Here is a 230,686-nt window from a genome sequence, read left to right on the forward strand (position 1 = left end):
ATGCTGAATCTGTGAATGCACCCTATGTGAATTATCGTTGGCTTGGCGGTATGCTTACAAACTTTAGCACGATTAAAAAATCAGTCCGCAAGCTAGAGATTATTGAAGAGATGGAATCTAGTGGGCAGATTGATTTGCTGACTAAGAAAGAAAAGCTAATGCTCCAACGCAAGAAAGAAAAGCTTGATAAATATCTAGGCGGTGTGCGTCATATGAAAAAAGCTCCGGATATGATTTTTGTCATTGATGCGGCGAAGGAAAAAATCGCTGTGGCAGAAGCTAGAAGGCTTGGGATTCCCGTTGTTGCACCGCTTGACACAAACTGCGACCCTGATATGGTGGATTATCCAATCCCGGGCAATGATGATGCAATTCGCTCAATCCAGCTTTTCTGCAAAGAGATAAGCGAGGCGATTTTAGAGGGCAGGGCTGAAAACAAAGACTTGCAAGATGAGCAAGGCGAGGTGATTTCAGCAACTGAATCTGAAAAGCAAGAACTGCTTGATGAAGTGAAAGCTGAAGAAAATAGCACACAAGAGGAGGCGTAAAATGGCAGATATTCCAGCACAGCTTGTAAAGCAACTCCGCGAGATGACTGACGCGGGAATGATGGATTGCAAAAAGGCACTTGTGGAGACCAATGGCGATTTACAAAAAGCCGTAGAATATCTGCGTGAAAAAGGCTTGTCAAAAGCGGCTAAAAAAGCAGATAGAGTGGCTAGTGAAGGCGTTGTGAATGTGGAAGTAGCAAGTGATTTTAGCAAAGCAAGTATGATTGAGATAAATTCTGAAACTGACTTTGTGGCTAAAAACGATACATTTAAAGAGCTTGTGGATAGGACGGCAAAGGTGGTGTATGAGAACACACTTTCTTGTACACAGAGTTTGCAAAGTATGAGCGTTGAGGGCGTGAAGTTTGAAGAGTATCTCCAGCAAAATATCGCTAAGATTGGCGAAAATATCGTTGTTAGGCGTGTTACCACGCTAGAAGCAAAGGGCAGTGGCATTGTGAATGGCTATGTGCATTCTAATGGGCGTGTGGGTGTGCTGATTGCTATGAAATATGGCAAAGATTCTTCAAAAAATGCCTGTGTGGAACTCGCTAAAAGTATTTGTATGCACGCAGCAGCGATGAAGCCTCAAGTGCTAAGCTATACAGAGCTTGATAGTGAATTTATCCAAAAAGAAAAGGTTGCCATTATCGCTGAATTGAAAAAAGAGAATGAAGAGCTACAACGGCTTGGCAAACCACTGCATAAGATTCCAGAATACATTAGTCGCAGTGAATTAAATGAATCTGTGCTGAAGGCTAAAGAAGCGCAATTGCGTGAAGATTTAAAAGCTCAAGGTAAGCCAGAGCAGATTTGGGATAAGATTTTACCCGGGCAAATGGAGCGATTTATCGCTGATAGCACCTTGCTTGATCAAAGAATAACGCTTTTGGGGCAGTTTTATGTAATGGACGATAAAAAGACCATTGCTCAAGTGCTAGATTCTAAATCTCAAGAGCTAAATGACAGCATAGAGATTGTGGAATATGTCCGCTTTGAGTTGGGTGAAGGCATTGAGAAAAAAGTAGAGGATTTTGCCGCTGAAGTCGCCGCCCAAATGCAGTAGGTTTAAATTTGCTGGACACAAACCTAAAAAGGTTGTGTCAGCTCTTTGTTCTAGAAGCTTACTGCGTGATTTAGGCTCTTATGCCATAAATATGGGTTAATTTTACACCATAGTTGCTCCCCAAGATTGAGAGTATCTTTTTGTGATTGAATGATATATTTCAGTGTATTTTGAATTTCTACTGCATCTTCTATCAGTTGTGTCTAAAAACCACTCCTTAAGCCCACCTTGAGCCATATCTCTTTGAATCCATTGAATAATAGGTGAGTTAAATCCAATTTTGCTTTTTCTCCATACGACTTCAGGAGGCATAAAAGGACAAAGTGCATCTCGTATGAGTTTTTTTGTATAGCCTTTGCCAAGTTTATAAGAGAATGGCAGACTAAATATAAACTCAACAAGCCTATGATCCATAAAAGGCATACGAATTTCAACGCTATTAATCATAGAATATCTATCATAATTTCGTAAGAGCGTTGGCAGAATGGTTTCACTAAAGATAAGATAAAGCTGTTGGCTAAAGTAATCCAGCTTTTTGAAGTTTTGATGATTTGAATCTTGTGAAGTTGGCATTTTGTATTTGATAAGGTGCTTAATTGTCTTTTTGACATAATATATAAAGGCTTCTTTTCCAAGTGCAAATGCCGAGCTTGCAGGCATTCTTGTTTGATTGAGTGTTGTTAAAACATCAAAAGCGATTGCTGGATTAAATTTGCTATCCCAAAGTGCTTCAATCAAATGTCCATACCCGCTAAAAAGCTCATCTGCTCCGTGACCATCAAGTGTAACGCTCACTCCCTTTTGTTTAATTACCCCATAGGCTGCAATCATAGGCACAGGGCTTGTGATATAAAGATATTCAAACAAATAAAAATATTCATAGATTTTATCCCAATGCTTGAGTGGCTCAATTTCCACAAAATCGCCCTTGATACCAATATGATCTACGACCATTTTTGCATACCCACTTTCATCAAGGGGTGTATCTTTAAAACAAGCTACAACTGCGTGTTGCCAATCTTTTCTTACATCATTTTTCCCCAAATATGCCATAGCACAAATTGTTGCACTAGAATCTAGCCCACCGCTTAAAGCTGTGCCTATACTCACATCTGAACGCATTCGCAGTTTAACAGAATCTAAAAACAATGCCCTAAATTTTTCCACACTCTCTTCATAGCTAGACAAAGGCGTTGTGAGATAATCAAGGATTGTGTAGTAGCGGATAGGCTTAATCTGTTTATCCCCGCGTGAGTAAAAGGCATAATGTGCATAAGGGAAGCGATAGATTCCATCAATTAGCGTATCGCTTGTATGCTCGTAGTCAAAGATATGTGTGATATTGCTAAGGGTGTGAAACTTCTTTGATGGTTTGACTTCTTGTAAAAAAGGATAGATTGCCTTCATCTCAGAAGCAAAAACGAGTTTTTCTCCGCCATTATCATCTTTAATAAAACTATAAAAGAGTGGCTTTTTTCCAAAACGATCACGGGCAAGAAAAAGCTGTTGTTTTGTATGATTCCAAATAGCAAATGCCCACATACCATTGAATTTGTGGAGACATTTTTCACCCCATTCTGCGAAACTTGCCAAAACAACTTCTGTATCAGAATCTGTGTGAAACACATAGCCTTTAGCCTTTAATTCCTGTCGTATTTCAATATAGTTATAAATCTCGCCATTAAAGACAATACTATATTGCCCCCCCCCCAGTAGAGTTTTTAAAGCTCATTGGCTGATGTGCGTTTGAGCTTAGATCAATGATAGAAAGTCGCCTATGCCCAAGTGTTATATTTGTATCGCTTAGGATACCAAAATCATCAGGTCCTCTATGTTCAAGGGTATGTAAAGCCTTTAAAAAATCAGTTTCATTCGTGCAGGGAATGCTGCCAAGTATGCCACACATTTGTGCCTCCTAATATTAAAAAACAAGATTCTACATTAAATAGATTAAGATTCATCTGTGTTTATTCCAAATCACCCATACGCTCGCACTAATATACAATAAACACAAAAAGAGCAGATTTAAAAAATATCCCCAAATACTACTAAAACTCGCACCCATTTGATTGAGTTCTAAAAGTCCATTAATGCCGTGATAGGCTGGGAGAAAAGCGATAATATCACTCGCCCAAGGGGCAATCTGGGCTTTGGGCCATATAAATCCTAGCAAAAAGACAATCGGCATTGAGGCTAACATAATGATTTGCGTTGAGTAGGCGCGTTTAGGTAAAAGTGTGCCAAAAAACACACCAAATGCGGCAGTGGATAAAATAAAACCTATGCTAAAAAGCCAAAAATCAAGAATGTGTGCATTGATATGCACGCCATAAAATTCATACGCAAAGCCAAAATAAAACGCAAAAAGCACAACATAAATACAGAAAAATACAAAAATCTTTGATAGCACGATGAGAAGCGGATTGGCACTTGCGTAGTAGTTTCTCACCCCTTGATTATACTGCTGATTTTGCGTTCCACCGATGATTCCAGCTCCTGCTATAAGCGTTTGGTGTAGGATAAAAATAAGCACGGGAGCTAGAGTGTAGTTAATATAGCCCATTGATGTGTTAAAAAGTGGAATAAGGCGTGGGGATAGAATCTCGTGTTCTTCTATTTTGATTGTAAGACTAGCATTAAACGCACTTATCACATCAGCAGCCGCATTAGCAATAGAGCCATAAATCAGTAAATATGACGCATTTGCCATAATAGACAAAGTGGGTGGAATCTGCTGATAGAGGTGCTTTTCAAAATTATGCGGTATGGTGATAAGTCCATAGATTTGATTAGATTCTATCATCTCTTGAGCAAGGCTGGGATTATCTAAAATCTCCACCACCTCCAAATGCGGTGAGGCTCTAAAAAAAGTGATAAGCTCTCGCGATGAAGTGGAGCTATCATAATCAATAATGGCGATTTTCTGCTTTGCCACGACATCATTATAATAAGGCGTAGGGTAGAGAAAAAGATAAAAGAGTGATCCACCAAAAATAATCAGCATTGCCGATACTGAAGTAAAAATACTCTTTGCTTCAAGTAAAAAAATGGAATAAAAATGTTTCACAATGTAATTTCTCTCATATCACCTATGCGGAGAAACTCGCTATGCACACTAAAGACAAGCATTTGCCGATTGGTTTTAATGGCGTTGTTTTCATCATTGACAAGCACGGAGTTAAAAAACGCCTCTAAGGGTTCTTTTAAACTAAAAAGTGCGGTAATTTGAGAATCTACATCTGCAGTAAGTGCTTGGGATTTAAGCGATTTTAGGGCTTGGAAAAGAGCGATTTCTTGCGGCAGCTTAAGCAGCGATTCATCAATATGTGTGGGCTTAATCTCATCGCTTAAAATATTTGCCACACGCCTAAATAGGCTGACTAAGGCTTGTTTATCGCTTTTTTCAAAAAACGCATTTAACGCCTTGGCATTGCGGATAATGTTTTTAAGGTTTAGCACCCTTTTGTTATTCACACGCGCCTTTAGCACACTGCGGATAATTGAAAGATTGATTTTCAAAGCCCCCTCTAAGCGTTCAATGAAAAACTGCTCTATGCGTTTCATATCACTTATCTTATAGCCACCTGCTTGATAAAGCCTTGGCATATCGCTAAGTAAGTCAAAGTCTAAGTCATAATGGTTAATGATTTTTATCACACCATTTGCCGCGCGTCTTAGGGCAAAGGGGTCTTTTGAGCCACTTGGAATCTTGTCAATACTAAAAAGGGCAAAAATATTATCAAGCTTAATGCTTAGGGCTAAAATCGCACTTAGAATATGGCTAGGCAGGGCAGAATCTTCACCTGTGGGCAGGTATTGCTCCTTAATAGCAAGGGCAACAAGCGGGTGAAAGCAAAAATTTTTTGCATAGTAATAGCCCATAACACCCTGCAACTCGGTAAATTCATACACCATTTCGGTAAGCAAATCCGCCTTAGCATATTTCGTGGCTTGGGTGAGAATCTGCCTTGCTTCATCTTTAGGCATATCTATTGAATCTAAAGCAGGGGCAAAAGATTCTAAAAGGGCGTTAGCTAGGGCAGATTCTCGCTTAGATTTATCAAGCAAAGAGCCTAGATTTTCTACAAAAACAATCTGCTCTAAAAGCTCGGGTGTAAAGCCCTTTTTCAAGTCATTTTCATAGAAAAACATCGCATCAGCAAGTCGTGCTTTGAGTACCTTTTGATTACCCTGCACGATGGGGCTTAAATCTTTAGCCGTGGAGTTAGACACAAGCACAAAGCCATTATGAAGCACAGAATCTTTATAAGTCGCAAAGTAGCGTTGATTTTCTTTCATAGAAGTAATGATAACTTCACTAGGCAAGGCAAGGAAGCTAGAATCAAAGCTCCCATACGCCGCTTGCGGATATTCTGTAATAGCTACAATCTCATTTAGCAAATCTGTGTCAATTTCAACCTGAATCTTGTGAGCTGATTCAAGCTCGGCGATTTGGCTAAGGATTAGCTCTTTGCGTTTATCTTGGCTAAGAATGACAAAATTTTTCTGTAATGTATCAAAATACTGCTCTATGGAAGTGATTTTAAAAGGCTCAAAGCTCACATCTCTATGCACAAAAGTCTGTGCTTGTTTGCCAAAGTGGCGATTAAAGGCATTCACGCAAATGCTTTGCTCCCCTAGTAAAATAAGGATATTTCTCACAGGGCGGATAAAGCCTTGCTCCACATCGCCCCAAAACATACTTTTGCCAAATTGCAATGAATGAAGCCACTCTACCACCATAGATTCTAAAAGGCTAGAAGTTTCCACACCCTTTTGCGTAATAGCATAATACAGCACTTCTTTATTATCTTTTATTCTTGTTTCAAGCTCTTGCTCTAAAGGGAGATTATTTTTTTTATAAAAGCTCTCTCCGGCTTTGCTTAAGCCCTTCGTTTTATCCCCATCAATGTAGGCAATGCTTAAAGGGGGACCATAAGATTCTATAAGAGAATCTGGCGTGTGAGCTAAAAAGCCCTCTTCATACAGCACAAGGCGTCTAGGCGTATAATACAATGTAGGAGTAGAGCTGACATTGTGCTTTTTGGCGATACTCTGCCATTTTTGAATAATATGTGGTAGCTCTTTTAGCAAAGGCAGTGCGGGAAGCTCTTCGGTAAGAATCTCAATAAGCAAGGGCAAATGTGATTTCAAGGATATTCCTTTTTTAGATATGATTGCGTGATTGTAACGGCATTGTTATTAAAAAGTGATTTAAAAGTGGCAAATTTTGTGAAAAGAAGTGTGAAAATAAGGGAGATTTTGTGAGAAAAGTTTGGTTTTGTATGTTTTGTTTATGCGTTTTTTTGGGTGAGATGAGTGCTTTGCCATTGCATAAGATAGAGGGTAAATGCGTTGAACCTAAGAAGTTTAATAAAAATCAAAAGCAAGTGATTTTAAAGGCATTCAAATATGGTGCAAAAAGTGGCTTTGGCTACACAATGGCGGCTATTGCGTGGAAGGAATCTTGTGCGGGGGAATATAGGGTAAATTTTGCTGACCCATCAGCGGGAATCTACCACGCGCATATCCCGGGCATTATCAAAAAGCATAAGCAAAAGGATTCTGCATTTATGCGGAATATGGTAGGAGAGCTGCTTATGCGAGATGATGAGTTTGCTTCACAAACCGCGTTAGAGGAGCTAGGCTATTGGCACAAGGTGCGGAGGGGGAATTGGTATGAGGTAATAAAGTCCTATAATAAGGGCTTTAGCTGGGAAAAGGACAGGGAGCGGGATAAAATGGCACAGGCGTATTTTGAAGATGTTGCAAAGCGAGTAAAGGAGCTGCAAACCTATATTCCAAAAGTGAGTTCAAGCACAGCACGCCTTGCTAAGAAGGATTATGCTTTGGAGTTTTTGAATAATGCCACACAAGGCGTGTTGAGCGAGAAAAATGCGATAATCAAAGATTCTGTGGCAGATTTTAGGCAAAATCACAAAAACACAAAAAGCAAGGATAGGGAAAAGTTTATCATCTTGGAGGAGTAGGTGCGTGTGAGCTATCTGCTGAAGCGAGATTCTATCTCGTGCATAGTTTTTAGAGACTGCTTGAGATTATCCTTTGTAATAAATATGCCAAAATCCTTTGGTATAGAATCTGCATTCCGCTGAAAAATCCTATTTAAGCTCAATATGTCAATATCAGGGATATGGTGAGTTTCTTCGTAGTAATTGTAGTCATTTGTAGTTATGCTATTAAGATAGCCAAAATGCCAAAATCCATTAGGGAAGCTCTCCGCCATTAGTAAAAGGATAGAATCTCTTACTTGTGGAGAAAAAAGTTTAATAGTGCTATGGTGCATAGGGGCTGTGTAGATAATGCAAATAATATGATGTTTTGCACATAGGGCGTTTATATTGTGGAGCGTTTGTTTTAGTAGGATAAGTGAGCGTTTGTTTATAGAATCTTGTGGTCTTACAGGAGGCTTATGGAAGCTTGGCTCATTTGCGACATAGGCTTGTGGATTCTGCTTTCTTTGTTTTTCGCGTATGGTGTAGCCCCAAATGCCTGTGTGTATGTCTTCAAATTGAGGCAGTTCGTCATAGTCTAAAATGACTTTAAATTTATCATAAACAGCTCTTGGAAGAAAATTAAAAAGATATGAAGCATAAAATTCATTTACACTTTTATGCGTTATCTCATAATGCCAAGTGCGTTGCATATCGTTTGCTGTGCGGTAATCAATGATATTTGCGGCGTGGTCTAGCCCAATTTGAATAATAGCGTATTTGATAGGATAGTCTTTTTCTATGAGATATTGCAAGAAGATTTCCGCATCAAGTGGATTAGCACTTGAAAACCAAGCATTGTAAAATTTAGAATCTGGCAAGTAGGATTCTGCTACTTTTGGCTCTATGAGGCCTATGCGTGAGCTACCGATAAGATAGGCATTAAAGTCATTATAATGTGTTTTTAGGTATTCAATTTTTTCATATCGTTGCACATGATGTATGCTTTTTGGTGCAAATTGATGGGTAAAAATTTCATAAGGATTAAATACATAATTAAATAAAGCATTGCAAGGAAATAAAATTGTAATCAGTAATGCGTATAGGCAGTATCGTTTATAGCTCATTGTTTGTCTCCTAAAAATTAAAATATAAAAATTCGGAGACATTATTGAGAGCATTGATTGAAAGTGCAAAAATTATCCAAAACCACACCACATAAAACCAATTTGGCTTAAAACGATTGAGCCACTCCACCCCATTCCTAAAGCCCAAACACACAATAAAAGCTCCTAGAATACACCCCCACACTTCATAGGAGCTATCAGTAATGGCATTTGCCCATATATCAAAACTTATGAAACTATTACTTATTTGAGAAATAAAAGGTAGGAACTTAAGCTTTATTAATATATTTTCCACCACAATAGGCAGCACCACCTCCCCACCAAACATTCCCTTTAACAGATTCACCGCCCCTTGCAGATTTTCAGCACGAAAAAATACCCAAGCAATATTGACAAAATTAAAGGTAATAAACCAGCACAGCACCGCATAGATTCTAGTTTTCATAAAGCGTGTATATACATTCTTAGAATCCAAACGCCCTGCTTTATCACTACAAGCACAATCTTTTACTTTAGAATCTAATCTCTTGTATAAGAGCATATAGATTCTATGCACCACCATTGCCAACCCGTGCAAACTCCCCCATATCACAAAGCCCCAGCCAGATCCGTGCCAGATTCCGCTTAAAAATGCCACGATAAAAAGATTTCTAAGTGTAAGGAGATTGTTTATAGTGGTATAGAATCTGCTTTGTTTATGAGCTAGATTTTGATTACCCCCTAATGGAATATATAAATACTCTTTTAAGAATCTCCCCAAAGTGATATGCCACTTTCTCCAAAATGTAGCGATATTTAATGCCTTATAGGGCGAATTAAAATTGATAGGTAACACAATGCCAAAAAGCAACCCCAAGCCTATCGCCATATCACAATAGCCACTAAAATCAAAATAGAGCTGAAAGGTATAGCTTAAGCTTGTAGCCCAAGATTCAAAAAGATTGAGAATGCTCCCACTCTCCACTGCACTAAATCCAGCATTCGCCCACTTTGCAAAGCTATCTGCAATGACTACTTTTTTAAATAAGCCAATGGAAAAGATGAAGAGTCCTTTAGCGATGTATCCCCAATTTATTATGCTAGGCGTTGTCTTTGTGCGAAAAAGCAGGGAGTTTGTGGTTTGCTGCGTCAATAGACTCCTAGTCTTATCTCCTTGCCAACCACTGCACAACCCTGCTTTTTCATCGCAAATACTTCCGCCTGTAAGTTGTTTAGATTCTAGACTTTGTGGAATCTTAGAATCTACTTTTCGCACTTGTTTTTCTTCTTCAAGGATTCTAGGAATTGCGGTGGGGCTGTGGGAGCTTTGCGGATTTTTGCAAAGGTTAGCGAACTTGGCGTTCGTGCCTTTGCGAAAATCCGCAACACTGTCGCATTGCCCACCCAAGACCGAATCCCCTCTATTCATCGCATAAAATTGTGGCATCATTTCTTTATGATGCACAATAGGTCCAGCGATGAGTTGTGGAAAAAATGTGATAAATAGGCAATAGTCTAAAAAATTGATATGTGGAATTTCTTTAAAAGATTCAGCTTTACTAGAATCTAGCATTGTCTTTTGATATTTTGCATTAGCAAAATCCATACAATCAATGTTGCACACTTTGCGTGTATTCCTGCTCTCGTCCGCTTCGTGGTGCATAAAATCGGATTCAAAGGGGGCAGTAGTGTCCCCCGCCGATTTTATGCTAGAAGCGGAAATGGCGAGGCTCTCCCCTTGATTGCAAAAAAGAAAAGCGGTCGCTTTGCTTTTTTGGGCTAAGGGGAGCGGAGAGGGGATAAACCTTTTTTCTTTTGCGGTGGTTGTAGATAAAGTAGTTTGCGTTAGAGAATGCTGAGATTCTCTATTGTTTTTTACATTAGATTCTAAGTCTTTAAATTCTTCCCTCTCTTTACTTTGCTTATAACAATCCACTAAAAACGCAATTTGTTGAAAGGTTACAAATGATAAGGCTAAAGGCAAAAGAATATGAGGCAATGGAATAGCAAAGTCTAAATGTAAAAGTTGCGTAAAAAGATTAAAATTTTCTAAGAAAAAGTCAGTATATTTAAATATACCAAGTAAGCAAAGATTAAAGATAATGCCAAGGGTTAAAAATGTTTTAGGAGAAAAGGTGCAAAAAGAAAATAAACCAAAGAAAGTAAAGTTGTGAGAAAGAGAATTTAACTTATCCCCCCCCCCCCCGTTAAAATCTACACTTATTTGCTCTCTCACATATAAACTTTTTAAAATACCTTTGGCTAAAAAATAATTCACAAGTATTGAGCCAAGTAATATGGGGAGATAAATAAGCTTCCAATACGCATAGAAAAATAAACTTAGCTACAACCAAAAAGCCTTTAGCAAGATTCATATAGTGTGTGGAGCTAATCTTTTAGAGGCTTGTGTGCTAGAATCTATGGCTTTAAAACTTTATCTCTTTAGATTCTAATGTTTTGGATTTTAATTCTTTAGATTCTAGCTTTTTAGATTTGCAATGAGAATCTTGCCCTTTAGATTCTAAACTCTTAGAATCTAAGTAATGAGATTGTGTTTGCTTAAGCATTTGCCTAGAATCTACTTGTTTAGATTCTATATATTCTTGTTCTGCTTGTCTTATGCTTAATGCCTTTAGGATATGAAACACAACCCAAACAATAGGCAAAAAGCAAAAGATAAAAAGATAGGAGTTGAAGAGCATTTAGATTCTTGCCACACCACTTGAGATTGCCGCATCTGCTACGGCTTTGCTTACTACTTCATCAAGTCGCTCATCAAAGGCTGAGGGGATTATGTATTCCTTGCCAAAGCTCACTTTTTGCTTTAAAAGTTCTTCAAGTTTTTGCGTGATTGGCTCTCGTGCAAGATTTGCTATCGCTCTAGCAGCGGCAAATTTCATCTCTTCATTAATCTTGCTTGCCCTCACTTTTAACGCACCTTTAAAAATATAAGGGAAACCTAGCACATTATTGATTTGGTTTGGAAAATCACTGCGTCCGGTGGCAACAATCGCATCAGGTCTTGCTTTTTTCACAACTTCTGGCATAATCTCGGGTGTGGGGTTGCTTAGAGCAAAGATAAGTGGAGATTCATTCATTCCCATAATGTCTTCTGCCTTTAATAAATCCCCTTTTGATAGCCCAAGCATCACATCTGCACCATTGAGTGCATCTCTATAAGAGTTATAATGTCCCTTACAAGCAAACTCCCTTTTTAACGCATTTAAATCAGTCCTATCCTCTGTAATCGCCCCTTTAGAATCAAACATCACAAGATTCTTAACCCCAAGGGCTTTATACATCTTAGCACAAGCCACTGCCGCTGCCCCTGCACCAAAGACAACGACTTTAATCTCTTCTACCTTCTTATTTACCAAGTGTAAAGCATTAATAATCGCTGCGGTTGAGATGATTGCTGTGCCGTGCTGATCATCGTGCATTACAGGAATATCAAGCTCTTCAATCAAACGCTTTTCAATCTCAAAGCATTCTGGAGCCTTAATATCTTCAAGGTTAATGCCCCCAAAAGTAGGGGAGATTGCCTTGACAACGCTCACAAACTTATCCACATCTTTTTCATTCACTTCAATATCAAAGGCATCAACTCCGGCAAAAGTTTTAAACAAAATCGCTTTGCCCTCCATTACAGGCTTACTTGCCATTGCCCCTATATCACCAAGCCCAAGCACCGCCGTGCCATTACTAATAACAGCTACAAGATTGCTTTTTGATGTGTAATCATACGCACTTAAAGGCTCGGCTTCTATTTGCTTACAAGGCACAGCAACACCGGGCGTGTAGGCAAGCCCTAGCTCATCAATGGAGCGTAAGCGTTTGCGTGGTTGCGTGGTAACTTTACCGCCGATGTGATAGGGAAGGGCTTTTGGGTAGGCTGCTTTGAGAGTTTGTAAATCCATAGGAGATCCTTTGGGAGAATGTCAATGTGAAAAGCAATTTTTAGCACTTTTTTACAAATAAAGCATAAAGTTTTACGATTTTTGAGTTTTTCTTTTAGAATCTTTATAATCCACTTACAATCCGCCAAAACGCCTTTGTCTTTGACTAAACTCGCTCAAAAGAGAATCTAGCTCATTAGCGGTGAAGTCTGGCCAAAGTGTAGGGGTGAAAAATAGCTCGGCGTAACTTGCCTGCCAAAGTAAAAAGTTTGAGATTCTTTTTTCCCCACCTGTGCGGATAAGCATATCTACATTGGGCAGTGTGGCGGTATCAAGGTTGGCATTAATAAGCTCTGTAACTTCCTGTGTGGTAAGCTTACTTAGCCTTTGAGCTTGGGAGTTGGCAAGTTTAAGAAAGGTGCGGGCAATTTCATTATGTGAGCCATAGTTTAGAGCTAGAATCTGCGTTAAATTTGTGTGATTTTGCGTTAAATGCTCTAACTCAAAAATGGCATTTTTAAGTGGCGTACTAAAGGCGTCAATGTCGCCAATGACGCGGAATCTAATATTGTTTTTGATATAAGTTGTCCTTTCTTCTTTAAGATATTTTTCTAAAAGCTTCATAAGATAGTCTATCTCCATTTTTGGACGCTTCCAATTCTCTGTGGAAAAGGCATAGAGTGTGAGAAATGGAATCTTTTGGTTGGCACACCATTGCGTGATTTCCTGCACAACTTTTGCACCCTCTTTATGTCCTTGCGTGCGTTTTTTGCCCTGCTGTTTTGCCCAACGCCCATTGCCGTCCATTATAATGGCGATATGTTGGGGCAGGGCATTATTAAGATTCATTATTTTGTCCTTTTGCTGTATTTTCTTGTGGGAGTTTGCGGAGTAAGGAGGCGGGATTGCCCGCATAGATTCCACTTTGTGTAATAGAGCGTGTAACAACTGCTCCTGCCCCAATTACCACATTATCACAAATATTTACAGGTAAAATCGTGGCATTTGAGCCAATGCTGACATTATTGCCAATGCGTGTGCCTTCCCACAAATCTTTGCTTTGAGCGGGGAAGCCTTCAGTAAATCTGTCATTTATAAACATTACCCCGTGCCCTATAAAGCAATCCTGCCCTATCTCTACAAGTGAGCAAATAAAGCTATGCGATTGAATCCGCGTTCTCCTGCCGATTTTAACTTGGCTTTGAATCTCACAAAATGGTCCAACAAACACATCATCTTCTAGTGTGCAGTCATACAAATTGCTAGGGTTAACAACCTTGACATTTTTACCATAGCTTACATTTTTAAGCCCGGAGTGTAGAATCCGCATTTAGTCCCTTAGCTTTTGGAGTTGAGATTCTATCTCCCTTAATTGCAAGGCGTAGTCTTGAATCTTAGCAAAAGTCTTTTGACTATTTTGTGTGAAATTACGCGGAATGGGGAGATTCTCTAAATCATTTGGGTTAAGCACACCAAGTCGCTCATCAATGTTACCTAGAGCCTTTTGCCCTTTATGCGAAAAAAGATAGCAATAAATCCCTATGGCAATATCCGTGTTTGGGGAGCGAAGCACGACTATGCCTGCATTTGCCACGATAATGTGCCTTTTAGCTTCAGGGCTAAGAATGGTAAATTTTGGCGTATTGCCACGCAAAGAAATAGCTATATCATAGGGCTTTAAAGCATATTTTTTAATCTTAGTTTTATCGCCCTTAAAGCGTTGAGTGGAAAACTCATCGCAAAATCCAAACTCCGCAAAATCTGCTACACCCAAATCAAAAAAGGTGATTTTTTCATCTTTTGGACTGCCATAGACACGCTGTCCGCGGAAAATGCTTACTTGCAAGTCTTTAAGATATAAGCTATCTGCCACTTCTTGCTTTGGCTTATGCAGATAATATCCCACGCTTAAATCGTGTGGATTAATCTGCTTTAGGGGCGTTAGAGTAGAATGCTCACTTGTAGCTTTGTGCTTATAAAGGGCAAGGAGTGAGCTAAGATTGATAAGGCGGTTATACTTGCCATCTTTGCGGTAGAAATGCGGCGTGTTGGCATTGATATGCAAAATAGAATCATTATTTTGTGAAAGCACAATGATTGAAAAATCGTGTGCTTGGTGGGGAAAGATATTTTTGGGCAGCTCAATTATGGCTTCAATCAGCCTATCTTCACAAAGCTTTTCACGCAAACGCCCTTCAAGCGAGGACTTAAGCAAGGTTTGTGTGCGGAGAATAAACACACCTTTATCTTTGAGATGAGAAAGGGAGTGGATAAGGAAAAGCAATTCTGGGTAGGTTTTAATGAGTGTTTCATAAGAAGAAAAGCGTTCATCTTCTTTGAGAAATTGTGTGCCTATGTGGCTATCAAGAGGGGGATTGCAAATGATTTTATCAAACTTGTGATGTTTAAATTGTGCATTTGTGAGAATATTATTCAACACAAGATGTTGGGAGCTAAGATTTAGAATCTTGCAAGTAATTTTAGCGATTTTTGCCAAGGTAGATTCTAGCTCCTCGCCATAAAGTTCTACATTCTTAGCGTGATTGCAAATGGCAAAAAACAAGCTCCCCATACCATAGCAGGGATTATACACGCTCTCTGTCTCTTTAATATCTAAGATTCCTACAAGCAGTTCATTAATTTCTAGTGGTGTAGAGTAGGAAAAAAGTTTGTGGGTTGTCTTTTTTTGCGTAATGATATGTAAAAACTCTTCAATAACGCTATTTGTGATGGTTTGTGTATGAATGACTTTGAGAATCTTTAGAAGATTCGCATTTGGATTAAGAGGGGTGTAAAGCTCTGCTCCAAAGGCTTCTTGCAGGGCTTGAGAGAAAGATTCATAAATGGGTTTGCGTTTATTAGTAAGAAGGATAAGAGATTCTATAAATGAGGCAGAGTGGCGTTTCAGCCAAAAAAGCTCAAGCATAACCGCGATAGAATCTAGCATATCAGTGTGATAGCGTTTGATGTATTCAAAACAATTTAGCAACTCTTTTGATGCGTGAGAATCTGGCATATACACTCCTAGGTGGTGTGAAAATATATTTTTAGAATCTAAGCACGCACAGCAAGTTTTGTAATAGCTTCGGTATTAAGATCGTCCATATGGCTTTTCATTACTTTAGAATACATATCTACAAGGCGATTTGTCTCTATGAGAGAACTCATCTCCAGCACAGCATTGACATTGCTTTTTTCTAAAAATCCTTGTGCAATCATAGCACTATTTTGCATAATATCGCGTTCATCTAGTCTATCTTGTGGATATTCATAAAGATTTTTGCCAGCTTTTTTAAGATAACGCGGATTTTCAAAGCCCACAACGGCTAATGCCCCGATGTTGATTTGCTCCGCAATAGCGTCATTATTGATATTTCGCAAATAGAGATTGCCATTGTTGTCGCTCTCTAAGTACATTCCTGTGGGGATAATAATACCTTCTTGTGAATCTAGCCCATCACGACTTAGCACAAGGTGTCCATCTTTATTGACTAAGTGTCCATCATTGTCTATATTAAAGTTACCATCGCGTGTGTAGCGGATACCATCGGGTGTTTTAATCACAAAAAAGGCATTATCCCTTTGCAGGGCAAAATCAAGCGGATTGTCCGTTTGGGCTAGGCTGCCTACACTTCTATCGGTATATTCTTCACTGATAATTGGCACACGATTCATCGTGCGGTTAAGAAACTTAGCGGCTTTGCGTGTGTGATCTTCAATAGGGAGTTGTTCTTTGTGTGTTTCAAACAATCGCAAATAATCGCCAATGACCACATCATCGCGTTTGAATCCTGTGGTGTTGAGATTAGCAAGGTTATTTGAGATGAGATCAAGCCTATTGAATTGCGTTACCATACCGCCGGTGGTGTTGTAATATCCACTTTGCATACTTTAGCCTTTTATAGAGAATCTAAAGTAAAAAAGCAAAAGATATTCCGTAATTTATTTAGGCTCTTTTATCGGTTTTTGGCATTTAGGTGGTATGTATTTTTTGAAAAAGAAAATACATACAACTTATAGTAAAAGAGATAAGAAAAGCAGACATAAAAGCCTTGAAAAATCGCTTATACTTCATCTTATTGTCCCATTTGTGTGGTTATCACTTTTAAGTTTGCCCCCTTAGAATCTTATTTGAAAAGATTATTTAAAAGCTTTCCTGCACCCTCTTTTATCTTATCATCTTTTATATATTTATCTATGGCTTGTTCTGCTCCCTTGCTTAGAGCCTTACTCGCTTCAGCTTTAATCAAATCACTCGCATCAATGCTAAGACTTGGCGAGGCGAGATTATCCCTTGCTTTAAGATAAATGTATTTATCTTTGATTTGGAATTTTATATCTGCATTAATCTTGCCCTTTTCTGTATCAATACTCGCTTCCTGTGCGTAAATAGCGGTATTACTGCTTTTTAGCCCAATGTCTGTGGTAATAAGCTTTTTGTCAATGGTGGCATTAAGTCCGGCATCTTCGTATGCTTCTTTTGTAATATCCGTTTTAAGGTATTTTTCTGCGAGTTGTGTAATTTCATTTGGCATAAGCTTACCATTGCTTAAAACCGCTTTGAGTGTGCCTTTTTCCGTAAGCGTGTCATAGTTAAAATCCCCATTCATACTTGAGCTAAACACCGGCTTAAGTTGAGCAATACTAAAAAGCTTGAGTGTATTGACATCTTTGAGCGAGGCAAAAAGTTTATTATTATCAAGCTTTGCATCAATGCTTCCACCAAGGGATTGTGTGCTAAAGTCCGCATAAAGCGTGTCTTTAAGCTTTGCTGTGCCTTGAGCTTTAAAATCCCCTGCGAGTTCCATACCCGTAAGGAATTTAAGCTTTTTAAGATTTGGGATGGTGGCAACATAGGGGATAACAAAGCTAGAATCTTTAAGGTTGATTTGGGTTTTAGCAAGATTAAGATTGGCAATATCTGAATCTAGCTTTGAGTTTGCCTCGCCTATGCCTTGTTTTAGCACCACGCCTGAAGTGAGATTGAATTTCGTATTTGGCATATCAAGGTCAAATTCCTTTTTCATCACCGCATTATTTGTTGTGCCTGTAAGCGTAAGATCTGTCTTTGTGCTTATACCTTTATCAAGCTCACTTACAACCGCGTTGAGATTTAATCTCATATCTGCATATCGTGGCATATAAATCATCCAAAGCAATGTATCAAGCTTTAAATTACTCACTTGTGCTTTAATAGTATCTGGGGCTAGGTTTTTTAGCAGGGCTTCATAGCTTGTGTTTGAACTTGCGATGTTTGAGCTACCTTTAATCTCTAAAGATTCCATTCCACCTTTCACTTCGCCCTTTGTATTAAAACTCCCGCGTATAGGCATACCCACAAGTGGTGTAAAAGCGGATAAATCGCTCAAATCTACTGCATAGCTTGTATTTGTGCTAAGGGTTTTAAGGAGCGTTTGTCCGCTTGAGTGGATATTGCCAATATTGCCATTGAAGCTAAAGTCGTGATTAAGTTTATCCATATCAAAAAGGGCATTAAGTGTAGTTACAAAAGTCGTCTTTGGCACATCTATATCAAAATCTTTTTTAATCAGTGTGCTATCCACCAAGCCTTGAGCGATTTGCAACAAGGTATTGCCATTAAAGTTCATATTTTGATCGCCTTTAATGTCCGCTTCAAGGCTAAGTGAGCCACTCGCGTAAGGCTTTATCCCAGCCATTGCAAGAAATTCTTTAATCTGTGCGTCTTTAATGTTTGCCAAAATGGCCGTAGGTGTAAAATCCTGCAAGGTAACGCGAATATCAGTAAAAGACTTTGCAATATCACTTGTAGTATTGACTTCAAGATGTTTGAGTGATCCTTTTGCCGTTGTATTAATCACAAATGAGCCTTGCAGCGGTGTATCTACAAGTTCACCTAGCACGGCAATATCTCGTGCATCAACTTTGAGGGCTAAATCAAGCGTTTGAGAAAAGAGTGAAAAATCCCCACCAAGTGTGATGATGATAGTATCGTTATGTGCGATTTTAAGCTCAACACTTGAGATTCCAAGCGAGAAAGTTTCAAGCTCAAGTTTGATAGGTGCGTATTTATCAATCTGCCCTTGAATAATAGGCTTAAGCAAAGCATTGCCCGGTGGTGTGAAAAGCACACAAAAAATAAGCACAAATAAAGCTAGGATAATCCCCAAAATCCAAAGGACAATTTTTTTCATACACACCTCCTAAGACATAATTTACAAAGTGCGGATTCTACAATGAATTTGATAAGCTTTTGCTTTGTGAATAATCCAAAGTAGAATCTTTAAGCTCCGTGTTTATATCTTTGGCATTTCAAGCTTTCTATTTCTACTTGCCACAAGGATAAACACAAAGATTCCAACCACCATAATCTTTACCCACAATGGCACAGGCATAGCCTCTCCTGCAGCATAGCTATGCATTCCAGTGAGATAGAAATTCACCCCAAAATAAGTCATTAACACAGAGAAGAATCCAACCACAGAGCTACTCGCAAAGACAAAGGGCAGATTTGTTTTTACCACAAATCTTAAGTGCAAAATAATCGCATACACGCCAATGCTGATTAACGCCCAAGTCTCTTTAGAATCCCAGCCCCAATATCGCCCCCACGATTCATTAGCCCAAATACCCCCTAGGAAATTCCCCACAGTGAGTAAAAATAGCCCTAAAATCATTGCCATTTCATTTAAAGCACTTAGCGATAAAATAGAGCTATCAATGCGTTCTTTGGTGTTGTTTTTCTGCGTAAATTTATCACTCCTTAACACAAACATAAATAGCGTAATAAGCCCTAGCATAAAGCATAATCCTAAGAATCCATAACTTGCAGTGATAACAGAGACGTGGATATTAAGCCAATAGGATTTTAAAACCGGCACGAGATTGCCAATTTGTGGATCCATAAAGCCAAGATGAGCCACAAAAAGCGTGATTCCAGCCATAAAGCTAGACGCACTCAAAGCCAGATTAGAATGCCTAAAAAACACCACACCCGAAGTAATCGCCGCCCACGCAATATAGAGCATAGATTCATAAGCATTACTCCACGGAGCGTGCTCGCTCACATACCACCGCAATGCCAAGCCACAAGTATGTAACACAAAAAGCAGGAATAAAAGTGTATAAAAGATTTTATGCACTCTAGGTTTGAGCGGAGCATTTTTAAGAATGGAATACAGCACGATGAAAAACAGCACAATGCTAAGGATTAAATAGGGATATGTGAGCTGATGAAAGGGATTGTAAGTGTTTAGCCAAATTTCAGAATCTATTTTCGCATCGCTAATAAGCGTTGCTCCGCCATTTTCTTTTTGGATTCTATCAATCTCTTCTAGGGCTTTATGAGCTTCTTGCCAATTATTAGAATCTAGCCCCATTTGCATACCCTCTGCAAAGCCTTTATACACCTGCATAAGAGCCTTAGCCTTTTGCATATTGCCTTCTGCCACAGCCGAGCTAATGGCTTCAAGTGGGTAGAGCCATTGATTGTTTGGGGTTTTGCTATCAGGGAATATTCTAAGCACCTGACCAGTATAGATTAAAAACGCATAGTTAATTTTCTCATCTACACTGATGACATCTTTTTCAAATGTATCACGCAAGGCGGGGTTTTTAAGATTTGCTGCTTCTACATAGTTTTGGAGGATATACTGCCCCTTTGGACTAAAGACATCAATATAAGCAATATATTTTTGATTTTCATCTAGCCCTAGAATCTGCCTAAGCTTAGGCGATTTGGTCGCTATCATTTGGATAGTTTGCCACTCTTGTGGATAGAAAATCATACCTAAGAAAATTTGCGTAGGATTTAAATCTAAAAATGTGCTTTTTTGCGTGAGTTTATGGATATATTCATCAGCTAGAGTGTGAATGGGCTTTGTGCGTCCGCCAAAATCTTGGACTAGAATCTTGTCAAACTGCTTTGCTAGATTTGAAGCATTTTTGAGCGATCGTATCATCGTAGGAATGTCTTGTAGATTCTCATTTTGGGCTTGTTTGGGAGTAAAGCTAGAATCTAGGCTAGAATCTTGTGTTGCTATCTCATCAGCATTTGAAGCATTAGGCAGGGCATAAGTGTGCGTTGGCAAAGTAAAAAAGCTAAAGGCACAAAATAGGGCAATCGATAAAAATTGCTGTGTTTTTAAGAATCTCCCTAGGCTTAAAAAGCGTCCATTTTTATCAAAAAGCAGCCATAAAACGCCAAGGATAAGCATTGTATAGCCTATGTAAGTGGGCGTTTTGCCCGGGTCGTTATTCACCGATAGAATAGAGCCTTTTTCATCTGGGTGATAGGAGCTTTGGAAAAAGCGATAGCCACCATAATCAAGGATATTATTCATAAAGATTCTAAATGGGAATGGCGGTTTGTCTTTTTCAAGCACTTCTACTTGTGAAGCATAGGAAGCTGGGGAGCTTGAGCCCGGATAACGCTCAAGCTCAAAGCTTGTAAGCTTAAGTGAAAAAGGCAGGGCAATAGCATCTGTCCCCCACGCAAGGAGAATGGTATAGTCATCTTCGCGTAGCAAGGTAATGCTTTCTTTGCTAGGGGTGCTATCCCCATCACGCAGGATAAGCGTTTCAAAATCTTTATCTAAAAACTTAATATCGGCTTGTAAAACATAGCGTCCCATAGGGGAATCTTCCCTGCTTAGACTGCCTGTGGTAATTTCTAAAGGTTTATCAAAAAAGCTAAAGGTTTGCTTAATGGGGCGGTTAATCTTATCATCAATGTAGGTTGGGATTCTAATATGCTCTACTTCGCCTTGGGGATTTTTCACTTGTATAAAGATGTAATGTGTGTTTGTAGTGATAGTATTAGCACTCTCCCCTTCTCGCAAACTCATAAGTCCCTCAAATCCATAATACCGTGTGATACCAGCTCCTATGATGATGACAATAAATGAGCTGTGTAAAAGCAGTGAAGCGTATTTCTTTCTCTGCCACGCTTTTGAAGTGATAAAACAGCCAATAAGGCAAAGAGCAAGCCAAAGATGTAAAATCTCAAACCAAAAAGCATCATATACCCAAAATCGCGCCGCAAGTGTGCCATCAAACTTTTCAATAAAGGTTGCAATACCACAAGCAGTGGCGTATAAAGCGATAAGTAATAAAACCATTTTCATAGAACAAAAAAGTGTTTTAAGAAGTTGCATATTTGCTCCTTATATGTAATAAAATCTTGGAATTTATAGAATCTTATTTATCTCACTTGCCACTTGCGTTTGGTCCTTATCCTGCCATTGTTTGCTTTGCATATATTGCAGGATTTTTAATATAGAATCTGCATTCATATAGCCGGGCAATTCAAAAATACTCTCTCCCTTAGGATTCAAAAATATAAGTGTAGGTGTAGGACGCATAGGAGATTTGACATAAGATTCCATAAGGGCAGTGGTGCTTAACTCCTTTTTAGAATCTATAAAATTTAGGTTATGGATTTTGGTGTAGCTGACATTAATGTAATAGGGGATAAAATGGCTTTTTAAATGGCTTTTTATCTCGCTATTTGCTTTTATATCATCTTTAATCTTATCGCAATATATGCAGTTATTTTTCCCAAAGATTAAAAGCGTAGTTTTATCTTCTTGTGTGGAGATGTTTTTTGTGTCTAAAAATATATCTTCTAGCCCCGCATAGCTTTGTTTATCAAGGCTTTCAGCGTGTTCTATGGCAGCAGCATTATTGCCCTGTGAGATTTTGACTTCATTATCATCACTGCAACCCAAAAGAGTAAATACACAAATGAATCCACAGAGTATAGAGAATCTAGTTTTTTTCATCACTCGCTCCTTGTATGATTTCAATAATGGTGTTAGCAAAGCTTACATCAGCATTAAAGCAATCACACACACGATAATCTTTTATGCCTAGATTCTGTGCGTGATTGGCATAGAGAATCTTAAGCTCATAGTCTGTTTCGGAATTATCAAGCGTGAAAGAAAGCGGAAAGATAATAAGCTTTTCATTTTTAAAATGCGTAATAGCATCTTTTGTGCTAGGCTCTAGCCACTTCATTTTGCCGACTTTAGACTGGTAGCTAAGGGCGATTTTTTTAAATATAATGCCTTGTTGTTGCAGGGCAGATTCTAGGGCAGCTTTGTTTTCTTCACATTGCTTTTGATAAGGATCACCTTGTTCTATGCGAGATTGTGGCAGGGAATGGGCAGAGAGTAAAAGCACAAAATCCTTAGAATCTTCACCCTTTAGGGCTTGTTTGATTTTTTCCACAATACAGGCAATATATGAAGGGTGCGTGTGATAATGTGAGACTTCAAGGAGCTTTGGGCTAAAATTTAGGGATTGTAAAGCATTTTTAGCATCAAGCAAAGAAGAGTGAATGGTTGCGGTGCAAAACTGCGGATACAGACTAAAAAGCACCAAAGATTGTATATTTTGGCGTTTTAGCTCATCTAAAACGCCATAGGCAAAAGGTGGGGTGTAACGCATAGCAAAAGTATAAAGTCGTTTAGAATCTAGGGCATTGAGCGTTTTTACAAGATTTGCGGTGTGTTCTAGCAGAGGGGATTTACCACCGATAGCTTGATAATTTTTTTTTGTATCTTCTAGGCGTTTGTGAGTGATGAAACTAGCCAACATTTTACGCCCAAAGTTATTTTGAATGCCTAAAATGAGCGGATCATTAAACATATTTTTTAAAAAACTCTCCACTTCAAATAGACTGCTCGGTGCGCCCATATTGAGTAATACAACAGCTTGAGATTTGATGAAATATCCTTTGAAACTTTAGGTTAAAAATTTTTAGTGATAATAAACTATTAAAGTTAATCCAAGGAATTTAAACAAGTCCAAGACAAACAAGTTTAAAGAATAAAGGAGAGAATATGCAGGAGTTTGATTCTAGCATTTTGCAAGATACCTATATGAGCCTTATGCTCTATCATAAAATATTTGCGGCGTTTTTTGCCCTGCCTTTTGTGTTAAATCTTTTGGTGCTGTTTTTTGGCTCAAAGAATCTTGTGAGAATGAATAAAAAGATTTGGTTTATTGCACCTATTATTTTCTTTTTGCTCTCAGTAAGCGTGTTAAGCGGTATAAATATTTGGGTATTTGGGAGTTTGAGCTTGAGCTTAGAAATTATTGCGATGATAACATTTTGTGTGTTTGTGCTTGTGGGCGAGATTTACCGCATACGGATTTTAAAAGTAGCAAGACGCACAAACTTAGAGGCGATGCAAAGCTATGTGAGATTTGCTAAAATGCTCTATATGCTAGATTTAGCCTTTTTTGCTGTGCTGTTTTATTTTGTGAGCTAGTGTATGCAGTTTTTGTATCAGCCAAATGCTGGGGATTTTCAAGTAGAGATTAGTAATGATGATTTTACCTATCTTATTAAAGCTAGGCGTTTGGGGGTGGATTCTGTTATCAAAATGCGGAATCTCAAAGATAATAGGCTTTATACCTACACTATTGCTGAGATTAAGAAAAAATCCGCCCTGCTCATAAAGAAAAGTGAGCAAGATTCACAACCTAGCTATTCTAGCCCCCTGCATTTGCTGTGGGCGATTATTGACCCAAAGGTGATAGAAAAAACCCTGCCTTTTTTAAACGAGCTTGGAATCCCCCGCATTAGCTTTTTTTATGCGGAGTTTTCACAACGGCAATTTAGCCTTAACTTGCAGAGAATGCAAAAGATTCTTATCTCTTCTTGCCAACAATGTGGTAGGACAGATTTAATGACATTAGAAGTGCTAAAAGACCTTGATTGCGTATGTGAGCGATACGCACCTTTTTATGCTTTTGATTTTGGCGGGGAGGACATAGGGCAACACAATCCTTTTAAGCAAGATTCTAAAGGCTTAGAAAAAGCAAGTGTGCGTGTAATGGTTGGGGCTGAAGGGGGCTTTAGCCAAAGGGAAAGGCAGAGATTTGCAAAAATTATAACTTTAAATGATACACTTATTTTGCGAAGTGAAAGTGCAAGTGTGTTTTTAGCAAGTTTAGCTAGACTTGCCACAACTCACAATGCAAACACAGAATCTTAGGACTAGTTAAAAAGCATAAGAAAGGGTAGGGAATGAAAATAGGCATTATCGGGCTTGGGCTAATGGGCGGCTCTATGGGACTAGCATTAAAAAAAGTAGGGCAGATTCAAAATAAGCATATCACACGCATTATTGGCTATGATAAAAACCCCTTGCATTCGCAACAAGCATTGAATCTTGGGCTTGTTGATGAGTGTGTGGAACTCAAAGAGATTTGGCAATGTGATGTGGTGTTTTTATGTGTGCCGGTTGATGGGATTATTGCCTTAATGGCGGAGCTAAAAGAGAGAGAGCTAAACCCAAAGACTACGCTTATTGATGTAGGTGGAGCAAAGGTAAAGATATTGCAGTCTCTGCCACAATGGCTTAGGATTCACTTTGTGGGCGCACACCCTATGTGTGGAACGGAGTTTTTTGGACCAAAGGCAGCATTTGGCGAGTTGTATGAAAATGCTATTGTGATTTTGACAGATTTAGAGCAAAGTGGGGCGTATCAAGCGGAATTAGCAAAAGATATTTTCATTGCCCTTGGAATGAAGATTCTAAAAATGGATTCAAGATCCCACGATAAGCATATCGCCCTTATCTCGCATATGCCTCATATCATAAGCTATGCTTTGGCAAATGCCACACTCGCACAAGAAAATCCCCAAACCATTCTCGCCCTTGTTGGTGGGGGCTTTCGCTCAATGAGTAGAATCTCTAAAAGCTCTCCATTGATGTGGAAAGATGTCTTTAAGCAAAACAAACATAATGTGCTTGAAGCTATGGCACACTTTCAAGCGGAGTTTGACAAAGCACGAGAGCTGCTAGAAAATGATGATTTTGATGGATTAGAATCTTTTATGGCAAATGCCAATACTTTGCAGAAATTTTTGTGATTTATCGCTCATTGTGGGCTTGTTAGGATTTTTTACTATAATCACGCTTTTATTTAGGAAAAGGAATATATGAAAAAATTTTGGTGTATTATTGCTCTTTTATTATGTAATGTTGCCCTTTCAAAGGAAATTAGTCAAATTAGATATGAGGGCTTAAGCTCAATCTCAAGTGTGCTTGCCGATGAGATTGTAGGCATTAAAGTCAGCGATACTTTGAGTGTGGATAAGGTAGATAAAGCTGTGCGGAATCTCTACGCACAGGGGTATTTTGAAGATATTTATGCGGACTTTGAGCGTGGGGTGCTAAGTTTTTATTTTAAGCAAAAGCCAAAGGTGGCGAGTGTGGAGATTAAAGGCTATGGGAGTGAGCAGGAAAAAGAGACTTTATACTCACAGCTTGGTATCAAAAAGGGCGATAGTTATGATGAGACAAAGCTCAATCGTGCAAAGCTTGTAATAAAAACGATTTTAGAATATCAGGGCTATTATGGCACGGTGGTAGAATCTGAAATAAAAGAAGTAGGTAATGATGGGGCGTATGCGATTACCTTTAATGTCAATCAAGGGGAAAATATCATTATCAAAAACGCCACTTATGATGGGCGAGAGAAGCTCAAAGTCAAAGATTTAGAAGAGCTTAGTGCCAATAGGGCAAGGCAGTTTATGGGCTGGATGTGGGGACGCAATGACGGGAAGCTTAAACTTGCTGATTTAGAATATGATGGTGCTCGGGTACAAGATGCGTATATGCGTAAGGGTTATTTAGATGCGAGTGTGTCTCAAGCCTTTGTAGATGCAAACTTTAGCGATTATAGTGCGAATTTATATTACAAGATAAAAGAAGGGGGGCGGTATAAGGTTTCTGGGATTAAAATCATTCTACACATGCCTGTGATTGAAGAATCCGAGCTAAGAAAAGGGCTTAAGATTAAGAAGGGCGAGTATTTTAATATAGAAGATGTTCGGGCTGATGTAGAGAGTATCCGTCAAAAGATAGCCGATTTGGGCTATGCTTTTGCTCGTGTGAATCCGGATTTAGATAAAGATCAAGATAATGCAGAAGTTAAAGTTGTGTATCTTATACAAGTGGGACAGAAGGTTAAGATTCACGATGTCATTATCTCTGGCAACTCTCGCACCGCAGATAGAATCATACGCCGAGAGTTGCTTTTGGCTCCGGGCGATACCTACAAGCTTACAGATTTGAAAGAATCTGAAAATGCACTCAAAAGGCTTGGGTATTTTGGTAAGGTAAAGATTGAAGAGCGGCGTGTGAGCGAAGATTCTATGGATTTGCTTGTAGATGTGGAGGAAACTCGCACAGGTGAGCTAATGTTTGGTCTAGGCTATGGGAGCTATGACAAGCTTATGGTGAATGCTTCTATTAGAGAGAGAAATCTCTTTGGCACGGGGCAAAGTGGGCAGCTCTATGCGGATTGGAGCTATCGCCGCCAACTTGTGAATCTTACTTTAAGCAATCCGCGTGTGCTAGATTCTAAATATAGTGCATCTTTGAGTGGATTTCACTCGCTGTATTGGAATTGGGATTATAGGGAGCAGACAACTGGAACTTCTATCACAAGTGGGCGATTGCTGACAAATACGCTTCGTGCTTCTTTGGGCTATACGATTTCTACCACACGCGTTTTGGACTTTTATGATTCAAAGCTAGAGGGGCTGTATAAACAATATTTAACAATGGATAATCCGTTAAAGTTAGCCATTAGCCCAAGCTTGTATTTTGACAATACTGATGACTACTATTTCCCTAAAAATGGTGCGATTATCTCAGCCTATGTGGAATATGCCGGACTTGGCGGAGATGAAAAATATACCAAGCTTTATGGAAAAATGGCATTGTATTATCATCTTAAATCACTTTTTGGAGTTGATTTAATCGCACGATATAAAACCCAAGTGGGAGCGATTTTTGAGCAAGGCTATGTGCCGATTACTTCAAAATTCTATATGGGGGGTATTTCGAGCGTGAGAGGGTATCAAATAAGCTCTCTTACCCCGCGAGATCCATCGGGTCAGATTCGTATCGGGGGGAATTATATGATGACGCATTCTGCGGAGCTTAGCTATGGAATTTTGGAAAAAGCACAAATGCGTTTAGCACTTTTTGCGGATTATGGTATGATAGGCGTGAGTAGTTTTAATGAGACAATCCGTGCTTCGTGGGGACTTTCGGTTGAGTGGATAAGCCCTATGGGTCCTATTGTGCTTGTATTCCCACGCCCCATTAATCCACAGCCCGGAGATAGGACTTCAACCTTTGAATTTACGATGGGGACAAGATTCTAAGATTCTAATTTTACAAGAAAGGATAGCAAATGACAGCTCAAGCGGCAAATACACAAAGCACAAATAAACGCGTGAGTAATAGCGAGATTCTAGATCTTATGCGTTATGGGGATTTGCGGGAGCTAGGAGTGATGGCAAGTGCGATTAAGGCTAGGCTTCACCCAAGTAAGACTACAACTTTTGTTGTTGATAGAAATATTAATTACACAAATATTTGCTGGGTGGATTGTAAGTTTTGTGCGTTTAAGCGGCGGCTGGGCGAAGAGGGTGTGTATATTTTGAGTTTTGAAGAGATTGATAAGAAAATTGATGAGCTTTTAGAGATTGGCGGGACGCAGATTCTATTCCAAGGGGGTGTGCATCCTAAGCTTAAGATTGAGTATTATGAAGAGCTTGTGGGGCATATCGCTAAAAAATATCCTATGATTACCATTCACGGATTTTCTGCCATTGAGATAAACTACATTGCTAAAATCTCTAAACTCTCTATCCCCGAAGTGTTAAAAAGGCTACAAAATGCTGGACTTAGCTCTATTCCGGGGGCAGGGGCTGAGATTCTAAGTGATAGAGTGCGAGATATTATCGCACCAAAAAAGCTTGATACAAAAGAATGGCTTGAAGTGCATAGAGAAGCACATAAAATCGGTATGAAAAGCACAGCTACGATGATGTTTGGCAGTGTGGAAGATGATGAAGATATTGTGGCACATTGGGATTGTATCCGCTCTTTACAAGATGAGTTTCAAGGCTTTAGGGCATTTATTATGTGGAGCTTTCAGCCTAATAATACGCCTTTGCAAAAGGAGTTTCCAAACCTGCAAAAAGCTTCATCAAACCGCTATTTGCGACTTTTAGCGTGTAGCAGAATCTACCTTGATAATTTTATGAATATCCAAAGTAGCTGGGTTACGCAAGGCTCACATATCGGGCAGTTAGCTTTGCTCTTTGGGGCAAATGATTTGGGTAGCACAATGATGGAAGAAAATGTCGTATCTTCCGCTGGTGTGTGTAACTCTATGAATGCACAAGAGATGATAGCTTTGATTAAAGATATAGGCGAAAATCCTGCTAAACGCAACACGGCTTATGAGATTTTGGAGCGGTATTGATGCTTAGGGCAATGCAAATGCTAAAGCGGATATTAGAATCAAAGTTAGAAACAACGCTAAGATTTAAGGCTCGTGGGCTACGCTCAGGGCTTTTTTGTATATTATTTTTTATGGCTTTAGTAGGAGGCAGTATGAATGCGGAGACAAAAATACAGAGTGTAGAGATAAATGGCGTGGCAGTGCCATTGCTTTTTGAGCAAAGTAAGAATCTGCCTGTGGGGAGTGTGCAGCTTGTGTTTATCGGTGGCAGTGCCGATGGGGCTAAGGCTGGGCTAGGGAATTTAAGTGCTAAGATTCTAAATGAAGGCACAAAAGATTTAGGCAGTGTGGAGTTTGCTAAAAGGCTAGAGAGCAAAGCTATTAGCTTATATGCGAGTGTGGGATTGCAGACTTTGAATCTTGAGCTTTCTTATTTGAAAGAGTTTCAAAATGAGAGTTTTACGCTACTTAATGAGCTTTTAAAACAGCCAAATCTTACACAAGAAGCTCTATCTAAAGTTAAAACGCTAACCCTTAATAAACTCGCCCAACAAGAAGATGATTTTGATAGCATTGCTGAAAAGAATCTCTATAAGATTCTATTCGAAGGCACAGCTATGGCAACCCCACTGCTTGGGGATAAGCAGAGTGTAGAATCTGTAAGTTTGCAAGATGTGGAGCAGTTTTTACAATGCAATCTCGTGCTAAAAAGGCTTATCATCGTGGCTGGTGGGGATTTACAAGAGAATGAGTTTAAGACTACTTTGATAAAAGCCATAAGCACTCTGCCTGTGGGAGAATCTAAAGAGAAGCTTTCATTTGAAGCTATTCAAACGCCTAAAAATATAAGCTCTAAAAAGCCAACGCAACAAGCATTTGTATATTTTGGCTCACGCTTTGATAATGCGGACAAAACTAAAAATTATATGGCAAGGGTTATGAGCTTTATCCTAGGCGGTAGTGGCTTTGGCTCGCGTATGATGGAGGAAGTGCGTGTGAAGCGGGGCTTAGCCTACTCGGCGTATATGCGTGTAAATGTCGGCGGTGCAGCGGAATATACAAGTGGCTATTTGCAAACAAAGCTTGAGAATAAAGATGAGGCGATAAGGGTTGTCAAAGAAGTGATAGAAGAGTTTGTAAATAATGGCGTGAGTGAAGAGGAGCTAAATGCGGCTAAGGCGTTTCTGCTAGGGAGTGAGCCATTGCGTGAAGAGAGCTTATCTCAACGCTTAAATGCGAAGTTTTTAAACTACTTTAGGGATTTGCCTTTGGATTATCACAAGCGGGAGCTGGATCAGATTAAGGACTTAAAGCTAGATGAGCTAAATGCTTACATTAAATCGCATAAAGAGATTTTAGAGCTTAGCTTTAGCGTGGTGGAGTAGAATCCGCCTTTGTCTATTTTGTTACTCCAAGATTTCATATCAGCGTAGTTGTGGCAAACTATAAGAAAAGTGGCGGTAGCTTTACGCTTAAGGCACACCCTTAAGCTGACTAAAATAAAATCGCGTGAAATGCAAACCTATAAAAGCGTTATCGGGTGGAAAAAATCTGTTTTTGCCTTATTAGCAAAATAAGTTTGTGAATGACACAATAGAGTGTGTAAGGACTATGATTGTGTATGTGAATCTTGGATTATCTCAATAGCTTTGATCACGCGTAAAATATGCCCCTCATCGCATTGAGATTGTCTAAGATTATCGCCAAGAATAAGTGAAGCAAAGTAGGCAATGGAATTATCAAGTGCCATTGTGTTTGGCAGAGTGGGCGTTAGCTGTTCGCCTAGCTTATATTCCACCATTTTTTGATAAAGGCTATTTGTATCAAAAGTATCTTTAATCACAACGCCTGTGTCAAAAAGGGCGATTTTATCTTTCTTTGTCTCATCATAGATGGCAGTCTTTTTACTCCCACCGATAATCATCTCACGCACCTTAATGGGACTTAGCCACGATACACTAAGGGTTATGATAATGCCAGATTCTAATCGTAGATTGATATTAGCCAAAGCGTCATTAGGATAGTCTAAATAGCGTGTCTTAAAGGTAGAAACCTCCTTGATATGCAGCCCCACAAGGTAATCAATAATGCTTAAATCGTGGATAGCTAAATCCCAAATCACATCTACATTACTTTGAAATAGCCCTAGATTTATCCGCCTTGCGTTGATATAGACAATCTCACCAAAGCTTTTTATTTGCTCTTTGAGATACTGCACCGCCGGAGAATGCAGGAAAATATGATCGCAATAAAGAATCTTATCTTGCTTTTTAGCTAGAGCGTAGAGAGTTTGAGCTTGTGTGTATTGCGTAGTTAGGGGCTTTTCTACAAAGGTGTGTTTGTGATGTTTTAACGCAGATTCTGCTAGGGCAAAGTGCGTTTGCGGCGGAGTGATGATAAAGATGGCTTGAATCTTAGAATCTGCTAAAATCGCCTCATAGCTGACATAGGGCGTAATGTTATAATCTTCTTGTGCTTTTGTCTGTGCGGCTTTATCTTCATCATAAATGGTATGCAGGGCAAACTCTGTGCTATTATGCAAAGCCCTAGCGACATTCCGCCCCCAATACCCATAGCCAATAATCGCAGATTGTATTGACATTGTGAGCTAACCCTTGCTTGTAGATTCTGCGTTGGATTTAGAATCTTTAGTGTTTTCTTCACGCATTTGCTTCATCTCGGCTATGCTTTCTACCACAACACCTACAATGAGATTGAGCACGATAAAGCTTGCAATGCAAATAAAGCTCACAAACACCGCCCACGCCCAAGGATACACTTCCATAATAGGACGCACAATCCCCATAGACCAAGATTCTAAAGTCATAATTTGAAAGAGCGTATAAAAGCTATCGCCCAAATCTCCAAACCACTGCGGGAACGCCTCTCCAAAGAGATTGACACACAGCACCCATAGATGCAGTAAAAGATGATTAAAAGCACCATTATGCTTATCATTGAGGGGATTGTGTGAAGCATTGCCGCAGAAACTAAACGCATAGTGGGAATGACAGAAAGTAGGCGGAAGATTCTAATCACCCTAAATGCCCTAAGCACCGCTAGTCCACCCACGGCAAAGAGACTTACTGCTATGATGATAAAATCAAACCAATTCCAACCCCAATCCTTGCCGATAAAAAACTTTAGCCTAAAAGCTAAAATCCGCAATCCCAACTCCATAACAAAAATCCCAAGACATATATAATCAATAATGCTAAGAATCTCTCCAAAATGTTTATGGATAAACTTAATCGTCTCTAGTCCCAAACACGCGGAGTTAATGAGAATCACACTTGTGATAAAAACACTCCAAGAAGTAGATTCTAAAAAGCCTTGAAGTTTGCGTATAAAAGCGGAGAACATTTTTGTCCTTTTGAGGTGAAATAGAGCTTTTAATAGATTTGAAAGTTGAATCCTACAAAAACTGCAATTATAAGAAAAGTTATTAAATATGCTGAGTGGATAAGATTGCATAATTGCAATCTTATTGTGGAACATTAGTTATCTAGTATTTCTACTTCAATGTCTTTACCTGTGTTTTGAGCTGTATATCTTAAAATATCAGTATTAGTTTGCCCAAAGGCGGTTATGCTGATTTTTGCCTGACAAGTTACCTTTTTTGCATTATCATCTACACGCTCTGTTTTGTATTCTGAAAGACTGAATGTAGCAATATTCTTATACAATTCTGTCAATACATCATTAAGATGCTGTGTTATAACCTTATCATCACACGATGGGGTAGAGTCAAAACAACCATTTAGCATTCCTGCAACCACAACACTCATTACAAATGCACCTAACTTTTTCATTTTTTCTCCTTTGTTATTTTGATATTTCAAGCACTCTGTGCCACTATACGCCAAGCATCATTAATTGCTGTGAGATTTTGTTAAGATTATCTTGCTTTATGCCTTTCCACACCATAAACCAATCAATAATCGCCCAAATCCCCAAGCCACCAAAAGTAATAAGCTTGAGTATGCCTAAACCAATATCGCCTTTGTAGAATCTATCCGCTCCAAATCCACCTAAACATAGCCCCAAAGTAAGCCCAATAATAGGACTTTTAAGACTAACCATCGCAAGTGAAGAAACTTTACTTTCATCAAGTTTTTCAAGGCGAGATTGAAGCGTTAATCCACTGCCTTCAGGGATAGAAACATCGCTGTTTGATTATTCATACAAGATTCCTTTTATATCAAAGATTGCATTATTTTTTGGTAGTTAAATTCGCGTGCTCTCTTGCCAACGATAAATAAATCTACCACAAACCACACATATACAATAATCTGTGGCACAAGTGAAAAACCAGCCACCACAGCAGAATCTGTTGCCGCAGCTATAATCCATAAAAGTATCCATAAAGCCCATACGCTAAGTTTTGCGATAAATAGTGGCATATTTTTCAGCATAAGCCACGCTATACCAAAGAAACCCAGCAAAAAAGCTCCCACCCAAAATACCATTTTAGGATTACAAAGTCCAAGCGTATTTGTTTTAAGCAAAAAGTCTTATCGTCCTTGCTCGTCCATTTTGTCCAATCTCTCTTTGAGTGCGTGAAGCTTCATTTGGTCGTTTGGAAGCTTGTCTTGCAAACTCATAAGCAACATATTTGAATCCATTAGAACCCCTCATTTACCATTTACAAAATTTCAAGGAAATTATCGCAACTTCCCACCGCCACTTTAGATTCTTACTCCAAACAATAAAGCTTAAGAATCCACCACTTTTTATACCCACGCTCAAGCAAACTTAATTTACACTTAAGAATGCAGGTTTAGGCACAAAAATTTGCATTATGCCCCCCCCCCAGCTTAATGTCTGCTTCCCCCCCCCCCCGGATTCACAATGATCAAAAAAAGCAAAAAATACTTGAAATAAAAATCCGCAAGTAACAATGCGGAAAAAAGGAGAAATGGGAAAATTGAGAATCTAGATTCTCCAAATTGTCATACTGAGCCTTTGAGAGCGAAGTATCTACAACTTTATTTTCATTTGCTAGTTTTTTGCTTACCGCGTTTATCCGCACACCTTAGAATCTAAAAAAGATTTTTCGCCTTCTTCGTAATGCTCAAAATGACAATGTTGTGATGTAAAAGCGTGGGATTCTAGAATCTAAATAAAGCAAAGGTTTAAAGACATTGAGTCTAAAGATTCTAAGCTACACGCCTAGAATCATAAGCTGTTGGTTGATTTTATTGAGATTATCTTCTTTAATCCCTTGCCATACAAAATATAAATCTGCCAATGCCCAAAAAAAGCCGATAAAAATAAAAATGGATAGGAACTTTAAGATACCAAGTCCAATATCGCCTTTGTAGAATCTATCTACACCAAGAGCACCAAAGAAAAGCCCCAAAATAAGCCCGATTATAGGGTCTTTTAACGGGATAAAGCTAAGAGCTTGAATTTTATCTTCAGGGATTTTTTCTAATCTCCCTTGAAGCATAAAGGCTGCCTCACTTGGAATCTTATTGCTCCACGCACTTGTAAGCATAATTAAAGCGGAATCATTCATCGTGTAATGTCCTTTGTGTGATGTGTTTAAGAAAATGAAAGTTGGGATTGTAGCAAGTGTTTTTAAATGTGGAATATGCTAAAATCGGCATTTTTCATAGGCTTATCTTTAAGATGTGGGGAGCAAAAGTGAAGAGCATAGAATCTAATTTTTTACAATCAAGCGTTATTTTTACAGAAAAATGCAAACGCAATCTTCAAGCACATTTAGCTAAACGCAAGAGCGTGATTGACTTTGAGACTTTGGGCAGGACATTAGCATACAGCCCTTTTCTGCCAAGATTTGAGCGGGAATTTTTCGCTCGTGCAAGGGCAAATCCACCTAAAAATGCTATAAGATTTGAGATTCAGGGTGATTTTGATGAGGTTGGGTTTTTGGAAATGGCAAGTGGAGCGGAGCAAAATGGCGTTAGAAATGGCAAACATAAGAGTGGTGGAGATATGTTTTTGCTTGATTTAAGAATGCAATATATGCCTTGTGTGAGTGGGGATTGTGTAGATTCTAAAGTGGATTCTAGCACTTTGGGTATGGTATTAGAATCTATCTCTTTGCTCCGCCGTCATAGCACTCTGCCTATTATCCACGCGGATTTGTTTGTAGATTCGTATCAGATTCTAGAATCGGCGTTGTTTGGGGCGGATAGTCTGCTTATCCCTTGTGGGTTGCATTCGGCTAAGACTTTAAGTGAGTTGCTACAATTTGCTAGGCGGTTAAATTTAGAGCCTTTTGTTGAAGTGTGTGATAAAGATGAGCTAAAAAGGGCGATTTTTAGTGGGGCAAGTATGTTATTTATACATAAAGATTCTTTTGAGGCACTTTTATCACTTGTGCCAAATTCCCAAATCATTGCTACAAATCACCACAATGATTACGGCGTAGATGTGCAGATTCTAGATAGTGGGGCGGATTTTAGCTCTTTTTAAAGAAGATTCAGCTAAAAGGCTAAGTTTTTTATTTGTAAAAATAGTTTGGGAGCGGTAAGATGGCTTTAATGATAAACAATGAATGTATTGCTTGTGATGCGTGTGCTGAAGAATGTCCAAATGGAGCGATTGAAGAGGGCGATCCCATTTATAGTATAGACCCTGATGTATGCACAGAATGCGTGGGAAGCTATGATGAGCCAAGTTGCTTGTCTGTTTGTCCCGTTGATGCGATTGTGCCAGATCCTGATAATATGGAGACGATGGAGGAGCTACGATATAAGTTTGAAACCCTACAAAAAGGGGAATAATGGCAAAAATTACCTCCGTTATAGATATTGGCTCAAACTCTGTGCGTATGGCGATTTTTCGTAAGACTTCTCGCTTTGCTTTTCATCTTATTTATGAGATTAAGTCTAAGGTGAGAATTTCAGAGGGCTGCTATGAATCTAGAGGTGTTTTAGGCGAAGTGCCGATGAATAGGGCGGTGTTAGCACTGAAGGAGTTTGCTCAAATTTCAAAAGCACACAAGGCAAGGAAAGTGTTTTGTGTGGCGACTTCTGCCTTGCGTGATGCACCTAATTCAAAGATATTTGTAGATAGGGTAAAAAAAGAATGTGGCTTGTCTGTAAAAGTCATTGATGGCAAGAAAGAAGCCCTGTATGGTGGTATAGCCTGTGCTAATCTTTTGCATTATAAAGATGGTATAACAATGGATATAGGCGGTGGAAGCACGGAGTGTGCGTTTATTAGAAATGGTAAAATTATAGATTTAATCTCACTTGATATTGGCACGATTCGACTAAAAGAGCTGTTTTTTGATAAGAAAAATAATATTGAAGGGGCAAGGAGATTTATCCAAGAGCAGTTAAAAAGTGTGCCATCACATTTTAAGCATAATCGCATTTTTGGCGTTGGTGGGACGATACGCGCTTTGTCAAAGATGATTATGAAATATAAGAAATATCCTATTGCCGAGCTTCACGGCTATGAAGTAGATGTCGCACAGAATCTTAAGTTTTTTGAAAAGATTTCTCAAGCAAGTGAGGACAAACTAGAATCTATGGGAGTACCACAAGATAGGATTGATAATATCCGCAGTGGTTGCCTTATTTTGCAAATGTTTTTGGCTCACTTTGGGGCAAAGCAGATTGTTACAAGCGGTGTTGGGGTGCGTGAGGGCGTGTATTTGAGCGATTTATTACGCGGACATAAAAATACTTTCCCAAAAGCTTTTAATCCCTCCATTAGTGCGATTGAAGATAGGTTTATGCTGGATAAGACTTATGCGGAGATGACAAGAAGAGAATCTTTAAAAATTTTTGATGCCCTATTTCCCCTGCATAAGCTTGATGAGCAATGTAAGAAGCTTTTAAATATTGCGTCATACTTATCAAGTGTTGGGCGGATTTTAAATTTTTATAATGCTGAACTGCACGGCTCATATATGTTGCTTAATGCCTTGGAGTATGGGTTTTCACATACAGAGCGTTTAAGTATCTGTTTGCTTGTAGAATATAGTGGTAAGAAAATTCCACAAGATGGGAGTATAGAACATATCAGCGATTTTATGCCTAAGCTTTTAAGTTTGCAATGGCTAAGCTTTATGTTAGCCTTAGCAGAAACGCTTTGCAGGAGTGAAGGGAATTTGCAGATACGCTATGAGTATGTGAAGTCTAAGATTCTAAGAATCTATACAAGTGCGGATTTGTATTTGGCTAGAGAGAATATAGCTAAGCTTCATAAGCCTGAACCTTTGCAGATTGAGTTTATCAAGGTGTGATGTGGGGCTTAGGGTAGCAATCATTCGGTTAAGTTCGTTAGGAGATGTGATTGTGGGGGCTTGTGTGTTGCCCTTTGTGCGAGAGAAACTCCAAGAGAAGTTGGGGCAGGAAGTAGAGATTACTTGGATTGTGGATAATGTCTTTGCGGAAGTGTTGCAGGATAGCCCTTGTGTGGATAGGCTTGTTAGGATAGATTTAAAAAAAGGTGGAATAGGAGCGATTCCTAAGATTATTAATCGGCTAAAAGCTCTGCCTTATTATGATAAGGTTGTAGATATGCAGGGGCTTATTAAATCAGCTGTATGTGGGAGATTCCTTAAATATGACGAGTTTTGGGGATTTGATAAGGATTCTATCAAAGAGAGGGCGGCAAGTTTGTTTTATAAGAAAAAAGTAAGGATTCCGTATGAAAATCATATTTTAGAGCGGAATTTTGTGCTTGTCCGTGAGGCTTTGGGGCTTGATGATGTGAATCTAGAGCGTGTATATACAAGGAGAAAAGAGGCATTTAGTCTAAATAATAAGGCAAAAGAGCAAGTGGCTACAATAATGCAAGAATGCGGGATTGATAGCAAAAAGCATTTGGTGCTACTTGTGCTTGAATCATCTTTAGAATCTAAAAGCTATCCGGTGGATTTATTTATTGAAATGACCGCAATACTTTTATCTCAATCGCAGATTCAGGTGCTTTTGTTGTGGTATAGCACGGATAAGGCACGAGAGATTAAAGCTTGTTTTGAAAGTAAAGATGTTGTGCCTTTACCGCGTTTAAGTATGAGCGAGATAAAGGCATTAATACAAAAAGTGAGTGTTGTGGTGGGTGGAGATACTGGCATTACGCATTTGGCGTGGGCTATGCAAAAACCATCAGTAACACTTTATGGCAATACTCCTGCTTCGCGTTTTGCTCTTGTGGGGGAGCAAAATGTCTTTTTAAGTGGGAGTGAGAATCCACGCTATCAAAAGAATGATTTTTCTATTGCAAAGATTGCTCCTCGTGCGATTGTGGGAGAGATTGATACGATTTTACAAAGACAGCATAGTGTGGCTTGTGAGAGAGATATATGAAGTTTTTTACAAAAATATTAAAAGCTATTGTGAGTTGCTTGGGCTTTTATCTTAGCAAGATTCCACATTGGTTTTTTGTATGGCATATTGTGGCGTTGGCGTTTATAATGAGAGCTGTGGATAGACGCAGGTATAAGGACGCAAGGGCGAATTTGGATTTTGTGTATGGGGAGCAGATGAGTGAAGTGGATAAAAAAGCTTTGATTCAAACTTGCTATAAAAACTTTGCTTTCGTGCTGCTTGAAACGATACGAGTGCCTTTTATCCCGTTAGACAAGCATACAAAGCGATTTAGATTCGTTGATGAAGAGTATATTTTACAGACTTTGGAAAAAGATAAGGGGGCGGTGCTGATTTCTGCACATTATGGGTATTGGGAGGCTATGGCAAGTGTATTGCCGCCGCGTTATCATTGGTGTAATATGGCGTCTTTGGGGCGTTTAACGCAGTTTAGTGCGATTAATGAGCTTATTATTCAGCGGCGTGAAATGCAAAATGTCAAGTTTATTAATAAAAAAGGTGCGTTTAAACATTTGCTAAAGCTTTATGGGGCAGAAAATGCCTTGGCTGGAATCTTGGTGGATCAAAATATATCCGCGAGTGAGGGTGTGTGGGTTGAGTTTTTTGGCAAAAAGGCAACGCATACGACCATTGCTTCGGTGCTCTCAAGGCGTTTTAATGTAGGGATAGTGCCGGTGATGATAGAGATTAAAGAAAACTACAAATCTTTTGAGGCGAGATTCTATCCGCCTATTTATTGTAAAAAAAGTGAGGATAGCACACAGAATATTTTGGAAGCGACACAGGCACAGGCTGACGCGATTGAAAAGGCGATAAGGGCTAAACCGCAGGATTGGTTTTGGTTTCATAAGCGTTTTAAATCAGCATATCAGGAGATTTATACGCATTAGATTCTATTTTTTGCCGTGCTTCATAGAATCTTTACTCATTTAAGCCCCCCTTAAGCTTTAAGTATGTATTATTTCACTCCCATTTGATTGAGCTTCTAGTCTCTTCTCTTAGGTTTTTATTTCTATATGATGTTTTTAGCTTTTCTCTCTAGTGAATCTAAAAACCATAAAGTAATGTCTAAAACTTTAAAAGTGAAGTTATGGGAGTATTGAGATTACTTTATAAAGTGATTTAAAGTAGTAAGATACTTTTTAGTTTGCTTTTTCTATGGTTGTTCTTTATCAATATAATCGTTGTTCATAGCTTTTAAGATATAAGCTTAAAGTTATTATAGTGGATTATATTTGGTATGATCTTTGACATCTAAGCAAGAAAGTTAAGTTACTTTATTACTTATTTATAAGCAATAAAACAGACTTAAGTTTCTTAGTTCATTATACATAACTCATTTATGACTTTGAGAAAGATTCTATGCAGTCTAAAGGCTTTTTAGAATCTACACTCTAGTCTTTGTGATTTTTAAACTAAGAGACAAGGACAAACTTTAATTTCAAGTAGTTGATTTGCTAAATTACTTGTTCTATGGAATGACAATATTGTTTTACTTTAGATTTATTACCATAGATTCTTATGGAGAGTTTAGCCATTGATTGATTCTTTGGCTCAAATTCCCCATTCTTATGGAGAGTTTGCTACTATTAATTATTTTTGATAGATACAAACTCCCATAATTCTTATGGAGAGTTTGATCCTGGCTCAGAGTGAACGCTGGCGGTGTGCCTAATACATGCAAGTCGAACGATGAAGCTTTTAGCTTGCTAGAAGTGGATTAGTGGCGCACGGGTGAGTAATGCATAGGTTATGTGCCCTTTAGTCTGGGATAGCCACTGGAAACGGTGATTAATACTGGATACTCCCTACGGGGGAAAGGTTTTTCGCTAAAGGATCAGCCTATGTCCTATCAGCTTGTTGGTGAGGTAATGGCTCACCAAGGCTATGACGGGTATCCGGCCTGAGAGGGTGATCGGACACACTGGAACTGAGACACGGTCCAGACTCCTACGGGAGGCAGCAGTAGGGAATATTGCTCAATGGGGGAAACCCTGAAGCAGCAACGCCGCGTGGAGGATGAAGGTTTTAGGATTGTAAACTCCTTTTGTAAGAGAAGATTATGACGGTATCTTACGAATAAGCACCGGCTAACTCCGTGCCAGCAGCCGCGGTAATACGGAGGGTGCAAGCGTTACTCGGAATCACTGGGCGTAAAGAGCGCGTAGGCGGGTAGTCAAGTCAGATGTGAAATCCTGTAGCTTAACTACAGAACTGCATTTGAAACTGACTATCTAGAGTATGGGAGAGGTAGGTGGAATTCTTGGTGTAGGGGTAAAATCCGTAGAGATCAAGAGGAATACTCATTGCGAAGGCGACCTACTGGAACATTACTGACGCTGATGCGCGAAAGCGTGGGGAGCAAACAGGATTAGATACCCTGGTAGTCCACGCCCTAAACGATGAATGCTAGTTGTTGCCCTGCTTGTCAGGGCAGTAATGCAGCTAACGCATTAAGCATTCCGCCTGGGGAGTACGGTCGCAAGATTAAAACTCAAAGGAATAGACGGGGACCCGCACAAGCGGTGGAGCATGTGGTTTAATTCGAGGATACGCGAAGAACCTTACCTAGGCTTGACATTGATAGAATCCGCTAGAGATAGTGGAGTGCTGGCTTGCCAGAGCTTGAAAACAGGTGCTGCACGGCTGTCGTCAGCTCGTGTCGTGAGATGTTGGGTTAAGTCCCGCAACGAGCGCAACCCTCGTCCTTAGTTGCTAGCAGCTCGGCTGAGCACTCTAAGGAGACTGCCTTCGTAAGGAGGAGGAAGGTGAGGACGACGTCAAGTCATCATGGCCCTTACGCCTAGGGCTACACACGTGCTACAATGGGACATACAAAAAGATGCAATATCGCGAGATGGAGCAAATCTCTAAAATGTCTCTCAGTTCGGATTGTAGTCTGCAACTCGACTACATAAAGCTGGAATCGCTAGTAATCGCAAATCAGCAATGTTGCGGTGAATACGTTCCCGGGTCTTGTACTCACCGCCCGTCACACCATGGGAGTTGTATTCGCCTTAAGTCGGGATACTAAATTGGTTACCGCCCACGGCGGATGCAGCGACTGGGGTGAAGTCGTAACAAGGTAACCGTAGGTGAACCTGCGGTTGGATCACCTCCTTTCTAGAGATATGTTAAGATATTTGTTTATCTTAACCAAAGCTATAAAGAGTATAAAAAACTTAACAGACTTGCTTAGTTTTCAGGGATCTCCAAATACGAGACATTATATATAGCAAGCTTAGTGGGCTTATAGCTCAGGTGGTTAGAGCGCACCCCTGATAAGGGTGAGGTCAGAGGTTCAAGTCCTCTTAAGCCCACCAAATGAAATTCTTTTTTACGCTTTTGAAAGAGTTTTCAAAGTTTTTTCGGTCATTACCTTAAGGTAAATCCCTTCAAAAACTTTTCAACAACTTTCAAAATCATTAAAAAATAATTCCATTTAAATTATCAAAGCTAAAGGTAGAAGTTAGGCTTTATTGCATTATTGAAACATTAAGTAATGTATTTTAGATTCTATATTTAGTGATGATTGCAAGGGGAATTAGCTCAGCTGGGAGAGCGCCTGCTTTGCACGCAGGAGGTCAGCGGTTCGATCCCGCTATTCTCCACCATTTTGAGAATGGTCTCTAAGCAATGCTATATCAATAAACGATATGAATAGACAATGAGGTGTGTTAAAGGTATGTGAAGTCTAATGCAAGGTTTTACTTCTTTTTATCTTTCTTATCCTTAGAATCTTTAGTCTTTAAGTTAAGAGAGTAGAGAATAAAAAGGAATAATGAGAATTTGTTGGAATCTATTGTATTGCAATGTAAGTTTAATAGATTTTCAATATAACAAAGTAAAATAAGAATATAAGAAAACAGAAGCTTTGCATTAGACTTTAGTCTAAATGTTATTTGAAATTTTATTGTTAATAGCCTAAATAGTAATTAACTACAATTACGCGACATACTTGTCTTATTGAGGCAGGGTTTTATTAGGTCAGTGCAATGTGATATGTTAGAGCTTATGAAAATGGATTCTAAGATAGAGCAGAGTATTAGATTTAAGTTTTGCTTTTGATTTTGGATGAGAAATTAATGTTGTGAAGCAATTTGTGCGGAGACTAGACTTAGTGTCTGTCGCACAAGCAAATTGCGAACTCATTAATTTATCGCCAAAAGCATAGCAAAGAATCTTGCATTCAATAAGGCAGTATCCTTAGAAGTAAAAAGCTTTTAAGGGCAGATGGTGGATGCCTTGGGTGATAGAGGCGATGAAGGACGTACTAAGCTGCGATAAGCTATGGGGAGCTGCTAAGAAGCTTTGATCCATAGATTTCCGAATGGGGCAACCCAATACATAGAGATATGTATTACCTTTAATGGAGCGAACCTAGCGAAGTGAAACATCTCAGTAGCTAGAGGAAAAGAAATCGTAATGAGATTCTCCTAGTAGCGGCGAGCGAACGGGGAAGAGGGCAAACCAGTAGCTTGCTACTGGGGTTGAGGACTGCAATATCCACTTGAATAATGTAGCAGAAGTGTTTGGAAAAACACATCACAGAGGGTGATAGTCCCGTATGCGAAATATTATTCATAGGTAGCAGGATCCAGAGTAGGCCAGGACACGTGAAATCCGGGCTGAAGCCGGGGAGACCACTCTCCAACCCTAAATACTACTATCACACCGATAGCGAACAAGTACCGTGAGGGAAAGGTGAAAAGAACCGCAGTGAGCGGAGTGAAATAGAACCTGAAACCATCTGCCTACAATCATTCGGAGCCCTATGATTTATCAGGGTGACGGACTGCCTTTTGCATAATGATCCTGCGAGTTGTGGTATCTGGCAAGGTTAAGCACACGCGAAGCCGTAGCGAAAGCGAGTCTTAATAGGGCGTTTAGTCAGATGCTGCAGACCCGAAGCCAAGTGATCTATCCATGGCCAAGTTGAAGCGAGTGTAATAGCTCGTGGAGGACTGAACTCGTACCCATTGAAACGGGTTGGGATGAGCTGTGGATAGGGGTGAAAGGCCAAACAAACTTGGTGATAGCTGGTTCTCTTCGAAATATATTTAGGTATAGCCTCAAGTGATAGTAATAGGGGGTAGAGCTCTGATTGGGCTAGGGCTGCTCACCGCGGTACCAACCCCTGTCAAACTACGAATACCTATTGCCTTATCTTGGGAGTCAGGCGGTGGGTGATAAAATCAATCGTCAAAAGGGGAACAACCCAGACTACCAACTAAGGTCCCAAAGTTCTATTCTAAGTGGAAAATGATGTGAAGTTACTCAGACAACCAGGAGGTTGGCTTAGAAGCAGCCATCCTTTAAAGAAAGCGTAACAGCTCACTGGTCTAGTGATTTTGCGCAGAAAATATAACGGGGCTAAGATAGACACCGAAGTTGTAGATTCTATGCTGGTGCATAGAGTGGTAGAAGAGCGTTCGTATCAGCGTTGAAGGCATACCGGTAAGGAGTGCTGGAGCGATGCGAAGTGAGCATGCAGGAATGAGTAGCGATAAAAGTGGTGAGAATCCACTTCGCCGAAAGTCTAAGGTTTCCTACGCGATGCTCGTCATCGTAGGGTTAGTCGGGTCCTAAGACAAGTCAGAAATGGGTAGTCGATGGAAAAATGGGTTAATATTCCCATACCAACATTAGTGTGCGATGGGGGGACGCATAGGGCTAAGTAGCGTTAGCTGATGGAAGTGCTAATTTAAAAGCGTAGATTGAGAGATAGGTAAATCCGCTCTTGTATTCGAAACTTGAATAGCTTGTTGCGATCTTCGGATCAAGATGAGTGCTACTGACGCCGTCGTGCCAAGAAAAGCCTCTAAGTTTAGCTAATGTTGCCCGTACCGCAAACCGACACAGGTAGATGAGATGAGTATTCTAAGGCGCGTGAAAGAACTCTGGTTAAGGAACTCTGCAAACTAGCACCGTAAGTTCGCGATAAGGTGTGCCACAGCAATGTGGTCTCAGCAAAGAGTCCCTCCCGACTGTTTACCAAAAACACAGCACTTTGCAAACTCGTAAGAGGAAGTATAAGGTGTGACGCCTGCCCGGTGCTCGAAGGTTAAGAGGATTCGTTAGCAGTAATGCGAAGCGTTGAATTGAAGCCCGAGTAAACGGCGGCCGTAACTATAACGGTCCTAAGGTAGCGAAATTCCTTGTCGGTTAAATACCGACCTGCATGAATGGCGTAACGAGATGGGAGCTGTCTCAACCAGGGATTCAGTGAAATTGTAGTGGAGGTGAAAATTCCTCCTACCCGCGGCAAGACGGAGAGACCCCGTGGACCTTTACTACAGCTTGGCACTGCCGATGGGAGCATTATGCGCAGGATAGGTGGGAGGCTTTGAAATCTTCACTCTGGTGGAGATGGAGCCATCCTTGAGATACCACCCTTAATGTTTCTGTCTGCTAACTGGCTAGAGTTATCCTCTAGCAGGACAATGCCTGGTGGGTAGTTTGACTGGGGCGGTCGCCTCCTAAAAAGTAACGGAGGCTTACAAAGGTTGGCTCATTGCGGTTGGAAATCGCAAGTAGAGTGTAATGGCATAAGCCAGCCTGACTGTAAGACAAACAAGTCGAGCAGAGACGAAAGTCGGTCATAGTGATCCGGTGATTCTGTGTGGAAGGGTCATCGCTCAAAGGATAAAAGGTACCCCGGGGATAACAGGCTGATCTCCCCCAAGAGCTCACATCGACGGGGAGGTTTGGCACCTCGATGTCGGCTCATCGCATCCTGGGGCTGGAGCAGGTCCCAAGGGTATGGCTGTTCGCCATTTAAAGCGGTACGCGAGCTGGGTTCAGAACGTCGTGAGACAGTTCGGTCCCTATCTGCCGTGGGCGTAGGAGAGTTGAGGAGAGCTGTCCCTAGTACGAGAGGACCGGGATGGACACGCCACTGGTGTAGCAGTTGTTCTGCCAAGAGCATCGCTGCGTAGCTACGCGTGGATGTGATAACCGCTGAAAGCATCTAAGCGGGAAGCCAACTCCAAGATGAACTCTCCCTGAAGGTCGCAGCAAGACTAGCTGCTTGATAGGGTAGGTGTGTAAGCATAGTAATGTGTTTAGCTGACTACTACTAATAGACCGTTTGGCTTTTTATATAAGGATTACTGCCTTATTGAGTGCAAGATTCTAAAAGATTATTGTTTAAGTTTAATTATTCAAGTTTATATATGCGAGTTTATATATGTAGGTAATAGATTTAGAATGAGAAGCTTAGATATAGAATCTGCTTTGATAAGAGGGAAGTGTAATTGAGAAGTGTAATTGAATGGTTAGTTACTAAATACGAAAGAATAACATTGAGACTTTATGTATTATATAGATTCTTAGTCGTTGCATTAGCATATGTTTTTATGCTAATGCAATTTGTTAGAAAATGCGGTAGTGTAAGCAGTGCAAAATCACTTGTGTGGCTATTAACACCATTACCCTATAAGGAAAATGGAAATAAGGACAAAAGAAAATTTTCTTTAAGAGTGTTAAGCTATGTAGAAAATGCTTTTAAATGCTTGGTTGTAGAATCTTAGTCAGTGTGGGTTAAGATTCTAGCTTGAGCGTTTAGTTTAGTATTCATCTCTTTTTTGTTTGTTTCTATGAAGTTTGGCTTTGATTGAGCTTGGCTTAAAAGTTGGGCTTAAGATAGATTCAAACATAAAAATAAACATAGCATAATATCTCTTGGAGCTTGTGTAAGTTTTTAGGGCTACTAAGCTTTACTTTTTTAAATTGTAGAGCTTTAGCTTATTAGTTGATTTGTCTTTATTTCCCTTTTCCTTGTGTTTATAGAGAGAAGGCAACACCCAGCTCCATTCCGAACCTGGCAGTTAAGCTTCTCTTCGCCGATGATACTGCACCTTTCAGGTGTGGGAATGTAGGTCGATGCAGGGATAGGGAGATTCTTCTTTTTACTTATTTTTTACTTCGTTATATAGAATCTTGCTGTTTGCTTTTGGTTGTTTGATTGAATTTGTTTGGTTTTATGGATTTAAGATAGTGTTGATTGATTTGCTACAAAGATTTGGATTTTTAGTTTCGTATTGATTGTTCTGTTGGTTAGATTCCCTTGAGAATACTTGGTTTGAGATTGTGATTAGTTACTTTGGATTTTTCATCTTTATATTTTTTTTGTTAGATAAAATGGGCTAAAATGAGATTGTGATTTGAGATTGAAAGATGATAAGGTAAAATTAGAAAAGGCACAAATTTAACATAGGTTTTAGGCTTTATTGCTCTGTTTGGTTTGTTTATTTGTTACAAAGCTTTTTATTTTACTTCTAGTGTTTTTTATTTGTTGGTTTTTGTTGTTAAGGATTTGGTGCGGTGTGAAGCTTTTTCGTGGTGTGTATGTTAGAATTTGCTTTATTATTGAAATTTAAGTGTAGGGGATAGCTTTTATAGTGATTTTTAGTGGAGGTTTGCTGGGGCGTGTTTGTATTTTTGCTCCTTTTGGAGATTTTATAGCACTTTAAGCTTTAAGAATGTGTGATTTAAATTAAGATTAAAGAGCGGATTCTATTATAAGTTTGACATTGCAATTATAGTAATTGTGCTAAAGTATTTGGAAAAATGGGGTAGAATGGATCTACTAAACAAGCAAGGATAATTATTGTGGGATTTATTAAAAAATATAATCAAGAGATAACTTTAGGGTTATTTTGTGTTGGAATGTTGTGTTACGCACTAGGATTATCTAGTTTTGGCAAATCACTTAAGACACAAATATTCTTTCACATTGGTGGTTTGTTGTTTATATTTTATAACCATCGTTTGTTTTCAAGGGCTTTGTGGAAAATTTTGTCCGTTCCAATTTGTTGTTTTGTCATTGTTTGCTTATTGGGGATTTTGACGATTTTTGATGATGTGTGGGTAAGACAAATATCGGTTGTTTTAAAATCTGTTAATCAGCATATAGTGGGTTATTTTGTTCTGTTTGTTTCTATGTTCTTGTTTGGTATGTATGGAAAAGCTAAGAATGTTTTTTTCTTTTTAGCCGCATTTGTATTATTATGTGTTTTAGAAGTGTGTTCTACCATATGTTTGAGCTTAAAGAATGGCCTTTTAAATACTGATAATATCCCCTTTTTCTTTCAAGTTGTTTTTACATATAATATTTGGCTTATTGCCCCAGCTTCAATGAGTTTGGCCGGTGTGTTTACATTTAAAAAATGGACTTATAAGATCTTAAGTTTTATTGGACTTATTCTAAGTTTGTTTGCGATGCTTGCCAATGGTGAGCGTAGTTTTTTGGTTGCATTTGTTGGTATGTTATTTATTCCTTTTTTTGTATGGCAATACAAACATAAATTAAAAGTGCTATTATTCGTGCTGTGTATTGGTATAACATTTGTAATAGGCTTTTATCACGCATCAAAATCTTTTTCTGATAGGTATAATTTCGCACATATGATTGATAATTTTGTTGTGGTGTGGAATACTAACCCCATAGAAATGGGGCAATATGATAAGCTTTGCTTTTCTAAGTATATTGATTGCCTTCCAGAAAGTCTGGCTCTTGGCCAAAATGAGATGACCTGGGAACACTCCTCTCTTTCTCGTATTAATATGACAAAATCTACACTTTTGGCTGTTGCAGATTCTCCTTTTAAACCTCATATTGTAGGTGTTTTTCAGATTGGTGAGTATTTATGGCGTTATTATAGTCTTAAAAATCATCAAAACAGGTCGTATATAAACTTTGAAAATAATTCAAATAATATGAACATGAATGGCTATAATCACCCACATAATTTTGCAGTAAGTCTGCTTTTTTCTTATGGTGTAATAGGTTTTGTTTGTATTGTGATTTTTCAGTTTTTTTTGCTTTATAGCGGATATAGATGTATGCAAAAGCAAGAATACAGATGGAAGTCATTTTGGGGATTGAGCTTAATTATATTTGTGTGTGGGATCTGTATACAAAGCCTTTTTGATGCGTTGTATCCCCAAATTTTGCAATGTATTTTTATTTGGTGTGGGGTTGTGGTTGGTTTAGGGTGGAGAGATGAAAATCTTACTAACAATCAATGACATAAGCATTACCGGAGGGGCGGAGCGAGTATGTGTGAATCTCGCCAATGCCTTAAGTGAGCTGGGGCATCAAGTGAGTGTTTTAAGCTTTTATAGGGCAAATGCTATTTTGCCCTATAGGCTAAATGAGAGCGTGAATCTCCATATATGGCACAACATCTCCGAGGTGGAGTATGCCAAAAAGCAATGCGGGAATATTTTATCAAAAATGTATTATAAGAATCTGTATAAGTTTATTTTGAGTTTGCAAGTAAGCCAAAGATTTTCTCATTTTGATGTAATAATCAGTAATTGTGCAACCTACACGCCTTTTTTTAAATATTCAAAGACGCACTATTGTCGTATTATTCACTTAAATTTTAGCAAGTATCATTCTCGCAACAATTATTTTGATGTTCTTATTATTCTTTCTTCTGCTGAGCTTTCAACTTGGCAATACTATCACAACAACATCAAAGTTATTCCAAACTTTCTGCCTAATATTTCACAGAAAAACACAGATTCCAATCAGCGTAGAATCATATCCGTTGGGCGTATGGATAGGGGCGATCAAAAAGGCTTTTTAAGACTTATAGATATTTGGGAAAAGGTGCAAGAGAGAATGGGTGGGCTGCGGGGTTTAGGGTGCAAAAATGATGAAAATTTAGATTCTAATCTTTGTTATGCTAAACCTACTTCTTGTCATACTGAGCGTAGCGAAGTATCTAAAAACTTAGAATCAAAAAAAGATATTTCGCCTTTTTCAAAGGCTAACACAATCCGCAAGGATTTTGTCCACACTTGCAAATATGACAAGATTGATAGCCACGAAACAATTTTAGATTCTAAGCAAACCAGTGCGGAAGTAGTTTGCGATGATTTTAAGAGTTGTGAAGCCTTGAGTGCAAGGAGTTTAAGCATAAATGATGAAGCACGAAAGGCAAACTCTCTTAAAAGGGTGGAAACGGCAACGCACAAAAAAAGCTTAGAATCTTGGCAGCTTATCATTGTTGGCAGTGGAGTCTTGCAAGAACAAATAGAATCTAAAATAAAAGAAAAAAACCTACAAGATAGCATTATCCTAAAACCTTTCACAAAAGATGTAGAAAAAGAGTATTTAAGTGCTAGTATTTATGCGATGACTAGTTATGTTGAGGGCTTCCCTATGGTGCTTTTAGAATCTTGCTCGTATGCTTTGTGTCCCATCGCCTTTGATGTAGCAACGGGTCCAAGTGATATTATAGAATCTCACATAAGCGGCTACCTTATAGAAGATAATGACTTGCAGGGTTATGCCGATAAACTTTTTACGCTAATGAGTGATAAAGATAAAAGAGAATCTATGGGATTAAAAGCCAAGCGAAGAGTAAAAGAGAAATTCTCAAAAGAGGTGATTATGCCTTTATGGGAAGAAGTGTTTAGGGGGTAGAGAATGAAGAAAAAGGGAATGGAGAATATAAAATTTTTTATCATCGTGCCAATTTACAATGTGGAATCTTATCTTAAAGAATGTTTAGATTCTATCATTTATCAAACATATACGGAGTTTGAAGCTATTCTTGTTGATGATGGTAGCACGGATTCTAGCTGGGCAATCGCCGAGAAGTATGTCAAGAAGGACTCACGCTTAATGCTTATCCATCAAGAAAATCAAGGAGTATCAATGGCTCGTAATAAGGGGCTAGATGTGGCTAGGCAAAAATCTCTCATACCCCCCCCCCAGCAAGAATCTCACAACACCACAAATAAAAGCTACATCGTCTTTGTGGATTCTGATGATTATTTGGAGCTTAACGCACTGGAGCATATATCAAAAGTTTTAATAAAAGAGAATGTAGATATATTGATTGAAAGCCATATAATAGTCCGTGATGAAAAAGGTGGCAAAAAGTCTCCTTGTGATTTTCGCGTGTTTGCTCCACATATCAAGGGGCGATACACACCTAAGGAGCTTGTAGAAAATATGCGAGGACAAACGCTTATAACTTCAGATTGGGCATTTACTATACGGACTGATTTTCTTTTTAAGAATGGTATAAGATTTATTCCGCATATTATCTATGAAGATGTTCCATTCTGCACGGAAGTGGCGATGAAAGCACAAAGCCTTTATGTTGATGATACTTGTGTTTATAATTATAGACTATCGCCAAATTCTATTATGCGTGGCAGACAGACACGAGACAAGAAAATAAAAATAGCATTTAGTCGTTTTAAGATTCTGCAATATTTTAAGATCTTACAACAAGAAGCGAGAGATAAGGGCAGTATAGAGATTACATCTTTTTATGAAAGCATAATATGTAGTAATGTAAATGGACTAATACGATTTTTGGGTGTTGTTGGCTATGTTTCAGAGCTTGGCTTTACAAAGGCTGATTTAAAGCCATTTTTGCCTTGTATCAAGGGAAAATACCGCTTTTGCTATCATTTTCCTAGAATCTATGCTTTTCCTAAAAGGCTGCGTCTAACATTCCAAGCTTTGTGGGAACGCCTTGCAAGTAAAGTGATGGGTAAAGTATAGGCAAAGCATAGACTATACAAATGCTTAAGATAAATATGGAACACATCTTGCTTTTAGTCCTTATGAAATTTAATTCAAAGGACTGAATATGAAAAATGGTTTGCTTAAGAGTTCAATTGTTGCAAGTTTTGCTGTGTTTGCATTAAGTGGTTGCGGAGATTTGCTCAATGTAGGCGATGCTGGTGGTGCTAATAATGGGCTAATTCCGCCAAGTGCGAGTAATCAGCCGATGTATGCCCCAATCCAAGCTCCCACTTATCCGCCAATGCCCGGATACAATACAAATCCTAATCTTATCTCCAAGCCGACAAGTGGCAATCAAAAGATTAACACGCTTGTGGTGGAGAAAGTTGAAGTGCCGGGTTTAAATAAAGATAACCTTGAGCCAAAGTTTGACAGAGATAGAGATGAGTATATTGGCAGGAATGATACGAATAATATTCCAAACTCTCCAATGCTTACACCTGAAAATGAGATTACTTTAAGTGCGGTTGGTATAGGCGTATCACCTGAAAATTCACTCTCACCTTCACAAGCTTTTGCTATGGCAAAGAGAGCGGCGATTGTTGATGCTTATCGCCAAATCGGTGAAAAAATGTATGGTATTAGAGTAAATGCCCAAGATACTGTGCGTGATATGATGCTTCAAAGCTCAACTGTGAAAACAAAAGTCCAAGCGCTTATCCGCAATGCTGAAGTGCTTGAGACCGTGTATAAAGATGGCTTATGTCAAGTCAATATGGAGCTAAAACTTGATGGTAGAATCTGGCATAAGATTCTCTCAAATGCACGCGCTTAAGGGATTAAGGCAGTGTAATGAATGCAATAGTTGGCGTTTTTAAGCGAACATTTTTAGGGAGCATTGTTTTCTTGCTCCCTTTTCTACACTTTTTTTTACTTGCCCTTTTTCTTGCTTTTTTCTTGGCTTCTTGTGCTTGGCTTGAAAGCTTTGAAGATCCCGATATTAATCCCAATCAACCCCCTGTTTTAGAGCCAACAAAGTTTAAGATTCTGCTGATTGACACTCCACGAGTGAAATTCTATGACTTTGCTTCGTTTAAATATAACAAAACAAGCAAAAAGCTTAATGTTGAGCTATATAAGCTTGGTAAGCCTGTGAGCGAGATTGTCGTTACACCAAAAGAGGTGTGTATGGCAAAGCAATGCACTTCAAAATGGATAGCGGTTAAAAGCTTTTTTGGTGAGGTGAGCTATCCAAATCTCTTTAGCGATATTTTGGCTGCACGAGATATTTTTGATGGCGAGGGCAAACGCGTTTCCAATGACGGCACTCTTTTTGTGCAGTGGTTTGTGCGAGGTGGTCAGGAGTTTTACTATGAGCGGAGTAAAAATAAGGTGCTGTTTAAGAATCTTACTGCAAACATCACCATTGGCATTGAGGATTATATCCCACCGAGCAGTTCTACAAATTGAAATCTTGCAAATTGATAAGCCCACCGATAAACTTGCAAACTCATTCAAAATGTAAGATTTTCTTACCATTTTTGGATACAATCTCCGCTTTCACTAATAAACATATCAAAAGACACATAAGGTAGGTAGATGAGACATTTTCTTACATTAAATGACTTTTCAAAAGATGAGATTCTAGCAGTTACTAACCTTGCTTTGAAACTCAAGCAAGAGCTACGAAATAGCAATCATACGCCTTATCTCAAAGGTAAGATTCTTGCAATGATCTTTGAAAAAAGTTCAACTCGCACACGCGTGAGTTTTGAAGGTGGAATCTACCAGCTTGGCGGACACGGAATGTTTCTTTCCCACAAGGACATACAGCTTGGACGCGGAGAGCCTATCAAGGATACTTCACGCGTGATTAGCTCTATGGTGGATATGGTAATGATGAGAACAGATAGGCACGAAAAATTGCAAGAATTTGCAGAATACTCATCTGTGCCGATAATCAATGGTTTGAGTGATGACTTTCACCCTGTGCAGTTAATGGCAGATTATCTTACAATGCTTGAGTGTGGTATTGCTCTGCCTGATGGGATTCATAAAAATGGGCTTAAAAAGCCCATTGTGGCGTATATTGGCGATGGGAATAATATGGCTCACTCTTGGATAAACTTAGCAGCAATCCTTGGCTTTGAATTGCGGGTAGCTTCGCCGCTTGGGTATTTTCCACGCGCAGATATTATAGAATCTGCCCTTAAAACTTGCAAACAAAGTGGCGGAGCGATACATATTATGCAGGAGCCACAAAAGGCTGTGAGTGGAGTCAATGTGGTGGTAACAGACACTTGGGCGTCAATGGGACAAGAGGAGCAGAAAAAAGAGCGAGAAAAGGCATTTGTTGGTTTTTGTGTAGATGATTCTCTTATGAATCTAGCACAAGAAGATGCTATCTTTTTGCATTGCCTTCCTGCATATCGCGGACAGGAAGTGAGTGAGAGTGTATTAGAGGGCAAACAAAGTCGCGTATTCCAAGAGGCAAATAATCGTCTCCACGCACAAAAAGCCATTATGTTAGCTCTTGTGAAGTTGAATAACTTGCCTCTTGCTTACCCCTTGGAAATGGAGCTATAAATGAAAGATATAAAACAAGATAAATGGCTAGAATCTAAAGAAAAAATTATTCAAGAGAATCTTGGAATCCTGCGTCAGCTTGAAGATGACACAATGCTTCTTGCCATGCAACGCGGGGAGTTTTCAAAAGATGAGTTGTGGTTTTTGCAAGATGAGCAGGGCGAAGAGTATGTTGTTTTCCCGCAAAAACTTTTTGTGCGTTTGCTTTCACGCATTAAAAATATGCAAGAAGAAAAGCTAGTGATGAAGCTTGAAAAAGACATCATCTCACAAATGCCAATAGATCTTGATGATGCGATGGCGGTGGCTACAAATATCTTAGAATCTTTGCGTTTAAAAGATGGGAATTTACCCGAGATAAACACCGCTATTCTTGCTAAAGATATTAAAAAGAAGCACCCAAATTTGTTTTTTGACATTGATTATTTGCGTAAGCCCAGATAAAAAGTATTTAAAAAATAAGAAAAGGATACATTTTGAGCCAAAATATTGACTTTAACGCTTTTGTGAAGTATTCAAAATCCGCTCCGCGTTATACAAGCTATCCCACTGCGGTGGAATTTAGAGAATCTTGGAATGATACAAGTTATAAAGAAGCGTTAAAAGAAGCAGATTTTACTTCTTTGCCCCTTTCACTTTACACGCATTTGCCCTTTTGTCGCTCGGCTTGTTATTTTTGCGGTTGCAATGTCGTCTATACAAGCAAGGAAGAGAAAAAAGAGCGTTATATTCATTACTTGAAAAAAGAGTTAGCCTTACTTAAAGATTCTATGGATACTTCGCGTGAGGTGGTGCAGTTTCACTTTGGCGGGGGGACACCAACATTTTTTAATGCTAAAGAGCTTGAAAGTGTGATTGGACTTATCCGCGGTGTTTTTACAAATTTTGCTAAGAATGCAGAAGTGAGCTGTGAGGTGGATCCGCGGTTTTTTTCGCGTGAGCAAATGGCTGTTTTAAAAGAAAATGGCTTTAATCGTTTAAGCTTTGGGGTGCAGGATTTTGATGAAAGGGTGCAAGAAGCTATACATAGGATTCAAAGCGTTGAGATTGTAAGCAATGCCATTGCCCTTGCGCGTGAGTTTGGCACAGAATCTGTAAATTTTGATTTGATTTATGGATTGCCCTATCAAAGTGAGCAAAGCTTTGCGGATACTTTGCAAAAGGTGGTTGGGCTAAAGCCTGATAGACTGGCGATTTTTAATTACGCACATTTGCCGTGGATGAAAAAAACAATGCGGAAAATTGATGAGACGACTTTGCCAAACCCCGCTCAAAAGCTTGAGATTCTAAAAAATACCATTGCATTTTTACAGGAGCAGGGCTATATGATGATAGGAATGGATCATTTTGCAAAAAAGAGTGATGAGCTGTATTTAGCTAAGGCTAAAAACGAGCTTCGCAGGAATTTTCAAGGCTACACAACAAGGGGCTTTTCGCAAACTATCGGCATAGGGCTTACAAGCATTGGCGAGGGGTTAAGGTATTATTCCCAAAATTATAAAGATATGCAGGAATATGAAAAGGCGTTAGATGAGGGGCGATTACCTGTTGAGAGAGGTGTTGAGCTAAGTGAAAAGGATATTTTGCGTAAAGAAGTCATTATGGGGCTTATGAATAATTTGCGACTTGATTTTAAAGGGATTGAAAAGCGATTTGGGATTGAGTTTAGGGCGTATTTTGCCAATGAATTAGAATCTTTGCGAGAGTATGAAGAGCTAGGGCTTATACAAATCACGCCTTCAAACATAGAGACTTCGCCCACAGGCGGAATGCTTATCCGCAATATCGCTATGGTATTTGATACATATTTACAAAATGATACTACAAAGCGTTTTAGCAAGACAATTTAGGAGCGATAATGCTTGATTTACAAAGTGTGGCAAGTGCGTGTGTGAAGTGTGGGAAGTGTATCCCAAACTGCACCATTTATATGGCTAATCGCGATGAAGTTACCTCTCCGCGTGGATTTTTGGATTTACTAGGGGCGTATAAACGGGGCGATTTGGAGCTAAATAGTCAAAGCAGGGAGATTTTTGAATCTTGCTTCCTTTGCACCACCTGCGTAACGCACTGCCCTTCTAGTCTGCCTGTTGATGTGGCAATAGAATCTGTCCGTGTGGATATTGCGGAAAAATATGGCATTGCGTGGTATAAAAGGGCGTATTTTTACCTTTTGCGTCATCGCAAGGCGGCGGACTTTGTGTTTAGATTTGTGCATTTTATTATGCCTTGTGCGTTTAAGGAAGAAAATGGGCGGCTTGTTAGTCGGCTAAAGTTATTTAAGGGTGTGGATTCTAAAAGGGCTAAACGCTCCGTTTTCCCTGTGTGGAGAAAGTCATTTTTGCAAAAATATCAAGGTGAGATTTTGCCAACTGCCAAAACTGCTCCAAAAAATGCCTTGCAACATAATAGGGTGGCGATTTTTATCGGTTGTTTGAGTAATTATAATTATGTGAGTGTTGGGGAGAGTTTGCTTGAGATTCTAAATCATTTGGGGATTAGGGCGTTTGTCCCGCATTTGCAGGAGTGCTGCGGTGCACCGGCGTTTTTTACCGGCGATGTGAAAAGCGTGGTGCATTTGGCAAAGAAAAATATTGATTATTTTGAAAGTTTTTGGGATAGCATTGATGCGATGATAATCCCTGAAGCCACTTGTGCGGCGATGATTAAAAAAGATTGGCTTCACGCTTTAGATTCAGATTCTACTCTAAAAGATTATGCACAAAGGCTTGAAAAGCTTTTACCTAAAATTTATATGGCAAGTGAGTGGCTCTATCATCATACGCCTTTAAGTGAGATTATTCCACAGAATCTTGCTGGGGAAAGTATCACTTATCACGACCCTTGCCACGCTAGGAAGGTGCTAGGTGTGTATAAAGAGCCACGAGTGCTTTTATCAAAGGGCTTTAGGCTTAAAGAAATGAGCGATTCTAGTAGGTGCTGTGGTTTTGGAGGCATTAGTATGCAAAGCTCACGCTATGATCTCACGCTCAAAGCTGGTGTGCCAAAGGCGGAGATGATAGAGAGAAGTGGAGCGGAGATTGTCAGTGCGGAGTGCGGGGCGTGTCGTATGCAGATTGATAATGTGCTCACACAAATAGATTCTAAAGTGCGTTTTGCTCACCCCTTGGAGCTTATCGCTCAAGCTTTAAAGGGCGAAAGTGTGAAGTGATAAGCTTGTTTTTGTATTTTCTTAAAAAATGAGCAAAATTTTAAACGCATTTATATCGCTTTTTGATATAATCCACGCGTTGCCGATAATATAACGCGATTTAGTTTTTGCTATTAAAGGACGCTTTGATGAATGAACTTTTACTTAAAACGATTGATAATTTGCCCCCATTGCCAGAGACCGTGATGAAGTTGCAACAATATGTGGATTCTTCTGGTTCTGAAGTGCAAGTGCAAGGTGTGGTGGATATTATTTCTAAAGATCCGCTTTTGACTGGGGATTTATTGTGTTTGGCAAACTCGCCTTATTATGGGTTTTCTCGTGAGATTTCCACACTCAATCAAGTGGTGTCCTTGCTTGGTATCAGTAATGTCAAAAATGTTGCTATTGCTAACTCTTTGCGTGGAAGCTTTAAGATAGATGTTTCGCCTTATGGGCTAGATACACAGGAGTTTTTGGGGAATTGTAGCAGGGAGGCGGATTTTATCTCCGATTGGTTTTCGCAAACTGATAAAAAGCTCGCTCAAGTGCTTGTGCCTTGTGCTATGCTTTTGCGTTTGGGAATGATGCTATTTGCTAATACACTTATCCAAAGTGGCAAGGATAAAGAATTTCTAGCCCAGCTTAAAGAAAGTGATTTTGCCGATATTGGTGCGGTTGAGACAGAATTTTATGGGCTAGACCATCTTACATTTTTGGGCTTTTTATTTGATCATTGGAAGTTTGATGAGATTCTTATCCAAAGCACCGCGTATATTACAATGCCCCACACTGCTTCTGATGAAGTGAAGAAAAATGCCTATGCCCTAGCCATTGTCAATAAAGTCTTTGAGCCATATAATGGTGGCAAACCTTATAATATGGAGGACGCTATTGCCCTTATCAAAGAGGCTAAAACACAAAATATTGTTTTTAATATGGACAGATTCTTTGAGATTCTCCCCACTGACGCAAAGCTCAATATCGGTAAGTAATAATCTTTTTTCTTTGATGAAAGTAGATTTGGAATCTCTAGATTCTAGGTTTGCCCTTTGGTTTTGCAAGATTTTCTTACTTTTGCTAAGAGTTTATGCAAGAAAACTCATTCCTTTAACAATCCATTACTAAAGTTTTTTATCCCCTTTTGGAAGACATTTTCGCCTGTGCTAAGGGGGGAGTTAGACAGGCTTGTGTGGCATTGTATGCAGGAGTTAATAAGATAGTGATCTTTAGCTAGGCTTGGAGATTTAATCTTACTTATATCGTGGCAGGCAAAGCAGTCTTCTCCACAACCGCCCATATCAATCTGTGCCATCTTGGCATCGGTGTGGCAGGTTTTGCACTCTAGCATTGGTGCGTGGCGTATGTCATTTTTATAATCTAGCGTTGCGTGGCAACTTTTACAATCCCCAGTGCAAGAGAATGCCACGCTCCACATAAAAACTAGAAATAATGCAGTTCTCATCTTTTCACCCACCACCCACAAAGTCTAAAATCTCCACTTCATCGCCATTTTGCAGCACATACTCGCCCCATTTTTCCTTTTTTAGCACCTGCGTATTCACCGCAATCGCCATTGCCTTATGTGCAATATCAAGCTTTTCTAGCAGAGCTAAAATCGTGCTGGATTCTAGCTTGTAAGCCTTGCCATTGAGTAAAATCTGCATATCCACTCCTTATTTATCAAAAAATTTATAATAACCATCTTTGATATTTTTCTGCGGTGTGCGCGATAGGGCTAAGTCCCCATCTTGCAAATCTTTTGTTATCGTGCTACCCGCACCAATAAGCACATTTGAGCCAATTTCAAGTGGTGCGACAAGCTGTACATCACTGCCTACAAAGACATTTTTGCCAATGATTGTCTTATGCTTTTGCTTACCATCATAATTACAAGTTATCACTCCAGCCCCGATATTGCTCCCTTCATTCGCTTCACAATCCCCCAAATAGCTTAAATGCCCTGCTTTCACCCCACGCAACACACTTGCTTTAGTCTCCACAAAATTACCGATATGTGTGTGTTGTAAATGACTTTTTGGGCGGATATGTGCCATAGGTCCTATATCGCTAGATTCTATATCGCTAGATTCCACCACGCTATGGGCTTTGATATGAGAGTTTATAATCTCGCAATTCCCCAGAATCTGCACACCTTGTTCCACAATACATTCCCCGCTAAACTTCACGCCAGATTCTATATAAATCGTATGGGGCAGGTGCATAATCACGCCTTCTTCCATAGCCGCATCTCTTAATCGCTTTAATATCACTTCTTGTGCCAAGGAGAGTTGGAGTTTAGAATTTACCCCCATAAATTCTTGCTCTTCTACCTGCACTGCCGCTACTTCAACGCCATTTTGCCCTGCATAAAAAATCACATCGGTAAGATAAAATTCCTTTTGGTTGTTGTTATTTTGCAAAAGTGGCAGGTAAGATTCTAAAATATTTTTATGTATCTTATACACCCCAGCATTGACATCTTTGATAGCTAACTCTTCTTGCGTAGCGTCCTTTTGCTCTATAATCTTTTGCACCTTATTATGTCCTAAAATCACGCGTCCATAGCCGTTTGGATTTTCAAGGTGCAAAATACTCATCACAATCTTAGAGGGATTCTCACACAGCTTTTTAAGCGTTTGGCTACGCACAAGGGGCATATCGCCATTAAGGATAAGAATCTGCTCATATTTATACGCAAAGCAATGTTTTGCTTTTTCCCCACTGCCCCCTTGCATAATCGCCCCACCAGTACCCGGATAATTTTCATAATCCTGTATGTGAAAATGCAAAGCCTCGCTTTCACACGCCTTTGGGTAAGATTCTATAATCTTTTCTTTCACTAAAGATTCTTGATGAAATAGCACAATATGCACATCATCGCTCAAATTCAAAGCTTCATCAATGGAATAAAACAGCATAGGCTTACCGCAGATTCTATGAAGTACTTTAGGTAGGTTTGACTTCATACGCGTTCCAGCCCCAGCTGCTAAAATCACCACCGATACACTCATTTTCACTCCTTTTAATATGCTTTTTATGTAATTTTAACACACTAAATCCTATAATACGCCCCTTAAGTTTCATTTTTGGAGTAATTTTTGAAAAAACTCATAGCTATGCTTTTGCTTTGTATTTACTCCCTTGCTTACGCAAATCCACAAAGCCCAGATTCTCCAAACGCTAATCTCACTCCAGCACTTCCAGCCCCATCAAATATCGCTCCGCTTCCTTCGCTGCCTAAAAATCCAGTGTTGCCCTCCGTGGATTTATCGCTGACTGCACCACAAGAGCCAACCGAGCTAGTTGCAACGCTCAATATCGTCCTTATCATCACACTGCTTGTGATTGCCCCTTCACTTGTGCTTGTGATGACTAGCTTTACACGCATTGTCATTGTCTTTGCTTTTTTACGCACTGCTTTAGGTACACAGCAGTCCCCACCAACACAGGTTTTAGTCAGCCTTGCACTTGTTTTGACATTTTTCATTATGGAGCCAGTAGCGACTAAAAGCTATGAAGTTGGCATAAAGCCTTATACAGAAAAGCAGATTTCTTATGATGAGGCGTTTGAACGGGCAATTGTGCCTTTTAAGGATTTTATGATTAAAAACACGCGTGAAAAGGATTTGGCACTCTTTTTTAGAATCCGCAACCTTGAAAATCCCCAAACCGTTGATGATGTGCCACTGACTGTGCTTATCCCGGCATTTATGATAAGTGAGCTTAAGACGGCATTTTGGATTGGATTCTTATTGTATCTGCCCTTTTTAGTCATTGATATGGTGATAAGCTCCGTGCTTATGGCAATGGGTATGATGATGTTGCCGCCGGTTATGATTTCACTGCCTTTTAAGATTCTAGTCTTTGTGCTGGTTGATGGGTGGAATCTGCTTATTGGGAATCTTGTGCAGGGCTTTAAGTAGCTTAGCTTAAGTATTTATTATGAAATGTCAGCACTTTGGGCTATGCGGTGGCTGTGAGCTAGATTTAGCCTATGAAAAACAGCTAGAATCTAAGCTCAAACAAACACAGCAGGAGTTTAGCTCCCTTTTTTCTAGCAATGGTTTTTCTTCCGCAAATCTAAGCGTTCATAACTCGGTGGAGTGGGGCTTTAGAGCAAGGGCGGAGTTTAGATTCTACACAGAACAAAACAGAATCCATTTTGCGATGAGTAATAGAGAGAAAAATCATCGCACCCCCATCACGCAATGCCCAATTTTACTTCCTATAATTCAAAAGGCTATGCCTCTTGTGATTGAAAGTTTAGAAGCAGATGAGACTTTACGCACAAAAGTTTATGCGTGTAATTTTCTAGCAAACATAGAATCACAAGAGATTATCATCTCACTTATTTATCACAAAAGGCTAGATTCTATCTGGGAGCAAAAGGCTCAAAATATGCGTGATAGACTGCATACAGCATTAAATGCTACTGCACATATCATCGGCAGGGCTAAAAATCAAAAGATACTTGTGGGCGATTTTGATTATGATTCTTGTGTGCGTGAGAGTTTAAGGCTTTTTGCAGATTCCAAGCAAAAGCAGAACTATACTTTTTTCAAGCAAGAATCTAGCTTTTCACAGCCTAATCCTTTTATCAATACAAAAATGCTTGAGTTTGTCATCACTCATCTTAAGGCACTCTATCCACAGCCTGATAACGATATGCTTGAGCTGTATTGTGGTGGTGGGAATTTTAGCATTGCTTTAAGCGGGGTTTTTAGGCAGATTCTCGCCACTGAAGTGGTGAAGTCTGCCATTTCACTTTTACAGCAAAATATGGAGCAAAATTTTTGTGAAAATATCACGCCCGTGCGGTTAAATGCCCTTGAAACGCAAGTGGCATTAAGTGGGGAAAGAGAGTTTTTTAGGCTAAGGGGCATTGACATAAAACGCTTTAGCTTTGATTGTGTGCTGATTGACCCGCCAAGAAGTGGGGTAAATGAGCTAAAGATTCTGCATTTTTTGCAACAATTTAACACCATTGTGTATGTTTCGTGCAAGCCACACACACTTTTGCAAGATTTACAAACACTCATACAAAGCCATAATATTTTACATTTTGGACTTTTTGATCAGTTTCCGCATACGCACCATAGGGAATGTATAGTGATTTTACGCCAGAAGTGATTGTTTTACCACTCAATATAACAATATCTCACAAGGCTAGATAAGCTAGAATCTCCCTTGTTGCTTTGGGGTTGCTTTGAATGTGCTAGAATGGCACAAAGTTTTCCAAAGATACAAAAAGGATAGAGATGAAAAAAATTATATGTTTTTTATGTCTGTGCGTGTTGGTTTCACAGGCTGAAATTATCGCAGGTGTGGCGATACGCGTCAATGGACACGCTATTACACTGAGTGAAATCAGCAAACTTCAAACGCAAATGAAAATCTCCAAAAAAGCCGCTATTGATATGCTGATTAATGAGCGATTAAAAGATGATGAGATAGAGCGATTTAAGATTAGCATTGATGAGTTTAAGATTGATGAGGAGATTTCTCAAATCGCTGCAAATGCTAACCTTAGCAAAGACGCTTTGCTTGCTAAGGTTACGCGTGATGGCACGACTTTACAGGAATATCGCAATAAAATCAAAAAGCAGTTGCAAACTAAAGAGCTTATGCAAAGAATCCTTGCTTCAAACATCAGTATTTCAAGTGAAGATGAGCTATTAAGCTACTACACAAAGCACAAAAAGGAATTTTTACTCCCCTCATCGGTGCGTGTGGTAAGATACACAGCACAGAATGAAGGCAATTTACAAAACGCCATACAATCACCAAAGGCTACGATTCAAGGGGTGCAAAAGATAAATGAAACAATCTCGCTTTCTTCGCTTAGCCCACAAATTGCTCAAGTATTTCTTAATACGCCAAATAATGAATTTACCCCCGTGCTTACAACCGGTGGCAACAGCTTTGTGAGCTTTTTGGTCAAGGAGCGTTTGGGCGAGAAAGCTATAAGTTTTGATGAGGCAAAACCACTCATCAATCAAAAAATAATGGCACAAAAAGAGCAAAGTATCATCACTGAACATTTTAATAAAATCCGCTCTAGTGCCAATATCATAACGCTTAGAGAATAATATGCTTCCTTATGCAGACCCACTTTTTGGCATTTTGATTTTTGTTGCCATTGTGGCGAGTGTCGCTTTAATTGATTATGGACGCAATCGTTATAAGCAAAAGCAAAAAGATAAGTCTTTGCAGAATCTTGCCAAGTCTTATGAGTTTGTTGGGCTAACTGAAGGCGTTGAAGAGTTTTTAGCCCTATGTCAAAATCCCATTCCCACATTGCAATTTATCGCAAATGCGTATATCCAAAGTGGCAATACACAAGAAGCGATTAAAATTTATCTTAGCATACTAGAAAATCTTAAGCACTCTCACACGGAAGCAAGAATTGAGATTCTGCAGGATTTGGGCAGGGCGTATTATAACGCCGGATTTTTACAAAGGGCAAAAAGCATTTTTTTAGAGATTTTAAAAAACTATCCTAGAAATCCGCAAGTGTTGCGTTATCTTCTGCGAACTTATGAGAGCTTGAATGAGTATAAAAATGCCATTGACGCACTTGAGTGTATTGAAGAGATTTATGATTGTGCTTCTCCATCACAAGATTATATAAAAGATTCTACACAGGAGCATTTTTTTCATACACTGAGTTTAAACAAAGCCTATTTGTATGCCCTGCTACTTATTAATCAACACAATGTCCCGCTTATAAGCAAGATTCAAAAGCTAGATGAGCTAAAGAGCAAAGAGCCAAAGCTTGAAAAGATGATTTTGCAATATTTTAAAAGCGTGAGTTTTTCACTCTTTTGGGAGAGAGTGCAGAAGAGTGAAAATATCGCAAAATATATTGATATTTTATGGGGGTTTGAGCGTAAAGATGTGCCACTAGAGCAAATCACACATAAGCAGATTCGTGATGTGTATCGGGCTAAAGGGTGGATAGTAGATTCTAAAGTTTGTGATATTTTTGAGCTAGAAAATATGAGAATCTTACATCAGCATTCAAATCTTAAAGCCACACTAAGCTTTGAGTATCGCTGCCATAGTTGTAAGCAGATTTTCCCTTTTGAAAATGCTCGTTGCTCTTCTTGTGGGGAGCTGCTTAATAGCGATGTGATTTACAAAGTCCAAAAGGTAAGAGATGAAGCAAGTTACCCTTTATTGTGATGGCTCATCTTTAGGCAATCCCGGAGCGGGGGGTTGGTGTGGGATTTTATGCTTTAAGGATAAGCAAAAGATTCTAAGTGGTGGAGAGCCATATACAACAAATAATAGAATGGAACTCCTTGCGGTAATAGAATCTCTAAAAGCACTCAAAGAGCCTTGTGTTGTGGATTTGTATAGTGATTCTAAATATGTGTGTGATGGGATTAACTCGTGGCTTAAAAATTGGGTGGCAAAAGATTTTAAAAATGTCAAAAATGTAGATTTGTGGCAGAGCTATTTACAAGTTTCTTCACTACATAGTGTTACAGCCCATTGGGTGAAAGGACACGCCGGACATCCACAAAATGAGCTGTGTGATAGCCTAGCTAAACAAGCGGCAAAAGATGTGATGGCAAAAGATGAAGCAGTAAGATTCTAATAAAAGGATAGCAATGCCAAAGTATAATCCCCCAAAAAACGCTCAAGCCCTTGAAAAAACACTTGGTTACACTTTTAAAGATAAAAAGCTCCTGCTTGAAGCCCTTACGCATAAAAGCTGTAAGAATGCCTATAATAATGAACGGCTAGAGTTTTTGGGTGATGCGGTGCTTGACTTGCTTGTGGGGGAGTTTTTATTTAGAAAATTTCCTAGTGCTAAGGAGGGTGAGTTAAGCAAGTTGCGAGCGTGTATTGTCAATGAAAAGGGCTTTATGAAACTTGCAAAATCGCTTGATTTGGGAGCATTTTTGCATATCTCACAGAGTGAAGAGCATAATAAAGGGCGAGAAAAAGCCTCTATCCTTTCAAATGCCTTTGAAGCCTTGATGGGTGCGATTTATTTAGAATCTGAACTGGCATTTCTTAAAGATATTGTGTTAAAACTCTTAGAGCAAAATTATGCCAAGATTGATTTACGCTCACTTTTTACAGATTATAAGACTGCTTTGCAAGAGCTTACACAAGCGATTTTTGGGGAGATTCCAACTTACACGCTTGTGAGTGAAAGCGGACCTGATCATCAAAAAAGCTTTGAAATTGCCCTAAGTGTCAATGGGGTGGAATACGCAAGGGCAAAAGGTAGCTCAAAAAAAGATGCCCAGCAAAAATCCGCTCAAATTGCTTATGAAAAAATCTCTGCCCTATACAAAAATAATCATCAAAACAATGATAAGGAGAGATGATGAATACTTTTGGTATAGCCTTGCGTATAACTACTTTTGGAGAATCTCACGGCGAGGGTATAGGCTGTGTGATTGATGGACTTCCTGCGGGGCTAAAAATAGATGAAGCCTTTATAGAATCTATGATGAAAAGACGCGCTCCGGGGCTTAATCGCTTCTCTACCCAACGCAAAGAAGCCGATAAGGTGCAGATTCTAAGTGGTGTGTTTGAAGGCATTAGCACAGGCACACCTATATGCTTATGGATAGCTAATACTTCAAGCAAGAGTAGCGATTATGATAATATTAAAGACATTTTCCGTCCCGGACACGCTGATTTTACATATTTTAAAAAATATGGACTGCGAGATTATCGCGGTGGTGGGAGAAGCTCAGCCAGAGAGAGTGCTGCAAGAGTAGCCGCTGGGGCAATTGCTAAGCTTTTATTGCAAGAATTTAATATACAAGTAAGAAGTGGAATCTGCTCCATCGGCGATGTTGTAGGCGGTGAATTTGATTTTGAATACGCCAAAAATAGTGAGATTTACGCCCTTGATAAGCAAAAAGAAGACGCCCAAAAAGCCCTTATAGAATCTGCGAAAAACGCACATAATAGTGTGGGTGGCGTGGCTTTGATAGAGGCAAGTGGGTTGCCTGTCGGTTTAGGAGAGCCACTTTATCATAAGCTTGATGGGGCAATCGCAGAAGCACTTATGGGACTAAATGCAGTCAAAGCAGTGGAAATAGGCGATGGAATCTTATCAAGCACACAATATGGCAATGAACATAATGATGAAATGGATAAAAAAGGCTTTAAAACAAATCATAGCGGCGGGATTCTAGGCGGTATTAGCAATGGCAATATTGTGAGAGTAAAGGCTCATTTTAAGCCCACACCGAGCATTTTTCTGCCCCAAGACACGCTTGATGTCAATGGTAAGCAACAGGTATGCAAGATTAAAGGGCGACACGATCCTTGCGTAGCGGTGCGTGGCAGTGTGGTGGCTGAATCTATGGTGGCTCTTGTCATTGCGGATATGCTTTTATTGCATACCACTTCACAACTTAGCTTTCTCAAAAAGGTGTATTTGAGCGAGTTATAGCTGTTTTAAAGCAAGAAGATTCTATAATCCCACTCTTATAAGGAGAGATAATGATAACACTCAAAGAAGCACTCACAAAAAGCGAATATGAACTCAAAGAAATTAAGCGAGATATAAGAGAAAAGCTCAAGCAAAATATGGAGCTAAATGCCTATATCGGCGAGATAATGGAGAGCCAAACAAGTGGTGTGCCAATTCTTATAAAAGATAATATTAATGTGAAGGGTTGGGAAATCACTTGTGGAAGCAAGATTTTAAAAGGCTATATCTCCCCTTACAATGCCTCTGTGATAGAAAAACTTCATAAAAATAAAATGTGTGGTTTTGGACGCGCAAATATGGACGAATTTGCTATGGGTAGCACTTCAGAATCTAGCTGTTATGGGCGAGTGAAAAATCCCCTTGATGCCTCTCGTGTCCCCGGTGGAAGTAGTGGCGGCAGTGCTGCGGCGGTGGTGGGCGGACTTGCTATTGCCTCTTTGGGGAGTGATACAGGCGGGTCTATTAGACAACCGGCTGGATTTTGTGGCTGTGTGGGGCTAAAGCCAAGCTATGGGCGGGTTAGTCGTTATGGGCTTGTGGCGTATAGCTCAAGCTTAGATCAAATAGGACCAATTACGCAAAATGTAGAAGATGCTGCCCTTTTGCTAGATGCCATTAGTGGCTATGATAATTTAGATTCTACAAGTGCTAATCTCCCTGCATTACATACTTTTAGGGATTTAGATTCTAATAAACGCTATAAAATTGCTGTGTTAAAAGATTTTCTTAAAGATGCGACACAAGAAGTGCAAGATGCGTATTATCAAACTATTAAGATTCTAGAATCTATGGGGCATAGCATTGTGGAGAAGTCTATGCTAGATACGCGTTATCATATCTCGGCATACTATATCATCTGCACGGCTGAGGCAAGTTCCAACCTTGCACGATTTGATGGGGTGCGATATGGCACAAGGGCAAAGGCGGAGAATCTCAAAGAAGTGTATTTGAATACGCGGAGTGAGTATTTTGGCGATGAGGTCAAAAGGCGGATTTTGCTTGGGAGCTTTGTGCTAAGCAGTGGATATTATGATGCGTATTATCTTAAAGCCCAAAAAGTGCGAGAAAAGATTTGTGCTGATTATGAAGCGATTTTGAATGAATGCGATAGTATTTTACTCCCCATTGCGCCAACTCTACCGCCAAAATTTGGCACTTCTCACTCTCCGCTTGAAATGTATTTGAGTGATATTTATACTATTGGGGTAAATCTTGCTGGGCTTCCTGCGATATGTATCCCTACAATGAAAAATGCTGAAGGCTTAAGTGTGGGAATGCAGTTTATCGGTGGGAAGTTTGAGGAGCAGACAATCCTTAATATCGCCTATGGCTTGGAAAAAGAACTACAAAATTGAGACTACACAAAACTCTTACGCGGATTCAAAAAAATGAAAGGATTTGAAAAATGAAAATACGACAAAAAGCCCTAACTTTTGAAGATGTTTTGCTTATTCCGGCGTATTCGGAGATTCTCCCCCAAGATGTCAGCACTCAAACAATGCTAAGTAAGAATACTTCGCTTAATATCCCCCTTGTGAGTGCGGCAATGGATACCGTTACAGAATCTTGCACTGCTATTGCTATGGCGAGACTTGGGGGCATTGGCATTATTCATAAAAATATGGACATTGCCTCACAAGTAGAGCAGATTAAACGCGTGAAAAAAAGTGAAAGTGGCGTGATTGTTGATCCTATTTATATTCGTGCGGATAACACGCTTGCCGATGCCAAGGCGATTACGGATAATTATAAAATCTCTGGTGTGCCTGTTGTTGATGAGTATGGCAAACTTATTGGAATCTTAACCAACCGCGATGTCCGCTTTGAGCAGGATTTAAACAAACGCGTTGGGGATTTGATGACAAAAGATTCTCTTATCACGGCTAAGGTTGGCACAACGCTTGAAGAGGCTAAGGAGATTATGCATAAGCACAGGATTGAAAAGCTCCCTATTGTTGATGAAAACTACACATTAAAGGGGCTAATTACCATTAAGGATATTCAAAAAAGGATAGAGTATCCAAACTCGTGTAAAGATAGCTTTGGGCGGTTAAAAGTGGGTGCTGCTATTGGTGTAAAGCAGTTTGATAGAGCAGAGGCTTTGACAAATGCTGGGGCTGATGTGTTGGTGCTAGATTCAGCACACGGGCATTCCATTAATGTGTTAAAGACTTTGGAGATGATTAAATCAAAACTTGCCATTGATGTGGTAGTAGGCAATGTCGTAACGCCTGAAGCCACAAGGGATTTAATCAATGCTGGGGCAGATGGCGTGAAAGTCGGCATAGGTCCGGGAAGTATCTGCACCACGCGTATTGTAGCCGGTGTGGGTATGCCACAAATTTCAGCCATAGAATCTTGTGCGGAAGTGGCAAGAAAGCATAATGTCCCACTGATTGCCGATGGAGGCATAAAATATTCTGGCGATATTGCCAAAGCCTTAGCCGTTGGGGCATCGTGTGTGATGATAGGCAGTCTCTTAGCCGGCACAGAAGAATCCCCGGGTGATCTTATCATCTATCAAGGTAGGCAATATAAAAGCTATCGCGGTATGGGCAGTATGGGGGCAATGACTCGTGGTAGTGCCGATAGATACTTCCAAGAAGGCACAGCCCAAGATAAGCTCGTGCCTGAAGGGGTTGAGGGCAGAGTGCCTTATCGCGGAAAAGTGGGCGATGTGGTGCATCAGCTTATCGGTGGGCTTAAATCATCAATGGGCTATTTGGGAAGCAAGGATATTGCGACATTGTGGGAGAAGGCGGAGTTTGTGGAGATTACTTCAGCGGGACTTAGAGAATCTCATGTGCATGATGTGGATATTACCAAAGAAGCACCAAATTATCACGGATAGGCTAAGGGGCAGGATATGGCAGAAGAAGTTTTACTCAATTTAGATTCACAAGATTCACAAATTCCGCAAGAATCGCAAGAAGATGAGTTTGAAACTATGCTAGAAAAGGCTAAGGCTGTGTTAAATAAGCTTAACTCACAAGAGGTTACGCTTAAAGAATCTCTTGCTTTATATGAAAGTGGTATGCGTTATCTCAAAGATGCACAAGAAATCCTAGAACAAGCTCAACTGCAATACCAAGAATTTAAAGACTAAGAATGGAGCTTGTAGCCTATATCACGCAGCCAAATAGTGTTGCTGTGTTTTTGCTGCTTGTGGTGCGATTTAGCGGGGTGTTTGCGTTTTTCCCTTTTTTTGATAATCAGCTTATCAGCATCAATGTCCGTGCAGCAATGGTGTTTTTTATGAGCGTGGCATTTTATCCTTTAGCGTCTTATACTTTGCCTGATATGAGTATGGTAGAGTTTTTATTTGCTGCACTTTTTGAGATTCTGCTAGGTTTTTTGGCTTCTGTTTGTTTGCAGATTGTTTTTGCAATGCTAAGTTTTGGTGGGGAGCTTATAAGCTTTACTATGGGGCTTACAATGGCAAGTGCTTATGATCCAGTTAGCGGCACGCAAAAGCCCATAGTAGCCCAGCTTATAGCCATTTTGGGTTTGCTTATTGCTTTGAGTTTGGATTTTCATCACACTATTTTTCTTATTATCTCGCATAGTATTCAAGCTACACCGCTTGGGGGCTTTGTCTTTGAGCCAAAGAGTGTGGAGTATTTTATTAAGGCATTTGGGAATATCTTTGCTGTGGGCTTTTCTATGGCTTTTCCTATTTTAGCCATTATTTTGCTTTCAGATATTATTTTTGGAATGATTATGAAAACGCACCCGCAGTTTAATCTCCTAGCCATCGGTTTTCCTGTGAAAATCGCCATTGCCTTTGTGGTGCTCTTTCTTACCATTTCAAGCATTATTTTTACATTTAAAAATGAACTTGCCAAAGCGTTTTTGGCAGTTGGAAAAATATTTTTGGGGCAGTAAAATAAAGCAGAAAATGTGGGGATTTGTAGAATCTAAGCGGATTCTACAATGCTAAATTATTTCTTAAATGTCGCTTTTGTATTCTCTTTCTGAATGATAAGTGTATCGCCGTTAATGCTTAGCTCACTTGAGCCATCGGCAAATACTTTAATCAGGCTATCCTCTATTGCCATACTTTTTTCATCACACATTTTGCGTGTCATACCCACACCTTCAACCACAAGCATTTTGTCTTTCAAAGTATAGTTTCCAAAGAAAGCATTGCACCCAGCATTGCCATTCAGTTTACTTCCATCAAAAGTTGCAAACGCAGGATTTTCAGGCTCATCTAAACTGATTTCCGTGCCATTGCTATTGAGAGAGACAAGATTCCATTTTGCGATAATCTCTTTTTGTGAATCTTGCCCACAGCCTACCATTAATGCTCCAAAAATCCCAAAAGCTATAACCTTGCTTTTTATAGATTTCATACAAACTCCTTATTTTTTTAGCTTAAACTTAAACTAACACCCCTATTCTTGCCATTCTAACTCTTTGAAAGCCTCTTTAATGCTTGAATGCACCAAAATTTGACTGACAAATGTATAGCCAGAGTTATCATTTTTAATCTTTAGTCGCAATTCCCTTTTGCCTTTAAGGCTTTGGGAATGAGCTTTAAGCTTTTTTAAGATTCCATTCTCCACACAAGAGCTATCCACTACCACGCACAAAGGTGTGCAGACATCAAGCTCACTTGGTCGCATATCAAGGGGGATAATTTTTTGACTTTCATCTTCGCTTTGTTTGGTTTTATACTTTGGTTCTATGGGCTTTTCTGTCACGGCTTGTTCAAAGGTAAAAATCTCTAGAATCCTAACATTGAGTCGCTCCTCACGCTCTTCAATCTTACACTTCAACACCAAAGGATTATCTAGATTCAGCCCCTCTAGAATCTCAAGGTGCTTTTCAAATACCATAAATTCAATTTTCCCCCCATAGTCCAAAAAGTCAATTGTCCCAAAGGGTTTGCCAGTTTTTTTGCTGATTTTTCGTTTAATATCTAAAATCTTTCCTACAAGCATACAAGTGGAGTTAAGCTCTAAATCCTCTAGCTCAACACTCTTAACCACACCTTTAATCTTATCTAGCTTCTCTTTAAAATCATCAAGCGGATGTCCGGAGATGTAGATTCCCATACATTCATATTCATAATCAAGCAAAGTGCGTATGTCATATTCAGGCTTATCTTGGATAGGCAAATGCACATTGATTTCCACGCCACCTTCTCCAAAAAGGGAATTGCTCATCATCTCGTGTGCCTTATCCTTTTCACGCCCCTTATCACAAAGCAAGTCAATGTTTTCAAGCATTGTATGGCGGGAAAATCCAAGCCCATCTAGCCCACCAGATTTAATAAGCGGCTCTAAAGAGCGTTTTGTCATTTTTGAAAAATCAACCCTTGCGATAAAATCCTCTACATTTTTATACTCGCCATTTTTTTCTCGATCTGTGATGATGTTTTCAATAGGTGATTCGCCTAAGCCCTTAATCGCACTTAGCCCAAAGATGATTTTTTTCACCCCATCAAACTCACCCACACCAAAGTCATTTTCAGAAATATTAATATGTGGTGGGATTATCTCAATGCCAAGTGATTTTACTTCATTGATATATTTTGCCACAGATTCTACTTTGCGTGTCTCGCTTGTCAGCATTGCTGCCATAAATTCGTGTTCGTAGTAGGTTTTTAAATATGCGGTTTGATAGGTTATCATCGCGTAAGCCGCAGAGTGAGATTTATTAAATCCATATCCAGCAAATTTAACAATAAGCTCCCACAAGTCCTCTGCCTTAGTGCGATTGTAGCCCTGCTTCTCCGCCCCATCGGCAAATTCTTTTTTTAGTCGCAACATCTCATCTAGCTTCTTTTTCCCCATTGCCCTTCGCACCAAATCCGCCCCACCGAGTGAAAATCCACCGATAGTTTGCACGATTTGCATAACCTGCTCTTGATAAACAATCACACCATAAGTTGGCTTTAAAATCGGCTCTAATGCATTAAAAGCATAAGTGATGCTCGCTAAGCCGTGCTTGCGATTGACAAAGTCATCAAGCATACCAGATTCCATAGGTCCGGGGCGATAGAGAGCAAGCATTGCTATAATATCTTCAAAATTACTCGGCTTTAGCCTTTTGGCTAGGGCTTGCATACCTTCAGATTCTATTTGGAAGAGTCCTAGTGTGCTGCCGCTTTGGATTGTCTCATAGACTTTAGAATCTTCCATATCCATTGTGCTAAAGTCAATATCCACACCATAGCGTTTTTTCACTAGTTTAATCGCATCACTTATCACATCAAGCGTCTTTAATCCCAAAAAGTCAAATTTAATCAAATCAACCGGCTCAAGCCAATTCATTGAATACTGCACTGCTACGCCATTCATCTTATCATTTGTATAAAGCGGCACCTTATTCCATAGCTCATCATTAGAATCTATCACAATAGCCGCCGCGTGAAGCCCTGTATTTCGCTTTAGCCCCTCTAGCAACACGGCATAGTCCCACACCTGCTTAGCCAAAGGATTTCTCTCCACAAGCTCTTTTATCTTTGGCTCTTTCTCCCACGCACCATCTTTTTCCTTACCATCTTTGCCTGCTTGTTTAGTGAGTGTAATGCCAAGCTCATTTGGGATAAGTTTAGCAAAGCCATCGGCATCTTTAAGGGGCATATCAAGCACGCGTGCGACATCGCGTATCACACCTTTAGCCAAAAGCGAGTTAAAAGTAACGACTTGGGCGACATTAAACTTCCCATAAGTGTTTGAAACATACTCTATAAGCTCTTGTCGACGCTCTTGAGAGAAGTCCATATCAATATCAGGCATACTCACCCGCTCTGGATTCAAAAATCGCTCAAAAAGCAAATCATATTTGAGTGGATCAATATTTGTAATCTTAAGTGCGTAGGCTACAAGGCTTCCCGCTGCCGAGCCACGCCCGGGACCTACCGGTATGCCATTTTGTTTAGCAAAATTTACAAAATCCCATACAATCAGCATATAGCCCGGAAACTTCATAGAGTTGATAATCTCTATCTCTCGCTCTAATCGATCCTTGTAAGTTTGGTGCTTAGATTCAGCGATATGCTCTAATCGCTCCTTTAAGCCCTCCCTACATTTGAAAGCAAAATAAGCCGCATCGTCAATAGATTCTAATTCGCAGTTGAGAATCTGCGGGAGATTCTCTTTCTTAGCGTATTCTTGCGTTCTTTTAAAGTTTGGCGGAGTGGCAGGGGAATGCTCTAAAATCACTTCTCCGGTGTGCTTATTTTTTATCTCAATATTTTTTAGATTGAGATTTAGGCGGCATTTTTGTGCGATTTCTTGTGTGTTTTCTAGCACTTCAGGCACATCAAGGAATAGCTGTGCCATTTGCTGTGGGGATTTAACATAAAATTCTTTTACCGAATGCTTTAGTCTGTCTTTGTCATTGAGCGTTTTGCCCATAGCCACGCACATTGCGATTTCTTGTGCTTTAGCGTCTTTTTGAAAAGTGTAGTGCGTATCATTTGTCGCAATGACTTTAATATCTAGCTCCCTGCCAAGTCTTAGAATCTGCTCATCTAAAAAAAGCTGATCATTTATGCCGTGTCGCATAATCTCAAGGTAAAAATCCTCCCCAAAAATATCCTTATACTCTAGGGCAACTTCTTTTGCCATTTCATAGCCCTTTGCCCCAAACTGCACATTGCGAGGATTATTCGTATTTAGCTGCCAATTCACTTCACCTTGTAAGCACGCAGAAGAGCACACAAGCCCTTCACTTCTTTCCCTTAAAAGCCTTTTATTGATACGCGGGTAATAATAAAAGCCATTGATAAAGGCTTGAGAGCTAAGATACATTAGATTCTTATAGCCCACTTCATTTTTCGCAAAAAGGCAGAGATGGAATCGCTGCTTTATGCTTTTATCATTCAGCTCATCGCCATTGTGGATATACGCCTCCATACCGATAATGGGATTTAGCCCCTCTTCTTTCATACTCACATAAAAATCTAACGCCCCAAACATATTGCCGTGATCAGTAACTGCCACAGATTCCATACCTAGCTCACGAATGCGTTTAGCAAGGTTTTTAATCTTATTTGCCCCATCAAGCAAGGAATATTCTGTATGTAAGTGAAGATGTGTAAAGTTCATTGTAAATCCTTTGTGTTTATAAAATTTGAGGCTTAAAAAAAGTGGGGGAATTATAAGATAAACTTGTTGAGAATTAGTTAAAGTGAGAAGGATTCTTATAAGAATGTGGAAGTTGGAATCTGGTATCCAACAGATTTGTAAGTGGCTCTCACTTAAGGTGCGCTTTTAAGCGTATTAAGTTAAATCTCGCAAAGGAGCGTAAGCTACCGAATTAGAATCTAATTTTTAAAGAGTGAGCTAAGGGCGTCTAGTCCGCTTTTTTGTGCCGTGTTTTCACTTGGAGTTGTGGTATTAGAATCCGCATTAGAATCTGCTTTGGAATCCCCCGTATTTGGCGTGTCAATCTCGCATAGTTCAATATCGCAATCACATAGCATACTTGCAAGGCGGATGTTCACACCCCCCTTGCCGATAGCCTTGCTTTTTTGATCGCTTTTGATCAGCACGATAGCCTTTTTTCTTTCATTTTTCTCTTTTTCGCCCTCCATATTTTCACGCTCACTTTGCTCTATATTTTGCTCTTGTATTTTTACACTTAGGATTTGAGCAGGCGTCAAGGCTTTAGCGATAAATATCTCTAGTGTGCTGTGATATTCTACGCAGTCAATATTTTCATTTGCTAGCTCTTTGCTGACTGCATTTATCCGCACACCCTTTACACCCACACAGCAACCGATAGTATCAATTCTAGGATTATTGGAATATACCGCTACCTTTGCTCTATCGCCGGGGATTCTCGCACTTTTAAAAATCATTACTTCATTATCTTTAATCTCTGGGACTTCTAACGCTAAAAGCTCTTCTAAAAATTTTGGCGTGGTGCGAGATAGCTCCACTTGTAGCCCATTTTTGTTAATGCCAACAAATTTTAGCACCGCACGAATGGTATCGCCAACCTTGAAACTCTCGCCCTTTATGCGATTTTTCTGCGGTAGCAGGGCACGGATAGAATCGATTTCTACAAAGGTATTGCCACGCTCATCAACACCCACAACCTGCCCATTGACGATTTTGCCAAGTTGGGCGCGAAAGCCTTGTAGAATCTGATCTTCAATGGAGCGTTGCAAATTGTATTCAAGATTCAAAAAAAGCTTGTTGATTGCTCCACGGCTCATCTCATCAAGCTGCAATTCACAATCTAGCTCATCGCCTACACTCACATCGCCAAACTCCTTAGCTTGAGACAAGGGGATTGAAGTAGCTAAATCTTCTTCTGTGAGTTTTACATCATCAGCACAGACTTTTTTGCGGTAAAAAAGCTTTAATATCCGCTCTTTTACATCTGGCTCAACAATGTAGTGATAAAGGGGATTAATCTCTTCTTGTGCGATTTTGATTAAGCCATTTTTGACAATCTCTAAAACCACGCCATTATCTAGCCCCTTGTCATACGCAATTAAATCAATAATATCTAAAATCTTTTCCATAAACACTAGCTCCTATTGTGTGTGGATTGCCCCTGCCGTTGTGGCTTTAAGATAGCCCTAGTTGCTTGAGTCTAGGGATTGTATATACTATCTTTTGGGATTCTTTGTGTGAGAAGAGCGGAGATTATAATAAATTTTTGCTTAAAGTTTTACAAATATGCCTATTTTTAGCTATAATGTGGGGTTTTATCTTGTTTTAGAGGCAAAAGGAGCAATATGAAAATTTTAGTGATACAAGGACCAAATCTCAATATACTAGGGCATAGAGAGCCACATATTTATGGAAATTTCACACTTGAGCAAATTCACACAAATCTTCAAAATCAAGCTAAACAAAACAACGCAAGTTTAGAGTTTTTCCAAAGTAATTTTGAAGGCGAGATTATTGATAAACTTCAGGAGTGTATAGGCGGAGAGTATGTCGGCGTGATTATCAACCCTGCGGCATTTTCACACACTTCCATTGCTATTGCTGATGCGATAGCAAGCTGTGGTGTGCCTGTGATTGAAGTGCATATTAGCAATATCCACGCACGAGAGGAGTTTAGGAGTAAAAGCTATACGGGGGCTGTGAGTGCTGGGGTAATCACGGGATTTGGTGCTTTTGGCTATCATTTAGCGTTAATGGGAATCTTGCAAATTGCAAATGAAGTGCAAGCCTACAAAGCACAACAAGCCGATCATGCACAGCAAAAATGATGCAACCTTATTTTATCCTTGATGAAAACGCACAATATTATGAGTGTGGCTTTAGCTGTGATAATGCTATTGTCGTGCGTGTGGAGGATACGCGATTTTTCATTACAGATTCCCGCTACACCCTTGAAGCAAAGCAGTTTTGCAATAAGCACACAGAAGTGATAGATTCAAATGACTTTATTCAGAGTTTGCTCGGCATAGTCAGTAGGCTTAGCCTAAAGCAGATTATATTTAATCCCCAAGAGCTGAATGTGGCGATGTATGAGAAGATCCTTTCATCTCTTAGTGCGATAAAATGTGAGCTTATCTCAAAACCAAACTTTCATCAGCAACTAAGAATCTGTAAGAGTGAGAAAGAAATTACCCTCATTGCCATTTCACAAAAGCTTAACAAAAAAGCCTTCAAAGCCTTTGCTAAATATGTTGCTAAGATTCTAAAACAAACCCCGAATGAAAAAGAGCTGTATTATCAAGCTAAGCAGATTCTAAGCAATTTTGGTAGGTATGATTTGAGCTTTGATCCTATTGTTGGCATTAATGAGAATGGAGCAAAACCTCACGCACTGCCTTCTACTAAATGTATTTTAAAAAAGAATGATATTTTGCTTTTTGATGCGGGGGTTAAATATAAGCGGTATTGCTCGGATATGACGAGAACAGCTGCTGTGGGCAAAGATATACATTTTGGTAAGGAGCAGAAGTTTAAAAATAAGCTTCATAGCAAGATTTATGATATTGTGTTAAAGGCTCAAGAAAAGGCCATAAGCAAGGCAAGAAGCGGTATGAGCGGCAAGGAGATTGACGCACTTGCAAGAGCTGAGATTGAAAAAAGTGGCTATGGGAAGTATTTTGTCCATAGCACGGGACACGGCGTGGGCTTAGACATACACGAGCTGCCGCGTATTTCACGCTTGAGTGAGGATAGGATTGAAGATAATATGGTTTTTTCCATTGAGCCGGGCATTTATCTCCCCAATGAATTTGGCGTAAGAATTGAAGATTTGGTTGTGATGAAAAATGGACGCGCAGAGATTTTGTAGGAGAGAATCTTAGAATCTTGAAGCTAAATTCTAGACTTAAAGCTTGAGATTCAGGGCTTAAAAGGGCAAAAATAAAGATGAAAGAGCAAACCCCCACACTTTTACATATCGCACAAAGTGGCGATTTAAGTCTGCTTAACGCCTATATCACCAAGCGATATGCGATTAATATGGACTTTTTCTCAACCCTTAATCCCAAGCTTTACAATGAACTCCAAGCTAAACCTAGTCAATACACGCTTTATTGTGAGGATAATGAGCTTAATATCATTGATATACAAAATAATAGCTTTGTCTATCCGGTTGAAAATGCCAAGCACACGATGATAGAGCAAAATCTAAGCTTGAGTGAAAATCCTTTAAATAATCCCGCCTTTAGCCTTTATACCAATCATCTAGCCCTGCATAAGCTAGATTCGCAAAAAATCCCGCTTACGGCTGATATTTGTAACCCCATAATTGAGCTTATGCAAAATGAGTTTAGTGGGAGCAATCGCTTTCATCTCCCCAACAACTTCCTGCCTAGCAGTACATTTTTTGGGCTTTTGGGCGGTATGTTTTTGCAGTTTTTACTTGAAAAGGGCTATTTTTTTCACTCACTGCTACTTTTTGAAGAAGATATTGATTTATTTAGAATCTCGCTTTATTTTGTGGATTATCCCCTTTTGTTTGAATCTGTGAGTGATCGTTCTTGCTACCTTTTTGTCAAGGATTTGTTGCATAAGGATTTTGTGCAAAATTACTTCACGCAAAGACGCATTACAAATAATTTTCTCCGCCTAGAATTGCAGCTCTATGATAGCCCAAAGATTGAAGCTGTTAGGGATAATGTCGCACAGGCTTATGCGATTAATTCAAGAGGTTGGGGGAGCTTTGATGATGAGATGATAGGGGTGAAAAATACCTTTTGCAATCTTAGCAAGAGTGAGATTCTGCCCTATCCCATTTTGCATTTGCCACAAAGGCTGAATGTGCCAATATGCGTTGTAGGTAATGGGGCGAGTTTAGATTCTCTTTTGCCATTTATCAAAGCAAATATGGATAGAATGATTATTTTTAGCTGTGGGACGGCGTTAAAGCCACTCAAAAATACAGGGATTGAGCCAGATTTTCAAATTGAAATTGAGCGGATTGACTATCTTAAAGGTGTTTTAGAATCTGCGCCTTTGAGGGACACAACACTGTTTTGTGGGAATATGGTGCAGCCAAGTGCTTTAAGCATTGCTAAGGAAGCGTATATGTTTATGCGTGGGGGCAGTGCGAGTGCGTATTTTGGCAGGACAAAGAGTGTGGTGGAGTTTGCCGCACCTTATGTGGGGAATGCGGGATTTGCCCTTGCGTGTTTATTGGGCGAAGAGGTGCTGATTTGTGGGCTAGATTGTGGGTATATCAAGGGGCGGACAAAACACGCTAAAGGCTCGTTTTATGGTGATGAGCAAAGTGAGATTCCAAAAAATGCCTATCGTGTGCAGGGCAATGCGGAATGCGAAGTCTATGCTGATGCGTTATTTTCACTCTCTGCTGCGATGATGAGTAAGGCGATTGAAGTTTTTACTCCAAGGCTTGTATTGAATCTGGGCGAGGGAGCATATATTCGCGGAAGTCGCTCTGCCAAGACAGATGAGTTTGATTTAGCCAAAGTGGATAAAGCTAAAGCCATAGCGGAGCTTAAGGGCTATATGTGTAAGGATAAACACAAGGTGCTAAGTAGCACAGATAGCCATATAAGCGAAGTGAAAGCGTATAAAGAGGCTATTTTACAAGCGATGAAAGTGAGTGTGCGTGGGAAAAGGGAGCTTTTTGAAAGGATTGATAAGATTCAGGCTTTGAGCCTTAAGAAAGTGGCAGAACAGCCATTTGTGGGAGTGCTTTTTGAAGGGAGTATCTCGCATATTTTACATAGCATAATGCTGTGTGCGTTGCATATCCCAAATGATGATATTGCCTTATTTTACGCACGGTGTGTGGAGCTTGTAGAATCTGGGCTTAATAAAATGGTGATGAGCTACACACTCCTTGCCACAACGCATACAAGCTAGATTCTATACCCACACAAAAAAGGTGGCTATATAGCACACAAGCGGTAAGCTTAAGCTAAAGCCCACAAAAAGCAGGGGTAAAATCTTTTGTGTGGAGTGCAAAATTGTAAGCATAAGCCCAAGGGCAGAGTAGATTAGCCCACCGATATGAGCGGATAAAAAGACATTGTGTATGTAGGATTGAAGTGAAATAAGCCCTAGCTCATTCATATCTTCTGGCGTGATGAAGCCTTGCGTATAGAGAAAAGATTCTATCTCTGCAAGGAAAAATGTAATCTCTATGTCTTTTACTTCAATAAGTGAGCTAAAAAAGAGTAAAGAGTAGATAAAGCACACCATAAGCCATGCATAGCCCATAAGCATACCGGTTTTAGCAAATCGTCCTTTTTGTGAAAGAAGCATAACTCCTGCTGCAATTCCAATGGGTGCAAGCCAAGTAGGGATGTTTGGGATATTATAAACTCTCCAAAATAAAGAAAAAAGCACAATAAATCCAAGCCCTATAAACAAGCAAAATCGCTGGAATCCAAAAAATTGCTGTTCTTTATAATCTAGCGTGAAGTCAAACATAATGTCCCTTTTGTAAAAATTCCTATAAGACTAAGAATCTCATTAGATTCTTGCAAAAGTGGCATTTTAACAAAAAAATCCCCAAAAATGCATTATCAATTTAGGGATTAAAACTGAATCTGGGAATCAGTTAAGGAGAAAGAGTTATTTGCGAAGCTCTTTGATTCTCGCAGCTTTACCGCGTCTTGTGCGTAGGTAGTAGAGTTTAGCACGGCGGACACGACCAATACGCAATACTTCTATGCTATCCAAACTCTCGCTATAAAGTGGGAAAGTTTTTTCCACACCGATGTTGTTTGCACCCATTTTTCTTGTTGTAAATGTCCTATCTACACCATTTCCGCGTATGGCAATGCACACACCTTCAAAGTGCTGGATTCTGCTCTTATCGCCTTCTTGAATCTTTATGCCTAGGCGGAGTGTGTCTCCAGCTTTAAATTGTGGCACTTTTCTCTCGCCGATCTGTGCTTTATTGAAGCTCTCAATATATCTATTTCTCATAGGCTGTCCTTTCTTTTTGGGTATGCTTTTTTGCTATCCGCCCGGTTGAAATATGGGCTAAAACGCGGTATGTTTGATACAAATCCGGTCTAAAATATTTTGTCTTGCATATCGCCAAGCGTTTTTTTAAGTCGGCGATTTTACTATGATTTCCCTTTGAATACACTGAAGGCACAGCTAAATTTTGTAAATTTTCATTTGGGCTTGTGGTAAATGGCGGACTTTTAGCAAAATTTGGTGCTTCAAGTAAATGTTCCGCAAAGCTCTCCCCCTGCAAAGATTCTGTATTGCCAAGCACACCTTGAATCTGCCTTGCAATACTATCGCATAGCACAAGGGCTGGAAGCTCCCCACCTGTGAGAATACAATCGCTTATGCTAAAGACTTCATCAGCATACATTTCTATGGCGCGTTCATCAAAGCCCTCATATCGCCCACATACAAAGCTTATATGAGATTCTTGGCTTAGGCGTTTAGCGTCATTATTGTTAAAAGGTTTGCCACAAGGGCTTAGAAAGATAATATGGGAACTTTTAAGTGGCGCTAATGCTCTGCTTAATACATCTGCTCTCATCACTTGTCCTGCCCCACCGCTGATTGGCGGCTCATCAACCTTTTGGTATTTATCAAAGGCATAATCACGGATATTGATGGTCTCAATACTGATGAGGTTGGCGTTAATGGCGCGTTTAAGAATAGAATCTGTAAAGTAAGATTCAATGAGTGCGGGAAAAAGGGTCAAAAATGAAAAATGCATTTTGCCCCCTTAGCTTTCTTGCAGGAGTAAAAAGGCGTTTTGTGTTGCTATGCAGTCTGTGCTAATGCTAAGGACATATTGGCTGATATTTGGGATATAAAACTGCTTTGGTAGCCCTTGGGAGATAAGCTCTGTGTGCGTTTGGATAAGAAAATAGTCAATCTTAGCAATACGCTCAATATCTTTCACAACGCCAAGATTCCTTTGTTTTGTATCCGTGGTGTCGCTAATAGCCGTGCCTATGAGTTCCTGCCATAAGATTTCGCCTTTTTTTAGAATCTTTTTGCTTTCTGTCAATGTGGAGTAAAGCTCATAATTGATTAGCTTTGCGGCACTCTCTCTGCTTTCATAGCCTTGAAAAATCACAAGATTCTTTGTTGTGTCAAATGAGTGAATGCGGATTGTATCAAGTGTGGCTTGGGCGTTTGGAGATTGATTAAAAGATATTTGAGCTGGGGATTGTAGATAAAAAGTCGCCTGTGGGGCAAAAATGGAGGGAAAATCGCTCATAATGTGAAGTTTCAACGCTCCATTTACGCCTACAAGCCGCCCAATTTTAGCAACTAAAAGTAGGCAATTTTTATTTGAATGTTCCATTATGTGATGAGTTTAGATTCAATGGGCTTGAATGGCGATTCTATAATTTTTCCCATCTTTAGCTTTTAAGCCTGAAATGAAAGTTTTTAAAGAGCCTACCATTTTGCCATCGCGTCCAATCAAACGCCCGACATCTTGAGGATCAGCAAAAATAGTAATTTCACAAGTATTGTCTTCTAGATTCTCAAGCTTAATCTCTATCGCCTCTGGATTGTTGGCTATCTTTTTTGCATATTCTTTGACAAAATCTTCAACCATCATCGCTTCTTTATTTTGAAGTCAGTTTAGCTACTCTTTCACTCATCTTTGCACCAACGCTTTTCCAATACTCTAATCGTTGTGCATCGTATTTGACAAGTGCAGGTTCAACCAAAGGATTGTAATAACCAAGAGATTCTATCCAGCCACCATCGCGTTTTTTGCGTGAATCTGTAACTACGATACGATAGAAAGGCTTTTTCTTACGCCCCATTTTAGTAAGTCTAATCACTGTTGCCATATTTTGCTCCTTAACATAATTGCTTTTAAAAAGCTGGAATTATAATGTGTTTTGCTTAAAGCACGATTATTTTGGCATACGCATATTGCCCATCATACTCATAAGCTCCTGCATACCGCCCTTTTGTGAAAGTTTTTTAGCTAATTTTGCCGCTTGATCAAACTGCTTAATAATGCGATTTATATCGCTCACTTCCAAGCCACTGCCTTGGGCTATTCTCTTGCGTCTTGAGCCATTGAGTAAATCGGGATTCTCTCTTTCTTTTTTTGTCATAGAATTTACCATTGCACGGATATTTTTAATCTCATTTGATTTGTCTAAATCCACATCTTTTAACGCACTTGCCATTCCGCCAAGCCCGGGAATCATTGAGGCAATGGAACTCATTGAGCCTAGCTTTTTAACATTTTCAATTTGATTAATAAAATCTTCAAAGCCAAATTGCCCTTTTTTGATTTTTTTAGCTATGCTTTTAGCTTCATCTTGATTGATGACACTTGCGGTTTTTTCCGCTAATCCTGCAATATCCCCCGCTCCCATAAGACGAGAGATAATGCGTTCAGGCACAAACACATCAAAATCCGCTACTTTCTCTCCGCTTCCTATAAACTTCAGCGGAACGCCGATTTGATAGGCGATAGATAGGGCAATCCCGCCTTTGCTATCGCTATCAAATTTTGAAAGGATCACCCCATCAATGCCAATTTTTTCATTAAAATTTTGTGCGGAGCGGATTCCATCTTGTCCGCTTAGAGAATCGGCTACATACAGGCATTCTGTGGCGTTAATAGAATCTTTAATTTCTAAAAGCTCTTGCATTAAAGCTTCATCAATACTTAAGCGTCCCGCACTATCTATGATAACCACATCATAATGTGTGTTTGTTGCTTTTTGCTTGGCTTCCTTGGCTACTTGCACAGCATTTTCAGGCTTTGAGCTTTGATTTGGTGTGAAAATATCCACTTCAATACTTGCGGCTAATTGACTAAGCTGCTCAATGGCTGCGAGTCTATGCAAATCACACGCCACAAGCAAAACTTTCTTACCTTTTTGTTTAAGATAAAGGGCGAGTTTGGCACTTGAAGTTGTTTTACCGCTTCCTTGCAAACCCATCATCAAAATCACACTAGGCGGCGTTGGTGAGAAGCTAATCCCATAGCTTTTTTTGGATTTTAGAATCTCATTTAAAGATTCTTGAAGGGCATTCATAAAGCTTTGTTTGCCTATGCCATTGCTTTTGGTGCGTTGGCTCACTTCTTGGATAATCTGTTTTGTAGCTTTGTGATACACATCATTTTTTAATAAAGTCTTTTTCAGATCATCACACGCCCTTTGAAGCGATTTTTCATCATCAGCAAAGCGGATTTTGTTAATAATGCCTTTAAATGAGCTTGTGAGTGTGTCAAACACGATAACTCCTTTGTGAAAATAAAATGTAATAAAAGGCGGAATTCTACATAAAAATCACTTTTATTATGCTTGTATTTGCTTCAAACTTATATAGTTAGAGGTAATCCATGAAATAGCAAGGAATTGTAATGATAAATTTTGAACAATCTCTACGAGAGAATCAGCTCAAAATTACACCACAGCGACTCGCAATGCTTGATAGGATTCAAAAAAACGGGCATATGAGTGTAGAGGAGCTATATGAGCAGATTCGCTCTATTTTCCCATTTATCTCACTCGCTACGATTTATAAGAATATTCACGCACTTTGTGAAGCAAATATCTTGCGTGAGATTAAAGCTCCAAAAGATAAACAAAAGTATGAGCTAAGTAGCGATAGGCATTTGCACGTGTATTGTGAGATATGCGGCAAGCTTGAAGACATTAGGCTTGATACACAAGCTTTAGAAAAAGATTGCAGTCAAAATAGCGGATATAGTATTTGTGATATTTCCGCGGTGCTTATAGGCAAATGTCCAGAATGCAGAATCTGGCCTAAAAACAAAAGCTAACAAAATCTTAAAAATCCCACCATACCTCGCGTTTAGGTGGAGTGGTGAACTCATACACTTCGCCAAGCATAGGCACACTGATAGGGATATTTGCCCCATCGCATAAGGCAATGAGATTTTTGAGTGGCTCATTCCACGCGTGAGAGCCAGAGACAAAGCGTCCATAGTGAATGGGGATAATCATTTTTGCCTTTAAATCAACAGCGACTTGTAGCACCTCATTTGTAAAAGAGTGTGAAAATCGCCACGCTTCATTGTATTGCCCATTTTCTAAAATCGCTACATCAATTCCGCCAAACTTTTCTCCAATCTCCTTAAAATGCGTATAATAGCCCCCATCACCGCTTAAAAATATTTTTACTCCAGCCATTTCTAGCATATATGAACTCCAAAGTGTCCTGTCCCATTCTATTGTGCGTCCTGAGCTGTGTTGCGAGGGCGTAGAAGTGATAATAATGGAAGGAGCAAGTTTTAGGCTTTGCCACCATTGTAATTCTGTGATTTTTTGAGAATCCACACCCCAAAATCGTAGATGAGAGCCAACGCCAAGTGGCACGACAAATTGCTTTACCTTATCTTTTAAGGCAATGATGGTGGGATAGTCCAAATGATCATAATGATCGTGGGTAATCACAAGCACATCAATGCTATCAAAATCCTCCTTGCCCAAATGGATATGAGAAGTAAAAGCACGATTAATCCAAGAATAAGGCGAGGCGTAATTGCTAAACACAGGATCAACAAGAATCTTAAAGCCCTGCATTTCTAGCATAAATGAAGAATGTCCAAACCACACAATAGCAGGATTCTGTGTATGAAGTGTTTTGAGATTTGTTTTAACAAATGGCAATGGGTGTTTGGGTTTAGCATTTTTAGGCTTAAAAAGATAGAATCTTGCCACTTCCCACCACGCTGCGCGTTTAATGTGCTTCGTGCGTGGATTAAGATTTGTAAAATAGCCCTTTTTAATGCCATTTTTATCTTCTCTCCATTCAAAATTTGGCACTGAAGAAAATCTTTGCATTTCTTCAGTATCCGGGCTAGAGCCTTTTGCAAGATTTTTAGAATCTTGAGAAATTCCACAAGTGGCACAGCAGGTCATAATCACAAAAATTATGCAGATTCTTACATTTGACAGCAATGCGGTGCTTCCGTGCTGATGGGTAGTTTTAAATCTTTCCACGCGTTAAATCCACCAACAAGATAATAGACATTATTATACCCTAACTTCTTAGCCCACATAATCCCTATAACCGCACTTCCCATAGGCGAAAGTCCATGCTCCCCACTATCATAAAATACGATTTTAGAATCCTTATCTTTTCCAATCAGGGCTATAAACTCATCTTGTTTGCGAGAGAGAGAATCAGCCTCCCAATTCCACTCGCTGCCATTGTCATTTAAGCTTGGACTTAAAGCAAACTCAAAATGTTTAGCATTAGGGATAAGCCCTAGATTATACACGCCACGCGGCAGAGTAGCTATAATCGTATAAGATTCCATATCTTGTACTAACTCATCAGGCAGGATAATGGTATAGCCATTTTGCCCCGCGCGTTGAAGAATAGCTGTCGCATCTTGGCTTAGCTTTTCATCTATACTTAGCGTTTGGAGTTTGTTTTGGGCTTCTTTAGCTTTATTTTCATCACCCTTTAGCTTGGCACTTTCAAGTGAGCTAACCACAGGCATAACCTCCACAAGCTGTGTGTAATAGCTGCTTTGCTTAGATTCTGTGGAATTAGAATCTGAATCTCCACAACCTATCAACGCTAGGCAACATACCGCTAAAATAGCGTTTTTCACTCTAAAAAATCTCATTTTACTTCTCCTTTTTGTGATTTGTGTTTAGGATTGCGTGAGCGTTTTAAGCTCGTTTTGAATCTTAGCATACTTTTCTTGTGCGAGTTCAAGGGCTTGTGTATTTTGCTCTAGCACCGCTTTTGGGGCATTTTTGATAAAATTTTCATTGCCTAACATTCCTTGCAGTTTGACTATCTCTTTTTCAAGCTTTGCTTTTTGATTGTTTAAACGCGTGAGAATGGCACTTAAATCAATGCCTTGAAGATTTATATAGCTCTCACTCAAATCGCTGACATCGCACACACAGCCCATTTGTTTATCTTTAACGATTTGTAAGTTTGTAACCTTAGCAAGTTTTTCTACAAAAAGTTTAAGCATATTTTCATCTACACTTATATTAAGCTTAACAAATACTTGTTCCACATTTGCATTGCCAAGCTCAAGCATTGCTTTTAATCGGCGGATTGAAATAATCACATCTTCAATCACTTTAAAAGTTTGCTCTATGGCGGATAGCTCTTCACTCACATTCTCTGCCTTTGGATAAGGGGCTATCATAATAGAATCTGCGGATTCTATCTCACTGCCATTCAAGCTATGCCATAGCCAATCGGTAACAAAAGGCATATAAGGGTGCAAGAGTAGCAACGCAGTTTTAAAAATCGCTCCAAGCTCATAGACAGAATCTTTACTTGCCTTTGCAAGTTCAATCCCCCAATCGCAAAATTCCCCCCACAAAAAGCGATATAAAATACTCGCTCCATCATTGAAGCGATAAGATTCTAAAGCCTGACGCACTTCATTAATCGCCACTTGCAAACGCACAAACATATACTGACCAAGTGGAGTTTGTATCTCTATCTCACTAAGATTTTTAAAAGCTTTAAAGGTTTTATTTTGAATCTCATCTTGTTGGGAGGCATACAGTTTTAAAAACTGCGTGGCGTTGTAGAGTTTATTTATAAAATTTTTAGAAATCTCACAGCTTTGAGTGGAGAGCTTCACATCTCGCCCTTGAGCGCATAAAATCGCTAGAGTAAAACGCAAAGTATCCGCCCCATAAGTGCTTATCATCTCTAAAGGATCAATGACATTGCCCTTGCTTTTACTCATTTTCTGCCCCTTTTCATCTCGCACCAATGCGTGAAGATAGACATCTTTAAAGGGCAGGGAGCCTAGCAAAGATTCGCCACTTAGAAGCATTCTAGCCACCCAGAAAAATAAAATATCAAAGCCTGTAATCAGCAAAGAATTAGGATAAAAATCGCTTAAATCAGAATCTGTGAAAAGGGCAGATTCAGCAGATTTGGCAGATTCTGTATTTTCATCATCTTTGCTTTCTTGTATGTTGCCCCAGCCAAGTGTGCTAAATGCCCAAAGCCCCGAGCTAAACCAAGTATCAAGCACATCTTCATCTTGCTTTGTGATGAGTGCATTGCATTTGGGGCAGGTGGGATTATCGCTCTCACACGCAATCTTTTCTCCGCATTCACAATACCACACGGGGATTCTATGCCCCCACCAAAGTTGGCGTGAAATACACCAATCTTTCAGCTCTCTCATCCACGCATTATAATTATTCAGCCATTGATTTGGGAAAAACTTTAGCCCTCCCGCATTGACTTTTTTAATAGCCTCTTGTGCGACTTCTTTTTTGACAAACCATTGCTTTGAGATGTAAGGCTCTACAATACTGCCACAGCGATAGCATTTGCCAACCTGATTTGTATAATCTTCAATCTTTTCAACAAAGCCAAGCGATTCTAGCTTTTTGACAATGCTCTCTCGTGCTTCTAGTCTTTCCTGCCCTTCAAACTCCCCAGCATAGGCATTTAAAATACCTTTTTCATCAAAAATGGTAATAGATTCTAAATTATGGCGTTTGCCTACCTCATAGTCATTGACATCGTGAGCGGGAGTTACTTTCACACAGCCCGTGCCAAACTCCATATCCACCGCTAAATCCGCAATAATGGGAATCTCCCTATTTAAAAGCGGCAAAATCACGCTTTTACCGATACAATCCTTGTATCGCTCATCGCTTGGATTTACCATCACCGCACTATCGCCAAAAAATGTCTCTGGACGCGTAGTAGCGACAATAAGGGCTTGTGTGCTATTCTTCATATTTTTGCTATTCTTTATGGGATAGCGTAGATAGTAGAGTTTGCCAAGATTCTGCTCGTATTCCACTTCAATGTCAGATAACGCACCATCATTGACACACCAATTAATCATATAGTTATCCTGCACGATTAAGCCTTGATTGTACCACTGCACGAAAGCTTTTTTAACCGCATTTTGCAAGCCCTTATCCATTGTGAATCTTAGACGCGACCACGCCGGAGTGATGCCTAGATGACGCATTTGATTAAGGATTGCGCCCCCGCTTTGCTCTTTCCACTCCCACACTTTTTTAATAAAGGCTTCTCTACCTAAAGATTCTTTGCTTATGCCTTCTTGTGCGAGTTGTTTTTGAACGACATTTTGCGTGGCAATCCCTGCGTGATCAAGTCCGGGTTGATAGAGCGTTTTAAATCCGTCCATTCTTTTAAAACGCGTGATAATATCCTGCAATGTAAAAGTGAGTGCGTGTCCTATGTGTAAAACACCTGTAACATTAGGTGGGGGCATCATAATACAAAACTTTTCTCCATTTTGAATATGTTTGTTCCCATCAATTTCAAAATATCCCCGAGATTGACAAATATTATAGAATCTAGATTCTATATCTTTGGAATTGTAGCCCTTTTTTTCCTGTGTCGTATTCTCCATAAAATGCCTTTGTGGTATTTAATTTGCTTTAGGTGTATTATAATACCAAATTGCTAAAAACAAATGGAGGTAAAAATGACTTATGAGCTAAAGATGCCAATTTTGGGCTTTGATGATGTTACAAAGGTGGAGCTAGAGCAGATAGATGAGACTTTTAGCAAGCTCCACTCACTTGATGGAACGCGTCCTTTTGAAATCACGCTTGTAAATCCCTTTTCACTTTGCGAATACAACTTCACTATTCCAACCGCTGATGAAAAGCTCCTTGATTTAGATGAGACAAGGGGCGATAAGGTGCTTGTATTTTGTGTAGTGGTGGTGCAAAAGCCTATTGCAAACTCCATTGTGAATCTTATGGCACCTTTTGTGTTTAATCCAAGCAATGCTTCTTGTTTGCAGGTTACAACTTTGCCTGTGGCTGAATATCCGCAATTTAGCAAAGTCCAACCTTTAAAAGAGTTTTTATCTCCTGAGATTCTACAAACACTTAGCAAATAATGCCACTCTCCAACCTTAACGCCGAGCAGTTAGCCGCCGCTACTGCTCCAAGCGGACATAATCTTATTATCGCTTCGGCTGGGACGGGCAAGACTTCCACGATTGTGGGGCGTATAGCCTATCTTTTGCAGCAGGGCTTTAAGCCTAAAGATATTTTATTGCTTACCTTTACAAACAAAGCAAGTAGTGAGATGATTGAGCGAGTGGGGAAAATCTTTGGCTCTAGCCTTGCTAAAGAGATAGAATCTGGCACATTTCACGCCGTGGCGTATCGCTATTTGCGACAGATGAAAAATATCCATCTTAAACAGCCTAAAGAATTGCAAATGCTCTTTAAAAGTCTGTATGAAAAACGCATTTTTAGCCAAGATTCCATTAAGCCCTATTCCGCACAGTATTTATATGAAATCTATTCGCTTTTTGTCAATGCTGCGTATAAGGGTGGCTTTGGGGCGTGGATAGTAGATAGGAATCCGCAGCAAGAGCCATATATTGCTATTTATGAAGATGTAATGGAAGAGTTCAAGGCATTAAAGCACACACATCATTATGCGGATTACAATGACTTGCTTTTATTGTATCGTGAATCTTTGCTAGAGCTTAGCTCACCGCCATTTATGGAAGTGCTATGCGATGAGTATCAAGACACTAATCCACTGCAAGATTCTATCCTTGATGCACTTAGACCCCAAAGTTTATTTTGCGTGGGGGATTATGACCAAAGCATTTATGCGTTTAATGGGGCGGATATTAGCATAATCAGCGGCTTTGGGGAAAAGTATGCAGATTCAAAAGTTTTTACTTTAAGCAAAAATTACCGCTCAAGTAAGCATATCCTTGAACTTGCTAATAAAGTGATAGAGAAAAATGAACGGGTATATCCCAAAAGGCTAGAAGTGATTAAACAAGGTGAGTTTGCCCCACCAAAGCTTGTGTGGTATGATGAGCTGTTTTTGCAGTATCAGGGCATTGCCAAACGCATAGCTTTAAGCAACATACCTTATGAAAATACCGCTATTATTTTTCGCAATAATTCAAGTGCCGATGGGATTGAGGCGAGTTTGCGAGAGCTAAATATCCCTTCAAAACGCAAGGGGAGTGTGAGCTTTTTTGACACAAAGGAAGTGGGCCTGATACTTGATATTTGCTCCCTTACGCATAATCCACGCGATATGATGGCACATATTCATACGCTGAGCTATGGCAAAGGCATAGGCAATAGCATTGCTAAGGATATTTATGAGGCGTTGTTTATCTTAGGTGAGGGGGATTGCCATAGGGGTATGTTTTCGCCAAAGAGTGATGTAAAAGCCTATCAGCAAAGGGCAAAAAATACACAGCTTGGACTTTTTGATGATTTTTTTGCTTTAGAATCTCAAGGTAGGTTTAATGAATATATTACAGGGGGCTTTGCTTCACACCCGCTTTTGCAACACCCAAAGATTCAAAAAGAGGGGGCGATATTTTTAAGTGATTTTTATGAAATGCTAGATTCTATAAGGCATATTAAAGAGCCAAAAAGGCTGATTGAGCGAATTGTAAATGCGAAGTTTTTTACTGACATTATGCAAAATCTAGCTAAAAATCGCTCTAAGACAAAAGAGGGCAGTATAGATTCTGCAAGGCTTGAACAGGCTTTAGAATCTATCAAACGCAAATGCAGCCTTTTGCTTGATTTGGCAAAAAATCACAATGATTTGGGGAAGTTTTTAAACGCGATGATTCTAGGCTCAAGTGAAGCAAGTGAGGGTAGTGGGGTAAATCTATTAAGCATTCACGCAAGTAAGGGGCTAGAGTTTCAAAATGTGTATGTGGTGGATTTAATGGATGGGCGATTTCCAAATCGCAAACTCATAAGCAAGGGCGGAAGCATAGAAGAGGAGCGACGGCTCTTTTATGTAGCCATCACGCGTGCAAAAGAAAATCTTATATTATCCTTTGCTAAAAAGGATAATATGAAAAACATCGACTATGCCCCATCAATCTTTTTATACGAGGGCGAATTGTTAAGCAAAGATAGTGTGGTTTAGGATTTACGCAGATGAGTTATAATGGCATTTTACAAGGATTTATGAGTGTAGGAGAGAAAAATTTGGAAGTTTTAATGAGTGGTGATTTAGCACCAATTGTGCTTTTTACCTACAATCGCCCAAGACATACTAAAGCGACTTTAGACGCAATAAAAGCTAATCATCTAGCCAAACAGAGCGTATTGTATATCTACCAAGATGGACTAAAGGAAAACGCCACAAAGGAGCAACGAGAATCTGTCCTAGAAGTTAGCTCTTATTTGCAGGATTTTATTACCAGCAACGAGAATAGCAAATACTTTAAAGAAATTACACTGATCCAAAGAGAGCGTAATTTTGGACTTGCAGATTCTATCATTGATGGTGTTACAAATATCATTAATAAATACGGCACGATCATTGTGTTGGAAGATGATTTGGTGACTAGTCCATATTTTTTAACTTTTATGAATGAAGCTTTACAAGTTTATCGCAATAATGAACAAGTGGCTTGTATAAGCGGTTTTGTCTTTCCTTTAGAAGGTGAAGAGATTCCATCGTCATTTTTCCTTAAAGGGACTGATTGCTGGGGTTGGGCTAGCTGGGATAGAGCGTGGAAACTATTTAATCCAAATGGCAAAGAGCTTTTAGACAAGCTTAAGCAAAGTGGTAAGATAGATGATTTTGACAAAGCTTATAGCGACGCAAAAAGCAGCAGAGGCTTTGCCCAAATGCTTGAGGATCAAATCCGTGGCAAAAACTCTTCGTGGGCTATTCGATGGTTTGCCTCGTGCTTCATATGGGATAAATACTGCCTATATCCACGCAATTCACTCGTGCAAAATATTGGCTTTGATATTGGCACACATTGCAAAGATGGAGAAGAAAACGACCCATATTTTGGTGTGCTATCAAATACCCCTGCCATCATCGATACAGAACAACCAATCCAAGAAATCCCCACCATACGAGCCAAATGCGATGCATACTACATAGGTAGGCAACATTCTCTACCTAGACGAATTTTAATAAGGGTTTCTAAAATATTTGCAAAAAGAATTGTAAAGCATTAATTTTTAACTTTTGTTAATGATTAAATGTTTCGCGAAAAACTTGTCTTGCTGGAGTTTTCGCTAATAAATTGTTTATCACAAACCTATGTTGTATTTATTTGTGCTAAAAATGGCAAAATATAGTGTGAAATCAAGACTGTGCAATATTGCGACACACTTTTTTCTGAGATTAAATGACAAGATATTAAAAGTTGTTGATGCCTATCGCTAATGCTGACACTTATCAATAAACGCTTTATGCTCTATGAGTTCCTGCTCTTTTTTAATCTCTTCTTGTGGGATAAGCTTAAAAGTTTCTTTGGCGTTTTTGCAGTCTTTAAGCTTGTAATATCCCCACGCTAGAGAATCTAAATACGCTGGGTTGCGAGGGGAGATTTCAAGGGCTTTTTTCACATACTCTACGCCCTCTTTGACATTCAGCTCATAATCAATCATCAAATAGCCCAAAAAATTAAACAAAAAGCCTAGCTCGGTATTTTGCGAGTTTTGCAAAGCACTATCAATCCGTTCATCTTTTGGCGTGTTTGTATCGGGCATTTGCATAAGGTTTATGGCATTTTTGAGATTTTGAGCAATATTTGCTATGGCTTTTTTATCTTTTTTATTGCTAGATTCAAAGGTATAAATCTGCTCTAAGGCTAGAAAATAGGGATTTTTATTTTCATCATAGGCATATTTTGCTTGTTTGGCAGCATTTTTATAATCTTGTTGTGCGATATAAAGCTCTAGGAGAATCTCTGGCTTAAAGGGGAATTGCGTGGCAATTTGCGAGGCTTGTTTGAATTTTTTTTGGTGGGCGTAAATAAGAATGAGATTTTGAGCATTTTCAATGTTGGGCTGGGCTTGAAAGGACTTTTCAAAAATATTTTCAATCTTAGCAATTTGATTAAATTTCCCATACACTTCAATGCTAAATTTACAAAAACTCCCAAAACAGCCATAATTTTCAATATGAGAGTTAAGGAGCTTCAAAGCCTTTTCTTGTTGGGACTGACTTAAATGCACAGCGACAATTTTTTGTAGCACATCTTGGGCTTTGCTCTCATTGTATGCAGATTCAAAGTGGATAAGGGCATTTTTAAAATCCCCTAATGTGGCATAAAGTGAGCCTAGAATATCATTAAGCAAGGCAGAATTTTCACTCTTAGCAATAATCTTTGCTTCCTGCAATGCTTCTTGCGTCATTCCTAGCTTAAGATAAGAATCTAAAAAAATCTTATGGATAACAAGATCTTTCTGCCCACCTTTTGCTACATACTCATTGGCAAAATCAAGCGTAGCGTGGGGATTATTCAGCGTTGAAGAAAGAATAATTGCCTCTTTAAAATATTCTAGTTTTTTAGTCTCTTCATACAGCACAAGATATAAATCCCTTGCTTTGTCAAATTGATTTTGTGCTTCATATTCAATAGCTTCAAATAAATAGCTATCCTCATCAAATGCCCCATAACAAGAGCCTATCATAATAAAACATAGGGCAAAAACACGCAAAATTTTCATACATATTCCTTTATTTTTATACCTTTGCATTCATTGCACAGAGTTTGTAAATCTTGCTTGTTTAGATTCTTATGAGCTTCCCAAAATGGGTAAGTGCGACATTGCTTTGGACGATAGGCATAAATGCTACATTGTTTAGAATCTGTATCAAAAAACACACAAGCTAAAGCATTTTGATAGGGCTTTTCAATAAAGGAAAATCTATAACCCACTTTTCTTACATAAGTTTTGGTAAAAGATTCAAAGCTAAATCCCAAAAAAGAGGCAATTTCTTGCATTTCTTTAATATCTACAAACACATAGCCCGAATCCCCCACACAGCACTTGCCTCCACAGCTTTCACAAGTGGAGTTTTCAAAGCTAAAGGGATAATCTTTATCGGTATTCATAGAAGCTTTTTGCATCGCTTTTGTAGATTCTATTAATGTATTCAACCTGCCCATCTTTCACGCATTCATTAAAAAAGCGTTTGCCTTGGTTGATTTGAGCGAGTATGAGCTGCTCCACACCCACAGCAGTGGCATAATTTACCCAATCATAGCGTAAATCACCACCTAGAAGCGAAGTGTATTCCACAAGTTTGGGATTTTGATTGTTAATCACATTAGCGACAAAGAGATTCTTGCGATCTTCTTTTTGGATAAGCAATAGAATCTGTGGGTGGAAGTTTGTTTGGACGGAGAGAAATTTATCAGGCTTATTTTTGGCAAGTCCCAGCTGTGAAGCCACAAGCCCCGTCCTTGCTGGAGGGGTATTAAAAAATACAACATTATTGGCAATTAGACGATCGTGTTTGCTTAATTTTTGCATAAAGGTTTTAGCAGATTCTGAATCTATTTCTTCTTCAAAGACAACGCGGTTGCTTTTGTTTTTTAAAATTCCACCAAGTGTTTTACCAATAAGGCTTTTATCGTTATAAGCGATGATATTTTTGCTCCCAGCAATAGAAAGCAAAAGCTCAATTTGTGCTTCATAATCAATTCCGCCAAAAATAAGATTTTTAGGCAAAGAGCCTATGTTGATTTGTTTTCTATTAATGGTAGGCACATAGGTGGGAAGACTTATATCAAGTGTGGCAAACTCTTGCGCTCCTTTTGGTGTGAGAATGGCAATGACAAAATCATAATTTTCTTTTGCGATGTTTTTGTAAGTGCTGTTAAGATTTGATCTGCTTTCATCGCCGCTATCAAAAATCTCAAACACAAAGTCATTGCCCCGCGTCATAAGGTAGGCTAAAATAGTATCAATGCTACTTGCAGAATAGCGTCCTATGATTTTTTTAGGCATTAAAAGAGCGAGTTTAATCTTCCCGCTGCCTTGCAGTGTCGGTGGCAACATTTGATCGGCAATGCCTAAGTCTCCAAGGACTGAAGAGAGCTTAGAGCGAAGCTCGGTATTATCTATACTAGGGTCAAAAAAGGCAACAAAAGAGAAAAACTCTCCCTTAGCAAAGTAATTCAGTAAGCAAGAGGTGCCACATTTTTCCGTGCTAATATTTAAAATCTCCTGTTGTGGCAAGGGCAGGGGTGAGATAATATAGCTTTTGGCAAAGGCGTGTGTAGCTAAACTCACACTTAAGATTCCATACAAACATAAGGCAAAAATAGGCTTTAAGTAGATGTTCATAATTGTCCTTTCGCAATTAAAAAGTCATTATGTGCCTGTGCTTTAAGTGAGGGATTCCGCACAAGCTCATTGAGTGCATAAGTAACTAAAAATTTCCTGTTATTGTGCCATAAGATTCTACTATGTTCCAAATGACTGCCCAAAATATGCTCACTGACCACATCGCCTAAAAGCACACAGAGCTTTGGCGCAAGGCTTTGAAGCTGTGTGAGTATATAGGGCTTACAGCTAAGAAGCTCACTTTTTTCAAAATGTGGATTAAGCGGATCGCATTTAATGAGTGAAAGGATAGAGACTTGTGAAAGAGAGAGCTTGAAAACATTGCTAATGATGTTTTGTAACATTATCGCACTTTTATTTTGCACAAATGCTTGAGATTCACTTACAAGAGGGATTTCACTGATAAAGCACACACTTGCATTTTGATTTATAAGCCCGATATTTGGGGCTTTACAATGTTTAATGCGATTGCAAAGTGAGCAATTTTTGATAAGGGTGTTTATGTCTTGCCCTATGGGGGCGTTGGATTTTGGGGCAAAAAGAGCATTTGCATATTTTTCCCCACAAGCTTGGCGTTTGTAGAGTTGCTTTAATTGAAGAAGTTTTAGAATCTGTGCTTTCATATCGCTTTACATATCCATACTTAAACCAACGGGGCAGTGATCGCTCCCAAAAATATGCGGATAAATCTTGGCATCTTTGAGATGAGATTCCAAAGAAGTAGAACATAAAAAGTAGTCAATCCGCCAACCGGTGTTATTTTCCCTTGCTTTTCCCATATAGCTCCACCAGCTATATGCCCCTTCAAGTGTGGGATAAAAATGGCGAAAAGTATCAATAAATCCAGATTCTAAAAGCTCACTCATTTTACCCCGCTCTTCATCGGTGAATCCTGCGTTTCTGCGGTTTGTCTTTGGATTTTTCAAATCAATTTCTTTATGAGCGACATTTAAATCCCCACAAATCACCACAGGCTTATGCTTTTTTAACTTTTTTACAAATGCCCTAAAGTCATCTTCCCACTCCATACGATACTCTAGCCGTTCCAACTCCCGCTTAGCATTAGGCGTATAGACATTGACAAGATAGAATCTCTCATATTCCGCTGTGATTATCCTGCCCTCCTTATCGTGATGGCTAATCCCCATATCATAGGCTACTTGCAAAGGCTTAATCTTGCTAAGCACAACAACGCCAGAATACCCCTTTTTCTCCGCACTATTCCAATACTCACTATATCCTTGAAAGCTAAAATCACCCTGATCTTTTTGCATTTTAGATTCTTGGATACAAAAAATATCCGCATTCACTTCATTAAAAAAATCCATAAAGCCTTTATTCATACACGCACGCAGTCCATTAACATTCCACGAGATAAGTTTCATTATAGTCCTTATTTATAAAATAGTTATGTAGATTCTAAAGTATGGCGACCCTTGAAAGATTTGAACTTCCGTTGCCACCGAGAAAGGGTGGTATCCTTGGCCAACTAGATGAAAGGGTCGGCAGAAGTATAGCAAACTTTATTTAAGATTTTGCTAGGGGCTTTATGAGAGATGTGTTGAGTTTGCTTGATAGGCTAAAGGCTCATCTAGAATCTATCTTGCTTTATTTTATGTCCTATTTATATTCCACTGCATAAATATCCACCGCATTGCCTCCACCATATTTTGCTTTGCCTTGTGCGGTTACATAGACAAACTTTCCATCTTTGCTGACATCAAGCCCCACAGGAAATGAGTCTGCTTTGATTTGTAAAATCTGCTTCATACTTTTAGATTCTACTACGGCTACCATAGAGGCAGTGTTACACGCAACAAAGATATATTCTCCATCTGGGCTTAACTCTATCGTTCTAGCTCCAGCACCAACCTTTGCATTCTGCCAGTTTTTAAATATAGCCTGTTTTTTCTTAGCACTAAATTGACTAAAAGATTCTATAAAATCACTCATTTTTGCTTTTTGCACATAGCCATCTTTATTTACACTTAAATACAAATAGCCATTTTTAACAACAAGATGCCTCACATTTGGCATCATACCCAGCATACGCCCCAAATATGTGCCGCTCTCTAAATCAATAATGGCAATGCCCCCACCTCCGCCCATACAGCCCACAAGCAGATATTTGCCATCTTCGCTAAAAGCCATTCCACGCAACGCATAGCCACTGCCCGTATCCCTATCAACTGATTTATCTAAGGGATAATTAAGCGGCAAAACATAATCCACCACAAGTCGCTTTGTGTGCTTCCATTCCTTTGGATTCTCACTTGAAACATCAATTAACGCCACCGTATTATCTCCCCAATGTGAAATGGCCACACTCTTGCCATCAGGCGAAGTGGTAATCATTTTTGGCAATGCTCCTGTTTCCATAAGTCTAATAATAGCATTGCTTTGTGTGTCAATGATTGCCACAGCAGAAGGGTCTTGTGCGTTTATATCATAGGAGCGGCGATAATAAGGCACCCATAAATATTTGCCATTATGCGTAAAGGTTGATTCCACAGGCTTACCTGTGAAGTGATTATTTTTTGGATAATGTGTGAATTTATAGAATCCAGAATCTTCACTCCATAAAGAATCTTGGGCTTCTGTGATTTTATGACTGATAGTCGCAATTTTATTATTTGTCTTCGCATCAAATACGATAGTCGTAGCTCCTTCAAGTGAATTGACATAATATTTACTGCCATCAGTATGGATATTCACACTTTTTGGGGAATATATAGCACTCTCGCGTGTTTTTGCATCACCGCCGTAGTTCTGCTTTTTTGCGATAAGTGTGAGTGTGATTTTCTCATCTTGTGAAGTGGCGGTTGTGCCAATTTTTGGATGGATAACTTGAATATTCTGCGTAGGCTTGGCATATATATGTGATAAACACGCTAATAGGAACATAGCAGAGAAAATTACTTTTTGTATCCGCATATATTGAAAAAAAAATAAAAACATATTAAACACCTTTGATTGTGGAATCACGACTTGAAAATCAAGCTAAACGAGCAAATCGAAATTGTAGGGTGTAAAAATATATATTTAGTTAATACAGGATAGGCGAAATGCTGTAACTTTGTTTGGTTAGAATTTTAGCTCTCGTTATGCTTTTTTGGATTGTAAGATTATTTTAAGGAGCAAAGAAAATGCAGGAGTATCTACAAGGCTTTTTTGTCGCTTTTGGGCTGATTAGTGCTATTGGGGCGCAAAATGCTTTTGTGATTAAATGTGCTATAAAAAAGCAATATACTTTTTTGGTGTGTGCTGTGTGCGTGGGCTGCGATGTGGTGTTTATGAGTATTGGTGTGCTAGGCTTTGGCTCTTGGCTCTCTCAATCTGCTTTTTTAAGCAAGATTCTAGCCTTATGTGGGGCGATATTTTTATGCTACTATGGGTTTTTATCATTTAAATCCGCCCTGCACCCTAAAGCTCGGCTAGATTCCACGCAGGAGCAGAAAAGCATTCCGCACAAGGCTATTTTGCTTCAAACCCTTGCTATGACGCTTTTAAATCCCCATATGTATTTGGATACGATTGTCTTGCTTGGTAGTGTTGGTGTGAGTATGGAATCTCAACTTGATTTTTTATTAGGCTGTGTGAGTGCCTCTGCGGCGTGGTTTGCCCTGCTTGGCTTTGGGGCAAATGCGCTGTCGCCTTATTTTACTTCGCCAAAAGCCTTTGTTTGGCTTGATGTATGCGTGGGCTGTGTGATGTTTGGTATAGCTTTTAGTCTTTTGCTATGGGTGCTAGGGCATTGATATGATCAAGAATCTCCCTTGCCCCATTTGGCTTAATCTTACTCATCACTTGACTTGATTTTTGCTCTAGAATCTCGCCTTGTAAAGATTCTATAAAGCCTAGCACAGATTCTATATTAATCTCATTTTCGCGTATCACAAAGCCTAAGCCCTCATCAGTAAAGCTTTTAGCATTAAAATATTGATGATCTTTTGCTGCAAAAGGATAAGGCACAAATATGCCGATAAGCCCATTTGCCGCCATTTCCCACAGGCTTGAAGCACCGGAGCGCGCAATGCAAATATCTGCTTGTTGAAGACGCGTTACAAGATTCTTATCAAAAGCAAATAAATCAACTTTATGTAAGATTCCAAGATTCTCATATTCTTGCTTCACTCGTTCAAAGTCTCGCTCTCCGCATTGATGAGCGACATTTATGCCTTTTTGTAAAAGCAAGGGAGTAAGCTTTAAGGCAAAGTCATTAATGCCCTTTGCTCCTTGAGAGCCACCTAGAAAAAGGATATTTTTACACTCCTGCCTTATGCGAGAAGTGGTAAAAAACTCATCTCTTACAGGATATGAAGTGTGAATAAAGTTTTTAGAATTTGAGCTAAAACTACCAAAAACGGCTTTAGCAAAGGGGGTAAGAATCTCATTAAGTTTGCCTTTAATGGCATTTTGCTCGTGGATAAAAAGGGGGATTCTAGCTAGAATCGCCCCCATACTCGCCCCACCTGCACTAAATCCACCCACACTGATAATATGCGCAACCTTATGGGCTTTGAGAATTTTCCTAGCTTCCAAAGTGGCTTGAAACTGCTTCCATAAGGCTTTAAGTTTATTGAAACCGCTTTTATTCACTACGCCGCTAGATTCTAAAAAATAACATTGCATGAAAAGATCACTCTTTTCAAACCACGCTTTATCTTGCCCTAAGGTTGAGCCTATGTAAATAGCTTTAAGATTCTGGGTTTTCAGTTCTTGTGCTAATGCTTTGGCAATGGCTAGATGTCCGCCTGTCCCTCCACCTGTGATTGCAAACATATCTTTCCTTTAAGTGAAATTCTAAGAGTGTCAAATTGTAGTGAAAAATATCAAATAAGGCATTAAGTTAAATTCCTATACAATCCCAAATTTTATCTCTCACAAAACAAAAAAGGCAGAAAATGGAAAAGATTATCACACGCTTTGCACCTTCACCTACGGGCTATTTACACATCGGTGGGCTACGCACAGCATTATTTAATTATCTTTACGCAAGGGCAAATGGCGGGAAGTTTTTGCTCCGCATTGAAGATACGGATTTAGCCAGAAACTCACTTGATGCGACAAAGGCGATTATTGAAGCATTTGAGTGGGTGGGGCTAGAATATGATGGCGAGGTGGTGTATCAAAGCAAACGATTTGATTTGTATAAGGAATATATAAAAAAGCTTTTAGATGAGGGCAAGGCGTATTATTGTTATATGAGTAAGGAGGAGCTAGATTTGCTTAGAGCAGAGCAAGAGAAAAATAAGCAAACGCCAAGATATGATAATCGCTATCGTGATTTTACAGGCACACCACCAGATGGCGTAAAGCCTGTGGTGAGAATCAAAGCTCCGCTTGAAGGGAGTGTGAGCTTTAAAGATGGTGTGAAGGGTGAAATTAACATTCAAGCAAAGGAATTAGATGATTTTATCATAGCACGAAGCGATGGCACACCTACTTATAATTTTGTGGTGGCGGTTGATGATGCACTTATGGGGGTAAGTGATGTCATACGCGGTGATGATCATTTGAGCAACACGCCTAAGCAGATTATTGTGTATGAAGCGTTGGGTTTTAAAATACCCAGATTCTATCATGTGCCGATGATTTTAAATCCACAAGGCAGGAAGCTAAGCAAACGCGATGGGGCAATGGGTGTAATGGACTATAAGCAAATGGGCTACTTGCCTGAAGCGATTTTAAACTTCCTTGTGCGGCTCGGCTGGAGCTATGGGGATAAGGAGATTTTCTCCCTTAAAGAAATGTTAGAGCTTTTTAATCCAAATGACTTAAACAGCTCTCCTAGTGCATATAATGAGACAAAGTTTTTATGGCTTAATCAGCATTATTTGAAGCAAACTTCAAATGAGAATCTTGAATCGTTGCTATTAGATTTTGGGGTAAAAATCCTTGAATCTCACAAGCGAGATGTGCTTTATAACGCACTAAAAGATAGGTGTAATACGCTTATTAGCTTTGCTCAAGGCTTTGAAGAAGTGATGAATGCTCCAAGTGCGTATGATGAAAAGATGTATGCCAAGCTTGATAGGGCGGCTATTGCGGCTTTGGGGGCGTTTTGCGATGAGTTGAGTGGGGCAAAATGGGAGATTCAAAATCTTGATGAGCTGTTACATAGTTTTGCTGAAAAAAATGGTATAAAAATAGGCAAGTTTATGCTGACTTTGCGTTGTGCCCTACTAGGTAAAAGTGGAGGCATTGGCGTGTGCGAGGCATTGTTTGTTTTGGGATTAGAAGAGAGTTTGGCAAGATTTAGGGCATTTATGGCATTTGCAGGGTAGATAGGGGGCTAGATTCAAAAAAAAGGTTAATCCTTGTTTTGACACATTGGCAGAAAAGTTAGATAATGGCGGATTTATTTCGCTTAAAAAGGAATACACAATGAAAATCGGTGCGAGAAATCAGCTTAAGGGCAAGGTCGTTTCTATTCAAAAAGGCAGTGTAAATGCGATTGTAGAGATTGATATAGGTGGGGGGAATGTGATAACTTCTACCATTTCTTTAGAATCTTTACAAGCATTGCAGCTTGAAGTAGGCAAGGAAGCCTATGCGATTATCAAGGCCACATCGGTTATGGTGGGTGTGGAGTAAGAATGCTCCATAGATATATTTTTATTAGCCTGTGTGCGTTTGAGTTTGCTTTTGGCGGGTGGTTTGTAGAATCTTGGAGTTTGGAAGATCCCCCTACGCTAGAGCAGAGTTTAAAGGCTTTGCTAGAAGTAGATTGCAAAAAAGTAGAATTGCTTAAAGGGATAACGCCAAAGTTTCACTATAAAGGCGGTGAAGCAGTGAAAGAATGCGAGATTGAGCAAAAACTGCTTAGGGTGATTATTGAAGATGATGTGCAGGGCTATCAAAAAATGCTTGATAATAATCAGTGGAGCAGGTATTTTTTATTCTACACAACCCAAGCTCCACGGCTTGAAATCACACCGCTTATGGTGTCAATCGTGTTTGATTCATATAATGTCTTTGAGCTTATTTTGGCAGAATCTGGCAGGGTTGATTTGCTTACAAAAGATAAGCCAAGATTTAATATTAATCGTATGATGTTGGATCACTACTCTTCGCTTGGAGCATTTCAGTTACAAGATAGAATCTTTGATGTCAATGGCGTTTCGGCACTTGATTTAGCCGCGATGTATCATCGCTATGGCATGTTTTGGGAGATTCTAAAAAAAGGGGCGGAGTATAATAACCGCAAACATCCAAACAGTAATGGTATTGTAGCTTTTGGGGATTCTCATATTTTGGAGCTTATGCTGTATTTTGATGAGAGTTTTTTGCGTGATTTTGGTGGAGGGAATATGCTACACTTTGTCGCACGCGATGGCAATATGGAGCTTTTGGAATATTTGATTAAAGAAAAACAAATCCCTATAGATTCACTGAAAGCTGGTGAAACGCCCCTTGATGCAGCACTCAATGCTAAGAATTTTCAAAAAAAGCCTCAAATTGAGATCGCAAAAAAACTCATTGAGCTAGGTGCAACGCCAAGTGAAGCCAATGAGAGACGACTAAAAAGGCTACTACAAAAAGAGCAATAAGGGCAGGATTCTATTAGGATTGTTAAGACACTAGGGTTGCGTAAAATCTTACGTGAAATCTTGTGTAATGCTTGCTCCTACAACACAAGATTTAAGAATGGTTGGTTTTTTGATACAAAGGCTAAGTTTTTGGATATTGCTGTGTTGTGTCTTTAGAATCTTAGCCATATCAAGTAAGGCTACTTCTAAAAGCCCATAGGCATTGTTTTGCAAAGATGTGGTGATGAGATTGCAAATCCCTACATAGTCTAAAAATGTGTCTGTGTAGGCGTAGGTAATTTCCGCATTTATCTCAATAGGTTGGGGAGCGTGGCGTTCCTGCTCTAAGATTCCAATAATGGCTTGAATGCGGACATTTTCAATGTGGAGTGTGATATTTGCACTCACAGTACTCTGCTTTCTTTACCGCTAAAAAGTCGCTTGATATTAGGGATATGTGTATAGAGAATGAAAAGCCCTATAAGCACCACAGGCGTGTGTGTGTCAATCTGTGCGATAATAGATATAGAATCTGGCAAAGGCACAACATAAGGAATAACAAATGTAAGAATAATCCCGCTTAAAACGCCAACAAGTGATGAGATAGACGAGATTTTAAAGACTTTGCCTACAATGCCCCACACAATCAGCCCACAAATCCCCTCCACTGGGATAAGGAGTAAAACAGAGCCAATGGCAGTTGCTACGCCTTTACCGCCTTTGAATCCTAAATAAGGGCTATAACAATGCCCCAAAATCGCCAAAAGTGCGATAAGCCACTGGGCTGAAAAGCCTAGTCCAAGCATTTTAGCAAACGCTACGACAATCAAGCCCTTTGTTGCATCAAGGATAATGGTAAGAATAGAAAACATTTTTGCTTTGCGTTCATCAATCTCTTTTACCGCACGATATACATTTGTAGCACCAATGCTCCCTGATCCTATTTGGCGAATATCTCGCTTGTAGATAAGCTTCACAAGGAGCCAACCAAATGGTATGCCACCAAAGAGAAAGGCAATAATGTAAAAAATCACATTGATATTTGAAAGCGTGTATAAAATATCTGTCATAACATTCCTTTTTTGCGATATTACTGCGTGATGAGCTGAATCTTTGCTTGAGCAAGGGAGCTAAACTCATCATCATAGAAATAGACATTCTCTAGCCCCTCTTGCACAAGCTCTGTGCCTAAAATACTTGCCGTATGCCCAGAGTAGCACACAAGCACACATTTTTTATCTTTATTTTTTTTGATATGTGCATACACATCATAGGGATTATTAAGCTGTAAAGAACCCTTAATATGGCAGAGTGCATAGTCCTCTGGATAGCGAATGTCAATAATGCAATAGTTTTCATCTAAGTCTTTGGCATAGAGTGGCGTGGCAAGGCTCATATTATTTTTGCCTTTGAGTTCCCCTTTGAAATCCATAGTGTATAGTCCTTTGTGTAATTTTTGGCATTGTATCTTAAGTTAGTTAAAATCTCTTAAAAGGGGAAGTGAGTTTGTGTGAGTTTGTATTGACTTTGGGGATTAAGAAAAGTTTTTGGTATTTCTCATATTCATTTTTTTGGAGATTCTATAAGTTTATAGAATCTCGCTTGATAAGCCCACTAGTGTTCTATGGCTTAGAGAGAAGTGTGTCGCTTTGGTCTGCTTCTTTTGCCTTGTTTTGGGACTTTTCTTTTGTGGCTACTTTTGAATCTTTGCTAGATTTTGGTTTAGCCATTTTGGATTCTGCTTTAGATTCTTGTTTTGCAATCTCTTGTTTTTTTGTAGCATTTTTTTAGGCTTTTTTCTCTTTCTTTTCCGCTTCTTTGGCTTCTTTTAGCTGTTTTTGAATCTCTTTTGCAGGGTCAAGATGAGTGCTTTGATATTGCGAATAAGTCCATACAATGCTAGGATCTGGCAAAAGACATACGGCAGTTTGATCCTTGCCTTCATAATCAATTTTGCTTAGAATATCTCGTGCGATATTGAGCCTTGCACGTTTTTTATCATTTGTATTGACAATTGTCCAAGGGCAAATGTGTGTGTGTGTGCGTGCGAACATCTTTTCAAATGCTTCTGTGTATTGCTCCCACAAATCAAGCGATTTACCATCAATTGGGCTAAGCTTCCACATTCTTAAAGGATCTGTTTTTCGGCGTAAGATTCTGCGTTTTTGTTCATCTCTGCCTACATCAAGGAAATATTTAAAAATCATTGTTCCACTTGAGATAAGCATTTGTTCAAGGTTAGCAACCTGTACAATAAACTCTTTGTATTGCTCTTGGGTGCAGAAATTCATCACTTTTTCAACACCCGCTCGGTTATACCAACTCCTATCGTAAAAGACAATCTCCCCACCGCTTGGCAATGTGCTGATGTATCGCTTAAAATACCACTCTGTCTTTTCTGTTTCAGTAGGCTTATTTAGGGCAACTACACGGCAACCGCGTGGATTCATATGGCTTGTTAGAGCCTTGATTGTTCCACCTTTACCTGCTGCATCGCGTCCTTCCATAATAATGATGACTTTTTGCTTTGTGGCTTTCACCCAGTTTTGAAGCTTTAAAAGCTCAATTTGAAGTTTTGTTAGCTCTTCAAGATAAAAATCCTCTTTCATACGCCCATTTTTTGCTTTGTAGATATCTTGGACATTCCTTTCGCTCTCTGGTCGAATGACGATTTGTCGTTCTTGCTTTGCCATAACCCACTCCTTGTGTTAAAATTTATGTTATTATAATGTATTGTTTTTTGATAAAAATCAAGTCGTAAGCAGAGATTTGTTTCAAGGAGTTACAAAATGAAGCCAAAAAGCGTTACAGATTCCATAATTTTACATAGTAATTTGGCACAAAAAGCCCTTATTTTGCTATCTCAAAAGGGGCTTAAAGTGGGCATAGCTGAAAGCTGCACGGGCGGATTGTTGAGTTATCATTTCACTTCTCTTGCTGGAGCTTCTAATGTGCTTGATGGTGCGATGATAAGCTATGCTAATGAGATTAAAGCTTCTTGGCTTAGCGTGGATAGGAGAGATTTAGAGCGATTTGGTGCTGTAAGTGAGCAGGTAGTTAGGGGAATGTGTGAAGGGATATTGCAACAGACACGAGCTGATGTGGCAATGGCTACAAGCGGCATTGCAGGACCAAGTGGCGGGAGTAGTCAAAAGCCTGTGGGGAGTGTGTTTATAGGTGTGCAGCTTAAGGGCGAGAGTGTGCATATTGCGTATTGTCATTTTGGTGGGGATAGACTATCCGTGCAGTCTCAAAGTTGTGCTAAAGCACTTGAAATGTTGATAATGGCATTAGACTCTTGACAAATTGAGTTAAACTCACTATAATTTCGCTCTTTTGTGTCTAAGGCAATGGGGCAATGGCAATGTTATGCTTGAGATACAATGTTGAAGGGCAGATGACCCGTTAGCTCAGCTGGTAGAGCAATTCCCTTTTAAGGAATGGGCCGTTGGTTCGAATCCAACACGGGTCACCACCAAGGATAAAAGTGGCCCCTTCATCTAACGGTTAGGATACCACCCTTTCACGGTGGCTACAGGGGTTCGAATCCCCTAGGGGTCACCACTTTTATTTTTGCTTATCTCATTTGGTCGCTTAGCTCAGTTGGTAGAGCGCCACCCTTACAAGGTGGATGTCACAAGTTCGAGCCTTGTAGCGACCACCACTTAATATTTTTTCGCTAAGCGATATTCTATGGAGCGGTAGTTCAGCTGGTTAGAATACCTGCCTGTCACGCAGGGGGTCGCGGGTTCGAGCCCCGTCCGCTCCGCCACCTTTAAGTCTCATTTCTCATTTTAATTCTTCTCTTTGTTACACACTTCTAAAACGAGTTATCAAGCTTGTCGTGTTTTAGAATCTTTTCCTTATCTCATTACAATGATTTCGTATTTATATAAAAATAATCTTTAAATGTCCTGTTGCGTATGGGATTGTAAGTGACAGAATCTCAAGTCTATAATTCACATTAAAATAAATTATTTAGAATATCTAATTAAAAAAATTTATAAAACTTTATATAAATATACTAAACTTTGCTATTTTTTAGCAATATATTTATTTATTTGCTAATTTATTTACTTTTTTTATGTTACAATGCCACCCGTTTCATTAGAAATCTGAAACAAACTTAGCAAACAATACAATACATTGCGAGTTTTCAAACAAATTGCAAAGTATGTCTAAACGGAATGAGAGGAAGTGATGAGCAAAAAAGATTTACTGCTTTGCCGTGTTATCGTTGAGTATTTGCAGCATAAAGAGCCTATTGGCTCTGAATCGCTCAAAACCTTAATGAATACAAAAATCTCATCTGCAACTATACGCAATTATTTTAAGGCATTGAGCGATGAGGGGCTATTGTTTCAGTCGCATATCAGTGGAGGGCGTATCCCTACGCTTAGTGCTTTGAAAGCGTATTGGTATAGGCATATTGATGCAATATCTACCATAGAGGCAGATTCTATGGAATGTATTCAAAAGGCATGTTTGGCTTGTGACATATTTTGTGTTTTAAGCGTAGAGCAAAGCAATAAGTTTGTATCTGTGTCTCATATAGACAATAAGCTTTTGCTTGATTTTGAGCATATCGGTATCACTCTGCCTTTTAGCAGTGCTTTGGAAAGATTCTTAGGCGAGTTAAAGGGGCTAGATGTGATAGATATGAGAAAAATTGCTTATCAAGTTCGTGCGACAGCCTTGCTTGATGTGTTGCAATGTGTGCAGAGTCGCAACTTGCGATTTTTTGGCGTTGGTGCATTGGCAGAAGTTTGCAAGGACGATGATGGCAGATTCCATCATATCATTAGCGGAGATATGTTTGATACGCTAGAGAATGGTATGTATTGTGAGGAGGTGTTGCCTAGCGGATATTTAGCCATTATGCAAGAGATAAGGCTAAAGTCCTGCCTTGATAAAAAAGGAATGGATAAAAAAGCAAGAATGCTCTGTATTGGGGCGTTAGATAGAGACTTTACGCAATTTTATTCGTGTATTCAATCTTAAAAAAAGGAGTGGTTTATATGGAAGAAAACAAACAAAGCCAAGATTTTGAGAATTTGCAGGATACAGATGAGAATCTAGAATCCACAGATTCACAAAGTCAAACCCAAGATACAGACGGCACCGAGATTCAAGATGAGCAAAATGAAAATTGGGAGAGCAAATACGCAGAACTAAAAGATCAATATGTAAGGGCTTTTGCGGATTTTGAAAATACAAAAAAGCGTTTAGAGCGAGATAAGAATCAAAGCTTAGAATATGCAAATGAGCGTGTGATGAGCGATTTGCTTCCTGTGCTTGATACACTTGAAAAAGCCTTGGAATCTGCACGGCAAAATCCACAAGCTTCGGCTATTGCTGAAGGGCTAGAGCTTACACTTGAAAGTTTTATTAAGGTGCTAAATAGGCACGGCGTTGAGTTGATTGCCACAGTTGGGGAGTTTGACCCTAATTTGCACGAATGCTTAATGCAAGTGCCAAGCCAAGAAAAAGTTGATGGGGAAATCCTCCAAACGCTACAAAAAGGGTTTGTGTATAAACAAAGAGTGCTACGACCAGCTATGGTGAGCGTAGTGAAAAATGAATCTTAGAAAGGAGGAGGTATGAGCAAGAAACCAATAAAATGTTTGGTTGGTGTGTTGATATTTGGTGTTGCATTTAATGTGGCTTTGGCTAATGAGATGCCAACCTGCCAAGAAGCTGTAGATTCTATGTCGGGCTATGGAGAATCTGGCGATTGTCTGTATCAATATAGTGGAGCAAAAATGCTTTCTGTTGATAGGGCAGTGGTGTAGTTACTTGTCAAGCGGTAATGAGTAGAGAATGCCCTGATATGCCCGGAGAAAACACATCTGGAGAAACTATAAAGTTCACCGCACAATATGGCATAGTAACTCATCAAATTTATGATGAGGGATATCTAGATTCTATTTTTTAGAATCTAGATTCTTAAAATTTAATTTTGAAAGGATAACAAATGGCAAAAGTAATAGGAATAGATTTAGGAACAACAAACTCCGCAATGGCGGTATATGAAGGCAATGAAGCAAAAATCATTGCTAACAAAGAGGGTAAAAACACCACGCCTTCAATCGTGGCTTTCACAGATAAGGGCGAGATTCTAGTCGGTGAGCCAGCAAAAAGACAAGCGGTAACCAACCCCAAAAAGACGATTTATTCTATCAAGCGGATTATGGGGCTTATGTTCAATGAAGATAAGGCAAAAGAGGCGGAGAAAAGACTGCCTTATAATATTGTAGATAGGAATGGCGCGTGTGCGGTAGAGATTGCCGATAAGATTTACACGCCTCAAGAGATTTCAGCTAAGATTCTAATGAAGCTCAAAGAAGATGCGGAAAGTTACTTGGGTGAAAGCGTAACAGAAGCAGTCATCACCGTCCCAGCGTATTTTAACGACTCTCAAAGAAAAGCAACAAAAGAAGCCGGGACAATCGCAGGGTTAAATGTTTTAAGAATCATTAATGAGCCAACTTCAGCTGCCCTTGCTTATGGCTTAGATAAAAAAGAAGCTGAAAAGATTATGGTTTATGACTTGGGCGGTGGGACATTTGATGTAACCGTGTTAGAAACGGGCGATAATGTCGTAGAAGTTCTTGCCACAGGCGGGGATGCGTTTTTAGGCGGCGATGACTTTGATAACAGAATCATTGATTGGGCGGCTGAAGAGTTTAAGAGCGATGAAGGTATTGATCTTAAAAATGATGTAATGGCGTTACAAAGGTTAAAAGATGCTGCAGAGAATGCGAAAAAAGAGCTAAGCTCCGCTCAAGAAACAGAGATTAATCTCCCCTTTATCACCGCAGATGCGAGCGGTCCAAAGCACTTGGTGAAAAAAATCACTCGTGCGAAGTTTGAAAGCTTGATTGATGATTTGATTGAAGATACGATTAAAAAAATTGATTTTGTGATTAAAGATGCGGGATTATCACAGAGTGATATTAGCGAAGTTGTTATGGTAGGTGGCTCTACGCGGATTCCAAAAGTGCAAGAGCGAGTGAAAGAATTTATCGGTAAAGATTTAAATAAATCAGTCAATCCCGATGAGGTTGTTGCAGTAGGTGCGGCGATTCAAGGTGGGGTGCTGAAAGGTGATGTAAAAGATGTGCTTTTGCTTGATGTAACGCCTTTAAGCTTAGGTATTGAAACTGCTGGTGGAATCTCAACAAAAGTCGTGGAAAGGGGCGTTACAATCCCTACAAAAAAAACGCAAGTCTTTTCTACTTATGAAGATAATCAACCTGCTGTTAGCATTAATGTCTTACAGGGGGAAAGGGAGCTTGCAAGGGATAATAAATCTCTAGGGCGATTTGATTTAAGCGGGATTCCAGCTGCACCTCGCGGTGTGCCTCAAATTGAAGTTACATTTGATATTGACGCCAATGGAATCTTAACCGTTTCAGCAAAAGACAAAGCCACAGGCAAGTCTCAAGAGATTAAGATTAGTGGCTCAAGTGGGCTTTCAGATTCAGAGATTGAAAAAATGGTCAAAGAAGCTGAACTTCACAAGGAAGAAGATAGCAAGAAAAAGGCGATTATTGAGCTAAGAAATAGTGCGGATTCTTTAGTGTATCAAACCAAAAAGAGCCTTGAAGAGTTTAAAGATAAGCTAGATTCTGCTGAAGTGGCTAAAATAGAATCTGCGTTAAGTGAGCTAGAAACAACGCTTAAAAATGAGAATGCTTCAAAAGAGGAGCTTGAAACAAAGATTAAAAATCTCACAGAAGCAAGTCATCAACTCGCCCAAGCTGCCTATGCTAAGGAGCAAGGCAATGCTCAAGCAGGTGGGGATTCAAAGAAAAAAGATGATGATGTCATTGATGCGGAAGTGGAATAAATTCTCAAAAATCCTTCAAAATCTCCCTTGACATACAATACTAAATCTCCTACAATAGAATTTTGTTTTAGCGTAGGAGGTTGGTATGGGCTATGTAACAAAAACTTTATGGAAACTTGCTATTTGTGCTATGCTTGTGGCGACTTTGGGCTGCTCTGATTCTAAAGAGAAGCAACAAAAAGAGCAAAAGGAGCAAACTTTGCAAGATTCGCATAATACACGACATAATATAGCAAAGCCAAATATTGTTATTCTCGCCACAGGTGGGACAATTGCCGGAGCGGTTGATTCTTCATTGCAAACAACAGGCTACCAAGCAGGAGTGCTAAGTATAGAATCTTTGTTGCAATCTGTGCCGGAGCTTGCCAATGTAGCAAACCTAGAAAGTGAGCAAATTGCCAATATTGATAGTGCGGATATGAGCGATGAGATATGGCTTAGACTTGCTAAACGCGTGAATGCCTTGCTTAAAAGCTCTCAAGTTGATGGTGTGGTGATAACGCACGGCACGGACACAATGGAAGAGAGTGCGTTTTTCTTGCATTTAGTGGCAAAAAGTGATAAGCCCATTGTGTTTGTGGGGGCTATGCGTCCAAGCACAGCTCTTAGTGCCGATGGTCCTAAAAATCTCTATAATGCTATCTCTCTTGCAGCAAATCCCGAATCTAAAGGCAAGGGCGTTATGGTGGTAATGAATGATAGGATTCAGAGTGCGAGATATGTGAGTAAAACTCACACGCTTAATGTCAATGCCTTCGCTTCACCAAATGCCAGTGATATGGGCTATATCCTTGATGGCAAGGCATTTTTCTATACAACCCCAGCTAAACCTCATACCTTGCAAAGTGAGTTTGATGTAGATAAGCTAGATTCCTTGCCTAAAGTTGATATTCTCTATTCCTATGCTAATGATAACTCCCAAGTGGCGGCTCAAGCGTTGTTTAACCACGGCACAAAAGGGCTTGTTATTGCAGGAAGCGGAGCAGGGAGCATTCACAAAAATCATAAAGATATGCTTAAAAAGCTTATGCAAAATGGCTTAGTGGTGGTGCAAAGCTCAAGGGTGAATAATGGCTTAGTCATCGCAAATGAGGAGGATTCTAAGCTTGGGTTTATCAGTAGCTATGATTTGAATCCACAAAAAGCACGAGTGTTGCTGATGTTGGCTTTAAGCAAAACAGATAATAATGAGCGGATTGCTAAGATTTTTGAATCTTATTAGGGTTGAAAAAGGTTTTGTTTAAATTCTTTTTTAAATTTTATGCTAGATTCTAAGGGCGGTAGGCGTAATTCAGCAAAGGAGCAGTGATAAGCGTATTATCATAGTTTTGACACTCTTAGTGGTGGTTGGCACGGGATATTATGTGCTAAAGGCATATAATCCTATTTTTGTTTTGCTTTTCTCTGGCATAGTTGTATTGTGTGGGGCGTTTTTTCTCTATGGTGCGGAAGTGCCACTACCTAAAAATACCCCTTCTCAATGTGTTTTTTAGATGTGTATAAATTCCTATCAGCTACTTTTGCAAAGACACTCAGAAGTTGGATTGATTATTATGTCTGTGGCTGGGTTTGCTACATATATGAAGCATATCAATGCCTCTCTTCAAAACTCGCCTTTGTCGCAAATGCCCCGTTAGGCAAAATCAAAAATAAATACCTTATCCTAAGTGGGACTTTTGTGGTGGGTATGATGCTAAAGATTGTTATTTCAAGCTATGCTGGGCTTATTTTGTTGCTGTTAGCGAGTATTTATCCTGTGCTTATCTCTCTTGGAATCCGCCCTATCACAGCGGTTTCTGTGCTATCACTCATTACGCTTGATTATGGTCCAAAAGATGGCAACTCAATCAATATGGCAAAAATGGTAGGGGAGCCTGATAATGTTGTGGGATTATTTTTGAACTATCAGTTATGGAGTGTTGTGGCGTATGTTGTTATTATCGCTCTTGTGATACCGCTGTATTATGCGTATGTGGATAAAAGAGATAGAGCAAACTCATCGGCTGAAAATGTAGAAGTTGCAGAAATTACTAACCCACAATGCCCATTTTTTTATATTTTATTGCCGTGGCTACCTATTGTGCTGCTATTTGGGACATATTTTGCTGGAATCAAGCTTGATGTGGTGAGTGCAAATTTTATTGCTATCTCTTTTTGCTTTTTGATTGAGTTTATACGCCATAGGGACGGCAAAAGAGTGAGTGAAGATATTGTTGTGGTGCTAAAGGCAATGGCAGAGATTTTTGTCTCTGTGGTGAGTATTATCATCGCTGCAAGTATGTTTGCTGAAGGGATAAAGGCTTTAGGCGGACTTGAAGTCATAGTGGGGTATTTGGCAAGTATGGGGAATGTCGCCGTGCTACTTTGTATCATCGTGTTAAGTTTCCTTGTCTTTGGGATTACAATCATTATGGGAAGTGGGATAGCGGCATTTAGTGCTATTGGAAACATCGCGGCAAATCTCGCTCCAAAGCTTGGCATTAAGCCTATTATCTTGGTTTTACCCCTTGAGATAGCTTCTTGTCTTGGTAGGGCAGCTTCACCCATTGCTGGTAGCATTTTAGCCCTAGCTGGATTTGCCAAGCTAGAGCCTTTGGCGATTATCAAACGAACCTTGCCATTATAGCAAAGTTTTTATTTGAATTTTCAAAAATTTGTCTTTAAAATTTAAAAAATTACAAGATATGTGAAAATCAAAAAATATTTAAAAAATTTTATTTATCAATAATTTTTATTGTATAATATTTTTTAAGCAATATATATTCACTGCTTAAATTTTTAACCAAAAGGAGACGAAATGGCAAATTTCAAGTCATTAACCACAACCACAGGACGCCAAGTTGGTGATAACCAAAATGTAATGAGCGTAGGACCACGCGGACCGCTACTTTTGCAAGATACTTGGTATTTAGAGAAACTAGCGGCATTTGATAGAGAGAGAATCCCCGAGCGCGTAGTGCATGCACGCGGAAGTGGCGCACACGGCGTATTTGAAGCTACTGCTGATATTAGCAAATATTCAAAAGCAGCGGTATTTAAAAAAGGCACAAAAACGCCTATGTTTATTCGTTTTTCAACCGTTGCCCCAGAGTTAGGCTCAGCTGATGCGGTGCGCGACCCTAGAGGTTTTGCGGTTAAATTTTATACAACAGAGGGAAATTGGGATTTAGTTGGCAATAATACGCCTATTTTCTTTATCCGCGACCCATATAAATTCCCTGATTTTATCCACAGCCAAAAGCGCGACCCAAAAACACATATCCAAAACCCTGAAAGGTGGTGGGATTTTTGGTGTCAAACCCCAGAGGCATTGCACCAAATCACCTATCTTATGGGCGATAGAGGCATACCTGCAAGCTACCGCAATATGAATGGCTACGGAAGCCACACTTTTAGTCTTATCAATGACAAAAATCAGCGATTTTGGGTGAAATTTCATTTTCACACAATGCAAGGGATAAAAAACCTCACAAATGAAGAGGCGGCAGCGATTCGTGCGGTAGATATGGATTCTCATCAACGCGATTTGTTTGAGTCAATCGAAAAGGGCGATTATCCCAAATGGAGAGTTTCAATCCAAGTAATGCCCGAATCAGAAGCAAAGACTTATCGATTCCACCCATTTGATGTAACAAAGACTTGGAGTCATAAGGATTATCCGCTTATTGAGATTGGTATTATGACACTTAATAAAAACCCAGAAAATTACTTTGCCGAAGTTGAACAAGCCGCGTTTAATCCCGCTAGTGTGGTGCCAGGCATTGGGTATAGTCCAGATAGATTGCTTCAAGGCAGACTCTTTGCTTATGGGGATACACAACGCTACCGACTAGGCATTAACCACCATCAGATTCCGATAAATGCACCAAAATCCGCGCTTAATTCTAGTGTGCGCGATGGCTATATGACAAATGGCGCGTATGGCAGCATTCGCAATTATGAACCTAGTATTTTGGACGGATATAAGGATAATTGGAGTTTAAAAGAGCCGATTTTAGACCCGCTAAACTTTGAGAGTGAAAGCAAACTCGGGCAGTGGGATTATAGAGAAGATGACGATGATTACTACACACAAGCGGGTGATTTGTATCGGCTAATGAGTAGCGATGAGAAAGAGCGGCTTTGTCAAACGATTGCAGGCACGATGAAAGGCATAAATGAAAAAATCATTAAGTTGCAATTAGAGCATTTTAATAAGGCTGATAGCAACTATGCAGCAAGAATAGCCCAGCTTCTAAAATAAACTTAAGGGCAAATCTGCCCTTAAAAATAAAAGGAAAACAATGAATTTGACTAAAGAAGAATATGAAAAAATGCAAGAATTTGTTAAATTTTCTTTTGATTTTGCGAGGCAAGATGATGTTCATTCTTTAAAAATTATGTTAGAAAATGGACTTAATGTAAATTTGGCAAATCACAAGGGCGACACACTTTTAATGCTTGCAAGCTATCACAACAGCATTGAATGTGTGAAATTGTTGCTTGAATTTGGTGCAAATGTTGATAAGGCAAATGATAAAGGACACACGCCACTTGCTGGAGTTTGCTTTAAGGGTTATGAGGAGGTGGCAAAGATTTTGCTTGAAAATGGGGCAAATCCAAATGGCTTTGAGGGGCAAGGTGGAGCTTTAAGTCCTATAAATACAGCTATAATGTTTCGTAGAAAGGAAATTTTAAGCTTACTTTTAAGATATAACACTCAAAAGCTTCACTTTTGGCAAAGATTGTTTCTTAAATTTAGCCCTATTAAAGACAAAAGAATTCAAAGGCTTTAGAATTTTGAAAAATACAACGGTTAATTTAACTGTCAATATTGTCGTGGCGTGGAGCTTTACGCTGTAAATATGCTGCAAGTGCAAGAAGTTTTTAGATTCTATGCTAGAATCCATAGTTAATATTTTTGGAATAAAGGCACACAATGGATTCTTATGAATATGGCGAGTTGTTAAAAACTTTGCAAAATAAAGCACAAAATATAGCAAAGATACTAAACCCAGATTCCTTGCAAAAGCGAATGGATGAGATTAATGCATTAGAATCTCACCAAGAGTTTTGGAATGACGCAAAAAAGGCGGGGGAAATCACAAAGGAAAAGCGAAAATGTGAGCGGATTTTAAGCACTTATACAGAGATGAAAGCCGAGCTAGATGACGCAAAAGAGCTATTTGAGATAGCAGAAAGTGAGGGGGATTCTAGCACTTTGGAGCTGTTGTTTGAAAATGTAGAATCTTTGCAAAGCCATATACAAAAGGTAGAAATTGAGGTTATGCTAAGTGGGGAGTTTGACTCATCAAATGCTATTATTACCATTCAGCCCGGAGCCGGTGGGACGGAGTCCCAAGATTGGGCAAGTATGCTATATCGTATGTATTTGCGTTGGAGTGAGCGGCGGGGCTTTAAAGTGGAGCTGCTAGACCATCAAGATGGCGAAGAGGCGGGTATCAAAGGGGCGGCGTTTATCATCAAAGGTGAGAATGCCTATGGTTATGCCAAAAGCGAAAATGGTGTGCATAGGCTTGTTAGAATTTCCCCATTTGATGCTAATGCCAAGCGACATACAAGCTTTGCTAGTGTGCAGGTAAGCCCGGAATTGAGTGAAGACATAGACATTGAGATTTTGGATAAGGACATTCGCATTGATACCTATCGTGCCAGTGGTGCGGGCGGACAGCACGTAAATAAGACAGAATCTGCTATCCGCATAACGCACTTTCCAACAGGCATAGTCGTGCAGTGTCAAAATGATCGCAGTCAGCATAAAAATAAGGCAACAGCTATGAAAATGCTGCAAAGCAAACTCTATGAGCTAGAGCGGTTGAAACAAAGTGAGGGCGTGGCAAATGCCGAAAAAAGCGAGATAGGCTGGGGACATCAAATCCGTAGCTATGTCCTAGCCCCCTATCAGCAGGTAAAGGACTTGCGGAGCAATTACGCTACAAGCGATACAGAAGGCGTTTTAGATGGCGATATTGATGACTTAATAGAATCTGTGCTTGTTTTGGGGGAAGGGGTTTAGCTATTAAAGAAAAAAGCCACAAAAGAGCACCTTCTTTTGATGGAAAGTTTTTTTTAAAGTAGTTGAATCTAATTCTCGGCGAATTTTTCCCTTTCATTTTGGTCAGCAGTCTATCACTCCTAATAAGCTCCTTGCCTATAAGTTATTTCAATGATTTGGATTATTGTTATTTCACCATTTGCATTGACTGTGCCTATAACTCTATAATTACCAAATCGCCAGCGATAGCGATTGTCATCAAAGCCTTTTAAATGCTTGGCATTAGCTAAAAATCTAGGGTCGCTTTCTAGGTTTGGTAATTGATTGTAGAGAAAATTAAAGATTGATAAAGCGACTTGCTGCTGATTGCCACGAAGTAATTTACCAAGAAACTTATCCGCTTTTTTCTCTATGACAACCTTAATCATCGCTATCCGCAGTATTCATATAATTTAGTGTTTGATTGTGGATTGCCGCTCTTTGCTCATCGCTCATAGAGTGTAATATTTTTTTGGCAGTGTTTGCGGATGCGGATTTGTTAAAATCCACAAACTTTGGCTCATTGACTTTCTCATTGAGCTTGGATTTTAGATAAGCAAATAAGGCTTCATTTTCTTTCTTCATCTGCTCTGCTTTTTCAATCTTTTTCTTGGTGCTTTCTAAAGAATTAAAAATTTGCCTAGCAGTCATATTTTCATATTTAGCGTAATCAATTTGCGGATTCATTTGACCTCCTTTTATTCCTTGTTGCCTATTTTCATATCCGTGAATCGCCTACTGTCTAAAGAGATGTAAGTTTCTTGTTTCAACAAATTGAATTTCTATATTCATCATAGCATATTTTAGCAAGAAAACCCCATTTCTTAATGTAGAACTGTTTTATTAGTATATGCGTAGAGTATTTTCAAATGGGTTTTTAGAATCGTAAAATACACATTCATTAGTTATATGCTTATTTTATGTATAATTCTTAATACTTTATATAAAAGGAGTGAAAATGCTGAGTGTAGGGATTGGCGAGATTCAAAAAAATACAGCTATTTTTTCTAACCTAAAAGAATCTATACAAATTGTAGATAAAAGGAAGCATCAGGTATTAGCGATTGTCCATCCAGCAAATCAAGCGAAAAATTCTATTGCCAAAACACTTGCGGGCAAATATAAAAATCAAGCAAGTCAAAACGCCAAAAATACAAGCTTAGAAGACATAAAACAAAAAGCTATGCTTGAAGCCCTAGGGGAGAAATATGGTCTATCTCATTGATACAAATATCATTATCCGCTTTTTGATTGGCGATAATGATGAGCTTTTAGCAGTTAGTAGTGAGTATTTTAGGCAGATAGAAAATGGCGATATGAAGGCTGAGATTCTAAGTGAAGTGCTAATGGAGGCGTATTTTGTGCTAACAAAGTTTTATAAGATTAATAAGGCTGAAGTCTTGCAGGATTTAAAGACTATTCTTTGCCTTGAAGGCATAGTGAATAAAGATAAAGCCATACTCATTGAAACGCTCAATATCATAGAGCATAGGCATATAGATTTTGTTGATGCACTTATTTGTGCTAAATGCAGACTGCAGAATTATCACAAGCTCAGTTTTGATAAGGATTTAGATAAATGCTAGTTCAAATGGGAGGGTATGAGAAACCTAACTTAAAGATAAGACTATCAAAGAAAGAAGCTAACAAGACTCCTATCTCTAAAGGCAGAATCCTAGCTCTCGCTACTCATCATCAGTGTCAATACAGGCTCTCCATCATCATCACCATCACAAATACACTTTAAACCTAAGGTTTCTTTTTGTCCTTTAGCATTTGTAATAAGCATATCGTAAAACACTATGGATTCATCTTTGCAGTGAGTTATTTTAAGATATAAGAGCATTAAGGCATCATTTAGTCTTGCCGTATATGCTTCATACTCGGGCTTATTGCTTGTAAGCTCTGCAAATAGTCCATCTGTAATAGCAATAGGATAAACAAAGCCAAACTCCTTAGATTCCGCCGTGATGTCAATTAATATGCCATCTTGAATGGCTTGCTTTCTTGTGTAGCTATGAAATATTTCCATTTTTATTCCTTTGGGATATTTGTAGTAGTATGGCTACTAAGATTATTTGGCTAATCTTAGCTATAACAGTTTGCCTTGCTTAGCAAAGTAAGCATAATCTAGAGAGTTGCACTTTTCTAGCACGATGCCTAGAATCTCTTATTGCTTTACCTTTTTTGATTTGGTAAAGACTCTTAGGCTTTAGCTCATCGTTTGCAGTTTCTTCTCGTGGATATTATCAACAACTGCCAATTCCACTTCAGTGGTGTATTTGATTACTTTATCTAGGCTTTCAACATCATCAAGCAAATCGTGTTTAACTAAGAATCTACCCTTTTCATAAAACACTAAGCCATAGATGGAAAAATCACTATCAATAATGTCTCGTTCATAGGTTTTTTCCCCATCAATGTCAATGAATCCACTCCAAAGATCCATTTCTATATCGCTAGAGCACATAGGCTTACCATCATAGTAGGCATATAGCTCTACTTCTCCGCAATCTTTGTTAGAAAAACCTAGTGTGAGTTTAGAATCGTCTTTGGCGTATGTGAATGTCTTAGTCTTCTTGTTCCATACCCTAAAATCAAAATCACTTGCCTTCATTTTACTCCTTTTATGAAATGTGTTTTACTACATCATTCTTATTTTGAAGATGTAGTATTTGCTATATTTGTAAGACTTATTTGTTCGCTTGCGGGAGCAATTATAGTGGATTGTTGAATCTCATTTCAAATGAGATTTCTTAGATAATACACATTTTTCTTGCATTTATTTGGCAACATAAATGACAGAATCTAGAGTGTAGTGTCAAACAAGATAAACTTGTGCTAGAATCTATCTCTAAATAGCACAAGGATAGATAATGAACGAAGGCGCAAGATTTGATTTGTGGAATATCACTAAACAATCAATTCATAAGAAAACACACAAGAAAAACATACAGCCACGCAGGATTTATTGGGTAGCCATAGGACAAAATATAGGAAGCGAGATTTATGAAAAGATTCTGCTTTTACACGCCCTGTGCTTGTGCTCAATATATTCTATAATCAAATGTTCTTGAGTGTTCCACTTAGTGGTAAATCTAAGGGCAAGAGTGGGAAGCTCTATCACAAATTCATAGATAGCAAAGGAAGATTGCAAGTTGCTTTACTTAGTCAAATAAAAGTGTTTGATAGCAGAATGGTAGAAAGATTACTTGCAAATATAGAGTCTAAAGAATTTGCATTAATAAAACAAAGAATCAAAGAAAATATCATAGGGATAGACTAAAGAAGTGAATAACCCCTGCTCTAAGATAGGGAAACCTACTTTTACAAGTAAGCCATTACTTTCTATCTCTAGAAAGTAATGGGGTAATTCTAGTTATTTCAATTTTAGAATTACTTTAAATATTTTTTAACAATTTGAATTCTAGTAATCCCCACTAGATTCTTTCTTTAACAGCCCCCCCCCCATTTAACTAATACACTCTCTCACGCCCAAGGCTTGAGAGTCCAAGCTCGTATTTCATAACCTTTGAACGATTCCTAGGTTTAATGCGCATATCATCACAATACGCTTAGAAAGGCTTCACCACTTCCAAGATATAAGTTGTTTTTAAGAGTGCAGAGCTATGATTGCGGATGAAATTCAAGAGGCGACATAGTGAGTAGTGCCAAAAGGTTTCTGCTCCGCCTCACTTCTTCTATTTGGTCATAATATCTAACAAACCTTGGTCCATAAGTCTTGATTATGCCATCTAAAATATCTCTTTATGGTTATTTATATTTCTTTTACATTAACCTACCTGATCTCTCCAGCTTCCCTTGTGGGAGAAAAAATGCTCATTATCTGTTTTTTACTCAAATGTAAATCAAAGTATGTGCTATAAAATACTTCAGTAGAGTGCAAAAGCGTATCAAAATCCATCTCACTTGGATTATTACACATATAAAGCCATTGAAGCAAAATAGGCAAATCTACGCTTGGAGCAAATGGGCGATATGAGCCTAATGGAAATTTATAGACTCTTTTATTTTGGATTGCCTTGATGGGCTGCCACAATGGGCTTTTGAGTATATCTTGGGGCATAAGCGTATTAAAATTATTAATATAGATAATATCCGGATCGAGTTTGTATATATCTTCAAGTGTTATTTTTACAATATTTTGACTAGCAATAACATTTTGTCCGCCACTTGTTTGCAATAAATAATCCGCAAAAATGCCGCCTACCCAAATAGCCTTATCACTCTCAAAATAATGTATCACCAATGCCTTTGGCTTATCATTATTTGATTTTGCCCTTACTTTTTTCATCATCTCATCTTGAATACTTTGAGTAAAGTCTAAAAATCTTTTTGCTTTTATCTCAACATCTAAAATAGGGGCTAACACTGTAATCCAACCCTTGATTGTTTCAAATGAGTTATACCCCCATTTATTGACACTGAGCTCTATTGTTGGAATCTTGCTCTGTTTCATTGCCTGACATAGCTTGATATTTGCACTATGACACACAAACAAATCTGGCTTAAGCGAAAGAAGATCTTCTATATTTTCATTCTCTCCACTTGGAATACGACTAATCTCGGAAAACATATCAAGTAAAAAGGAATTTTTTAACGCATTTTTGCTTGATTTTGGCATATACACGATGCTTTTTGCACTCTTTTCAAGCATAATAACAACAGGAGGCAATGGCCACATACCGCCCCCAATCACAATGCGAGTAGGCTTTTTTGGAATCTCAACACTATATCCTTTATCATCTTTATACATATAAGGAAAAGCACCAAACACATTCACACTAAGTAGCACATATAGCATTATGAAACGCATTATCACACCCCCTTCGCACATACAATATCACTCTCAACCCACTGCATAAATGTGTCAAAAAAATATTCTGTCGCAGGCATAAATCCCTGCCCCAAATGAAACTCCGGATCAAGCGAGGTAACATATAAATTCCCCTTAAAAGTTGTATCCTTATAAATAATGCTTTCATCTAATTCATTGACTAGTATATTTTGAGCATTTTTTGGCGGATAAAATGCTCCGTGGTAGTGCCACTTTGCATCTTTAACCGCCATTTTGCTAAATAAACCATCTTTTGTAGAATCTTCTGCCTTATTCCCATCTGAATCTAAGGCATATAAAGGCATATCTGCATTAGGGATAAGCCACCACCAAAAATTAACAGGATAATCCCTCCATATAATGTTTGGCAAATAATCTTGTGTAATCTCCCCAAAAGAAACAATATGTCCTCCAGATTCCAAATAGGAAATGAACTTTTGTTTATGCTTAACCAAGCTATGTGCGTCCATTCTTGAGCTTAAAACAATATAATCAAACGCTTCAAGATTCAAAGATTGTAAATCTAAAAAATGGCAGCGTTTAGAGAAGAAATGCGCATATTTTTCATTTTTATTTGTGAAAAAATATCTATGAAATGAGCTACCACCTGTGATAATGGCATTTGTAAGCTTATGGGAAGAAAGGCTTTGTATATGTTTATTAGGCACAAAGTCTAAATAATTAAGCTTTGTATCACAAGAATTTTGCGAAGTCTTATATTTTTGCTCTGCCATATTATCAACATTACCAACATTATCAATCTTGTGTGCTGCCCCATCTTGCTTAATCCGCCCTAACTCCCTACCAAGCCATTGCAGAAGATTAAACCCCATTCTTCTTGCTGTCGTATTATCCATAAGCCCAAAACTTAATAAATCCGCATTTGCTGTTGATAGAATAACACCTTGGGTAGATTCTCTATCAATATAACCAACACACTCCCCCTGACAATCACTTAAGAGATGCTCCACTTTATGTGGAAAAGCACTCATATCAAAAAACCCACGATTAAAAAATCCTTTGACACCACGCCTATGATTTATATCATATTCCCTTACTCCATCAAAAATAATTGCCGCAGATTCACTCTTAGCAAACTTTACAACCCTATCTCTAATTGGAACTTGGCTCTGTATATAACCCTTACTATAAGGTAAAATCTGCATAAAATCACTCATAAAAGATAGCACCACGCCCCCAGATTCAAGAAAACTAAGAATCTTATCTTTAAAGCGTGAAAGATAATACTCATCAATCCCCATAGGCAAAACAACCGCACAAAATCCGCTCAAATTAAGCGAGTGAAATTCATTATACAAATCTACATACTGCAAAATATCCTTGTATAAAAAATGTGTTGAAACACTCTGATCTTTTAGACTTCCTGATTCAAGATAAGCAATCTTACCAAAAGTTTCAAGCTCTTTATAATGATAAAGATTCTCTAAGTTATTTTTTATACCACTACAACCACATTTACTAGACATCTTTTTATCCTTTCATTGAAGTAAATTTATAAATTCTATGAATTATATTGCGTTTTTTTTTTTTTTCAATATAATAACCGCTCTTATTTTTAATTTTTAAAGAAAGGATTCAAAATGAAACACTCTACCAAAAAAAGTGTATCTATTTTTCTTTGCTGTTTTATGCTCCCTGTTTATATGCAAGCTTATGAGCAAGAAGAAAAACCAAGCAGTGCAGAAAGGAATGTCAAGCTTGAAAAATCTGTTGTCAAAGCACAAGTGATTATGTCAGAGCTACCCATAGAGCTACAATCTAAGCAAATTAGTGTTGTTGAAAAAAAGGACTTGCTCCAAAAAAGTAATGGCAATATACAATCTATCCTAGAATCTGTGCCCGGCATCTTATACTCTCGCTCTGGTGGCATTAATGGACAAATTACATTTCGTGGGCAAAACTCCAATAGCTCTCGCTCCATCGTAATGATAGATGGCGTGAGATACTCTGGTCGCAATACCCTAGAACTCAACACCCTTGATCCCTACGCCTTTGAAAGTATAGAAATTATACGCGGTCCGGCAAGCTCACTATGGGGAAGTGATGCTATGAATGGTGTTGTAAATTTTAGATCTCGCACTTCATCATACAATACACAAAGCGATACTTTTGCTGCCACAGCTAGAATCCGTGCCTTAGAATATGGCAGTGTGAATAATCTTTTTGGTGGAAGGGCTGAAGTGCTTGGCGGAGGGGGAGGCTGGGATATGCTTATTGGAGTAAGCTCAAAAACAGCACAAGACTACACTACACCCATTAAAGAAAACAACTCATACAAAGCAAAAAATTCATCGTTTAACTATCTGGGCGTGGATTTTAACATTGGCTATACCAAAGATTCTACACGCTACTATACTCAAGGTCGTTATACAAGAGTAGAATCTCATCGTGCTGGAGGTTTAGGTGCAGCACCGGGATCAAGCTATGGAATCTTAATGAGTGAAGATCCAATCAGCGAATATTATTTAAGAGTAGGAATGAAAAAATCTCAACTCTCTTTTGCAGAATCTATGGAAAGCTATCTCTATTATAGACATTGGGATACAGATATTTGGAATAACCGCACCGCATTTACAACCACAGCAAATATCCATCAACAAGTTTATAACAACAATTACTTTGGCGGACGCTTAGTGTTTAATAGTAGAATTAACAAGCATTATCTTACTTATGGAGCTGAATTTGAAAGCTCTTACTCTCCAACACAAGTAAGGCAAAATAATCTTGCAGACAACACAAGCAAAACAACAAACCGCCCATCTAGCACCACCGATTTTGCTTTATTTATTAAAGATGATTTTAGCGCTACTCCATCTTGGTATCTTTTGGCATCTCTTAGAGGAGACTATGTACTCACAACAATTTCAAAAACAAAATCAAGTACGGAACAATCCAACAATAATCAAGCCATCCATATTGAAAACTCTCGCCTCCTTGATGAAAATAGCGTAATCCACAGCGGTGCTATCACAGGCTCTCTTGGTTCAGTGTATTTTCTTAATGACTATATAAGCAATGTGATTAATGTCAGTCACAACTTCAAAAATCCAAGTGCTGGTACGCGTATGCAAGTCACACCAAGTGGCAGCTCAACACTCACTATCGCAAATCCTCTTATCAAGCCAGAATATTCACAAAGTGCTGAGTTTGGCTTTAGATTCCAAAGTGATAATCACTATGCTTCATTAATTGGCTTTTTTACACATTATACTGATATGCTTGCCTTTAGCTCCTATCAAAGTGCAATAGCTAACACAAATAACGCTTATAGATATGAAAATATAGGAAAGGCAATCATCACAGGTGTAGAAATTGAGGGGAAACATAGCTTCTTTGACGATAGGCTTATGCTTTCTTATGTAGGCTCTTATAATTATGGTGAAAATCTCACAGACAATAAGCCTATTGCTTATCTTGCACCACTTTATGGTCAGGTATCCTTATCACTGCAATTTAACAAATGGTATGTCAATCTCACACAAAGGGGATATGGAGCAAAAACTCGCATAGATCCAAATGAAGAGAGGGCAACACAAGCCTATACAATGACAGATTTATACTTGGGATTAAAACTTGGTGGTTTTTCTACAAAACTACAAGATATGGAGCTTTTAATTGGAGCAAATAATCTCTTTAATCAAGTTGGCAGAAACCCTGTAACCGTCCAAAGCATAAAACACCAAATAGCACTGACAAATCCTCTTGTAGAGCCGGGTAGAAATGTTTTTGTTAAATATATCTGGAATTATTAATGCAGATTCTAAAAGCAATGTTTGCCTCTATCTTAGGCTCTTTCATCATAGTGATTTTTGCTCTTATTTGTCTAAGCAGTGGCAGATATGCTCTGCCCATTGAAGATATTATCCAAGTGCTATGTGGCAATGGAGATGAGACGCAAAATAATGTTATTTTTTATTTTCGTCTTCCTCGCATTCTTGTAGCCATTATTGTTGGTGCTGGATTAAGTGTAGCTGGTGGGGCGTTTCAAAGTCTATTTCGCAATCCCTTAGCAACACCTGATATTTTAGGCGTTACAAGTGGAGCAAGTTTTGGTGCAGTGCTAGGACTGCTTTTAGGATTAAGTATGGATTATATCAGCATTGCTGGATTCATCTTTGGTATTCTTTCACTTGCTTTAGTTGCGTGTATTGGCTATAACAAAAATGCACCATCTCAAACCACCACAATGATTTTAAGCGGCATTATCGTAGGGGCTTTGTTCCAAAGTCTTATAGGCATAGTCAAATACATTGCCGATCCACAAGACACACTCCCAACCATCACCTATTGGCTCTTAGGCTCTTTAGATGTGGCATTGGAAAGCTATGTCATATTCAATCTTATTGGCATTATCTTTGGCATAGTCATTATTTTTATCTTGCGTTGGAAGCTCAATCTCCTTATGCTAGAAGATGATGAAGCCAAAAGCCTAGGGGTTAATCTCACACTTTTGCGAGCTTATATCATCATTTCAAGCACAATGATTGTTGCTTGCTCAATAAGTATGTGTGGCGTTATTGGCTGGGTGGGGCTGCTTGTGCCTCATATTGCACGATTACTTATTGGCAATGAAAATTCAAAGCTAATCCCGCTTAGTATGTTTATTGGTGCGTTATTCCTTATGCTTATTGATACCCTATCACGCACACTTTCAAGCGAACAAATCCCTATATCAATTCTCACTTCACTTGTTGGAGCGCCATTTTTTATTTATATTTTACGCAAAAATCAAAGGGGATAAAATGTTTGCCATAAACAATGCAAGTTTCAAAAGAAAAAATACGCAGATTCTCAATAATATCCATCTTACCCTACAAGAAGGTGAAGTGCTAGGTATCTTAGGCTGTAATGGAGCGGGTAAAACAACCTTACTTAAATGTATGGTTGGGCTGCTTGAATGGAATCTTGGGGAGAGTATCTTGCTTGGAAAATCACTTAAAGCTTACAATCAGCAAGAGTTATGGAAAATTATCTCGTATGTCCCACAGGCAAAGACGCAAATCTTTAATATCAAGGTGCTTGATATGGTCGCACTTGGGTGCAATCCATCTGTGCGATTTAAGCCAAATATGACACATTTTAAACAAGCACACGATATTTTAGACAAGCTTCATCTTACACATTTAACGCATAAGCTTTGCCTTAACTTAAGCGGCGGAGAATTGCAAATGGTGCTATTTGCACGGGCTTTAGTTAAAAATCCAAAGATTCTTATCCTTGATGAGCCAGAATCAAACCTTGACTTTCATAATCAAAAAACCATTTTAGATATGCTAAAACGCCTTAGCAACAACGGCTGCACCATTATTCTTAACACACATTTTCCTTCACACGCTAGATTTTTGTCGCATAAAGTCGTGTTACTTCATAAAATCACTGATTGCTTAGATTCACCACAAGACACAAATGCTATTTTTGGAAACGCCAAACATCTACTCACTTCAAAGTATTTAAGCCAACTCTACAATGTGCCATTACATACAGAATCTATGCCTATGGAAAATGAATATATTTTTAGGGTTTGACCATAAAATGCCTTTTGCCCTAACACTTTGATGAATGACAGCTTTAGAATAAAGTTTTGAAGATTTTCTTACAAATTTATCTCACTTTTTCAATTTTTTATCATAACGCTGTCAAAGCTGTGGTTTATAATCCTGCTTCAAATTTATTACAAGGAGTAGAAAATGACAAACTACATTGAGCTTGAGAAAAGTGGTAGGGTTTATAGGATTGAGAAGATTAAAGGCAAGTATTGCCCTGCAATAAGGCGAAGATTGTCAAAATGTTTATCTAAATCATTGTCATAAGATTCTAATCTTTGTTTTGAAAAAAGAGTGATGATTTGTTCCTCAAGCACTAGAATCCTTTATATTCAAAAATCTATTTTGGCGGAATGATACAAGATTCTTTGTTTGATAGCATTTGGCACTATTGCTAGAATCCATAGCGTTAAGTAAGAGAGTAGAGTAAGACTAGCCTACCCCTTAACTACAAGGTAGGCTATGGATTATCTTAGTAGCACTTGACTATTATGAGACATAATAGTATCATAGCGACTAAGATTTTCAGACAAATCTTACTCATCGTAACCTCCTTTGTAAAGAAGTAGGTTACTCTAAGAGAGGTCGCACTCTCTTAGGCAACCTCTAATCACAATTATATCACATTTAAAATCCCAAATTAGAATCCAAACTTAGCTTTGTCTTATCCTTGTTTTTTTTGGCTTAAACAATAAGCTTCTCGTAAAAACACTTACACACAAACTTAATCATAAACCTCTTTTCTATCTGCAATACGAGTCACACATATAATTAGTTTATCTTGTTGCTTTTGATAGATAATCCTAAAATTCCCAGCTCTTTTTCTAAATTTGCCTTTATGTCTGCCCTTAAGTGCTTTATCACCACTGAAATTGCCATTTTGTAAATCTAAAAGTTTATCTTTGATGATTCTTTTGTCTTTTAGAGCTAAATGAGCAATGAATAGATTCTCTTTTTCCTCAACAAAGACTTCATACATCATCTAAGCCTGTTTTGCTAAAAAAGTCTTGTAATGGCAAGGTTGTTCTTTTGCCTTCTTGTAGCTCATCAAGGATAGTATCACTCATCAATTCATCTATTCTATCCTGATAAGCGATAATGGCTCTTTCTATGAGTGTTGTGCGTGTGAGATTTGTTTCTCTTGCCGCGTGATCCAATGTTTTGAGTAAATCATTGTCTAGTCTTATGTTAATTGCTGTCTTCATAAAGCTACCCTTGTATTTTGTATATACAATTATACATACAATAGTTAAATGTGCATTCGAGTTGATTTTTAACTTGGAATATATAAAAAAGTTTGAAAAGTATGCTTTTCAAACTAATGTGTTTTCCTTGAAATGCCCTTTGATGCGAGATTCTATGATGTTTTAAGTTTTCCACCCTTGTGATACTAAAACTTAAAGTTATAGATATTGGGAATTAAAAAACATATAATATATGTATAATAATTATATATCTAATAATATTATTTGTATATTAAACATCTATTATATTAAAATTATATATTATACTTTTAATATATAAACTAAAATTATTATATAATCATCAGCATATCCTCAAACATCAAAACAAAAAAGATAAATCTCATTTGCACTTCATAGTATGAAAAATGTTGAACTTTTACTAATTTTATCGCTATTTTTGCCAAATTTGTTGAACTTTTACCAGTTTTCCAAAGCTTCTATAAAGTATTATAAATATTATAAAGCTTTTCACTCGTATCAAACAAAAAGAATCGGTTTTTTAGTTTTTTGCTGTCAAAGAAGGAATAGCTAATGCTTCCTAGCGAGAATCCAAACTTTTAAGTAAGATTTAACCTAAAGCAATTTGTTTTTAAGAAAAAAGAGCTTTAATATTATCTAGAATAGAGTTTGTTGGGTGATTTGGCTACTTGTTTTTCCTTTCTTTGGCAGAATGTCTTCGTTGTTTATAGGGCTTCTTATTTTTCTTTCTCTGTCTTCTACACTGCTATTATTCTAGATATGCTCTGACTTTTTCATCTTTAAGATCTGACATAAGTTCTTGTATTTGTCTTTTTGATAGAATTTCATAAAAACCTAGATCTTTGAATATTGTTTCGAGCTTATAGGTTGTTCTAGTTTTGTGCATTAGCATAAAGTGCATTATGGACCTTATGGGTTCAGTGTGTATTTCACGCTTTAAGCTTCTTGTTTGTTTTTTTGCAGAAATTACTAAATCCTAAAATTGGTTTAAGATAGTCTTGATAATCATATATCAATGTTTTTGCAAGAAATCTTGTGTAGGCTATGCTGAAATTAATTATTATTTTGTTATCATCTTTATATATAGAATCTATGAATGTAAAATATATTGATGTGTTGTTTTCATCTTTGGAATCTAATTGAACGCCACAATCTCCAATTTCTACGAGCTTTTCATAAAACCAAGTAGCGTTAGTTTGAGTTCCGCTATACTCACTATAAGCTTGTTTTGCTTGGTTTGGATTTGTTATTATTTTGAATATTTGCTCTCTTTTATGTAGTTCTATTTCTCCATAGTCTCCTTGAACTCCTGTTATAAGAGATTCTAAGACATCTTTATGCTTTTGTGTAAGCAGTCTTCCAGTGATAGCTACTCTTGTGTGCTCATTATCTTGTAGAACATACTTTTGATTTTTCTTTATAAAATCATTATATATTCTTGATTTTGTGATATTGCGACTTGGCAGGAATATTCCTACTATATTTTCTAACTTGGTGGAAGTGAATCCCACATCAAATTGTTTTTTAACATGAAAAAGTTCATCAATTGTGGCTGGTACAGTTAGCATAATTTTACCTTTCTAGATTTTTTCTTTTCATTCTCCCATCTTTGTATATCTTCCAAGCTCTCTTCGTGCGTATCAATAATTTTGATAAATTGCTTACGGGGGTAGTGTGTACTCACTTGAAAGAGTGTGGTTTTTCTAGGAATGACTTTTATTATTCGACTTCTATCTTTCCATACTTGTGAATTAGTGATGCCTAGGTTATCTTTTATGAGCTTGAGCTCTCGTTCTTGGCTTGCTAAGTTTTGTTGATTGTTACTCTTTTTAAAATTAAGCTCATAGGCAATGCGCACAGCATCAACAAAAGCACTTGCCCCCTTGTTTTACTTGTTTCATTATTGTTGCCTTTGGTGTTGTGATGTGTAATAAGTATGGCTTGATCATTTTCCCGCACAATATGATTTAAACAATCCATGAATCTTCTTGCCTGTGAGTTACTATTTTCATCGCCATCATAAAATGCGATTAAAGGATATATGACAATAAGCTTATAGTCTTTAAATAGCTCCGTAAAATATGGAAGAGTGTTTGTTGTGATAGGAGGAGGCATTTCATTGCAAATATGGATATAGGAAAGAATATCTAGAATCCCTTCATAATCGCTTTAGATGTCTACATTAAGCTGAAATATGTCTGAGCAAATATCTTCTAATCGTTCTTTGATTGTTTGCTGTGTGTCTTCGCTAAGCCATAAGAGACATTTTGTTTGAGATTTTGCTAAACGACAAGCAATTTGGGCGGCAAGAAAAGACTTTCCCACACCACCATTTGCACTTAAGAGAGTTATCCATTATTGCATATGGGTATAAAGTTCTCACAAATGAATTTTGTTGTATTTGATTGTTGCGTTGGTGTATTTGCTATGAGTATGTTTTGTTTTATGTTGCCAAACAAATTTTCTAGCGTTTTCCTATTGTCTGTCATTTCTTTTTTCTCTTTTGAGTAGGATTCTTATTCTTTCTTATGATCCTTAAAGCCTATTCTCTTCTTTGGCTTTGTGATTATAGCATTAGTGTGCTTAATCAATTTGCATTAAAAATTTTATATCTTATAAATTCTGTGATGTTCATAGATTTTTGTTCAGCCATTTTCTGTATGCTTTCTCGCTCTTGTTGTGTAAAAGATATAGCTAATTTGTAAGATCGCTTTTGTTGCTCTGGTTTGAATGGAGGACCCATTTTTTACTCTTGTTTGCTGTCTCGCCCTCCGCATTATTGATAAATTCTTTTATATCCTGCGCTTTTGAGTTTGGTCTGTTGAGCTCTACGCTTTTAAATGAATTTGTTTTGATGCCTGCAAGTCCTGCCATTTATTACTCCTTATTAATCTGTTGATTTATGTAGGCAATAAGCTCTTCATAAAATGAGACGAAGTCAATATATGCCTTGTCGGTTTTATTACAAAATTCTGTAATGCCTTGCCCCGCTGCAGTGGCATTTTTAAACGCTTCTCGTTCGTGAATAATAGAGTTCATTAAGTGGAGATTCTTAAGATTCTTTTCATTAATATAATCTCTTAAGTCGTTGATTTTTTTCTCCAAAAATGGATTTGGAGAAGCCTTATCTATGACAATCAGTGCGATTGGTTCCTCTTCTCTTAGTGAGCCTGAAATCACTTCATCATAAAGTGAAATCATTTTGTCTAATACTGCAACATCATATTGACTAGGCACAATTGGGATAATAACTATATCCGCAATAGCTAGAGCTTGACGCATTTCTTTTGAATCTCTTCCGCATGTGTCAATAATGATTGAATCATATTTTATTGAAAGCGACCTCACTTCTCTAGCTAACCCATCTCCTAGCTTTGTTACTGAATTGAAAATGAGTGGTAAGTCTGCATTTGTGCGGATATTAACAAAAGCTTCTGTGCTTCTTTGTAGATCTGCATCAATGAGTAAAACTTCATCTCTTTCTTGCGAGAGTTTGCAAGCAAGATTTACGGCGAGAGTTGTTTTTCCACTCCCACCCTTTTCATTGATTACTGAAACTATTATAGCAATCCTTTGAATTTTTAGGTATGTAATTAGTATATTATACATACATTATATGTATAATAGATTGAAATAAGTTCTTGCTATTTTCCTAATTGCTGGAGATGTTTCAAGTATATGGTGTCCTAGAGAATCTGAGTTCTCTTTTGTTTTGCTTTTAGAATGGGGGATTTGAAGTCAATGTTTGAATTTCGCATTAGTCATAAGCTCCTTGTCTATGGGCAATTCTTGTAATATTTACAATTAAAAATTCACCATTTTCAACAATGCCTATCACCCTATAATCCCCAAGTCTCCAGCGGTATTGATTATCACGACCTTTGAGCTTTTTGGCATTTGGCAAGAAACAAGGATTTTCAATGTTTGGAAGTCTTTCTGTAAGGAATATTTGAATCTTTTTTGCAGCAAGAGCATTGCTTTTCCAATTTTTTTTCAAGCTCTTTTTGTGCTCTATTATTAATAAAAACTTTAGTCATTAGCTCTCTTGCATATCTTTTTCAAGCTCGGCGTTAATCGATTGAAGCTCATCTTGTGAGAATTTAGCCCCTTTGATTTTTTGTATGATTTTAGAATCTTCAATAGGTGTGGGGTTTAGATTTTTGCTAAGAGCTTGGCTTACCAAAACTTCATCGGCAAGAAATTTATTAAGCTTATTGTCTATCCTTTTTTGCTCGGTTTGGGTTTTGGCGATGTTTTTTCGTATGGTATTGAGCGTTGAAACTAGCCGCTTTTGACTATATGTTTCATATTTATTTGTTACTTGTGTCATCAATTTTGCCCCCTTATGTTTTTTGTATCTTAGGTTGGTTTCGCATTAAACTTGTGAAATATATCAAGCTGTGGCAAAGAATGAGATTATAGCATATAAAATACTTGTATTTATCTCTGGTGGTTTTCAGTGTATTATATATAATAAGTGATTAATAAATGTAAATTAGATATTATTATACATATAATTAGTATTTATTAATTATCTTTTTTCTCTGTTTTCTCTTAGCCTTTTGATTATGTCTGCACCATATTCACTTAATAACATTCTTACATCAGCGATTTCTATAAAGCTTTCCCCACTTCCGTAGTGAACCTTGACATATCTTACTCCAAATTTTTCTTTTATGTATGCCTCAAGCTCTTTGTCTTTAGATACTCCATTATCACAAGCTTCTGTGATTGCATCTAGGATAAGTTTGTGATTCGCCTGTAGAATTTCTTCCCCTGTTAATTCTCGGAATCTTCTCGCTACAGCATTTACATTGTTTGTATTATTGAATTTGCTAAGATAGGTATAGACATTGTAGGTTTTTCCACTTTTAAAATCGTGAATGAGATTCGCATTTGGGATAATCGCATATTTGGAATCTGTGGTTTTTATCATTATGTAAGTGTCCTTGTAAATTTCACAGCTTTCATTTTTTCAACAATCATTTGAATATCATAATTTATCATTGCGTTATATTTATCAAGTGATACAAATGATAAACATTTATCTTAATGTTGGGTGGGCTGTGTTTGTTTATAAGCATTTTGATTTGCTTGAATCTCCTTTATAATGGCTTCTCTTTGTTTTTTCTCCAATTCTTTTTGTTTTGTTATTTCTCCAGCTTGTTGTTCAAGAGCTCTTGTATCAAAAATCTTTCCATTTGTGATTCTTCCAGATTCTGAGATGGGACTTGCATAATAGAATCTAGACATATCATTCAGCGCACTTTTATCAAGATAGTCCATAATGCCTAGTTGTCTAGCACAAAGCTCTTGGAATATTCTAAATTCATTCTTTTGTTTTAACTCGCACGGAGTGACTGTTGGAATAAGGATTCTATATCTTTGTGCAATATGCCCATTTTTTTTCTTTATTATTGCTCTTAGTAGGCATAATAAGGGCGTGGATTTGATTTTGTGTAAGCAATATTTCCGCTTGCTTTATTGTGAGATTGGGCGTATCTTTATTGTTGTCTATGTCATAAATGAGAAGATTGTTAAATGATATAATGTTATCTGCCTTGCGGTAGCCATCATAAAAGTTTGCATTAGAGTAGGGATATGTTTTAATGATGTTGTGGAGCTCTGCTAGGTCTTTGATTTGTATTTTTTTCCAATCTCTGATTGGATGTTCCGCCTTATCTTGAGTGGTGGAGACATAAATCAGCATAATATGGCTTCCTTGTCTTAGATTTATCCTATTCTACCTACTTTAATTCTGCCTGCTTTTAATGAATAGTTAAAAAAGTGGCGAAGTAAAAACTCTATCTATTCTTTTTGTCGTGTATGATAGCTCTAAGAGCCATTAAAGGAATAACAAATACCGAAAGTGCAATGCAAACAAGGATAATTTTTTCTAGCATTTTTTACTTTATTGTTGAAAGCTTGTAGATTAAATATGCAGTGAATCCAAAGAATACTATTAGTCCCATTAGTCTTTCTCTTTATTGATAGCTTTTACAGCATAAAGAGACAATCCACAAAAGGTTACAATCGCAAGTGTAGCTACAATCAAACCAATTCATTCTAATTTCTCCAATTCATCAAGTTTTTTGACAAGATACTGAATAAGAAAGAAAAACGATACAGCAATTATTAAAATGCCTATCGCTGAAGCTATGCCTTGAAATAAGTTGATTGTGTCAATGTGAATCACAACAAACGCAAAGATTCCAAACAATGCAGTTAATAAGGCAACATTAAGCCTTTAACGAAATCAAGCGTAAATTTAATCTTTCTTTCCTACTCATAGGATCATTATAGCATAAATTCACATTTTAAAGCCAAAGGCGTATATTCCCTACTTAGGAATATACGCACCTATATTTGCCAACAAGGCTTAAGACACTTTCAAGACAACAAGACTTTTAAACAACATTGTTTAAAAAATTGCTTATGTGAGCTTGCGGCACAAACTTAGATTCCATCAATGCCTGTGTGTCACTCTTTTGATTATGCTGAGTATGCCTTGCAGCTTTTACTTCATTTATGAGAATTATGAAAATAATAAACGCAAGAATACCAAAAAGCGTTAGCGTATAGAGATAGAGCTTAATACCTGCAATCTCTCCTCTCGTTTTGTGATGTTCTTCTAGTATTTGGTATTGCAACTCATTTTTGGCATCTTGCACTTCGTATTTGACATTTGAATCCATAAGGAACTCCTTTAGCATTTTGATATGTGCATAGCACATTTAAATTGTGCCACAATGTAAGAGAGAGTTTCAAATGAGAAAAATAAACCTACTTTATCTTTTGTGGTATAATATTTCTTAAAACTTTATTTGAAATATAGAATTACTAGATTCTATTAACACTCTAGGAGTTTATTCTGTTAAGGATAAAGTCTTTTTTTCTTGCTTTCAAAATCACATTCCCAAACTAAAAGAATTTTTAGCAGAATCTTTCACTTTTTCTTTTTTTGGTATAAAAATAAAATTAAAATATATCATTAAACGCACAAAAATAGCTCTAAAATCAAAAAATATGAGTTAGTAATCCTTATTACCTAAATATAAAAAAGCTGTTTAAAGTGCCAAAAAAATGCAAAAAATCAAAAATCGGCTTTTCAAGTGATTTTAATCCAAGAGATTCTAGGTGCTCTTTTGTGAAATTTGCAATTTTGGCAATTTGATTTTCCATTTCGGATTCCTTTTGAAAATTTTTGATTTGATTTCGTGAGAAAATTTTTTTTGCTCACTGAAAAAAAATGGCAGTTTCGGGTTTATTTCATAAACCACAAAACTTACAAACATAACAACATAACAACTAGTCTATATATAGACTTATATAGAAGGACACTCTTAAAGAATTTTATACAATGGCATTGGAATCTTCTTATTTTTCTTCCAAAATTCTCTGCAACTTGTTGTCCCATAAGCCTTTTGTTCAAAGTCAAATTCCCTATTTAAAAAATACTCCAAGCTAGCTATAAGCTCCTTGTAATCCTCTCTTTTCCAAAACATAAACCTCAAAGCTTCTTCTCTTAGCGTTAATGCCGCCATTTGAAATGCTTCTTTTGTATCTCTATTCTCATACACAATGGACTTATAGAAAGATTGCCCTATATGCCTTGCAGTATTCACTGAAGCCAAATCAAGTGTTTCAAGCATAACATTCAAGTAGATGGCGATAATGCCCTTCTTCCCCGTGCTATTCCTCTCTTTAAAGCAAAATCCATAACAAATGCCTACCTAGTCAATCCAGTGAAATTCAGCGACAATGCCTCAATAAACAAGTTATACTCCACATTATACGCATCATACACCTGCGTGTATAATCATAGGCACAATTTTAGGGAACTCTTCATCCTTTTTTAAGCACATATTGTTGATGTACACCAACGCATTAAACATTGTGTCCTCAATTCTCTCCTTCAAAAAAAGCCTAGATACATCTAGCACGCCCTTATACTCAAGTAGCTCTACCTCTTTATGCTTTAGCATTTTTAGTTGATTCGCCATTTTTGCCTCCTTTTAATTTGTTTTTTGCCCTTCTAAGGGTCGCTTCTTAGATCGTAGCAAAAAGAGGTATTGGATTTTTAAATAAAAAAGCTTGTGTCGGAATCTTATCAAAAAGCAAGGTATTGTTTTACAAAGCCACAAATAGCATTACGATGACACTTTGATTTCTGCTGTAGAATTCTAAGAATACCTGAAAAAAGTGTATGGGAGTAAGCTATGGTTACCTTTGCTTTATGGTTTTGCCTTTTTTCTTTTGTCTTTACTTTTAGTGTAATCACATATGCACTAATAAAATCAGCACAATAAAGCCTTTGCCTATGAGCTCTGCTTGTCCTTGTCCCTTAGGACATTCTAAAATATTATATTTGTCCTTCTCAAATAAAAAAAAGACAAATTCCCCCATTTCTCACTCCCTACATTCCTGCTCTTATAAAAAAGCATTAATCTTTTGTTGAATGGGCGGGAGTTTTGAGCGTATCACTTCTTCTATAATGCCCAGATTCAATCCCTCATAATCGTGTGAAGCAATATTCCTAATAGCACTTAACCCCCTCATATCCTCTTTGCTTAAAAACGCCGTGATATTCTCGCCATTGTATATAACTTTCTCAAAGTTTTCCTTACATACAATAAGGCGCATCATAATGGCTGGTTGAGCTATTTTTACATCATTAAGAGCAAGTGAGGGCCGCCATAGTCTTGGCAAATATCAAAGATATTTTGGATTCTATGAGAAACATCTTTGAGCCTTTCTAAACTTTCTTTGCTAAACATAAATTGCTCCAGTAAGCAAACTTTCCTTTTTTACTTGGCTCATAGAGGCAGTATCACAAATATCAACTTGAGTTCTAAAATGCTTTGATACTCTTTGGCGTAGCTCATCTAAATAAATCGCACTTTCAAATCCTTGAAACTTGCGTAAAAACTCTTTGCTCGTGCAAAGCATAATGTCTATATCGCTTGCTATATCAGCCCTGTCTTTAGCATAGCTCCCAAATAGTCCAAGCTCAGTAATACCATCACCTTGCAATTCTTGTTAAATGTCTGCGAGATAAGCAAGTATGCTTTCTTTAGTAGGTATAGACATTGCCCTTCCTTGTGTTTTCTTGTATTTTATTGGGGCATAGTAGCACAAATCTTTAGAATGAGCAACTGTTGCTCTAATGAGATGTAAAAAGCTAAAGCAGAATCTTTACCCAGAATCTAAAATAATGTTGCTTGAATAGCTTTTCTTTCTTTAAAAGCTTTTTTAAAATATGCCTTAAATACTCCGCTTTCAATACTTTCTCTAACTTCATTCAAAGATTCTTGTGGCACATTTACTCCAGCACATCGTGCAGCCCACATAAATTCAGGCATTTTAAGAATATTGAAACCTGATAAGAATTCTTTAGATTGAGCTTGTCTCCACTTAGCTTCTTGGCGTTGGAATCTTCTATCAATGCTCTTTACTTCGTCCATTAATACTTCTAGTTTAGCATTCACTACTCGTTGAAGCCCTTGTTGGATTTGCCTTGCAAGGCTGATTGCTTCTTGGCTTAAAGTTTTCATTTTGATCCTTCGTGTTGTTTTGTATGTGCGTATTATAGGTGGTTTGAAGGATGTTTTTCAAATGGGAACGGCAGAACTAATGTCTTGGCTAATTTGTAAGAATATGATTAAAAAGTATATTTATTAAGCTACAATCCAAAATTCCATAAACTCTCTTGCTAACTTTTCAATCTTTAGGGTAGCACTCACAGCAGATTCTATAAAACACACACTAAAATACTCATCAAGCCAGCTAAACTCTAAATTGTTCAGCACACTCTCTGTTTCACATATTGACTAAATTGTACAACATTTAGCACTTTTCCACTTGTGCTCATACATATACAAATAGGCTATTTTCGGACAACTTATCTAGCAAGACATGTTGAGACATATTTGCTAGTATCAATATTATGTCGCAAAGCCCTTTTTCTACGAAGATTCGAGCACAAGAATGGTAATTAACAATTTTACACTTAAGATAAATGCAGATTCTAAAATCCACATTCGCGGATATAATAGCTCCCCCTGCCACACACTCCGGGGTGGTTTTTATAAAACTTTTGCTTATCGCCAAATTGCATATCAACAGGTGGGGGCGTTGGGGCTTCATAACAACCTTGAGTAGAAAACATTAACACGAAAAACAATACACCAAACATAGATAATAGTTTCAGCATATATCCCCCTTTTTGAAGATTTAAGCCTTAAGATTTATTTGCATTGTGGATAAGACTTTGAATCTTATACGCCACCTGCATAGCCTTCATGCCATCGTGCTGATTGGGGCGGTTGATTCTAGAGGGTGCGGAAGGCGTTTGATGAGATTCAGAATCTTTACACAGATTCACAAAATCAAGCAGCTCTGAAAAAAGTGATTCTTGCCCCCTTACTTCAATCGTCTCGGTATTAGCACTGATAGATACGCTATCTAGCCTTTGCTCCACACTTTGCTTATCAACAAAGACTTCCTTTCTCAAAAGATTGCAGTCAATGTATTCATTATGCGTTGTTACGCTGATTTGACGGATACGCTTTTCGGTAATGCGACTTGCTACGATATTAGAAAACGCCCCATTTTTGTGAATAATACACGCTCTGGCATATTCTATCATTCCCTCCATTACCACGCCGTGAGCGTAAATATCCGCAATATCGCCATTAAAATGCAATGCCAAATCAATATCGTGTATCATCAAATCAATCACCACATCTACATCTGTGATTCTAGAGCTCATCTTATTTGTGCGGGTAAAGTCAATATTGACAATCTTAGTATCACGCAGAATATTTTGAAGCGTGATAATGGCTGGATTGTAGCGTTCAATAAAGCCTACTTGGATATTGAGTGATTTTTGCTTGGCTAAATCAAGGATTATTTGTGTGCTATCAAGCGTATCAGTCAGGGGCTTTTCTACAAAAATATTTTTGACATAATCACTCACTTTATTGACATAATCAAAATGCGTGAAAGTTGGCGTTACGATAATAGCTCCATCGCAATCTTTCAAATCTTCATCAAGATTTTCTAGCACCTTAATGCCAAAGCTTTTACTCAAGCTCTCACACAGCTCAAGATTCACATCATATAAAAATGCCACCTCAACATCTTTTAGCATACTTAAGATTCTTAAGTGATTTTGCCCCATTTTCCCAATGCCAAAAAGGGCAATTTTAACTATCTTACCCATTTACTGCCTTTATTACGCTAAGTTGCTCTTCTTTAGTCAAAAACGGACTAAAAGGGAGTGAGAGTATCTCTTCACTTATCATTTCACTTATAGGAAAATCGCCTTTTTTGTAAGGATAAAGCTTTGTAACTACCTCTTGCAAATGCAGGGGGATAGGATAATGCACCGCATAAGGAATCTTAGCAGATTCTAGCTTTTGTGTTAAGCCTTTTCTACCAGTAGAGCGAATACTATATTGTGCGTAGGCACTTGTATTGTAAGATTCTACAAAAGGCGTAATGACAGAATGGAGATTGTCATCATATACTTTAGCAATTTCTTGACGCTTAGTAATCTCACTATCCAAATGCGGCAGTTTAGCTAGAAGCACAGCCGCTTGAATACTATCAAGTCTTGCATTTAGCCCGATAAAGCTATGCTCATACCGCCTTGTCTGTCCGTGATTTAGCAAGTATCGTAACTTTTCTGCCAACGCATCATCACTTGTAAATACCGCTCCCCCATCGCCATAGCAGCCTAAAGGTTTGCTTGGGAAAAAGCTTGTTGTGGCTAAAAGAGAAGCATTGCAGGATTTGATTTGATTTTTACCTTGAATCTGAGTCGCCCCAAAGCTTTGTGCAGCATCTTCAATCACGGGGATTTTATACTTTGAAGCAATAGCATTTATGCTTTCCATATCTGCCATTTGCCCAAAAATCGCCACGGGAATAATCGCCTTTGTTTTGTCTGTAATGCTAGATTCTAATTTTGAGCTAGAAAGATTATAAGTTTTCTCATCAATATCCACAAAAACAGGCTTTGCCCCAAGCAGCATAATCGCCTCCACACTCGCAATAAAGCTAAAAGGCGAGGTAATGACTTCATCGCCACTTTTCACATCAAGTACCATTAATGCTAAAATCAACGCATCTGTCCCACTACTGCACGCAATGGCGTGTTTTGCCCCGCTATATTTGGCTAATGCAGATTCTAGCTCACCAACCGCACTTCCCATAATGAATTGTGATGAATCTAGCACATCTTGCATTGCCTTATCTATGCTCGATTTGTAGGCTTGGTATTGTGCTTTGAGATTGATAAATTCCATCGTGTTTGCTCCTTATTTTAAATTACACGCTCATTCATAAGCGATACGATTTTTTTTGCAATTTCAGTGGGCTGGGCACTTCCGCCAATGACATATTGTGCTTGTTTTTCATAGATTGGTTTGCGTTCATTAAACAAACTCTGTGCCTTTGTCATATCTTCAAACAAAGGACGCTTTTTTTTCTCAATAGAATCTAATCTTTTAATAATGCTTTCAAATCCCACATCAAGCCAAAAGACTTTCCCCAAATAATGCACATCATTGTAGATTGGCATTCCTCCACCGGTAGCAATCACTGCATTTTTGACATTGGCTGATAGCCACAAAATGAGTTGAGATTCTATCTTTCTAAATCCCTTTTCCCCAACAGAAGTAAAAATCTCTCGCACACTCTTGCCCATATTTTGTTCAATCAGCCCATCAGTATCAAGTAAAAATCTCCCTCCAAGCAGAGCAATCTCCCTACCAATCGTTGTTTTCCCACTCCCCATAAAGCCAATAAGAACGATATTTTCCACTTCAACCTACTCCAAAGTAATCATAAATCCATCGCGTTGGGGCTTGATAGTATGCTTATAGCGTCCATCAAGCCCAATGGAGATCCTATAAAAGCCTTCGTGCGTGGAAATCTCCGCATCGCTAAAATACTTTTTATCAAGCTTTATCTTTTGAGATTCATTACTTTTCACACCTTCAATATCAAGCACAAGCCGATAAGGTTCAGGCAAGACAAAATCTCGCAACATTTTTTTGCGTGTAGCAATAAAAATACTGCTTTTATTTATCACCAGCTCAAACTCGCCAAGCTTAAAGCGATTTTCACTAGAATATGTCGCACCTTGTGCTTTTTGGGCTATCATTAATGGATAATGCCAGTCAATACTCTCATCAAGCTGAATGGTCTTTGTTTCAATAGAACCATCAAGATTCTGGTAACTTATTTGCACACTTTTTAAAACCCTAGCCGTGCTAGGCAGGACAAACTCCACACTTGAGAGCGGGTCTTGATGCAGTGTTGGGGGCTTATGCTCTTCACGCTTTGGGGCAATAACAGACTGAAATGGGTCATCTCGCCCATTTAGCACACCACACAGACACATACAACATAGAATCTGGCAAAGCATTACTTTTTTCAAGGCTTTAACCCCCTTATTTCAAAGATTTGTTTTTGTAAATTTGCATTTTGCGATTCTATCATTTTTGAATCATTAATAAGAGCATTCTTTTGTGTCTTTAATCGCACAAGCACTTCCACAGAGTCATTCCCAAAAAGCAAGTATCCCAAATAAAGCCCAATGCCGACTAGAATCCCAAAAAGCACAAACCACACACGATGAGTATAAGCTAACCGCCATAATTTTGAGCTTTTCTCTAAGAGTTCTTCCGCCTCGCTCATCACCCTACCCTAGCGTTTAAAAAGTGTCTTGCCAATATATTCTGTATCCCCAACTTCCCTTTCAATCTCAAGCAAACGATTATATTTTGCAATTCTCTCACTTCTAGCCGTTGAGCCGGTTTTAATCTCACCTGTGTTTAACGCCACGGCAAAATCCGCAATAAAGGTATCTTCGCTCTCCCCACTGCGATGACTCATTACGCATTTATAGCTACTGCGTTGAGCTAATCTCACAGACTGCATAGTCTCACTCACGCTACCGATTTGATTTGGCTTAATCAAAATCGCATTTGCAATACCTTTATCAATACCCTCTTGCAAAATCTTTTTATTTGTTACAAACAAATCATCGCCCACAAGCTGAATCTTATCGCCAAGCCTTTGTGTAAGTAGCTTCCAGCCCTCCCAATCATCTTCGCTTAAGCCATCTTCAAGAGATACAATGGGATATTTTGCTACAAGATTCTCATAATACTCAATCATTCCAGCACTATCAAACACCTTGCCTTCCCCGCTTAAATGGTAATTCCCATCTTTACCTACAAGCTCACTACTTGCCACATCAAGAGCGATGGCAATCTGCTCCATAGGCTTATATTTTGCCCTTTCAATCGCTTTTAGAATCACTTCAATGGGTTCTCCGTTTGTCTTAAGATTTGGAGCAAAACCACCCTCATCGCCTATACTTGTGATATGTCCGCTTTCTTTTAAAATAGCTTTGAGATGATGATACACTTCAGCTGACGCACGCAAGGCTTCCGCAAAGCTATCAAAGCCCAAAGGCATAATCATATATTCTTGAAAATCAACCGTGTTATCCGCGTGTGAGCCACCATTAATGATATTCAGCATAGGCGTTGGCAAAGTAAGAGCATTGCTCCCGCCAAGATAACGATACAAAGGCAAACGCAAAGATTGTGCACTTGCCCTAGCTATCGCCATACTCACGCCTAAAACCGCATTTGCCCCAAGCTTTGAGTAATTCTCTGTGCTATCCATTTTTTTCAAAATCAAATCAATCTTGCTTTGATCATAAGGGGATACACCATTAAGCTGTGCGTTAATCTCCGTTTTCACATTCGCACACGCATTTAACACGCCTTTGCCTAAATAACGCTCTTTATCATTATCACGCAATTCTAGGGCTTCTCTTTTGCCTGTGCTTGCTCCACTTGGCACGATAGCAGATGCCCTTGTGCCATCACTTAATCTTACCATTGCCTTAATCGTTGGATTCCCACGGCTATCCATAACCTCTTGTGCGTCAATACATTCAATATATACCATTTTTACTCCTTTAGTTTTATTTTTAGAATCTATTCAGCTTCTGGCTCATCAGGCAGTGGCATAATCTCATCTTTCGCCCCAATCTGCTCTTTAATCTTAAGCGTAATTTCTTCAGCCAATGCCTTATCTTCTTTTAAGAGCAGTTTTGCATTCTCTCGCCCTTGTCCAAGCTTTTTATCGTTGTAGCTAAGCCACGCACCACTTTTATCAATAATGTCAAGCTTAATGCCATAGTCAATAATCTCGCCTTCGCGACTGATGCCCTCTCCAAACATAATGTCAAACTCCGCCTCTCTAAATGGCGGTGCGACTTTATTTTTCACAACCTTAGCTTTTGTGCGATTGCCAATCTGCTGCTCATTTTGCTTTAATGTCGCAATGCGGCGGACATCAATCCTTACACTCGCATAAAATTTCAACGCATTACCACCCGTTGTCGTTTCCGGACTACCATAGCCCATAACGCCAATTTTCATACGGATTTGATTGATAAAAATCAAAGTCGTATTCATCTTATGCAAGATTCCTGTAATCTTACGCAAAGCGTGGCTCATAAGCCTTGCTTGTAGCCCCACGTGCTGATCGCCCATATCCCCTTCAATCTCCGCCTTTGGCGTAAGGGCTGCCACTGAGTCAATCACCACCAAATCCACCGCTCCACTGCGTGTAAGTGTTTCTAGAATCTCTAAGGCTTGTTCGCCCGTATCTGGTTGCGATACAAGCAGATTTTCCGTATCCACGCCCAAATGCTTGGCATAATACACATCAAGGGCGTGTTCTGCATCAATAAACGCACAGATTCCGCCATTTTTTTGACATTCCGCAACAATTTGCAAACTCAAAGTCGTTTTCCCACTAGATTCAGGACCATAGATTTCAATAATCCGCCCCTTAGGCACACCGCCAATCCCAAGTGCCATATCAAGCCCCAAAGAGCCTGTTGAGATAGAATCTATCTTTTCTACTTGCTTATCACCCAAACGCACCAAAGCCCCTTTGCCAAAGGCTTTATCAATCTGTTTTAGGGCAAGTTCAATCGCTTTTTGCTTTCTTTCATCAACCATAGCTATCCTTTATTAAAATCAAAGTAGCGGATTTTATCTAAGTTTGACTAAATTATTCTTATAATTTCTTACAAAAATCCCAAGGAGTTTTGATGATAAAAGTCGCTCATAGCCCTGATGCCGATGATTTGTTTATGTATTATGCTATTGTTTTTGGGTGGGTAGATTCTACAAAATTGCGTTTTAGCAATATCGCAAAAGATATTCAAACGCTTAATCTCGCCACTTTGAGCGGGGAATATGATATAAGTGCTATCTCTTTTGCCCTCTATCCACTTGTCGCACAAGAATACGCCCTTTTACGCACAGGCGTTAGCTTTGGCAATGGCTATGGACCAAAACTCATTAGAAAAAAGGATAAAATCTTAAAAAAGCACTTCAAAGTCGCTTTAAGCGGAGAGCATACAAGCAATGCTTTGCTTTTTTCTCTAGCCTATCCGGAAGCAAAGATTGTGTATAAAAATTTCTTAGAGATAGAATCTAGTGTGCTAAGCGGAGAGGTTGATGCGGGGGTGCTTATCCACGAGTCAATTTTAAACTTTGATGAAAGCCTCGTGGTAGAAGCAGAGCTTTGGGATATATGGCAGGAATTAAGCGGTGGGGGATTGCCCCTGCCACTAGGAGGAATGGCATTAAGACGCTCTTTGCCCCTTACTACTGCCATAGAATGTGAAAAGATTCTCACAAAGGCGGTGCGATTAGCCGTTGAAAATAGGGCGATTTTAAGCAAAATGCTCCTTGAAAGGGGCATTATCCGCGTCAATGCTAAGGAATTAGAAGTGTATTTAAATCTCTATGCTAATGCGGATTCTATCTCTATGGGGGAAAAGGAGATTTTAGCATTAAATAAGCTTTTTGAGCTAGGATACAAGGCTGGATTCTATAAAGAGCACATTAAGGCAGAATATTATTTTATCCCCACGGAGTATGAATCTTTGCGTTTTTCATAGATTCTTATAAAAATCAAATAGGATTCTAGAATCTTGCCTTAGCTCTCACAAACCTATCTTTTCTTCGTGGGTGGGGGTGAGCGATTCTTTAGCGGTTTGTTTGCGATAGATTCTAAGAAGAGAAATAAAAAGTGCTGTGATCGCCGGACCTAAGATAATCCCCCAAAATCCAATGCTTGTAAGCCCAGCAAGAATAGCAAAAAAGATAAGAAGCTCATTAATACGCACGGAAGTCTTTAACACCTTTTTGTTAATAAGCCCAATCAAAATAGGCTTAATGACATTATCTATAAGTACCGCACACACAATCAACGCATACAAAGCAATAATAATGGCATTTTGCGTATTGCCAAGGTAGAATTCATACCCCGCTAGTGGTAGCCATACAAGCCCCCCGCCCACAATTGGCACGATTGATGCAAATCCATAGAGCATACCAAAAAATACGCCATCATAGCCAAAAAACATTATAAGGATTCCAAACGCCACGCCCTGCAAGACAATATTAACAAGTGAGGTATAAAACACCACTTTAATAACATTTGTTACCTCATCTAGCACATTGCTGATTTGGATATTTTCAAAAGGTATAAGCTCAATGACATAATCATACGCCTGTTTCCCATAGAGAAAATAAAAGAATAAAAACACGATAATAAAGCCCGTATCCACCATAAAACCTAGGCTTGACTTACCAAGCTGTGAGCTGAAGTTTAACACATAGCCTAAGATTGAAGAGGCTGAAATACTGCTTAAAATATCTCTTGCCTTTGCCTCAATCTCAGGGAATGAAACAAGCAAAGATAGAATCTGCTCCTTACTCCCCTCCACAAATGCACTAAAATCCGTTGGATTAAGCTCGGCTGCGGAAGTGATAATAGTTTTAAATAAGAAAAACAAAGGCACAACAAGCAAAAGAATTAAGACACAAATACTTAGCGTTGCACTCACAATGGGGTATTTCACACGCTTGAGCAAAGAGGCATACAAGCCATAAGTAACGATATAAAGCAAAAGTGCAATAAGAATATCCATAAGATACGCCGCATAGATATGATACATACTATAAGCACTCACAATAAAAACAAGCCAAAAAAATGTAATCGCCCGCATTTTGCCCCTTTGTGTTATTTGCGTTTAAGTTTTATAGAATCTTGGTTTCCAACACCAATAAATCCCGCTCAAACCCTACCAAAAACCCAGCATTGTAGCGAAAAATGTCAAATTTGCTATTTATTTATGCCTCTTTACAAAAATGAGAAAAAAGTCAATTTAATAATTTTATGCTAGAATACGCCGATTAAAATCTCAAATCTACCACAGATTAAATATTAGCAAAAAGGATAGCAATGATAATTTTAGGTATTTCAGCCTTTTACCACGATAGTGCCATAGCCCTATTAGAAGATGATAGAATCCTTTTTACCTTGCAAGAAGAGAGACTATCTCGCATTAAAGCTGATAGTGCATTTCCTAAACTATCCATTGAAGCGGCATTAAACTATATAAATAACAACTGCCACGATTATATGGGGGGGGGGGTGAATACCCTAAAAACACTCCACAAGATTTAACCAACTTAGAAACTACTTTTGAAAACGCCCAAGCCCAAGACGATTCTAAGAATTGCGGTGGGGCTTTGCGTGTTTTGGAGCAATTTGGGGATAGGGGTTACCTAAAAGGTAATGACCGCAGCGATTTTTCGCAACTCCCGCAAATACCCCGCAAAGCCCAATCCTCCAACCCAAAGCCAACACCCCTAACACTAGATTCCATTGATTCCTTTGTCTTTTATGACAAACCTTTCCTAACCTTTGAACGCCTGCTTGAGACCTACTTTGCCACCGCACCAAAGGGCTTTTTAAGCTTTGTAAAGGCGATTCCTGTATGGCTTTCAACAAAGCTTTTCTTAAAAGAAACCATCGCACGAGAGCTAGAATCTTTGTATAAAAAACTCTATCCGCAAAAAAGTAAGCAAGAGATAAAAGCGTTTAAACAAAAAGTGCTAAATAATCTCTACTTTAGCGAACATCATTTAAGCCATTGTAGCTCTGCATTTTTCCCAAGCCCTTTTAGTGATGCTGGGATTCTAACCCTTGATGGCATAGGCGAGTGGGCGACTACTACCATTGCTAAGGGTGTGGATAATCACATTGAGATTTTACAAGAGCTGCATTTCCCGCATTCTCTAGGGCTTTTATACTCTGCTTTTACTTATTATCTAGGCTTTAAGGTTAATTCTGGTGAATATAAAGTAATGGGCCTAGCCCCTTATGGTGAGCCAAAATTTGTGGATATTATTAAAACGCATTTAATTGATATGAAGCCTGATGGGAGCTTTTCACTCAATATGAAGTATTTCTCTTACACCTATAGACTAAGAATGACAAATGCCAAGTTTGATAGCCTTTTCCACGCGCAACGAAGCCCAGAATCTAAGCTAGAGCAAATCCATATGGATATAGCTGCAAGTCTGCAAGTAGTAACTGAAGAAATAATGATAGCCCTAGCTCGCACCACAGCTAGACTAAGCGGCAGTAGGAATCTCGTCTTAAGTGGTGGTGTCGCACTAAACTGCGTAGGTAATGGCAAGATTTATCAAAAGCTTATCAAAGAAGAAAAGATTTTGGATCATATTTGGATACAGCCTGCAAGTGGGGATGCGGGAAGTGCAGTGGGGTGTGCCTTAGCGTTTTACCATATAGAATGCAAACAGCCTAGAATCCGTGAAGAAAAACAAGCCGAGTGTGAAAAAGCGGATTCTAGCAATGAAACCCAAAATGTAAGTGAGCCAGCAAAGGATTCTAGGAGTTTCACCCAAAACGCAGAAAATGTGTTTTGTAGCCAAGCAGATAGGCGGCAGGATTTTTGTGATAAAAATGGGGCTTTGCAAGGCGAAGCAAGGGAGTTACCTAAAGCGGTAATGACCGAAGCTGAGCTAAAAGCAATCACCATTTTAGCCAAAAAGCCAACGCCAATACTACAAGATTCTATGCAGGGAAGCTATTTAGGGCTATCTTACTCTAACACTGAAGTCCAAGCCACACTAGACTCCCTAAACACAATCTATGAAAAGCATAATTTTGATGCGATTAAAACACTTACCGCCGAAGCTCTAGCACAAGGCAAAGTTGTAGGTTGGCATCAAGGGCGGTGTGAGTTTGGACCTAGGGCATTGGGAGCTAGATCCATTCTAGGCGATCCACGCAATACCACAATGCAAAAGACAATGAATCTAAAGATTAAATACAGAGAATCTTTCCGCCCATTTGCCCCAAGTGTGCTGGACTTTGCCATCAATGAGTGGTTTGAGTGTGATTATATAAGTCCTTATATGCTGCTTGTAGCCCCTGTGAAAAGGGAGAAATGCTATCCACTTACCAAAGAGCAAAAAGAGCTTTTTGGCATAGAAAAGCTTAATATCGTTCGAAGCGAGATCCCAAGTGTAACGCATATTGATTATTCTGCGAGAATCCAAAGCGTGCATAAGGATACAAATCCGCGTTATTACGCTTTGATAGAAAAGTTTTATAAACTTAGCGGTGTGCCTGTGCTAGTTAATACGAGCTTTAATGTGCGGGGTGAGCCTATGGTGTGCAGCCCTTATGATTCTTATGCGTGTTTTATGGGGACAGAGATGGATATGCTAGTGATTGAAGATTTTATTCTTTATAAAGAGAAACAACCCAAAGAGCATATCGCAAAGTTTAGAGATATTAAAGACAAATATGAGCTTGATTAAGGGGAAAATGATGACAAACAATAGTGATTTACGCGTATTTTTAGGCATTTGGGCGGGGATTTTTGTAGTATTTTTGCTCTCTGGAATCTTATTGCACGACATTTATAGAATATGGGCGATGATAGGACTTAGGATCGCCCTAGTCTTACAAGTTTATCCTAAAGCTAGTGTGTCGCTTTACATTACACAAGTTAAGCTTGGGAGTGTGATTGGTTGGTGTATTTCTCGTGCAACTTTAGTGGTGCTGTATTTTTGCGTATTTGTGCCTTTGGGGCTAGTCTTTCGCATAATAGGACGCAATGTTTTGGGTGCGAGACTTGACAAAGAAAAGGATAGTTATCTTATCTCTCGTCAAAAGCAACCTGTAAGTATGAAAAATCAATTTTAAAAATTCAAAGGAGATTCTGTGTTAAAAAATAAATGGATAAAGTCTATTGTGTGGATTATCGGCTCACTTGCTTTTATGGCGATTATATTGAAGGCTGATGGCGTATGTATGCGTGATTTTGGTTTGAGTATTGTGCCTTTTGCGTGGATTGGGGTGTATTTTACTTTGCTTCTATGGCTATTTGCTAGGAACATACAAAAACAAGGTGTAAAACTCATACTTATTTACACAAGTATTGTACCGATGTGTTTGGTAGCAGGAGAGCTGTATGGATTCTATTTTACCAAGCAAGAAGCAAAATCAGATTCTTGCAATACAAGCACAAGCGGAGGTTATGCGCTAGATTACTTCACACAAAGCCCAATCACTGGCTATAAAGGCAAACCAAACACTACTGCCACAGCACATAAAATTGACACGAGTGATAATAGCACAATATATAATGTTTCATATCAAACTGATGATTTTGGTTGGAGGATCACACCTAGCAGTGATGATTCTAGCAATCAATGTGTGCTATTTTTTGGCGATAGCTTTACCATAGGCGAGGGGGTAAATGGCGATGAGACACTACCATTCTATTTTGGCACAGAGCAAAAAGCTAGAATCTACAACTTCGGATTCCACGGCTATGGACCACATCAGGCTTTGGCTTTGCTTTTAAGCGGAGAAGTAGAAAAAATTACACAACATTGTCAAAGCACTATCGCTTTTTATGAGAGTTTGCCCGGACATATTAGAAGAGCTAATGGCTTTTCACAATGGGAGCGGAATAATCACGCACCGCGATTTGCCCTGCGAGATAATAAACTAGAATGGATAAACCGCCCTAGCGATTTTTCTAGCGATTCGTTAAGTCAAAAGATTCTAGCTAAAATTTATAGCAACATAGACAAAAGCTATTTGGTAAAAATCTTGCGTCCAAGCTATGTCTATGACACAGCATATAATGATGTGTATTTTGCTATCATTGATAGTTTGCGACAAGAGCTCACCACGCGACTTGACGCACCTTTATATTTTATCTTATGGGACTGGCACAATCTTAGTAGCAATACTGAAAAATTAGAATCTAAAGCTATTGTAACATATCTTAACGCAAGTGGTATGCAATATTTTCTAGCTAGTCAAATGCTCCAAAACTATAAGGAAAACAGGGATTATTACGCACTTCATAAATGTGATTTTCACCCCAATGCCCTTGCAAATGATAAAATAGCCAAATACATTGCCAAAGAAATCAAAAATGACTATGAAAAATCAAATGAATCACAAAAACATCTCACACAACAAAAGGAGCAACAATGAATATCATTAAAGAATTATGGGCGTTTTTGAAGGAACGCAAGAAATTTTGGCTTTTTCCTGTGATTATTGTAATGCTATTTTTAGGTGTATTGATTGTCTTGGCAAAAGGCTCAGCTGTCGCACCATTTATTTACACAATTTTCTAGATTCTATTATTTGGCTGGGTTGTTTGAAGCCTAGCCAAACACTCTCACACTTTAAAACATTTTATATACAATCTCTCATTTGCGTAAAAATTAAACTACATATCGTATTTTTATTTTTATGTAAAAAAGTTACACTTTGGAGATTTTTTGTAATATTTTATACATTACATATTGTAATCTTATTTTTATGTGATAGTATAAGCCCAAATCCATAGGGATTCTAGCGGCAGTGATGTCGTTGGCGAACGCCAAATCAAAGATTCTAGAATCTTAAAACACAAGGACAAGCACGAAATTTGTGGAAGTGTTTTTGAGTTAAAATCGTGGCTTTCAAGCAAAAAAGCAAGAAGCTTACTTGAGATAATTGCCGTCGCTTTTGAGCGTAGAATCTGTGATTTTAGCCAAAAGACAACGCAAAGAAAAAGATAAGGAGAAACAATGGCAAATTTAAAACACACCAACTACACCCAAGACACACTCGCCCTGCACGCAGGATACACTTACGACACGCAACGCACAATGAGTGTGCCAATCTATCAAAACACCGCTTATTGCTTTGAGAGTTTAGAGCAAGCCGCAGCACGATTTGGACTAAAAGAGCTAGGCAATATCTACACAAGACTTACAAATCCCACGACTGATGTGCTAGGTGCGAGACTTGCAGCGGTTGAGGGTGGAATCTTTGGTGTGCCTACTTCAAGTGGCAGTGCGGCGATTTTCTATGCGATAGCAAATTGTGCGGAGAGTGGCGATAATATCGTGTTTGCTAATAAAATCTATGGCGGCACACAGACACTTTTCACACATACGCTAAAACGCTTTGGCATTGAAGCAAGGGTATTTGACATTGATAATATTACATCTTTAGAATCTGCGATAGATTCTAAAACAAAGGCGATTTTCTTTGAAAGCATTTCAAATCCCATTATTTCAATCGCTGATAGCACCGCTATCACTGCCATTGCTAAGAAGCATCGCATTATAAGCATTTGTGATAACACGGTGGCGACCGCCTTTTTACACAAGCCTTTTGATTTTGGCGTGGATATTTCCGTGCATAGCCTTAGCAAGTATGTCAATGGGCAGGGCAGTGCGTTAGGTGGAGCGGTGATTGAGCGAGTGGGGCTAAATGAGCTACTTAAAGATAATCCGCGTTATCCTGCGTTTAATACCCCAGATGTGAGCTATCATGGGCTAGTTTATGCTTCATTGCCCCTGCCTTGCTTTAGTATTCGTCTTATCACTGAATGGCTTAGAAATATCGGCGCGACACTCTCTCCGCAATCAGCGTGGATTTTGCTTCAAGGGCTAGAGACGCTAGAGCTTCGCATTAAAAAGCATAGTCAAAATGCACTAGATGTAGCAAGATTCTTAGAATCGCATAGTTTGGTTAAAAGTGTAGCCTATCCGGGATTAGAATCTAGCCCGTATCACGCCCTTTTGCAAAAGTATTATGTCAATTCGCAAAGTTCTGGGCTTATTAGCTTTGAAGCACAAAGCTATGAAGTGGCACAAAAAATTTGCAATAGCACAGAGATTTTTGCGATGGTGGTAAATATCGGGGATTCAAAGTCTTTAATCATTCACCCCGCTTCCACCACGCATTCTCAACTAAGTGAAAAAGAGCTACAAAGCGGGGGTATCACACCTTGCACGATTAGACTAAGCATAGGGCTAGAATCTAGCAAAGACTTGATTGCCGATTTAAAACAGGCAATAGAAAAATAGAATCTAAAAGGAGCAAAAATGCCAATTGTTATCCCAGAAGATATTCCAGCCTATTCCCTACTTAGTCAAAATGCCTTTATTATGGGGGCAAAAAGGGCTAAAACGCAAGATATTAGGACGCTTGAAGTGCTTTTAATCAACCTTATGCCTACAAAGATTGAGACAGAAAATCAGATTCTAAGTCTGCTTGCAAACTCGCCCTTGCAGGTGAAAATCACGCTTTTATCTACGGCTAGTTACATCGGCACAAACACGCCAAAAAGCCATTTAGATAGATTCTATGTGAATTTTAGTGATATTTTAGGGCGGCGGTTTGATGGAGCGATTGTTACAGGTGCGCCCATTGAGCATTTGGAGTTTGAAAATGTGGCGTATTGGAATGAGCTACAAGAGATTATGGACTATCTAAAAAGCCATTGCACAAGCACGATGTATCTGTGCTGGGGGGCTATGGCAGGGCTATATCACTTTCACAATATTTCAAAGATTATGCTAAAAGAAAAGGTGTTTGGTGTGTTTCCACACAGAATCATTACGCAAGATTTGCTTTTAAATGGGCTAGATTCTATTGTGAGAATGCCTCATTCAAGGCACGCTGGGATTGATGAAAATGCGGTTAGAAAATCTAGTTTGAAAATTCTATTAGAGAGTGAGCTTTGCGGTATTAGTGCGTTAAAAGATGAAAGGGACTTTTATATCCTAGCCCACCCAGAATACGCCAAAGACACGCTACGATTAGAATATGAACGCGATAAAGCTAGGGGCTTAGGGATAGCAAAACCACTTGATTATTTTGACAAAGATAATGAGCCTATATTATCGTGGAAGTCAAGTGCGAGCGTGCTTTTCTCAAATTGGCTTAACTTTTCTGTGTATCAGGATACACCTTTTGTGTTATAATGCCACCCTTTATTTTGCTTTAAGGTTGGGCTTATGGCGTTCAAGTTAAAAGAAATTTATGATTTATGCGAGAGTATCTCGCCCTTTGACACGCAGGAATCTTGGGATAAAAGTGGCTTAAATCTAGGCAGATTTGATGATGAACTTTCCCACATTGTAGTATGCCTTGAGCTTACCCTTGATATTGCTAGGAATCTTAAGCCAAACACGCTTGTTATTACACACCACCCTTTGATTTTCACTCCCTTAACGCAGATTCACACACGGAGCTACCCTAGCAATCTTATCTCTATTTTATTGCGTAAAAATTGTGCCCTAATAAGCCTACATACAAATTTTGATAAATCTCATCTTAACGCCTATCTTACACATAAGATTCTGCAATGGGAGCATTTTGTAGCACAGGATTTTTTTATGTATGGGGAGATTAAGCCTATAAGCTTAAAAAATCTAGCCTTGCAGGTGTGTCAAAAGCTCCAAGCAAAAGCAGTAAGCTACATACAGGGCGATGATATTTATGAAAATACACAAGAATCTAGCAGCCTAGATTCCATTAAAGGAGTCTATGTTGTGTGTGGGAGCGGCTGCCCACTATCTTCACGCATTCCGCAAAAGCCCCACACTTGCCTTATCACAGGCGATATTAAACATCACGATGCGATGATTGCTAAAAGCAATGGACTAAACCTTATTGATATGGGGCATTATGAGAGCGAGAAATATTTTGTAGAAATTTTTCAATCTATTTTGCAAAATGCAGGATATAACGCTATAATTGCCGATTGTAAAAATCCATTCTATTTTTGCTCCATTACAGACTGAAATAGACAATCCAAAACACAAGGGAATCACGATGAATAAACATTTACAAGACCTTATCCAAGTGGCTGCTTATGATATACAAATTGATGAGTTAGGACCAAAGATTCAAAAAATCCGCAGTGAGCTTGATGAGAAGCTTAGCCAACAAGCCCAGATTCTAAAAAATATTGAGAATCTTAACCAAGAAGCCCACGCCATAAACCTTGAAATCGCTCATCACGACAGAAATATCCAAGATGCCTCAGCCAAATTAGAGCAAATCTCTAAAAAGCAAAAGGAAGTCAAAACGGAAAAAGAAATCCGTGCCTTAGATGTAGAATCTGATATTGCTAAAGAAAATATGACGCATTCAAATAGTGAGATTGAGCGACTTGAGGCGTTGAAACTCACTAAAGAAGAAGAGAAAAATGCCTATGCCCCACAGCTTGAAGAGCTAAAATCTCTTATCCAAACGCTTGAATCCCAAACTCAAAGCCAAGTCCAAGAGATTAAAAAGGCACAGCAAGATTTGTTTGATAAAAAAGAAACATTAAGTGCAAAAATGGATAGTAAAATTACAGGATTTTATGCCAAGATTCGCCGATGGGCGGGGAATACAAGTGTTGTACCGGTTTTCAAACAAGCCTGTGGTGGCTGCTTTATGAAGCTTAATGACACCATTTATAATGAAATCATTAAGGGCAGTGATATTATCAACTGCCCACATTGTGGCAGGATTCTCTATATCGCTCCACAAAATGAAAGCAAAGCAGTAAGCAAAAAAGAGGAAGTAGAAGCATAAGCTCAGGCATTTTTGGGAAACACGCAAGGCAGGACAAACGCAGTGAAAAACACAAAACCAAGCTTTCCTTGTATATATTTTCTATCCTGCCTTTTGCTGTATCTTATCGCTCTCCCCCTTTTATGTATCACTGCCTTTCGTGCCAAACATAGAGATTCTATCCCGGCTAGATTTTCGCCATTTCAAGCGTTAAAAAAGCTAGAAAAATCCCCAAACTTATGGTTTCACGCTTGTTCTTATGGCGAGATAAAGTCTTTAGAGCCACTGCTTAAAGCCCTAGATTCAAAACCCTACACTATTCTTATTACCACAATCACACACACGGGCTTTAATGAAGCCAAACGCTTATATGCAAATAGGCAGGATTCCAGCTTGTGCGTTATGGTGCGTTACTTGCCTTTTGAGATTTTTCTGCCCTTTTGGGCTAAGAATCTGCACGAGATTCAAGCACTCATCGTAACAGAAGCGGAATTATGGAAAATGCTTTTTTATGTTGCAAAATCTCACAACGCCCACACTTTGCTTATTAACGCTAGAATCTCACAACGCTCCCTTAAAAGCTATCAGCGTTTTAAGGGCTTTTATCAAAGCATTTTTGCTTTTGTTGATGAAGTCTTAGCACAAAGCAGTGTTGATAAAAAGCGGTTAGAAAGCCTTGGGGCAAAAAATGTCAGCTCTTTTGGGAATCTTAAAATGCTAAATACCCCAACCCTTAGTGCCACTTATACAAAGCCAAATCGCCCTATCTTTTGTGCGGCAAGCACACATAAGGGCGAAGAAAAGCTGATTTTAGAAAGCTTTAAAGCCCTTTGTGCCAACACACAATCCCAAGAAAACACCCCGCAAGAAACCCCATTACTTCTTATCGCTCCACGCCACCCAGAGCGGTTTAAGGAAGTCTATGAACTCACGCAAAGCTTTTTTCAAACGACACTTTTTTCACAGCATAAACTTGAATCCAACGCGCAAGCCATTGTGATTGACACGCTAGGCGAGTTAAATAGTCTCTATGCGATTAGCGATGTGGTAATTTTATGTGGGAGCTTTATGCCAAATATCGGCGGACATAATCCGCTTGAACCAGCCTTTTTCCACGCAAAGCTTATAAGCGGGGAGCATATTTTTAATCAATACGCCCTTTTTGAATCTGTGGAAAATTATGTGCTAATCCCGCCTCAAAGTTTGCAAGACACACTCTCAAGGTGGCAGGAACTCCCAAAAAGCTCTATAAAATTAGATTCAGCTCACAAGCTTACTACCCTTATACAAAAGATTGAAAATGCCAACTGACAAAGCCTATAAGCTCCTAGCCAAAGCCAAGTGCATTTCTCATAATCTCGCTAAGTCTCTCATTGATAAAGGGCTTGTATCAAGCAATGGTAAAAAAATCACTATCGCAAGGCTAGAACTGCCCTTGAGTGCGAATTTTGAAGTGGCAGAGATAAAAAAGCCAAAAGTCATTTTTGAAGACAAGCAGATTTTAGCCCTTGATAAGCCCCCATTTATAGAATCTTATGATTTAAGCGATATGTTTGAAGGTTGGAGCTTACTCCACAGGCTTGATAAGCAAACAAGCGGAGTAATTTTACTCATACAAGAAAATAGCCCCTTTCATCTCAAAGCCAAAGAAGCCTTTAAAAAACAGGCTGTCTATAAGGAATACATCTGCCTACTACACGGAATCTTAGCAGATTCTATTACCATTAATAAGCCCATATCCACAATAAAAAAGGGCTTTGCCAAGTCTCGCATTGATAAAAATGGGCTGTCCGCTCACACACAGCTAACCCCCCTAAGCATTGTTGGCAAAAAGACACAAGCCCAAGCCATCATCACCACTGGTCGCACTCACCAAATCCGTGTGCATTGCCAGAGTATCAATCACCCCATTGTCGGCGACACACTCTATGGCAACACAAATGACAATGCCAAGCGGCTAATGCTCCACGCACATAAAATTCGCCTTTTAGACTATGAGTTTGTTTCCCTACTCCCGCAAGAATTTCATATAGGCTAGATAACAAAAGGGACGATCGTGCAGTTTTTCTACTCTCACGGATTCCACTCTTCACTCCATTGCCAAGCCTATTTTAGAATCTCACAGGGCTTAGACATTACGCCTTTTCAGCTTGTGTATGACAATGGCGGGGACTTTATAGCAAACCTCCATAGCTTAAAAGAACAATTTCTAAGCGAATATAAAGAAAATGAGCCTTTTTGCTTTGTAGGCAACTCTTTGGGGGCATTCTACCTGTGGCAACTCACGCTTTTTGCCCCATATTTTGAGATACCCTCCCCTCAAGCGATGATGCTTTTTAATCCCGTTTTAACGCCCCTAGCCCAGCTTGAAAAATACATTAACAAGCCTCAAACCAACACCACCACGCAAAAAGCATTTACACTCACTTTAGAATCTTGGCAGAGCTACGCCCACGCATTACAAATCCCTCCGCCAAAGGATATAAAAATCTGCGTGTGTATCTCGCAAAATGATGAGCTGATTAATCCTAGAATCTCACAAGCCTATTGGCAAAACTACGCAGAGATTCTGCATTCTCAAAGCGGACACATTATAGCCGACTTTAACCCATACAAAGAGCCATTTAACGCTTTGCTTCAAAGATTTGAGAAAACTCTCTTCTTTAAGTAATGTGGGTTATATGCAAACTTAAGGGTGAGTAGAGGAGGAGAGAGGCTATATGAAGTTTTACATTATTGCAACAGTAATACTTTTGGGTAGCTATATGGCACAAAATACACTTAAAAAAATGCTTTGCAAGTTTATGGGTTGCCACCACTTACAAGGTGTGGCTATAAAATAAAAGCATTGATTTGGGCAGATGGGAACATTACACCGCTCATAAAAGATTTTCCACTCAATGTACCCCCCCCTATAAGACAATTCTCTTTTTTTATTCTTTTATTCCAAATATTCTTATCTACAATGTTACTTTTATGCCCACAAATTTTGCTTAATTTTTATTAAAAATATTAAAAAAGTAATATTTACCTTTACTTTTTATACTCCACTTGTCTTTGTAAAGCAAAGATGAATTTTCTAAAAAAGGAGTGCGTGTGCGACAAAATGTATTAAACGCAAAAGTGTTGGATATGGCGTGTGAGATGATAATCGCTCAAGATGAGATATTGCGGTTATGTCTTAATGTGTTAAGCGATGAGCTAAAAAAGCAAAAATATTCGCTTAAAATATGCCAAGATAGTGAAATGGCGGAATATTATGTGATATGTCAGCCGCAAGAAAAGCCTTGCTTTAGCGTGGTTATGGGCTATTTTGCTGGGAGATTTTGGAGCGGGGTGATGTATGTAGAGAGTGAGAAGCTAGAGAATAACGCTAGTAAGCTGGAATCTTTACAAGAGCATTTTAGGGCTAAAAATATCGCCATAGATTTAAATGCTGAAGAATGCGTGTTTGTAGAATCTAGCGTGATTACAAATCTAGGTTTTGTAGAGTTCAAGCAAAAAAGCCTAGAATCTTTGCCTAAAAATCTAGCCCTGTGTCAAAAGCTTAACACCACTCTAGGCGATTTTGCCTAGATTCCAAATTTTCGTACCACGATTCTAAAAAGTGGTGGGAGAATAAGCAATGTAAGCATTGAAGAGGTAACAAGCCCCCCTAGCACCACCACCGCTAGGGGCTTTTGCACTTCACTTCCCACACCTGTGGATAAAAGCATAGGGATAAGTCCAAGTCCGGCGATAAATGCTGTCATCAAAACCGGACGCAACCGCCGTTTCGCTCCAATCACCACAACATCATTAAGATCATAACCTTCTTTTAAAAGCTGTAAGAAATAACCCACCATTACAACACCATTTAACACCGCGATACCAAAAAGTGCGATAAAGCCAACAGATGCTGGGACGGAGATATATTCGCCTGAGATAAAAAGCGATATAAGTCCGCCGGTAACAGCAAATGGGATATTTAGCAAAATCAGCAAAGACAAAGGAATGGATTTAAAAGTAAAAAAGAGGATAAAAAAGATAGCTAAAATACTCAGTGGAATAACGGTTGAAAGTCTTTTATTCGCGCGTTGCTGGTTTTCAAACTGCCCACCATAAGTGATAGAATAGCCCTCTGGCAACTGCACTTGTGCGGCGATTTTCTGCTTTGCTTCTTCCACAAATCCGCCTAAATCTCGCCCAATGACATTGCTTCGCACAACGCTGTATCGCTTACTTTGCTCCCTTTGAATCTGCACGGGACCATCTACTTCTTTAATATTTGCCACAGAGCTAATAGGCACAGGATTGCCATCAAGGGAACTCATCTGCAAACTTTTAAGCTTTGTAATATCAGTGGCAATATCAGAATCTTGGCGAATGATGACGGGGATTCTCGCAAAGCCTTGCGGGATATAAGTTACCATTATGCCTTCCAGACTTGAACGCATAAATTTTGTAAATTCATCGCTTGAGATTCCTGTATTTGCCATAACGGAATACTGGGGCGTTACATGGAGATAATTCACCCCTTTATTAAGTGTGGTAAAAACTTCCGCAGAGCCTTGAATCCCTTTAAGAATATCCACAATTTGTGAGCTTAACTCATTAAGCTTATCTATCTCTAAGCCAAAGATTTTAATGGCTAAATCCCCACGCACACCGGTAAGCATTTCTGAAATTCTCATATCAATGGGCTGCACAAGGGCGATATTCATACCTTTAAATTCATTGATAACAGAGCGGATTTTCTCTTCCACCTCTTCCATAGAATCCGCTTCCCACTCATCTTTTGGCTTAAAGGATATAAAGGCATCACTTTGATTTGGTCCTGCTGGATCAAGTCCCACTTCATCGGCTCCAGTTCTTGTGACGACACTTTTAATTTCTGGCACTTTTGAAAGTAGCTCTTTTTGCATTAAAAGCATCACATCACGGCTTTGCTCAAGCGATATAGATGGGCTAGATTCAATGTTTAGCACAATATCGCCTTCTTGCAGCGTTGGCATAAACGCACTGCCGATAAATGGAAAAAGCGAAAAGCTAAAGACAAGGAAGCACACCGCACCAACAAGCAGAAATTTTGTTTTTGTGAGAGCAAAATCAAGCATTGGTGCATACATTTTGTGGAAAAATTGCGTAACTTTAGTCTCGTGGTGCTGGGAAGTCTTTAGCACAAATGAGCTAATCACCGGAATAACCGTCATTGATAAGATAAGCGAGCCAAGCAAGGCAAAAACAATGGTTTGTGCTAGGGGGACAAAGAATTTACCCTCCAAGCCTTCAAGTGTAAGGATAGGCACAAAAAAGATGATGATAATTAAGATGCCACTAAAGACGGATACAGAGATTTCCTTGCACGCACGATAAATCGTGTGGAGCTTTGGCGAGTTTTTAGCAAGACTCAACTTCTCAAAGGCATTTTCCACAGTTACAACTGCAGAATCTACTAAGATTCCAACCGCAATGGCAAGTCCGCCAAGACTCATAAGGTTGGCCGAGATTCCATAATAGCTCATCATCACAAAAGCCACAGCAATAGCAAGAGGCAAAATCACGCTCACCGCCACCGCCGCACGCACATCACCTAAAAACAAAAAGAGTAAGATGACAATAAGCACAACCGCTTCAGCAAGGGTTTTGATGACATTATTGACAGCCTTTTGCGTGAGTTGGGATCTATCATAGAAAATCCGCAAGTCTATACTTTCAGGTAGCTCGGCTTTGAGCTCTTCCATTTTTATTTTTATCTCTTTAATTGCATCGCGTGAGTTCGCACCCTTTAGGGACAGCACTAAGCCTTGTGTTGTCTCACCTTTACCATCAATGGTTACAAGCCCAAGCCGTGTCATATGGCTTTCAATTACATCACAGAAATTCCCCACACGCACGAATCCAAACTTTGTGATAATAGAAATGCTTTTAATCTCTTCTATATTTGTAGAGCCTGTCTGTACTTTGACAAGGAAGCTTTCTCCATCTCGTGATACGCGTCCAGCTCCGTCATTTTTAAGATTTGCCTCTAGCACCTGCTCCAAATCGCTAATAGTGATTCCAAGTCGTGCCATATCATCAAAATCCGGCACAATCGCAATGGCTTTAGCATAGCCCCCTAGGCGATTGACATCAGCTACACCTTTGATATTTCTCAATGCTGGGCGGATTGTAAAATCAAGGAGTTGCCGCTTTTGTACTTCAGAGATTGAATCATCAGTGCTTTCAATAGTAAACATAAACATATCACTCAAAGGCGTTACAATCGGTGCTAGTCCCCCAATCACGCCGGAGGGCAAATCGCCCATAGCCATTGAGAGCTTTTCATTGACCATATTTCTAGCCAAATAAATATCTGTGCCATCATTAAAATCAATAGTAATATCAGCGATTCCATATTTTGAAAGACTACGCAGACTTTTTTGATTTGGTAAGCCAAGCAGTTCTAACTCCAAAGGACGTACGACACGATTTTCTACTTCCTCTGGTGCCATACCCGGAGCTTTAAGGATAATTTTTACTTGTGTGGAGGATACATCGGGGAAGGCATCAATGGGGATTGTCAAAAAGGAATATGTCCCAAATATAAAAAGCATAATCGCACTAAGGATAACAATCATTCTTTGACGCAGGGAAAATTCAATAATTTTTGCTAACATCTATTGTCTCCCAAGCCCGTCCATCATACCTTTAAGGCTTATAATATTACCTGTGGCAATTTTCATTTGATTGTTTAGCCCTTTTGGGTTAATCACAAAGCTATTATCCCGCTCTTCTACTTTTTCAATTTTTGTAGGCTTAAATCCTTTGGCAGTTTGGATAAAAATAAGATAGTCATTGCCATTTTTTATAACCGCAGATGAGGGAATAAGAATCGTGCCTTTAGGCAGCAATCCATCAATATATACTTCAATCATCTCTCCCACTTTGAGATTAGTATCGCGGATATTTGCCGTGGCAAGAATAGTATTTGATACCTTATCAATCACAACTGATAAGGCTTCAATCTCGCCGATTTTATTGCCATCATCATCAAAAAGTGGCGCTCCTTTTTGGATATTGTGCGAGAGATGAAGCGGAATCTTAATTCGTCCAAGAAGACTATTGCTTGTTTTTTCTGTATTTGTTGAGATTCTCACATAGGGCGTAAAGGCTTCGATTTTTTCCCCACTTTGCTTTGGAGCAACTGATAAGATTCCAGAAGCTTTAGCTACAACGGGATAACCATACTTGCCTTGAGAGCCTTTATTTATAAATTTAGGATCAATGCCTAGCAAATCAAGCTTTGATTTAATCTCATTAAGCTTAAGTCGCAGCTCATTCATCGCAAGATAGCTTAACTGATACTCACGCTTTGAAATCACACCTGCCTTATACAAGGCTTTATCTTTGCGTTCATTTTCGGCGGCGATTTTGAGCCTTTCTTGCGTATTTGTCAGCTCAAAAAATAACGCACTTAGCTCATTTGAGCTAATATCGCAGATTAAATCCCCTTCTTTTACGCTCTCTCCCTCGCGTTTGTAGATATTCACCACGATGGTTTCAAAGCTTGAGCTTTGTGTGATTGAAGTCTTATCATCAAAGTCAATAAGGGCGTTAAAAGGCACACCCTTTGTATTAAAGGCTTGATTAAGCGGAATAACCTTTATGCCATTTTTGGCTGTCTCTTCTTGAGAGATTGCAATTTCTTCAAAACTAAAAGCAAAATGTATAAGCACAGCTGGAAGTAGCCAAAGGGATTTTATAGGATTCATTTTTGCTCCTTAGATGTGTTGATGTGGGGTTTTATTTGTAGCGCTTGAACCTTGGTAAGATTTAGCACTGAGCTTAGCGTTTCTTCTAGCTTGGCGAGTGTTTGGACATAATCGCGTTTTGCTTGAGTGGTGGCAATCATAGAGTTGAGATGTTCGTTTTTCACGCTTAAATATTCAAACGCACTTGTTTTTCCCGCCTCATAGCCAATGCGTGCAATTTCGCTAAGCTCGGCACGATTATTTTCATTATCTTTTGCTAGGGCTATAATCTCTTTTTTATTATCAAGCTGTGCTAGGTAGGAGTTGGCATTAGTAAATAAAGAATCTTTTAGAATCTCGCCCTCTCGTATAGAGCCACTTTGCAAGGCAAGATACATCGCCTTTTGGTTGCCATATTTTGTCGTAAGCGGAATGGGAATCTTAACTTTTGCAATAATGCCTTCACTTGATTCTGAAGCCACAATACCACCACCAATTTCAATGCTATCAAATCGCGATTGTGAAGCGACACTTGCACTATATTGATAATCTTTCACATCAAGGGCAACAATATCAAGGTAGAGATTCTGCTCTAGGTGCTTTTCAAGGTTAGCATTATCAAATTGCAAAAACGCAAATTCCAAGCCATCAACGACTAAATCGCTATCCTGCGTGGTAATGCCTAAAATGACTTTCAGTGCGTTCAGGGTGTTTATCATATCAGTATGCGAAGTTTTAAGGGCTACTTTTGTAGCTAAAAAATCGCTTTTAAAGAAAAGGTATTGTGATTTGCTTATGCGTCCGGCTTCATACTGCACTTGCGAGATTTTGAGCTGATTTTTGGCATTTTCATAGCGGTTTGTGTAGATTTGGTGCTGCTCTTTTAAAACAAGGTAGTCTAAATACAAACGCTTAGCGGTGATAAGGGCTAGGCGTTTGGTAAGCTCATAAGACTTCTCCTGTCTTAAAATCTTATTTTGGTAGCTTTGTGCTAGAGTGTAGGTTACCCACGGCAGACGCGGTGTGAGCGTAAGCAAAATGGTATTTTCAAGCTCTTTGCCTCCGCTTGGTGATTTGACTTGACTAGTCTCTGCATCTACATAGCTTGCATTCCACGAACGCATTGCCTTGCCCTCATACAAAAGGCTTTGGGTTAAAGCACGAGACTTGGCAAGATTAATGGAATTTTTCTCAACGCGTTCTATGAACTCATTAAGATTCAGTGTTTGTTTATTTTTGGGCGTGTAGATATGGAAGTCGGATTCAAGCTTATTAAAATCTACAAATTCAGAATCTGCATATATAAAGCTTACGCACAAGAATAGGGCGTAAAGATATTTCATTAGAATGTCCTTATTGATTTTTGGGGGTTTATTATAGAGTATTTTTTCACATTTTTGATAATGTTTCACATTTTTTTACATTTTAATGTTTCAAACTTTTCTTAAAATCTCGCAAAAGGGTGTTGAAACGATTAACATATACGGGATTCTTAGCGTTTAGGTATTCGCTAATCATAAGAATCTGCTTTTGATTAAGGCTTGTAATAATATTCACACACACATCGCTAAATTCCTGTTCATCTTGCCCATATATAGATTCATCAAGCATTTGTGTGTATTGCGTGAAGATTTTTTGGTCGCGTTCGTCTTGCTTCTTATCTTCAATGAGCTTATCTCTCATATCTTCTAACTCTTCTGTAGGAAGATTTTTAAGATAATTCTTGGAATACATTCCTGTTAAGGATAGGACTTCAGCAACGAGCTGGAGCTTTTCTGGCGTGTTGTTGAGATATTCCTTGTAAGTGTCATTAAAGATATTTTTAGACATAAAATTTTTGACAATACGCAATTTAAAATGTGCCATATCAAGAATCTGTTGTTTTTTCGTCTCATCGCTTAACTCTTGGATTGTATTTTGTAGTCTGTGCGTGTCGTTGCGGATTTTTTCATAATGATTCATCATTACCTTATATTCTTCAATAGGCAATTCTTTAAGATGTTTGGAAATCCTATCAAGCAAAATTTCTTGAAACTCACGATAGGCAATCCGCAAGATTCTCTGCAATTTATGAGCAGATACATTTTTGATACTTAGCGTTAAAATATCAGCAATATCCGCATAGCTAAAATCATCAAATCCCCCCTTGATAACATCAATAAGGGCAAGTGTGTCTTTGGCATTTTCACAGACTTTGAGCTTAAGCTCCCCAATATCAGCCTCATCAAGTGTGCTTGTTACGACAAATTCATCTTCGCTCATATAGTGTAAAAAATTAAGGGTATTCTCGCGGGTGTCTTTTTCATAGAGCTTTACAATATCATCTTGCTCAAGTCTATCAATCTCCTCTTGTGTATGCCCTTGGCGAAGCAGAAAGGCTTTCACTTGTTTTATGTCATTTGCATCATTCATACAAAGCCTTATAGATTTTTACCATATCAATATGCGAATCTTCATCGTGCATACGCAGGATACTCGCTCCATTTTGCAACGCACATAAATGCAGTGCCAAGCTCCCTGCCAGCCTATCTTGCGTATCTCTACCGGTAATTTCTCCTATGGTAGTTTTGCGACTAGCCCCCACAAGCAAAGGGAATCCAAAGTGCAAAAAATGCGATAAATGCTTAATCAACGCAAGATTCTGTTGTGTAGTTTTTGCAAAGCCAAAGCCAATATCAAGGATAATATTTTGTATATTGTAAGCTTTGCATTTTTCTATTTTCTCTGCAAAGAAGCTGTCTATTTCGGCAAAAATATCATCATATTGCGTGAGATTCTGCATTGTCTTTGGTGTGCCTTTAGAGTGCATAAGTATCACTTTAGCCTTATGCTTTTGTGCGGCTTTAAACATCTCTTCATCTGCAAAACCGCTAATATCATTAATGATTGTAAAGCCCTTGTTTAGGGCATAATCAGCCGTCTTGGGATTATAAGTATCTATGCTAAATTCTGCTTTTTCATAAAGCTTGTTTGTGTGAATATACTCAATTATAGGCTCAAGTCGCATAATCTCACTTTGTGAATCTATAAGCTCACTGCCCGGACGCGAGCTTGCCCCACCAATGTCAATAATGCCTACTTCTTTTGCTAAAAGGGCGTGGATTCTATCCTTTGCCCCTTGTGTGTCTTGGCGTGAGGGGGCATAAAAGCTATCAGGTGTTACATTGACAATCGCCATAATCATCGAGCGTATTTTAGAATCTTTGCTAACAAATTCTAAATGATTAGAATCTAAATGCGCCTTAAGCTTTAAGCGTAAATCTTTTAGTCCAAAGGGCTGATAGGCAAGTTTGTGGATAAGCTTTTCAAGCTGGGAAGGCGTTACAATAAGGATAGCTTTTTTCTCGCCCTGATGTTTGATGCAGCCTCGCGGTGTGGCACAATCCCCACCAATGCTTAAAGCTTCTTGTTTTAAAATATTTAAAGCTTCAAAGCTTAAGTCTTTAATCTCAAAGCCTAGAATCTGGGACTTTTTACTCATAATTTTCTGCCCGATTCTATCCGCACCTATTTGTTTTATAGCTTGTGGAATGGCGTGGGTATTGATTTTTTGCACCCTTATTACTTGATGTGTCATTGTAGGCTCTTTTGTTTTTGGTAGATTCTAAGCAGTAGGGGCAGGAAAATATAGTTATGCTTTTCTGCGGCGTCATTTTGATTAAGCTTAATGGCTGTATCAAATAGGCTTAGCTCTCTGTGTGTGAGTTTAATCTCTGCTTCATTTAATGCAAAAAGCAAGGATTCTATTTGGAGTTTTGTTTCTTCTTTGCTTGGGGCTTTGCCCTCATTTTGTTTGCAAAAATGATAAATCTCTTGGAGGCTAAGCTTTTTTACATTAAGGGCAAAGGGCGGTAGCTCTAAGTTGCTTTTATGTGTGATGATACGCATTCTTGAGCGGATTGTAGGCAATAGGGCATTTTTGTTTTTTGCTATAAGGATAAATTGAATCTTGCTAGGAGGCTCTTCAATGATTTTAAGCAGGGCATTTTGTGCGGCGTGATTGTATTTGTTTGCTGCTAGGATTATAAGGCTTTGCTTCTCGCGTGTAAGGTAGCTTTGTGCGATGACTTCCTTTGCATCATCAATCTTAAAATCTTCTCTTTCAAATACTTCAACATACTGCTCTTCATAGCCCAAAACAAGCTCTTCAATGAGTGGGGCAAAATGCTGCGTGATGTGAATGATCCCTATCATATTTGCCCTAAATATCAAGTGATATTTTATCAAGCATTGCCGCTAGAATCGCCCTATCAAAGAGCTTGAAGAGATTAAGCAATTTGTAGTCTAGCTTCTCATCAGTGGAGCTAAAAATATCATTTTCATCAAAAATCCAATGCCAACCTTGCTGATCGTGTTTGGCAAACTCCGATCGGGCATTTTTTTTGCCAATATACCAAAAATGATAGTTGCTATACATCATATCAAGCATATTGATAAGTGGCATAAATCCCTGTATTCCGCCATCTTTACTGCTAGAATCTATCATATCGTGTAAATGTTTGATTTGCACGATGGGGAAAAATGGACGCCCTTTGTGATGCTGATTGATATGTGTGATGATATAGTCCCCAAACCACTCTCTTTGCTCATCTGTAAGGATAATAACACTGCCACCTTCAAGGATATGCTTTAAAATCCTAGCCATATTTGGTAGGAGCAAAAATCGTTTTTCTTCAAGCCAACCGCTTGAAATACCCCTTTTTTCATCATTACGAATCGTATTTAAAAGCCAATCACTGATATTCTCCATAGATTCTCCGCTTTTATTCTTCTAGGCGATACACGCTGTGAATCTTCCGAACCGCTGTTTCTGCAAACTCTGCGTCAATAATCATTGAGATTTTTATCTCGCTTGTGCTTATCATCATAATGTTAATATTATCTTCTGCTAACGCCTTAAAAGCTGTGCTAGCTACGCCAGAGTGAGACTTCATACCCACCCCTACAATAGAGACTTTGGCAATGTCATTATCATACTCTATGCTGCCAAAATCATCTTTAAATTTTTCAAGCACCTGTTGTGTCAGGGCGACTTCAGTTTTTGGGATTGTAAAGTCAATATCGGTTTTGCCATCGCGTCCTATGGTTTGGACAATCATATCTACATTAATATTATTATCAGCCAAAAGCCCAAAAATATCCGCGGCAATGCCCGGGCGATCTTGCACATCAGCAAGGCTCACTCGTGCTTGATTTTTATCTAATGCCACGCCACTAACGATCGGTTTTTCCATAATGTCCTCCTCTTTGGTAATCAGTGTGCCTTCACTTTGGCTAAAAGAACTTGCCGAGATGAGCTTGACATTAAGCTTTTTAGCTAATTCCACAGAGCGATTAAGCAGGACTTTTGCCCCCATAGACGCAAGCTCTAGCATTTCATCATAGCTTATTTTTTCTAGTTTTTTTGCGTTTTTAACGATGCGTGGGTCGGTTGTGTAGATTCCATCTACATCGCTATAAATCTCACATACAGAAGCGTTTAATGCCCCAGCTATCGCCACGGCTGATAGATCGCTCCCTCCACGCCCAAGTGTCGTTACTTCCCCGTGCTGACTTATCCCTTGGAATCCAGCCACGACTACGACATAATCTTGATTTAAAAGATGAAAAATTTTTGTAGTATCAATGTATTCAATCCGTGCTTTTGTGTGAAACTCATCAGTAATTATCCCAGCTCCTCGCCCACTTAAGGATATGGCTTTAATCCCCATAGATTCTAAAGCAATGGCTAAAAGAGCGGCAGTTACTCGCTCTCCGGAGCTTAGCACCATATCTACTTCACGCGTATTTGGCAGTGGGGTAAAATGCTGTGTGAAGTTAATAAGCCTATCTGTCTCCCCACTCATCGCACTCACCACAACAACAAGGCTATGCCCTTGTGCCTTGCGTTGCAAGACTTTTCTGGCGACATTGCTTATCCTATCGCAATCCCCCATACTTGTGCCACCATATTTCTGCACGATTAGCATAACAATCCTTGCATTATAATCCTTAGTGTGTAAAATAAGTCCGCAATCATAGAATCTTCTTGCTTAAAATTAAAGATAACCTTCTTTTTTGAAATGCCCCAGCACCTGCTTATACACTTCTTTTTTAAAATGTGTTACCCTTTCAAACAAGCCCTTTTGCGTTACAAACTCATATTTGTCAAATTCGGGGTGTTCTGTTTGGATATTTATCGCATTATCATTTTTCAGTCGCACAAGGAAGTATTTTTGAATCTGCCCTGCAAAGCCCACATACATTTTTTTTGCCATTGTTTTTGGGAAGTCATATTGAATCCAATGCGGACATTCACTTAGCACCTCTACTTCATCAGTGCCAATCTCTTCTCTTAATTCTCTAAAAAGGGCTGCCCTAGGGCTTTCCCCCTCGTCAATCCCACCTTGTGGAAACTGCCACGCTCCCTTAATATCACAGCGTTGGGCGATGAAAAAGCGACATTCCCTAGGATACACGCTTGAGAGGAGTACAGCAGCGACATTTGGACGATATTTTCTTGCTTCATTACCCTGTGTTGTGTTTGAATCCATACTCATAGCCTTTTTTGTCCTACCATTTTGCTCGGTATTATAAGGTATAATGCCTAATAATGAAGTAAGAAGAGAATCTATAAGCATTTACAATATATGAAGGATAAAAAATGTTACTTTATATTCATATACCTTTTTGTTCTAGCAAATGTGGCTATTGTGCATTTAATTCTTTTGTGGATAGAGAGGGTGAGATAGAGGCGTATGTTAGGGCATTGCGTGAAGATATACACCATAGCCTTAGGGGCAATACGCAGAGTATTACTTCTATTTTTTTTGGTGGTGGGACACCAAATTTTTTAGATTCTAAGTATTATGAAAAGATTTTTGAGAGTATTTATACAAATGCGAATGTGGCTAGGGATTGCGAGATTAGCCTTGAATGCAATGTGAATCTACTCAATCTTGCGTGGTGCAAAGACTTGCTTTCGCTTGGGGCAAATCGCTTAAGCATAGGGATTCAAAGCTTTAATGAAAATAAACTCGCCTTTTTACAAAGGGAACACAAAGCAAAAGATATTGCGTTGAATGTGGAATATGCCTTCAGTGTGGGCTTTAAGAATCTGAGCTGTGATATTATCACAAATACACCGCTAGATTCTAAAAAGGTGGTTGAAGCTGATATTACAAACACCCTGAAACTGCCTATATCACATATTTCTATCTATGCTTTAAGTATTGATGAAGGCTCACGCTTTGCCCTAGATTCCAAACGTTTTTCACAAGATTTAGAATCTAAAGATGACTTTTGCTTTTTTGCTAGGGAGTTGCTAGAAAAGGCGGGATTTTCTCAATATGAAGTGTCAAACTATGCTAAAGATTCTAAGTTGGGGGTGGATTCTAAGCCAAATGGAGATTCTAAGCAGTGCAAACATAATCTAGGCTATTGGCAGGGCAGGGAATATATAGGCTGTGGGGCTGGAGCTGTGGGAAGGCTTAGCAATAGGCGATTGAGAGCGTATCCGCAATTGGCAAACTACATAAAAACACCACGCAAAAGGCTTGTTGAAGCTTTAAGCCAAAGGGATTTATGTATGGAAAATATTATGCTTGGGTTGCGTTGTGCTGTGGGTGTTAAGATGAGCGTTTTAGAAGAGTTGTTTATGGACAAAGTGGCGATGGAAAAGCACATAGGATTCTTGCTTAGCGGAGGCAAATGCCATATCCGCCAAGAAAAAAGAGAAGAAAAGGGAGAAGAGTTTTTGGTGGCAAACGAGCTATTTTTAAGCGATGAGATAGCTTTGTGGCTATTTGCTAGAGCGTGAAACACAGGCGTGGTGATAAGTGTCAATAATGCGTTGGATATTATAGTTTTCACACACAAAATCCCTTGCGTTTTGCCCCATTGCCTCCCTTGTGGTGGAATCTAAGGTGATAAACTCTCGCATAGCATTTGCTAGGGATTTTGCATCACACACTTCACACAAAAAGCCATTAGAGTAGCCATTGTCAAACTCTCTTACTAAATGCTTGCAGCCACTTGCATTGCTTGTGATGATGGGTTTGCCAAAGCTCATAGCCTCTAGCAAACTCACACTTACCCCTTCTCTATAGCTTGGTAACACTACGCAAGAGCTAGATTCTAAAAATGGGCGAACATCTTTTGTCTCGCCTAGATACTCTATAATCCCTTGCTTTTGCCACTCTAGAATCTGCATTTTGCTTATCGTACATAATATTAATATAATCAATTTTGCTAACGCAAAATATTCACAAGAAAAAACTTCAAATCACTACAAAACAACCCCCTAAAACCCCATTTTTCTATTATATGTGAATCTTTAAGTCTAGATTCTTCTTGTAATTTCTCTAATAATTGTTGTGAAGAAGTGATTGGTTCAAATCTAGCACTTCTAGCAATTAAGGCAAAATCTCCAAAGCAAATATTATTTAGCTTTTCTATCGCCCTTTTAGCAAAGCTAGATTCTAAAAACGCTACATAATCGCTAATCCCTAAATGTCTCGCATATAAACCAAAGGCTTTTATGAATTTAGCAGAATCCAGCGGCTTAAACTCTACTTTCATATCAAATCGCCTGATACTTGCTTTATCTAAATTAGTCATAAAGTTTGTTGTAGCGATAAATATGCCTTCAAAATTCTCCATTTGCGTAAGCATTTCATTTACTTGGCTAATCTCCCAGCTCCGCTCCGCCTCGCTTCTATCTTGTAAAAAGCTATCTACTTCATCAAGCACTAAAATCGCTCCCTTTTTCTCTGCTTCGCTAAAGGCTTGTGCGATATTTTGCTCACTTTCTCCTACCCACATAGAGAGCAAATCACTTGCTCTTTTTAGCATTATTGGTCTATTTAGCTCTTTTGCTAAGGCTTTGGCAAATTCACTCTTGCCACTTCCTGCCATTCCGTGTGCTAGGATTCTAATGCCTTGTGCGGAGTCGCTAGAATCTAGGCTAGATTCTAGCTTGTTAGAATCTTTTGCCCCACATACATTTTTGATTTTCTCACATAAGCTTTTCATATCCACACTTGCATTAATTAAACTCATATCATAGAGCAGAGACTTAGGCTTACTTGTAGCAATGAGCTTTTGCCCTTGTAGTTTTAAATGCTCATTTAGCACTTGGATAAGGCTATCTGTAATGATTTGGCTTTTTCTCACTCTATCTTTAGAATCTTTCTTTTCAAAGCTAGATAATTTATGCTTGGCTAGAGTTTTAGCTACTTTACAAGCTGACAAAAGCACACCTTGAGATAGGCTAGATTCACTAATTTGGCTAATAATCATAGAATCTAGTTGTATCCTTTGGGACTTTAGGGCTTTTTCTATAATTGTTTGCTTCTTCTCTTTTGGCGGAGTTTTGATCTCTAGCACGATGTCAAATCGCCGCAAAAACGCTGGGTCAATATCCGCACTATTGCTTAGAAAAATGCTTGGGATTTTCACAGATTCTAGCACTTTATTCAGCGTGTTTTTACTTGCTTTGTCTTCATTGTATTTGGGATACAAGCTGGGGAAAACTCTTCGCACTCATCAAGCAAAATCACAGATTTATCAGCATTTAGCATAGATTGAGCCCTTATAAACTGCTCGAGTCTATCCTTTTCAATTTCGCCTTGATTGTTAATATTATGAATCTCCCATAAGTCCTTATGTAGCTCTTTTGCGATAAGGGCGGCGATTTCATTCTTGCCCACGCCGGGTTTGCCATAGAGAAAAACGCTAGGATTTTTCGCATTTTTACAATAGTTTAGCAGCATATCTAACTTTTCTTTCATATAGCTAAAATCCGCTATTTCAAGTGTGCTTTTGGGGTAGATTCTAGCAAGGGATTTCATCATCTCTTGCTTACTAAAAGGCTCTATCATAAGTCTTTCAGCAAAGTCTCTAAGCACAAACTCACCGCTTCTGTGCCTATCATCAATAAAGTCAAACTTTCTAAGTGGCATATCCGCCATAAGTAGCTTTTGAATCTTTGTGGGACTAGTCTGCAACACACTCGCTAAAAGTAGGCAAAACTCCAAATAATCAAGCTTATCATCATAGTATCTATTCATCTTATCAAACAAGCCGATGATGTATAAAATATTTGTTTCAATCTCACTTAATCCAAAGCACTCTTGCAAAAGGGCTAGATTCTTACGCACAAAGCTCTTGGGTTTGAGTAGATGAAAATGCGTTAAAAGATGGGGCGTGATAAACTCTGCCACCATAGCTTCATCTTTAAAATCAGCTAAATTTGCATTAAAATTTTTTCTAAAGAGTTTGAAGCAGTCATCAAAGTCTGTGGTGTGTGGGAAAAGAGACATAAGATGTGCGACAAAAAACTTTTTCTCATAGTCTTTGTCGTTGGCTATGGGCTTAAAGGGCAGGAGCTTTTGCAGGGCTTCTTTGTTTGTATCTAAAAGAGAGCCCTCTATTTCTTTTAATGCCTTTAGCCTTTTTGCTTTGAATCTATTTATAGCCTTATTTTCTCTTTTTGCTTGTGCTATCATATTTGCTCCTTTTTATGATTGCTTTATCAAAGTGCTTGTAAGGCTTATGTGTTTAGCATTAAACTAGATTATTAGAATCTTTATGCTTATAAGCCTTATTTATGGCTTTGATAATGAAGTTATAACACATCGCTTTGACAGCATTATGACAAATGGATTGAAATGTGATGGAAAAATTACATATTTTAAACAATGTAAAGCAAAAAGACTAGATATAGGTTGCAAAATGCGATTAAGCTAAGGCTATCTTAATCGCATTGTTTATATGTGTGTTAGATTCTCATAAGATTCTAAAAAATATCAATATGTTTTTCTATCTTAGTTTTAACCTCATTATCTCGCATTTTTAACGCTTCTACATTCCATTGCTTATGCTTAAAAATATCTTGTGTGATAGTAAAGCTTGTGCTTACATTATCCTTATTGAGATAGACTTCGCGTTTTTCTTCATAGGTTTTGTTTTGAGCTTGAGTATTCTTTTTAAATCTTAACAATGTTAGATTAGCTATGGCATTTGTCCAGCTATCCCTTTCTTCATCGCTAAAGATTTTTTTCCAATCGTCGTTGGGAGTTCTTGGTAGGATATGCTCTGTATGAAGCTTATTGTCCATTTCTATAAACCCAATTTCATCATCTTTAGAAAAGTATTCAAGCAAAAGTAATGTTGGTTTTACCCACTTCAAATCATAAACATCTGCATCATCTAGCCATTCTTTATAATCTTTTGTTGTGCCATATTTTTTGAGATTTTCACGCATAATGTTTTTTATCTCATCTATTGATTTAATATCCTTGACTGCTTTAAGGATATTAAATGAAACTTGCTTAAATCTATTAGCCGTTGCCATACCTATAAGGTTTTGGTAATAGTAAGCCATAAGCAATTCTTTTAGCTTATTGTAATCTTTATAATCCACCATTTTTGCAGCACACAAAATGCTTCGCCAATAGATTTGATTAGGCAGATACCTTAAGCAATAGATATGTTTATCCTTAGTGTTAATTATCTCAATGTAGTGGTTTGCAAATGTTTTTATCTCTTCAATAATGGCTGTTGAATCTTGCTTAGTTTTTTCAAAATAAGTTTTAAGCTCTTTATCAAGCCTTCCTTTAGGATTGTCTGCTATCGCATAGTAAAGATAAGCATTCAATGTGTCATACATAGAAAATCCCATTGTTTTCAAATTTGACATAATCTCTTGCCAAGTTGTTTTAAAAGCTTCTCTACGCTCTTTGTCTAATGACTGCATAAGAGAAGATTTCAAAATATCCACAGGGCTAAGTGGCATACCCCTATCATTTAAAACATTAAAGATTCTAATCGCACTTTCTTCATCAGGGCATTCAATCCTTGTTAAAATAACTTTTGTATAAAGCCACGATACAAAATCATTTATACCAATATTATTTTCGCTAATTGCTTCTTTAAGCCTTTCTTTTAGATAATACGCATTTTGCAAATATCTATTATCCTTTATATCTTGTGCTTTTTTAATATCTTTTAGCCTTTCTTGTAAAACATTTTCTCTTAATACGCTATTTTCAAAGGCAATTTGATACTTTTCATCTGTTAAAAATTTTAGCTTGTGTTTGTCTTTATCATATTTATCATATATGCTATCTTGTATGCGATCTTTGTTTTCAGCTCCCAAGTTGTCTATGTGAAAATCCCTAATCACACAGGCTAAAATGGTAAAAGTTGTAAGTCTTTGTTGTCCATCTATAATATCATATCGCTCACTATTTGCACCCCTTGCAATCACTAATGAACCACAAAAATATTGTCCTTCCTTGCCATTGCAATAAGATTCTGTCAAATCCTCGATTAAATCGCTAATTTGATCTTTATCCCACGCATAAGGTCGTTGATACGATGGGATTTGATATGACATCTTTTTATTTGCCAATAAGTCCTCTAAATTGAAACCTTCTACTTTGAAATCATTTGCCATTGTCGCTCCTTAAATGTAATATGTGTGTGCGTATTATAATCAAAAAAAAAAAAATAAAGCAAGGGATTAAAGTCATTTTGCTTTCACTTTTTCTTGCCTCAATGTCAATGTTAAATTCCCTAAATCTCTCTAAAAGTAGCCCTAAATTTTCATCTGTCATTACACTTCCTTATAATTATAATTGCGTATTGTATCACATTAGCGGTGGTTGTTTATGCGCCTTATCTGCTTTTAGAATCTCAATATACCAATCAATCTCTTCATACATATACTCCCAACTAATGAAGCAAAAATATAATGAGCTTTCAATCTCTGCTATAAGCGTATCATCGCATTGTATATCCGCTTTAATAAAGCATTCAGCCACCTTGTTTTGGTAAAAGTTCCCACTTGTTATCCACTGCTTTGTGGCTATATCAAAATGATGTGTTGCCTCATTATTGTATTCATCATACGGATTCATAAAATCGCTGTGCTTACGATGAGAATCTTTTGTCTTATTTGTATCTGCCATTTTGCCCCTTTACAAATGCCACTTATTCCATAAGCTAAACACTTAGCGTTACAGATATTACGCCTTGTGCGAATTGAGCTTGTGGGTTGTCCTTGAGATTGCCCTGTGTGTCAAACTCATAGCGATTGCCATTGTAGAATACATAATATTCCAAAATATTGCCCCAAATGGGTAATTTGCCTTTGTTTTTAGCATAGTGTGTTATTACCATTCCGCTTGCCATTTGTAAAATCTCCGCAAGGCTTAAATCCACTTCTTTATATTCTGGGCTAAATCCAAGCCATAAAAGCTCTTGGGCTATTGCAAGAATATGAATGGGTCTTGTGTTTGCCCCGATACGAAAATCCGTTTTGACATAAATGCGGGTTTTTTTAAGATTCTAAGATGAGTAAGCCTAGAGATAGAATCTTGTAAAACTGCTTCAAACTCGCATTGATTTACGCCTAAATCTTTTTGAGAATGTTTGGCTACTGCTAGAAAAAACTCTTTTGAGCCATACACTAAATCATAAGAAAATGTGTCTAAAAACTCTAGCAAATGTAAGGAGTCACAAAAGCATTGTTTAGCCTTTTGTGCCTTAGAGCTATTGTGATAGCCTAGAGTTTTCATATCCCATTCTCTAAGCCAAGATTGCATATAGAAAAATAGATTTTCTTGTGTGATTTGCATTGTGCCTCCCTTATAGTATTGTTTTGATAAATGAAGTTATAGCACAGAGCTTTGACAGCGTTATGACACAAATAGAGGTTTTTATAGAAATAGTGCGTAATATGAAGCAATTGAAGCGATGGATTATAAAGAATTATCAAGGATTATAAAATTGCAGGATAGAGAACAGTAAAAATAAAGCCTGTATTTATGATATACAATTCACACCCAATTTTCTATTTTTAGATTCTTAACTCTTTGAAATTCTTTTGTGTTATCTGTAATAAGTGTTAAATCATTTGCAAGAGCTACCGCTGAAATAAGCATATCTATAGCACCTATGAGAGACTTTTTGTATTCTAAATCTGCTCTAATTTTTGCATATGTAAGTGCTTCTTTATGTGTGAAATCTATTACTTCAAGGTGTGTTAGGAATGTATTAAGAGCATTTGTATTTGCTTCTTTATATTGAGATTTTTCTACACCAAAGTATAATTCAGATACACTGATAGAGCTTATAGCAATATCGCCTATTCTGTATTGTAAAAATCTATCTTTAATATATTGCGGTTTATTATTGATAATATAAATACATATATTTGTATCAAGCATTATTTTTGCCATTCTCTATCCTGCAATATAAGTTCATCTCGCTTTATTTCGCCCTTAAAGCTATCTATTGCTGAAAATAGACTATCCCAATTTGAGTTAGCAGGCGTTAAAACAATGTTATTGTTTATTTGTTTTATATTAAACTCGCAATCCTTAGTAAGATTCAATGCCTTTGGCAATCTTATCGCAAGTGAATTGCCACTTTTAAATACTTTTGCTTTCATACCTAACCCCTAATAAATATATACAACAAGTATATACAAAATTTTTAAACATTGTAAGATAAAATCCCATTGACGCCATTATGACAATCCTAACTTTTATCCTTTATAATCAGCAGGAAAACAAAAGGATTTACAATGTCCTTGCACGATTATGAAACAAAAATGGCTCGTATCAGTAAGATTTTTGCAGCATTACACAACCCTGAAAATAATGGTGTGATATGTGCGAAAGAATTAGCCAAAGAGTTTAGCGTTAGTCTTAGGACATTGCGGCGAGATGTAGAGAATATGGGTGTAGAATATAGCTACAAGAAAGATAAAATCTATTTTCACGGACACTATATAACAAAAGAAAATGATGAATTATCAATGGCAATTTTGCTTCTAAAAAGCTTTGCATATAGTATGGGTGGGGCTACAAAAACACAAATGCTTTCCTTACTTGAAAGCTTAGAATCTAAAAGCCAAGAAAATAATCGCACAGATATATTTTTCACTCGCACAAATTTAGGAGAAATTACCCTTGAGACTGAATCTATTCTGCTTTTACAGAATGCTATAAAAGAGCATATAATAATTAGCTTCAAGTTTTTACAAGAATTAAATAATACTAAAACTCACACACAAAGAGAGATAATGCCGCTAAAGATTCTAAACTTTAATGGGCAATGGTATCTTTTAGGATTAGAATCTAGTGTGATGAAAAAGTTTTATCTCAATAACATTGCTGATATAAAGGAAGTAAGGCAGGGTGAGAGTGTGAGTGAAGAAGTGTTGGGGCGGCTAGATAATGCTTTGAATGCGTGGTTTGTGCCTGAAGCAAAGCCTTTTATGGTGAGATTATGGGTAGATTCTAAAGTCGCAAAGTATTTTAAACGAAAGAAAATCTCGCCAAATCAGCATTTAGATGAAAATAAAGATGGCAGCCTTGATATTACTCTGCATATTACAAGCTATATGGAGATTGCCCCTTTAGTGCTTATGTGGATTCCAAATGTAGTAGTATTAGAGCCACAAGAATTGAAAGATTTTATTAAAAAGAGTGTGGAGAAATATTTGAGAGTTTTAATATAAGTTTCACGAGATAAAGAGAAAGATTGAAAAGTGAAGTTTGCAAGGGAGTTTTATAAACAAGGGAGTTTTATAAAATTGCAGTAATTTAGAATCATCTTACAAATAATAGGGTATAATCCGGGCTTAATTTTGTCAAAGTTTCAAGAGTAAGGATAGGCAATGACACAAGAAGAGCTAGATTCTCTAATGAATGGAGAGCCTGATATCGCCCAAGTAGATGAAGCTCCAGTGCAAGAAGAGGAGTTTAAAAAAGAGACTTTTGATCCTAATGATTTTCGTGTAGAAGCGGATAAGAAGTGGCCACCACCTCCACCAACAGAAGATCACAAAGTCGTTCATCAGCTTGATGAGGTAACAAAAGATACAGAGGTCAAAGGCACACAGATTTTTGATCAGCTTGAGATTATGGGCGATGGTGCGGGGAAGATTCAAAAACAGGCAAAAAATCTTAAAAAATACCTTGAAACACAAGAAGAGCTTTTCTCTAAGCTTTGTGCGGCATTCCCACATATTCAAAGCTTTCAAAATGCTTTAGAATCTACGCAGTCGGTTAAGGATAATATCAAGGAGATTCTTAACGCTTCAGATGAGATTAATGACGCGTCAATGCAGGCTATGGATTTAATGCAGTATCAGGATATTCATAGGCAAAAGATTGAACGCGTTATCAATGTAATGCGAGCCTTGGCACAATATATGAACTCGCTCTTTGAGGGCAAGATTGATGATAGTAAGCGTGTGAGTTCAGCAGTATTTATCGCTGGGGACAATAAAGATGATGTGGCAAATGAAGAGGATATTGAGGCGTTGATTGCTTCATTTGGTGCAAAGTAGCCTTACACACATAAGAATCTAGACTTTATTTTTTAATGAGATATGACTATGCAACAAAATACAGAATCTAACAACAATATAGAATTTACTGCTAGGGTGTCTAAAAAAGTCCAGCTTCTCTCCCCTGCTGGGAATTTGCATAAGCTAAAAATCGCCCTTGCATACGGGGCGGACGCGGTGTATGGAGGGGTGAGCCACTTTTCACTTCGCACAAGAGCGGGGAAGGAATTTAGCTATGAGGACTTTGCTAAAGGTGTGGAATACGCCCATAATCTAGGCAAAAAGGTGTTTGTTACTATTAATGGCTTTCCTTTTAACTCTCAACTTAAACTCCTAGAATCCCACATTGCTAAAATGGCTGATTTATCCCCTGATGCGTTTATTGTTGCAGCTCCGGGTGTGGTGCGTTTAAGCAAAAAAATCGCCCCGCAAATCCCTATCCACCTATCTACCCAAGCCAATGTCCTAAATGTGCTTGATGCTGAAGTGTTTTATGAAATGGGAGTGAAACGCATAGTCGCTGCACGCGAGATTAGCCTAAAAGATGCAATGGAGATTAAAAAGCATTTGCCGGATTTGGAAATTGAGATTTTTATACACGGCAGTATGTGCTTTGCGTTTTCTGGGCGATGTCTTATCTCGGCATTGCAGAGTGGGCGTGTGCCAAACCGCGGGAGCTGTGCGAATGACTGCCGATTTGATTATGAATATTTTGTGCGAAATGTGGAGAATGATGAGCTTGTGAAATTTGATGGCAGGGAGTTTTATGTCAAAAATCCCGATAATGGTGTGATGATGAGACTAGAAGAGGAAGAGGGCTTAGGGACACATATTTTTAACTCTAAGGATTTGAATCTAAGCGGACATATAAAGGAGATTTTAGATTCTGGAGCGATTGACGCACTAAAGATTGAGGGCAGGACAAAGTCAAATTATTATGCTGGGATTACCGCTAGGGCGTATCGTGCGGCAATTGATAGTTATTATAGTGGCAAAGTGGATTCTAGTTTTTATACAAACGAGCTGCAAACGCTGAAAAATCGCGGCTTTACTGATGGCTATCTTATCCACCGCCCTTATGAAAAGCTCAATACCCAAAATCACCAAACCGCCATAAGTGAAGGGAGCTATCAAGTCAATGCCGAAGTTGATGAAAGCGGAGAATGGGCGGTGTGTAAGCATACCATAAGAGTAGGGGAGGCAAAGGAGATTGTCGCACCTTTTGGGCAAAATGTGGTGTGTGGCACAAGTGAGTTAGGCGAGATATTTGTAAAAAATGGTGTGCAGTATATGCGATTTGATAGCATCTGTTTGAAAGATAATAAAGAGCTAGATTCTATCCATAGTGGCAATACTAATGCCTTTAAGCTCCCCTTGCCCTTGCCACCTTTTAGCTTCTTGCGTGAGAAGATTGAAAATTAGAATCTACACAAGGTGGTTTGTGTTATTAAGCTTGTAAAGCATAGGGCTAAAGGCTTTTTGGGCGATGACAACCTGCTCCCCTATGCTAAATTCTAAGCTCTGCTCTCTATCATACACAATCCGTAGGATTTCAGCATTACACAGCACACTTATAATACAAAATAGCTCCTGCATATCAATGGCAATAATCTGCCCTACAAGCGTGATTTTCGCACTTAGTCGCTTTTGGATAAAGACTTCTTGATTGCTTCCATCACTTAGAATCTGCCCAGATTCTATAACAAAGCTCCTTGAAGCAAGTGAGAAAATTTCACTTAAACTATGGCTTACAAGCAGGGTAGTGAGATTGAAATATTTGTGAATCTTTTTTAGCTCATTTTGCAAAGTCTGTGCCATTGCGTTATCAAGGGCGGAGAAAGGCTCATCAAGCAAAAGGATTTTTGGCTTTGAGCTTAATGCCCGAGCCAAAGCCACGCGTTGAGACTGCCCACCGGAGAGTTGGGAGATTCTAGCGTTTTTAAGAGAGTGCAAATCCATAAGCTCCATAAGTTCATTGGCAAAGTTTTTATCCTGCTTGTTTTTTAGCCCAAAGCAAATGTTTTGATACACGCTAAGATGTGGAAAAAGTGCGTAGTTTTGAAAAACAAAGCCGATATGGCGTTTTTGCGGAGCGAGATGAATACCCTTTTGTGAATCTAGCCACACTTCATCGCCCACACGGATATAGCCCTGCTCCACATCATCAAGCCCGCTTAGAATCCGCAAAATACTCGTTTTCCCCGCACCACTTTTGCCAAAAAGAGCGATAAACTCACCAAAATTAATGTGCTTATCAATCTCTAAACGGAACTTGCCCTTATTGCCAAGCAGGGTTTTGTGAAAACGCAAGTGAATATCGCTCATACAATACCCTTTTTTTGAAAATGTTTGTTGAGATAAAAAATGACTAGGAGCAACACAAAGCAAATGAGAAAGAGACTTAGGGCGTATTGATGGGCTAGGGGGTAGTTAAGCGATTCTACTTCATCATAGATGGCAATACTTGCTACGCGTGTTTGATTTGGGATATTGCCCCCTATCATCATCACAACGCCAAACTCCCCTATGGTATGGGCAAAGCTCGTTACACAGCCAAGCAAAATAGCAGGAATTATATTTGGCAAAAGGACGAAAAAGAGTGTGTAGATTCTGCCTTTGCCAAGTGTGAAACTTGCTTCTTTTAAGCTTTTAGGCAGGGAAGATAGGGCTGATTTTATGGGATTTGCCATAAAGGGCAGTGAGAAAATCACACTTGCCAAGATTAAGCCTTCAAAGCTAAAGACAAGCTTGAAGTTAAAATGCTCTAGCAAAAATGCCCCTAGTGCGTTTTTTGGGCTAAAAGTGATAAGCAAATAGAATCCTAGCACTGATGGAGGTAGCACAAGAGGCATCCACACGAGCACTTCAACCACAGGACGCAATGGATTTTGCGAGAATGCCAGATAATTGCCAAGGGCTATGCCTATGGGGAGCAAAATAAGCGTGGTAAGAAATGCCACGAGAAAAGTAAGCTTCATTGTGTCAAAAAACTCTGCCATATTTGCCATATTCGCTATGAAAGTGAGATTTAAAGATTCTAAAAACTCCACTGCCTACCCCCTTTACATATACTTTTCTAGCAAAATATGGGAGCTTGGGATATGCCATTTGCAAGGCTGATTTTGGCTTATCTCTATGGGGGCAAGGCTAGGGAATAGGGCGTAAATGGGGGTAATATTTTGAGATTTTGTATTGTCTATAAAATCCTGTGAGCGTGTAGAATCTAGCGTATTTTGTGTGGTTGGCATAAGCTTAAGACGCGTGAAAAAACCGCTTGTTTGAATATCTGTGATTTGAGCTTCAAAGATGTTAAGGTGTGAAAGCAAGGTGTGTTGCGTAGAATAGAAAGGAATAATCTCATTTTCTTTAAAAGTAGCGATGACTTTGTCATTGGATACAAACTCGCAAGGCTCAAGTATGAGGCTATGAAGTGTGCCAAAGCTACATTGCAGCTCTAGCAACACACAGCCATTTTGCTTAAATATTTGAGTTACACAAGCGGGAATCTTATTCATTTGAGCCTATTTTGAGCCGTCGTAACTTATTTATCAGCCTTGTCATAGCCATATTCTTGGAAGATTTTCTCTGCCACTTTAGAAGTTAAGATATATTCTACAAACTCTTTAGCAAGCTTAGAATCTTTGCCGTGATTTGGGATAATCAAAGCTTGATTTATTGGCTTATAGGTGCTTTCATCAATGAGCGTGTAAGTGAGATGTGGAGTTTTATCCTTAATCACCATTGATAACGCACTAAAGCCTATCTCACTTGCCCCTTGCAACACATAGCTTGTCGCCTGACCGATAGAATCCCCAACACTTAGTTTTGATTTAAGCTTTTTCTCTAGCTTTTGTGATTTTAAAAACTCTTCTGCCGCTCTGCCATAGGGGGCGAGTTTTGGATTTGGAATTGCAATATGCTTGATCTTGTCATTTTTCAAAATCTCAATGCTATCTGCCTTAAAGTCGGCATTAGCACTAAAAAGCACGAGTTTGCCCTTAGCGTAGTTGCTTGGCTGACTGGGGGCTAGTTTTTTATCATAGAGTTTTTGTGGGTAGCTCATATCTGCGGCGATAAAAAGATGCGTGGGAGAGCCATTTTGAATCTGTGCATACGCCTTGCCAGAAGAGATGTAGCTCACTTCAATCTTATCTTTCTTGTGCGTTTTTAAAAACTCACTTTTAATATCTTCTAGGACATATTTAAGACTAGCAGCAGCTAGGACATTAATCTGCTCCGCCATTGCATTGACACACATAAAGGCACTTAAAGCACAAATGCTTAGGATTTTTTTCATTTTCATAGAAACTCCTTGTTGTGAAATATTTGAGACTAAATGCTATATAATTTTATATAACCAAGTCAAGTGTTTGTATCTAAAATTATATAGCAGTCAAACATTTTGCAACAAACAAGACATAAAATCGCCTATGAGACAAGAATCTACTTTGCTTTAAAATCTTCAAGGGCGGATTCTAAATCGCTTAGTCTTTTTGTCAGCTCGGCAAAGTCTTGTGAATTATCCAAATAATCAAAAAAGATATTTTTCACGCGTTCTAGCTCATTAAAAGCCTTCAACGCTTCAAAGCCAAGGGGTGTGAGCTTTGTCCCGCCTCCACCTCGTCCGCCATTGCAAGATTCTACAAGGGGGCTAGGAGAGAGCTTATTCATAATGTCTATACTATCCCACGCAGCTTTGTAGCTCATACCCATTTGTTTAGCTGCTTTTGAGATAGAGCCACTCTCTGCTATACGTGTCAGCAGTTCAGCCCGCCCAACGCCGATATAACTTTTCTCATTTTTTTCAAACCAAAATCGTGCAAATACATTCATTTTTATACTCTCAATATAAAATAATATAGCTTTTCACAGAGCCGTGTACGCCAAAGACGGTTTGTAGCTCAATATCCGCTGTGCGTGAGGGACCGGCGATAAAAATCATATTAGTAGGGAGTTTTCCATTCTCACCTTGTGCCTTAAGTGTCTGCACCCCTTCGTAGAAATTCTCTACAACATCTTGCTTTTTAAGCAAAGCAATACAAGTGCGTGTGATGAGTGAAGAAAGGCGAGGGGCTTTTACACTTGAAGCCACGCCGATGATGCCTAGATTTGCCACGCCACAGCTTGCCTGCACGATTGAAGTATCAAAAGCAAAGAGATTTGCCCTTTGCTCATCAACGCTTTTTTCATATGCCACAAACTGCATAGAATCTTGCGTATCAAGTGCTTTTAAGCTTTGTGGATTAATGTCAATGTTTGGGTTGTAAAGGACATTTTTTGCTTGAGATTCTGCGAGTGCTTTGTAAATATCCTGTGCTAAGCTCTCTTGGCTAGATTCTATCACAATGGCTTTGTTTGCCCCCTGCCACGCGATGTATTCCTGCACTTTATCATCATTTGTGCGTTTCATAGGGTTTGCGTAGTTTGGGAATTGTGCTTGAATCTTATTCTCTTGTAACGAAGCCTTGACATTGCTTAAAATACTTTGCCTACTCATAAATCACCCCCTGCATTTTTGATACTTTCTTATGGAGATTCCCGCTTAGCTCTGGAAATGCCCTATACGCTACCCAATTTTTTAAGCCCGGTATAAATGAAGCAAAGGGCTTTGCAAGTGGAGCAAAAAAACCAGCTAAACTTAACATTCTTCTCCACGAGCTGCCATTACTTGCTAGATTGGCAAATTTTGTCATACCAAACTGCTCTTGCTTATTTTTCAAGCTGCCATCGTTGTTTTTAAGATTCTTCCTGCCTTGCCCTACTTTTTCACTCCGTAAATCCCGTATAAGCTCGGCAAGTGGGATTTTGATAGGGCAGACTTCAGAGCATCGCCCACAAAGGGAGCAGAGATTCACCATATGTCCGTAGTTTTTCATACCAAAGAGTTGCGGAGAGATGACTTCCCCGATAGGTCCGGGATATGTGCTAAGGTAGGCGTGTCCGCCGATTTTATCATACACGGGGCAGTGATTGAGGCAAGTCCCACAGCGGATACAGCTAAGGGATTTGTAAAAATGTGAATCTTTTAAGATTGTGGAGCGATTATTATCAAGCAGGATAATATGCAATTCCTTTGGTCCATCAAGCTCACCCTCTTTTCGTGGAGAAGTGATGATATTGTTATAGCAAGTAATCGCCGCACCTGTGGCTGAAGGCACAAGCAAAGCATCAAGGATAGAGGCATCTTCAAAACTTTCCACAATCTTTTCAATCCCACAAATAGCTATATGAATATCACTCGCAGTGGTGCTCATACGCCCATTGCCTTCATTTTCAATAAGCCAAATCGCCCCCTCATCAGCAATGGCAAAATTTACTCCACTTAGCCCCATTTTAAATTCTTGAAACTCTTTGCGTAAATGCACACGAGCAATTTCATTGAGCTTTTCTGGATCGGATTCTAGATTTGCTCCAAGCTTTTGAGCGAAAATCTCGCCGATTTGATAGCGATTTTTGTGAATCGCAGGGGCGACAATATGCACAGGTGGTTCATCTATAAGCTGAATGATAAGCTCACCCAAATCTGTTTCAATAGGATCTAGCCCCTTTTGCTTTAAAAAGGCGTTTAAGTGGGTTTCCTCACTTGCCATTGACTTACCTTTTAGAATCTTAGTTACGCCCTTTTCTTTCATAAGCGAGTAGATAATCTCATTTGCTTCCTTGCTATCACTCGCCCAGTGGATAATAAAGCCATTTTTACTTGCATTTTGCTCAAATCGCTCTAATAAAACATCAAGCCGTGATAATGTCTTTTGTTTGAGTGCTTTGCCTTTTTCGCGTAGCTCTTCCCAATCTATAAAGCGTGAGGTTATAAGATTCTTGCGATTTGTTTTAAGGGTATCCATTACATTCTTAAGATTTACTCTTAATTGCTTATCACTAAGCTTGGTATTAACAATATCGTGATGTCCTTGATAGCTCATAGTTACGCTCCTAGTCCAATTCTTTGTGCCAAAAAGTCATAGAGATGTATGGGCTTGACTTGGGCATTTTGCTTTTTTAATGCTCCACTAATATTCAGCAGACAACCCGCATCAGCAGAGATGACATACTCTACATTGCGTGAGAGAATATCTTCAATCTTTTGGCTCACCATTGCGTGTGAGACTTCAGGCTCTTTGACACTAAAGCTTCCGCCAAATCCACAACACTCTTCTTCTCGTTCAAGCTCTATAAGCTCTACATTTTGCAGTGAGTTAATCAAAGCCTTTGCACTATCTACAACCTTTGAAGTCCGCAAAGCGTGGCAGTTGCTATGCCAAGTAACTTTCACAGTATTCCCTTTGTCTTCATATTTCACGCCTAGCACTTTGTGGAGATACTCGCCTAAGTCATAAACGCGTTGGCAAAATTGCTTTACTTCAGCAAACTCACTTCTGCCTTCAAATAGCTCCAAATAATCCTCTCTCATCATTCCTGCACAAGAGCCAGAAGGCACGATAATTGGCTCTTCACCCTTAAAAAGATTGATATTATGCAAGGCTACCTTGCGACTTTCATCATAATAGCCGGAGTTGTAGCTTGGTTGAGCACAACAAGTTTGATCTTTTTTGAAAACCACTTCGCAGCCCTCTTTTTGCAGAAGTTTTATCGCATTAACACAGGTGTCAGCATATGCTACACCGCCAAGACAGGTTGAGAAAAAAAACACTCGCATCACTTGCTCCTTCCTTGTATATAGAGCAGTTATAATATATATAACGAGCTTTAAAATAACAAAAGGTTAAAAATTACTTGCTTTTATTTTATTAATTTTGTTTCAATTCTACACAAATATACAAATAATAATCGTGTAAATGTGAATATTTTACACATTTACATATAAAACATTCTTATTAGTATATTTTTGTAAGGTTAAATTTTTTTATAATATTTGCCAAGCAAACGATGCTTTTATATCTAAAAATTTCAAAAAGGAGAATCTAAATTATGGAAGTATGGCAACAAGTCTATGACCCATTTAACAGCATTTGGCTAAGTGCAGCCGTGGCATTTCTGCCGATTGCTTGTTTTTTGGTGTGTTTGTTAGTTTTTAAGCTCAAAGGGTATCAAGCGGGGTTTCTTACCGTTGTGTTGGCTTCAGTTTTGGCAGTTGTTGCTTATGATATGCCTTTTTCTCTTGTTGGAGCGAGTTTTGTTCAAGGATTTGCACAAGGTATTTGGCCTATTGCGTGGATCATCATCGCGGCAATTTTCTTGTATAAACTCTCTGTCAAATCCGGTGCATTTGAGGTGATTAAATCAAGCGTTATCACTATAACGCCAGATCACAGAATCCAAGTGATTTTGATAGGATTCTGCTTTGGCTCATTTTTAGAGGGTGCGATAGGCTTTGGCGGTCCTGTGGCGATTACTGCAGCATTACTTGTGGGCTTGGGACTTCGTCCATTATATGCAGCAGGGCTATGCCTGATTGCCAATACTGCACCTGTGGCATTTGGTGCTGTTGGGATTCCAATCATTGCGATGACAAATCTCGTGCGTATTGAGCAGTATGCGGTTGCGGCGATGGTTGGGCGTATGCTTGTGCCTTTGAGCTTGACAATTCCTTTTTTCATCGTATTTTTGATGGACGGATTTAAGGGTGTGAGAGAGACTTTCCCAGCGATTTTGATCGCTGCTATAAGTTTCACAGGGACACAATATTTTAGCTCAAATCATTGGGGTGCGGAATTGCCAGATATTGTTTCTGCGATTGTTTCACTCCTTTGCACCACACTCTTTTTGCGTATTTGGCAGCCAAAAAATATTTTTAGGCTTGATGATGAAAAAGATTTCTCTAAGAAAAGCACCTTGAGTGTAGGGCAGATTTTCAAGGCGTGGTTGCCTTTTGTGTTGCTTATTGTGTGTATTGTTATTTGGACACAGCCTTGGTTTAAGGCTCTTTTTGAAGAAGGTGCGATTTTTGACTACACACAAGTAACAATTGCCTTTGATAATATCGCTTTGTCAATCGTAGATCCAAAAGGTGCGGCTGTTTCTTTGGCACTTCCTGTGAATTTTATCGCACTCCAAGCAGGGACGGCGATTTTGGTTGCGGCATTTTTGACAATTCTTTTCTTGCGTATCAAATCAAGCGATGCGGCAGAATGCTTTTGGGATACGCTTAAAGAAATGGCTATTCCTTGTATTACAATCGGGCTTGTTGTTGCCTTTGCTTTTGTGTCAAAAAATAGCGGTATGAGTGCGACTTTGGGGACAGCTTTTGCAAAAACAGGTGATATGTTTGCTTTCTTTAGCCCGGTTATTGGGTGGCTTGGCGTGTTTATTACTGGCAGTGATACAAACTCAAATCTGCTTTTTGGGACATTACAGCAAATCACAGCACAAGAGCTTGGCGTGAAAGAGGCATTATTCTTGGCGGCAAACTCTGTGGGTGGCGTTGTTGGCAAGATGATAAGCCCACAAAGTATAGCCATTGCTTGTGTGGCGGTTGGGCTAGTTGGTAGGGAATCTGAGCTATTTAAATTTACACTCAAATATTCCCTTGCTCTCATTATTCTCATTGGGATTTGGACGACAATTATTGCTATGTTTTTGCCGACAATTATCCCAGATGTTGTGCCGCTACATCATTAATAACAACTTCAAGCTTCCTAAGAAGAATCTTAGGAAGCTTTATTTTTCAAATATAATTTCATTAGGATTTTAAAAGTTTTAGAGTCTTTAGATTCTAAGTGAATCAATCTGCCCCGTGTAGTAAAAATACTTCTCTAGCACTAAAAGTGAGATAATACTTTCTCGCTCTCTATCAAAAAACTGCTTTACATATTGATGTGCGTTGTGGATAATCTCTTGTGCGAAGTTTGGATTGCGTAAGCAATACTCTAGCTTTTCTTCTACATCAGCGTAGTCATCACGAATCTGTAAGTAGTGAATATCTGGCTCTAGATTCCCTTCCATAAACCAAGTTTCAAACTTTGGCTTTGGCATAACTGCTAGAGAGTTTGAGCTCATCACCCATTTAAGATTGCTCGCCACATCATTGCCTTCTAATGACAAAAGAAATTTATAGGGCAAATGTTTGGCAATACTTATTTTTGGCTTTTGCCAAGCGTGATGCACACTTTTGTGTCCGGTATGTCCTAAATCACAAAGTGGGTAGTTAAAATATTTTTCAAAAAATTGTGTCCTGTGGGCTTGGTAGATTCCACCGCGATAGAAAAGTTTATCTTGCTTTGTGGCAAAAGTATAGGGATCGTTAATAAAAGTAAAATGACGGATTTTCTCAAGATTCAAAAGTGTAGAGTTGGAAAATGGTGGGATATTATCCCCCCCAGTAGTTTTTTGAGATTCCACATAGGCTTTGGTGGGGCGAGATTTTGTAATAGAAGGTTTGGGGCAGATATAATTCATATCGCCAAATTCAAAACATGCCCTAAAATCCTGCGGAAAATAGCGTGTAAATTCATACGCATCAAAATTATACATCGTCTTTTTCTTAGCAAACCGCACACAGCTAATGTTTTTGGCATTTTCATCAAGCGTGATTTTAGAATCTAGCTGACAATAATAATCCACTCTTTGTTTGATATACTCTATATCATCGCGTGTTTGAATTGAGTGTAGAATTTTTTCTCGGCTTGGGAGCAAAAAGCGTGGGGAAAGCATACGCATAATACCACTAAGATTATAGGCTAAACGATTATTTCTCATTGGTCAAATCCTTATGCTTGAAGTGTTTTAAAATACGCAATCGTCTTTTCTAGCCCCTCTTTTAACTGCACTTTTGGGCTAAAATTTAGCTCTTTTTTGGCTAGGGTTATGTCTGGTTGGCGTTGCTTGGGATCATCTTGGGGTAGCGGGAGAAAGACAAGCTTTGATTTAGATTCTGTAAGTTCAAGCACATTTTGTGCGAGTTCTAGCATACTAAATTCGTGTGGATTACCGATATTTACCGGTCCATAGAATCCATCTTTGCTATCCATAAGAGCAATCATTCCGCTAATCAAATCATCTACATAGCAAAAGCTTCGCGTTTGACTCCCATCGCCATAAATGGTGATGTCCTCCCCACGCAACGCCTGAATGATAAAATTACTCACCACTCGCCCATCATTTGGGTGCATTCTAGGACCATAAGTATTAAAAATCCGCATTACTTTAATGTTTAAATTATGCTGCCTTTGATAGTCAAAAAATAGCGTCTCCGCACACCTTTTGCCCTCATCATAACACGCCCTTATGCCGATGGGATTGACAGAGCCTTTATAAGATTCTACTTGCGGATGGATTTTAGGATCGCCATAGACTTCGCTTGTGGAAGCTTGTAGAATCTTTGCTTTCACGCGTTTAGCAAGCCCTAGCATATTGATCGCCCCCATTACAGAAGTTTTCGTCGTTTGCACAGGGTCAAACTGATAATGCACCGGACTTGCTGGACAAGCAAGGTTATAAATCTCATCAACCTCCACATACAGCGGAAAAGTTACATCGTGTCGCATAAACTCAAATCTAGGATTTGATAAAAGGTGGAGAATATTTTGCTTTGTGCCGGTGAAGAGATTATCCACGCATAGCACTTCATCGCCGCGATTAAGCAGTCTTTCGCATAAATGTGAGCCTAAAAACCCAGCCCCTCCAGTTACTAGAATCTTTTTGTTTAGCATTGAAACTCCTGAATTAAAAAGTTTTGATTTTAAGGGTTGATATTATAGCCTAAATTAATGTGATAAAGTGTGAGTTTGGGTGTTTGGAATATTTTTTGTAAAAAAGGTTGCCACAATAGCCAAGAGTTTGTGTCATCATCATTTCTTAATAAAACATATGATGTTTTTTGTAGTGTTGGGAGCATACATTCATAGGCTTGGATACATTCATCATATTGATATAGGGCTAGGCGATTTGTTGTGAGATAAAGAATTTGTGGTGCAAAAAATACTATCACATCATCTTGTTTGGTGTTATTTTTTATGAAATCATACATTTGTAAGGCATCTTTGCTATATGTGTGTAGGTCAAAAATCCCTTTGCTTTTTATGTTTGGAATCCACTCGTGTTTGAGATTTGAATAGATATTAATCAAAAGCAAAGATATAAATAGAATCTTGCATATATTTGCTATGATTTTTGGTGGCTTGATGGCTACATAGCCCAAAAGTGTCCAGTAAATACAAAATGGTATAAGAATAAATACAAAACGCAAACCTTGAGTAAAAGGCCAGATAATATTCAAGGCCAAAATCCCTGCACAGAATATTATTAATACAAAATGTCTATGCAGTGAGATATATATTCCAAACACTAAGAATGGAAAGGCTAAAACCATACCAAAAGCCCCAAAAATATTACCAAAGAAGTATTGCCATATGTTGAGATAATAAAATGTATTGCCTAAAATGCTTGTTATAGAGATGACATTTGCCATCATAGATGGGTGTCCTGCCCCACCATTTGGAAGAAACATATTAATAAGGGCATATCCTAGCACAAATACAGCAAGGGGAATAAGCATATACCATAGTGAAATGTTAGCAAGCGTATTGGCGATAGGTCTTATCAAAATGATAAGTTTTGTATTTTTTACAAAAGGCAGCACAATGCGTAAAAATAGCACACAAGCCATAGTTACTGGTAAAATAATGCCATTGCTCCTTATAAGAAATGCAATAATAAATATGATGCCAAGATAGAATCCCATAATAAGATCTCTAGCCCTTAGATGATGCGAGGTTATGGATAGATAGTAATGCATAAGATATGCTCCAAAGATTCCAATACACATAAAAGGCACATCGCTTAATAGTCGGTTATCAAAGTGTAAAAAATATGGATTTAAAATAAGTAGCAATGTGGCTAAAAAAGATAGCTTGTTAGATAGGGACTTGATACACACAAGATAAAAGCCACTCACAAAAAGAGAAAATAAAGCAAGGTTTATACATTTCAGCATAATGATGTTAAAGCCAAAGATTTTGATTCCCATTGCAAGGAGCAAAGGATAGCCCCAAGGATAGATAATAGGCCCATTTCCATCGTATGAATATGTCCGCATAAATTGATTTGCTTGAATAAACTCATCAATATTCCCTTGAAGTATGGCAAAAGCTTGGAGAAGGTATTGAGAAAAATCCCCATTTCCACCATCTTCACCACTCCAAGTCTGCCCATTATGGAGATTGATATATCCTAGCAGAAAGCATAATATGCCTAAAGTAATGGCGATAATGTAATTTCTAGGCGACTCATAATTTATCCTATTATGAGTTTGACTAAGTTGTTTTAGCTCTTTATTTTTTATATTTTGCTTACTCACTTTTGCCTCCTTCTTGATAGTCATAGTCCGTGTTAATATGCCACAAATCACACTCTCTGCCCAAAATCTTATCCGCACACATAAGCCCCATAAGAATGCTATGGTCTTGATTGTTATACTTAAAGCTGCCATTTCGCCCGATGAAATACAAGTCTTTAAAGCTATCTAGGGCTTTGTAGATTTTATGCAAGTTATCTTTATAGCCCCGCTCATACACGGGGTAGCTTTTGTGGATTTTTAGCATGCTGGTGTTTTTGATAAGGCTAGAGTCTGCTACAAGCTTAGATTCTAGCAAATCCCTTTTTGCTATCTCGCTTAGGGCATTATCATCTAGATTCCACAAGGCTTCATCATCATTTGCCCAATACTCAAGGCATAAAATCGCAGAATCTTGTCCGCATTGCAAGTCTTTAGTCCAATTGGCGAAGTTGGTGATTCTACCGGTTTGGGTATCTTTGCTGTGCACATAAATCCAATTATCTTTGAATAGCGTTGGCTTTTGTGCGCTTTTGCGGGAGTCTGAGGCAGCGACTGCGGTCACTACTGATAAGGTAGCTCCCTTGTCGCTGCCTTGACAACCCACAAAATCATCGCAAAATCCTGCCGCCAACGAGTCGCTTACATTTTGTGCGTTTTTGCAAATCCTAGAATCCTTTGCGGACTGCTTTAGAATTGTTGCGGTGCTAGAATCCACTTTTTGTGATTTTTTCGTGTTGTTTTCAAACGAGGATTCTTGGGAGGTGGATTTTTCATTTGTGGCTTGATTTTCTTCTTCTAGGATTCTAGGAATTGCGGTGGGGCTTTGCTCGTTTTGCGGGGATTTGGGGGTAGGAGTTACCTTAGAGGTAATGACTGCCCCCAAATTTTCGCAATCGTGTGAATGCTCACCCAAAACAATCGAAGCGTTCGGCGATAACCGATGTTTCTTTAGTAAAGCCAAATCCCCTACTTCTACATAAACTAAAATCGTGTTTCTAAATTTTAATCTCCCTGCCATTTCTTTCACACTAGAATCTAGCTCTTCTAACGACAGCACCATATCCCTAAAAGGTGCGGTAGAAATCACAATATCCCCGCTAAACTCGCCCTTGTTTGTGTGAATACCTACCGCCTTTTTGCCCTGCGTTTTAATGCCTAGCACCTCCACACCACAATGCACCACGCCGCCGCGTTTGATAATCTCTTGCTTCATATTTTCATACACCACGCCACAGCCCTTTTTTGGGTAGCTAAACTCATCAACCAAAGTCTTATGCTTTTTGCCCCCACCGCCAAAAAATGCGGATTTTATCGCTTCATAGAGATTAAGCCCTTTAATGCGTTGTGCGGCAAAATCAGAATCTAACTCACTGCATTTTATCCCCCAAAGCTTTTCTGTGTAGCTTTTAAAAAATATGCTATATAAGCGATAGCCAAAGGCATTTGCCACCCACGATTCAAAGCTATCGCCTTTAAAAGGGCTAATTTTTGCTTTAATATAGCTTAGGATACAAAGGGTAGATTCTACAAAGCCAAGTTTGAAAAGCGCGTCAAAGCCACGCAAAGGATAGTAGAAAAACTTGCGGTTATAAAAGATTCTAGTAAGTCGTGAGACTTTCTCATATTCACCATTTGTGTGAGAATGCCAAAAGTCATTTAAGCGTTTATCTTTGCTAAAGAAGCGATGAGGTCCAATATCCACAATCTGTGAAAATAGCTCTATGCTTTTACTCATTCCACCCACTTGTGAATCTAGCTCAAAAATCTCTACACTATATCCATTCTCACTTAGCACCCTAGCCGCACTAAGCCCAGCCGGTCCTGCACCGATGATTAAGACTTTTTTATTTTGTCTCACTTATTATCCTTTCTTGTAAATTTAATAAAACTAAAATATTTATGTCCCAAATAGTTGCAGATAAAGCCCACGCCCACACCGCTAATGTGGGCTACAAACTCTAAATGCTTTTGATGGAGTAGGAAGCTTTTGTGTGGGGCTAAAAAGGGGCAAGATTGTATAAAATCCTGCAGAGTTGTATAAAAACTCTGTAAAAGCCAAAGTGTCCCCACACTCACAAATAAGGCAATAAGTAGCCCAAAAAGAGCCACAATACTAAAGCGGATAAAGGCTAGTCTTAAGCTAATATTGCGAGAAAAGATATATCTTGCGGATAAGGCGAAATTCACAAAATGCCCTAAGATATAGGCGATAATCACACTGCTTGAAAAGCTTATATAAAAGCTTAGAAAATGCCTTGAGATGAGATTGACAAATAGGGCTAGAAAAGCGACACAAACATACTTTATTAACTGCATTAACTTCCCTTTATTTAATAGCGTTGGTTGCTATGCCAGTTGAGTGCTGAAGATAGGATTGTCTCAATATCTGCAAAATGTGCCTTCCAGCCTAGAATCTGCTTTGCCTTAGAGCTATCGCCAATAAGCACAGCAGGGTCGCCCTCTCGTCTAGATTCTATGGTGTAGGGGATTTGTTTGCCACAAAGCCTAGAAGCACACTCTAGCAGCTCAAAGATAGAAAAGCCTGATCCATTGCCAAGATTAAAGGCTTCACTTTCGCCACCATTTAAGAGATACTTTAGGGCTAGAATATGTGCGTTTGCCAAGTCGTCTATATGGATATAATCCCTTATGCAAGAGCCATCTTTTGTAGGGTAGTCATCGCCATAAATGCTTAGAGTCTCCCTTTGTCCTAGTGCCGTTTGCAAAAGAAGCGGGATTAAATGCGTCTCAGGGCTATGAGATTCACCGATGTTAAAAAGCATACTTGCCCCAGCGGCGTTAAAATAACGCAAGATGACATACTCTAGCCCATAGGCGTGGCTAAAGTCTTTTAGCATATTTTCTACCACAAGCTTTGAGTAGCCATAGGGATTTATGGGATTTTGCGGGTGAGATTCTGTGATGGGTAGGTGCAAGGGGTGTCCATAAGTGGCACAAGTGGAGCTAAAGATAATGTTTTTGACATTTGCCTTACGCATAGATTCTAGGAGATTTAGCGAGTTGGCGACATTGTTGTAATAATATTTGCTAGGGTCTTTGACACTCTCGCCCACATAGGCAAAGGCAGCAAAGTGCATAACCGCTTGTATTTGATATGTGCTAAAGATAGAATCTAGAGTGGCTTTATCGCTTAAATCGGCGTGGATAAAAGTGGTGTTTTTGTGGGCAGTGTGAAGTTGGCGGGATAAATCATTGTTGGAGTTTAAGTTAGATTTAAGGTTGTTATAGAGAAGAGAATCCTGTGTATTTACCCCCCCCCCGTTAAAATTTCGCTCTAATTGTGTAAGAAAATCTAGCACAGAATTCTGTGTGGTGGGTGTTTTAGAATCTAGATTTTGCGTTGTCTCTTGTGTGCTTTTGCAGGAGTTTGCTTTTTTTGCTTCGGCACTACCGCTTAGGTAGCTTCTCGCAAAAAAAGCTTCACAACCCACAAAACGAAGTTTCTTTAGAAAATCATCACAAGATACTTCCGCAGTTGGCGTTTTTGGGGTTTTAGATTCTATGTTTTGAGAATATGGGGGTGCGATGAATGGATTATTATAAGAAAAAGGAAGTGGTGCATAATGTAAAGATTCTTTATGCCCATAGACTAAATTATCTAGCACAATGGTTTGAAACCCTAGAGTATTGAGCAGGGTATTTGCGTGAGAGCCGATATATCCCGCCCCACCGGTTACTAGAATCTTTTTGTTTGGCATTGAAATCCTTTTGTTTGTAAATAAAACATCACTTGGGTTAAATCACGCAATTGTAGCAAAAGTTTCTTAAGTTAATTTTGTCTATTGATATTTGCTCGATCAGCAAAATTTCTATATCTATGATTTTCTTGTAAGTTTTTCTTTTGAATTTTTTTTGCACAAACACGATTCAAAAGAAAAAAGTATTGTATATTTTATGATAAGGAAAGGCTTGAATTTGCAAGTTTGGACTGGCGCTTCGCACGAGTGCGGTTTTTGTTGCATGCTAAGTCTGTTCGTAGATATACGGCTCATACCCTACAACCTAAGTAGTGGCAATGTATGTGATTTTGTTGTATCACGTTTAAGGTTGTGTTTTTAGCGTACCTTATTTGCATATATTGACAAGAAGTGGCGACAAATAAACTTCCAAATCTACGATCCTTTTACCAGTTTATGTTTATGACAATATTTTTTTAGCACACATTCTAATTACGCAATGATATAAATACTCTTTCATTCTCGCAAGATTTCACATATTATTGATTATTGGTGAAAAGTGTAAGAGCAGATTATTAATCTTTTAAGCGTTTGCGAAACATAATCAAATTGGTACATTATTGATTGAGGTAATTTTATTTCTGTGGCAAACTGCTCACATATAAGTAATATTATACAAGAGAGTGAAACAATATAAGGTTGCAGAGGATTTGATGGAGAAATCATTGACTTGGGTTATGCCCTTAATGTAGGGTTATAAATCTAATCTTTATGATGTGTAGATGGGTGAAAAGGACATATCAAGAACACATACAGGTAAAGACGCTGAAATTTTAGAATCTTTAGCATATCTTAATTTAATGATGAAACACTAAGTTTTGCTTATACTGGCAAAAAAAGGCTCACGCTTTGCCCTAGATTCCAAACGTTTTTCACAAGATTTAGAATCTAAAGATGACTTTTGCTTTTTTGCTAGGGAGTTGCTAGAAAAGGCGGGATTTTCTCAATATGAAGTGTCAAACTATGCTAAAGATTCTAAGTTGGGGGTGGATTCTAAGCCAAATGGAGATTCTAAGCAGTGCAAACATAATCTAGGCTATTGGCAGGGCAGGGAATATATAGGCTGTGGGGCTGGAGCTGTGGGAAGGCTTAGCAATAGGCGATTGAGAGCGTATCCGCAATTGGCAAACTACATAAAAACACCACGCAAAAGGCTTGTTGAAGCTTTAAGCCAAAGGGATTTATGTATGGAAAATATTATGCTTGGGTTGCGTTGTGCTGTGGGTGTTAAGATGAGCGTTTTAGAAGAGTTGTTTATGGACAAAGTGGCGATGGAAAAGCACATAGGATTCTTGCTTAGCGGAGGCAAATGCCATATCCGCCAAGAAAAAAGAGAAGAAAAGGGAGAAGAGTTTTTGGTGGCAAACGAGCTATTTTTAAGCGATGAGATAGCTTTGTGGCTATTTGCTAGAGCGTGAATAAGATTATAGCTTGATTTTGCCAAAGCTTACAATATAAGCAAAGATACGGATATAAGTAAGGCAGCGATTCCAATATTGCAATGACAATATACAAGAGAGTAGATATTGTGAGCGGATATAACGCATATATTTTGGAATCTTGGGTGTTGGGATAAGACTGGCTCTCACAAGCGACATAAGTGGGTTAAGGACAGTTTGCACCTTATTATTATGTGATTGTTGAGTATTGCTAGACATTTGTGTCTCAAAGCGTGATTCTAAGATAATAAGTGCGGCGAGATTTTTACTCATTTGATTGGCAATTTGCAAGGCGTAGATGTTGGTGCTATGTAGCAAAGGGGCGAGTTTATGTAAGGTCTGCGTGATGACTTGCATATCTGCTATTTTTTTGCGTGAGGCGGTTGTGTTTTGCATAATTGAGGCGTGATTAAGGCAGTATGCGTAAAAAGTTTGATTGATACCAACATGGCTTGTCGCAAGGGTTGCGATGACAAAAAAATGAAGCATGTCTTCTGCCATTATGAGCTTTTGATTTTTGAGCGATTCTAGATAGGGAAGAGTTTTTTGCAAGAGATTGTTTTTATAGCATTTATCCCACAGCGTAAATTTAGGAAACTGCTTGGAATCTAAAAAGAAGTTATAAGCGATTTGCTCATTATATAAAGGGGCTTTGCTAAAGCGAGTAGGGAGTATATAGCGGATATAATGCGTAAGTTTGGCTAGAAGTGGTGTGCGTGGGTTTGCTGGATAGTAGGCTTTAAAGTGCAAAATATCGGTGTTATGCAGTGTAGTGTGTCTATGCAGTATCTCACAGGCCTGTAAATGCAAATAATCATCGGCATCTAAAAATGCGATATAAGAGCCTTTCGCGTGTTTTATACCTTGTATGCGTGTTTGGAATGTGCCAAGATTTTTTTCATTATGGATAATTTTGACTCTAGAATCTTTGTCCGCATAGCGTTGAGCGATTTGTATAGAATCATCACTTCCACAATCATCTATTATTAGAATCTCAATATCGTGCAAAGTTTGATTAATACAAGAATCTAAACAACGAGCGATGTAAGATTCCACATTATAAGTGGGGATAATGATAGAGAACTCTATTGGGTTTGTATTTGAGTGAAGTTTGTTTTGAGATGTTGTATGTGGCACTTGTCTTCCTATGAATGTTTTTTACTACAAAGCATTCTTATGTAGTTGCGATATTTTTTTGGAATGATAAGGTATACATAGTAGCGTGGTAATGTCCAGCAAAAATATTTGATACCCAAGAGTATAGGTCTGGTGTGACTGTATTTGTTGGCTATTATGTAGTATTCTTTGAATCTTTGCCACGATGGTGCGGAGCTTACCCCTTGCATATTAAAGCTTGAAATGGTAAGTGGAATATAATAAAAGGAAATGTCTTGTCTATAGATTTTAGTAAAAAAATCAGCATCTGCTGCAATCTTAAAATATGTGTCATATTTGTATTGTTTCATTAGGGTTGTGAGAATAAAGGCGGATTGATGAGTAAAACGCTGATGATAATTGTGAGGCCTTGTTGAGGCACAAATAACTTTGGAATATGTATTGTCGTAAATTGTATGTGTATCTCCGTAAATTACGCTGATGTGGCGGATTGTTGTATTTGTGACTAAAAAGCGTGTGAAAAGCTCAAGTATTGTATTTGGGCTATAAAACCTATCCCCACAATTCATAAAGTTACACCACTCTCCAGTGGCGAGGTCTATGCCCTTATTCATCGCATCATAGATTCCACTATCAGCCTCACTTAGGAATTTAAACAAAAGATTTTTCTCTCTATGTGTAGCTTCAAGGTAGATTCTACCATTTTGCTCTTCGTATTTTTTAGAATCTGTATTCGCACACGAAGCGATATATTCCATAATCTTTTCTCTCGTGCCATCACTACTTGCCCCATCAATGATGATGTATTCTATCTGCGGATAGTCCTGTGCAGTTACAGAATCTAAAGTCTCCACAATGTGAGCTATATCATTATAAACAACAGTAATAACAGAGATGAGCGGAAGCTGCATTAGCCTAGTCTCCATTGTAAAATCTTATCGGCAAAAAGCGGCACAATATCGCCCATATTATCAAGGGGAATGTTAATTTTGCTTGGCACCTTGCTAGATTCTCTTACTAGCTTAACGCTTTTTTGCGGAATATTTTTAGAATCCAGCCCATAAATCTCAAATGCCCTATCACTCACAAAGGCTTGGAGATTTTCTAGTTTATTATGTTCTTCAAAGAGTTGAGCTAAAGCAGGGAGTAAAACAGGGGCGGAGAAAATCCCTGCCGCCCCTTTGGAGCTAAGCTTGGCAGATTCTAAATGCGGGGCAGAATCCGAGCCAAAGCTTGTTTTGGGGTGGGCGTTTAGGGCAGAATGCAACAGGGCTTGCTGGTCTTTTTTGGTTTTTAGCATAGGTTTGCAAAAATGATGTGGATTAAGCATACCCCCGCAGACATCGTCCAAATTCATACTGATATGGTGCAAAGTCAGCGTAGCGTAAAGATTTTCATAGGATTCTATGGCTTCAAGTGAGCGTCTATCGCTCATATGCTCTATAATAATGCGGAGTTTGGGGAAGTTTGTAGCGATGTGTTTAAACACTTTCAAAAACTCAAACTCCCTATCCATACAAAAGCCATTGCTCTCCCCGTGGATAGATAGGATAAAGCCTAGCTTTTCAGCCAAAGCAAAAATCTCTAGCGTTTTATTGTCTAAAATCTCACTCATACCATTTTCACTGCCTGTGGTCGCCCCCTTGGGATAAAGCTTTAAGATTCTAATACCATTAGCTTGTGCTTTTTCTAGCTCATCTTTATCTAAGCTTTGTGTAAGATAAATACTCATAAGCGGTGTGAAGTCCTTGCTACCGGATTTTGTGCTAGATTCTAGAATCTGCTTTTTATACTCAAGGGCAAGGGCGGTGGTGGTAATGGGCGTTTTGAGATTTGGCATAGCAAGGGCGGCACTAAAGGCTTGAGCAGTGAAAGGTAGCACAGAATCTAGCATTGCCCCTTCCCGCAAGTGCAGGTGCATATCAAGTGGATTTTGAATATAAAGTGTCATTTTGTGTCTTTATTGTGAATCTTGCACTTTTTAAGCAAAGTAAGCAGATGATTTTTATAGCTTTCACACTCATTTTGACTTGTCGCTTCAAAGCGTGTAACAAGCACAGGCGTGGTATTACTTGCTCGTATCAAGCCCCAGCCATTATCAAATATCACACGCAATCCATCAATATCAATAATGTCCTTTATATGCGGAAAGTCGCTTGGTGGCGTTTGCAGGGCGGATTTTAACGCATTAATAAGAGCAAATTTTTGTTCTTCAGTGGTGTGAATCTTCTCTTCATCAGTACTGTATAGACACGGTAAGGAGTGCATAAAACTTTCCATTTCACTTGGGCTATAATGTAAAAATAGCTCTAAAGCTCTCAAAGAGGCATAAATAGCATCATCATAGCCAAAATACCTATCATTAAAAAAGAGATGTCCGCTCATTTCAGCCGCTAGATGCGCATTTAACTCTTTTAATTTAACTTTTAGGTTGCTATGCCCGGTTTTATACATTACTGCCTTACCGATTTTATTAATCTCATCATACATTACTTGAGAGCATTTCACTTCGCCTATGACAATGGGGCTTAGGAAGTGGCGTTTCATATCTTTAGCAAATAAAATGGCTAACTCATCACCCTTGTAGTTATAGTGGCTTGTAAGCAATGCCAAGCGGTCTGCATCACCATCAAAGGCTATGCCTATGGGGAGATTTTCTTCTTTCATCTTTGCTTTTAAATCGTGGAGATTTTTCTCCTCACTTGGGTCTGGGTGGTGATTAGGAAAAGTGCCATCAGGGGCGAAAAATAGCGGTGTGTAGTTGATATTAAGATTTTTTAAAATCTGCTCTATGCCTACTCCGCCAACGCCATTACCGCAATCTACCGCAATGGGATAGGGGAAATTTTGAAGCGATGAAAAATGTTGTGTCAAGTAGGCGATATAATGCTCTAAGGCGTTAAGTTTGGTGGGTGTGGAAGTTTTAGAATCTGCTCGGCTTGAATTAGAATCTAAAGTGGCTTGAGATTCTAAGCTTTTTAGCATTGCGGGGAGTTTCGCCCCAAGTGTGCGGATTTGCTCTCCATAAAAAGGAGCTTTATTTATAGTGATTTTAAAGCCATTGTATTGTGGGGGATTATGCGAACCTGTAATCATAACAGAGTTTGGACAGGCAATAGAATCTATGGTGTTAAAAGCGGCAAAATACGCCACAGGCGTGGGGACAAGCCCTAGATTAAACACTTCAATGCCTACACTTTCAAAGCCTAAAGAGAACCATTCAAAAAGCTTGGGTGAATGTGTCCTAGCATCGTAACCAATATGCACTTTAGGTGTTAAGGCTAAATCCAAAATGTGTTTTCCTAGCAATGCCCCTATGCTAAAAACGACTTGTTTAGTCAAGTCCTTTTCAAAAATGCCGCGAATATCGTATTCTCTAAAAATATGCTGCATATAAATCCTTGCAAGTTGAAAGTATAAAACTAAAATGCGTGGCATTGTAGCAAAACTTTGTTACAAATCCCAAAGCAAGTTAAATCAAGTGTGTTTTTGCAAGTGTGTTTTTGAACTCCATTCAAACCTAACACTATAAAACATAATAGGGAAGCATTAAGAAACAAACATTTAAGAAAAATTGACTTAGTCATAGAATCTTAAGAAGTTTTAAGATAGAATAGGCGATTTTTGTTAAGGGAATATACAATTTCAACTTCACATTTGCGAGGAAATATGTTTAAAAAAACATTAGAGCAAGTTGTTACATACGAGGCAGGGAAGCCCATAGAACTTGTTGTGCGTGAGTTTGGTATCAAACTAAGTGAGATTATCAAACTTGGGAGTAATGAAAATCCTTATGGTGCTCCACCACGCGTTATAGAAATGATACAACAAAACGCACATAAAGCTTCCTTATACCCCGATGATTCTATGTTTGAGCTAAAAAATGCTTTAGCGTCTAAATTTAGCGTAAAATCTCACAATATTATCATTGGAGCTGGGAGCGATCAGATTCTAGAATTTTGTATGCACGCACTCAACCACGAGAATGCCTGTGTGCTTATGGCAAAGACAACTTTTGCGATGTATGAAGTGTATGCAAAGATTGCTAATGTGGAGATTTGTAAAACACCAAGTGATGAGCATAAATTAGAAGAGTTTGAATCTCTGTATCGTGCTACACTAGAGCGTGGAAAGCGTGTGAGTGCGATATTTTTATGTGTGCCAAATAATCCTTTGGGGGAATGTTTAGATTCAGAATCTGTGGAGCAGTTTATACAAAAAATTAACAAAGATACACTTATTATCATTGATGGGGCGTATCAAGAGTTTGCCGCATATAAGGATAGGGCTAAGGCATTTTGCGTGGATAAGCTTATAGAAAAATATGAGAATGTCATCTATCTTGGGACATTTTCAAAAGCCTATGGGCTAGGCGGAATGCGTGTGGGCTATGGGATAGCAGATTCTCAAATTATTGCTATGCTCTATAAAGTCCGCGCTCCTTTTAATATCACAACCTTAAGTTTGCAGGCTGCTATTACTGCTTTGCAAGAGCAGGAGTTTGTAGATCAATGTGTAGAGCAAAATGCTAAGGAGATGGTGGGCTATGAAACTTTTGCTAGAGAGAATGGCTTTAGCTTTATCCCTTCTTATGCGAATTTTATAACCTTATCGCGTGAGGGTGTGGATTCTACGCATTTATGCCAGTGGCTATTGCAAAAAGGGCTAATTATCCGTAATCTTTCTTCCTATGGGCTTAATGCGTTTCGTATCACCATTGGCACAAAGAAGCAAAATGAGCGTGTTTTTGAGCTTTTGAAAGCTTATATTGTAAATCATCTTTCACATCATAGTTAGGGGCAATCGTGGATTTAAAACTCATTTTTGAACAAATCAGCAAGGTTTTAAATAAACTTAATAAGAAACAACGGATTATTATCCTTACGACATTTGTCGTGATTATTGCATTTTTGACTTATCTTGTTTTGTTTCGGGTTGAGACAAAAAATGAGTATGAAAACTACGATGTGCTTTTTAGCAACCTTAACCCTGAAGATTCTGCAGCGATTTTACAGCGATTACAACAGGATAAGATTCCCTATAAGATACCACAAGATAATATTATTTTAGTCCCAAAGGATAAAGTCTATGAGCAGAGAATCTCACTTGGCTCACTAGGATTGCCAAAGACAAGTAAAAATGTAGGCTTTGATATTTTATTAGAAAATAATGTTGGAGAAACGCCCTTGACACAGGATATGAAGTATCTTGTGGCTAAGCAAAATGAGTTAGCAAGGACGATTGAAAGCTTAAAGCCTATTGAAAAGGCTATTGTCAATATTTCTATGCCTAAGGAATCTTTGTTTGTGCAGGGCGGACATCCGCCATCGGCGTCTGTAAAAATCACCGTGCAGGATAATATGTTTTTATCCATTGAGCAGGTTGTGGGGATTAAGCACCTTGTGGCAGCAGCAGTTGAGCGACTTACCCCACAGAATGTAAAGATTATTAACCAAGATGGAGAGCTACTTGGTGAAGATGATGAAGCCACACAGCAATCCGCTCTAGGCAAACAAGCGGCATTCCAAAGAAAGTATCAGCAAAATGCAGAAAATGCAATGGAAGCCAAGATTGTGAAGTTTTTAAAACCAAGCGTGGGTGATGGGGTAGAAGCACAAGTAACAATGGACTTTGATTTTAGTGTGCGTAAGTCTGTGGCTGAAGTGTTTGGACAAAATCCTGTGGTGCGAGGAACACGAGAATATGAAAAAGAACGCAAAGGATTCCGTCCGCCACAAATTGGTGGAGTGCCCGGCGTTGTGAGTAATATCGGTCCGGTGCAGGGGCTTAAAGATGATGAGATGATGGAGTGGGAAAAAGAAAGCGAAGTTGTTATTAATAATGAAATTGATAAAACCGTAAGTGATATAAAAGAGCATTTTGGGGTGCTAAAGCGTGTGAGTGCGTCTGTAATGATTGATGGGACATATAAGGAAGCTGTGGGGGAAGATGGAGAGCCACGCTTAGAATACATACCGCGTTCGCAAGAAGAGATGGATAAATTTTTAGAGGGCGTGAAAAAGGCGATTGGCTACAATGAGGCTAGGGGTGATCAGGTTGAGGTGATTAATATGCAGTTTAGAAATTCACTGCTTGATTATCGTCCAAAAGATTCTTGGGAGCTATTCTCTGACAAAGTGGAGCGTTATCTTGGACCATTTATGCCATTGCTTAAGTATGTCATTGTGGCGGTTATTATCTTTATTTTCTACAAGAAAATCGTTGCACCATTTGCCGAGCGTATGCTTGAAGTGCAAGAAGAGGAAGATGATGATATTGAATCGCTTATGCAGATTGATGATGGTGAAGATGATGTCAATAAATTTAGTGAGTTACGCAAACGCGTGGAAGACCAGCTTGGGCTTAGCTCGGGCTTTGATGAGGATAGTATCAAGTATGAAGTCTTGCTTGAAAAAATGCGAAATGTCATTGCCGAGCGTCCTCAAGAGATTGGGGCATTATTCCAAACACTCATTAAAGATGAGCTTGATATAACTGAAGGTATCAAGCATTAAATGAAAAAGGAGTAGCTATGGCAATTACACTTAGTCCTAGACAAAGAGCGCAATATGATGAGCTTTCAATGGCAGAGAAAATTGCCATTTTGCTAGTCCAGCTAGGCGATGAGATTACTTCGGAGATTTTCCACCACCTTGATATTGATGCCATTACAGAAGTCAGTAAGCAAATCGCCCAGCTAAGTGGCACGGATAAAACCATTGGTGCGGCAGTGCTAGAGGAATTTTATGTCATTTTTCAATCAAATCAATACATTAACTCCGGCGGTATGGACTATGCGCGTGATTTATTGATTAAGGCTCTTGGACCTGAAGCGGCAAAGGCGATTTTAGATAAACTTGCTAAGACTATGCAGTCCCAAAAGAATTTTGCCTATCTTTCAAAAATCCGCCCACAGCAACTTGCAGACTTTATTATTAACGAACACCCTCAAACTATTGCTCTTATTCTCGCTCATATGGACGCAAGTGGTGCGGCTGAAACGCTAGGGTATTTTTCTGATGACTTGCGTGCAGAAGTGGCTATCCGTATGGCAAACTTAGGGGATATTTCCCCAAGTGTCGTTAAACGCGTCTCTGCCGTGCTTGAAAACAAACTAGAATCATTGACAAGCTACAAGGTAGAAGTGGGTGGCACACGCTCTGTGGCTGAAATCTTTAACCGCCTTGGACAAAAGGCTGCCAAAGCGACAATCGCACATATTGAGCAGATTGATGAGCAATTAGCTATTGAGATTAAAGAGATGATGTTTACCTTTGAAGACATCTCTAAACTTGATAATAACGCTATTAGAGAGATTCTCAAAATTGCGGATAAAAAGGATCTTACACTTGCACTTAAATCCGCCCCTGATGAGTTGAAACAAAAATTTATGGGGAATATGTCTCAAAGGGCGAGTGAGCAGTTTATGGAAGAGATGCAATTCCTTGGTGCGGTAAAAGTGCGTGATGTGGAATCTGCACAAAGAAAGGTTGTAGAAGTGGTGCAAACCTTGTCAGAACAAGGCTTAATCCAAATAGGAGAGCAAGACGATGTCATTGCTTAGTCAAGAAAATATTATTGGGCAAGAGGAGCTTAAAAATCATAATATTAAAAAATATGAGTTTAAGAGCATTACAAGTGAGATGTTAGAATCTGGCAAAATCCTAGAGCCAAGTAAAGAGATAAATAAAGAGACAACTAGCGAGATAAATGAAAGTGAGATTTTAGGTGAGACACAAGCTTCCACGGAGGTTCAAAACACAGAATCTACAATGCAAAAAATCGCTACCTTAGAGCAGGAACTAGTCGAGAGATTGTTACAAAAGACAGATGAGTTATCTAGCTCTTTAGCAAAGTTGCAGATTCAGTTTGAAAAACTGCAAGTAGAAAGTGAGCAAAGGGTAGCAAGTGCGAGAGAAGAAGGCTACAAGGACGGCTTTAGAGAGGCTGAAACTAAGGCAAAAGATGAGCTATTTGCCGAGATAAATACGCAGAAAAAATCGCTTGTAGATTCTATTATCACACTAGAATCTGCCTTAAAGCAAAGTCAAAAGCATTTGGAGGATTTGGAAAAGGAGCTAAGTGCGATTTCTGTGGATATTGCAAAAGAGGTGATTTTGAGCGAAGTGAGTGAAAACTCTCAAAAAATTGCGCTTGGTTTAACAAAGGAGTTGTTAAACTCCATAATGGACGCAACAAACATTAAAATCAAAGTCAATCCAAGTGATTATCTCTTCTTAAAAGAGCAGTTGAGTGAAAATACAAAGGTTGAGATTCTAGCTGATAGTGCTGTGAGTTTAGGCGGTGTGGTGATCGTAAGTGATAGTGGGAATCTTGATGGCACAATTATGGCACGATATAAGAATTTGAAGCAATCCGTGCTAGAAAATATGCGTGATTAATGGCAAAAGAGACTAGGAAAGATAAATGGAAATGGCAAAGGTGTCGGCATTGAATGAGACAAAGGATTTAGATTCTAGGGCGTTAGATGTGTGTCTAGCCAAAGAGAGTGTGTTTGATACCTTGCGGACAATGTCTTTAGATGAGCTTAAAAGCGTGGCAACCTGTATTCGCAAAAGAATCTTAGAAGTGGTGAGCACCAATGGCGGACATTTAAGCTCCACACTTGGAGCGGTAGATTTGATTATAGGTATGCACGCCGTCTTTGATGCAACAAAGCACCCTTTTATCTTTGATGTGTCTCATCAAGCTTACGCACATAAGATTCTAACCGGGCGTTTTAGTGAGTTTAGCACACTTCGGCAGTATGGGGGTATAAGTGGATTTTGCCACCCTAAAGAATCTGCGAGTGATTATTTTATCGCTGGGCATAGCTCTACTTCTATTTCTTTGGGCGTTGGGGCGGCTAAGGCTAGGGCGTTACAAAATAATGAATATATGCCTGTGATTATGATAGGCGATGGGTCAATGAGTGCGGGGCTCGTGTATGAAGCACTCAATGAACTAGGCGATAGAAAATACCCAATGGTGATTGTTTTAAATGATAATGAGATGAGTATCGCTAAGCCCATAGGTGCAATAAGCAACTATCTTTCACAGATTCTTACTACTCCGCTGTATCAAAAAACACGCCATAGCATTAAAAAAGTCTTACAAAAAATGCCGGATTCAGCGACTTACCTTGCTAAACGCTTTGAAGAATCTTTGAAGCTCATCACGCCCGGGATTTTGTTTGAAGAGCTAGGGCTTGATTATGTAGGTCCCATTGATGGGCATAATATTGAACTCATTATCAATACACTACAAAGGGCAAAAGAGATGAAAAAGCCCGTGATTATCCACGCCCAAACGCTTAAAGGCAAGGGGTATGAGATAGCTGAAGGGCATTTTGAGCAGTGGCACGGCGTAGCTCCTTTTGATATAAGCACCGGCTCTGTGATTAAAAAATCCACTCAAATCGCCCCAACAGCGGTCTTTTCAAAGGCTTTAGAATCCTGTTGCAATGATGAATTGGTCGTAGGCATTACCGCAGCTATGCCAAGCGGGACGGGAATGGATAGACTGATTGAAAAATATCCGCAAAGATTCTGGGATGTGGCGATTTGCGAGGCTCACGGGGTTACTTCAATGGCGGCAATGGCAAAGGAGGGCTATAAGCCATTTGTGGCGATTTACTCTACTTTTTTGCAGCGTGCGTATGATCAGCTGATACACGATGTTGGAATCTTAGGGTTGCCTGTGCGATTTTGCATTGATAGGGCGGGGATTGTGGGTGAAGATGGCGAGACACATCAAGGACTATTTGATATTGCCTACTTACGCTCTATTCCTAACTTTGTGCTTTTTGCCCCACGCGATAATGCAAGTTTAGCTCAAGCAGTTGACTTTGCCTATCATTGCGATAATGCCCCTTGTGCCTTTCGCTATCCGCGTTCAAAATTTGTGTTAGAAGATGGCGTGTTTGAATCTAGGGCATTTGAGCTAGGCAAGGCGGAGCTACTCATTCAAGGAGAAAAGATTCTGCTTATAGGCTATGGGAATGGCGTAGGCAGAGCGTATTATGTGCGAGAATCTTTGCGTGAATTTGGGCTAAATCCTACCTTGCTTGATTTGCGTTTTGTAAAGCCCCTTGACAAAGAGAGGCTTAAAATTTTGTGTCAAAGCCATACGCATATTTGCGTGTTGAGTGATAGCTATGCTATGGGCGGTGTGGGGAGTGCTTTGCTTGAGTTTATGGCGGAAGAAAATCTGCTGAATGTGGCATTTAAAAGCTTTGAAATACAAGATAGCTTTATTCCCCACGGCAATAGTGGTATTGTAGAATCTGCTCTTGGGCTAGGAACGCAAAGCCTAGCAGATTCTATTAAACAATGGGTTGGCGTATAGTTTTAGGCAATTATGGGTGATTTTAGAAAATTTTAAAGAATAATCAAGTAAAATCCCCACCTTGTTTTTAGGTTTAAGCCTAATAAACGCTTGCGGGAATGGCGAAATTGGCAGACGCACCAGACTTAGGATCTGGCGCCGCAAGGCGTGGAGGTTCAAGTCCTCTTTCCCGCACCACTTCTTTTTTATTTCCCCAAATCTTTTTGTTTATATGTCGTTTTTAAGTCTTAGTTTGCTACAATCGCATTCTTAAAAATTTTCAAGGGTCTTCGTAATGGATACAGCTCAACCTCAAAATATTGAACGCAAAAAAATTTATAATCCAGAATCTAAAGAGAGCGTAAAAGATCGTAAGATTTTTGGCGGGAATCCTACAAGTATGTTTGATTTGAATAAAATCAAATATCAGTGGGCTTATAATCTTTGGAAAACAATGCTCGCAAACACTTGGTTTCCTGAGGAAGTTAATCTCAATGGCGATAAGCGTGATTATGCCGATGGGCTAACTGCCCAAGAAAAAGCGGGGTATGATAGGGCGTTAGCACAACTTATCTTTATGGATTCTTTACAGACAAATAACCTTATTGATAATGTTAATCCCTACATCACAAGCCCAGAGATTAATCTTATCCTTGTGCGTCAGGCTTTTGAAGAGGCATTGCATTCACAAAGCTATGCGGTTATGGTGGAATCTATCTCGGCAAATACAGATGAGATTTATGAAATGTGGCGTGTGGATATGCAGCTAAGGAGCAAAAACGACCATATAGCCAATGTGTATATTGAGCTTGGCAAACAACCAACAGAGCAGAATCTGCTTAAAGCACTCTTTGCGAATCAAATTTTAGAGGGTATATATTTTTATAGTGGATTCTCATATTTTTATACACTTGCTCGTAGTGGTAAAATGCTAGGCTCTGCCCAAATGATACGCTTTATCCAGCGAGATGAGGTAACGCATTTGCTTGTGTTTCAGCAAATGATAAATGCCTTAAGAAAGGAGCAGCCACATCTTTTTACTCCTTCGCTTGAAGAAGAGGTTATAGCGATGTTTCAAAAGGCGGTGGAAATAGAATCTGTGTGGGGAGAATATATCACGCAAGGGCAGATTCTAGGGCTGACTGCGGAGATTATACGAGAGTATATTCAATACCTTGCAGATATGCGTTTAAGGGCGGTGGGGTTAAGAGAGATTTATCATTCAAAAAATCCTATTAAGTGGGTTGAGCAGTTTGCAAGCTTTAATGACCAAAAAACAAATTTCTTTGAAGCTAAGGTTACAAATTATTCAAAGGGGAGTATTAATTTTGATGATTTCTAAAAAACTTTATTGTATGCAGATAAAGACGGGGCAGGATTTTGCTAGGAATTTGAAACAGGTGGAGGATTTTGTCGCACAATGTGGTAAAGATGCCATTATTTGCACACCTGAAGTAGTGCTAAGTGGCTTTGCCTATCAGCGTATGGAAGAAGCAAGTGAGTTTTCTAAACTCGCCACAGAGCGACTTTTAGAATGCAGTGCGAAGTATAAAAATACGCTTATTACCACAATGATTGAAAAGAAAAATAAAAAGTTTTTTAATAATCTTAAAGTGTTTCATAAAGGCGAGGTGATTCACAAGCAGAGTAAAAATAAGCTCTTTTTACTAGGTGATGAGCAGTTGCATTTTCAGGCAGGGGATAAAGATGAGATAGGCTTTTTTGAGATAGATGGGCTAAGATGTGCGGCTTTAATCTGCTTTGAGTTGCGTTTTGTTGAGTTGTGGGAGCAAATTAAAGGGGCAGATGTGATTTTTGTAAGTGCACAATGGGGCAAGGCAAGAAAAAATCACTTTGAGATTCTATCCCAAGCCCTTGCTGTGGCGAATCAAGCTTTTGTTGTGGCGAGTAATAGTGCTAATGACACTATGGCAAAGGGAAGCTCAATCATCACGCCTTATGGCGTTGTATATAAAAATGATAAGAAAAATTATATTGCCCAAGTGGTGGATATAAATGAAACTTCGCGTATGAGAAAATATCTCAATACGGGCATACAGATTAATGTATAAAAGCATAAGCAGGGCAGTGTGTAAGGAAAGCGTGTAGGGACTATGTATAGAAAACTAGCAAAAAAAATGTGTGATGAGATACAGGCAAAACTCCCATTATCGCCCAAAGTTATACAAGCCCTAAGTAGCGTTAATCGTGAAATATTCGTCCCTCCTGCTTTTGCTCATCTCTCTTATGAGATTAATGCTTTGCCAATGGTAGATTCACAATGGATTAGCTCACCTTTGACCGTGGCTCAAATGACGGAATATCTCGCTCCAAATGGTGGAGATTCTGTGCTGGAGATTGGCTGTGGGAGTGGGTATCAAGCAATGGTATTATCAAAAATGTTTCGCAGGGTTTTTAGCATTGAACGCATTGATAAGCTTTTAAGTGAAGCAAGGGAGCGTTTTAGGGCGTTACAAGTGCATAATATCTTTGTTAAACTCGATGATGGGCAAAAGGGCTGGGCGGAATATGCCCCTTTTGATGCAATATTGTTTTCAGCGTGTGCGAGAGAGATTCCACAAGGGATTGTGAATCAGCTTGAAGATGGTGGCACTATTGTCGCACCTATGCTTGATGTGGGGCGACAGATTATCAAGCGATTTAGAAAAGTTAAAGGGGTTTTAGATAAGGGTGAAAGCCTTGAGGAGTGCTTATTTGTTGATGTGCAAAATGGTGTGGTAAGGTAGCTTTGGGGCAAAAGGGGTAAAAATATGCTAGGCTTTATCTCTCTTTCTTTGTTTTATGCTTTTATTGGGGTATTGCTTATTCATTTGTATAGTGGCACTTATACGCATTTTTCCGCGTTGCTTAGAGCGACTTTTGCTTCCACTCGGTATAGAATCTACTTTATGCTGTTGTTTATTTTTTCACTTGCAATGCTTTATTGGCTTGAAGCTGGGGCGGTTTATGTGGTGCTTATGCTTTTATTGTTACTTGGTCTCATTGATATCCAATGCCTTGCCTTGCCTGATGTGCTAAATTTTTTACTGCTTTTAGTGTGTGTAGTGTTTGCTTTTTTAGATTCTATGTTTATGCAAGAGAGCTTCATACAAAGGGTGTTACTTGGCTTTGGCGTTGGTGGAGTATTTTTTGCACTCAAAATTATGTATCAATCTATGGCGAAAAAGGATATTATCGGGGAGGCAGATATAATTGTGCTAAGCTCTATTGGCATTGCCTTTGGGGTGCTTGATGCATTTGTGGCTGTATTTTTAGGTAGTATTGTCGCACTCTTTTATGCGGTTGTTTTAAGGGTATTTTACAAAGTAAATCTTGTGAATCTTAAGCTTCCATTTTGTTTTTTTATTTTTGTGGGTGTTTTGCTGAATTTTATATGGCTACATTTTGTTATGAGCGAGAATCTTGGCAATGCTTAAAAAATATCTTTTTAGCTCTTTTGCACAGATTTTTTTCCCATTTTTTCTCGTGCTGTTTTTTATCGCTTCTGTGGTGTTGCTCATTGACATAGCTGGGCGGACTTATGTAGTGAAAATGAGCTTTTTAGATTTAGGGACATTATTTATGTATCTTATCCCAAGTAGTCTGTTTTTTATTATCCCTATTACCTTTTTTGCCGCACTTGTGCTTGGAATCTCGCGTCTAGCGTATGATTATGAGCTTATGGTGTGCTTTTCACTTGGGAGTAAGCCACTTGATATGGTGCGATTTTTTTTGCCTATTACACTTCTTGCCACTTTGGTTTTATTTGTATTTTCATTTATTTTGCTGCCTTTAACCACAAGTGCGTCTAAAAATTTTGTAGCACAAAAAAAGGCGGATATTGATGTAAATATTAAACCCGGTGAGTTTGGGCAAAAGCTTGGTGATTGGCTTGTGTATGTGGATAGTGTGGATAATCGCAAATATCAAAATCTCGTGCTATTTTCGGAAAATGGCTTTGAGGGCGATACTTTTATTGTCGCGCAATCTGGGCAAACAAATAATAATCAAGGCTTGTTTGAGCTAAATCTCACATCGGGCAAAGCCTATTTTGCCGCACCCGAGGAGATAAAAAGGGTGGATTATAATACAATGAGTGTGCGACAAAATGTTAGTGAGCCACAGCTTAGCGGATATGACTTGATAGCCTATTGGAAAGAAGCCTTTAGCCTTGAATCTCGCCAAAAACTCCGCAAACTCGCTCAAGCTGTAATGGTCTCACTTTTTCCTTTAGTTTCTATCTTTTTAATTCCGCTTTTTGGCATTGCTAATCCGCGATTTCGATCTAATATGTCGTATTTTTATGTGATTGGCTCTGTGGCGTTATATTTTGTGCTTATGCACATCGCTTCGGATAATTTTGCCCTTGTTGGAATGATAAGCATACCGATTTTGTGGTTTTTTGGCGGATTTTTTCTGTATAAAAAATTTATCGCAAGGTTTTATTAATGCCACGATACAAGGCTGTGATTTCCTATGATGGCAGTGCATTTTATGGCTTTGCCTTACAAAAGCATAAGCCAAGTGTGCTGGGAGCATTGCAAGATGGATTTTCGCGTGTGGGGATAAGGGGCGAGATTCTAGGGACTTCACGCACGGATAAGGGTGTGCATTCCACAGGGCAGGTCATTAGCTTTGAATCTAGGCATTTTGAGGATAGCCACACCTTGCAGAATCTGCTGAATGCTAAATTGTATCCGCATATTGCGGTGCGGAGACTGGAAAGAGTGAATGAAGATTTTCACCCAAGATTCCACGCTTTGTGGCGAGCTTATCGCTTTTTGCTTAGCTCTCACGCTCCAAGTCCTTTTCAATCAGCCTATGTGAGCTATGAAAAAATAGGCAATAGGGCGTTGTTTCAATCTGCTTTGAGTATGTTTAAGGGGAAGCATAATTTTGCTTTGTTTAAGAAAAATGGCTCTTTTACAAAAGATTCTATCCGTGATATTTTTAGAATTTTTAGCTATCAGCATAAGGGCTTAGATATTGTGTATATAAAGGGCAATGGCTTTTTGCGTTCCCAAGTGCGACTAATGGTGGGTGCGGCATTAAGCGTAAGTCGCGGTGAGCTAAGTTTAGAAAGTCTGCAAGAGCAGATTCAAGCTAAAAAAAGACATTATAACTTCCCCATAAGCCCAAATGGCTTATATCTTTGTGGTGTGGGGTATAGCAAAATAAAAAAATAGAATCTTAAAAGTTTAAAGGTTTAATTACACGCCCCTAATCAGTTTGGTTTAGTATTCTTTTAAAACTCATTTGCTATAATGTCGCCCAACCTAGATGACGCGTCTTTCCTTTCATATCGCTAGTCTGTTACTAAAAGATTTTTGAGCTAATCGTAGTAATTTCTGTGTGTCGGTGTTTCTGCTTGAGCCATTTGCGTGGTTAGGATTTGTCGCCTAATGAGATTCTCTTAGCTCTGTTTGTGGCTTTTTTAGGCTACGCACAATGGGGTAACGCTCATTTGGGGGTTTTAGAATCTTTAAGGAAAAAGTATGCGAGAGAATATATTGATTATCGGTAATGGCGGGCGAGAATATGCTATGGGACTTGTGCTAAAAGATGATAAGAGAGTGGAATGCTTGTATTTTGCCCCGGGCAATGGTGGCACACACGCACTAGGTGTCAATATCCCCGCTACAAAACATACAGATATTTTAGAATCTATACAAAAATACAATATTACACTTGTGATTATCGGTCCTGAAGCACCATTGAGTGAGGGGCTAAGTGATTTTTTGATAGCACATAATGTGCGTGTGTTTGGTCCATCTCTAGCGGCTTCTAGGTTAGAATCTAGCAAGGCATATATGAAAGATTTAGTCTCACAAGCAGGAATCAAAACAGCAAAATATATGCAGTCCAATGATATTAATGCTTTAAGTGAGTTTATCCACACGCTCACACCGCCGATTGTGGTAAAGGCTGATGGATTATGTGCAGGAAAAGGTGTTGTTATAGCCCTTAGTCATAATGAAGCTATTGCTCATACAAAGGAAATGCTTTCCGGCAAGGCGTTTGGCAATGCTGGAATGCGTGTAGTGATTGAAGAATATTTAGATGGCTATGAGCTATCCGTTTTTGCCGTAAGTGATGGCAGGGATTTTATTATGCTTCCAGCCTGTCAAGATCACAAGCGGTTACTATCAGGTGATAATGGTCCAAACACCGGTGGTATGGGCGCTTATACACCTACACCTTTATGCGATAAATCTTTGCTTGAAAAGATTAAGAAAGAGATTATCACGCCTACACTAGATATGATGCGTAAGCAGGGAAGTCCATTTGTGGGGGTGCTTTTTGGCGGGATTATGGTGTGTGAGAAGGATAATGAGCTGACACCATACTTGCTTGAATTTAATGTGCGTTTTGGCGATCCTGAATGTGAAGTGCTAATGCCGCTACTAGAGACACCATTGTTTGATATTGTAACTCACGCAATTGATGGGAAAATCGCAGAGCTTGAATGCAAGATGATTGAAAAATGTGCTGTAGCCGTGGTGGCTTCATCAAAAGACTATCCTTATAAGTCAAGTCCTGCTGTGCCTATTGCTGTAAAAGATTTTGATAAAAATCTAGGGCATATTGTGTATGCGGGAGTGAGTAAAGCAGAATCTGGCGAGATTCTAGCAAGTGGTGGGCGTGTGCTACTCGCTGTAGGGTTAGCGGAGAGTTTAGAAAAAGCACGAGATAATGCTTATGAAATTATGAAGCATATTTCTTTTAAAGGTATGCACTTTAGAGATGATATTGCATTTAGGGCATTAGGCAGATGAATAATGATGAAAAGCTCTTAGAAATTTTGGAGCGGGAGAATCTTAGGATAGCTGATAGGAGTTTGCGGATTCTAGCGTGGTTTATTGATGTATTTTTACTCTCTTTTATTTTTGCGCTTATCCATTTAGATACACTCTCACAAATGAGCGATTCTTCTGGTAATGTGGATTATGAGAGTGTGAGAGCTTTTGTAATGGCTTTCACTTGGCAGGTGTGGATTTTAAAAATCAGTTATGATACTTTTTTTGTGTGGTATTATGGAAGTAGTATTGGTAAGATTATTTGTAAGATTAAAGTTGTGAGTGTAGATTTGTTTGATAAACCAAGTTTTATATCTGCCTTGCTTCGCGCGTGTGGGAAGTATGTGGGTGAGAGTTTGCTTTTTATCACTTATGTGTTTGGTTTTGCTGATAGGTTTGTGCGGACACTGCACGATAGAATCGCTAAAACTTTGGTGATTGCCTATTGAAAAAATCTATTTTTTTTGGATTCTTGCTATGCGTTTTAGTAGGCGTATTACACGCTACACAAAAGGCAGATAAGTTTGATTTGTCCGCTGATAATGTCAGTGCGAGTGGTGATATTGTAACGGCTAGGGGCAATGCGTTTTTATTCTATGGTGATATATATATGGTCGCCAATAAAATTATCTACAACAAACAAACTAGACAAGCATATTTAGAAGGTGGAGCTAAAATCTATCAAGGCGATGTAGTGTATTTAGATGTGGAACAAGTAGATGTGAATATGGATAATAAGCACACGCAGATGTCAAATGTGTATTTGCAAAGTGGCGTTGGAATGTGGTTTATGGCAAAGCAAAGTGAGGGGCAAGATGGCAAATATCACTTCAAAAATGGTGTGATTTCAGGCTGCGATATACAATATCCATTATGGCATATGAATGTAAGCTCCGGCACATACAATACAGATAAAGAATATATGAGCGTGTGGAATCCTAGATTCTATCTTGGGGCAGTGCCGGTGTTTTATCTGCCATATTTTGTCGCACCAACGGGCAATAAAAGGAAAAGCGGTCTGCTCACCCCCACTATGTCTTTAAGCAATAAGCAAGGCTTTATGTATATGCAGCCTCTTTTTATTGCACCATATGATCGCTGGGATATGACAATCGCCCCACAGATAAGGACACAGCGTGGGGCTGGAGGGGATTTAGAGTTTCGCTTTGCTGATAGGGATAATAAGGTTGCCATTTTACAAACGCGTTATTTTCAAAATACAGATGAATACACAACGCTATATAACCTTAAAAATAAATACATTTATGGTGGGACTTTTAAATATGACACACAGGGAATCTTTGCAAGGAATAATGACAATATAAAGGACGGGTTTTTTGCTGATATTACTTATATGAATGATTTAGAGTATATGCGTTTAAGAAGCCTTAATGCCGCATTTAATACGCGTTTATATGAATCTCGTGTGAATTATTTTCTTAATTCCAACAAACACTATTTTGGGACATATTTTAAATATTACCTTGACTTATCTAAGGTGGATAATAGTCAAACTTTTCAAGCCCTACCGCAACTGCATTACCACCACTACACAGATTCTCTATTTTTTAGGAATCTGCTTTATACCTTTGATTTTCAAAGTAAGCATATTACGCGACCTTCAGGCTATGGGTATTTTCAAAATACAATGTCTTTGCCTATCGGTTTAGCTCTACCAATACTCAACGATTATATATCACTTGGGGCAAATATAGATGCTTATGCGACTTCTGTGTCCTTGCAAGATTATCAAGGGATAACTGACGCTTTAAAACAGCCATTAGGGAAAAATATCAATTACAGCGTGAGCAGTTATAATGTCTCGATTAACTCTGACATTGCGCGTCCATATAAGCATTTTTTTCACTCCTTGCATTTTGAGGCTCTTTTTAGTGGCGCGTTGTATAAATACACTTCTGAAGCCGTGAATGATGATAGATATGAGGCGTATAATGAGCTTATTAATCAGGGCTTACCACAAGAGGCACTTGCTGTGATTTGGAATCCAAGTGATATTGTTGATGTTGTGAAAAATAAGCATAAAGTGGATTTGAAATTTTCACAATACTTTTATGGTAAAAATGGCAAGGAGCTTTTCTATTGGCGTATGTATCAGCGATTGTTTATGCAAGATAGTTTTTTAAATAGCTCTCAAGTCTTACGCAATGAGCTGGGATTCTCCCCACTTGATGGGTTAAATTTTAGCGGTTCGGTGTTTTATTCATATATAAGAAAAACAATCAGCGAAGCTTCAGTTAATGCATCTTTTAACAAATGGGGGCTAGATTCTAATCTCACTTATTATTTTAAGCTTGATCCATTATATTTAAGCTCTGGTTTGTATTCACCACAGGGCAATACAGGCTTTGCTCGTGGGACATTGGGCTATGATTTTGGCTATTTTCGTTTAAATACGAATGTGGGCTATGATGTGGGACTTGGGTATTTAAAGGATTGGTATGTTACAATCTCCAAAGACATTCGGTGTTTTGGTGTGGCTTTGAAATTTGCTCAAGATATCCGCCCAACACTTACAGCAGATAATCAAATTACGCCAATTAAAAATCAATATGTAAAGATTGAGTTCCGTTTTGTGCCTTTGGCAAACACGGGCTTTACTTATAGATTCAAAGAATAAGGAGGAAAGGTGCAAAAGATTATATTTTCTCAAGCCCAAGATGCACTGCCACCTTTGCTTGATGTGATATATATTAAGAATCTTAACCTAGAGAATGCAATTTTAGTCGCTATTGGTAGGGAGGGTGTGGGCTTTGCAAGTGTGTTGGCTAACAAGCTTAAAGTCCCTATGGCATTTCTTTTTACACAGATTATCCCTTCCCCACTCAATCCTGAATGCCCTGTGGCAGTGGTAAGCGAGGATATGGAGATTGTGATAAATGAAGAGCTAGTGAGTGCTTTTGGTATTAGCCTTGATTATGTATATGGGGAGGCACAAAGGCAATATGAAGAGGCGATTTTACCCGCTCGGTATCAGCTGCGAAAAGGAGAGGGGATTAGCTCATTTGCGGGTAAAGATATTTTGCTTTTTGATTTGGGGATTGAGACGGGATTGCGTATAGGTGTAGCGATAAAAACTTGTATGAACTTAAAAGCAAAAAGTATTTGTGTGCTTGCACCTGTGATGCCTAAAAATATTTATGAGTTTTTAAGCGAGATTTGCGATGATGTATGTTGCCCTTATCCGCTTGAAAACTATGTTTCTACGACACATTATTTTCCCACTCTTCAGCCCATAGATGATGAGAGTTTTGAAGAGATTCTAAGCCAAACTACAACAAAGGAGACAAATGCAACGCATTGATATACAAAATGAGAATCTAAATGAGAGTTATACTTTTAACTATATGGCAAAGGCAGCAAATGGCAGTGTGCTGTATCAAAACGGCGGAAGTGTGCTACTAGCAAGTGTGTGTGCGGAAGAGAATAACAAATATGATGATGACTTTTTGCCCTTAAGTGTGCAATACATTGAAAAAGCCTATGCGAGTAATAAATTCCCCCCCGGTTTTGTGAAGCGAGAGGGCAAACCTAGTGAATTTGAGATTCTCACTTCTAGGCTCATTGATAGGACATTGCGTCCGCTTTTTCCCAAAGGCTATAGGCATATTACTTCAATTGTTATTTGGGTGCTAAGCTATGATGGCAAGAGTGATTTGCAGCTCAATGCACTTAATGCCGCATCGGCAGCTTTATATGTCTCAAACCTGCCTTTAGAGAGTTTAAAAGACAATGCGGTGTGTGGGGTAAGAATCGGGCGTAAAAATGGAGCGTTTGTATTAAATCCCACAATGGAGCAGATGAGTGAAAGTGAGCTTGATTTGTTTGTGTCCGGCAGGGGTGATGAGCTATTAATGATTGAAATGAAAAGTATTAGGAGTGAAAAAGGGGCAAATGAACTTAGTGAAAGGGATATGATACTTGCTTTAGAATCTGCTAAAAGTTATATAGACAGGGCGACACAGAGCTATCACAAATATTTTGCCCCTTATAAAAAGCAAAGCCTTGCGATTGATTTAAGTCAAGATTCACTTAACACTGATTTATTAGAAAAAATTGCTAAAAACTACCATAGCCAAATTTTAGAAGCCATCACATTTTTAGCTAAATCAGAATCTCAAATGCAGCTTCATTCCATTATCAAACAGGCAATGCGTGAGTGTGGCATTGAAGAAGAGAAAATCGCCACAGAGCATATTAAGGCGTATAAGAAAAAGCTTGTGCGTGAGATGATTATAGAATCTGCTATTAGGGCTGATGGCAGGGGCTTAAAGGATATTCGCCCTATCAGTATAGAGACAAATATTCTGCCCTTTGCTCACGGCAGTGTGCTTTTCACACGTGGGCAAACTCAAGCCCTTGTGAGTGCGACACTTGGCAGTGAGAATGACGCACAAAGCTATGAGATGTTAGGTAGTAAGAATGCGTTAAAACGGCGATTTTTATTCCATTATAATTTCCCCGGATTCAGCGTTGGCGAAGCAAGTATGATAGGCAGTGTAGGGCGTAGAGAGCTAGGACACGGCAATCTTGCTAGACGCGCTTTAGAATCTAGCCTTACTTCGCAGGATAGGACAATCCGCTTAGTGTCAGAGATTTTAGAATCTAATGGCTCAAGCTCAATGGCGAGTGTGTGCGGCGGATCTTTGGCATTATGTGCGTGTGGGGTTCAGGTAGATTCTCTTATAGCGGGGGTGGCTATGGGGCTAGTAACACAGGGGGAGAAATACGCTATACTCACAGATATTAGTGGTTTAGAAGATCACGATGGTGATATGGATTTTAAGGTTGCTGGTGGATATAAGGGCATAAGTGCAATGCAAATGGATATTAAGCTTGGTGGCATTTCAAAAGAGATTTTAGAAGAATCTTTACTGCAAGCAAAGGAAGCAAGGGAGCAGATTCTAGGCATTATGGAGGAAGCTAGGGCAAAGATTGTGCTAAATCATTCTATCTTGCCAAAGAGTGAAAGTTTTAAGATTGCCCCACATAAGATTGTTGAAGTGATCGGGCAAGGTGGGCGTGTGATAAAGGATATTATTGAGCGATTTGAAGTGAGTATTGATTTGGAGCGTGAAAGTGGAATAGTGAATGTGAGTGCAAGTAATGAAGATAATCTTGCTAAAGCCAAGGCTTTTATCCTAGAGATTGTAAGTGGAGCTAAAAGTGATAGGGTAGATTGGGAGAGTTATAATGTGGGTGAGCGATTTGTTGGGAAGATAAAGAAAATTGCGGATTTTGGGGTATTTGTGGAGCTGCCGCGTGGTGGTGATGGGCTATTGCATATCAGCAAAATTATTAAAGATAAGAATGAAAGCATTCATAGTGTGTTGCAAGGCAAAAGTGAGTTAGAGTGCGAGATTCTCTCCCGCAATAAGGGCAAGGTGGAGTTAGGCTTAGTTTAATGTTTTTTTTATTAAAGCTTAGGCATAATCACGCTTCCAAAGTGTCAAGTAGGGGACAGATCCGAACAGACTTTGAGATTTTGTAAAGAGGTGTTCAATGAAATTCTTAGCTCTTTTGTGTTTAGGAATGATTGGTTTCGCATTTGGTGTGGAGAATAATGATATGGGATTGAGTATGGTTGTTTCATATTCAATTGGTGGTGCTGTGATTGGTTTGGGCATTGCGGCTCTTGGTGGTGCTATTGGTATGGGACACGCTGCAGCTGCGACAATCTCTGGAACAGCTCGTAATCCCGGAATCAGCGGTAAATTGCTTGGGACAATGTTTATTGCATTGGCGTTGATTGAAGCACAAGTTATCTATACCTTGGTTTTAGCACTTGTTGCTATATATGCAAATCCTTTCCTTCCAAGCGGAGCTGTGTTGGCAATATAGTCTAACTTATGCAGATTCTACTTTTGAATCTGCATTGTGCGCTGGTGGTGGAATTGGTAGACACACCATCTTGAGGGGGTGGCGGGGCGACCCGTGCGAGTTCAAGTCTCGCTCAGCGCACCATACTTTAAAATCAACTTCTTGTTATTTTTATCATTTGCCGGAGTGGTGAAACTGGTAGACGCGCTAGACTCAAAATCTAGTAGGGGCAACCCTGTGTCGGTTCGAGTCCGACTTTCGGCACCATAAATACCTAGACTTTATTAAATCTCTATAGTTTATGATTTTTCAGGCTTTTATAGATGATATTATTTTGGTGATTAAAGGATATATTATTGGAATCTGGTTTTGCTCACTCTGTCCTTAGCCTTGTTGTGCCACTTTTTGTGGTTGTGATGGTTGTGCTTTTAAGACGCGTTGTGCTTTCACTTTTTCTAGGCGTATGCTTAAGCGGACTTATGCTTTATGGCTTTTCTTTAGAATCCTTAAGCTTTGTGTGTAAGGCGATAAGTAGCGTGTTTTATGATGAAGGTATAAATTGGGACGGGGCATTTATCTTTGCCTTTTTGATTATTTTAGGCGTGATTACGCAGATTATTCTATATAGTGGGGCGATTGGGGCGTTTGTAAAATGGGCTAGGAATCATATCAAAACCGCTAAAGGCTCGGAATTTCTAGCTTTTGTTGCTGGAGTAGTGATTTTTATTGATGATTATTTTAATGCCTTGACCGTTGGACAAATCTCACGCTCACTCAATGATAGCTTTCACTCTAGCCGTGAGCGTTTGGCGTATATTATTGATTCTACTTCGGCACCCATTTGTATTCTTATACCGCTTTCAAGCTGGGGGGCTTATAACATAGGGCTTTTAAGTAAGCAGGGCATTGAAGAGCCTTTTATGGTGCTACTGCAAAGCATTCCAAATAATTTTTATGCTTTTTTTGCGTTGATTGCTGTTGTTTTGACAATTATATGGCGGGTGAATTTGCCTGTAATGCGGAATAATGTCAATGTGGGTATGCAGGATTCTAAAGCACAAGATTCTAAAATAAATGGGACACATATTTTTCAACGCAAAAGTGCTATTATTTATCTCATCGTGCCGATTCTCGCCCTTATTGTAGGTATTTGTTTTATGATTTTTTATACAGGTTTTCAAGGGCTAGAAGATGGAGAGAGTGGGCTAATTGCTATGCTATCTCACACGGACACGCCTTTTTCACTTTTTTGCGGTGGGGCATTTGCACTTGTGGTTACGCTTTTAATGACACTTGGGATTATAGAATCTAAAGAGTATCCTAGCATTTTTTGGTTTGGGGCAAAAAGTATGTTTGGTGCGATTTTAATTTTGATTTTTGCGTGGGCGATTGGACCGGTGATAAAGGATCATATCCAAACAGGCGTGTATTTGGCAAATGTGGCAAAAGATGTGCTAAGTGCTGATATGATGGTGTTTATGCCCGTGTTTTTATTCCTTATTTCTGCTTTTATCGCCTTTTGCACTGGCACAAGCTGGGGGACATTTGCCATTATGCTACCCATTGGTATGGAAGTAACGCTCCAAAGTGGTAGTGGTGAGATGACGCAGGGTGCATTTTTGGCTTTATCAGCTATTTTATCGGGTGCAGTCTATGGTGATCATACCTCGCCCATTTCAGATACGACCATTCTTTCTGCTGTGGGGGCTGGCTGCTCTGTGCAAAGCCATTTTATTACGCAGTTTCCTTATACCAGCATTGCTGCTTTGTGTGCGGGGGTAAGCTTTGTGCTACTTGCTTTAACACAAAGCACTTTGATTGCTTTTTGCGTGGGTTTTGTGTTGCTTGGCGGTATTTTTTATGTGCTTAAAAGATTCTATGGTGGGGATATTGAGATTATACAAAACACATAATGGGGGGGGCGTGGCCGATTCTACATCCACTCTAGAATCTTGCTTACCTCATTTGCTTCAAAGCATTTGATTGTGGCATTTTTGGGCTTTTTAGCAAGGATAACTTTTTCAAATCCATAGTTTTCTAGCTCTTTTAGCCTTATCTCAATATTGCTAACTTCGCGTATATCGCCTACAAGTGAAACTTCGCCCACAAAGGCAGTTTTAGGACTAAGCGGACGATTTTTAAAGCTTGAGACAATACTTGCAATAACGGCTAAATCCGCACTTGGCTCACTTATCTTTATGCCACCTACGACATTGACAAATACATCATATCGTCCAAGTGGCATATCAAGTTTTCGCTCCAAAAGAGCTAAAAGCATATTCAAGCGGTTAGTATCAAAGCCTGTGCAAGAGCGTTTAGGATAGGCAGATTCACTCACAAGGGCTTGAATCTCAATGATAATAGCTCTACTCCCCTCAAGTAGCACAGCCACAGCACTTCCAGCTTGGGCTGAACGCTGATTGAAAAAAAGCCTTGAAGCGTTTTTGGCACTCACAAGCCCACATTCTTTCATCTCAAAGATTCCAATTTCACTTGTTGTGCCAAAGCGATTTTTAAAGCCCCTTAGCATTCTTAGTTCTTTGCTTGGATCACCTTCAAAATACAGCACACAATCTACCATATGCTCCAAGATTCTAGGTCCGGCAATGGAGCCTTCCTTTGTGATATGCCCGATGATAAAAATGCTGATATTTCGCTCCTTTGCTAACCGCATAAGTGCAAAGGTAACTTCACGCACTTGTGAAACACTACCGGGTGCGGAAGTGATTTCCGGGGAATATATCGTTTGGATAGAATCTATCACGCATAGGCTGTATTTCCGCTCATTTAGAGCTTGTGTAATGCTACTTAAATCAATTTCATTGAGCAAAAAGAGATTTTCACTTACAGCACCCAGCCGAGTGGAACGCATTTTAATCTGCCCAGCACTCTCTTCCCCACTCACATAGAGAATCTTAAGGGCTGATTTTTCTGCTAAATTTCCTGCAATTTTTAATAAAAGTGTAGATTTGCCAACACCCGGACTGCCACCGATAAGGTATAGCCCACCGGGCACAATGCCCCCACCAAGCACAATATCAAGCTCTTCTTCATAGGAAGTGAAATGCTGAATAGATTCAAATTGAACTTCTGTAATGGGAATAGCGTGGGTTGTGGGATTGTGATTTTGACTTGCAAGGCTATATTTTTTCATTTCACCTTTAAGCTCAACTAAACTATCCCAACTCCCGCAACTGCTACATTTTCCAAGCCACTTTGGGCTTTGCCAACCGCAAAATTGACATTCAAAAACTACACTTTTTTTTGCCACCTTAAAGCCTTAAAAAATACTATCAAGCAGAATCTTCACATATTCTTGTTTGTCAAATTTCAATAAATCATCAGCCTTTTCGCCCACACCTATGAAACAAATGGGGATTTTAAGCTCACTTACAATGCTAAAAATCGCCCCTCCCTTGCTTGTGCCATCAAGCTTTGTGATGATAATGCCATCAAATGTAATATTTTGTGAAAATGCCTTAGCTTGATTAATCGCGGAGCTTCCCTGTGTGCCATCAAGCACAAGGAATTTTCTCAAAGGCAAATCCCGTAGGGCTTTTTGACAGACACGCACGATCTTTAAAAGCTCATTATTGAGATTTGTTTGATTATGCAATCGCCCTGCGGTGTCAATGTAAAGCTCATCAATATTTCTTGCTAAAGCGGAATTAATGCTATCAAAGGCAACCGCACTTGGGTCGTGCATATGTTGTGTGGCAATCACAGGAATACTAAGCCTTTCACCCCAAAGCTTAATTTGCTCAATGGCAGCTGCTCGGAAAGTATCTCCTGCAGCCAACATTACCTTTTTGCCTTCTTTTTGTGCGAGATTGGCAAGTTTAGCAATGCTTGTGGTTTTGCCTGCCCCATTTACACCAACGATTAATGTAACAAGAGGTTTGATAGAATCTGTATTTTCTAGTAAGGGGGAAGATTCAATTTCAAGCAGGGCGATTAGGGCTTTATGCAGTGCGTCTTTAGAGACATAAGGAGGCAGAGAATCTAAAATAGATTCTACAAGCTCGTATGCAATATCGCATTCAATCAAAATCTCTTCTAGCTCATCTTTGCTTAACTTGTCCTTTTTTGAGCCAAGCAGTGAGGCGATATTTTGTGTGGTTTTTTGGAGGGTTTTACTTAGGGATAAAATCATTTTTGCTCTTGAGTTTGGGTTGGATTTGAATCTTGCTCTTGCGGGATATTATCAAGGATTTCAATCTCATCTTGTGCTTTAGCATCAAGCTTATCTTGGATAAGATAGCGTATGTCAAGTTCTATCATCTCTTCAGGCACTAATCCCACATAGTCAATCACTTTCTCGCCTTGCTTATCATATAGGGCTATGTAGCTTTGCTTTTCATCTTTGCTTAGGAAGTTTAGCAGATTCTTATCGTCATTTGGGGCATAAAGCTTGAATCTTGGATTGATAGCATTGATTTGATCTTGCAAGGCTTGTAAATCTTCTTTTGGGCTAATGGCAACAATGGATATAAACTCTTGGTATTTATTGTGTAAATCAAGGATATGGAGTAGCTCATCTTGGCATTGTGTGCAGTCTTTGGAGATAAAAAAGAGCAAGGTTGGACGCTCATCTTTGGTTTGAAACACGCTTTGAGTTTGGTTTGTTTTAAACTTCAAAGATTCATTTTGCGTGTTTGTAACTTCAATATTGAGAATCTTATCTTGCCCTCCGCCCTCAAAACCAAAGACATCTTTGTCCCTATCAGCCTCATCACTACACGCACTCAAAAACACCGCCATTACCACACATATAAGCAAAGTTTTAAGATGAGATTGTCTTGGTAGAATCTGTAAAAACTGCATTGCTTCTCTCCAAAGTATAGGTTTTGTGCTATCATTATATCCAAAAAAAGGATTAATAATTACCAAACAAGACTTTAGAAAAGTAGCAAAAGCATTTTTGGGATATAAAACGCGCTATGCCTCGTTGCAAGATAGGTCGTTAAATCCCGCACTTTTTAGAATCTTAAGGCAAAAGGGTGCAAAAAATGTGCTTGTGTATATGCCTTTTGGCAATGAAGTGAATATTTTCCCGCTCATCTCCACGCTTCGCAAAAAAAAATATCGTGTTTTTGTGCCTTATATACAAGAATTTTATTTTAAAATGATACCATTGCGAATGCCATTGCAAAAAAATGTCTTTGGCATTTATGAGTCAAATAATTCTACATTTAATTTAATAAAAGTTGATGCGGTGATTATCCCTGTTTTAGGGATAGATAAGGATTTTAGGCGTATTGGTTTTGGCAAGGGTATGTATGATAGATTTATGTCTTGCCTGAAGAAAAAAGTTTATGTTATTTTTGTAGCAAGAAGTCCAAACTACACTCCAAGCGTGATTACAGAATCTTATGATGTGCAAGGAGATTGTTTTGTAACCCCATCGGCTTTATGTTTAAGGAAGCACAATGGAAGTATGGTATGTCATAGGCGGTATAACCTTCGCGTTATTGGTGGGCGTGAGTGTGTATCTTATCACAAGAAAGATTTTTAACTCTCACTCCCAAGTGATTATAGAGCAAGCCAAAGCAAAGGCAAAGGCGATTGAGTATGAGGCACAAGAAAAGCTAAAAGATCATAAGATTCATATTAAAGAAGAACAGCTTAGGCTTCAGCAGGAGTTTGACAAAGAGAATGTGAGATTAAAAAAAGAATATGAATCTGCTCTAGCGGAATTTGAAAAAGAGGAGCAACGCCGCTATCAGCAACTCAATCATCAAAAACAACAAGTTGAGAAAGAAAAGCAGGAAATTGCCGAGCTTAAAATCAAAGTTTTGCGTTCCCAAAGTGAGCAGGATAAACTCAAGCTTGAATATCAAAACGCAAAAAAAGAAATGCTAAATCTTATAGCAAATCATGCAAAAATGAGTAGAGAGGAAGCCACGAGCATTTTGCTTTCACATCTTGAAGAAGAACTTGCTGATGAAAAGGCTATGCTTATCCGTAGATATGAGAGGGAGGCAAAAGATGAAGCCAAAAAAAAGGCAAATTATATCCTTGCCCAAGCCACTACGCGTTATGCGGGTGAGTTTGCTACTGAACGCTTGGTTAATGTTGTCAATCTTCCAAATGATGAGCTAAAGGGACGCATTATTGGTAAGGAAGGGCGAAATATTAAGACTTTGGAGCTTATTAGCGGGGTAGATGTCATCATTGATGATACGCCTTGTAGCATTATTTTAAGTAGTTTTAATCTCTACCGCAGAGCCATTGCTACACGCACGATTGAAAGCCTTGTGGAAGATGGCAGGATTCAGCCTTCACGCATTGAGGAAGTGTATGAACGCATTAAAAATGAGATGGATGAGCAAATGCGTCAAGATGGCGAAAATATCGTGCTTGATATGGGGCTTGGCTATATGCACCCAGAATTGAAATTTTTGCTTGGCAAAATGCGTTATCGTGCATCTTTTGGGCAAAATGCCCTTGGGCATTCTATTGAAGTGGCAAATCTTGCAGCCATTATCGCTGGAGAGCTTGGCGGAGATGAGAAACTCGCACGAAGGGCTGGAATCTTACACGATATAGGCAAAGCACTTACCCAAGAGCTTGGTGGTAGCCACGTGGATTTGGGCGTTGAGGTTTGCACCTGCTACAAAGAACATCCTGTTGTGATTAATGCTATCAAAGCTCATCACGGCTATGAGGAGATAAAAAGCACAGAATGTGCTGCTGTGTGTGCTGCAGATGCGTTATCTGCTGCGAGACCGGGGGCTAGGAGAGAGGTGCTTGAAAATTTCCTAAAAAGAATGCAGGATATTGAAAATATTGCGATGGATAAAATCGGCGTGAAACAAGCCTATGCTATTAATGCGGGTAGAGAAGTGCGTGTGATTGTAAGGGCGGACTTGGTCAGTGATGAGCAAAGTGTTGTGTTAGCACGCGATATAGCCAAAGAGATAGAATCTAATTTACAATATCCGGGTGAAATTAAAGTCAGCGTAATACGAGAGCTAAGGGCTGTGGAATATGCAAGATAAGTGTCATAAAGGCTTCAAAAGTTTCAATCAGGATTCTAACATTTTTGCTTGGTTGCCTGTTTTGTGCGTTACTTTTGGTGCGTTTATCTTTAATACTTCGGAGTTTATACCTATTGGGCTTTTAGGTGCGATTGGCAATGACTTTTCTATGAGTGATTCTGAAGTTGGGGTAATGCTAACTATCTATGCGTGGGTGGTAGCTCTTGCGTCTTTGCCGCTTATGCTCTATTTTGCACAAAGCAATCTTAAATCCCTTATGCTAGGCGTTATTTTTGTATTTGTGCTTAGTCATTTCATCTCTGCTTTAGCACAAAATTTCATTATGCTTGTAGCCTCTCGCATAGGCGTAGCCCTATCTCACGCACTCTTTTGGTCTATCGCCTCTGTTATGGCGGTGCGTGCTGCCCCAAAGGGTAAGCAAAGCAGTGCATTGGGCTTTGTGATTACAGGGAGTTCTCTTGCTATGATTGTGGGGCTGCCGCTTGGGCGTATGATAGGGCTATATGTGGATTGGCGGGTGAGCTTTTTGTGTATTGGACTTGTGGCATTATGTGTTGGCATTGCTTTCTGGCGAGTGTTTCCTACTATGCCAAATACGCAAAACATTTCGCTAAAAACGCTTCCTACACTTCTGCATAACAAGGCATTTATGAAGATTTGCTTTCTCACGCTTGCATTTGTGAGCGGACATTTTAGTGCATATACTTATATTGAGCCATTTTTGGAGAATGTGGCTGGGTTTAGGGCTAATTCTATTACTTTTGTCTTGTGTTTGTTTGGGCTTATGGGTGTGGTTGGCAGTGTGCTATTTGCGAGATTCTATGAGAGATTTCATTTAGCCTTTGTGCGTCTTAGCCTTTTTGGTTTGGGTTTTAGTATGCTTTTGTTGTATGTTGTGAGTGAATCTAGTGTGGCTACTACGCTACTTTGTGCGATATGGGGGCTGTGCTTTATGCTTTTTGGTGTGATTTTTCAATCACAAGTGATTGCTGTTGTGCCAAATGCTACGGCGGTAGCAATGAGTATTTATTCGGGTATTTTTAATGTCGGTATAGGCAGTGGGGCGTTGATTGGCGGCTTGGCATATACGCATTTTGGGATAGAATCTATTGGCTTTGTGGCAAGTGGGATATGTGCTTTTGCGGCGTTATATTTTGTGAGTGCTATGGGCTTTGCGAAAGTGTTTAGGAAGTTTAGGCGAGTGTAAATTATTTAAGTTTCTTCACATAATCACAAGCAAATTGATTATCCATTTCACACGCGCGAGAGTAAAGGAGCTTGGCTTTTGTCAAATCTTGAGGGGTATTTAGCCCTTGCTGGTAAATCTCGGCACTAAGCACACACGCATACAGGCGGTTTTCATCACAGGCTTGTGAATCTAGCTCAAGGGCTTTTTGTGTAAAATCTTTGCTTTTTTGCAAATCCTGCTTGACATTCACACCATAAAAATAATATGTCCCAAGCATAAAACACGCATTTTCCATATCACGCTCACATAGAATCTCAAGGTATTCTAAGCCCTTTTGAATATCCTTTGCTACGCCGTGTCCATCAATAAGTGCTACCGCTTGGATAGAGCACCACTCCACAGCCCCTTCTTTACACGCTTCTATACTATTTTCATAGCCTAGCTGATAGAACTGCTGGGATTTTTCTAGATTTGCTTTAGAATCTTTTTTATCCTTGGATTTTATTTCATAATAATTACCAAGGTAAAGGCAAGCACCTGGGTGCTTACTATCACAGGCTTTTTTTAGAAAATCACTTGCCTCATCACCATTTTTACTCCAGCGTGTTACACCTTGATAAAAGAGTAAATCTGCTTGGCGGATTGATTGCACGAGCGGAGAGAGGGTAGATTCTGCATTGTCTTTATCCATTTGCTCATTTTCACTAGCAAGGGCAAATGTGGAACATAAAAGCATAAGAAAAAATAAGATTCTCACTAGCTACTCCTTTTGTTGAG

General features: G+C 38.9%; 237 protein-coding genes, 10 tRNA genes, 3 rRNA genes and 1 pseudogene (2 of these 251 cut by a window edge). 121 read left to right on the forward strand and 130 right to left on the reverse strand.

Translation table 11 applies throughout. From position 1 onward, the window contains the following. Together rpsB and tsf are read left to right on the forward strand one after the other, a co-directional pair. Positions 1 to 548, forward strand: partial view of a 30S ribosomal protein S2 gene (gene rpsB / locus HCN_RS00530; RefSeq protein WP_014666221.1) — the 3' portion only. 241 nt of this gene lie to the left of the window's left edge; 548 of the gene's 789 nt are visible here — the last part of the coding sequence; its start codon lies off the left edge, out of view; its stop codon occupies positions 546 to 548. A 1-nt stretch (position 549) separates the two neighbouring features. After that, positions 550 to 1,617 carry a translation elongation factor Ts gene (gene tsf / locus HCN_RS00535; protein ID WP_014666222.1) on the forward strand — a complete coding sequence of 356 codons (1,068 nt, stop codon included), beginning with the start codon at positions 550 to 552 and terminating at the stop codon, positions 1,615 to 1,617. Positions 1,618 to 1,719: 102 nt separating this feature from the next. On the opposite strand, the gene asnB is transcribed toward tsf, so the two are convergent. The 4 genes from asnB to glyS are packed head-to-tail and all read right to left on the reverse strand — an operon-like array spanning position 1,720 to position 6,771. Further along, a complete protein-coding gene (gene asnB, locus HCN_RS00540; RefSeq protein WP_110506626.1) occupies positions 1,720 to 3,330 on the reverse strand; it encodes an asparagine synthase (glutamine-hydrolyzing) in 1,611 nt (536 codons plus the stop codon). Next, positions 3,311 to 3,523: a hypothetical protein gene (locus tag HCN_RS12310; protein ID WP_014666224.1), complete on the reverse strand. Its 213-nt coding sequence runs from the start codon at positions 3,521 to 3,523 to the stop codon at positions 3,311 to 3,313. The genes asnB and HCN_RS12310 overlap by 20 nt, the downstream gene beginning before the upstream one ends. Positions 3,524 to 3,574: 51 nt before the next feature. Beyond that, a complete protein-coding gene (locus HCN_RS00545) occupies positions 3,575 to 4,684 on the reverse strand; it encodes an ABC transporter permease (protein WP_014666225.1) in 1,110 nt (369 codons plus the stop codon). Further along, positions 4,681 to 6,771 carry a glycine--tRNA ligase subunit beta gene (gene glyS / locus HCN_RS00550; protein WP_014666226.1) on the reverse strand — a complete coding sequence of 697 codons (2,091 nt, stop codon included), beginning with the start codon at positions 6,769 to 6,771 and terminating at the stop codon, positions 4,681 to 4,683. Before glyS ends, HCN_RS00545 begins: the two co-directional genes overlap by 4 nt. A 110-nt stretch (positions 6,772 to 6,881) precedes the next feature. On the opposite strand from glyS, the gene HCN_RS00555 reads away from it, so the two are divergent. After that, complete coding sequence (locus HCN_RS00555; protein ID WP_002956183.1) at positions 6,882 to 7,607, forward strand: hypothetical protein; 726 nt, start codon at positions 6,882 to 6,884, stop codon at positions 7,605 to 7,607. Between the two features lie 11 nt (positions 7,608 to 7,618). Here the strand turns inward: HCN_RS00555 and HCN_RS00560 are convergent, their stop codons facing one another. From HCN_RS00560 to hemH, 12 genes are all read right to left on the reverse strand, one after another. Next, complete coding sequence (locus tag HCN_RS00560; protein WP_014666227.1) at positions 7,619 to 8,695, reverse strand: hypothetical protein; 1,077 nt, start codon at positions 8,693 to 8,695, stop codon at positions 7,619 to 7,621. 10 nt (positions 8,696 to 8,705) lie between these two features. Then, positions 8,706 to 10,952, reverse strand: a complete 2,247-nt coding sequence (locus tag HCN_RS00565; protein WP_014666228.1) for an MBOAT family O-acyltransferase — start codon at positions 10,950 to 10,952, stop codon at positions 8,706 to 8,708. A gap of 148 nt (positions 10,953 to 11,100) precedes the next feature. Further along, positions 11,101 to 11,376 (reverse strand): hypothetical protein, encoded by a 276-nt coding sequence (locus HCN_RS11815; RefSeq protein WP_232501870.1) that lies wholly within the window; start codon positions 11,374 to 11,376, stop codon positions 11,101 to 11,103. Then, positions 11,377 to 12,591 (reverse strand): malic enzyme-like NAD(P)-binding protein, encoded by a 1,215-nt coding sequence (locus HCN_RS00575; protein WP_014666230.1) that lies wholly within the window; start codon positions 12,589 to 12,591, stop codon positions 11,377 to 11,379. 114 nt (positions 12,592 to 12,705) lie between these two features. Beyond that, positions 12,706 to 13,419, reverse strand: a complete 714-nt coding sequence (locus HCN_RS00580; protein WP_014666231.1) for a di-trans,poly-cis-decaprenylcistransferase — start codon at positions 13,417 to 13,419, stop codon at positions 12,706 to 12,708. Next, on the reverse strand, positions 13,409 to 13,900 hold the full coding sequence (locus tag HCN_RS00585) for an acyltransferase (protein WP_002956187.1): 492 nt from the start codon (positions 13,898 to 13,900) through the stop codon (positions 13,409 to 13,411). The genes HCN_RS00580 and HCN_RS00585 overlap by 11 nt, the downstream gene beginning before the upstream one ends. Then, the gene (locus HCN_RS00590; protein ID WP_014666232.1) at positions 13,901 to 15,586 is read right to left on the reverse strand and encodes an N-6 DNA methylase; all 1,686 of its coding nucleotides are present in this window, start codon (positions 15,584 to 15,586) and stop codon (positions 13,901 to 13,903) included. Positions 15,587 to 15,624: 38 nt separating this feature from the next. Beyond that, on the reverse strand, positions 15,625 to 16,458 hold the full coding sequence (locus HCN_RS00595) for a flagellar hook-basal body protein (protein ID WP_014666233.1): 834 nt from the start codon (positions 16,456 to 16,458) through the stop codon (positions 15,625 to 15,627). 239 nt (positions 16,459 to 16,697) lie between these two features. After that, positions 16,698 to 18,743, reverse strand: a complete 2,046-nt coding sequence (locus HCN_RS00600; RefSeq protein WP_014666234.1) for a hypothetical protein — start codon at positions 18,741 to 18,743, stop codon at positions 16,698 to 16,700. 102 nt (positions 18,744 to 18,845) lie between these two features. Beyond that, the gene (gene ccsA, locus HCN_RS00605) at positions 18,846 to 21,704 is read right to left on the reverse strand and encodes a cytochrome c biogenesis protein CcsA (protein WP_014666235.1); all 2,859 of its coding nucleotides are present in this window, start codon (positions 21,702 to 21,704) and stop codon (positions 18,846 to 18,848) included. Positions 21,705 to 21,737: 33 nt separating this feature from the next. Beyond that, the gene (locus HCN_RS00610) at positions 21,738 to 22,331 is read right to left on the reverse strand and encodes a SoxW family protein (protein ID WP_014666236.1); all 594 of its coding nucleotides are present in this window, start codon (positions 22,329 to 22,331) and stop codon (positions 21,738 to 21,740) included. Continuing rightward, positions 22,318 to 23,247 carry a ferrochelatase gene (gene hemH / locus HCN_RS00615; protein WP_014666237.1) on the reverse strand — a complete coding sequence of 310 codons (930 nt, stop codon included), beginning with the start codon at positions 23,245 to 23,247 and terminating at the stop codon, positions 22,318 to 22,320. Before hemH ends, HCN_RS00610 begins: the two co-directional genes overlap by 14 nt. Positions 23,248 to 23,393: 146 nt before the next feature. Here hemH and HCN_RS00620 point away from each other — a divergent pair, with 146 nt between their 5' ends. The 6 genes from HCN_RS00620 (at position 23,394) to HCN_RS00645 (ending at position 30,215) form a co-directional block, all read left to right on the forward strand. Then, on the forward strand, positions 23,394 to 23,825 hold the full coding sequence (locus HCN_RS00620) for a hypothetical protein (protein WP_002956196.1): 432 nt from the start codon (positions 23,394 to 23,396) through the stop codon (positions 23,823 to 23,825). A gap of 3 nt (positions 23,826 to 23,828) precedes the next feature. After that, positions 23,829 to 24,554, forward strand: a complete 726-nt coding sequence (locus HCN_RS00625) for a 16S rRNA (uracil(1498)-N(3))-methyltransferase (protein ID WP_014666238.1) — start codon at positions 23,829 to 23,831, stop codon at positions 24,552 to 24,554. Between the two features lie 32 nt (positions 24,555 to 24,586). Beyond that, the gene (locus HCN_RS00630; RefSeq protein WP_014666239.1) at positions 24,587 to 25,435 is read left to right on the forward strand and encodes a prephenate dehydrogenase; all 849 of its coding nucleotides are present in this window, start codon (positions 24,587 to 24,589) and stop codon (positions 25,433 to 25,435) included. 69 nt (positions 25,436 to 25,504) lie between these two features. Beyond that, positions 25,505 to 27,742 carry an outer membrane protein assembly factor BamA gene (bamA, locus tag HCN_RS00635; protein WP_014666240.1) on the forward strand — a complete coding sequence of 746 codons (2,238 nt, stop codon included), beginning with the start codon at positions 25,505 to 25,507 and terminating at the stop codon, positions 27,740 to 27,742. Between the two features lie 29 nt (positions 27,743 to 27,771). Then, positions 27,772 to 28,851 carry a dehypoxanthine futalosine cyclase gene (locus HCN_RS00640; protein WP_014666241.1) on the forward strand — a complete coding sequence of 360 codons (1,080 nt, stop codon included), beginning with the start codon at positions 27,772 to 27,774 and terminating at the stop codon, positions 28,849 to 28,851. 131 nt (positions 28,852 to 28,982) lie between these two features. Continuing rightward, the gene (locus HCN_RS00645) at positions 28,983 to 30,215 is read left to right on the forward strand and encodes a M16 family metallopeptidase (RefSeq protein WP_014666242.1); all 1,233 of its coding nucleotides are present in this window, start codon (positions 28,983 to 28,985) and stop codon (positions 30,213 to 30,215) included. A gap of 224 nt (positions 30,216 to 30,439) precedes the next feature. On the opposite strand, the gene HCN_RS00650 is transcribed toward HCN_RS00645, so the two are convergent. The 7 genes from HCN_RS00650 to HCN_RS00680 form a co-directional block, all read right to left on the reverse strand. Then, positions 30,440 to 31,432 carry a Gfo/Idh/MocA family protein gene (locus tag HCN_RS00650; protein ID WP_014666243.1) on the reverse strand — a complete coding sequence of 331 codons (993 nt, stop codon included), beginning with the start codon at positions 31,430 to 31,432 and terminating at the stop codon, positions 30,440 to 30,442. Positions 31,433 to 31,438: 6 nt separating this feature from the next. Beyond that, entirely contained in the window at positions 31,439 to 31,690 is a 252-nt protein-coding gene (locus tag HCN_RS12315) for an ion transporter (RefSeq protein ID WP_133246282.1), read from the reverse strand. Then, positions 31,654 to 32,193 carry an ion transporter gene (locus HCN_RS00660; protein ID WP_002956203.1) on the reverse strand — a complete coding sequence of 180 codons (540 nt, stop codon included), beginning with the start codon at positions 32,191 to 32,193 and terminating at the stop codon, positions 31,654 to 31,656. Before HCN_RS00660 ends, HCN_RS12315 begins: the two co-directional genes overlap by 37 nt. A 134-nt stretch (positions 32,194 to 32,327) precedes the next feature. Then, entirely contained in the window at positions 32,328 to 32,642 is a 315-nt protein-coding gene (locus tag HCN_RS00665; RefSeq protein ID WP_014666245.1) for a hypothetical protein, read from the reverse strand. Between the two features lie 43 nt (positions 32,643 to 32,685). Then, the gene (locus HCN_RS00670; RefSeq protein ID WP_041309473.1) at positions 32,686 to 32,988 is read right to left on the reverse strand and encodes a TM2 domain-containing protein; all 303 of its coding nucleotides are present in this window, start codon (positions 32,986 to 32,988) and stop codon (positions 32,686 to 32,688) included. A 38-nt stretch (positions 32,989 to 33,026) separates the two neighbouring features. Further along, positions 33,027 to 33,338, reverse strand: a complete 312-nt coding sequence (locus tag HCN_RS00675; protein ID WP_230197865.1) for a hypothetical protein — start codon at positions 33,336 to 33,338, stop codon at positions 33,027 to 33,029. Positions 33,339 to 33,994: 656 nt separating this feature from the next. Continuing rightward, the gene (locus HCN_RS00680) at positions 33,995 to 34,351 is read right to left on the reverse strand and encodes an NINE protein (RefSeq protein ID WP_014666248.1); all 357 of its coding nucleotides are present in this window, start codon (positions 34,349 to 34,351) and stop codon (positions 33,995 to 33,997) included. Positions 34,352 to 34,407: 56 nt separating this feature from the next. Here HCN_RS00680 and HCN_RS00685 point away from each other — a divergent pair, with 56 nt between their 5' ends. The 21 genes from HCN_RS00685 (at position 34,408) to HCN_RS00780 (ending at position 57,378) form a co-directional block, all read left to right on the forward strand. Then, positions 34,408 to 35,274, forward strand: a complete 867-nt coding sequence (locus tag HCN_RS00685; RefSeq protein WP_231997577.1) for a beta/alpha barrel domain-containing protein — start codon at positions 34,408 to 34,410, stop codon at positions 35,272 to 35,274. Between the two features lie 59 nt (positions 35,275 to 35,333). Further along, complete coding sequence (locus tag HCN_RS00690; protein ID WP_002956210.1) at positions 35,334 to 35,585, forward strand: YfhL family 4Fe-4S dicluster ferredoxin; 252 nt, start codon at positions 35,334 to 35,336, stop codon at positions 35,583 to 35,585. Next, positions 35,585 to 37,057, forward strand: a complete 1,473-nt coding sequence (locus tag HCN_RS00695; protein WP_002956211.1) for a Ppx/GppA phosphatase family protein — start codon at positions 35,585 to 35,587, stop codon at positions 37,055 to 37,057. The genes HCN_RS00690 and HCN_RS00695 overlap by 1 nt, the downstream gene beginning before the upstream one ends. A 1-nt stretch (position 37,058) precedes the next feature. Further along, entirely contained in the window at positions 37,059 to 38,126 is a 1,068-nt protein-coding gene (gene waaC / locus HCN_RS00700; RefSeq protein ID WP_173363056.1) for a lipopolysaccharide heptosyltransferase I, read from the forward strand. Next, positions 38,123 to 39,037: a lipid A biosynthesis lauroyl acyltransferase gene (locus HCN_RS00705; RefSeq protein ID WP_081495219.1), complete on the forward strand. Its 915-nt coding sequence runs from the start codon at positions 38,123 to 38,125 to the stop codon at positions 39,035 to 39,037. Before waaC ends, HCN_RS00705 begins: the two co-directional genes overlap by 4 nt. 734 nt (positions 39,038 to 39,771) lie before the next feature. Continuing rightward, a 16S ribosomal RNA gene (locus HCN_RS00710) occupies positions 39,772 to 41,270 on the forward strand. A gap of 123 nt (positions 41,271 to 41,393) precedes the next feature. Then, a tRNA-Ile gene (locus HCN_RS00715) sits at positions 41,394 to 41,470 on the forward strand. Between the two features lie 215 nt (positions 41,471 to 41,685). Next, positions 41,686 to 41,761: transfer RNA gene (locus HCN_RS00720), tRNA-Ala, on the forward strand. Positions 41,762 to 42,360: 599 nt separating this feature from the next. Beyond that, positions 42,361 to 45,250, forward strand: a 23S ribosomal RNA gene (locus HCN_RS00725). Between the two features lie 201 nt (positions 45,251 to 45,451). Next, a complete protein-coding gene (locus tag HCN_RS10905; RefSeq protein WP_015453216.1) occupies positions 45,452 to 45,679 on the forward strand; it encodes a hypothetical protein in 228 nt (75 codons plus the stop codon). 245 nt (positions 45,680 to 45,924) lie between these two features. Next, a 5S ribosomal RNA gene (gene rrf / locus HCN_RS00730) occupies positions 45,925 to 46,040 on the forward strand. The 16S, 23S and 5S rRNA genes sit together here with 2 tRNA genes alongside, the layout of an rRNA operon. A gap of 720 nt (positions 46,041 to 46,760) precedes the next feature. Next, a complete protein-coding gene (locus HCN_RS00735; protein WP_014666250.1) occupies positions 46,761 to 48,179 on the forward strand; it encodes an O-antigen ligase family protein in 1,419 nt (472 codons plus the stop codon). Continuing rightward, the gene (locus HCN_RS00740) at positions 48,154 to 49,587 is read left to right on the forward strand and encodes a glycosyltransferase (RefSeq protein WP_014666251.1); all 1,434 of its coding nucleotides are present in this window, start codon (positions 48,154 to 48,156) and stop codon (positions 49,585 to 49,587) included. Before HCN_RS00735 ends, HCN_RS00740 begins: the two co-directional genes overlap by 26 nt. 3 nt (positions 49,588 to 49,590) lie before the next feature. Continuing rightward, positions 49,591 to 50,682 (forward strand): glycosyltransferase, encoded by a 1,092-nt coding sequence (locus tag HCN_RS00745; protein ID WP_014666252.1) that lies wholly within the window; start codon positions 49,591 to 49,593, stop codon positions 50,680 to 50,682. An 88-nt stretch (positions 50,683 to 50,770) separates the two neighbouring features. Further along, positions 50,771 to 51,481 (forward strand): LPP20 family lipoprotein, encoded by a 711-nt coding sequence (locus HCN_RS00750; RefSeq protein ID WP_014666253.1) that lies wholly within the window; start codon positions 50,771 to 50,773, stop codon positions 51,479 to 51,481. Positions 51,482 to 51,498: 17 nt separating this feature from the next. After that, positions 51,499 to 52,116 (forward strand): HP0838 family lipoprotein, encoded by a 618-nt coding sequence (locus HCN_RS00755; RefSeq protein WP_002957383.1) that lies wholly within the window; start codon positions 51,499 to 51,501, stop codon positions 52,114 to 52,116. Between the two features lie 129 nt (positions 52,117 to 52,245). After that, a complete protein-coding gene (gene argF / locus HCN_RS00760; protein ID WP_014666254.1) occupies positions 52,246 to 53,232 on the forward strand; it encodes an ornithine carbamoyltransferase in 987 nt (328 codons plus the stop codon). Next, positions 53,233 to 53,676, forward strand: a complete 444-nt coding sequence (locus HCN_RS00765) for a DUF2603 domain-containing protein (protein ID WP_002957381.1) — start codon at positions 53,233 to 53,235, stop codon at positions 53,674 to 53,676. It begins immediately after the preceding gene. 32 nt (positions 53,677 to 53,708) lie between these two features. Next, a complete protein-coding gene (hemN, locus tag HCN_RS00770) occupies positions 53,709 to 55,082 on the forward strand; it encodes an oxygen-independent coproporphyrinogen III oxidase (protein WP_014666255.1) in 1,374 nt (457 codons plus the stop codon). Between the two features lie 8 nt (positions 55,083 to 55,090). Then, a complete protein-coding gene (locus HCN_RS00775) occupies positions 55,091 to 56,404 on the forward strand; it encodes a (Fe-S)-binding protein (protein WP_002957379.1) in 1,314 nt (437 codons plus the stop codon). A 128-nt stretch (positions 56,405 to 56,532) separates the two neighbouring features. Continuing rightward, entirely contained in the window at positions 56,533 to 57,378 is an 846-nt protein-coding gene (locus HCN_RS00780; protein ID WP_014666256.1) for a cheVAW transcriptional regulator CheP, read from the forward strand. 107 nt (positions 57,379 to 57,485) lie between these two features. On the opposite strand, the gene HCN_RS00785 is transcribed toward HCN_RS00780, so the two are convergent. The 3 genes from HCN_RS00785 to glmU are packed head-to-tail and all read right to left on the reverse strand — an operon-like array spanning position 57,486 to position 59,397. Next, positions 57,486 to 57,848 (reverse strand): hypothetical protein, encoded by a 363-nt coding sequence (locus tag HCN_RS00785; RefSeq protein ID WP_002957377.1) that lies wholly within the window; start codon positions 57,846 to 57,848, stop codon positions 57,486 to 57,488. Positions 57,849 to 57,852: 4 nt separating this feature from the next. Then, complete coding sequence (thiS, locus tag HCN_RS00790; RefSeq protein WP_014666257.1) at positions 57,853 to 58,050, reverse strand: sulfur carrier protein ThiS; 198 nt, start codon at positions 58,048 to 58,050, stop codon at positions 57,853 to 57,855. A 9-nt stretch (positions 58,051 to 58,059) separates the two neighbouring features. Then, the gene (gene glmU, locus HCN_RS00795) at positions 58,060 to 59,397 is read right to left on the reverse strand and encodes a bifunctional UDP-N-acetylglucosamine diphosphorylase/glucosamine-1-phosphate N-acetyltransferase GlmU (protein WP_014666258.1); all 1,338 of its coding nucleotides are present in this window, start codon (positions 59,395 to 59,397) and stop codon (positions 58,060 to 58,062) included. 87 nt (positions 59,398 to 59,484) lie between these two features. Here glmU and fliP point away from each other — a divergent pair, with 87 nt between their 5' ends. The 11 genes from fliP to fliR all read left to right on the forward strand — a co-directional run bounded on the left by fliP (position 59,485) and on the right by fliR (position 69,740). Continuing rightward, positions 59,485 to 60,309, forward strand: a complete 825-nt coding sequence (gene fliP, locus HCN_RS00800) for a flagellar type III secretion system pore protein FliP (protein WP_014666259.1) — start codon at positions 59,485 to 59,487, stop codon at positions 60,307 to 60,309. 19 nt (positions 60,310 to 60,328) lie between these two features. Further along, positions 60,329 to 61,516, forward strand: coding sequence for a tRNA (uridine(54)-C5)-methyltransferase TrmA (locus HCN_RS00805; protein WP_002957373.1), 1,188 nt, complete (start codon positions 60,329 to 60,331; stop codon positions 61,514 to 61,516). 128 nt (positions 61,517 to 61,644) lie between these two features. Then, entirely contained in the window at positions 61,645 to 62,475 is an 831-nt protein-coding gene (locus HCN_RS00810) for a peptidylprolyl isomerase (protein ID WP_014666260.1), read from the forward strand. Position 62,476: 1 nt separating this feature from the next. Next, positions 62,477 to 63,571: a tetratricopeptide repeat protein gene (locus tag HCN_RS00815; RefSeq protein ID WP_002957371.1), complete on the forward strand. Its 1,095-nt coding sequence runs from the start codon at positions 62,477 to 62,479 to the stop codon at positions 63,569 to 63,571. After that, a complete protein-coding gene (gene rnhA, locus HCN_RS00820) occupies positions 63,546 to 63,989 on the forward strand; it encodes a ribonuclease HI (RefSeq protein WP_002957370.1) in 444 nt (147 codons plus the stop codon). Before HCN_RS00815 ends, rnhA begins: the two co-directional genes overlap by 26 nt. Positions 63,990 to 64,002: 13 nt before the next feature. Next, positions 64,003 to 64,731: a ribonuclease III gene (rnc, locus tag HCN_RS00825; RefSeq protein WP_014666261.1), complete on the forward strand. Its 729-nt coding sequence runs from the start codon at positions 64,003 to 64,005 to the stop codon at positions 64,729 to 64,731. Continuing rightward, the gene (aroC, locus tag HCN_RS00830) at positions 64,731 to 65,813 is read left to right on the forward strand and encodes a chorismate synthase (RefSeq protein WP_002957368.1); all 1,083 of its coding nucleotides are present in this window, start codon (positions 64,731 to 64,733) and stop codon (positions 65,811 to 65,813) included. Before rnc ends, aroC begins: the two co-directional genes overlap by 1 nt. Positions 65,814 to 65,863: 50 nt before the next feature. After that, complete coding sequence (gene gatA, locus HCN_RS00835) at positions 65,864 to 67,210, forward strand: Asp-tRNA(Asn)/Glu-tRNA(Gln) amidotransferase subunit GatA (RefSeq protein ID WP_002957367.1); 1,347 nt, start codon at positions 65,864 to 65,866, stop codon at positions 67,208 to 67,210. Between the two features lie 50 nt (positions 67,211 to 67,260). Continuing rightward, a complete protein-coding gene (gene guaB / locus HCN_RS00840) occupies positions 67,261 to 68,706 on the forward strand; it encodes an IMP dehydrogenase (RefSeq protein WP_002957366.1) in 1,446 nt (481 codons plus the stop codon). 15 nt (positions 68,707 to 68,721) lie between these two features. Further along, a complete protein-coding gene (gene xseB, locus HCN_RS00845; RefSeq protein ID WP_002957365.1) occupies positions 68,722 to 68,961 on the forward strand; it encodes an exodeoxyribonuclease VII small subunit in 240 nt (79 codons plus the stop codon). A gap of 2 nt (positions 68,962 to 68,963) precedes the next feature. Beyond that, positions 68,964 to 69,740 carry a flagellar biosynthetic protein FliR gene (fliR, locus tag HCN_RS00850; RefSeq protein WP_014666262.1) on the forward strand — a complete coding sequence of 259 codons (777 nt, stop codon included), beginning with the start codon at positions 68,964 to 68,966 and terminating at the stop codon, positions 69,738 to 69,740. A 56-nt stretch (positions 69,741 to 69,796) separates the two neighbouring features. Here the strand turns inward: fliR and HCN_RS00855 are convergent, their stop codons facing one another. The 3 genes from HCN_RS00855 to nusA all read right to left on the reverse strand — a co-directional run bounded on the left by HCN_RS00855 (position 69,797) and on the right by nusA (position 75,345). Beyond that, the gene (locus HCN_RS00855; RefSeq protein ID WP_002957363.1) at positions 69,797 to 70,210 is read right to left on the reverse strand and encodes an META domain-containing protein; all 414 of its coding nucleotides are present in this window, start codon (positions 70,208 to 70,210) and stop codon (positions 69,797 to 69,799) included. 42 nt (positions 70,211 to 70,252) lie between these two features. Next, a complete protein-coding gene (gene dnaE, locus HCN_RS00860) occupies positions 70,253 to 73,918 on the reverse strand; it encodes a DNA polymerase III subunit alpha (RefSeq protein ID WP_014666263.1) in 3,666 nt (1,221 codons plus the stop codon). A 218-nt stretch (positions 73,919 to 74,136) separates the two neighbouring features. Continuing rightward, positions 74,137 to 75,345 (reverse strand): transcription termination factor NusA, encoded by a 1,209-nt coding sequence (gene nusA / locus HCN_RS00865; protein WP_014666264.1) that lies wholly within the window; start codon positions 75,343 to 75,345, stop codon positions 74,137 to 74,139. A gap of 216 nt (positions 75,346 to 75,561) precedes the next feature. Here nusA and aroQ point away from each other — a divergent pair, with 216 nt between their 5' ends. From aroQ to HCN_RS00880, 3 genes are all read left to right on the forward strand, one after another. Then, a complete protein-coding gene (aroQ, locus tag HCN_RS00870; protein WP_014666265.1) occupies positions 75,562 to 76,044 on the forward strand; it encodes a type II 3-dehydroquinate dehydratase in 483 nt (160 codons plus the stop codon). Continuing rightward, positions 76,041 to 77,084, forward strand: coding sequence for a M24 family metallopeptidase (locus tag HCN_RS00875; protein ID WP_014666266.1), 1,044 nt, complete (start codon positions 76,041 to 76,043; stop codon positions 77,082 to 77,084). Before aroQ ends, HCN_RS00875 begins: the two co-directional genes overlap by 4 nt. A gap of 77 nt (positions 77,085 to 77,161) precedes the next feature. Beyond that, complete coding sequence (locus HCN_RS00880) at positions 77,162 to 79,123, forward strand: 6-hydroxymethylpterin diphosphokinase MptE-like protein (protein WP_014666267.1); 1,962 nt, start codon at positions 77,162 to 77,164, stop codon at positions 79,121 to 79,123. A gap of 3 nt (positions 79,124 to 79,126) precedes the next feature. Here HCN_RS00880 and HCN_RS00885 read toward each other — a convergent pair whose 3' ends face one another. The 7 genes from HCN_RS00885 to ffh form a co-directional block, all read right to left on the reverse strand. After that, positions 79,127 to 79,693, reverse strand: coding sequence for a hypothetical protein (locus HCN_RS00885; protein WP_014666268.1), 567 nt, complete (start codon positions 79,691 to 79,693; stop codon positions 79,127 to 79,129). A 144-nt stretch (positions 79,694 to 79,837) separates the two neighbouring features. Beyond that, positions 79,838 to 80,194, reverse strand: a complete 357-nt coding sequence (rplS, locus tag HCN_RS00890; RefSeq protein ID WP_002957355.1) for a 50S ribosomal protein L19 — start codon at positions 80,192 to 80,194, stop codon at positions 79,838 to 79,840. Continuing rightward, positions 80,184 to 80,951, reverse strand: coding sequence for a tRNA (guanosine(37)-N1)-methyltransferase TrmD (gene trmD, locus HCN_RS00895; protein WP_002957354.1), 768 nt, complete (start codon positions 80,949 to 80,951; stop codon positions 80,184 to 80,186). Before trmD ends, rplS begins: the two co-directional genes overlap by 11 nt. A gap of 9 nt (positions 80,952 to 80,960) precedes the next feature. Further along, entirely contained in the window at positions 80,961 to 81,548 is a 588-nt protein-coding gene (rimM, locus tag HCN_RS00900; RefSeq protein WP_014666269.1) for a ribosome maturation factor RimM, read from the reverse strand. Positions 81,549 to 81,566: 18 nt separating this feature from the next. Beyond that, a complete protein-coding gene (locus HCN_RS00905) occupies positions 81,567 to 81,806 on the reverse strand; it encodes a KH domain-containing protein (protein WP_002957352.1) in 240 nt (79 codons plus the stop codon). A 10-nt stretch (positions 81,807 to 81,816) separates the two neighbouring features. Further along, positions 81,817 to 82,047 (reverse strand): 30S ribosomal protein S16, encoded by a 231-nt coding sequence (gene rpsP / locus HCN_RS00910; RefSeq protein ID WP_002957351.1) that lies wholly within the window; start codon positions 82,045 to 82,047, stop codon positions 81,817 to 81,819. A 66-nt stretch (positions 82,048 to 82,113) separates the two neighbouring features. After that, positions 82,114 to 83,457, reverse strand: a complete 1,344-nt coding sequence (gene ffh / locus HCN_RS00915; protein ID WP_002957350.1) for a signal recognition particle protein — start codon at positions 83,455 to 83,457, stop codon at positions 82,114 to 82,116. 128 nt (positions 83,458 to 83,585) lie between these two features. Between ffh and HCN_RS00920 the strand changes: the two genes are divergently transcribed. Next, the gene (locus tag HCN_RS00920; RefSeq protein WP_002957349.1) at positions 83,586 to 84,008 is read left to right on the forward strand and encodes a Fur family transcriptional regulator; all 423 of its coding nucleotides are present in this window, start codon (positions 83,586 to 83,588) and stop codon (positions 84,006 to 84,008) included. A 7-nt stretch (positions 84,009 to 84,015) separates the two neighbouring features. Here the strand turns inward: HCN_RS00920 and HCN_RS00925 are convergent, their stop codons facing one another. From HCN_RS00925 to HCN_RS00935, 3 genes are read right to left on the reverse strand one after another with little or no spacing between them, the layout of a single operon-like run. Further along, on the reverse strand, positions 84,016 to 85,191 hold the full coding sequence (locus HCN_RS00925; RefSeq protein WP_231900485.1) for an MBL fold metallo-hydrolase: 1,176 nt from the start codon (positions 85,189 to 85,191) through the stop codon (positions 84,016 to 84,018). Continuing rightward, positions 85,134 to 85,826, reverse strand: a complete 693-nt coding sequence (locus tag HCN_RS00930; protein WP_014666271.1) for a rhodanese-like domain-containing protein — start codon at positions 85,824 to 85,826, stop codon at positions 85,134 to 85,136. Before HCN_RS00930 ends, HCN_RS00925 begins: the two co-directional genes overlap by 58 nt. Positions 85,827 to 85,853: 27 nt before the next feature. Next, positions 85,854 to 88,583, reverse strand: a complete 2,730-nt coding sequence (locus HCN_RS00935; RefSeq protein ID WP_014666272.1) for a valine--tRNA ligase — start codon at positions 88,581 to 88,583, stop codon at positions 85,854 to 85,856. A gap of 75 nt (positions 88,584 to 88,658) precedes the next feature. Between HCN_RS00935 and fliW the strand changes: the two genes are divergently transcribed. The 3 genes from fliW to HCN_RS00950 are packed head-to-tail and all read left to right on the forward strand — an operon-like array spanning position 88,659 to position 92,163. Further along, the gene (gene fliW, locus HCN_RS00940; RefSeq protein WP_002957345.1) at positions 88,659 to 89,081 is read left to right on the forward strand and encodes a flagellar assembly protein FliW; all 423 of its coding nucleotides are present in this window, start codon (positions 88,659 to 88,661) and stop codon (positions 89,079 to 89,081) included. After that, positions 89,081 to 91,111 carry an ATP-dependent helicase gene (locus HCN_RS00945; RefSeq protein WP_014666273.1) on the forward strand — a complete coding sequence of 677 codons (2,031 nt, stop codon included), beginning with the start codon at positions 89,081 to 89,083 and terminating at the stop codon, positions 91,109 to 91,111. The genes fliW and HCN_RS00945 overlap by 1 nt, the downstream gene beginning before the upstream one ends. 11 nt (positions 91,112 to 91,122) lie before the next feature. Continuing rightward, on the forward strand, positions 91,123 to 92,163 hold the full coding sequence (locus HCN_RS00950) for a glycosyltransferase family protein (protein WP_014666274.1): 1,041 nt from the start codon (positions 91,123 to 91,125) through the stop codon (positions 92,161 to 92,163). A 207-nt stretch (positions 92,164 to 92,370) separates the two neighbouring features. Here the strand turns inward: HCN_RS00950 and HCN_RS00955 are convergent, their stop codons facing one another. The 7 genes from HCN_RS00955 to HCN_RS00985 form a co-directional block, all read right to left on the reverse strand. Further along, the gene (locus tag HCN_RS00955) at positions 92,371 to 93,663 is read right to left on the reverse strand and encodes a tetratricopeptide repeat protein (protein WP_014666275.1); all 1,293 of its coding nucleotides are present in this window, start codon (positions 93,661 to 93,663) and stop codon (positions 92,371 to 92,373) included. Beyond that, the gene (locus HCN_RS00960; RefSeq protein ID WP_014666276.1) at positions 93,660 to 94,052 is read right to left on the reverse strand and encodes a YkgJ family cysteine cluster protein; all 393 of its coding nucleotides are present in this window, start codon (positions 94,050 to 94,052) and stop codon (positions 93,660 to 93,662) included. Before HCN_RS00960 ends, HCN_RS00955 begins: the two co-directional genes overlap by 4 nt. Continuing rightward, a complete protein-coding gene (locus HCN_RS00965) occupies positions 94,039 to 95,289 on the reverse strand; it encodes a hypothetical protein (RefSeq protein ID WP_014666277.1) in 1,251 nt (416 codons plus the stop codon). Before HCN_RS00965 ends, HCN_RS00960 begins: the two co-directional genes overlap by 14 nt. Then, positions 95,286 to 95,912: a uracil-DNA glycosylase family protein gene (locus tag HCN_RS00970; protein ID WP_014666278.1), complete on the reverse strand. Its 627-nt coding sequence runs from the start codon at positions 95,910 to 95,912 to the stop codon at positions 95,286 to 95,288. Before HCN_RS00970 ends, HCN_RS00965 begins: the two co-directional genes overlap by 4 nt. 6 nt (positions 95,913 to 95,918) lie before the next feature. Then, positions 95,919 to 96,674, reverse strand: coding sequence for an exodeoxyribonuclease III (locus HCN_RS00975; protein ID WP_014666279.1), 756 nt, complete (start codon positions 96,672 to 96,674; stop codon positions 95,919 to 95,921). 42 nt (positions 96,675 to 96,716) lie between these two features. Then, positions 96,717 to 96,793, reverse strand: a tRNA-Glu gene (locus HCN_RS00980). Positions 96,794 to 96,909: 116 nt separating this feature from the next. Continuing rightward, positions 96,910 to 98,247, reverse strand: a complete 1,338-nt coding sequence (locus HCN_RS00985; protein ID WP_231997578.1) for a YncE family protein — start codon at positions 98,245 to 98,247, stop codon at positions 96,910 to 96,912. A gap of 188 nt (positions 98,248 to 98,435) precedes the next feature. On the opposite strand from HCN_RS00985, the gene HCN_RS00990 reads away from it, so the two are divergent. Continuing rightward, positions 98,436 to 99,047, forward strand: a complete 612-nt coding sequence (locus HCN_RS00990; RefSeq protein WP_014666280.1) for a LysE/ArgO family amino acid transporter — start codon at positions 98,436 to 98,438, stop codon at positions 99,045 to 99,047. On the opposite strand, the gene murG is transcribed toward HCN_RS00990, so the two are convergent. After that, positions 99,016 to 100,071, reverse strand: coding sequence for an undecaprenyldiphospho-muramoylpentapeptide beta-N-acetylglucosaminyltransferase (murG, locus tag HCN_RS00995; protein WP_014666281.1), 1,056 nt, complete (start codon positions 100,069 to 100,071; stop codon positions 99,016 to 99,018). The two genes, HCN_RS00990 and murG, sit on opposite strands and share 32 nt — an antisense overlap. Before the next feature lie 122 nt (positions 100,072 to 100,193). Between murG and gltX the strand changes: the two genes are divergently transcribed. From gltX to HCN_RS01010, 3 genes are read left to right on the forward strand one after another with little or no spacing between them, the layout of a single operon-like run. Next, positions 100,194 to 101,576: a glutamate--tRNA ligase gene (gene gltX / locus HCN_RS01000; protein WP_002957335.1), complete on the forward strand. Its 1,383-nt coding sequence runs from the start codon at positions 100,194 to 100,196 to the stop codon at positions 101,574 to 101,576. 46 nt (positions 101,577 to 101,622) lie between these two features. Then, positions 101,623 to 101,886 carry a TOBE domain-containing protein gene (locus HCN_RS01005; protein ID WP_231997579.1) on the forward strand — a complete coding sequence of 88 codons (264 nt, stop codon included), beginning with the start codon at positions 101,623 to 101,625 and terminating at the stop codon, positions 101,884 to 101,886. A gap of 2 nt (positions 101,887 to 101,888) precedes the next feature. Then, complete coding sequence (locus HCN_RS01010) at positions 101,889 to 102,842, forward strand: ankyrin repeat domain-containing protein (protein ID WP_014666283.1); 954 nt, start codon at positions 101,889 to 101,891, stop codon at positions 102,840 to 102,842. Between the two features lie 48 nt (positions 102,843 to 102,890). On the opposite strand, the gene HCN_RS01015 is transcribed toward HCN_RS01010, so the two are convergent. The 4 genes from HCN_RS01015 to ppk2 all read right to left on the reverse strand — a co-directional run bounded on the left by HCN_RS01015 (position 102,891) and on the right by ppk2 (position 105,514). Continuing rightward, positions 102,891 to 103,229 carry a dihydroneopterin aldolase gene (locus tag HCN_RS01015; RefSeq protein ID WP_002957332.1) on the reverse strand — a complete coding sequence of 113 codons (339 nt, stop codon included), beginning with the start codon at positions 103,227 to 103,229 and terminating at the stop codon, positions 102,891 to 102,893. Further along, on the reverse strand, positions 103,226 to 103,891 hold the full coding sequence (plsY, locus tag HCN_RS01020; protein WP_002957331.1) for a glycerol-3-phosphate 1-O-acyltransferase PlsY: 666 nt from the start codon (positions 103,889 to 103,891) through the stop codon (positions 103,226 to 103,228). Before plsY ends, HCN_RS01015 begins: the two co-directional genes overlap by 4 nt. Positions 103,892 to 103,911: 20 nt before the next feature. Next, positions 103,912 to 104,253, reverse strand: a complete 342-nt coding sequence (locus HCN_RS01025; protein ID WP_002957330.1) for a rhodanese-like domain-containing protein — start codon at positions 104,251 to 104,253, stop codon at positions 103,912 to 103,914. 355 nt (positions 104,254 to 104,608) lie between these two features. Next, positions 104,609 to 105,514 (reverse strand): polyphosphate kinase 2, encoded by a 906-nt coding sequence (ppk2, locus tag HCN_RS01035; RefSeq protein WP_014666284.1) that lies wholly within the window; start codon positions 105,512 to 105,514, stop codon positions 104,609 to 104,611. A gap of 96 nt (positions 105,515 to 105,610) precedes the next feature. On the opposite strand from ppk2, the gene HCN_RS01040 reads away from it, so the two are divergent. The 16 genes from HCN_RS01040 (at position 105,611) to prfB (ending at position 116,689) form a co-directional block, all read left to right on the forward strand. After that, the gene (locus tag HCN_RS01040; RefSeq protein WP_002957328.1) at positions 105,611 to 106,123 is read left to right on the forward strand and encodes a CinA family protein; all 513 of its coding nucleotides are present in this window, start codon (positions 105,611 to 105,613) and stop codon (positions 106,121 to 106,123) included. A 97-nt stretch (positions 106,124 to 106,220) separates the two neighbouring features. After that, positions 106,221 to 106,296 (forward strand) — tRNA-Lys (locus tag HCN_RS01045). A 14-nt stretch (positions 106,297 to 106,310) separates the two neighbouring features. After that, positions 106,311 to 106,385, forward strand: a tRNA-Glu gene (locus HCN_RS01050). Between the two features lie 24 nt (positions 106,386 to 106,409). Further along, positions 106,410 to 106,485: transfer RNA gene (locus tag HCN_RS01055), tRNA-Val, on the forward strand. Positions 106,486 to 106,516: 31 nt separating this feature from the next. Further along, positions 106,517 to 106,593 (forward strand) — tRNA-Asp (locus tag HCN_RS01060). A gap of 428 nt (positions 106,594 to 107,021) precedes the next feature. Further along, the gene (locus HCN_RS01065; RefSeq protein WP_002957327.1) at positions 107,022 to 107,822 is read left to right on the forward strand and encodes an HrcA family transcriptional regulator; all 801 of its coding nucleotides are present in this window, start codon (positions 107,022 to 107,024) and stop codon (positions 107,820 to 107,822) included. Positions 107,823 to 107,839: 17 nt separating this feature from the next. Beyond that, entirely contained in the window at positions 107,840 to 108,409 is a 570-nt protein-coding gene (gene grpE / locus HCN_RS01070; RefSeq protein WP_014666286.1) for a nucleotide exchange factor GrpE, read from the forward strand. 12 nt (positions 108,410 to 108,421) lie between these two features. Then, entirely contained in the window at positions 108,422 to 108,613 is a 192-nt protein-coding gene (locus HCN_RS01075) for a hypothetical protein (protein WP_014666287.1), read from the forward strand. A 17-nt stretch (positions 108,614 to 108,630) separates the two neighbouring features. After that, the gene (locus tag HCN_RS12320) at positions 108,631 to 108,756 is read left to right on the forward strand and encodes a hypothetical protein (protein WP_268898888.1); all 126 of its coding nucleotides are present in this window, start codon (positions 108,631 to 108,633) and stop codon (positions 108,754 to 108,756) included. A 39-nt stretch (positions 108,757 to 108,795) separates the two neighbouring features. After that, positions 108,796 to 110,673 (forward strand): molecular chaperone DnaK, encoded by a 1,878-nt coding sequence (gene dnaK, locus HCN_RS01080; RefSeq protein WP_002957323.1) that lies wholly within the window; start codon positions 108,796 to 108,798, stop codon positions 110,671 to 110,673. Positions 110,674 to 110,758: 85 nt separating this feature from the next. After that, entirely contained in the window at positions 110,759 to 111,895 is a 1,137-nt protein-coding gene (locus tag HCN_RS01085; RefSeq protein WP_014666288.1) for an asparaginase, read from the forward strand. Positions 111,896 to 112,001: 106 nt separating this feature from the next. Then, complete coding sequence (locus HCN_RS11820; protein WP_158309884.1) at positions 112,002 to 112,166, forward strand: hypothetical protein; 165 nt, start codon at positions 112,002 to 112,004, stop codon at positions 112,164 to 112,166. Then, positions 112,154 to 113,299, forward strand: a complete 1,146-nt coding sequence (gene dcuC / locus HCN_RS01090) for a C4-dicarboxylate transporter DcuC (protein ID WP_014667504.1) — start codon at positions 112,154 to 112,156, stop codon at positions 113,297 to 113,299. Before HCN_RS11820 ends, dcuC begins: the two co-directional genes overlap by 13 nt. Before the next feature lie 171 nt (positions 113,300 to 113,470). After that, positions 113,471 to 114,916, forward strand: coding sequence for a catalase (locus HCN_RS01095; RefSeq protein ID WP_002957320.1), 1,446 nt, complete (start codon positions 113,471 to 113,473; stop codon positions 114,914 to 114,916). Between the two features lie 40 nt (positions 114,917 to 114,956). Beyond that, positions 114,957 to 115,448 carry an ankyrin repeat domain-containing protein gene (locus tag HCN_RS01100; RefSeq protein ID WP_002957319.1) on the forward strand — a complete coding sequence of 164 codons (492 nt, stop codon included), beginning with the start codon at positions 114,957 to 114,959 and terminating at the stop codon, positions 115,446 to 115,448. 143 nt (positions 115,449 to 115,591) lie between these two features. After that, positions 115,592 to 116,689 (forward strand): peptide chain release factor 2, encoded by a 1,098-nt coding sequence (gene prfB / locus HCN_RS01105; RefSeq protein WP_002957318.1) that lies wholly within the window; start codon positions 115,592 to 115,594, stop codon positions 116,687 to 116,689. Positions 116,690 to 116,808: 119 nt separating this feature from the next. Here the strand turns inward: prfB and HCN_RS01110 are convergent, their stop codons facing one another. Next, the gene (locus HCN_RS01110) at positions 116,809 to 117,096 is read right to left on the reverse strand and encodes a type II toxin-antitoxin system RelE family toxin (RefSeq protein WP_014666289.1); all 288 of its coding nucleotides are present in this window, start codon (positions 117,094 to 117,096) and stop codon (positions 116,809 to 116,811) included. Beyond that, complete coding sequence (locus HCN_RS01115; RefSeq protein WP_002957316.1) at positions 117,089 to 117,394, reverse strand: hypothetical protein; 306 nt, start codon at positions 117,392 to 117,394, stop codon at positions 117,089 to 117,091. Before HCN_RS01115 ends, HCN_RS01110 begins: the two co-directional genes overlap by 8 nt. Positions 117,395 to 117,665: 271 nt before the next feature. Here HCN_RS01115 and HCN_RS01120 point away from each other — a divergent pair, with 271 nt between their 5' ends. Continuing rightward, positions 117,666 to 117,932, forward strand: coding sequence for a hypothetical protein (locus HCN_RS01120; RefSeq protein WP_014666290.1), 267 nt, complete (start codon positions 117,666 to 117,668; stop codon positions 117,930 to 117,932). Next, a complete protein-coding gene (locus HCN_RS01125) occupies positions 117,916 to 118,293 on the forward strand; it encodes a PIN domain-containing protein (protein ID WP_014666291.1) in 378 nt (125 codons plus the stop codon). Before HCN_RS01120 ends, HCN_RS01125 begins: the two co-directional genes overlap by 17 nt. 89 nt (positions 118,294 to 118,382) lie before the next feature. Here HCN_RS01125 and HCN_RS01130 read toward each other — a convergent pair whose 3' ends face one another. Then, on the reverse strand, positions 118,383 to 118,739 hold the full coding sequence (locus tag HCN_RS01130) for a DUF6573 family protein (protein ID WP_014666292.1): 357 nt from the start codon (positions 118,737 to 118,739) through the stop codon (positions 118,383 to 118,385). 180 nt (positions 118,740 to 118,919) lie between these two features. Beyond that, positions 118,920 to 119,324 (reverse strand): YopX family protein, encoded by a 405-nt coding sequence (locus HCN_RS01135; RefSeq protein ID WP_014666293.1) that lies wholly within the window; start codon positions 119,322 to 119,324, stop codon positions 118,920 to 118,922. Between the two features lie 259 nt (positions 119,325 to 119,583). Between HCN_RS01135 and HCN_RS01140 the strand changes: the two genes are divergently transcribed. Together HCN_RS01140 and HCN_RS12550 are read left to right on the forward strand one after the other, a co-directional pair. Then, a complete protein-coding gene (locus HCN_RS01140; protein WP_014666294.1) occupies positions 119,584 to 119,784 on the forward strand; it encodes a hypothetical protein in 201 nt (66 codons plus the stop codon). After that, positions 119,775 to 119,993 carry a hypothetical protein gene (locus HCN_RS12550; protein ID WP_081495220.1) on the forward strand — a complete coding sequence of 73 codons (219 nt, stop codon included), beginning with the start codon at positions 119,775 to 119,777 and terminating at the stop codon, positions 119,991 to 119,993. Before HCN_RS01140 ends, HCN_RS12550 begins: the two co-directional genes overlap by 10 nt. A gap of 513 nt (positions 119,994 to 120,506) precedes the next feature. Here the strand turns inward: HCN_RS12550 and HCN_RS01150 are convergent. Further along, positions 120,507 to 121,544, reverse strand: a complete 1,038-nt coding sequence (locus tag HCN_RS01150) for an ABC transporter substrate-binding protein (protein WP_014667505.1) — start codon at positions 121,542 to 121,544, stop codon at positions 120,507 to 120,509. Positions 121,545 to 121,546: 2 nt separating this feature from the next. After that, positions 121,547 to 123,052, reverse strand: a complete 1,506-nt coding sequence (locus tag HCN_RS01155) for a hypothetical protein (protein WP_014666296.1) — start codon at positions 123,050 to 123,052, stop codon at positions 121,547 to 121,549. A 114-nt stretch (positions 123,053 to 123,166) separates the two neighbouring features. Between HCN_RS01155 and HCN_RS01160 the strand changes: the two genes are divergently transcribed. Genes HCN_RS01160 through HCN_RS01170 form a run of 3 tightly spaced genes read left to right on the forward strand, consistent with a single transcriptional unit; the run spans position 123,167 to position 127,111 of the window. Next, positions 123,167 to 125,338: a TonB-dependent receptor gene (locus HCN_RS01160; RefSeq protein WP_014667506.1), complete on the forward strand. Its 2,172-nt coding sequence runs from the start codon at positions 123,167 to 123,169 to the stop codon at positions 125,336 to 125,338. After that, positions 125,338 to 126,327 (forward strand): FecCD family ABC transporter permease, encoded by a 990-nt coding sequence (locus tag HCN_RS01165; protein ID WP_002957306.1) that lies wholly within the window; start codon positions 125,338 to 125,340, stop codon positions 126,325 to 126,327. The genes HCN_RS01160 and HCN_RS01165 overlap by 1 nt, the downstream gene beginning before the upstream one ends. Position 126,328: 1 nt before the next feature. Beyond that, on the forward strand, positions 126,329 to 127,111 hold the full coding sequence (locus HCN_RS01170; RefSeq protein ID WP_002957305.1) for an ABC transporter ATP-binding protein: 783 nt from the start codon (positions 126,329 to 126,331) through the stop codon (positions 127,109 to 127,111). Between the two features lie 200 nt (positions 127,112 to 127,311). Here the strand turns inward: HCN_RS01170 and HCN_RS12325 are convergent, their stop codons facing one another. From HCN_RS12325 to recA, 29 genes and pseudogenes are all read right to left on the reverse strand, one after another. Continuing rightward, on the reverse strand, positions 127,312 to 127,446 hold the full coding sequence (locus HCN_RS12325) for a hypothetical protein (protein ID WP_269764003.1): 135 nt from the start codon (positions 127,444 to 127,446) through the stop codon (positions 127,312 to 127,314). Between the two features lie 407 nt (positions 127,447 to 127,853). Then, the gene (locus HCN_RS01175) at positions 127,854 to 128,111 is read right to left on the reverse strand and encodes a type II toxin-antitoxin system RelE family toxin (protein ID WP_014667507.1); all 258 of its coding nucleotides are present in this window, start codon (positions 128,109 to 128,111) and stop codon (positions 127,854 to 127,856) included. Further along, positions 128,101 to 128,334, reverse strand: coding sequence for a ribbon-helix-helix protein, CopG family (locus HCN_RS01180; RefSeq protein ID WP_002957303.1), 234 nt, complete (start codon positions 128,332 to 128,334; stop codon positions 128,101 to 128,103). The genes HCN_RS01175 and HCN_RS01180 overlap by 11 nt, the downstream gene beginning before the upstream one ends. 947 nt (positions 128,335 to 129,281) lie before the next feature. Beyond that, positions 129,282 to 129,920, reverse strand: a complete 639-nt coding sequence (locus HCN_RS01185) for a hypothetical protein (protein WP_014666297.1) — start codon at positions 129,918 to 129,920, stop codon at positions 129,282 to 129,284. Between the two features lie 235 nt (positions 129,921 to 130,155). Beyond that, positions 130,156 to 130,677: pseudogene (locus HCN_RS11825) on the reverse strand (AAA family ATPase). A 262-nt stretch (positions 130,678 to 130,939) separates the two neighbouring features. Further along, positions 130,940 to 131,095 (reverse strand): plasmid mobilization protein, encoded by a 156-nt coding sequence (locus tag HCN_RS12555; protein ID WP_014666300.1) that lies wholly within the window; start codon positions 131,093 to 131,095, stop codon positions 130,940 to 130,942. Continuing rightward, on the reverse strand, positions 131,047 to 131,226 hold the full coding sequence (locus HCN_RS01200; RefSeq protein WP_002957296.1) for a hypothetical protein: 180 nt from the start codon (positions 131,224 to 131,226) through the stop codon (positions 131,047 to 131,049). Before HCN_RS01200 ends, HCN_RS12555 begins: the two co-directional genes overlap by 49 nt. A gap of 3 nt (positions 131,227 to 131,229) precedes the next feature. After that, on the reverse strand, positions 131,230 to 131,961 hold the full coding sequence (locus HCN_RS01205; protein WP_014666301.1) for an AAA family ATPase: 732 nt from the start codon (positions 131,959 to 131,961) through the stop codon (positions 131,230 to 131,232). A 148-nt stretch (positions 131,962 to 132,109) separates the two neighbouring features. Continuing rightward, complete coding sequence (locus tag HCN_RS01210; RefSeq protein ID WP_014667508.1) at positions 132,110 to 132,349, reverse strand: type II toxin-antitoxin system RelE family toxin; 240 nt, start codon at positions 132,347 to 132,349, stop codon at positions 132,110 to 132,112. A 39-nt stretch (positions 132,350 to 132,388) separates the two neighbouring features. Further along, complete coding sequence (locus HCN_RS01215) at positions 132,389 to 132,682, reverse strand: hypothetical protein (protein WP_014666302.1); 294 nt, start codon at positions 132,680 to 132,682, stop codon at positions 132,389 to 132,391. 201 nt (positions 132,683 to 132,883) lie between these two features. Continuing rightward, positions 132,884 to 133,288: a hypothetical protein gene (locus tag HCN_RS01220; RefSeq protein WP_014666303.1), complete on the reverse strand. Its 405-nt coding sequence runs from the start codon at positions 133,286 to 133,288 to the stop codon at positions 132,884 to 132,886. A 113-nt stretch (positions 133,289 to 133,401) separates the two neighbouring features. Beyond that, positions 133,402 to 133,638, reverse strand: a complete 237-nt coding sequence (locus HCN_RS01225) for a hypothetical protein (RefSeq protein WP_002957290.1) — start codon at positions 133,636 to 133,638, stop codon at positions 133,402 to 133,404. A 91-nt stretch (positions 133,639 to 133,729) separates the two neighbouring features. Continuing rightward, positions 133,730 to 134,062, reverse strand: coding sequence for a hypothetical protein (locus HCN_RS01230; RefSeq protein ID WP_014666304.1), 333 nt, complete (start codon positions 134,060 to 134,062; stop codon positions 133,730 to 133,732). A gap of 697 nt (positions 134,063 to 134,759) precedes the next feature. Further along, positions 134,760 to 135,047, reverse strand: coding sequence for a hypothetical protein (locus HCN_RS01235; RefSeq protein ID WP_014666305.1), 288 nt, complete (start codon positions 135,045 to 135,047; stop codon positions 134,760 to 134,762). Between the two features lie 349 nt (positions 135,048 to 135,396). Then, positions 135,397 to 135,534: a hypothetical protein gene (locus HCN_RS11590; RefSeq protein ID WP_014666306.1), complete on the reverse strand. Its 138-nt coding sequence runs from the start codon at positions 135,532 to 135,534 to the stop codon at positions 135,397 to 135,399. Positions 135,535 to 135,695: 161 nt separating this feature from the next. Further along, complete coding sequence (locus tag HCN_RS01245; protein WP_014666307.1) at positions 135,696 to 136,004, reverse strand: hypothetical protein; 309 nt, start codon at positions 136,002 to 136,004, stop codon at positions 135,696 to 135,698. 147 nt (positions 136,005 to 136,151) lie between these two features. Further along, positions 136,152 to 136,355 carry a hypothetical protein gene (locus HCN_RS01250; protein WP_014666308.1) on the reverse strand — a complete coding sequence of 68 codons (204 nt, stop codon included), beginning with the start codon at positions 136,353 to 136,355 and terminating at the stop codon, positions 136,152 to 136,154. Positions 136,356 to 136,782: 427 nt separating this feature from the next. Further along, positions 136,783 to 136,998 carry a HepT-like ribonuclease domain-containing protein gene (locus HCN_RS01255; protein WP_014666309.1) on the reverse strand — a complete coding sequence of 72 codons (216 nt, stop codon included), beginning with the start codon at positions 136,996 to 136,998 and terminating at the stop codon, positions 136,783 to 136,785. A gap of 123 nt (positions 136,999 to 137,121) precedes the next feature. Then, complete coding sequence (locus HCN_RS01260; RefSeq protein WP_014666310.1) at positions 137,122 to 137,385, reverse strand: nucleotidyltransferase family protein; 264 nt, start codon at positions 137,383 to 137,385, stop codon at positions 137,122 to 137,124. Positions 137,386 to 137,558: 173 nt separating this feature from the next. After that, positions 137,559 to 137,906 (reverse strand): hypothetical protein, encoded by a 348-nt coding sequence (locus HCN_RS01265; protein WP_002957277.1) that lies wholly within the window; start codon positions 137,904 to 137,906, stop codon positions 137,559 to 137,561. A 123-nt stretch (positions 137,907 to 138,029) separates the two neighbouring features. Beyond that, the gene (locus HCN_RS12330; protein WP_002957276.1) at positions 138,030 to 138,161 is read right to left on the reverse strand and encodes a hypothetical protein; all 132 of its coding nucleotides are present in this window, start codon (positions 138,159 to 138,161) and stop codon (positions 138,030 to 138,032) included. 218 nt (positions 138,162 to 138,379) lie between these two features. Further along, positions 138,380 to 138,565 carry a hypothetical protein gene (locus HCN_RS01270; protein ID WP_014666311.1) on the reverse strand — a complete coding sequence of 62 codons (186 nt, stop codon included), beginning with the start codon at positions 138,563 to 138,565 and terminating at the stop codon, positions 138,380 to 138,382. Between the two features lie 27 nt (positions 138,566 to 138,592). Beyond that, positions 138,593 to 139,576, reverse strand: a complete 984-nt coding sequence (locus HCN_RS01275) for a Gfo/Idh/MocA family protein (RefSeq protein ID WP_002957274.1) — start codon at positions 139,574 to 139,576, stop codon at positions 138,593 to 138,595. Continuing rightward, positions 139,569 to 140,663 carry a DegT/DnrJ/EryC1/StrS family aminotransferase gene (locus HCN_RS01280; RefSeq protein ID WP_014666312.1) on the reverse strand — a complete coding sequence of 365 codons (1,095 nt, stop codon included), beginning with the start codon at positions 140,661 to 140,663 and terminating at the stop codon, positions 139,569 to 139,571. Before HCN_RS01280 ends, HCN_RS01275 begins: the two co-directional genes overlap by 8 nt. 17 nt (positions 140,664 to 140,680) lie before the next feature. After that, positions 140,681 to 141,181, reverse strand: a complete 501-nt coding sequence (locus tag HCN_RS01285) for a shikimate kinase (RefSeq protein ID WP_014666313.1) — start codon at positions 141,179 to 141,181, stop codon at positions 140,681 to 140,683. Between the two features lie 6 nt (positions 141,182 to 141,187). Then, a complete protein-coding gene (locus HCN_RS01290; protein WP_014666314.1) occupies positions 141,188 to 141,799 on the reverse strand; it encodes an AMIN domain-containing protein in 612 nt (203 codons plus the stop codon). Further along, positions 141,796 to 142,059, reverse strand: a complete 264-nt coding sequence (locus tag HCN_RS01295; protein ID WP_014666315.1) for a hypothetical protein — start codon at positions 142,057 to 142,059, stop codon at positions 141,796 to 141,798. Before HCN_RS01295 ends, HCN_RS01290 begins: the two co-directional genes overlap by 4 nt. Positions 142,060 to 142,068: 9 nt before the next feature. Next, positions 142,069 to 143,346 (reverse strand): phosphopyruvate hydratase, encoded by a 1,278-nt coding sequence (gene eno, locus HCN_RS01300; protein WP_014666316.1) that lies wholly within the window; start codon positions 143,344 to 143,346, stop codon positions 142,069 to 142,071. Positions 143,347 to 143,375: 29 nt separating this feature from the next. Continuing rightward, positions 143,376 to 144,410, reverse strand: a complete 1,035-nt coding sequence (gene recA, locus HCN_RS01305) for a recombinase RecA (protein WP_002957268.1) — start codon at positions 144,408 to 144,410, stop codon at positions 143,376 to 143,378. Positions 144,411 to 144,502: 92 nt separating this feature from the next. Between recA and HCN_RS01310 the strand changes: the two genes are divergently transcribed. Then, entirely contained in the window at positions 144,503 to 145,360 is an 858-nt protein-coding gene (locus HCN_RS01310; RefSeq protein WP_014666317.1) for a menaquinone biosynthesis family protein, read from the forward strand. Between the two features lie 45 nt (positions 145,361 to 145,405). Here HCN_RS01310 and HCN_RS01315 read toward each other — a convergent pair whose 3' ends face one another. Next, entirely contained in the window at positions 145,406 to 146,473 is a 1,068-nt protein-coding gene (locus tag HCN_RS01315; protein WP_002957266.1) for an AI-2E family transporter, read from the reverse strand. A gap of 236 nt (positions 146,474 to 146,709) precedes the next feature. Here HCN_RS01315 and HCN_RS01320 point away from each other — a divergent pair, with 236 nt between their 5' ends. From HCN_RS01320 to HCN_RS11595, 5 genes are all read left to right on the forward strand, one after another. Further along, positions 146,710 to 146,934, forward strand: coding sequence for a carbamoyltransferase N-terminal domain-containing protein (locus tag HCN_RS01320; RefSeq protein ID WP_014666318.1), 225 nt, complete (start codon positions 146,710 to 146,712; stop codon positions 146,932 to 146,934). A 74-nt stretch (positions 146,935 to 147,008) separates the two neighbouring features. Further along, entirely contained in the window at positions 147,009 to 149,102 is a 2,094-nt protein-coding gene (locus tag HCN_RS01325; RefSeq protein WP_232501871.1) for a carbamoyltransferase family protein, read from the forward strand. 10 nt (positions 149,103 to 149,112) lie between these two features. After that, positions 149,113 to 149,490, forward strand: coding sequence for a hypothetical protein (locus HCN_RS01330; RefSeq protein WP_014666320.1), 378 nt, complete (start codon positions 149,113 to 149,115; stop codon positions 149,488 to 149,490). An 18-nt stretch (positions 149,491 to 149,508) separates the two neighbouring features. Beyond that, positions 149,509 to 150,798, forward strand: a complete 1,290-nt coding sequence (locus HCN_RS01335) for a hypothetical protein (RefSeq protein WP_014666321.1) — start codon at positions 149,509 to 149,511, stop codon at positions 150,796 to 150,798. Next, a complete protein-coding gene (locus HCN_RS11595) occupies positions 150,795 to 150,944 on the forward strand; it encodes a DUF5989 family protein (RefSeq protein ID WP_002957261.1) in 150 nt (49 codons plus the stop codon). Before HCN_RS01335 ends, HCN_RS11595 begins: the two co-directional genes overlap by 4 nt. A gap of 185 nt (positions 150,945 to 151,129) precedes the next feature. Here the strand turns inward: HCN_RS11595 and HCN_RS11180 are convergent, their stop codons facing one another. Continuing rightward, on the reverse strand, positions 151,130 to 151,402 hold the full coding sequence (locus HCN_RS11180) for a hypothetical protein (protein ID WP_133248807.1): 273 nt from the start codon (positions 151,400 to 151,402) through the stop codon (positions 151,130 to 151,132). On the opposite strand from HCN_RS11180, the gene HCN_RS01340 reads away from it, so the two are divergent. The 9 genes from HCN_RS01340 (at position 151,383) to HCN_RS01375 (ending at position 158,730) form a co-directional block, all read left to right on the forward strand. Then, positions 151,383 to 152,672, forward strand: coding sequence for an O-acetylhomoserine aminocarboxypropyltransferase/cysteine synthase family protein (locus tag HCN_RS01340; protein WP_002957259.1), 1,290 nt, complete (start codon positions 151,383 to 151,385; stop codon positions 152,670 to 152,672). The two genes, HCN_RS11180 and HCN_RS01340, sit on opposite strands and share 20 nt — an antisense overlap. A gap of 18 nt (positions 152,673 to 152,690) precedes the next feature. Continuing rightward, positions 152,691 to 153,572, forward strand: a complete 882-nt coding sequence (locus HCN_RS01345; RefSeq protein ID WP_002957258.1) for a homoserine O-succinyltransferase — start codon at positions 152,691 to 152,693, stop codon at positions 153,570 to 153,572. Between the two features lie 33 nt (positions 153,573 to 153,605). Further along, complete coding sequence (locus tag HCN_RS01350; protein WP_002957257.1) at positions 153,606 to 154,394, forward strand: Nif3-like dinuclear metal center hexameric protein; 789 nt, start codon at positions 153,606 to 153,608, stop codon at positions 154,392 to 154,394. A gap of 31 nt (positions 154,395 to 154,425) precedes the next feature. Further along, the gene (locus HCN_RS01355; RefSeq protein WP_002957256.1) at positions 154,426 to 155,175 is read left to right on the forward strand and encodes a zinc ribbon domain-containing protein; all 750 of its coding nucleotides are present in this window, start codon (positions 154,426 to 154,428) and stop codon (positions 155,173 to 155,175) included. Positions 155,176 to 155,268: 93 nt separating this feature from the next. Then, positions 155,269 to 156,465: a lipid IV(A) 3-deoxy-D-manno-octulosonic acid transferase gene (waaA, locus tag HCN_RS01360; RefSeq protein WP_014667509.1), complete on the forward strand. Its 1,197-nt coding sequence runs from the start codon at positions 155,269 to 155,271 to the stop codon at positions 156,463 to 156,465. Next, entirely contained in the window at positions 156,455 to 157,192 is a 738-nt protein-coding gene (locus HCN_RS01365) for a pseudouridine synthase family protein (protein WP_002957254.1), read from the forward strand. The genes waaA and HCN_RS01365 overlap by 11 nt, the downstream gene beginning before the upstream one ends. 18 nt (positions 157,193 to 157,210) lie before the next feature. After that, positions 157,211 to 157,825: a YqiA/YcfP family alpha/beta fold hydrolase gene (locus tag HCN_RS01370; RefSeq protein ID WP_014666322.1), complete on the forward strand. Its 615-nt coding sequence runs from the start codon at positions 157,211 to 157,213 to the stop codon at positions 157,823 to 157,825. Positions 157,826 to 157,874: 49 nt separating this feature from the next. Beyond that, on the forward strand, positions 157,875 to 157,997 hold the full coding sequence (locus tag HCN_RS12335) for a hypothetical protein (protein WP_002957252.1): 123 nt from the start codon (positions 157,875 to 157,877) through the stop codon (positions 157,995 to 157,997). A gap of 253 nt (positions 157,998 to 158,250) precedes the next feature. Further along, positions 158,251 to 158,730 (forward strand): hypothetical protein, encoded by a 480-nt coding sequence (locus HCN_RS01375; RefSeq protein WP_014666323.1) that lies wholly within the window; start codon positions 158,251 to 158,253, stop codon positions 158,728 to 158,730. Here HCN_RS01375 and HCN_RS01380 read toward each other — a convergent pair. The 9 genes from HCN_RS01380 to HCN_RS01420 form a co-directional block, all read right to left on the reverse strand. After that, a complete protein-coding gene (locus HCN_RS01380; RefSeq protein ID WP_014666324.1) occupies positions 158,727 to 161,792 on the reverse strand; it encodes an efflux RND transporter permease subunit in 3,066 nt (1,021 codons plus the stop codon). The genes HCN_RS01375 and HCN_RS01380 overlap by 4 nt on opposite strands. Then, the gene (locus tag HCN_RS01385; protein ID WP_014666325.1) at positions 161,793 to 162,887 is read right to left on the reverse strand and encodes an efflux RND transporter periplasmic adaptor subunit; all 1,095 of its coding nucleotides are present in this window, start codon (positions 162,885 to 162,887) and stop codon (positions 161,793 to 161,795) included. It lies immediately after the preceding gene. After that, on the reverse strand, positions 162,884 to 164,209 hold the full coding sequence (locus HCN_RS01390) for a TolC family protein (RefSeq protein WP_014667510.1): 1,326 nt from the start codon (positions 164,207 to 164,209) through the stop codon (positions 162,884 to 162,886). The genes HCN_RS01385 and HCN_RS01390 overlap by 4 nt, the downstream gene beginning before the upstream one ends. A gap of 82 nt (positions 164,210 to 164,291) precedes the next feature. Next, the gene (locus HCN_RS01395; RefSeq protein WP_014666326.1) at positions 164,292 to 165,278 is read right to left on the reverse strand and encodes a hypothetical protein; all 987 of its coding nucleotides are present in this window, start codon (positions 165,276 to 165,278) and stop codon (positions 164,292 to 164,294) included. Beyond that, complete coding sequence (gene folP / locus HCN_RS01400; protein WP_173363058.1) at positions 165,271 to 166,428, reverse strand: dihydropteroate synthase; 1,158 nt, start codon at positions 166,426 to 166,428, stop codon at positions 165,271 to 165,273. The genes HCN_RS01395 and folP overlap by 8 nt, the downstream gene beginning before the upstream one ends. 11 nt (positions 166,429 to 166,439) lie before the next feature. Beyond that, positions 166,440 to 167,060, reverse strand: a complete 621-nt coding sequence (locus HCN_RS01405; protein WP_014666328.1) for a DNA polymerase III subunit delta' — start codon at positions 167,058 to 167,060, stop codon at positions 166,440 to 166,442. A gap of 7 nt (positions 167,061 to 167,067) precedes the next feature. Continuing rightward, complete coding sequence (locus tag HCN_RS01410) at positions 167,068 to 167,616, reverse strand: HobA family DNA replication regulator (protein ID WP_002957243.1); 549 nt, start codon at positions 167,614 to 167,616, stop codon at positions 167,068 to 167,070. 13 nt (positions 167,617 to 167,629) lie between these two features. Continuing rightward, positions 167,630 to 168,835: an aspartate kinase gene (locus HCN_RS01415; RefSeq protein WP_002957242.1), complete on the reverse strand. Its 1,206-nt coding sequence runs from the start codon at positions 168,833 to 168,835 to the stop codon at positions 167,630 to 167,632. A 69-nt stretch (positions 168,836 to 168,904) separates the two neighbouring features. Then, complete coding sequence (locus HCN_RS01420) at positions 168,905 to 169,399, reverse strand: RNA pyrophosphohydrolase (protein WP_002957241.1); 495 nt, start codon at positions 169,397 to 169,399, stop codon at positions 168,905 to 168,907. 110 nt (positions 169,400 to 169,509) lie between these two features. On the opposite strand from HCN_RS01420, the gene hemW reads away from it, so the two are divergent. Next, on the forward strand, positions 169,510 to 170,664 hold the full coding sequence (gene hemW / locus HCN_RS01425) for a radical SAM family heme chaperone HemW (RefSeq protein WP_014666329.1): 1,155 nt from the start codon (positions 169,510 to 169,512) through the stop codon (positions 170,662 to 170,664). Here the strand turns inward: hemW and HCN_RS01430 are convergent. Genes HCN_RS01430 through HCN_RS11835 form a run of 3 tightly spaced genes read right to left on the reverse strand, consistent with a single transcriptional unit; the run spans position 170,647 to position 173,353 of the window. After that, positions 170,647 to 171,057, reverse strand: coding sequence for a glycosyltransferase (locus HCN_RS01430; RefSeq protein ID WP_014666330.1), 411 nt, complete (start codon positions 171,055 to 171,057; stop codon positions 170,647 to 170,649). The two genes, hemW and HCN_RS01430, sit on opposite strands and share 18 nt — an antisense overlap. Before the next feature lie 38 nt (positions 171,058 to 171,095). Continuing rightward, entirely contained in the window at positions 171,096 to 172,367 is a 1,272-nt protein-coding gene (locus HCN_RS11830; protein WP_014666331.1) for an ATP-binding protein, read from the reverse strand. Then, entirely contained in the window at positions 172,322 to 173,353 is a 1,032-nt protein-coding gene (locus HCN_RS11835; RefSeq protein ID WP_014666332.1) for an ATP-binding protein, read from the reverse strand. Before HCN_RS11835 ends, HCN_RS11830 begins: the two co-directional genes overlap by 46 nt. Positions 173,354 to 173,435: 82 nt before the next feature. Here HCN_RS11835 and HCN_RS11410 point away from each other — a divergent pair, with 82 nt between their 5' ends. Continuing rightward, positions 173,436 to 173,594, forward strand: a complete 159-nt coding sequence (locus HCN_RS11410; protein ID WP_158309886.1) for a hypothetical protein — start codon at positions 173,436 to 173,438, stop codon at positions 173,592 to 173,594. Positions 173,595 to 173,643: 49 nt separating this feature from the next. Here HCN_RS11410 and HCN_RS01440 read toward each other — a convergent pair whose 3' ends face one another. From HCN_RS01440 to HCN_RS01465, 7 genes are all read right to left on the reverse strand, one after another. Beyond that, on the reverse strand, positions 173,644 to 175,305 hold the full coding sequence (locus tag HCN_RS01440) for a DUF262 domain-containing protein (protein ID WP_014666333.1): 1,662 nt from the start codon (positions 175,303 to 175,305) through the stop codon (positions 173,644 to 173,646). Continuing rightward, positions 175,295 to 175,465, reverse strand: coding sequence for a hypothetical protein (locus tag HCN_RS11600; RefSeq protein WP_014666334.1), 171 nt, complete (start codon positions 175,463 to 175,465; stop codon positions 175,295 to 175,297). The genes HCN_RS01440 and HCN_RS11600 overlap by 11 nt, the downstream gene beginning before the upstream one ends. A gap of 33 nt (positions 175,466 to 175,498) precedes the next feature. Further along, positions 175,499 to 175,819, reverse strand: a complete 321-nt coding sequence (locus HCN_RS11840) for a hypothetical protein (RefSeq protein ID WP_014666335.1) — start codon at positions 175,817 to 175,819, stop codon at positions 175,499 to 175,501. Between the two features lie 34 nt (positions 175,820 to 175,853). Beyond that, positions 175,854 to 176,072, reverse strand: coding sequence for a hypothetical protein (locus tag HCN_RS01450; protein WP_002957233.1), 219 nt, complete (start codon positions 176,070 to 176,072; stop codon positions 175,854 to 175,856). 44 nt (positions 176,073 to 176,116) lie between these two features. Further along, a complete protein-coding gene (locus HCN_RS01455) occupies positions 176,117 to 176,488 on the reverse strand; it encodes a hypothetical protein (RefSeq protein ID WP_014666337.1) in 372 nt (123 codons plus the stop codon). A gap of 201 nt (positions 176,489 to 176,689) precedes the next feature. After that, positions 176,690 to 177,091 carry a type II toxin-antitoxin system tRNA(fMet)-specific endonuclease VapC gene (gene vapC, locus HCN_RS01460; protein ID WP_014666338.1) on the reverse strand — a complete coding sequence of 134 codons (402 nt, stop codon included), beginning with the start codon at positions 177,089 to 177,091 and terminating at the stop codon, positions 176,690 to 176,692. Continuing rightward, positions 177,079 to 177,303: an antitoxin gene (locus tag HCN_RS01465; protein ID WP_002957229.1), complete on the reverse strand. Its 225-nt coding sequence runs from the start codon at positions 177,301 to 177,303 to the stop codon at positions 177,079 to 177,081. The genes vapC and HCN_RS01465 overlap by 13 nt, the downstream gene beginning before the upstream one ends. 135 nt (positions 177,304 to 177,438) lie before the next feature. On the opposite strand from HCN_RS01465, the gene HCN_RS10920 reads away from it, so the two are divergent. From HCN_RS10920 to HCN_RS01485, 3 genes are all read left to right on the forward strand, one after another. Next, a complete protein-coding gene (locus HCN_RS10920) occupies positions 177,439 to 178,377 on the forward strand; it encodes a helix-turn-helix transcriptional regulator (protein WP_014666339.1) in 939 nt (312 codons plus the stop codon). Positions 178,378 to 178,536: 159 nt separating this feature from the next. Next, positions 178,537 to 179,211 (forward strand): hypothetical protein, encoded by a 675-nt coding sequence (locus tag HCN_RS01480; RefSeq protein ID WP_014666340.1) that lies wholly within the window; start codon positions 178,537 to 178,539, stop codon positions 179,209 to 179,211. Positions 179,212 to 179,259: 48 nt separating this feature from the next. Beyond that, positions 179,260 to 180,633: a peptidase U32 family protein gene (locus HCN_RS01485; protein ID WP_014666341.1), complete on the forward strand. Its 1,374-nt coding sequence runs from the start codon at positions 179,260 to 179,262 to the stop codon at positions 180,631 to 180,633. Positions 180,634 to 180,636: 3 nt separating this feature from the next. Here HCN_RS01485 and HCN_RS01490 read toward each other — a convergent pair whose 3' ends face one another. The 8 genes from HCN_RS01490 to HCN_RS01525 form a co-directional block, all read right to left on the reverse strand. Next, a complete protein-coding gene (locus tag HCN_RS01490; protein WP_014667511.1) occupies positions 180,637 to 181,536 on the reverse strand; it encodes an ATP-binding cassette domain-containing protein in 900 nt (299 codons plus the stop codon). After that, the gene (modB, locus tag HCN_RS01495; protein ID WP_172580125.1) at positions 181,533 to 182,210 is read right to left on the reverse strand and encodes a molybdate ABC transporter permease subunit; all 678 of its coding nucleotides are present in this window, start codon (positions 182,208 to 182,210) and stop codon (positions 181,533 to 181,535) included. Before modB ends, HCN_RS01490 begins: the two co-directional genes overlap by 4 nt. Positions 182,211 to 182,273: 63 nt before the next feature. Beyond that, positions 182,274 to 182,726 (reverse strand): hypothetical protein, encoded by a 453-nt coding sequence (locus HCN_RS01500; protein WP_002957223.1) that lies wholly within the window; start codon positions 182,724 to 182,726, stop codon positions 182,274 to 182,276. 26 nt (positions 182,727 to 182,752) lie between these two features. Beyond that, positions 182,753 to 183,514 carry a molybdate ABC transporter substrate-binding protein gene (modA, locus tag HCN_RS01505; protein WP_014667512.1) on the reverse strand — a complete coding sequence of 254 codons (762 nt, stop codon included), beginning with the start codon at positions 183,512 to 183,514 and terminating at the stop codon, positions 182,753 to 182,755. A gap of 140 nt (positions 183,515 to 183,654) precedes the next feature. Further along, complete coding sequence (locus tag HCN_RS01510; RefSeq protein WP_002957220.1) at positions 183,655 to 184,044, reverse strand: winged helix-turn-helix domain-containing protein; 390 nt, start codon at positions 184,042 to 184,044, stop codon at positions 183,655 to 183,657. A 10-nt stretch (positions 184,045 to 184,054) separates the two neighbouring features. Next, positions 184,055 to 184,708, reverse strand: coding sequence for a LutC/YkgG family protein (locus tag HCN_RS01515; RefSeq protein ID WP_014666342.1), 654 nt, complete (start codon positions 184,706 to 184,708; stop codon positions 184,055 to 184,057). Next, positions 184,701 to 186,134 carry a LutB/LldF family L-lactate oxidation iron-sulfur protein gene (locus HCN_RS01520; protein WP_014666343.1) on the reverse strand — a complete coding sequence of 478 codons (1,434 nt, stop codon included), beginning with the start codon at positions 186,132 to 186,134 and terminating at the stop codon, positions 184,701 to 184,703. The genes HCN_RS01515 and HCN_RS01520 overlap by 8 nt, the downstream gene beginning before the upstream one ends. Before the next feature lie 2 nt (positions 186,135 to 186,136). After that, the gene (locus HCN_RS01525) at positions 186,137 to 186,868 is read right to left on the reverse strand and encodes a (Fe-S)-binding protein (RefSeq protein ID WP_002957216.1); all 732 of its coding nucleotides are present in this window, start codon (positions 186,866 to 186,868) and stop codon (positions 186,137 to 186,139) included. A 272-nt stretch (positions 186,869 to 187,140) separates the two neighbouring features. On the opposite strand from HCN_RS01525, the gene HCN_RS01530 reads away from it, so the two are divergent. After that, positions 187,141 to 188,790, forward strand: coding sequence for an L-lactate permease (locus HCN_RS01530; RefSeq protein WP_002957215.1), 1,650 nt, complete (start codon positions 187,141 to 187,143; stop codon positions 188,788 to 188,790). Positions 188,791 to 188,877: 87 nt separating this feature from the next. Here HCN_RS01530 and HCN_RS01535 read toward each other — a convergent pair whose 3' ends face one another. From HCN_RS01535 to galE, 6 genes are read right to left on the reverse strand one after another with little or no spacing between them, the layout of a single operon-like run. Further along, positions 188,878 to 189,867, reverse strand: coding sequence for a glycosyl transferase family 90 (locus tag HCN_RS01535; RefSeq protein WP_002957214.1), 990 nt, complete (start codon positions 189,865 to 189,867; stop codon positions 188,878 to 188,880). An 11-nt stretch (positions 189,868 to 189,878) separates the two neighbouring features. Beyond that, entirely contained in the window at positions 189,879 to 190,820 is a 942-nt protein-coding gene (locus tag HCN_RS01540; protein WP_014666344.1) for a UDP-glucuronic acid decarboxylase family protein, read from the reverse strand. A 29-nt stretch (positions 190,821 to 190,849) separates the two neighbouring features. Then, positions 190,850 to 192,466 carry a glycosyltransferase family protein gene (locus HCN_RS01545; protein WP_014666345.1) on the reverse strand — a complete coding sequence of 539 codons (1,617 nt, stop codon included), beginning with the start codon at positions 192,464 to 192,466 and terminating at the stop codon, positions 190,850 to 190,852. Continuing rightward, positions 192,459 to 194,303, reverse strand: coding sequence for an FAD-dependent oxidoreductase (locus HCN_RS01550; RefSeq protein WP_014666346.1), 1,845 nt, complete (start codon positions 194,301 to 194,303; stop codon positions 192,459 to 192,461). Before HCN_RS01550 ends, HCN_RS01545 begins: the two co-directional genes overlap by 8 nt. After that, positions 194,300 to 194,761: a GtrA family protein gene (locus HCN_RS01555; protein ID WP_002957209.1), complete on the reverse strand. Its 462-nt coding sequence runs from the start codon at positions 194,759 to 194,761 to the stop codon at positions 194,300 to 194,302. The genes HCN_RS01550 and HCN_RS01555 overlap by 4 nt, the downstream gene beginning before the upstream one ends. A gap of 14 nt (positions 194,762 to 194,775) precedes the next feature. Continuing rightward, the gene (gene galE, locus HCN_RS01560; protein ID WP_014666347.1) at positions 194,776 to 196,164 is read right to left on the reverse strand and encodes a UDP-glucose 4-epimerase GalE; all 1,389 of its coding nucleotides are present in this window, start codon (positions 196,162 to 196,164) and stop codon (positions 194,776 to 194,778) included. Positions 196,165 to 197,021: 857 nt separating this feature from the next. Here galE and HCN_RS01565 point away from each other — a divergent pair. Continuing rightward, positions 197,022 to 197,621: a hypothetical protein gene (locus HCN_RS01565; protein WP_014666348.1), complete on the forward strand. Its 600-nt coding sequence runs from the start codon at positions 197,022 to 197,024 to the stop codon at positions 197,619 to 197,621. Positions 197,622 to 197,627: 6 nt separating this feature from the next. Here HCN_RS01565 and HCN_RS01570 read toward each other — a convergent pair whose 3' ends face one another. From HCN_RS01570 to HCN_RS01585, 4 genes are read right to left on the reverse strand one after another with little or no spacing between them, the layout of a single operon-like run. After that, complete coding sequence (locus HCN_RS01570; RefSeq protein ID WP_014666349.1) at positions 197,628 to 198,779, reverse strand: glycosyltransferase family 2 protein; 1,152 nt, start codon at positions 198,777 to 198,779, stop codon at positions 197,628 to 197,630. Between the two features lie 8 nt (positions 198,780 to 198,787). Continuing rightward, positions 198,788 to 199,669 carry a glycosyltransferase family 2 protein gene (locus HCN_RS01575; RefSeq protein ID WP_014666350.1) on the reverse strand — a complete coding sequence of 294 codons (882 nt, stop codon included), beginning with the start codon at positions 199,667 to 199,669 and terminating at the stop codon, positions 198,788 to 198,790. Then, positions 199,669 to 200,709, reverse strand: a complete 1,041-nt coding sequence (gene pyrC / locus HCN_RS01580) for a dihydroorotase (protein WP_002957197.1) — start codon at positions 200,707 to 200,709, stop codon at positions 199,669 to 199,671. The genes HCN_RS01575 and pyrC overlap by 1 nt, the downstream gene beginning before the upstream one ends. Continuing rightward, complete coding sequence (locus HCN_RS01585) at positions 200,706 to 202,151, reverse strand: phosphomannomutase/phosphoglucomutase (protein WP_014666351.1); 1,446 nt, start codon at positions 202,149 to 202,151, stop codon at positions 200,706 to 200,708. The genes pyrC and HCN_RS01585 overlap by 4 nt, the downstream gene beginning before the upstream one ends. 276 nt (positions 202,152 to 202,427) lie before the next feature. Between HCN_RS01585 and hisC the strand changes: the two genes are divergently transcribed. The 21 genes from hisC to HCN_RS01690 all read left to right on the forward strand — a co-directional run bounded on the left by hisC (position 202,428) and on the right by HCN_RS01690 (position 223,632). Next, positions 202,428 to 203,555 carry a histidinol-phosphate transaminase gene (gene hisC, locus HCN_RS01590; RefSeq protein ID WP_014666352.1) on the forward strand — a complete coding sequence of 376 codons (1,128 nt, stop codon included), beginning with the start codon at positions 202,428 to 202,430 and terminating at the stop codon, positions 203,553 to 203,555. An 8-nt stretch (positions 203,556 to 203,563) separates the two neighbouring features. Then, the gene (fliF, locus tag HCN_RS01595; protein WP_014666353.1) at positions 203,564 to 205,273 is read left to right on the forward strand and encodes a flagellar basal-body MS-ring/collar protein FliF; all 1,710 of its coding nucleotides are present in this window, start codon (positions 203,564 to 203,566) and stop codon (positions 205,271 to 205,273) included. A gap of 17 nt (positions 205,274 to 205,290) precedes the next feature. Then, positions 205,291 to 206,322, forward strand: a complete 1,032-nt coding sequence (gene fliG / locus HCN_RS01600; protein WP_002957192.1) for a flagellar motor switch protein FliG — start codon at positions 205,291 to 205,293, stop codon at positions 206,320 to 206,322. Further along, the gene (gene fliH / locus HCN_RS01605) at positions 206,309 to 207,160 is read left to right on the forward strand and encodes a flagellar assembly protein FliH (RefSeq protein ID WP_002957191.1); all 852 of its coding nucleotides are present in this window, start codon (positions 206,309 to 206,311) and stop codon (positions 207,158 to 207,160) included. Before fliG ends, fliH begins: the two co-directional genes overlap by 14 nt. Positions 207,161 to 207,185: 25 nt before the next feature. Then, complete coding sequence (gene dxs, locus HCN_RS01610; protein ID WP_014666354.1) at positions 207,186 to 209,105, forward strand: 1-deoxy-D-xylulose-5-phosphate synthase; 1,920 nt, start codon at positions 207,186 to 207,188, stop codon at positions 209,103 to 209,105. A gap of 92 nt (positions 209,106 to 209,197) precedes the next feature. Continuing rightward, positions 209,198 to 209,282: transfer RNA gene (locus HCN_RS01615), tRNA-Leu, on the forward strand. 97 nt (positions 209,283 to 209,379) lie between these two features. Beyond that, positions 209,380 to 210,426 (forward strand): ribonucleotide-diphosphate reductase subunit beta, encoded by a 1,047-nt coding sequence (locus HCN_RS01620; protein ID WP_002957189.1) that lies wholly within the window; start codon positions 209,380 to 209,382, stop codon positions 210,424 to 210,426. Further along, a complete protein-coding gene (locus HCN_RS01625) occupies positions 210,416 to 211,156 on the forward strand; it encodes a carbon-nitrogen hydrolase family protein (protein WP_014666355.1) in 741 nt (246 codons plus the stop codon). Before HCN_RS01620 ends, HCN_RS01625 begins: the two co-directional genes overlap by 11 nt. A 42-nt stretch (positions 211,157 to 211,198) precedes the next feature. After that, the gene (locus HCN_RS01630; RefSeq protein ID WP_014666356.1) at positions 211,199 to 211,831 is read left to right on the forward strand and encodes a protein-L-isoaspartate(D-aspartate) O-methyltransferase; all 633 of its coding nucleotides are present in this window, start codon (positions 211,199 to 211,201) and stop codon (positions 211,829 to 211,831) included. A 24-nt stretch (positions 211,832 to 211,855) separates the two neighbouring features. Then, on the forward strand, positions 211,856 to 212,521 hold the full coding sequence (locus tag HCN_RS01635; protein WP_002957186.1) for a prepilin peptidase: 666 nt from the start codon (positions 211,856 to 211,858) through the stop codon (positions 212,519 to 212,521). After that, the gene (locus HCN_RS01640; protein WP_050982831.1) at positions 212,514 to 213,533 is read left to right on the forward strand and encodes an LptF/LptG family permease; all 1,020 of its coding nucleotides are present in this window, start codon (positions 212,514 to 212,516) and stop codon (positions 213,531 to 213,533) included. Before HCN_RS01635 ends, HCN_RS01640 begins: the two co-directional genes overlap by 8 nt. Beyond that, positions 213,533 to 214,270, forward strand: a complete 738-nt coding sequence (gene truA / locus HCN_RS01645; RefSeq protein ID WP_002957184.1) for a tRNA pseudouridine(38-40) synthase TruA — start codon at positions 213,533 to 213,535, stop codon at positions 214,268 to 214,270. The genes HCN_RS01640 and truA overlap by 1 nt, the downstream gene beginning before the upstream one ends. A gap of 309 nt (positions 214,271 to 214,579) precedes the next feature. Next, complete coding sequence (gene purD, locus HCN_RS01650; RefSeq protein ID WP_014666358.1) at positions 214,580 to 215,860, forward strand: phosphoribosylamine--glycine ligase; 1,281 nt, start codon at positions 214,580 to 214,582, stop codon at positions 215,858 to 215,860. Further along, positions 215,857 to 216,330 carry an RDD family protein gene (locus tag HCN_RS01655; RefSeq protein WP_014666359.1) on the forward strand — a complete coding sequence of 158 codons (474 nt, stop codon included), beginning with the start codon at positions 215,857 to 215,859 and terminating at the stop codon, positions 216,328 to 216,330. The genes purD and HCN_RS01655 overlap by 4 nt, the downstream gene beginning before the upstream one ends. Further along, positions 216,327 to 218,519 carry an LPS-assembly protein LptD gene (locus tag HCN_RS01660; RefSeq protein ID WP_232501872.1) on the forward strand — a complete coding sequence of 731 codons (2,193 nt, stop codon included), beginning with the start codon at positions 216,327 to 216,329 and terminating at the stop codon, positions 218,517 to 218,519. Before HCN_RS01655 ends, HCN_RS01660 begins: the two co-directional genes overlap by 4 nt. Positions 218,520 to 218,528: 9 nt before the next feature. Then, entirely contained in the window at positions 218,529 to 219,203 is a 675-nt protein-coding gene (locus HCN_RS01665) for a phosphoribosyltransferase (RefSeq protein WP_014666361.1), read from the forward strand. Next, the gene (locus HCN_RS01670; protein ID WP_014666362.1) at positions 219,190 to 221,304 is read left to right on the forward strand and encodes a polyribonucleotide nucleotidyltransferase; all 2,115 of its coding nucleotides are present in this window, start codon (positions 219,190 to 219,192) and stop codon (positions 221,302 to 221,304) included. The genes HCN_RS01665 and HCN_RS01670 overlap by 14 nt, the downstream gene beginning before the upstream one ends. A 97-nt stretch (positions 221,305 to 221,401) precedes the next feature. Then, positions 221,402 to 221,740: a F0F1 ATP synthase subunit C gene (locus HCN_RS01675; protein WP_014666363.1), complete on the forward strand. Its 339-nt coding sequence runs from the start codon at positions 221,402 to 221,404 to the stop codon at positions 221,738 to 221,740. A 38-nt stretch (positions 221,741 to 221,778) separates the two neighbouring features. After that, positions 221,779 to 221,863 (forward strand) — tRNA-Leu (locus tag HCN_RS01680). Positions 221,864 to 221,899: 36 nt separating this feature from the next. Further along, positions 221,900 to 221,986, forward strand: a tRNA-Leu gene (locus HCN_RS01685). A gap of 149 nt (positions 221,987 to 222,135) precedes the next feature. Further along, positions 222,136 to 223,632 (forward strand): Na+/H+ antiporter NhaC family protein, encoded by a 1,497-nt coding sequence (locus HCN_RS01690; RefSeq protein ID WP_172583194.1) that lies wholly within the window; start codon positions 222,136 to 222,138, stop codon positions 223,630 to 223,632. Positions 223,633 to 223,652: 20 nt separating this feature from the next. Here HCN_RS01690 and radA read toward each other — a convergent pair whose 3' ends face one another. The 3 genes from radA to HCN_RS01705 are packed head-to-tail and all read right to left on the reverse strand — an operon-like array spanning position 223,653 to position 226,543. Continuing rightward, complete coding sequence (gene radA, locus HCN_RS01695) at positions 223,653 to 224,990, reverse strand: DNA repair protein RadA (RefSeq protein WP_014666365.1); 1,338 nt, start codon at positions 224,988 to 224,990, stop codon at positions 223,653 to 223,655. Between the two features lie 9 nt (positions 224,991 to 224,999). Then, the gene (ftsY, locus tag HCN_RS01700) at positions 225,000 to 225,872 is read right to left on the reverse strand and encodes a signal recognition particle-docking protein FtsY (RefSeq protein ID WP_014666366.1); all 873 of its coding nucleotides are present in this window, start codon (positions 225,870 to 225,872) and stop codon (positions 225,000 to 225,002) included. Then, the gene (locus HCN_RS01705; protein WP_002957173.1) at positions 225,869 to 226,543 is read right to left on the reverse strand and encodes a TlpA family protein disulfide reductase; all 675 of its coding nucleotides are present in this window, start codon (positions 226,541 to 226,543) and stop codon (positions 225,869 to 225,871) included. Before HCN_RS01705 ends, ftsY begins: the two co-directional genes overlap by 4 nt. A 97-nt stretch (positions 226,544 to 226,640) precedes the next feature. Here HCN_RS01705 and HCN_RS01710 point away from each other — a divergent pair, with 97 nt between their 5' ends. From HCN_RS01710 to HCN_RS01720, 3 genes are read left to right on the forward strand one after another with little or no spacing between them, the layout of a single operon-like run. Beyond that, positions 226,641 to 227,234, forward strand: a complete 594-nt coding sequence (locus HCN_RS01710; RefSeq protein WP_014667513.1) for a 5-formyltetrahydrofolate cyclo-ligase — start codon at positions 226,641 to 226,643, stop codon at positions 227,232 to 227,234. Beyond that, complete coding sequence (gene rny / locus HCN_RS01715; RefSeq protein WP_014666367.1) at positions 227,149 to 228,720, forward strand: ribonuclease Y; 1,572 nt, start codon at positions 227,149 to 227,151, stop codon at positions 228,718 to 228,720. Before HCN_RS01710 ends, rny begins: the two co-directional genes overlap by 86 nt. Beyond that, the gene (locus tag HCN_RS01720; RefSeq protein WP_014666368.1) at positions 228,710 to 229,927 is read left to right on the forward strand and encodes a sugar transporter; all 1,218 of its coding nucleotides are present in this window, start codon (positions 228,710 to 228,712) and stop codon (positions 229,925 to 229,927) included. Before rny ends, HCN_RS01720 begins: the two co-directional genes overlap by 11 nt. A gap of 1 nt (position 229,928) precedes the next feature. Here HCN_RS01720 and HCN_RS01725 read toward each other — a convergent pair whose 3' ends face one another. Together HCN_RS01725 and HCN_RS01730 are read right to left on the reverse strand one after the other, a co-directional pair. Beyond that, on the reverse strand, positions 229,929 to 230,666 hold the full coding sequence (locus HCN_RS01725; RefSeq protein ID WP_002957169.1) for a tetratricopeptide repeat protein: 738 nt from the start codon (positions 230,664 to 230,666) through the stop codon (positions 229,929 to 229,931). Then, on the reverse strand, positions 230,666 to 230,686 hold the end of the coding sequence (locus HCN_RS01730) for a tRNA dihydrouridine synthase (protein WP_041309585.1). The gene runs 963 nt beyond the window's last position; the window shows 21 of its 984 coding nt (coding positions 964–984); its start codon lies beyond the right edge, outside the window; it ends in the stop codon at positions 230,666 to 230,668. Before HCN_RS01730 ends, HCN_RS01725 begins: the two co-directional genes overlap by 1 nt.

Origin of the sequence: Helicobacter cinaedi PAGU611, from assembly GCF_000284635.1 — a bacterium.
GTDB classification, from domain to species: Bacteria; Campylobacterota; Campylobacteria; order Campylobacterales; family Helicobacteraceae; genus Helicobacter_C; species Helicobacter_C cinaedi.

What these genes read in the sequence shown, in the direction of transcription:
- ppk2 (WP_014666284.1), bottom strand. Translation starts at nt 105,514, where the DNA reads ATGGCAAAGCAAGAACGACAAATCGTCATTCGACCAGAGAGCGAAAGG.
- HCN_RS00975 (WP_014666279.1), bottom strand. Translation starts at nt 96,674, where the DNA reads ATGAAACTTATCTCGTGGAATGTTAATGGACTGCGTGCGTGTATGAAT.
- HCN_RS11840 (WP_014666335.1), bottom strand. Translation starts at nt 175,819, where the DNA reads ATGGCAGATACAAATAAGACAAAAGATTCTCATCGTAAGCACAGCGAT.
- dxs (WP_014666354.1), top strand. Translation starts at nt 207,186, where the DNA reads ATGGAAATGGCAAAGGTGTCGGCATTGAATGAGACAAAGGATTTAGAT.
- fliH (WP_002957191.1), top strand. Translation starts at nt 206,309, where the DNA reads ATGTCATTGCTTAGTCAAGAAAATATTATTGGGCAAGAGGAGCTTAAA.
- HCN_RS00945 (WP_014666273.1), top strand. Translation starts at nt 89,081, where the DNA reads ATGCCACTCTCCAACCTTAACGCCGAGCAGTTAGCCGCCGCTACTGCT.
- vapC (WP_014666338.1), bottom strand. Translation starts at nt 177,091, where the DNA reads ATGGCAAAAATAATGCTTGATACAAATATATGTATTTATATTATCAAT.
- HCN_RS01270 (WP_014666311.1), bottom strand. Translation starts at nt 138,565, where the DNA reads ATGCTGAAACTATTATCTATGTTTGGTGTATTGTTTTTCGTGTTAATG.
- HCN_RS00575 (WP_014666230.1), bottom strand. Translation starts at nt 12,591, where the DNA reads ATGGATTTACAAACTCTCAAAGCAGCCTACCCAAAAGCCCTTCCCTAT.
- argF (WP_014666254.1), top strand. Translation starts at nt 52,246, where the DNA reads ATGAGACATTTTCTTACATTAAATGACTTTTCAAAAGATGAGATTCTA.
- HCN_RS01235 (WP_014666305.1), bottom strand. Translation starts at nt 135,047, where the DNA reads ATGGATTCAAATGTCAAATACGAAGTGCAAGATGCCAAAAATGAGTTG.
- HCN_RS01405 (WP_014666328.1), bottom strand. Translation starts at nt 167,060, where the DNA reads ATGATAGGGATCATTCACATCACGCAGCATTTTGCCCCACTCATTGAA.
- hemW (WP_014666329.1), top strand. Translation starts at nt 169,510, where the DNA reads ATGTTACTTTATATTCATATACCTTTTTGTTCTAGCAAATGTGGCTAT.
- HCN_RS01170 (WP_002957305.1), top strand. Translation starts at nt 126,329, where the DNA reads ATGTTTGCCATAAACAATGCAAGTTTCAAAAGAAAAAATACGCAGATT.
- HCN_RS00905 (WP_002957352.1), bottom strand. Translation starts at nt 81,806, where the DNA reads ATGGTTGAAGATTTTGTCAAAGAATATGCAAAAAAGATAGCCAACAAT.
- HCN_RS01040 (WP_002957328.1), top strand. Translation starts at nt 105,611, where the DNA reads ATGAAGCCAAAAAGCGTTACAGATTCCATAATTTTACATAGTAATTTG.
- HCN_RS01620 (WP_002957189.1), top strand. Translation starts at nt 209,380, where the DNA reads ATGGATACAGCTCAACCTCAAAATATTGAACGCAAAAAAATTTATAAT.
- HCN_RS01420 (WP_002957241.1), bottom strand. Translation starts at nt 169,399, where the DNA reads ATGGATTCAAACACAACACAGGGTAATGAAGCAAGAAAATATCGTCCA.
- HCN_RS01690 (WP_172583194.1), top strand. Translation starts at nt 222,136, where the DNA reads ATGGTTGTGCTTTTAAGACGCGTTGTGCTTTCACTTTTTCTAGGCGTA.
- HCN_RS00755 (WP_002957383.1), top strand. Translation starts at nt 51,499, where the DNA reads ATGAATGCAATAGTTGGCGTTTTTAAGCGAACATTTTTAGGGAGCATT.
- HCN_RS00660 (WP_002956203.1), bottom strand. Translation starts at nt 32,193, where the DNA reads ATGTTCTCCGCTTTTATACGCAAACTTCAAGGCTTTTTAGAATCTACT.
- HCN_RS01250 (WP_014666308.1), bottom strand. Translation starts at nt 136,355, where the DNA reads ATGGCGAATCAACTAAAAATGCTAAAGCATAAAGAGGTAGAGCTACTT.
- HCN_RS01480 (WP_014666340.1), top strand. Translation starts at nt 178,537, where the DNA reads ATGACACAAGAAGAGCTAGATTCTCTAATGAATGGAGAGCCTGATATC.
- HCN_RS01530 (WP_002957215.1), top strand. Translation starts at nt 187,141, where the DNA reads ATGGAAGTATGGCAACAAGTCTATGACCCATTTAACAGCATTTGGCTA.
- HCN_RS00645 (WP_014666242.1), top strand. Translation starts at nt 28,983, where the DNA reads ATGAATGCGGAGACAAAAATACAGAGTGTAGAGATAAATGGCGTGGCA.
- HCN_RS12335 (WP_002957252.1), top strand. Translation starts at nt 157,875, where the DNA reads ATGAAGTTTTACATTATTGCAACAGTAATACTTTTGGGTAGCTATATG.
- dnaK (WP_002957323.1), top strand. Translation starts at nt 108,796, where the DNA reads ATGGCAAAAGTAATAGGAATAGATTTAGGAACAACAAACTCCGCAATG.
- HCN_RS00560 (WP_014666227.1), bottom strand. Translation starts at nt 8,695, where the DNA reads ATGAGCTATAAACGATACTGCCTATACGCATTACTGATTACAATTTTA.
- HCN_RS01120 (WP_014666290.1), top strand. Translation starts at nt 117,666, where the DNA reads ATGCTGAGTGTAGGGATTGGCGAGATTCAAAAAAATACAGCTATTTTT.
- HCN_RS01230 (WP_014666304.1), bottom strand. Translation starts at nt 134,062, where the DNA reads ATGCTGATTTATGTCTCCACCACTCAAGATAAGGCGGAACATCCAATC.
- HCN_RS01515 (WP_014666342.1), bottom strand. Translation starts at nt 184,708, where the DNA reads ATGAGTAGGCAAAGTATTTTAAGCAATGTCAAGGCTTCGTTACAAGAG.
- HCN_RS01415 (WP_002957242.1), bottom strand. Translation starts at nt 168,835, where the DNA reads ATGCTAATCGTGCAGAAATATGGTGGCACAAGTATGGGGGATTGCGAT.
- HCN_RS00585 (WP_002956187.1), bottom strand. Translation starts at nt 13,900, where the DNA reads ATGCGGATTCTACACTCCGGGCTTAAAAATGTAAGCTATGGTAAAAAT.
- HCN_RS01130 (WP_014666292.1), bottom strand. Translation starts at nt 118,739, where the DNA reads ATGGAAATATTTCATAGCTACACAAGAAAGCAAGCCATTCAAGATGGC.
- HCN_RS01465 (WP_002957229.1), bottom strand. Translation starts at nt 177,303, where the DNA reads ATGAAAGCAAAAGTATTTAAAAGTGGCAATTCACTTGCGATAAGATTG.
- rny (WP_014666367.1), top strand. Translation starts at nt 227,149, where the DNA reads ATGGAAGTATGGTATGTCATAGGCGGTATAACCTTCGCGTTATTGGTG.
- HCN_RS01655 (WP_014666359.1), top strand. Translation starts at nt 215,857, where the DNA reads ATGAATAATGATGAAAAGCTCTTAGAAATTTTGGAGCGGGAGAATCTT.
- HCN_RS00775 (WP_002957379.1), top strand. Translation starts at nt 55,091, where the DNA reads ATGCTTGATTTACAAAGTGTGGCAAGTGCGTGTGTGAAGTGTGGGAAG.
- HCN_RS01075 (WP_014666287.1), top strand. Translation starts at nt 108,422, where the DNA reads ATGAGCAAGAAACCAATAAAATGTTTGGTTGGTGTGTTGATATTTGGT.
- HCN_RS00640 (WP_014666241.1), top strand. Translation starts at nt 27,772, where the DNA reads ATGACAGCTCAAGCGGCAAATACACAAAGCACAAATAAACGCGTGAGT.
- guaB (WP_002957366.1), top strand. Translation starts at nt 67,261, where the DNA reads ATGAAAATACGACAAAAAGCCCTAACTTTTGAAGATGTTTTGCTTATT.
- HCN_RS00970 (WP_014666278.1), bottom strand. Translation starts at nt 95,912, where the DNA reads ATGAAAGCACAGATTCTAAAACTTCTTCAATTAAAGCAACTCTACAAA.
- hemH (WP_014666237.1), bottom strand. Translation starts at nt 23,247, where the DNA reads ATGGGCGCACCGAGCAGTCTATTTGAAGTGGAGAGTTTTTTAAAAAAT.
- HCN_RS01320 (WP_014666318.1), top strand. Translation starts at nt 146,710, where the DNA reads ATGATAATTTTAGGTATTTCAGCCTTTTACCACGATAGTGCCATAGCC.
- HCN_RS01410 (WP_002957243.1), bottom strand. Translation starts at nt 167,616, where the DNA reads ATGGAGAATATCAGTGATTGGCTTTTAAATACGATTCGTAATGATGAA.
- HCN_RS01520 (WP_014666343.1), bottom strand. Translation starts at nt 186,134, where the DNA reads ATGAGCTATCAAGGACATCACGATATTGTTAATACCAAGCTTAGTGAT.
- HCN_RS00600 (WP_014666234.1), bottom strand. Translation starts at nt 18,743, where the DNA reads ATGAAAAAAATTGTCCTTTGGATTTTGGGGATTATCCTAGCTTTATTT.
- HCN_RS00665 (WP_014666245.1), bottom strand. Translation starts at nt 32,642, where the DNA reads ATGAAAAAGTTAGGTGCATTTGTAATGAGTGTTGTGGTTGCAGGAATG.
- pyrC (WP_002957197.1), bottom strand. Translation starts at nt 200,709, where the DNA reads ATGACACTTTATATTCAAAATCCACTTGATATGCACCTGCACTTGCGG.
- rplS (WP_002957355.1), bottom strand. Translation starts at nt 80,194, where the DNA reads ATGAGAAATAGATATATTGAGAGCTTCAATAAAGCACAGATCGGCGAG.
- HCN_RS00950 (WP_014666274.1), top strand. Translation starts at nt 91,123, where the DNA reads ATGAGTTATAATGGCATTTTACAAGGATTTATGAGTGTAGGAGAGAAA.
- plsY (WP_002957331.1), bottom strand. Translation starts at nt 103,891, where the DNA reads ATGACAGATATTTTATACACGCTTTCAAATATCAATGTGATTTTTTAC.
- HCN_RS11835 (WP_014666332.1), bottom strand. Translation starts at nt 173,353, where the DNA reads ATGATAGCACAAGCAAAAAGAGAAAATAAGGCTATAAATAGATTCAAA.
- HCN_RS00920 (WP_002957349.1), top strand. Translation starts at nt 83,586, where the DNA reads ATGATAAATTTTGAACAATCTCTACGAGAGAATCAGCTCAAAATTACA.
- tsf (WP_014666222.1), top strand. Translation starts at nt 550, where the DNA reads ATGGCAGATATTCCAGCACAGCTTGTAAAGCAACTCCGCGAGATGACT.
- HCN_RS00855 (WP_002957363.1), bottom strand. Translation starts at nt 70,210, where the DNA reads ATGAAATCTATAAAAAGCAAGGTTATAGCTTTTGGGATTTTTGGAGCA.
- HCN_RS01185 (WP_014666297.1), bottom strand. Translation starts at nt 129,920, where the DNA reads ATGCTAACTGTACCAGCCACAATTGATGAACTTTTTCATGTTAAAAAA.
- fliR (WP_014666262.1), top strand. Translation starts at nt 68,964, where the DNA reads ATGGAGCTTGTAGCCTATATCACGCAGCCAAATAGTGTTGCTGTGTTT.
- dcuC (WP_014667504.1), top strand. Translation starts at nt 112,154, where the DNA reads ATGTGTTTTTTAGATGTGTATAAATTCCTATCAGCTACTTTTGCAAAG.
- HCN_RS01455 (WP_014666337.1), bottom strand. Translation starts at nt 176,488, where the DNA reads ATGCAAATCACACAAGAAAATCTATTTTTCTATATGCAATCTTGGCTT.
- HCN_RS12310 (WP_014666224.1), bottom strand. Translation starts at nt 3,523, where the DNA reads ATGTGTGGCATACTTGGCAGCATTCCCTGCACGAATGAAACTGATTTT.
- HCN_RS00705 (WP_081495219.1), top strand. Translation starts at nt 38,123, where the DNA reads ATGAAGTTTTTTACAAAAATATTAAAAGCTATTGTGAGTTGCTTGGGC.
- HCN_RS00740 (WP_014666251.1), top strand. Translation starts at nt 48,154, where the DNA reads ATGAAAATCTTACTAACAATCAATGACATAAGCATTACCGGAGGGGCG.
- HCN_RS01100 (WP_002957319.1), top strand. Translation starts at nt 114,957, where the DNA reads ATGAATTTGACTAAAGAAGAATATGAAAAAATGCAAGAATTTGTTAAA.
- HCN_RS01525 (WP_002957216.1), bottom strand. Translation starts at nt 186,868, where the DNA reads ATGCGAGTGTTTTTTTTCTCAACCTGTCTTGGCGGTGTAGCATATGCT.
- rpsP (WP_002957351.1), bottom strand. Translation starts at nt 82,047, where the DNA reads ATGGCAACAGTGATTAGACTTACTAAAATGGGGCGTAAGAAAAAGCCT.
- HCN_RS00875 (WP_014666266.1), top strand. Translation starts at nt 76,041, where the DNA reads ATGATGCAACCTTATTTTATCCTTGATGAAAACGCACAATATTATGAG.
- HCN_RS00680 (WP_014666248.1), bottom strand. Translation starts at nt 34,351, where the DNA reads ATGAATGATTCCGCTTTAATTATGCTTACAAGTGCGTGGAGCAATAAG.
- HCN_RS01625 (WP_014666355.1), top strand. Translation starts at nt 210,416, where the DNA reads ATGATTTCTAAAAAACTTTATTGTATGCAGATAAAGACGGGGCAGGAT.
- HCN_RS01025 (WP_002957330.1), bottom strand. Translation starts at nt 104,253, where the DNA reads ATGGATTTCAAAGGGGAACTCAAAGGCAAAAATAATATGAGCCTTGCC.
- HCN_RS01310 (WP_014666317.1), top strand. Translation starts at nt 144,503, where the DNA reads ATGATAAAAGTCGCTCATAGCCCTGATGCCGATGATTTGTTTATGTAT.
- HCN_RS01150 (WP_014667505.1), bottom strand. Translation starts at nt 121,544, where the DNA reads ATGCGTTTCATAATGCTATATGTGCTACTTAGTGTGAATGTGTTTGGT.
- grpE (WP_014666286.1), top strand. Translation starts at nt 107,840, where the DNA reads ATGGAAGAAAACAAACAAAGCCAAGATTTTGAGAATTTGCAGGATACA.
- HCN_RS01365 (WP_002957254.1), top strand. Translation starts at nt 156,455, where the DNA reads ATGCCAACTGACAAAGCCTATAAGCTCCTAGCCAAAGCCAAGTGCATT.
- HCN_RS00880 (WP_014666267.1), top strand. Translation starts at nt 77,162, where the DNA reads ATGAAAGAGCAAACCCCCACACTTTTACATATCGCACAAAGTGGCGAT.
- HCN_RS01125 (WP_014666291.1), top strand. Translation starts at nt 117,916, where the DNA reads ATGGTCTATCTCATTGATACAAATATCATTATCCGCTTTTTGATTGGC.
- HCN_RS01065 (WP_002957327.1), top strand. Translation starts at nt 107,022, where the DNA reads ATGAGCAAAAAAGATTTACTGCTTTGCCGTGTTATCGTTGAGTATTTG.
- HCN_RS01280 (WP_014666312.1), bottom strand. Translation starts at nt 140,663, where the DNA reads ATGGAATTTATCAATCTCAAAGCACAATACCAAGCCTACAAATCGAGC.
- HCN_RS00960 (WP_014666276.1), bottom strand. Translation starts at nt 94,052, where the DNA reads ATGAATACCGATAAAGATTATCCCTTTAGCTTTGAAAACTCCACTTGT.
- HCN_RS01140 (WP_014666294.1), top strand. Translation starts at nt 119,584, where the DNA reads ATGAACGAAGGCGCAAGATTTGATTTGTGGAATATCACTAAACAATCA.
- recA (WP_002957268.1), bottom strand. Translation starts at nt 144,410, where the DNA reads ATGGTTGATGAAAGAAAGCAAAAAGCGATTGAACTTGCCCTAAAACAG.
- HCN_RS01220 (WP_014666303.1), bottom strand. Translation starts at nt 133,288, where the DNA reads ATGATAAAAACCACAGATTCCAAATATGCGATTATCCCAAATGCGAAT.
- aroC (WP_002957368.1), top strand. Translation starts at nt 64,731, where the DNA reads ATGAATACTTTTGGTATAGCCTTGCGTATAACTACTTTTGGAGAATCT.
- HCN_RS00810 (WP_014666260.1), top strand. Translation starts at nt 61,645, where the DNA reads ATGAAAAAAATTATATGTTTTTTATGTCTGTGCGTGTTGGTTTCACAG.
- trmD (WP_002957354.1), bottom strand. Translation starts at nt 80,951, where the DNA reads ATGCATTTTTCATTTTTGACCCTTTTTCCCGCACTCATTGAATCTTAC.
- rnhA (WP_002957370.1), top strand. Translation starts at nt 63,546, where the DNA reads ATGAAGCAAGTTACCCTTTATTGTGATGGCTCATCTTTAGGCAATCCC.
- HCN_RS01355 (WP_002957256.1), top strand. Translation starts at nt 154,426, where the DNA reads ATGAATAAACATTTACAAGACCTTATCCAAGTGGCTGCTTATGATATA.
- HCN_RS10920 (WP_014666339.1), top strand. Translation starts at nt 177,439, where the DNA reads ATGTCCTTGCACGATTATGAAACAAAAATGGCTCGTATCAGTAAGATT.
- HCN_RS00630 (WP_014666239.1), top strand. Translation starts at nt 24,587, where the DNA reads ATGAAAATAGGCATTATCGGGCTTGGGCTAATGGGCGGCTCTATGGGA.
- HCN_RS01395 (WP_014666326.1), bottom strand. Translation starts at nt 165,278, where the DNA reads ATGAATGATGCAAATGACATAAAACAAGTGAAAGCCTTTCTGCTTCGC.
- HCN_RS01675 (WP_014666363.1), top strand. Translation starts at nt 221,402, where the DNA reads ATGAAATTCTTAGCTCTTTTGTGTTTAGGAATGATTGGTTTCGCATTT.
- HCN_RS01720 (WP_014666368.1), top strand. Translation starts at nt 228,710, where the DNA reads ATGCAAGATAAGTGTCATAAAGGCTTCAAAAGTTTCAATCAGGATTCT.
- HCN_RS01295 (WP_014666315.1), bottom strand. Translation starts at nt 142,059, where the DNA reads ATGAGCGAGGCGGAAGAACTCTTAGAGAAAAGCTCAAAATTATGGCGG.
- HCN_RS01180 (WP_002957303.1), bottom strand. Translation starts at nt 128,334, where the DNA reads ATGAAGACAGCAATTAACATAAGACTAGACAATGATTTACTCAAAACA.
- HCN_RS00930 (WP_014666271.1), bottom strand. Translation starts at nt 85,826, where the DNA reads ATGAGATTTTTTAGAGTGAAAAACGCTATTTTAGCGGTATGTTGCCTA.
- rimM (WP_014666269.1), bottom strand. Translation starts at nt 81,548, where the DNA reads ATGGAACATTCAAATAAAAATTGCCTACTTTTAGTTGCTAAAATTGGG.
- HCN_RS00620 (WP_002956196.1), top strand. Translation starts at nt 23,394, where the DNA reads ATGCAGGAGTTTGATTCTAGCATTTTGCAAGATACCTATATGAGCCTT.
- ftsY (WP_014666366.1), bottom strand. Translation starts at nt 225,872, where the DNA reads ATGATTTTATCCCTAAGTAAAACCCTCCAAAAAACCACACAAAATATC.
- HCN_RS01630 (WP_014666356.1), top strand. Translation starts at nt 211,199, where the DNA reads ATGTATAGAAAACTAGCAAAAAAAATGTGTGATGAGATACAGGCAAAA.
- HCN_RS00955 (WP_014666275.1), bottom strand. Translation starts at nt 93,663, where the DNA reads ATGAAAATTTTGCGTGTTTTTGCCCTATGTTTTATTATGATAGGCTCT.
- murG (WP_014666281.1), bottom strand. Translation starts at nt 100,071, where the DNA reads ATGTTTGCAATCACAGGTGGAGGGACAGGCGGACATCTAGCCATTGCC.
- HCN_RS00780 (WP_014666256.1), top strand. Translation starts at nt 56,533, where the DNA reads ATGAATGAACTTTTACTTAAAACGATTGATAATTTGCCCCCATTGCCA.
- HCN_RS00625 (WP_014666238.1), top strand. Translation starts at nt 23,829, where the DNA reads ATGCAGTTTTTGTATCAGCCAAATGCTGGGGATTTTCAAGTAGAGATT.
- HCN_RS01175 (WP_014667507.1), bottom strand. Translation starts at nt 128,111, where the DNA reads ATGATGTATGAAGTCTTTGTTGAGGAAAAAGAGAATCTATTCATTGCT.
- HCN_RS01430 (WP_014666330.1), bottom strand. Translation starts at nt 171,057, where the DNA reads ATGCAGATTCTAGAGTGGCAAAAGCAAGGGATTATAGAGTATCTAGGC.
- HCN_RS01670 (WP_014666362.1), top strand. Translation starts at nt 219,190, where the DNA reads ATGCAACGCATTGATATACAAAATGAGAATCTAAATGAGAGTTATACT.
- nusA (WP_014666264.1), bottom strand. Translation starts at nt 75,345, where the DNA reads ATGGAAAAGATTTTAGATATTATTGATTTAATTGCGTATGACAAGGGG.
- HCN_RS01085 (WP_014666288.1), top strand. Translation starts at nt 110,759, where the DNA reads ATGGGCTATGTAACAAAAACTTTATGGAAACTTGCTATTTGTGCTATG.
- modB (WP_172580125.1), bottom strand. Translation starts at nt 182,210, where the DNA reads ATGGCAGAGTTTTTTGACACAATGAAGCTTACTTTTCTCGTGGCATTT.
- HCN_RS01225 (WP_002957290.1), bottom strand. Translation starts at nt 133,638, where the DNA reads ATGGACTATCTTGATAAAAGTGCGCTGAATGATATGTCTAGATTCTAT.
- HCN_RS12320 (WP_268898888.1), top strand. Translation starts at nt 108,631, where the DNA reads ATGAGTAGAGAATGCCCTGATATGCCCGGAGAAAACACATCTGGAGAA.
- HCN_RS00965 (WP_014666277.1), bottom strand. Translation starts at nt 95,289, where the DNA reads ATGAACATCTACTTAAAGCCTATTTTTGCCTTATGTTTGTATGGAATC.
- HCN_RS01115 (WP_002957316.1), bottom strand. Translation starts at nt 117,394, where the DNA reads ATGAATCCGCAAATTGATTACGCTAAATATGAAAATATGACTGCTAGG.
- HCN_RS01265 (WP_002957277.1), bottom strand. Translation starts at nt 137,906, where the DNA reads ATGAAAACTTTAAGCCAAGAAGCAATCAGCCTTGCAAGGCAAATCCAA.
- gatA (WP_002957367.1), top strand. Translation starts at nt 65,864, where the DNA reads ATGATAACACTCAAAGAAGCACTCACAAAAAGCGAATATGAACTCAAA.
- HCN_RS01350 (WP_002957257.1), top strand. Translation starts at nt 153,606, where the DNA reads ATGGCGTTCAAGTTAAAAGAAATTTATGATTTATGCGAGAGTATCTCG.
- HCN_RS01640 (WP_050982831.1), top strand. Translation starts at nt 212,514, where the DNA reads ATGCTTAAAAAATATCTTTTTAGCTCTTTTGCACAGATTTTTTTCCCA.
- HCN_RS00885 (WP_014666268.1), bottom strand. Translation starts at nt 79,693, where the DNA reads ATGTTTGACTTCACGCTAGATTATAAAGAACAGCAATTTTTTGGATTC.
- HCN_RS00750 (WP_014666253.1), top strand. Translation starts at nt 50,771, where the DNA reads ATGAAAAATGGTTTGCTTAAGAGTTCAATTGTTGCAAGTTTTGCTGTG.
- HCN_RS01340 (WP_002957259.1), top strand. Translation starts at nt 151,383, where the DNA reads ATGGCAAATTTAAAACACACCAACTACACCCAAGACACACTCGCCCTG.
- HCN_RS11410 (WP_158309886.1), top strand. Translation starts at nt 173,436, where the DNA reads ATGCTTATAAGCCTTATTTATGGCTTTGATAATGAAGTTATAACACAT.
- HCN_RS01345 (WP_002957258.1), top strand. Translation starts at nt 152,691, where the DNA reads ATGCCAATTGTTATCCCAGAAGATATTCCAGCCTATTCCCTACTTAGT.
- HCN_RS01205 (WP_014666301.1), bottom strand. Translation starts at nt 131,961, where the DNA reads ATGTATAATATACTAATTACATACCTAAAAATTCAAAGGATTGCTATA.
- HCN_RS01275 (WP_002957274.1), bottom strand. Translation starts at nt 139,576, where the DNA reads ATGGGTAAGATAGTTAAAATTGCCCTTTTTGGCATTGGGAAAATGGGG.
- HCN_RS01440 (WP_014666333.1), bottom strand. Translation starts at nt 175,305, where the DNA reads ATGGCAAATGATTTCAAAGTAGAAGGTTTCAATTTAGAGGACTTATTG.
- HCN_RS01540 (WP_014666344.1), bottom strand. Translation starts at nt 190,820, where the DNA reads ATGCTAAACAAAAAGATTCTAGTAACTGGAGGGGCTGGGTTTTTAGGC.
- HCN_RS01510 (WP_002957220.1), bottom strand. Translation starts at nt 184,044, where the DNA reads ATGAATGTATTTGCACGATTTTGGTTTGAAAAAAATGAGAAAAGTTAT.
- HCN_RS01380 (WP_014666324.1), bottom strand. Translation starts at nt 161,792, where the DNA reads ATGTTAGCAAAAATTATTGAATTTTCCCTGCGTCAAAGAATGATTGTT.
- HCN_RS01575 (WP_014666350.1), bottom strand. Translation starts at nt 199,669, where the DNA reads ATGCAGCTTCCGCTCATCTCTGTTATTACTGTTGTTTATAATGATATA.
- HCN_RS01110 (WP_014666289.1), bottom strand. Translation starts at nt 117,096, where the DNA reads ATGATTAAGGTTGTCATAGAGAAAAAAGCGGATAAGTTTCTTGGTAAA.
- HCN_RS01160 (WP_014667506.1), top strand. Translation starts at nt 123,167, where the DNA reads ATGAAACACTCTACCAAAAAAAGTGTATCTATTTTTCTTTGCTGTTTT.
- HCN_RS01490 (WP_014667511.1), bottom strand. Translation starts at nt 181,536, where the DNA reads ATGAGCGATATTCACTTGCGTTTTCACAAAACCCTGCTTGGCAATAAG.
- purD (WP_014666358.1), top strand. Translation starts at nt 214,580, where the DNA reads ATGCGAGAGAATATATTGATTATCGGTAATGGCGGGCGAGAATATGCT.
- HCN_RS11595 (WP_002957261.1), top strand. Translation starts at nt 150,795, where the DNA reads ATGAATATCATTAAAGAATTATGGGCGTTTTTGAAGGAACGCAAGAAA.
- HCN_RS01705 (WP_002957173.1), bottom strand. Translation starts at nt 226,543, where the DNA reads ATGCAGTTTTTACAGATTCTACCAAGACAATCTCATCTTAAAACTTTG.
- ccsA (WP_014666235.1), bottom strand. Translation starts at nt 21,704, where the DNA reads ATGCAACTTCTTAAAACACTTTTTTGTTCTATGAAAATGGTTTTATTA.
- hisC (WP_014666352.1), top strand. Translation starts at nt 202,428, where the DNA reads ATGTTTAAAAAAACATTAGAGCAAGTTGTTACATACGAGGCAGGGAAG.
- HCN_RS01165 (WP_002957306.1), top strand. Translation starts at nt 125,338, where the DNA reads ATGCAGATTCTAAAAGCAATGTTTGCCTCTATCTTAGGCTCTTTCATC.
- HCN_RS01155 (WP_014666296.1), bottom strand. Translation starts at nt 123,052, where the DNA reads ATGTCTAGTAAATGTGGTTGTAGTGGTATAAAAAATAACTTAGAGAAT.
- HCN_RS00610 (WP_014666236.1), bottom strand. Translation starts at nt 22,331, where the DNA reads ATGAAAAAAACTAGATTCTCTATACTCTGTGGATTCATTTGTGTATTT.
- HCN_RS11815 (WP_232501870.1), bottom strand. Translation starts at nt 11,376, where the DNA reads ATGCTCTTCAACTCCTATCTTTTTATCTTTTGCTTTTTGCCTATTGTT.
- modA (WP_014667512.1), bottom strand. Translation starts at nt 183,514, where the DNA reads ATGAAAATGAAAAAAATCCTAAGCATTTGTGCTTTAAGTGCCTTTATG.
- HCN_RS01385 (WP_014666325.1), bottom strand. Translation starts at nt 162,887, where the DNA reads ATGAATCCTATAAAATCCCTTTGGCTACTTCCAGCTGTGCTTATACAT.
- HCN_RS01315 (WP_002957266.1), bottom strand. Translation starts at nt 146,473, where the DNA reads ATGCGGGCGATTACATTTTTTTGGCTTGTTTTTATTGTGAGTGCTTAT.
- dnaE (WP_014666263.1), bottom strand. Translation starts at nt 73,918, where the DNA reads ATGAACTTTACACATCTTCACTTACATACAGAATATTCCTTGCTTGAT.
- HCN_RS01500 (WP_002957223.1), bottom strand. Translation starts at nt 182,726, where the DNA reads ATGAATAAGATTCCCGCTTGTGTAACTCAAATATTTAAGCAAAATGGC.
- xseB (WP_002957365.1), top strand. Translation starts at nt 68,722, where the DNA reads ATGGCAGAAGAAGTTTTACTCAATTTAGATTCACAAGATTCACAAATT.
- HCN_RS00785 (WP_002957377.1), bottom strand. Translation starts at nt 57,848, where the DNA reads ATGAGAACTGCATTATTTCTAGTTTTTATGTGGAGCGTGGCATTCTCT.
- HCN_RS00695 (WP_002956211.1), top strand. Translation starts at nt 35,585, where the DNA reads ATGGCAAAAATTACCTCCGTTATAGATATTGGCTCAAACTCTGTGCGT.
- HCN_RS00935 (WP_014666272.1), bottom strand. Translation starts at nt 88,583, where the DNA reads ATGGAGAATACGACACAGGAAAAAAAGGGCTACAATTCCAAAGATATA.
- aroQ (WP_014666265.1), top strand. Translation starts at nt 75,562, where the DNA reads ATGAAAATTTTAGTGATACAAGGACCAAATCTCAATATACTAGGGCAT.
- HCN_RS00690 (WP_002956210.1), top strand. Translation starts at nt 35,334, where the DNA reads ATGGCTTTAATGATAAACAATGAATGTATTGCTTGTGATGCGTGTGCT.
- HCN_RS01010 (WP_014666283.1), top strand. Translation starts at nt 101,889, where the DNA reads ATGCTCCATAGATATATTTTTATTAGCCTGTGTGCGTTTGAGTTTGCT.
- HCN_RS00580 (WP_014666231.1), bottom strand. Translation starts at nt 13,419, where the DNA reads ATGAATCTTAATAATGCCCTGCCCCAACATATCGCCATTATAATGGAC.
- thiS (WP_014666257.1), bottom strand. Translation starts at nt 58,050, where the DNA reads ATGCAGATTTTACTCAATGGCAAGGCTTACAAGCTAGAATCCAGCACG.
- HCN_RS01255 (WP_014666309.1), bottom strand. Translation starts at nt 136,998, where the DNA reads ATGATGCGCCTTATTGTATGTAAGGAAAACTTTGAGAAAGTTATATAC.
- HCN_RS11590 (WP_014666306.1), bottom strand. Translation starts at nt 135,534, where the DNA reads ATGGAAAATCAAATTGCCAAAATTGCAAATTTCACAAAAGAGCACCTA.
- fliW (WP_002957345.1), top strand. Translation starts at nt 88,659, where the DNA reads ATGACTTATGAGCTAAAGATGCCAATTTTGGGCTTTGATGATGTTACA.
- HCN_RS01390 (WP_014667510.1), bottom strand. Translation starts at nt 164,209, where the DNA reads ATGAAATATCTTTACGCCCTATTCTTGTGCGTAAGCTTTATATATGCA.
- truA (WP_002957184.1), top strand. Translation starts at nt 213,533, where the DNA reads ATGCCACGATACAAGGCTGTGATTTCCTATGATGGCAGTGCATTTTAT.
- HCN_RS01200 (WP_002957296.1), bottom strand. Translation starts at nt 131,226, where the DNA reads ATGGCAGGACTTGCAGGCATCAAAACAAATTCATTTAAAAGCGTAGAG.
- HCN_RS12550 (WP_081495220.1), top strand. Translation starts at nt 119,775, where the DNA reads ATGTTCTTGAGTGTTCCACTTAGTGGTAAATCTAAGGGCAAGAGTGGG.
- HCN_RS00985 (WP_231997578.1), bottom strand. Translation starts at nt 98,247, where the DNA reads ATGTTTTTATTTTTTTTTCAATATATGCGGATACAAAAAGTAATTTTC.
- HCN_RS11600 (WP_014666334.1), bottom strand. Translation starts at nt 175,465, where the DNA reads ATGACAGATGAAAATTTAGGGCTACTTTTAGAGAGATTTAGGGAATTT.
- HCN_RS00805 (WP_002957373.1), top strand. Translation starts at nt 60,329, where the DNA reads ATGAAATGTCAGCACTTTGGGCTATGCGGTGGCTGTGAGCTAGATTTA.
- prfB (WP_002957318.1), top strand. Translation starts at nt 115,592, where the DNA reads ATGGATTCTTATGAATATGGCGAGTTGTTAAAAACTTTGCAAAATAAA.
- bamA (WP_014666240.1), top strand. Translation starts at nt 25,505, where the DNA reads ATGAAAAAATTTTGGTGTATTATTGCTCTTTTATTATGTAATGTTGCC.
- HCN_RS00990 (WP_014666280.1), top strand. Translation starts at nt 98,436, where the DNA reads ATGCAGGAGTATCTACAAGGCTTTTTTGTCGCTTTTGGGCTGATTAGT.
- HCN_RS01215 (WP_014666302.1), bottom strand. Translation starts at nt 132,682, where the DNA reads ATGACACAAGTAACAAATAAATATGAAACATATAGTCAAAAGCGGCTA.
- fliG (WP_002957192.1), top strand. Translation starts at nt 205,291, where the DNA reads ATGGCAATTACACTTAGTCCTAGACAAAGAGCGCAATATGATGAGCTT.
- galE (WP_014666347.1), bottom strand. Translation starts at nt 196,164, where the DNA reads ATGCCAAACAAAAAGATTCTAGTAACCGGTGGGGCGGGATATATCGGC.
- HCN_RS01635 (WP_002957186.1), top strand. Translation starts at nt 211,856, where the DNA reads ATGCTAGGCTTTATCTCTCTTTCTTTGTTTTATGCTTTTATTGGGGTA.
- rnc (WP_014666261.1), top strand. Translation starts at nt 64,003, where the DNA reads ATGCCAAAGTATAATCCCCCAAAAAACGCTCAAGCCCTTGAAAAAACA.
- HCN_RS12555 (WP_014666300.1), bottom strand. Translation starts at nt 131,095, where the DNA reads ATGGGTCCTCCATTCAAACCAGAGCAACAAAAGCGATCTTACAAATTA.
- gltX (WP_002957335.1), top strand. Translation starts at nt 100,194, where the DNA reads ATGGAAAAGATTATCACACGCTTTGCACCTTCACCTACGGGCTATTTA.
- HCN_RS00815 (WP_002957371.1), top strand. Translation starts at nt 62,477, where the DNA reads ATGCTTCCTTATGCAGACCCACTTTTTGGCATTTTGATTTTTGTTGCC.
- glmU (WP_014666258.1), bottom strand. Translation starts at nt 59,397, where the DNA reads ATGAGTGTATCGGTGGTGATTTTAGCAGCTGGGGCTGGAACGCGTATG.
- HCN_RS01485 (WP_014666341.1), top strand. Translation starts at nt 179,260, where the DNA reads ATGCAACAAAATACAGAATCTAACAACAATATAGAATTTACTGCTAGG.
- HCN_RS01245 (WP_014666307.1), bottom strand. Translation starts at nt 136,004, where the DNA reads ATGCTTGAAACACTTGATTTGGCTTCAGTGAATACTGCAAGGCATATA.
- HCN_RS00595 (WP_014666233.1), bottom strand. Translation starts at nt 16,458, where the DNA reads ATGCAAAGTGGATATTACAACACCACCGGCGGTATGGTAACGCAATTC.
- HCN_RS01095 (WP_002957320.1), top strand. Translation starts at nt 113,471, where the DNA reads ATGGCAAATTTCAAGTCATTAACCACAACCACAGGACGCCAAGTTGGT.
- HCN_RS00590 (WP_014666232.1), bottom strand. Translation starts at nt 15,586, where the DNA reads ATGCCAGATTCTCACGCATCAAAAGAGTTGCTAAATTGTTTTGAATAC.
- HCN_RS01535 (WP_002957214.1), bottom strand. Translation starts at nt 189,867, where the DNA reads ATGAGAAATAATCGTTTAGCCTATAATCTTAGTGGTATTATGCGTATG.
- eno (WP_014666316.1), bottom strand. Translation starts at nt 143,346, where the DNA reads ATGGTATATATTGAATGTATTGACGCACAAGAGGTTATGGATAGCCGT.
- HCN_RS01585 (WP_014666351.1), bottom strand. Translation starts at nt 202,151, where the DNA reads ATGCAGCATATTTTTAGAGAATACGATATTCGCGGCATTTTTGAAAAG.
- HCN_RS00745 (WP_014666252.1), top strand. Translation starts at nt 49,591, where the DNA reads ATGAAGAAAAAGGGAATGGAGAATATAAAATTTTTTATCATCGTGCCA.
- HCN_RS00765 (WP_002957381.1), top strand. Translation starts at nt 53,233, where the DNA reads ATGAAAGATATAAAACAAGATAAATGGCTAGAATCTAAAGAAAAAATT.
- HCN_RS00650 (WP_014666243.1), bottom strand. Translation starts at nt 31,432, where the DNA reads ATGTCAATACAATCTGCGATTATTGGCTATGGGTATTGGGGGCGGAAT.
- HCN_RS01555 (WP_002957209.1), bottom strand. Translation starts at nt 194,761, where the DNA reads ATGCAGTTAATAAAGTATGTTTGTGTCGCTTTTCTAGCCCTATTTGTC.
- HCN_RS01135 (WP_014666293.1), bottom strand. Translation starts at nt 119,324, where the DNA reads ATGAAGGCAAGTGATTTTGATTTTAGGGTATGGAACAAGAAGACTAAG.
- HCN_RS01330 (WP_014666320.1), top strand. Translation starts at nt 149,113, where the DNA reads ATGACAAACAATAGTGATTTACGCGTATTTTTAGGCATTTGGGCGGGG.